This window comes from Devosia sp. CN2-171, from assembly GCF_049354815.1.
Taxonomy (GTDB): domain Bacteria; phylum Pseudomonadota; class Alphaproteobacteria; order Rhizobiales; family Devosiaceae; genus Devosia_A.
Genome location: NZ_CP186479.1, coordinates 3,030,723 through 3,255,365, shown reverse-complemented (window position 1 = coordinate 3,255,365; position 224,643 = coordinate 3,030,723). Strand labels below are relative to the sequence as shown.

224 protein-coding genes, 2 tRNA genes and 2 riboswitches (1 of these 228 cut by a window edge) are annotated in these 224,643 nt (G+C 65.3%); of the genes, 119 read left to right on the top strand and 107 right to left on the bottom strand.

The features are described 5' to 3' along the window. On the top strand, positions 1–2,015 hold the 3' portion of the coding sequence (locus tag ACOYW5_RS16155) for a SulP family inorganic anion transporter (RefSeq protein WP_423065916.1). The gene continues 94 nt to the left of window position 1, outside the view; the window shows 2,015 of its 2,109 coding nt (coding positions 95–2,109); the start codon falls outside the window, past its left edge; the stop codon is at positions 2,013–2,015. A gap of 52 nt (positions 2,016–2,067) precedes the next feature. Here the strand turns inward: ACOYW5_RS16155 and rpsU are convergent, their stop codons facing one another. The 8 genes from rpsU to hemC all read right to left on the bottom strand — a co-directional run bounded on the left by rpsU (position 2,068) and on the right by hemC (position 9,506). Continuing rightward, entirely contained in the window at positions 2,068–2,337 is a 270-nt protein-coding gene (gene rpsU, locus ACOYW5_RS16150) for a 30S ribosomal protein S21 (protein WP_423065915.1), read from the bottom strand. Positions 2,338–2,459: 122 nt separating this feature from the next. Then, on the bottom strand, positions 2,460–3,740 hold the full coding sequence (locus tag ACOYW5_RS16145) for a hypothetical protein (RefSeq protein WP_423065914.1): 1,281 nt from the start codon (positions 3,738–3,740) through the stop codon (positions 2,460–2,462). 66 nt (positions 3,741–3,806) lie between these two features. Beyond that, positions 3,807–4,652 carry an outer membrane protein gene (locus ACOYW5_RS16140; protein ID WP_423065913.1) on the bottom strand — a complete coding sequence of 282 codons (846 nt, stop codon included), beginning with the start codon at positions 4,650–4,652 and terminating at the stop codon, positions 3,807–3,809. Positions 4,653–4,938: 286 nt separating this feature from the next. Continuing rightward, positions 4,939–5,014 (bottom strand) — tRNA-Thr (locus tag ACOYW5_RS16135). A gap of 100 nt (positions 5,015–5,114) precedes the next feature. Beyond that, positions 5,115–6,512 carry a heme biosynthesis protein HemY gene (locus tag ACOYW5_RS16130; protein WP_423065912.1) on the bottom strand — a complete coding sequence of 466 codons (1,398 nt, stop codon included), beginning with the start codon at positions 6,510–6,512 and terminating at the stop codon, positions 5,115–5,117. Continuing rightward, positions 6,509–7,807, bottom strand: a complete 1,299-nt coding sequence (locus ACOYW5_RS16125; RefSeq protein WP_423065911.1) for a COG4223 family protein — start codon at positions 7,805–7,807, stop codon at positions 6,509–6,511. Before ACOYW5_RS16125 ends, ACOYW5_RS16130 begins: the two co-directional genes overlap by 4 nt. Before the next feature lie 25 nt (positions 7,808–7,832). After that, positions 7,833–8,555 (bottom strand): uroporphyrinogen-III synthase, encoded by a 723-nt coding sequence (locus ACOYW5_RS16120; RefSeq protein ID WP_423065910.1) that lies wholly within the window; start codon positions 8,553–8,555, stop codon positions 7,833–7,835. A gap of 15 nt (positions 8,556–8,570) precedes the next feature. Continuing rightward, positions 8,571–9,506: a hydroxymethylbilane synthase gene (gene hemC / locus ACOYW5_RS16115; protein ID WP_423065909.1), complete on the bottom strand. Its 936-nt coding sequence runs from the start codon at positions 9,504–9,506 to the stop codon at positions 8,571–8,573. Positions 9,507–9,602: 96 nt separating this feature from the next. Between hemC and tsaD the strand changes: the two genes are divergently transcribed. The 4 genes from tsaD to ACOYW5_RS16095 are packed head-to-tail and all read left to right on the top strand — an operon-like array spanning position 9,603 to position 12,341. Further along, positions 9,603–10,661, top strand: a complete 1,059-nt coding sequence (tsaD, locus tag ACOYW5_RS16110) for a tRNA (adenosine(37)-N6)-threonylcarbamoyltransferase complex transferase subunit TsaD (RefSeq protein WP_423065908.1) — start codon at positions 9,603–9,605, stop codon at positions 10,659–10,661. Next, the gene (locus ACOYW5_RS16105) at positions 10,651–11,619 is read left to right on the top strand and encodes an NAD(P)H-dependent glycerol-3-phosphate dehydrogenase (RefSeq protein WP_423065907.1); all 969 of its coding nucleotides are present in this window, start codon (positions 10,651–10,653) and stop codon (positions 11,617–11,619) included. Before tsaD ends, ACOYW5_RS16105 begins: the two co-directional genes overlap by 11 nt. After that, positions 11,620–11,913, top strand: a complete 294-nt coding sequence (locus tag ACOYW5_RS16100; protein ID WP_423065906.1) for a YciI family protein — start codon at positions 11,620–11,622, stop codon at positions 11,911–11,913. Between the two features lie 2 nt (positions 11,914–11,915). Further along, entirely contained in the window at positions 11,916–12,341 is a 426-nt protein-coding gene (locus ACOYW5_RS16095; RefSeq protein WP_423065905.1) for an EVE domain-containing protein, read from the top strand. 17 nt (positions 12,342–12,358) lie between these two features. Here ACOYW5_RS16095 and ACOYW5_RS16090 read toward each other — a convergent pair whose 3' ends face one another. Both ACOYW5_RS16090 and leuC read right to left on the bottom strand, forming a co-directional pair. Beyond that, positions 12,359–12,778: a metallopeptidase family protein gene (locus ACOYW5_RS16090; protein ID WP_423069481.1), complete on the bottom strand. Its 420-nt coding sequence runs from the start codon at positions 12,776–12,778 to the stop codon at positions 12,359–12,361. Further along, positions 12,775–14,178, bottom strand: coding sequence for a 3-isopropylmalate dehydratase large subunit (gene leuC / locus ACOYW5_RS16085; RefSeq protein ID WP_423065904.1), 1,404 nt, complete (start codon positions 14,176–14,178; stop codon positions 12,775–12,777). Before leuC ends, ACOYW5_RS16090 begins: the two co-directional genes overlap by 4 nt. Positions 14,179–14,356: 178 nt before the next feature. On the opposite strand from leuC, the gene ACOYW5_RS16080 reads away from it, so the two are divergent. Continuing rightward, positions 14,357–19,117 carry an NAD-glutamate dehydrogenase gene (locus tag ACOYW5_RS16080; protein ID WP_423065903.1) on the top strand — a complete coding sequence of 1,587 codons (4,761 nt, stop codon included), beginning with the start codon at positions 14,357–14,359 and terminating at the stop codon, positions 19,115–19,117. A 7-nt stretch (positions 19,118–19,124) separates the two neighbouring features. Here the strand turns inward: ACOYW5_RS16080 and purH are convergent, their stop codons facing one another. The 4 genes from purH to htpX form a co-directional block, all read right to left on the bottom strand. Continuing rightward, positions 19,125–20,711, bottom strand: a complete 1,587-nt coding sequence (gene purH / locus ACOYW5_RS16075) for a bifunctional phosphoribosylaminoimidazolecarboxamide formyltransferase/IMP cyclohydrolase (protein ID WP_423065902.1) — start codon at positions 20,709–20,711, stop codon at positions 19,125–19,127. 19 nt (positions 20,712–20,730) lie between these two features. After that, positions 20,731–20,812, bottom strand: a riboswitch (ZMP/ZTP riboswitch). A gap of 40 nt (positions 20,813–20,852) precedes the next feature. Further along, positions 20,853–22,427 carry a heparinase II/III family protein gene (locus ACOYW5_RS16070; RefSeq protein WP_423065901.1) on the bottom strand — a complete coding sequence of 525 codons (1,575 nt, stop codon included), beginning with the start codon at positions 22,425–22,427 and terminating at the stop codon, positions 20,853–20,855. 129 nt (positions 22,428–22,556) lie between these two features. Beyond that, on the bottom strand, positions 22,557–23,855 hold the full coding sequence (locus ACOYW5_RS16065; RefSeq protein WP_423065900.1) for an RsmB/NOP family class I SAM-dependent RNA methyltransferase: 1,299 nt from the start codon (positions 23,853–23,855) through the stop codon (positions 22,557–22,559). Positions 23,856–23,861: 6 nt separating this feature from the next. Next, positions 23,862–24,848 carry a zinc metalloprotease HtpX gene (gene htpX / locus ACOYW5_RS16060; RefSeq protein ID WP_423065899.1) on the bottom strand — a complete coding sequence of 329 codons (987 nt, stop codon included), beginning with the start codon at positions 24,846–24,848 and terminating at the stop codon, positions 23,862–23,864. A gap of 99 nt (positions 24,849–24,947) precedes the next feature. On the opposite strand from htpX, the gene ACOYW5_RS16055 reads away from it, so the two are divergent. Beyond that, positions 24,948–25,139 carry a DUF1674 domain-containing protein gene (locus ACOYW5_RS16055; protein WP_423065898.1) on the top strand — a complete coding sequence of 64 codons (192 nt, stop codon included), beginning with the start codon at positions 24,948–24,950 and terminating at the stop codon, positions 25,137–25,139. On the opposite strand, the gene ACOYW5_RS16050 is transcribed toward ACOYW5_RS16055, so the two are convergent. Then, positions 25,136–25,561 (bottom strand): DUF1761 domain-containing protein, encoded by a 426-nt coding sequence (locus ACOYW5_RS16050; RefSeq protein WP_423065897.1) that lies wholly within the window; start codon positions 25,559–25,561, stop codon positions 25,136–25,138. The two genes, ACOYW5_RS16055 and ACOYW5_RS16050, sit on opposite strands and share 4 nt — an antisense overlap. Before the next feature lie 72 nt (positions 25,562–25,633). After that, entirely contained in the window at positions 25,634–25,936 is a 303-nt protein-coding gene (locus ACOYW5_RS16045; protein ID WP_423065896.1) for a hypothetical protein, read from the bottom strand. A 177-nt stretch (positions 25,937–26,113) separates the two neighbouring features. Between ACOYW5_RS16045 and ACOYW5_RS16040 the strand changes: the two genes are divergently transcribed. Then, complete coding sequence (locus ACOYW5_RS16040; protein ID WP_423065895.1) at positions 26,114–27,322, top strand: GGDEF domain-containing protein; 1,209 nt, start codon at positions 26,114–26,116, stop codon at positions 27,320–27,322. 18 nt (positions 27,323–27,340) lie between these two features. Here ACOYW5_RS16040 and ACOYW5_RS16035 read toward each other — a convergent pair whose 3' ends face one another. The 3 genes from ACOYW5_RS16035 to deoD all read right to left on the bottom strand — a co-directional run bounded on the left by ACOYW5_RS16035 (position 27,341) and on the right by deoD (position 29,189). Then, a complete protein-coding gene (locus ACOYW5_RS16035; protein WP_423065894.1) occupies positions 27,341–27,631 on the bottom strand; it encodes a hypothetical protein in 291 nt (96 codons plus the stop codon). A gap of 227 nt (positions 27,632–27,858) precedes the next feature. Next, positions 27,859–28,479: a hypothetical protein gene (locus ACOYW5_RS16030; protein WP_423065893.1), complete on the bottom strand. Its 621-nt coding sequence runs from the start codon at positions 28,477–28,479 to the stop codon at positions 27,859–27,861. Further along, positions 28,476–29,189: a purine-nucleoside phosphorylase gene (gene deoD / locus ACOYW5_RS16025; RefSeq protein WP_423065892.1), complete on the bottom strand. Its 714-nt coding sequence runs from the start codon at positions 29,187–29,189 to the stop codon at positions 28,476–28,478. The genes ACOYW5_RS16030 and deoD overlap by 4 nt, the downstream gene beginning before the upstream one ends. Before the next feature lie 104 nt (positions 29,190–29,293). Between deoD and argC the strand changes: the two genes are divergently transcribed. Further along, the gene (argC, locus tag ACOYW5_RS16020; protein ID WP_423065891.1) at positions 29,294–30,244 is read left to right on the top strand and encodes an N-acetyl-gamma-glutamyl-phosphate reductase; all 951 of its coding nucleotides are present in this window, start codon (positions 29,294–29,296) and stop codon (positions 30,242–30,244) included. On the opposite strand, the gene ACOYW5_RS16015 is transcribed toward argC, so the two are convergent. From ACOYW5_RS16015 to ACOYW5_RS16000, 4 genes are all read right to left on the bottom strand, one after another. Further along, positions 30,245–31,000: an ATP-binding cassette domain-containing protein gene (locus ACOYW5_RS16015; protein ID WP_423065890.1), complete on the bottom strand. Its 756-nt coding sequence runs from the start codon at positions 30,998–31,000 to the stop codon at positions 30,245–30,247. Then, positions 30,997–31,728 carry an ABC transporter ATP-binding protein gene (locus ACOYW5_RS16010; protein ID WP_423065889.1) on the bottom strand — a complete coding sequence of 244 codons (732 nt, stop codon included), beginning with the start codon at positions 31,726–31,728 and terminating at the stop codon, positions 30,997–30,999. The genes ACOYW5_RS16015 and ACOYW5_RS16010 overlap by 4 nt, the downstream gene beginning before the upstream one ends. Further along, complete coding sequence (locus tag ACOYW5_RS16005) at positions 31,725–32,408, bottom strand: ABC transporter permease (protein WP_423065888.1); 684 nt, start codon at positions 32,406–32,408, stop codon at positions 31,725–31,727. Before ACOYW5_RS16005 ends, ACOYW5_RS16010 begins: the two co-directional genes overlap by 4 nt. A 128-nt stretch (positions 32,409–32,536) precedes the next feature. Further along, a complete protein-coding gene (locus ACOYW5_RS16000) occupies positions 32,537–33,535 on the bottom strand; it encodes an ABC transporter substrate-binding protein (protein ID WP_423065887.1) in 999 nt (332 codons plus the stop codon). Positions 33,536–33,735: 200 nt separating this feature from the next. Here ACOYW5_RS16000 and ACOYW5_RS15995 point away from each other — a divergent pair, with 200 nt between their 5' ends. The 10 genes from ACOYW5_RS15995 to ACOYW5_RS15950 all read left to right on the top strand — a co-directional run bounded on the left by ACOYW5_RS15995 (position 33,736) and on the right by ACOYW5_RS15950 (position 44,164). Beyond that, positions 33,736–34,164 (top strand): hypothetical protein, encoded by a 429-nt coding sequence (locus tag ACOYW5_RS15995; RefSeq protein ID WP_423065886.1) that lies wholly within the window; start codon positions 33,736–33,738, stop codon positions 34,162–34,164. Then, positions 34,161–35,150 (top strand): PQQ-dependent catabolism-associated beta-propeller protein, encoded by a 990-nt coding sequence (locus ACOYW5_RS15990; protein ID WP_423065885.1) that lies wholly within the window; start codon positions 34,161–34,163, stop codon positions 35,148–35,150. Before ACOYW5_RS15995 ends, ACOYW5_RS15990 begins: the two co-directional genes overlap by 4 nt. Beyond that, a complete protein-coding gene (locus ACOYW5_RS15985; RefSeq protein WP_423065884.1) occupies positions 35,143–36,324 on the top strand; it encodes an ABC transporter substrate-binding protein in 1,182 nt (393 codons plus the stop codon). The genes ACOYW5_RS15990 and ACOYW5_RS15985 overlap by 8 nt, the downstream gene beginning before the upstream one ends. Continuing rightward, a complete protein-coding gene (locus ACOYW5_RS15980) occupies positions 36,309–37,118 on the top strand; it encodes an ABC transporter permease (protein ID WP_423065883.1) in 810 nt (269 codons plus the stop codon). The genes ACOYW5_RS15985 and ACOYW5_RS15980 overlap by 16 nt, the downstream gene beginning before the upstream one ends. Before the next feature lie 167 nt (positions 37,119–37,285). Further along, positions 37,286–38,275 (top strand): BMP family protein, encoded by a 990-nt coding sequence (locus ACOYW5_RS15975; RefSeq protein ID WP_423065882.1) that lies wholly within the window; start codon positions 37,286–37,288, stop codon positions 38,273–38,275. 6 nt (positions 38,276–38,281) lie between these two features. Next, positions 38,282–39,808: an ABC transporter ATP-binding protein gene (locus tag ACOYW5_RS15970; RefSeq protein WP_423065881.1), complete on the top strand. Its 1,527-nt coding sequence runs from the start codon at positions 38,282–38,284 to the stop codon at positions 39,806–39,808. Beyond that, positions 39,805–40,881, top strand: coding sequence for an ABC transporter permease (locus ACOYW5_RS15965; RefSeq protein ID WP_423065880.1), 1,077 nt, complete (start codon positions 39,805–39,807; stop codon positions 40,879–40,881). Before ACOYW5_RS15970 ends, ACOYW5_RS15965 begins: the two co-directional genes overlap by 4 nt. Before the next feature lie 4 nt (positions 40,882–40,885). Then, positions 40,886–41,824 (top strand): ABC transporter permease, encoded by a 939-nt coding sequence (locus ACOYW5_RS15960; RefSeq protein ID WP_423065879.1) that lies wholly within the window; start codon positions 40,886–40,888, stop codon positions 41,822–41,824. A gap of 62 nt (positions 41,825–41,886) precedes the next feature. Beyond that, positions 41,887–42,873, top strand: coding sequence for an SDR family oxidoreductase (locus ACOYW5_RS15955; RefSeq protein WP_423065878.1), 987 nt, complete (start codon positions 41,887–41,889; stop codon positions 42,871–42,873). 133 nt (positions 42,874–43,006) lie between these two features. Next, positions 43,007–44,164, top strand: coding sequence for a mandelate racemase/muconate lactonizing enzyme family protein (locus tag ACOYW5_RS15950; protein ID WP_423065877.1), 1,158 nt, complete (start codon positions 43,007–43,009; stop codon positions 44,162–44,164). Between the two features lie 176 nt (positions 44,165–44,340). Here ACOYW5_RS15950 and ACOYW5_RS15945 read toward each other — a convergent pair whose 3' ends face one another. The 3 genes from ACOYW5_RS15945 to ACOYW5_RS15935 form a co-directional block, all read right to left on the bottom strand. Further along, positions 44,341–45,672 carry an enolase C-terminal domain-like protein gene (locus ACOYW5_RS15945; protein WP_423065876.1) on the bottom strand — a complete coding sequence of 444 codons (1,332 nt, stop codon included), beginning with the start codon at positions 45,670–45,672 and terminating at the stop codon, positions 44,341–44,343. Positions 45,673–45,728: 56 nt separating this feature from the next. Continuing rightward, positions 45,729–47,687 (bottom strand): ABC transporter permease subunit, encoded by a 1,959-nt coding sequence (locus ACOYW5_RS15940; RefSeq protein WP_423065875.1) that lies wholly within the window; start codon positions 47,685–47,687, stop codon positions 45,729–45,731. 144 nt (positions 47,688–47,831) lie between these two features. Next, entirely contained in the window at positions 47,832–49,235 is a 1,404-nt protein-coding gene (locus tag ACOYW5_RS15935) for an ABC transporter substrate-binding protein (RefSeq protein WP_423065874.1), read from the bottom strand. 426 nt (positions 49,236–49,661) lie between these two features. On the opposite strand from ACOYW5_RS15935, the gene kdgD reads away from it, so the two are divergent. Both kdgD and ACOYW5_RS15925 read left to right on the top strand, forming a co-directional pair. Then, positions 49,662–50,567: a 5-dehydro-4-deoxyglucarate dehydratase gene (gene kdgD, locus ACOYW5_RS15930; RefSeq protein ID WP_423065873.1), complete on the top strand. Its 906-nt coding sequence runs from the start codon at positions 49,662–49,664 to the stop codon at positions 50,565–50,567. A 41-nt stretch (positions 50,568–50,608) separates the two neighbouring features. Then, the gene (locus ACOYW5_RS15925) at positions 50,609–50,953 is read left to right on the top strand and encodes a hypothetical protein (protein ID WP_423065872.1); all 345 of its coding nucleotides are present in this window, start codon (positions 50,609–50,611) and stop codon (positions 50,951–50,953) included. Positions 50,954–51,151: 198 nt separating this feature from the next. On the opposite strand, the gene ACOYW5_RS15920 is transcribed toward ACOYW5_RS15925, so the two are convergent. After that, the gene (locus tag ACOYW5_RS15920; protein ID WP_423065871.1) at positions 51,152–52,162 is read right to left on the bottom strand and encodes a mannonate dehydratase; all 1,011 of its coding nucleotides are present in this window, start codon (positions 52,160–52,162) and stop codon (positions 51,152–51,154) included. Positions 52,163–52,301: 139 nt separating this feature from the next. On the opposite strand from ACOYW5_RS15920, the gene ACOYW5_RS15915 reads away from it, so the two are divergent. The 5 genes from ACOYW5_RS15915 to ACOYW5_RS15895 all read left to right on the top strand — a co-directional run bounded on the left by ACOYW5_RS15915 (position 52,302) and on the right by ACOYW5_RS15895 (position 55,167). Further along, positions 52,302–53,027 (top strand): FadR/GntR family transcriptional regulator, encoded by a 726-nt coding sequence (locus ACOYW5_RS15915; RefSeq protein ID WP_423065870.1) that lies wholly within the window; start codon positions 52,302–52,304, stop codon positions 53,025–53,027. A gap of 109 nt (positions 53,028–53,136) precedes the next feature. After that, positions 53,137–53,865, top strand: a complete 729-nt coding sequence (locus ACOYW5_RS15910) for a type II CAAX prenyl endopeptidase Rce1 family protein (protein WP_423065869.1) — start codon at positions 53,137–53,139, stop codon at positions 53,863–53,865. A 289-nt stretch (positions 53,866–54,154) separates the two neighbouring features. Beyond that, entirely contained in the window at positions 54,155–54,361 is a 207-nt protein-coding gene (locus ACOYW5_RS15905) for a cold-shock protein (protein WP_423065868.1), read from the top strand. A gap of 384 nt (positions 54,362–54,745) precedes the next feature. Next, positions 54,746–54,997, top strand: a complete 252-nt coding sequence (locus ACOYW5_RS15900) for a hypothetical protein (RefSeq protein ID WP_423065867.1) — start codon at positions 54,746–54,748, stop codon at positions 54,995–54,997. Beyond that, positions 54,997–55,167: a hypothetical protein gene (locus tag ACOYW5_RS15895; protein ID WP_423065866.1), complete on the top strand. Its 171-nt coding sequence runs from the start codon at positions 54,997–54,999 to the stop codon at positions 55,165–55,167. Before ACOYW5_RS15900 ends, ACOYW5_RS15895 begins: the two co-directional genes overlap by 1 nt. A gap of 95 nt (positions 55,168–55,262) precedes the next feature. Here ACOYW5_RS15895 and ACOYW5_RS15890 read toward each other — a convergent pair. Beyond that, positions 55,263–55,337, bottom strand: a tRNA-Gly gene (locus tag ACOYW5_RS15890). A gap of 207 nt (positions 55,338–55,544) precedes the next feature. Between ACOYW5_RS15890 and ACOYW5_RS15885 the strand changes: the two genes are divergently transcribed. Genes ACOYW5_RS15885 through ACOYW5_RS15875 form a run of 3 tightly spaced genes read left to right on the top strand, consistent with a single transcriptional unit; the run spans position 55,545 to position 57,399 of the window. Beyond that, positions 55,545–56,492 (top strand): tetratricopeptide repeat protein, encoded by a 948-nt coding sequence (locus tag ACOYW5_RS15885; protein ID WP_423065865.1) that lies wholly within the window; start codon positions 55,545–55,547, stop codon positions 56,490–56,492. An 8-nt stretch (positions 56,493–56,500) separates the two neighbouring features. Continuing rightward, positions 56,501–57,166, top strand: coding sequence for an LON peptidase substrate-binding domain-containing protein (locus ACOYW5_RS15880; protein WP_423065864.1), 666 nt, complete (start codon positions 56,501–56,503; stop codon positions 57,164–57,166). After that, entirely contained in the window at positions 57,163–57,399 is a 237-nt protein-coding gene (locus tag ACOYW5_RS15875) for a Trm112 family protein (protein WP_423065863.1), read from the top strand. The genes ACOYW5_RS15880 and ACOYW5_RS15875 overlap by 4 nt, the downstream gene beginning before the upstream one ends. Before the next feature lie 73 nt (positions 57,400–57,472). Here the strand turns inward: ACOYW5_RS15875 and ACOYW5_RS15870 are convergent, their stop codons facing one another. The 3 genes from ACOYW5_RS15870 to ACOYW5_RS15860 all read right to left on the bottom strand — a co-directional run bounded on the left by ACOYW5_RS15870 (position 57,473) and on the right by ACOYW5_RS15860 (position 61,515). Continuing rightward, a complete protein-coding gene (locus ACOYW5_RS15870) occupies positions 57,473–57,991 on the bottom strand; it encodes a L,D-transpeptidase (protein ID WP_423065862.1) in 519 nt (172 codons plus the stop codon). A 76-nt stretch (positions 57,992–58,067) separates the two neighbouring features. After that, complete coding sequence (locus ACOYW5_RS15865) at positions 58,068–60,020, bottom strand: ice-binding family protein (RefSeq protein WP_423065861.1); 1,953 nt, start codon at positions 60,018–60,020, stop codon at positions 58,068–58,070. A 277-nt stretch (positions 60,021–60,297) separates the two neighbouring features. Beyond that, positions 60,298–61,515: an FAD-dependent monooxygenase gene (locus ACOYW5_RS15860; RefSeq protein ID WP_423065860.1), complete on the bottom strand. Its 1,218-nt coding sequence runs from the start codon at positions 61,513–61,515 to the stop codon at positions 60,298–60,300. A 298-nt stretch (positions 61,516–61,813) separates the two neighbouring features. Between ACOYW5_RS15860 and ACOYW5_RS15855 the strand changes: the two genes are divergently transcribed. The 5 genes from ACOYW5_RS15855 to ACOYW5_RS15835 all read left to right on the top strand — a co-directional run bounded on the left by ACOYW5_RS15855 (position 61,814) and on the right by ACOYW5_RS15835 (position 68,703). Then, the gene (locus ACOYW5_RS15855) at positions 61,814–62,152 is read left to right on the top strand and encodes a P-II family nitrogen regulator (protein WP_423065859.1); all 339 of its coding nucleotides are present in this window, start codon (positions 61,814–61,816) and stop codon (positions 62,150–62,152) included. A 26-nt stretch (positions 62,153–62,178) separates the two neighbouring features. After that, the gene (locus ACOYW5_RS15850) at positions 62,179–63,546 is read left to right on the top strand and encodes an ammonium transporter (RefSeq protein ID WP_423065858.1); all 1,368 of its coding nucleotides are present in this window, start codon (positions 62,179–62,181) and stop codon (positions 63,544–63,546) included. A gap of 487 nt (positions 63,547–64,033) precedes the next feature. Beyond that, positions 64,034–65,239 (top strand): ammonium transporter, encoded by a 1,206-nt coding sequence (locus ACOYW5_RS15845; protein WP_423065857.1) that lies wholly within the window; start codon positions 64,034–64,036, stop codon positions 65,237–65,239. 451 nt (positions 65,240–65,690) lie between these two features. After that, positions 65,691–67,502 (top strand): ABC transporter ATP-binding protein, encoded by a 1,812-nt coding sequence (locus ACOYW5_RS15840; protein ID WP_423065856.1) that lies wholly within the window; start codon positions 65,691–65,693, stop codon positions 67,500–67,502. A gap of 196 nt (positions 67,503–67,698) precedes the next feature. Beyond that, entirely contained in the window at positions 67,699–68,703 is a 1,005-nt protein-coding gene (locus ACOYW5_RS15835) for an LLM class flavin-dependent oxidoreductase (RefSeq protein ID WP_423065855.1), read from the top strand. Positions 68,704–68,840: 137 nt separating this feature from the next. Here the strand turns inward: ACOYW5_RS15835 and ACOYW5_RS15830 are convergent, their stop codons facing one another. Continuing rightward, complete coding sequence (locus ACOYW5_RS15830; protein ID WP_423065854.1) at positions 68,841–69,488, bottom strand: TetR/AcrR family transcriptional regulator; 648 nt, start codon at positions 69,486–69,488, stop codon at positions 68,841–68,843. 249 nt (positions 69,489–69,737) lie between these two features. Between ACOYW5_RS15830 and ACOYW5_RS15825 the strand changes: the two genes are divergently transcribed. Together ACOYW5_RS15825 and ACOYW5_RS15820 are read left to right on the top strand one after the other, a co-directional pair. Beyond that, positions 69,738–70,697, top strand: coding sequence for a homocysteine S-methyltransferase family protein (locus ACOYW5_RS15825; RefSeq protein WP_423065853.1), 960 nt, complete (start codon positions 69,738–69,740; stop codon positions 70,695–70,697). A gap of 36 nt (positions 70,698–70,733) precedes the next feature. Next, complete coding sequence (locus ACOYW5_RS15820; RefSeq protein WP_423065852.1) at positions 70,734–70,979, top strand: DUF1127 domain-containing protein; 246 nt, start codon at positions 70,734–70,736, stop codon at positions 70,977–70,979. Positions 70,980–71,054: 75 nt separating this feature from the next. Here the strand turns inward: ACOYW5_RS15820 and leuB are convergent, their stop codons facing one another. Beyond that, positions 71,055–72,155 (bottom strand): 3-isopropylmalate dehydrogenase, encoded by a 1,101-nt coding sequence (gene leuB, locus ACOYW5_RS15815; protein WP_423065851.1) that lies wholly within the window; start codon positions 72,153–72,155, stop codon positions 71,055–71,057. A gap of 181 nt (positions 72,156–72,336) precedes the next feature. Here leuB and ACOYW5_RS15810 point away from each other — a divergent pair, with 181 nt between their 5' ends. Further along, complete coding sequence (locus ACOYW5_RS15810) at positions 72,337–73,524, top strand: aminotransferase class I/II-fold pyridoxal phosphate-dependent enzyme (RefSeq protein WP_423065850.1); 1,188 nt, start codon at positions 72,337–72,339, stop codon at positions 73,522–73,524. 17 nt (positions 73,525–73,541) lie between these two features. On the opposite strand, the gene ACOYW5_RS15805 is transcribed toward ACOYW5_RS15810, so the two are convergent. From ACOYW5_RS15805 to ACOYW5_RS15755, 11 genes are all read right to left on the bottom strand, one after another. Then, a complete protein-coding gene (locus ACOYW5_RS15805; protein WP_423065849.1) occupies positions 73,542–73,976 on the bottom strand; it encodes a GNAT family N-acetyltransferase in 435 nt (144 codons plus the stop codon). Further along, positions 73,976–74,365 (bottom strand): RidA family protein, encoded by a 390-nt coding sequence (locus ACOYW5_RS15800; RefSeq protein ID WP_423065848.1) that lies wholly within the window; start codon positions 74,363–74,365, stop codon positions 73,976–73,978. Before ACOYW5_RS15800 ends, ACOYW5_RS15805 begins: the two co-directional genes overlap by 1 nt. Positions 74,366–74,419: 54 nt before the next feature. Continuing rightward, positions 74,420–75,025: a 3-isopropylmalate dehydratase small subunit gene (gene leuD / locus ACOYW5_RS15795; RefSeq protein ID WP_423065847.1), complete on the bottom strand. Its 606-nt coding sequence runs from the start codon at positions 75,023–75,025 to the stop codon at positions 74,420–74,422. A gap of 241 nt (positions 75,026–75,266) precedes the next feature. Then, complete coding sequence (locus tag ACOYW5_RS15790; RefSeq protein WP_423065846.1) at positions 75,267–75,767, bottom strand: thermonuclease family protein; 501 nt, start codon at positions 75,765–75,767, stop codon at positions 75,267–75,269. Continuing rightward, positions 75,764–76,522, bottom strand: a complete 759-nt coding sequence (locus ACOYW5_RS15785) for a pentapeptide repeat-containing protein (protein ID WP_423065845.1) — start codon at positions 76,520–76,522, stop codon at positions 75,764–75,766. Before ACOYW5_RS15785 ends, ACOYW5_RS15790 begins: the two co-directional genes overlap by 4 nt. A 1-nt stretch (position 76,523) precedes the next feature. Further along, positions 76,524–77,282 (bottom strand): hypothetical protein, encoded by a 759-nt coding sequence (locus ACOYW5_RS15780; RefSeq protein WP_423065844.1) that lies wholly within the window; start codon positions 77,280–77,282, stop codon positions 76,524–76,526. A gap of 5 nt (positions 77,283–77,287) precedes the next feature. After that, positions 77,288–77,884, bottom strand: a complete 597-nt coding sequence (locus tag ACOYW5_RS15775; RefSeq protein WP_423065843.1) for a c-type cytochrome — start codon at positions 77,882–77,884, stop codon at positions 77,288–77,290. A gap of 109 nt (positions 77,885–77,993) precedes the next feature. Beyond that, positions 77,994–79,733, bottom strand: coding sequence for a pyrroloquinoline quinone-dependent dehydrogenase (locus tag ACOYW5_RS15770; RefSeq protein WP_423065842.1), 1,740 nt, complete (start codon positions 79,731–79,733; stop codon positions 77,994–77,996). Between the two features lie 82 nt (positions 79,734–79,815). Next, entirely contained in the window at positions 79,816–80,868 is a 1,053-nt protein-coding gene (locus ACOYW5_RS15765; RefSeq protein ID WP_423065841.1) for a LysR family transcriptional regulator, read from the bottom strand. A gap of 171 nt (positions 80,869–81,039) precedes the next feature. Further along, positions 81,040–81,465 carry a c-type cytochrome gene (locus ACOYW5_RS15760; RefSeq protein ID WP_423065840.1) on the bottom strand — a complete coding sequence of 142 codons (426 nt, stop codon included), beginning with the start codon at positions 81,463–81,465 and terminating at the stop codon, positions 81,040–81,042. A 135-nt stretch (positions 81,466–81,600) separates the two neighbouring features. After that, positions 81,601–82,842: a DUF3422 family protein gene (locus ACOYW5_RS15755; protein WP_423065839.1), complete on the bottom strand. Its 1,242-nt coding sequence runs from the start codon at positions 82,840–82,842 to the stop codon at positions 81,601–81,603. A gap of 218 nt (positions 82,843–83,060) precedes the next feature. Between ACOYW5_RS15755 and ACOYW5_RS15750 the strand changes: the two genes are divergently transcribed. From ACOYW5_RS15750 to ACOYW5_RS15740, 3 genes are read left to right on the top strand one after another with little or no spacing between them, the layout of a single operon-like run. Then, entirely contained in the window at positions 83,061–83,846 is a 786-nt protein-coding gene (locus ACOYW5_RS15750) for a hypothetical protein (protein WP_423065838.1), read from the top strand. Continuing rightward, positions 83,833–84,459, top strand: coding sequence for a hypothetical protein (locus tag ACOYW5_RS15745; protein WP_423065837.1), 627 nt, complete (start codon positions 83,833–83,835; stop codon positions 84,457–84,459). The genes ACOYW5_RS15750 and ACOYW5_RS15745 overlap by 14 nt, the downstream gene beginning before the upstream one ends. A 3-nt stretch (positions 84,460–84,462) precedes the next feature. Next, positions 84,463–85,080 (top strand): hypothetical protein, encoded by a 618-nt coding sequence (locus tag ACOYW5_RS15740; protein WP_423065836.1) that lies wholly within the window; start codon positions 84,463–84,465, stop codon positions 85,078–85,080. A 7-nt stretch (positions 85,081–85,087) separates the two neighbouring features. Here ACOYW5_RS15740 and ACOYW5_RS15735 read toward each other — a convergent pair whose 3' ends face one another. Together ACOYW5_RS15735 and ACOYW5_RS15730 are read right to left on the bottom strand one after the other, a co-directional pair. Beyond that, positions 85,088–85,390 carry a hypothetical protein gene (locus ACOYW5_RS15735; protein WP_423065835.1) on the bottom strand — a complete coding sequence of 101 codons (303 nt, stop codon included), beginning with the start codon at positions 85,388–85,390 and terminating at the stop codon, positions 85,088–85,090. A 134-nt stretch (positions 85,391–85,524) separates the two neighbouring features. After that, on the bottom strand, positions 85,525–86,880 hold the full coding sequence (locus ACOYW5_RS15730; protein ID WP_423065834.1) for an FAD-containing oxidoreductase: 1,356 nt from the start codon (positions 86,878–86,880) through the stop codon (positions 85,525–85,527). A 206-nt stretch (positions 86,881–87,086) separates the two neighbouring features. Here ACOYW5_RS15730 and ACOYW5_RS15725 point away from each other — a divergent pair, with 206 nt between their 5' ends. Further along, on the top strand, positions 87,087–87,461 hold the full coding sequence (locus tag ACOYW5_RS15725; protein WP_423065833.1) for a DUF2934 domain-containing protein: 375 nt from the start codon (positions 87,087–87,089) through the stop codon (positions 87,459–87,461). A gap of 70 nt (positions 87,462–87,531) precedes the next feature. On the opposite strand, the gene ACOYW5_RS15720 is transcribed toward ACOYW5_RS15725, so the two are convergent. The 5 genes from ACOYW5_RS15720 to ACOYW5_RS15700 form a co-directional block, all read right to left on the bottom strand. After that, a complete protein-coding gene (locus ACOYW5_RS15720; protein ID WP_423065832.1) occupies positions 87,532–88,020 on the bottom strand; it encodes a chemotaxis protein CheW in 489 nt (162 codons plus the stop codon). A 54-nt stretch (positions 88,021–88,074) separates the two neighbouring features. Next, the gene (locus ACOYW5_RS15715; protein ID WP_423065831.1) at positions 88,075–90,336 is read right to left on the bottom strand and encodes a chemotaxis protein CheA; all 2,262 of its coding nucleotides are present in this window, start codon (positions 90,334–90,336) and stop codon (positions 88,075–88,077) included. A gap of 54 nt (positions 90,337–90,390) precedes the next feature. Then, a complete protein-coding gene (locus tag ACOYW5_RS15710; protein WP_055874686.1) occupies positions 90,391–90,750 on the bottom strand; it encodes a response regulator in 360 nt (119 codons plus the stop codon). A 2-nt stretch (positions 90,751–90,752) separates the two neighbouring features. Then, positions 90,753–91,013, bottom strand: coding sequence for an STAS domain-containing protein (locus ACOYW5_RS15705; protein ID WP_423065830.1), 261 nt, complete (start codon positions 91,011–91,013; stop codon positions 90,753–90,755). A gap of 119 nt (positions 91,014–91,132) precedes the next feature. Further along, positions 91,133–92,149 carry an enoyl-CoA hydratase/isomerase family protein gene (locus ACOYW5_RS15700; RefSeq protein WP_423065829.1) on the bottom strand — a complete coding sequence of 339 codons (1,017 nt, stop codon included), beginning with the start codon at positions 92,147–92,149 and terminating at the stop codon, positions 91,133–91,135. A 44-nt stretch (positions 92,150–92,193) separates the two neighbouring features. Here ACOYW5_RS15700 and ACOYW5_RS15695 point away from each other — a divergent pair, with 44 nt between their 5' ends. Next, positions 92,194–93,537, top strand: coding sequence for an NAD(P)H-dependent oxidoreductase (locus tag ACOYW5_RS15695; protein ID WP_423065828.1), 1,344 nt, complete (start codon positions 92,194–92,196; stop codon positions 93,535–93,537). A 7-nt stretch (positions 93,538–93,544) separates the two neighbouring features. Here the strand turns inward: ACOYW5_RS15695 and ACOYW5_RS15690 are convergent, their stop codons facing one another. From ACOYW5_RS15690 to ACOYW5_RS15665, 6 genes are all read right to left on the bottom strand, one after another. Next, positions 93,545–94,522, bottom strand: a complete 978-nt coding sequence (locus ACOYW5_RS15690) for a zinc-binding dehydrogenase (protein ID WP_423065827.1) — start codon at positions 94,520–94,522, stop codon at positions 93,545–93,547. Positions 94,523–94,594: 72 nt separating this feature from the next. Continuing rightward, the gene (locus ACOYW5_RS15685; protein ID WP_423065826.1) at positions 94,595–95,728 is read right to left on the bottom strand and encodes an ABC transporter permease; all 1,134 of its coding nucleotides are present in this window, start codon (positions 95,726–95,728) and stop codon (positions 94,595–94,597) included. After that, positions 95,725–96,693 carry an ABC transporter ATP-binding protein gene (locus tag ACOYW5_RS15680; RefSeq protein ID WP_423065825.1) on the bottom strand — a complete coding sequence of 323 codons (969 nt, stop codon included), beginning with the start codon at positions 96,691–96,693 and terminating at the stop codon, positions 95,725–95,727. The genes ACOYW5_RS15685 and ACOYW5_RS15680 overlap by 4 nt, the downstream gene beginning before the upstream one ends. Then, a complete protein-coding gene (locus ACOYW5_RS15675; protein ID WP_423065824.1) occupies positions 96,690–97,637 on the bottom strand; it encodes an HlyD family secretion protein in 948 nt (315 codons plus the stop codon). The genes ACOYW5_RS15680 and ACOYW5_RS15675 overlap by 4 nt, the downstream gene beginning before the upstream one ends. Before the next feature lie 10 nt (positions 97,638–97,647). Further along, on the bottom strand, positions 97,648–98,313 hold the full coding sequence (locus tag ACOYW5_RS15670; protein WP_423065823.1) for a TetR/AcrR family transcriptional regulator: 666 nt from the start codon (positions 98,311–98,313) through the stop codon (positions 97,648–97,650). A gap of 316 nt (positions 98,314–98,629) precedes the next feature. Beyond that, positions 98,630–98,980, bottom strand: a complete 351-nt coding sequence (locus tag ACOYW5_RS15665; protein WP_423065822.1) for a RidA family protein — start codon at positions 98,978–98,980, stop codon at positions 98,630–98,632. Positions 98,981–99,171: 191 nt separating this feature from the next. Here ACOYW5_RS15665 and ACOYW5_RS15660 point away from each other — a divergent pair, with 191 nt between their 5' ends. Continuing rightward, on the top strand, positions 99,172–100,545 hold the full coding sequence (locus ACOYW5_RS15660) for an FAD-binding oxidoreductase (RefSeq protein WP_423065821.1): 1,374 nt from the start codon (positions 99,172–99,174) through the stop codon (positions 100,543–100,545). A 173-nt stretch (positions 100,546–100,718) separates the two neighbouring features. After that, complete coding sequence (locus ACOYW5_RS15655; RefSeq protein ID WP_423065820.1) at positions 100,719–101,555, top strand: 5'-3' exonuclease; 837 nt, start codon at positions 100,719–100,721, stop codon at positions 101,553–101,555. A 10-nt stretch (positions 101,556–101,565) separates the two neighbouring features. Here the strand turns inward: ACOYW5_RS15655 and ACOYW5_RS15650 are convergent, their stop codons facing one another. After that, positions 101,566–102,456 carry a LysR family transcriptional regulator gene (locus tag ACOYW5_RS15650; RefSeq protein ID WP_423065819.1) on the bottom strand — a complete coding sequence of 297 codons (891 nt, stop codon included), beginning with the start codon at positions 102,454–102,456 and terminating at the stop codon, positions 101,566–101,568. Between the two features lie 113 nt (positions 102,457–102,569). Between ACOYW5_RS15650 and ACOYW5_RS15645 the strand changes: the two genes are divergently transcribed. After that, a complete protein-coding gene (locus ACOYW5_RS15645) occupies positions 102,570–103,253 on the top strand; it encodes a type 1 glutamine amidotransferase domain-containing protein (protein ID WP_423065817.1) in 684 nt (227 codons plus the stop codon). A gap of 112 nt (positions 103,254–103,365) precedes the next feature. Then, entirely contained in the window at positions 103,366–104,280 is a 915-nt protein-coding gene (locus ACOYW5_RS15640; protein WP_423065816.1) for an alpha/beta hydrolase, read from the top strand. A gap of 7 nt (positions 104,281–104,287) precedes the next feature. Here ACOYW5_RS15640 and ACOYW5_RS15635 read toward each other — a convergent pair whose 3' ends face one another. Continuing rightward, positions 104,288–105,205 (bottom strand): GlxA family transcriptional regulator, encoded by a 918-nt coding sequence (locus tag ACOYW5_RS15635; protein WP_423069480.1) that lies wholly within the window; start codon positions 105,203–105,205, stop codon positions 104,288–104,290. Between the two features lie 174 nt (positions 105,206–105,379). Here ACOYW5_RS15635 and ACOYW5_RS15630 point away from each other — a divergent pair, with 174 nt between their 5' ends. Continuing rightward, positions 105,380–106,177 (top strand): alpha/beta hydrolase, encoded by a 798-nt coding sequence (locus ACOYW5_RS15630; RefSeq protein WP_423065815.1) that lies wholly within the window; start codon positions 105,380–105,382, stop codon positions 106,175–106,177. A gap of 93 nt (positions 106,178–106,270) precedes the next feature. Here ACOYW5_RS15630 and ACOYW5_RS15625 read toward each other — a convergent pair whose 3' ends face one another. Continuing rightward, positions 106,271–106,549: a DUF4242 domain-containing protein gene (locus ACOYW5_RS15625; RefSeq protein ID WP_423065814.1), complete on the bottom strand. Its 279-nt coding sequence runs from the start codon at positions 106,547–106,549 to the stop codon at positions 106,271–106,273. 10 nt (positions 106,550–106,559) lie between these two features. Continuing rightward, positions 106,560–107,081, bottom strand: coding sequence for a hypothetical protein (locus ACOYW5_RS15620; RefSeq protein WP_423069479.1), 522 nt, complete (start codon positions 107,079–107,081; stop codon positions 106,560–106,562). Between the two features lie 323 nt (positions 107,082–107,404). Between ACOYW5_RS15620 and ACOYW5_RS15615 the strand changes: the two genes are divergently transcribed. Then, a complete protein-coding gene (locus ACOYW5_RS15615) occupies positions 107,405–108,475 on the top strand; it encodes a LacI family DNA-binding transcriptional regulator (RefSeq protein ID WP_423065813.1) in 1,071 nt (356 codons plus the stop codon). On the opposite strand, the gene ACOYW5_RS15610 is transcribed toward ACOYW5_RS15615, so the two are convergent. After that, positions 108,468–109,199, bottom strand: coding sequence for a GGDEF domain-containing protein (locus ACOYW5_RS15610; protein ID WP_423065812.1), 732 nt, complete (start codon positions 109,197–109,199; stop codon positions 108,468–108,470). The genes ACOYW5_RS15615 and ACOYW5_RS15610 overlap by 8 nt on opposite strands. A 234-nt stretch (positions 109,200–109,433) precedes the next feature. Continuing rightward, positions 109,434–110,186: an SDR family oxidoreductase gene (locus ACOYW5_RS15605; protein ID WP_423065811.1), complete on the bottom strand. Its 753-nt coding sequence runs from the start codon at positions 110,184–110,186 to the stop codon at positions 109,434–109,436. Positions 110,187–110,290: 104 nt separating this feature from the next. On the opposite strand from ACOYW5_RS15605, the gene ACOYW5_RS15600 reads away from it, so the two are divergent. The 5 genes from ACOYW5_RS15600 (at position 110,291) to ACOYW5_RS15580 (ending at position 116,262) form a co-directional block, all read left to right on the top strand. Then, complete coding sequence (locus ACOYW5_RS15600) at positions 110,291–111,304, top strand: phosphotransferase family protein (protein ID WP_423065810.1); 1,014 nt, start codon at positions 110,291–110,293, stop codon at positions 111,302–111,304. Position 111,305: 1 nt separating this feature from the next. After that, positions 111,306–112,586: a phosphopyruvate hydratase gene (eno, locus tag ACOYW5_RS15595; RefSeq protein ID WP_423065809.1), complete on the top strand. Its 1,281-nt coding sequence runs from the start codon at positions 111,306–111,308 to the stop codon at positions 112,584–112,586. 34 nt (positions 112,587–112,620) lie between these two features. Continuing rightward, a complete protein-coding gene (locus ACOYW5_RS15590; RefSeq protein ID WP_423065808.1) occupies positions 112,621–113,646 on the top strand; it encodes a LacI family DNA-binding transcriptional regulator in 1,026 nt (341 codons plus the stop codon). A gap of 208 nt (positions 113,647–113,854) precedes the next feature. Further along, positions 113,855–115,666 (top strand): IlvD/Edd family dehydratase, encoded by a 1,812-nt coding sequence (locus ACOYW5_RS15585; RefSeq protein ID WP_423065807.1) that lies wholly within the window; start codon positions 113,855–113,857, stop codon positions 115,664–115,666. Between the two features lie 140 nt (positions 115,667–115,806). Next, complete coding sequence (locus ACOYW5_RS15580; protein ID WP_423065806.1) at positions 115,807–116,262, top strand: Crp/Fnr family transcriptional regulator; 456 nt, start codon at positions 115,807–115,809, stop codon at positions 116,260–116,262. Between the two features lie 68 nt (positions 116,263–116,330). Here ACOYW5_RS15580 and ACOYW5_RS15575 read toward each other — a convergent pair whose 3' ends face one another. Beyond that, the gene (locus tag ACOYW5_RS15575; RefSeq protein ID WP_423065805.1) at positions 116,331–116,717 is read right to left on the bottom strand and encodes a DUF3307 domain-containing protein; all 387 of its coding nucleotides are present in this window, start codon (positions 116,715–116,717) and stop codon (positions 116,331–116,333) included. A 243-nt stretch (positions 116,718–116,960) separates the two neighbouring features. Here ACOYW5_RS15575 and ACOYW5_RS15570 point away from each other — a divergent pair, with 243 nt between their 5' ends. Beyond that, a complete protein-coding gene (locus ACOYW5_RS15570) occupies positions 116,961–119,135 on the top strand; it encodes a CHASE2 domain-containing protein (protein ID WP_423065804.1) in 2,175 nt (724 codons plus the stop codon). Here ACOYW5_RS15570 and ACOYW5_RS15565 read toward each other — a convergent pair whose 3' ends face one another. The 10 genes from ACOYW5_RS15565 to ACOYW5_RS15520 all read right to left on the bottom strand — a co-directional run bounded on the left by ACOYW5_RS15565 (position 119,136) and on the right by ACOYW5_RS15520 (position 131,430). Next, on the bottom strand, positions 119,136–120,539 hold the full coding sequence (locus ACOYW5_RS15565; RefSeq protein WP_423065803.1) for a protein adenylyltransferase SelO: 1,404 nt from the start codon (positions 120,537–120,539) through the stop codon (positions 119,136–119,138). Beyond that, positions 120,536–121,729: a class I SAM-dependent RNA methyltransferase gene (locus ACOYW5_RS15560; RefSeq protein WP_423065802.1), complete on the bottom strand. Its 1,194-nt coding sequence runs from the start codon at positions 121,727–121,729 to the stop codon at positions 120,536–120,538. Before ACOYW5_RS15560 ends, ACOYW5_RS15565 begins: the two co-directional genes overlap by 4 nt. Positions 121,730–121,791: 62 nt before the next feature. After that, positions 121,792–122,235 carry a hypothetical protein gene (locus ACOYW5_RS15555; RefSeq protein ID WP_423065801.1) on the bottom strand — a complete coding sequence of 148 codons (444 nt, stop codon included), beginning with the start codon at positions 122,233–122,235 and terminating at the stop codon, positions 121,792–121,794. After that, the gene (locus tag ACOYW5_RS15550) at positions 122,232–125,084 is read right to left on the bottom strand and encodes an FAD-binding and (Fe-S)-binding domain-containing protein (RefSeq protein WP_423069478.1); all 2,853 of its coding nucleotides are present in this window, start codon (positions 125,082–125,084) and stop codon (positions 122,232–122,234) included. Before ACOYW5_RS15550 ends, ACOYW5_RS15555 begins: the two co-directional genes overlap by 4 nt. A 165-nt stretch (positions 125,085–125,249) precedes the next feature. Continuing rightward, positions 125,250–127,226: an NAD(P)-binding protein gene (locus ACOYW5_RS15545; protein ID WP_423065800.1), complete on the bottom strand. Its 1,977-nt coding sequence runs from the start codon at positions 127,224–127,226 to the stop codon at positions 125,250–125,252. Between the two features lie 87 nt (positions 127,227–127,313). Continuing rightward, positions 127,314–128,150: a PadR family transcriptional regulator gene (locus ACOYW5_RS15540; protein WP_423065799.1), complete on the bottom strand. Its 837-nt coding sequence runs from the start codon at positions 128,148–128,150 to the stop codon at positions 127,314–127,316. A 164-nt stretch (positions 128,151–128,314) separates the two neighbouring features. Further along, complete coding sequence (locus ACOYW5_RS15535) at positions 128,315–129,118, bottom strand: MBL fold metallo-hydrolase (protein ID WP_423065798.1); 804 nt, start codon at positions 129,116–129,118, stop codon at positions 128,315–128,317. Between the two features lie 112 nt (positions 129,119–129,230). Then, on the bottom strand, positions 129,231–129,842 hold the full coding sequence (locus tag ACOYW5_RS15530) for a hypothetical protein (RefSeq protein ID WP_423065797.1): 612 nt from the start codon (positions 129,840–129,842) through the stop codon (positions 129,231–129,233). A gap of 123 nt (positions 129,843–129,965) precedes the next feature. After that, a complete protein-coding gene (gene rplS, locus ACOYW5_RS15525; RefSeq protein ID WP_423065796.1) occupies positions 129,966–130,511 on the bottom strand; it encodes a 50S ribosomal protein L19 in 546 nt (181 codons plus the stop codon). 334 nt (positions 130,512–130,845) lie between these two features. Continuing rightward, on the bottom strand, positions 130,846–131,430 hold the full coding sequence (locus ACOYW5_RS15520; protein WP_423065795.1) for a HupE/UreJ family protein: 585 nt from the start codon (positions 131,428–131,430) through the stop codon (positions 130,846–130,848). A gap of 61 nt (positions 131,431–131,491) precedes the next feature. Beyond that, a riboswitch (cobalamin riboswitch) is annotated at positions 131,492–131,691 on the bottom strand. Between the two features lie 95 nt (positions 131,692–131,786). Here ACOYW5_RS15520 and ACOYW5_RS15515 point away from each other — a divergent pair. Continuing rightward, the gene (locus ACOYW5_RS15515) at positions 131,787–132,137 is read left to right on the top strand and encodes a hypothetical protein (protein WP_423065794.1); all 351 of its coding nucleotides are present in this window, start codon (positions 131,787–131,789) and stop codon (positions 132,135–132,137) included. A 39-nt stretch (positions 132,138–132,176) separates the two neighbouring features. Then, positions 132,177–132,719, top strand: coding sequence for a copper chaperone PCu(A)C (locus ACOYW5_RS15510; RefSeq protein WP_423065793.1), 543 nt, complete (start codon positions 132,177–132,179; stop codon positions 132,717–132,719). Between the two features lie 13 nt (positions 132,720–132,732). Here ACOYW5_RS15510 and trmD read toward each other — a convergent pair whose 3' ends face one another. The 4 genes from trmD to ffh are packed head-to-tail and all read right to left on the bottom strand — an operon-like array spanning position 132,733 to position 136,013. After that, positions 132,733–133,419 (bottom strand): tRNA (guanosine(37)-N1)-methyltransferase TrmD, encoded by a 687-nt coding sequence (gene trmD / locus ACOYW5_RS15505; protein WP_423065792.1) that lies wholly within the window; start codon positions 133,417–133,419, stop codon positions 132,733–132,735. Next, positions 133,416–133,961, bottom strand: coding sequence for a ribosome maturation factor RimM (rimM, locus tag ACOYW5_RS15500; protein ID WP_423065791.1), 546 nt, complete (start codon positions 133,959–133,961; stop codon positions 133,416–133,418). The genes trmD and rimM overlap by 4 nt, the downstream gene beginning before the upstream one ends. Before the next feature lie 3 nt (positions 133,962–133,964). After that, positions 133,965–134,372, bottom strand: coding sequence for a 30S ribosomal protein S16 (rpsP, locus tag ACOYW5_RS15495; RefSeq protein ID WP_423065790.1), 408 nt, complete (start codon positions 134,370–134,372; stop codon positions 133,965–133,967). Positions 134,373–134,408: 36 nt separating this feature from the next. Further along, a complete protein-coding gene (ffh, locus tag ACOYW5_RS15490) occupies positions 134,409–136,013 on the bottom strand; it encodes a signal recognition particle protein (protein ID WP_423065789.1) in 1,605 nt (534 codons plus the stop codon). Positions 136,014–136,347: 334 nt separating this feature from the next. Here ffh and ACOYW5_RS15485 point away from each other — a divergent pair, with 334 nt between their 5' ends. Continuing rightward, the gene (locus tag ACOYW5_RS15485) at positions 136,348–136,842 is read left to right on the top strand and encodes a hypothetical protein (RefSeq protein WP_423065788.1); all 495 of its coding nucleotides are present in this window, start codon (positions 136,348–136,350) and stop codon (positions 136,840–136,842) included. A 19-nt stretch (positions 136,843–136,861) separates the two neighbouring features. On the opposite strand, the gene ACOYW5_RS15480 is transcribed toward ACOYW5_RS15485, so the two are convergent. Continuing rightward, positions 136,862–137,362, bottom strand: coding sequence for a class I SAM-dependent methyltransferase (locus ACOYW5_RS15480; RefSeq protein WP_423065787.1), 501 nt, complete (start codon positions 137,360–137,362; stop codon positions 136,862–136,864). A 256-nt stretch (positions 137,363–137,618) separates the two neighbouring features. Between ACOYW5_RS15480 and ACOYW5_RS15475 the strand changes: the two genes are divergently transcribed. The 5 genes from ACOYW5_RS15475 (at position 137,619) to ACOYW5_RS15455 (ending at position 142,717) form a co-directional block, all read left to right on the top strand. Beyond that, positions 137,619–138,164: a DUF2087 domain-containing protein gene (locus ACOYW5_RS15475; RefSeq protein WP_423065786.1), complete on the top strand. Its 546-nt coding sequence runs from the start codon at positions 137,619–137,621 to the stop codon at positions 138,162–138,164. 288 nt (positions 138,165–138,452) lie between these two features. Further along, the gene (gene dapF, locus ACOYW5_RS15470; RefSeq protein ID WP_423065785.1) at positions 138,453–139,328 is read left to right on the top strand and encodes a diaminopimelate epimerase; all 876 of its coding nucleotides are present in this window, start codon (positions 138,453–138,455) and stop codon (positions 139,326–139,328) included. A 1-nt stretch (position 139,329) separates the two neighbouring features. Beyond that, positions 139,330–140,595 (top strand): tRNA (N(6)-L-threonylcarbamoyladenosine(37)-C(2))-methylthiotransferase MtaB, encoded by a 1,266-nt coding sequence (gene mtaB, locus ACOYW5_RS15465; protein WP_423065784.1) that lies wholly within the window; start codon positions 139,330–139,332, stop codon positions 140,593–140,595. After that, a complete protein-coding gene (gene ftsY, locus ACOYW5_RS15460; RefSeq protein ID WP_423065783.1) occupies positions 140,595–142,094 on the top strand; it encodes a signal recognition particle-docking protein FtsY in 1,500 nt (499 codons plus the stop codon). The genes mtaB and ftsY overlap by 1 nt, the downstream gene beginning before the upstream one ends. After that, a complete protein-coding gene (locus ACOYW5_RS15455; protein WP_423065782.1) occupies positions 142,091–142,717 on the top strand; it encodes a septation protein A in 627 nt (208 codons plus the stop codon). The genes ftsY and ACOYW5_RS15455 overlap by 4 nt, the downstream gene beginning before the upstream one ends. Before the next feature lie 70 nt (positions 142,718–142,787). Here ACOYW5_RS15455 and ACOYW5_RS15450 read toward each other — a convergent pair whose 3' ends face one another. From ACOYW5_RS15450 to ccmA, 6 genes are all read right to left on the bottom strand, one after another. After that, complete coding sequence (locus ACOYW5_RS15450) at positions 142,788–143,162, bottom strand: hypothetical protein (protein ID WP_423065781.1); 375 nt, start codon at positions 143,160–143,162, stop codon at positions 142,788–142,790. 70 nt (positions 143,163–143,232) lie between these two features. After that, positions 143,233–143,772, bottom strand: a complete 540-nt coding sequence (locus ACOYW5_RS15445) for a DsbE family thiol:disulfide interchange protein (RefSeq protein ID WP_423065780.1) — start codon at positions 143,770–143,772, stop codon at positions 143,233–143,235. Continuing rightward, a complete protein-coding gene (locus ACOYW5_RS15440) occupies positions 143,769–143,936 on the bottom strand; it encodes a hypothetical protein (protein ID WP_423065779.1) in 168 nt (55 codons plus the stop codon). Before ACOYW5_RS15440 ends, ACOYW5_RS15445 begins: the two co-directional genes overlap by 4 nt. Further along, a complete protein-coding gene (locus ACOYW5_RS15435) occupies positions 143,933–144,697 on the bottom strand; it encodes a heme ABC transporter permease (RefSeq protein WP_423065778.1) in 765 nt (254 codons plus the stop codon). Before ACOYW5_RS15435 ends, ACOYW5_RS15440 begins: the two co-directional genes overlap by 4 nt. 10 nt (positions 144,698–144,707) lie before the next feature. Continuing rightward, the gene (ccmB, locus tag ACOYW5_RS15430) at positions 144,708–145,361 is read right to left on the bottom strand and encodes a heme exporter protein CcmB (RefSeq protein WP_423065777.1); all 654 of its coding nucleotides are present in this window, start codon (positions 145,359–145,361) and stop codon (positions 144,708–144,710) included. Beyond that, complete coding sequence (ccmA, locus tag ACOYW5_RS15425) at positions 145,358–145,990, bottom strand: heme ABC exporter ATP-binding protein CcmA (RefSeq protein WP_423065776.1); 633 nt, start codon at positions 145,988–145,990, stop codon at positions 145,358–145,360. Before ccmA ends, ccmB begins: the two co-directional genes overlap by 4 nt. 182 nt (positions 145,991–146,172) lie before the next feature. Here ccmA and acnA point away from each other — a divergent pair, with 182 nt between their 5' ends. The 4 genes from acnA to ACOYW5_RS15405 all read left to right on the top strand — a co-directional run bounded on the left by acnA (position 146,173) and on the right by ACOYW5_RS15405 (position 151,098). Continuing rightward, positions 146,173–148,938, top strand: coding sequence for an aconitate hydratase AcnA (acnA, locus tag ACOYW5_RS15420; protein WP_423065775.1), 2,766 nt, complete (start codon positions 146,173–146,175; stop codon positions 148,936–148,938). Between the two features lie 159 nt (positions 148,939–149,097). Further along, entirely contained in the window at positions 149,098–149,829 is a 732-nt protein-coding gene (locus ACOYW5_RS15415) for a DUF1223 domain-containing protein (RefSeq protein ID WP_423065774.1), read from the top strand. A 424-nt stretch (positions 149,830–150,253) separates the two neighbouring features. Then, positions 150,254–150,637, top strand: a complete 384-nt coding sequence (locus tag ACOYW5_RS15410; RefSeq protein ID WP_423065773.1) for a DUF2794 domain-containing protein — start codon at positions 150,254–150,256, stop codon at positions 150,635–150,637. 38 nt (positions 150,638–150,675) lie between these two features. Continuing rightward, complete coding sequence (locus ACOYW5_RS15405; RefSeq protein WP_423065772.1) at positions 150,676–151,098, top strand: GNAT family N-acetyltransferase; 423 nt, start codon at positions 150,676–150,678, stop codon at positions 151,096–151,098. A 16-nt stretch (positions 151,099–151,114) separates the two neighbouring features. Here the strand turns inward: ACOYW5_RS15405 and ACOYW5_RS15400 are convergent, their stop codons facing one another. After that, positions 151,115–151,612 carry a GNAT family N-acetyltransferase gene (locus ACOYW5_RS15400; protein ID WP_423065771.1) on the bottom strand — a complete coding sequence of 166 codons (498 nt, stop codon included), beginning with the start codon at positions 151,610–151,612 and terminating at the stop codon, positions 151,115–151,117. A gap of 82 nt (positions 151,613–151,694) precedes the next feature. Next, positions 151,695–152,435, bottom strand: coding sequence for a Bax inhibitor-1/YccA family protein (locus tag ACOYW5_RS15395; protein WP_423065770.1), 741 nt, complete (start codon positions 152,433–152,435; stop codon positions 151,695–151,697). Positions 152,436–152,722: 287 nt separating this feature from the next. On the opposite strand from ACOYW5_RS15395, the gene thpR reads away from it, so the two are divergent. From thpR to ACOYW5_RS15370, 5 genes are all read left to right on the top strand, one after another. Beyond that, positions 152,723–153,262 carry an RNA 2',3'-cyclic phosphodiesterase gene (gene thpR / locus ACOYW5_RS15390; protein WP_423065769.1) on the top strand — a complete coding sequence of 180 codons (540 nt, stop codon included), beginning with the start codon at positions 152,723–152,725 and terminating at the stop codon, positions 153,260–153,262. Positions 153,263–153,480: 218 nt separating this feature from the next. After that, positions 153,481–153,996: an invasion associated locus B family protein gene (locus tag ACOYW5_RS15385; RefSeq protein WP_423065768.1), complete on the top strand. Its 516-nt coding sequence runs from the start codon at positions 153,481–153,483 to the stop codon at positions 153,994–153,996. A 70-nt stretch (positions 153,997–154,066) separates the two neighbouring features. Next, positions 154,067–154,576 carry a hypothetical protein gene (locus tag ACOYW5_RS15380; RefSeq protein ID WP_423065767.1) on the top strand — a complete coding sequence of 170 codons (510 nt, stop codon included), beginning with the start codon at positions 154,067–154,069 and terminating at the stop codon, positions 154,574–154,576. 170 nt (positions 154,577–154,746) lie between these two features. Then, complete coding sequence (rlmN, locus tag ACOYW5_RS15375) at positions 154,747–155,973, top strand: 23S rRNA (adenine(2503)-C(2))-methyltransferase RlmN (protein ID WP_423065766.1); 1,227 nt, start codon at positions 154,747–154,749, stop codon at positions 155,971–155,973. Then, positions 155,970–157,724 carry a tetratricopeptide repeat-containing sulfotransferase family protein gene (locus ACOYW5_RS15370; protein WP_423065765.1) on the top strand — a complete coding sequence of 585 codons (1,755 nt, stop codon included), beginning with the start codon at positions 155,970–155,972 and terminating at the stop codon, positions 157,722–157,724. The genes rlmN and ACOYW5_RS15370 overlap by 4 nt, the downstream gene beginning before the upstream one ends. Here ACOYW5_RS15370 and ACOYW5_RS15365 read toward each other — a convergent pair. Further along, complete coding sequence (locus ACOYW5_RS15365; protein ID WP_423065764.1) at positions 157,721–158,908, bottom strand: MFS transporter; 1,188 nt, start codon at positions 158,906–158,908, stop codon at positions 157,721–157,723. The two genes, ACOYW5_RS15370 and ACOYW5_RS15365, sit on opposite strands and share 4 nt — an antisense overlap. A gap of 110 nt (positions 158,909–159,018) precedes the next feature. On the opposite strand from ACOYW5_RS15365, the gene ACOYW5_RS15360 reads away from it, so the two are divergent. Next, a complete protein-coding gene (locus ACOYW5_RS15360) occupies positions 159,019–159,438 on the top strand; it encodes a GNAT family N-acetyltransferase (RefSeq protein ID WP_423065763.1) in 420 nt (139 codons plus the stop codon). A gap of 14 nt (positions 159,439–159,452) precedes the next feature. After that, positions 159,453–159,743: a hypothetical protein gene (locus ACOYW5_RS15355; RefSeq protein ID WP_423065762.1), complete on the top strand. Its 291-nt coding sequence runs from the start codon at positions 159,453–159,455 to the stop codon at positions 159,741–159,743. A 3-nt stretch (positions 159,744–159,746) separates the two neighbouring features. Here ACOYW5_RS15355 and ACOYW5_RS15350 read toward each other — a convergent pair whose 3' ends face one another. After that, the gene (locus tag ACOYW5_RS15350; RefSeq protein ID WP_423065761.1) at positions 159,747–160,598 is read right to left on the bottom strand and encodes a 23S rRNA (adenine(2030)-N(6))-methyltransferase RlmJ; all 852 of its coding nucleotides are present in this window, start codon (positions 160,596–160,598) and stop codon (positions 159,747–159,749) included. Between the two features lie 58 nt (positions 160,599–160,656). After that, positions 160,657–161,304, bottom strand: coding sequence for a LysE family translocator (locus ACOYW5_RS15345; RefSeq protein ID WP_423065760.1), 648 nt, complete (start codon positions 161,302–161,304; stop codon positions 160,657–160,659). A gap of 131 nt (positions 161,305–161,435) precedes the next feature. Here ACOYW5_RS15345 and ACOYW5_RS15340 point away from each other — a divergent pair, with 131 nt between their 5' ends. From ACOYW5_RS15340 to ACOYW5_RS15245, 20 genes are all read left to right on the top strand, one after another. Continuing rightward, positions 161,436–162,662, top strand: coding sequence for an argininosuccinate synthase (locus ACOYW5_RS15340; protein WP_423065759.1), 1,227 nt, complete (start codon positions 161,436–161,438; stop codon positions 162,660–162,662). 243 nt (positions 162,663–162,905) lie between these two features. Next, positions 162,906–163,340, top strand: coding sequence for a hypothetical protein (locus ACOYW5_RS15335; RefSeq protein ID WP_423065758.1), 435 nt, complete (start codon positions 162,906–162,908; stop codon positions 163,338–163,340). Then, positions 163,328–163,798, top strand: coding sequence for a hypothetical protein (locus ACOYW5_RS15330; RefSeq protein WP_423065757.1), 471 nt, complete (start codon positions 163,328–163,330; stop codon positions 163,796–163,798). Before ACOYW5_RS15335 ends, ACOYW5_RS15330 begins: the two co-directional genes overlap by 13 nt. Further along, the gene (locus tag ACOYW5_RS15325) at positions 163,795–164,190 is read left to right on the top strand and encodes a hypothetical protein (RefSeq protein WP_423065756.1); all 396 of its coding nucleotides are present in this window, start codon (positions 163,795–163,797) and stop codon (positions 164,188–164,190) included. The genes ACOYW5_RS15330 and ACOYW5_RS15325 overlap by 4 nt, the downstream gene beginning before the upstream one ends. Further along, positions 164,144–164,518 carry a hypothetical protein gene (locus ACOYW5_RS15320; RefSeq protein WP_423065755.1) on the top strand — a complete coding sequence of 125 codons (375 nt, stop codon included), beginning with the start codon at positions 164,144–164,146 and terminating at the stop codon, positions 164,516–164,518. The genes ACOYW5_RS15325 and ACOYW5_RS15320 overlap by 47 nt, the downstream gene beginning before the upstream one ends. Positions 164,519–164,617: 99 nt before the next feature. Beyond that, entirely contained in the window at positions 164,618–166,738 is a 2,121-nt protein-coding gene (locus ACOYW5_RS15315) for an EAL domain-containing protein (RefSeq protein ID WP_423065754.1), read from the top strand. Continuing rightward, a complete protein-coding gene (locus tag ACOYW5_RS15310; protein ID WP_423065753.1) occupies positions 166,738–167,223 on the top strand; it encodes a DUF2314 domain-containing protein in 486 nt (161 codons plus the stop codon). The genes ACOYW5_RS15315 and ACOYW5_RS15310 overlap by 1 nt, the downstream gene beginning before the upstream one ends. A gap of 43 nt (positions 167,224–167,266) precedes the next feature. Next, entirely contained in the window at positions 167,267–167,854 is a 588-nt protein-coding gene (locus ACOYW5_RS15305; RefSeq protein WP_423065752.1) for an RNA polymerase sigma factor, read from the top strand. 42 nt (positions 167,855–167,896) lie between these two features. Then, positions 167,897–168,286 carry a VOC family protein gene (locus ACOYW5_RS15300; protein WP_423065751.1) on the top strand — a complete coding sequence of 130 codons (390 nt, stop codon included), beginning with the start codon at positions 167,897–167,899 and terminating at the stop codon, positions 168,284–168,286. Between the two features lie 252 nt (positions 168,287–168,538). After that, positions 168,539–170,353 carry a translational GTPase TypA gene (gene typA / locus ACOYW5_RS15295; RefSeq protein ID WP_423065750.1) on the top strand — a complete coding sequence of 605 codons (1,815 nt, stop codon included), beginning with the start codon at positions 168,539–168,541 and terminating at the stop codon, positions 170,351–170,353. A gap of 140 nt (positions 170,354–170,493) precedes the next feature. Further along, a complete protein-coding gene (locus tag ACOYW5_RS15290; protein ID WP_423065749.1) occupies positions 170,494–171,108 on the top strand; it encodes a DedA family protein in 615 nt (204 codons plus the stop codon). Positions 171,109–171,179: 71 nt separating this feature from the next. Beyond that, positions 171,180–171,638: a carboxymuconolactone decarboxylase family protein gene (locus ACOYW5_RS15285; RefSeq protein ID WP_423065748.1), complete on the top strand. Its 459-nt coding sequence runs from the start codon at positions 171,180–171,182 to the stop codon at positions 171,636–171,638. A 1-nt stretch (position 171,639) separates the two neighbouring features. Then, a complete protein-coding gene (locus tag ACOYW5_RS15280; protein WP_423065747.1) occupies positions 171,640–172,515 on the top strand; it encodes a sigma-70 family RNA polymerase sigma factor in 876 nt (291 codons plus the stop codon). A gap of 95 nt (positions 172,516–172,610) precedes the next feature. Continuing rightward, on the top strand, positions 172,611–172,904 hold the full coding sequence (locus ACOYW5_RS15275) for a YggT family protein (protein WP_423065746.1): 294 nt from the start codon (positions 172,611–172,613) through the stop codon (positions 172,902–172,904). After that, on the top strand, positions 172,888–173,211 hold the full coding sequence (locus ACOYW5_RS15270; protein ID WP_423065745.1) for a DUF167 family protein: 324 nt from the start codon (positions 172,888–172,890) through the stop codon (positions 173,209–173,211). Before ACOYW5_RS15275 ends, ACOYW5_RS15270 begins: the two co-directional genes overlap by 17 nt. A gap of 38 nt (positions 173,212–173,249) precedes the next feature. After that, complete coding sequence (locus tag ACOYW5_RS15265) at positions 173,250–173,810, top strand: TetR/AcrR family transcriptional regulator (RefSeq protein ID WP_423065744.1); 561 nt, start codon at positions 173,250–173,252, stop codon at positions 173,808–173,810. Between the two features lie 63 nt (positions 173,811–173,873). Continuing rightward, entirely contained in the window at positions 173,874–174,656 is a 783-nt protein-coding gene (locus ACOYW5_RS15260; protein ID WP_423065743.1) for an SDR family NAD(P)-dependent oxidoreductase, read from the top strand. A gap of 567 nt (positions 174,657–175,223) precedes the next feature. Continuing rightward, positions 175,224–177,380 (top strand): sodium-translocating pyrophosphatase, encoded by a 2,157-nt coding sequence (locus ACOYW5_RS15255; RefSeq protein WP_423065742.1) that lies wholly within the window; start codon positions 175,224–175,226, stop codon positions 177,378–177,380. An 81-nt stretch (positions 177,381–177,461) separates the two neighbouring features. Then, positions 177,462–178,313: a toll/interleukin-1 receptor domain-containing protein gene (locus ACOYW5_RS15250; RefSeq protein WP_423065741.1), complete on the top strand. Its 852-nt coding sequence runs from the start codon at positions 177,462–177,464 to the stop codon at positions 178,311–178,313. Positions 178,314–178,335: 22 nt separating this feature from the next. After that, positions 178,336–179,565 carry an AGE family epimerase/isomerase gene (locus ACOYW5_RS15245; RefSeq protein ID WP_423065740.1) on the top strand — a complete coding sequence of 410 codons (1,230 nt, stop codon included), beginning with the start codon at positions 178,336–178,338 and terminating at the stop codon, positions 179,563–179,565. A gap of 22 nt (positions 179,566–179,587) precedes the next feature. On the opposite strand, the gene ACOYW5_RS15240 is transcribed toward ACOYW5_RS15245, so the two are convergent. Continuing rightward, on the bottom strand, positions 179,588–180,463 hold the full coding sequence (locus ACOYW5_RS15240) for a heme-dependent oxidative N-demethylase family protein (protein WP_423065739.1): 876 nt from the start codon (positions 180,461–180,463) through the stop codon (positions 179,588–179,590). A gap of 93 nt (positions 180,464–180,556) precedes the next feature. Between ACOYW5_RS15240 and ACOYW5_RS15235 the strand changes: the two genes are divergently transcribed. The 6 genes from ACOYW5_RS15235 (at position 180,557) to ACOYW5_RS15210 (ending at position 187,180) form a co-directional block, all read left to right on the top strand. Continuing rightward, positions 180,557–181,207 carry an NAD(P)-dependent oxidoreductase gene (locus ACOYW5_RS15235; RefSeq protein WP_423065738.1) on the top strand — a complete coding sequence of 217 codons (651 nt, stop codon included), beginning with the start codon at positions 180,557–180,559 and terminating at the stop codon, positions 181,205–181,207. After that, positions 181,207–181,944: a phosphotransferase family protein gene (locus tag ACOYW5_RS15230; protein WP_423065737.1), complete on the top strand. Its 738-nt coding sequence runs from the start codon at positions 181,207–181,209 to the stop codon at positions 181,942–181,944. Before ACOYW5_RS15235 ends, ACOYW5_RS15230 begins: the two co-directional genes overlap by 1 nt. A 66-nt stretch (positions 181,945–182,010) precedes the next feature. Next, complete coding sequence (gene dinB, locus ACOYW5_RS15225; protein WP_423065736.1) at positions 182,011–183,255, top strand: DNA polymerase IV; 1,245 nt, start codon at positions 182,011–182,013, stop codon at positions 183,253–183,255. A 51-nt stretch (positions 183,256–183,306) separates the two neighbouring features. Next, complete coding sequence (locus ACOYW5_RS15220) at positions 183,307–184,461, top strand: serine hydrolase domain-containing protein (protein WP_423065735.1); 1,155 nt, start codon at positions 183,307–183,309, stop codon at positions 184,459–184,461. Between the two features lie 255 nt (positions 184,462–184,716). Continuing rightward, positions 184,717–186,210 (top strand): MDR family MFS transporter, encoded by a 1,494-nt coding sequence (locus tag ACOYW5_RS15215; RefSeq protein WP_423065734.1) that lies wholly within the window; start codon positions 184,717–184,719, stop codon positions 186,208–186,210. 124 nt (positions 186,211–186,334) lie between these two features. Next, on the top strand, positions 186,335–187,180 hold the full coding sequence (locus ACOYW5_RS15210) for an SMP-30/gluconolactonase/LRE family protein (RefSeq protein WP_423065733.1): 846 nt from the start codon (positions 186,335–186,337) through the stop codon (positions 187,178–187,180). Between the two features lie 169 nt (positions 187,181–187,349). On the opposite strand, the gene ppa is transcribed toward ACOYW5_RS15210, so the two are convergent. Continuing rightward, entirely contained in the window at positions 187,350–187,883 is a 534-nt protein-coding gene (ppa, locus tag ACOYW5_RS15205; protein WP_423065732.1) for an inorganic diphosphatase, read from the bottom strand. Positions 187,884–187,987: 104 nt separating this feature from the next. Between ppa and ACOYW5_RS15200 the strand changes: the two genes are divergently transcribed. After that, entirely contained in the window at positions 187,988–188,554 is a 567-nt protein-coding gene (locus ACOYW5_RS15200; RefSeq protein WP_423065731.1) for a hypothetical protein, read from the top strand. Here ACOYW5_RS15200 and ACOYW5_RS15195 read toward each other — a convergent pair. Both ACOYW5_RS15195 and ACOYW5_RS15190 read right to left on the bottom strand, forming a co-directional pair. Beyond that, positions 188,551–188,865 (bottom strand): heavy metal-binding domain-containing protein, encoded by a 315-nt coding sequence (locus ACOYW5_RS15195; RefSeq protein ID WP_423069477.1) that lies wholly within the window; start codon positions 188,863–188,865, stop codon positions 188,551–188,553. The genes ACOYW5_RS15200 and ACOYW5_RS15195 overlap by 4 nt on opposite strands. A 5-nt stretch (positions 188,866–188,870) precedes the next feature. Further along, the gene (locus ACOYW5_RS15190) at positions 188,871–189,302 is read right to left on the bottom strand and encodes a TerB family tellurite resistance protein (RefSeq protein ID WP_423065730.1); all 432 of its coding nucleotides are present in this window, start codon (positions 189,300–189,302) and stop codon (positions 188,871–188,873) included. Between the two features lie 152 nt (positions 189,303–189,454). Here ACOYW5_RS15190 and ACOYW5_RS15185 point away from each other — a divergent pair, with 152 nt between their 5' ends. The 7 genes from ACOYW5_RS15185 to ACOYW5_RS15155 all read left to right on the top strand — a co-directional run bounded on the left by ACOYW5_RS15185 (position 189,455) and on the right by ACOYW5_RS15155 (position 200,018). Continuing rightward, entirely contained in the window at positions 189,455–190,288 is an 834-nt protein-coding gene (locus ACOYW5_RS15185) for an ImuA family protein (RefSeq protein ID WP_423065729.1), read from the top strand. After that, positions 190,173–191,888 (top strand): Y-family DNA polymerase, encoded by a 1,716-nt coding sequence (locus ACOYW5_RS15180; RefSeq protein WP_423065728.1) that lies wholly within the window; start codon positions 190,173–190,175, stop codon positions 191,886–191,888. Before ACOYW5_RS15185 ends, ACOYW5_RS15180 begins: the two co-directional genes overlap by 116 nt. Beyond that, the gene (locus tag ACOYW5_RS15175) at positions 191,885–195,223 is read left to right on the top strand and encodes an error-prone DNA polymerase (protein ID WP_423065727.1); all 3,339 of its coding nucleotides are present in this window, start codon (positions 191,885–191,887) and stop codon (positions 195,221–195,223) included. Before ACOYW5_RS15180 ends, ACOYW5_RS15175 begins: the two co-directional genes overlap by 4 nt. A gap of 107 nt (positions 195,224–195,330) precedes the next feature. Then, a complete protein-coding gene (locus ACOYW5_RS15170) occupies positions 195,331–197,982 on the top strand; it encodes a DNA translocase FtsK (protein WP_423065726.1) in 2,652 nt (883 codons plus the stop codon). A gap of 113 nt (positions 197,983–198,095) precedes the next feature. Continuing rightward, positions 198,096–198,740 (top strand): LolA family protein, encoded by a 645-nt coding sequence (locus ACOYW5_RS15165; protein ID WP_423065725.1) that lies wholly within the window; start codon positions 198,096–198,098, stop codon positions 198,738–198,740. 73 nt (positions 198,741–198,813) lie between these two features. Continuing rightward, positions 198,814–199,620, top strand: a complete 807-nt coding sequence (locus ACOYW5_RS15160; RefSeq protein WP_423065724.1) for an exodeoxyribonuclease III — start codon at positions 198,814–198,816, stop codon at positions 199,618–199,620. Positions 199,621–199,628: 8 nt separating this feature from the next. After that, positions 199,629–200,018: a RidA family protein gene (locus ACOYW5_RS15155; RefSeq protein ID WP_423065723.1), complete on the top strand. Its 390-nt coding sequence runs from the start codon at positions 199,629–199,631 to the stop codon at positions 200,016–200,018. 24 nt (positions 200,019–200,042) lie between these two features. Here the strand turns inward: ACOYW5_RS15155 and ACOYW5_RS15150 are convergent, their stop codons facing one another. From ACOYW5_RS15150 to ACOYW5_RS15140, 3 genes are all read right to left on the bottom strand, one after another. After that, positions 200,043–200,498: a cyclic nucleotide-binding domain-containing protein gene (locus ACOYW5_RS15150; protein WP_423065722.1), complete on the bottom strand. Its 456-nt coding sequence runs from the start codon at positions 200,496–200,498 to the stop codon at positions 200,043–200,045. A 211-nt stretch (positions 200,499–200,709) separates the two neighbouring features. After that, the gene (locus ACOYW5_RS15145) at positions 200,710–201,393 is read right to left on the bottom strand and encodes a response regulator transcription factor (protein WP_423065721.1); all 684 of its coding nucleotides are present in this window, start codon (positions 201,391–201,393) and stop codon (positions 200,710–200,712) included. Between the two features lie 512 nt (positions 201,394–201,905). Continuing rightward, positions 201,906–202,571: a YggS family pyridoxal phosphate-dependent enzyme gene (locus ACOYW5_RS15140; RefSeq protein WP_423065720.1), complete on the bottom strand. Its 666-nt coding sequence runs from the start codon at positions 202,569–202,571 to the stop codon at positions 201,906–201,908. 101 nt (positions 202,572–202,672) lie between these two features. Between ACOYW5_RS15140 and leuS the strand changes: the two genes are divergently transcribed. From leuS to holA, 3 genes are read left to right on the top strand one after another with little or no spacing between them, the layout of a single operon-like run. After that, positions 202,673–205,291 carry a leucine--tRNA ligase gene (gene leuS, locus ACOYW5_RS15135; protein ID WP_423065719.1) on the top strand — a complete coding sequence of 873 codons (2,619 nt, stop codon included), beginning with the start codon at positions 202,673–202,675 and terminating at the stop codon, positions 205,289–205,291. Beyond that, on the top strand, positions 205,278–205,790 hold the full coding sequence (lptE, locus tag ACOYW5_RS15130; protein ID WP_423065718.1) for an LPS assembly lipoprotein LptE: 513 nt from the start codon (positions 205,278–205,280) through the stop codon (positions 205,788–205,790). Before leuS ends, lptE begins: the two co-directional genes overlap by 14 nt. Beyond that, positions 205,790–206,809: a DNA polymerase III subunit delta gene (gene holA / locus ACOYW5_RS15125; RefSeq protein WP_423065717.1), complete on the top strand. Its 1,020-nt coding sequence runs from the start codon at positions 205,790–205,792 to the stop codon at positions 206,807–206,809. The genes lptE and holA overlap by 1 nt, the downstream gene beginning before the upstream one ends. Before the next feature lie 179 nt (positions 206,810–206,988). On the opposite strand, the gene ACOYW5_RS15120 is transcribed toward holA, so the two are convergent. The 8 genes from ACOYW5_RS15120 to hemE all read right to left on the bottom strand — a co-directional run bounded on the left by ACOYW5_RS15120 (position 206,989) and on the right by hemE (position 215,685). Further along, complete coding sequence (locus ACOYW5_RS15120; protein WP_423065716.1) at positions 206,989–207,861, bottom strand: ParB/RepB/Spo0J family partition protein; 873 nt, start codon at positions 207,859–207,861, stop codon at positions 206,989–206,991. Positions 207,862–207,872: 11 nt separating this feature from the next. Then, complete coding sequence (locus tag ACOYW5_RS15115; RefSeq protein WP_423065715.1) at positions 207,873–208,673, bottom strand: ParA family protein; 801 nt, start codon at positions 208,671–208,673, stop codon at positions 207,873–207,875. A gap of 24 nt (positions 208,674–208,697) precedes the next feature. After that, positions 208,698–209,342, bottom strand: coding sequence for a 16S rRNA (guanine(527)-N(7))-methyltransferase RsmG (rsmG, locus tag ACOYW5_RS15110; RefSeq protein WP_423065714.1), 645 nt, complete (start codon positions 209,340–209,342; stop codon positions 208,698–208,700). Further along, positions 209,342–211,204 carry a tRNA uridine-5-carboxymethylaminomethyl(34) synthesis enzyme MnmG gene (mnmG, locus tag ACOYW5_RS15105; protein WP_423065713.1) on the bottom strand — a complete coding sequence of 621 codons (1,863 nt, stop codon included), beginning with the start codon at positions 211,202–211,204 and terminating at the stop codon, positions 209,342–209,344. The genes rsmG and mnmG overlap by 1 nt, the downstream gene beginning before the upstream one ends. A gap of 126 nt (positions 211,205–211,330) precedes the next feature. Then, a complete protein-coding gene (gene mnmE, locus ACOYW5_RS15100) occupies positions 211,331–212,656 on the bottom strand; it encodes a tRNA uridine-5-carboxymethylaminomethyl(34) synthesis GTPase MnmE (protein ID WP_423065712.1) in 1,326 nt (441 codons plus the stop codon). A 129-nt stretch (positions 212,657–212,785) separates the two neighbouring features. Continuing rightward, positions 212,786–214,051, bottom strand: coding sequence for a transcription termination factor Rho (gene rho, locus ACOYW5_RS15095; protein WP_423065711.1), 1,266 nt, complete (start codon positions 214,049–214,051; stop codon positions 212,786–212,788). A gap of 175 nt (positions 214,052–214,226) precedes the next feature. After that, positions 214,227–214,652, bottom strand: a complete 426-nt coding sequence (gene hemJ / locus ACOYW5_RS15090; protein WP_423065710.1) for a protoporphyrinogen oxidase HemJ — start codon at positions 214,650–214,652, stop codon at positions 214,227–214,229. 1 nt (position 214,653) lies between these two features. Beyond that, positions 214,654–215,685: a uroporphyrinogen decarboxylase gene (gene hemE / locus ACOYW5_RS15085; RefSeq protein WP_423065709.1), complete on the bottom strand. Its 1,032-nt coding sequence runs from the start codon at positions 215,683–215,685 to the stop codon at positions 214,654–214,656. A 428-nt stretch (positions 215,686–216,113) separates the two neighbouring features. Between hemE and ACOYW5_RS15080 the strand changes: the two genes are divergently transcribed. The 4 genes from ACOYW5_RS15080 to dnaQ are packed head-to-tail and all read left to right on the top strand — an operon-like array spanning position 216,114 to position 218,867. Further along, positions 216,114–216,734: a Maf family protein gene (locus ACOYW5_RS15080; protein WP_423065708.1), complete on the top strand. Its 621-nt coding sequence runs from the start codon at positions 216,114–216,116 to the stop codon at positions 216,732–216,734. Continuing rightward, positions 216,731–217,564, top strand: a complete 834-nt coding sequence (locus ACOYW5_RS15075; protein ID WP_423065707.1) for a shikimate dehydrogenase — start codon at positions 216,731–216,733, stop codon at positions 217,562–217,564. Before ACOYW5_RS15080 ends, ACOYW5_RS15075 begins: the two co-directional genes overlap by 4 nt. Continuing rightward, a complete protein-coding gene (gene coaE / locus ACOYW5_RS15070) occupies positions 217,561–218,157 on the top strand; it encodes a dephospho-CoA kinase (protein WP_423065706.1) in 597 nt (198 codons plus the stop codon). The genes ACOYW5_RS15075 and coaE overlap by 4 nt, the downstream gene beginning before the upstream one ends. Then, complete coding sequence (gene dnaQ, locus ACOYW5_RS15065) at positions 218,154–218,867, top strand: DNA polymerase III subunit epsilon (protein WP_423065705.1); 714 nt, start codon at positions 218,154–218,156, stop codon at positions 218,865–218,867. The genes coaE and dnaQ overlap by 4 nt, the downstream gene beginning before the upstream one ends. Positions 218,868–218,922: 55 nt before the next feature. On the opposite strand, the gene secB is transcribed toward dnaQ, so the two are convergent. Beyond that, the gene (gene secB, locus ACOYW5_RS15060) at positions 218,923–219,423 is read right to left on the bottom strand and encodes a protein-export chaperone SecB (protein ID WP_423065704.1); all 501 of its coding nucleotides are present in this window, start codon (positions 219,421–219,423) and stop codon (positions 218,923–218,925) included. A 75-nt stretch (positions 219,424–219,498) separates the two neighbouring features. Further along, the gene (locus ACOYW5_RS15055) at positions 219,499–219,936 is read right to left on the bottom strand and encodes an FxsA family protein (protein ID WP_423065703.1); all 438 of its coding nucleotides are present in this window, start codon (positions 219,934–219,936) and stop codon (positions 219,499–219,501) included. Between the two features lie 159 nt (positions 219,937–220,095). Between ACOYW5_RS15055 and ACOYW5_RS15050 the strand changes: the two genes are divergently transcribed. The 5 genes from ACOYW5_RS15050 (at position 220,096) to ACOYW5_RS15030 (ending at position 224,610) form a co-directional block, all read left to right on the top strand. Next, entirely contained in the window at positions 220,096–220,809 is a 714-nt protein-coding gene (locus tag ACOYW5_RS15050) for a Tim44/TimA family putative adaptor protein (RefSeq protein WP_423065702.1), read from the top strand. Between the two features lie 25 nt (positions 220,810–220,834). Continuing rightward, positions 220,835–221,422: a Smr/MutS family protein gene (locus ACOYW5_RS15045; protein WP_423065701.1), complete on the top strand. Its 588-nt coding sequence runs from the start codon at positions 220,835–220,837 to the stop codon at positions 221,420–221,422. Then, positions 221,419–221,778, top strand: coding sequence for a helix-turn-helix domain-containing protein (locus ACOYW5_RS15040; protein ID WP_423065700.1), 360 nt, complete (start codon positions 221,419–221,421; stop codon positions 221,776–221,778). Before ACOYW5_RS15045 ends, ACOYW5_RS15040 begins: the two co-directional genes overlap by 4 nt. Before the next feature lie 125 nt (positions 221,779–221,903). Continuing rightward, positions 221,904–222,809, top strand: a complete 906-nt coding sequence (locus ACOYW5_RS15035; RefSeq protein WP_423065699.1) for a SphA family protein — start codon at positions 221,904–221,906, stop codon at positions 222,807–222,809. 73 nt (positions 222,810–222,882) lie between these two features. Then, on the top strand, positions 222,883–224,610 hold the full coding sequence (locus ACOYW5_RS15030; RefSeq protein WP_423065698.1) for an ABC transporter ATP-binding protein: 1,728 nt from the start codon (positions 222,883–222,885) through the stop codon (positions 224,608–224,610). Positions 224,611–224,643 lie beyond the last annotated feature (33 nt).

The following is a 224,643-nucleotide window of genomic DNA, read 5'->3' as shown; positions in this document are numbered from 1 at the left end:
CGACGGCCGTGCTGCCGATCGCCACGGCCTGGTTCAGCACCATCCCCGGACAGGTGACCACGACGCAGGAAATCGCCGTCGTGGCGCTGGCGGCGGTGACCGGTGCAGCGACCGCAGCATTCAGCGGGGGCGAAGGCCTGCTGGTCACCATTCTCGTCACCATCGGTGTCACCACCACGCTCTGCGGCGTGGCCATGCTAGCGCTCGGCTGGTTCAGGCTCGGGCGCATCACCCGCTTCGTCCCGTTTCCGGTGTTTGCCGGATTCCTCGCCATCACCGGCTGGTACCTGATCACCGGCGGGCTCGAGACCATCATCGGCGGCCACCTGAGCCTCGGCCGGCTCGGTGAGTTCCTCGACCCGGGCACGGCGCTGAAAGTCGGCGCCGGTATTGCCTTCGTCGCCGCCGTCGAAGTGGCGCACCGGCGCTTGACTTCCGGCGCCGCCCTGCCTCTGGGTGTGCTCGTTGCTATCGTCGCCTTCAATCTCGTCATCTTCGCCCTCGGCATCCAGCGGCCGGCGCTCGAGGAAGCGGGATGGCTGATCGCGGTGCCAGCAACCGGGATGAGCTGGCCGCCGGTCGGCTTTGCCGATTTCGCCGGTGTCGACTGGAACGCCGTGTGGAGGGGCCTGCTGTTCGCGCCCTTCGTCATCGTCATCACTGCGGCCGGCGCGATGATGAATGTCAGCGGCATCGAACTGGACGCGCGGCGCGATGTCGACCTCAATGCCGAACTGCGCTCGATCGGCCTCGGCAACCTGGCATCCGGCATCGTCGGCGGCATACCCGGCTTCCCCGCTGTCTCGACCACCATGCTGGCGCTGCGCCTCAAGACGCCCTACCGCGCCGTCGGTGCCTTGACCGGCCTCTTCGCCATCTGTGCGCTGCTGTTCGCCCCGCAGGTACTGGGCATCGTGCCACTGCCGCTGCTCGGGGCGCTGCTGATCTGGGTCGGCGTATCGCTGACCATCGACTGGCTCCTGCGCCCGATGCGCACCCTGCGCCGCTCGGAATATGCGATCATCCTGATCATCCTCGCCGTCAGCATCGGCGTCGGCCTGCCGGCTGGCATCGCCACCGGGCTCATCGCCGCGCTGATCCTGTTTGCCGTCGAATACGCCCGTGTCGACGGCATCCGCTTCGTCGCCTCGGGGCGCGATTTCCACTCCCGCGCCGTCTCCGATGAGCGACGCTCGCAATTGGCCGAGCGCGGCGACGCCATCGCCATCATCAAGCTCGGCAGCTTCATGTTCTTCGGCACATCCGATCGCATCGTGCAGCGCATCGCCAGGAAGGCCGAGACAGGGACCGGGCCGTGGTACGCCATCCTCGATTTCAGCCGGGTCACCGGCTTTGATTCTTCCACCGTGCTGAGCTTCGAGCGGCTGCGCCGCATGGCCGAGCGCGACAAGTTCCAGGTGGTATTCGCCGGACTCGGAGAGCTATCAAGGCGGCTGGTCGATGGCGGGCTCGACATCTCGACGGCTCCGTTCCATAGCGAGCCGGACCTCGAGGCAGGATTGACCTGGGCCGAAAGCCAGGTCCTCGGCGCTGCGCCTGCCGTCCCCCAGGACGTAGTGTCCGCCGAAGCCTCGCTGGCGCGACTGCTCGGCGATGCCGATCTCGCCGACGCCATATTCCCCTATTTGCAGCGGATCCCGTACGAGGCCGGCGAGCGGCTAATCCAGCAGGGGGCCGTCGCCGACGACATCTACATCGTCGAAACCGGCCGCGGCTCGGTGATTCTCGAGAATGAACGCGGCGAGTCGGTGAACCTGCTCGACTTCGGACCAGGGACCATCCTCGGCGAAGTGGCCTTCTACGGCATCGAAAGGCGCTCGGCCTCCGCCCTGGCCACCGCACCGGGCGCGGCATGGAAGCTGAGCCGCGCCGCGCTGTCGCAGGTGGAGACAGACAAGCCGCTGGCCGCCGCCGCCTTTCACCGAGCGCTCGCACGCGTGCTGGCCGAACGGCTGCAAAGCGCCAACCGGCTCATCCGCGTGCTGGCGGACTGACTATTGGCCCTGATCAAGGATCAGCACCTGGGCCTAAGGCCAGCGCTTCCGATCAGCCGCCGCGAACCATTGACGGTGCGCGTGGGCTCGGCGACCTGACCTTGCTCGGCGGTGCCGCAATCAGACCTTCACGGATGGCAGTTTTACGCGCGGCCTTCCGGGTGCGACGCACAGCCTCAGCTGCCTCGCGCACGCGCTTCTCCGAGGGCTTCTCGTAGTAGCTCCGGAGCTTCATTTCCCGGAACACGCCCTCGCGCTGCAGGCGCTTCTTGAGCACTTTCAGGGCTTGGTCGACATTGTTGTCGCGAACAAGAACTTGCAAAAACTGTCCTAACTTGTGGGACCGAAAACCGGTCGGCGAAACACCACCGGCGCTTCGGACCTGGGAGGTATCACATGTGGAGCAGGTAAGAAAGGATGATGCCCAGTACGAACCAGCGCCCCCTACGGGACAAGCGACTCGAAAACTTGCCGCTTTCCGGATGGCGCACTGGGAAGTTCGGCTACGTGCTCCACGGCTACCGTGTAGTCAGCGCTTATGAAGCGATGGATGAGTTCGACAAGCACGTCTGACCGCACCGCAGCCGCACTGACATACCGCAGGCGCACTTCCGACAGGGTGAGCTGGGTAATCTGATAGCCGGTGATACCGAGTTCGTGCATGGCGAGGGGCGATATATGCGGCCAGATCAGCCCACCGCCCGGCAGCCTGAACATGCCACGACGACGCCCCATGATGCGACCGATGGTCAGGCCACGATCCCTGCAGTGTCCGGAACCCACCACCCGCGTTGCGAAGTCGCTCAGCTCATATCTGATGAGGGGCATCGCATACCCATAAAGGCTGGTCACCACTATACGCCCTGCCTCGCCGTTGCCGACCGGCTCTCCCAGCTCATCCAGGAGCTCGACAAAGAGCCCTTCGTGAGAAATGTGGTAGTTGCCGCATCTCGGACAGCCGCAGGCGACGAGGCCGAATTCGGTGGTGGCGTAGGCATCGGCTACCCGGCACGAGAATGTCTGCTCGACAAACGACTGGGTATCGGCATCAAGGGTTTCACCGACCGTCATGATCCGGTCGAAACTCAGGTCGAGCTTTCGATGGCGGGCCTCGATCGCGCACTGCAGTGCGACCCCCGGATAGGTCCGCAGGTAGTTCGGGCGGACGGTTGCCGCAGCTTCGAGGACCTTGTCGATTGCGAGCGAGAATATCGTGCACTCCTCGCCACCGCCGGGCTGCGGCTTTCGCACCAGTTGCCCGGCCGATGCCAATTCGTGCGGCTTGGGATTTCGAGCCGTCAGGACCCGCTCGGAAACCCTGATGTCCCAGTCGGTGAAGTAGGCACGGTACTTGATCTGGCTGAAAATGTCGGCGAGCCGGTTGATGCGAAATTCCAGCGGCTCGCCCGAGGTGCCGCTGGTTGCCGAACTGCGAACCGGCCCGGCATCGGGCGGCATCGCCTGGGGAGAAACCATGAGCTCCTGCCTGTGCGCCCGAACCAGCTCACGCGTCAGGATCGGCACTCTGCTCCAGCTGGCCCGGTCAAACGTCTTTCTGGACAGGAACGCGTCGACCCCGGCCTTGTAGTAACGGGTCGTTGCCCTTGCGTATCGCGCAATATCGACCAGGCGCTGGTGTTGGTAGGCCTCAATCTCGGCGCCTCGAAGGCCTCGCTCAAGCGACTTCAGCAGCTGCAGCGCGCCAGCGCGGGGTGGGTTGGCCATGGTTCCACAAATTAAGAGGGGGAAACATCGTTCCCCCTCATTGTCTCAGCGTCTGGCGTCAGCGGGTCAATCCAGCTGATAGTTGATGCCGACCTTGATCGTATGCAGGGCGAGATCGTACTCGTGGAAGTTGGCGATCAGCCCAAACAGGCTGTTGCCTTCGTAGCTGACGTCGTCGAACCACGAGTAGTTGTACGCCCCGAAGACCGAGACGTTCTTGTCGATCTTGTAGTCGGCCTGGGCACCGACGGTGTAGCCCTGCGCCACCTTGGCATCGGAGTAACCGGCCGAGCTGGAAAACTCTGTCCCCGCCCAGGCAAGACCGCCCATGGCCGACACCAGGAAGTCGTCAGTCAAAGCAAAGCCGAGCTTGGCCTGAGCCAAGACAAGCCAGTTGATGTCCATCGTACCTTCGTAGATGCCGCCGAACTCGCCCAGTTCCGTCTCGAAAATCTCGATCTCGGTCACGCCGGTGTCCGAAATGGCTGAGACCGAACCCGAAACTTCGGCACCGAAGACGAAACTGTCCATCTGGTGGCGATAGCCGACCTGCAGGCCGGCGAGCCAGCCTTCCATTTCGCTCAAGTCATCGTAGGTGTACCACGGCGCGCCTTCGTCGTTTTCGAGAGCGGTGATTGCGACGGGTACGGAAAATTCGTCAAAACCCTCGCAGCCTACGCCTTCGCCCAGAAACCAGGAGACAGATCCGAGCGTCACGGGGGCATCACAGTCGAGCGAGTCAGTGGTCGCACCCATGCCGTAACCTACGTGACCGCCAACATACACACCGGTCCAGTTGCCGCTGTCGTATTCGACCACCGGGGCCATTGGAGCAATCGGATCTGCCGCGACTGCCGCGCCGCTTGCAAGCATCAATGCCGCGATCGAAATGCCAAAGCTATACTTACCCATGGTCGCCCCTCGTGATTCTCCAACCTCACCATCTGACATTTTGTCTAGGCATGCTGTAGCGCCGCCGCCACACGATCGAAGACTTTGCGCGGAAACTACTTATCGTCACCAGTTGTTCGGGCTCGAACCGCGAAGCGACAAAGTCGATATGCTTGAGCAGGCGGCACCTCGTCCCTTGGCTCTACACGCCATCCCGGGTGAAAACTGGCCGCGCCGGCCTCGACAACCGCCGGCACACGCAACAGCCGAGGGGCCGGCAACACGGATACTGTCCTGAGAAAAGGGGTGGTGCCGCATGCCGGATTCGAACCAGCGACCCCCTCATTACGAATGAGATGCTCTACCGACTGAGCTAATGCGGCGTTCCAGCTCGCGCCTCGGCGCGGCGAACCGGGGTCTCATACAGGCGCCGTCCACGACGTGCAAGAGTTTCGCGCCGGCGTGGAGGGCTTTCGCGCCGCGTCAGGCGTCGGGCAGTGCGAGCGGACCTGACTGAGGTTTCTCGGGCTCGGTTGGCTCGGTAAACGCCGTCGGCTGTGGCAGCGACGGCACGAGGGCGGAGTTGGTGCGTGTCGCCACCGTGCTGGTCGGCACGCGCCACTCGAAGGCATCGAGCTTGCCGCTAACCGGGGAGAGCGGCTCCCACTCGTCGGCAGTGATGCCGTCGGCCGTCCAAACCGGGTCGCGCGGTGCATGCACGGCGCGGTTCAGCCAGTCGCGCGACTTGCCCTTGTCGCCCGATTGCCCATCCTCGATTTCGGCCATCAACAAGCAGACGGCCTGCGAAGGGTTGGCGTTGGCATACCCCGCCAACGCCTGCCGTGCCGCGATCCAGTCGAAAGCATCGATCGAGGCGCGGGCCAGCACCAGGGCGCTCGCCTTGTTGGGCGGTGGCGAGTCGATCAGCTCCTTGACGCGCTTCAACCGGTCAACGGCCGAGACGCCGGGCACGGCATTGGCGAACAGCGTCGCGACATCGGGGTGCGAGGTGGCGCGCCAGACACGGCGGAGCAGGCTCATCGCCTTCCGTGCCTCGTTGCGGTTGGAGTAGATGCGCGCCGCGATCAGCGCCGCCGGCACGAAATCGCCCTGCAACTTCAGCGCCGCGAGCGCATGTTCCAGGGCGGCGTTGGGCTCACGCCCTTCGGCGATCTGCGCCCGGGCCGTCTCGACCACCGCCATGCGGCGGCGTTTGCGGGTTTTTTCCTCGCGCGTCACCGCCGGCTCGTCGGCGACCATGGCATAGGCCTTTTCCCAGCGCCCGTTGCGCGTGAGATCGTCGAACACCGCCTCACGCGCCCAGGGCGCGGCCGGCGAGATGTCGATGGCCTTCTGCGCGAAGGTGAGCGCCGCATCGACCCTGCCCTGCTGGCGCGCCTGGTCGTAGAGGCCGGAGAGCGCAGCTAGCGCCGTCTTGCGGTTTGTGATCAGCGCCCGGTAGTGCTCGCGGGCCGAATGCATGTCGCCCACAGCGAGGTCGGCGCGCGCTTCGAGCAGTTGCGCCGCGGCGTTGCGCGGCAGGTTGGACTGCGCCTCGCGCGCCAGCTGCCGGGCCCGGTGCGCATCACCCGCCTGCAGCGCGATGAAGCCGTCGGAGAGGGCGAGATAGCCCTGGTCCTTGCGCTTTTCGCGCGAGCGGCGCGCGATGTAGTAGGGCGCGGCGATCACGCGTTTGACAATGCCCCAAACGAGGATGATCACCACCACCGCGGCAGCCGCAAGGATGGCGGCGATGCCGAGCCGCGGCTGCATGCGATAATCGAGGAACTCGATGGTCAGCGTCCCCGGCAGGCTGATGAGCCAGGCGATGCCGGCGGTGACGAGGAGGCTCGCGATCAGCCAGTAGGCAAGCCGGATCACGGAGTGACCTCCGCGCTGGGGGCGAGCGCCCGGGCCCGGAGATCGGTGAGGAACTTGTCGGCGGTGGCGAGCTTGACGATATCAGCCCCGGCGGTCCCCGCTCCGGCCTGCATGGCCGGCGGCAGCGCGCCGAGCAGTTGCGCGGCCGTGGCGAAATCACGCCGGCCGACCGCGGCCTCGAGCTGCGAGACAATGGCCTCGGGCGTGTCACCAGCGATCTCGCCGGAAGGCCGTAGCGCCAGCAGCCCCTTCATCCACTCGAGCGCATCGGCACCGATATCCCCGGTACCCGTGGCGGAGCGGCCAGCGAGGATATCGGGCACGGCAGCGCTGAATCGGGCGGCGACAGTATCGGCACGCGGTAGGCCTGCTTCGGCCGAAGCCGCGATCTCGGGAGGAATGGCGAGGTCGGGCAGCAGCACCCTGAGGCTATCGAGCTCGGCGGCATAGGGGCGGCCGTTGATCGCGGCACTTTCGAGCCCCGAAACGACGAGCGGCAGGCGCACGGCCGGGCCGATATCGGCCGTTCCCGAGCCTTGGTTGGCCGTCGAGAGGGCGCTCTTCAGCGCCGCCACATCGGACTGCAGCGCGGCGATACTGCCCTCGATGGCAGTGACCTTGCCCTCGTTGTCGGTAACCTCTGTCCGCAGTTCGGCGATCCCTGCCTCAATCGTGGTGATGGTCTGGGCCAGCGCCGTTGCGTCGGCGCTCGATGCGCCGGCGCCAATGGCAGTGACACGGTCCGAGAGACTCTCGAGCTGCGCCTCGATGGGCGCGAGATCGGTGGCCGGCGCGGCCTCGGGCAGCACGGCGATCTGCCGGCGGACTTCGTTCAATCCGGCATCGAGCTGGGCGATGGTGGCGTCGAGGCTGACCTGCGTGCGCCTGGTCTGCTCCTCGAGCGCGACGAGGCGGCCATCGATCGTGCCGAGGCTCGCATCCTGCGCATCGAGCCGGATTGCCGGATCGGCGATGACCGGGACCTTGTTGGGCAACGGAAGCCAGTTGCCGAGCGCATAGACCAGCCCCGCGCCGAGCAATGCACCACCGACGGCAGCGATCGAAATGGCGCTCCACGGCATGGCAAGACGGGCCTGCGGGCGCGGCAGCGGTGGCGGCGTACGAGCTGGCTCCTCGGCCGGAGCGGCCTCGCTCACTTCGGCTGCAGCCTCCTGAGCCGCCTCGGTGACGGCCTCTTCGGCGCGTGCTTCAGTGGTGCTCGCGGCCGGTTCGGCCTCGCGCGCCTTCAAATCGATGACCGGTGGCTTCACGGGCCCCGATTTGCGTTGAGCCATGCGGCTAATCCCTACCTTGCTCGGCCTATGGGTTTTGGTCGCGGGCGAACGACAAGGCAAGCCCCATCATCGCTTCCTCGTCGGGCCGCTCGGCGAGCCCGACCCGCACGAAATGGGCATCGACCAGCGGCTCGGCAACCATTTCGGACATGCAGAGCACGCCCAGAGCCGAGCGCTGCGCCCGCCCGATGACGCCATCGGTCAGTCTGACGAAGGTTTCCGCCGTGCGCCGCGAGTAGAACAGGGCCGCCCCGACCGTGCCCGCCTTGAGCGCGTCGGCGACCGTCGGATGGAGTTGCGACAGCGGGTTCATCGCGTAAACCGCCACTGCGATCACCTCGCGCCCGAATTGGGCGAGCGAGCGCGCGAGGTCGGCGGAAATCTCGCGCCCATGCGGGTAAAAGATCGGGCCGGTGATCGGGGCATGGGCGAGGAGATCGACGAGATCGGAAATGCCGCCGCTGGCGCTCGTCACCATGACGAAGCCGAGTTCCTCGGCGAGGTCGGCCGTCTTGTCGCCGACGGTATAGGCGGGGAGGTGCCGGTAATACTCAACTTCGCCGGACGCGTCGAGGGCGCGTAGGGCATTGGCGCTGCTGAAGGCTATGGCCGCGACGTCCGCTGGCGCGGGCAACTCGGCGAGCAGTAGCTCGTAGACGAGGAGCGGCGCGACGACGGGCTCGATACCGAGCGCTTCGAGCCGCGCGGCGGTCTCGCTCGCGTCGGGGTCCGGCCGGGTCACGAGCATTTTCACCGTTTCGACCTACCCTTTGAACTGCCGCTGGAACTCCGGCCCGGCGGCATCCAGCAAAAGCCGCCCCAGCTTCGTTCCGAGCGTGGCTGCTTCATCCGCCGCGCCTTCGACACTGTCGCGATATAACTCACGCCCGTCGGGGCTGAGGATTTCGGCGGTCAACCTGCACGAAACCCCATTCAATTCGGTAAACGCACCGATCGGGGTTCGACACGAACCGTCGAGAGTGGCGAGCAGCGCGCGTTCGGCGGCGATGGTGGTGGCGGTAGGCGCGTGGTTGAGCACGCTGACGAGATCGGCCGTGCGGTTGTCGTTATCGCGGATCTCGATGCCGATGGCGCCCTGCGCCGGGGCGGGTGGAAACGCCAGGGGATCAAGATAGGCGGTGATGCGATCGGCTTTGCCGAGGCGATTGAGCCCGGCGGCGGCGAGAAGTGTCGCGTCAGCGACTCCCGCCTCGAGCTTCTGCAGCCGCGTATCGACATTGCCGCGGAACGGCACGACTTCGAGATCGGGCCGTGCCCGCAGCATCTGCGCCGCGCGCCGGATCGAGGACGAGCCGAGCTTTGCGCCCCGCGGAAGCGCTTCGAGCGTGCGGTACTTCACGGACACGAAGGCGTCGCGCACGTCCTCGCGCTCAAGGAAGGCAGCCAGCACCAGCCCATCGGGCAGGTGCGAAGCCAGGTCCTTACTCGAATGGACGCCGAGATCGACCTCGCCGGCTTCGAGCGCCGCTTCGATTTCCTTGGAGAACAGCCCCTTGCCGCCGGCCTCACTAAGCGGCCGGTCGGTCAGCCGGTCGCCGCTGGTGGTGATGACCTTGATCTCGATCGCCTCGCGCCCCACGCCATGCGCTTCCGCCAGCAGTCGCTGCACCAGTTGCGCCTGCGCCAGCGCCAGCATGGAGCCGCGCGTGCCGATGCGAAGGAGAGGCGCCGATTGCATTTCAGTTCACACCTATTGTAGGCCAAGTCGGGCCGGGCGAGAGCCCCATAGAGCCCAGGCTGGGCTTACCCCTTACATGGAACCCGGACAAGGTTGATGAAAGTCCTCGGCATCGAAACCAGCTGCGACGAAACCGCCGCCTCGATCGTCGAGCGCGACGCGGCTGGTCACGGCACGATTCTATCGAACATCGTGCGCAGCCAACTCGATGAGCACGCGCCCTATGGCGGTGTGGTGCCCGAACTCGCAGCCCGCGCCCATGTCAGCCATCTCGACCACATCATCGCCAAAGCCGCCGAGACGGCCGGGGTGAAGCTGAGCGAGGTCGACGCTATTGCCGCAACCGCCGGCCCCGGACTGATCGGCGGCGTGCTGGTGGGGCTGACCACCGCCAAGGCGATCGCTGCCGCGCTGGGGAAGCCGCTGATCGCGGTGAACCATCTCGAGGGTCATGCGCTGACGGCGCGGCTAACCGATGGCGTCGCCTTCCCCTATTTGATGCTGCTGGTCTCGGGCGGGCACAGCCAGTTCGTACTGGTGCGCGGCGTCGGCGATTACGAGCGCTGGGGCACGACCATCGACGATGCGCTGGGCGAGGCCTTCGACAAGGTGGCCAAGCTCCTCAACCTCGGCAATCCGGGCGGCCCGCATGTCGAGCGGCTGGCGGCGCTCGGTGACCCCAACCGCTTCGCCTTCCCCAAGCCGCTGCTGAAGGAAGACCGGCTCGACTTCTCTTTTTCGGGGCTAAAGACCGCCGTCCGTCTCGCCGCCGAAAAGCACCAGCCGCTGACCGACCAGGACGTGGCCGATATCTGCGCCAGTTTCCAACGCACGGTGGCCGAGATCGTCGCGACCCGGGCCCGCTCGGCGCTGGCGAGATATGCCGAAGAACTGCCGGGCCACCCGCCTCGCCTCGTCGTCGCCGGTGGCGTTGCCGCCAACAAGGCGATCGGCGCAGCCCTGCGCGACGCCGCCGATGCGGCCGGCGCCGAACTGATCATCCCGCCGATCCCGCTCTGCACCGACAATGGCGCCATGGTCGCCTGGGCTGGGGCGGAGCGGCTGGCGCTGGGTTCGAGCGATGCGATGGACATCTCCGCCAGGGCGCGCTGGCCGCTCGACAGTGCCGACATGGGGCTGAGCCATGGCAAATGACACCGTCGCCGTCATCGGTGCCGGTGCCTGGGGCACTGCGCTCGCACAGGCCGCTGCCATCGCCGGCCGGACGGTGACGCTGGTCGGCCGCGATCCCGTAGTGATCTCCGAGATCAACGACTGGCACGGCAACTCGGTGCACCTGCCCGGCGTGACGCTGCTGCCAACGGTCACCGCCTCCGCCACCCTGCCCAACGCGGACATCGTGATCCTCGCAGTGCCGGCGCAGGCGAGCCGCGATGCCTTGCTCGACCACCATGCGAGGCTGCGCGGCAAACCGGTGGTGCTGACTGCCAAGGGCCTCGAGCACGATAGCCTCAAGCGCCAGAGCGAAGTGCTGGCCGAGATCGTCCCCGACGCCACGCCCTATGTCCTTTCCGGCCCGAGCTTTGCCACCGATGTGGCTGCCGGTCGCCCGACCGCCGTGACCCTCGCGGGCGACGACGCCGAGCAGACTTCGGAGATCGCTGCTGCCCTCGCCGGCCCTACCTTCCGCCCTTACGCCTCCGACGACCGCCTGGGCGTCGAGCTCGCGGGGGCGCTGAAGAATGTCTATGCCGTGGGCTGCGGCGCCGTCGATGGTGCCGGGCTCGGTGCTTCGGCCCGCTCGGCGCTCCTCGCCCGCGCTTTCGCCGAACTGACCCGCCTCGTCGTCCGCATGGGCGGCAGCGCGTCGACTCTGACCGGCCTCGCCGGGCTCGGCGATTTGACGCTGAGCTGCACCTCGACCCAGTCGCGCAACTACCGCTACGGCGTCAGCCTCGGCCGCGGGCAGCGTCCGGGCGGCGAGCTGGCCGAGGGTGTGCTCACTGCGCCCGTGGCGAAGGCGCTGGCTGACCAAGTGCGCATCGACGCGCCGCTGATCGATGCGGTAAACCTGCTGCTCGAGGGGAACACCTCGATCACCGAAATCGTCGCGGGCCTCATGTCGCGGCCGCTCAAGAGGGAAGAAGACTAGATGCCGTTCTATTCGATCATCGCCACCGACAAGCCGAACGGCCTCGAACACCGCATGGCGGTTCGCCCCGAGCACCTGAAGCACCTCGACAATCTCGGCGACAAGCTGGTGATCGCCGGCCCGTTCCAGACCGAGGAAGGCAAGGCCACCGGCAGCTTCATGGTCATCGAGGCGCCGGACCTGGCGACGGCGACGGCGCTCTATGAGCAGGACCCGTTCATCAAGAGCGGCGTGTTCGAGAGCTACAAGATCAGCCGCTGGGCCCTGACGATCAACAAGTCCGCAGGGAGATAGCGATGGCTTACTGGCTGATGAAGTCGGAGCCCGACGTCAATTCCTACGACGACGTGGTCAACCGCGGCGTGCCGGAGGAATGGCACAGCGTGCGCAATTACACCGCACGCAATAACATGAAGGCCATGAAGCTCGGCGACGAGGCCTTCTTCTACCACTCCAATATAGGCAAGGAGATCGTCGGCATCATCAAGGTCGTGGCCCTGGCGCACCCGGATTCGACCGCCGAGCCGAACGACAAGGGCAATATCGTCTGGGAGTGCGTCGACGTGCTGCCGGTGAAGAAGCTGCCCAAGCCCGTGACGCTTGAGACGATCAAGAAGACGCCAGAACTGGCGAACATGGCGCTGGTGAAGCTGTCGCGGCTCTCGGTGTCGCCGGTGACCGAGGCGGAATGGAAACTGATCTGCAAGATGGGCGGGCTGTAGGCGCCTGAGCGCCGGCCCTATTCCCGCTCCGCCGCGGCTTCGATGGCCTCCATGTCGTCGTCCGAGAAGCCGAAATGGTGGCCGATCTCGTGCACGAGCACGTGTGTGATGATCTCGCCCAGCGTTTCGCCGGTTTCGCTTTCGGCCCAGTAGTCGAGGATGGGCCGGCGGTAGAGCCAGACCTGGTTGGGCATCTGGCCGGTGAAGGGCGTTGCCCCGCCCTGTGGCAGTCCGATGCCGCGGAACAGGCCGAGGATGTCGAACTCGCTCTCGAGCTCCATTTCGCGGATGGTGTCTTCGTCCGGGAATTCCGAGACCGCGCAGGGGACGTTTCCCGCAAGTTCACGGAACTCGGCCGGCAGGGCCGCAAAGGCGGCCGCTGCAATCTGTTCGAAATCGTCGAGCGAAGGGGCGGCGCGATCCGCCCAGTCGTTCACTGCCACTCGCGAATGTCGACGAAGTGGCCGGTCACCGCCGCTGCCGCGGCCATGGCGGGCGACACGAGGTGGGTGCGGCCCTTGAAACCCTGGCGGCCTTCGAAATTACGGTTCGAGGTCGAAGCGCAACGCTCGTGCGGCTTGAGCTTGTCGGGATTCATCGCGAGGCACATCGAGCACCCCGGCTCGCGCCACTCGAAACCGGCATCGAGAAAGATCGTGTGGAGGCCCTCGGCTTCCGCCTGCTCCTTCACCAGACCCGACCCGGGTACGACCATGGCGTTGACGCCCGGCGCGACCTTGCGACCGGCGACGACCTTGGCCGCAGCCCGCAGATCCTCGATGCGGCCATTGGTGCACGAGCCGAGGAAGACGCGCTCGACGGCGATGTCGGTGATCTTGGTGCCCGGCTCGAGGCCCATATACTCGAGCGCCCGCCACTTCGACGCACGCTTGTTCGGATCCTGGATATCATCCGGGTTCGGCACCACGCCGGTTACCGAAATCACGTCCTCGGGCGATGAGCCCCACGACACGATCGGCGGGAGCTTCGCGGCGTCGAGGATCACGACCTTGTCGTAGACCGCGTCTTCGTCCGAATAGAGCGTCTTCCAGTACTCGACAGCATGGTCGTAGGCGGCGCCCTTGGGCGCACGCGGACGGCCCTTGACGTATTCGAAGGTCTTCTCGTCCGGCGCGATCAGGCCAGCGCGGGCGCCACCTTCGATAGTCATGTTGCAGACCGTCATGCGGCCTTCCATGGACAGCGCGCGGATGGCCTCGCCTGCGAACTCGATGACGTGCCCGGTGCCGCCGGCCGTGCCGATCTCGCCGATGATGGCGAGGATAATGTCCTTGGCGGTGACGCCCTCGGGCAGCTGGCCATCGACACGCACCAGCATGTTCTTGGCCTTCTGCTGGATCAGCGTCTGTGTCGCCAGCACATGCTCGACCTCGGACGTGCCGATGCCATGCGCCAGCGCGCCGAACGCGCCATGCGTCGACGTATGGCTGTCACCGCAGACGATGGTCATGCCCGGGAGGGTAAAACCCTGCTCCGGTCCGACGATGTGGACGATGCCCTGGCGCTTATCGAAGGGATCGTAATATTCGATGCCGAAATCGCGGGTGTTTTCGCCCAGCGCCGCGATCTGGATCGCGCTCTCGGGATCGGGATTGGGCAGCGAGCGATCGGTGGTCGGCACGTTGTGATCGACCACGGCAAGCGTGCGCTCGGGCGCGCGGACCTTGCGGCCGTTCAGCCTGAGGCCTTCGAACGCCTGCGGGCTGGTGACCTCGTGGACGAGGTGGCGATCAATGTAAATAAGGCTGGTCCCGTCCTCGTTGTTCGAAACAAGGTGATCGTCCCAGATCTTATCGTACAGAGTTCTGCCGGCCATTTTCCGTGAGTTTCCAGCTCGTGTTGAGGGGTAACGGGGCGTTCTAAGCCCCGTGTACCATACCGGTCAAGCCAGCCGAGCGGTTAGGCGTCCAATCGGGGCCCGGGCACCCTCGAAAACGACACATGCTTTGCGCGATATCCGGTATAGTTGCCCTACGGGAGAGCGGGGAACTGGAATGAACGAAGTGTCGTTGCTCGACAGGCGCGCGGCGCTGATCGCGCGAGCGGACGGGTACCTGTCGACCGAGCCCAGTTTCGCCCGGTTTCTCAAATCCGTCGCCGAGGCCACCGACCCCGAGGATTTCGGCACCCGCTCGCTCGACGAAATCGAGGCCACCTTCCGCCGCGCCTATGGCCGCCTCGGCAAGCGAGAGCTCGCAAGCCACAACGTCTATATCGATCCACCGGAGCGCCCCGGCGACTTCGAGACCGTCGAGGTCTTTTCCGCCGACATGCCCTTCATCGTCGACAGCGTGCTTGCCGCCATCCGCGCCCGCGGCGGGGTGATCCGCGCGCTGTCGCACCCGATCCTCAAGTTCGACCCCGCAACCTACCGCGTGCTCGAAGTGCCCGGCCCCGGCAGCCGGCTCGAGAGCTTCCTCCATGTCGAGATCGATCCCCTGCCCGGCCTCGTCGAGCGCGAAGCCATGCAAGGAGAGATCGACGACACCCTGACCGATGTCGGCCGCGCCGTCGCCGGCTGGCGGCCGATGCTCAACCGCGTCAAGCGGGCGATGACCGATTGGCACACCCACGCCCCCAAGGCGCCACCGGCCCAGGTTGCCGAGGCCATCCACTTCCTCGGCTGGCTCGCGGAGCACAATTTCACTTTCCTCGGCATGCGCGAATACCGGCTCGAGGGCGAGGGCGCCGATGCCAAGCTCCTGCCAGTGCATGACAGCGAACTCGGCATCCTCGAGGACAAGAGCGTGCTCTTCCTCCGCTCCGGCCCGAGCTACGTCGAGATGACGCCGCAGCACTACGCATTCCTCAAGGAAGCGGCGCCGATCATGGTCACTAAGGCCAATATCCGCGCCCGCGTCCATCGGCGCAGCTACATGGACTATATCGGGGTCAAGCTCTACGACGCCGAAGGCAACACCTCGGGCGAACTTCGCATCATCGGGCTCTTCACCTCGATGTCGCTGGGCACTCCCAACACCGACGTGCCGCTGATCAGGAAGAAGATCAGCGAGGTGATGAAGCGCTCCGGCCACGACCCCAAGGGCCATGCCGGCAAGGCGCTGATGAACGCGCTCGACACTTTTCCGCGCGACGAGCTGTTCCAGATCTCCGAGGACCAGCTCTACGACTTCGCCACCACTATCGCGAGCCTCGTCGACCGGCCGCGGGTGCGCGTGCTGGCGCGGGTCGACCGCTTCGATAATTTCGTCTCGCTGCTCGTCTTCGTGCCGCGCGACCGCTACGATTCCGATGTGCGCATGAAACTCGGCGCCTGGCTTGCCGAGGTCTATCAGGGCCGGCTCTCAGCCTACTATCCGAGCTTCCCCGAAGGCGAGATGGTGCGGGTGCACTTCATCATCGGCCGCAATGGCGGGGAGACGCCCCGCCCGGCCGAGCAAGAGCTCGAGCAGGGCGTCGCCGAGCGTATCCGCACCTTTGGCGACCGGCTGGTCGCTGCGGCGCGAGACCCCGCAGCCATCGCCGACTATGCCGAGGCCTTCCCTGGCGACTACCAGGCCGTGCACTCGGCCAGCGAGGCGCTGGGCGATATCGGCGTCATAGAGCTGCTACCCGACGAGCGCGCCATTGCGCTACGGCTTGGCGCCCGCGAGGGCCGGCCCGGCAGCATGGGGCTCAAGGTCTATCACCAGGGGACCCCCATCGCGCTCTCTGACCGGGTGCCGATGCTCGAGAATTTCGGATTCCGCGTCATCGACGAGGACACTTTCACTATCAAGCCGCGGCATGGTGCGCAGACTTACCTCCACGACATGCTGCTCGAGACCGACTATCCGCTCGATCTCGACGACCGCACGCGCGGCACCGAGATCGAGCGTGCCATCCTCGCCGTGTGGCGGCGCGAGGCGGAGAGCGATGCGCTGAACCAGCTGACGCTGAGCGCGGCGCTCAACTGGGAGGATGTCGAAATCCTCCGCGCCCTAGCCCGCTACCTCAAGCAGGTCGGCATCCCCTACTCCCGCGACTATCTCAACGGCGTCCTCGCCCGCCATGCCATTGTCGCGGCGGCGCTGGTCGCGTTGTTTCATGCCGAGAACGACCCGCATTACGCCGCCGATCGCCGGGCCGCGACAGCCGCGGCTCGCGCCACCATCGACGCGGCGATCGAGAATACCTCCTCGCTCGACGAGGACCGCATCCTCCGCCGCTTCCTCAACCTCACCGAGGCGGTGGTGCGGACCAATGGCTACCAGCGCGACCAGGCTGGCATGCGCCGCCCGGCGCTGGCCCTGAAGTTCGACTGTTCGAAAGTCGACGGGCTGCCCGAGCCGAAACCCTACCGCGAAATTTTCGTCTACTCGCCGCGCGTCGAGGGCCTGCACCTGCGCTTCGGGCCGATCGCGCGCGGCGGCCTCCGCTGGTCGGACCGGCCGGAAGATTTCCGCACCGAAGTGCTGGGGCTGGTAAAGGCCCAGCAGGTGAAGAACGCCATCATCGTGCCCGTCGGCGCCAAGGGCGCCTTCGTGCCGCGGCAGATGCCTGCTGGAGCCGACCGCGAGACGGTGCTGCGCGAAGGCACCAACTGCTACAAGATCTTCGTCTCGACCCTCCTCGACGTCACCGACAATCTCGAAGTCGACACGGTCGTGCCGCCGCCGGACGTGCTGCGCCGCGATGGCGACGATCCCTATCTCGTCGTCGCCGCCGACAAGGGTACGGCGAGCTTTTCCGACACCGCCAATGCGATCGCCACCGGCCGTGACTTCTGGCTCGGCGACGCCTTCGCCTCGGGCGGTTCGGCCGGCTATGACCACAAGAAGATGGGCATCACCGCGCGCGGCGGCTGGGAAGCGGTCAAGCGTCATTTCCGCGAGATCGACCGCGATATCCAGACCTCGAGCTTCACCGTCGTCGGCGTCGGCGACATGAGCGGCGACGTGTTCGGCAACGGCATGCTGCTCTCACCCGAATTGCGCCTCGTTGCCGCCTTCGACCACCGCGACATCTTCATCGACCCCGATCCGGACCCGGCCATCAGCCTTGCCGAGCGGCGGCGCCTGTTCGAACTACTGCGCTCGAGCTGGCAGGACTACAATCCGGACCTGATCAGCAAGGGTGGTGGCGTCTACTCGCGCAGTCTGAAGGCCGTGCCGCTTTTCGCCGAGGCGCGAAAACTGCTCGGCCTCAACGCCGATGCTGTGGCGCCCACCGATGTCATCCGCGCCATCCTCAAGGCCGAGGCCGACCTCCTCTGGTTCGGCGGCATCGGCACCTATGTGAAGAGTTCGGCGGAGACCGATGCGCAGGCCGGCGACAAGGCCAATGACGCGGTGCGGATCAACGGCGCCGATATCCGTGCGCTCGTCGTCGGCGAGGGCGCCAATCTCGGTGTCACCCAGCTCGGCCGCGTCGAGTACGCGCTGAAGGGCGGACGCATCAACACCGACGCCATCGACAACTCGGCCGGCGTCAACTCGTCCGACCTCGAGGTCAATATCAAGATCGCCCTCGGCGCCCTGACCCGCACCGGCCAGCTCACCACTCAGGTGCGCAACGAATTCCTCGCCTCTATGACCGACCAGGTCGCCGAGCTGTGCCTCCGGAACAACTACCTCCAGACCCTCGCCCTTTCGGTCGAACAGGCGCGTGGCGCGGCTGCCTTCCCAGAGCACGTGGCGCTGATCGAGTCACTCGAAGACTCCGGTGAGCTGAGCCGCGCAGTCGAGTTCCTGCCCGACAATGCCGCGCTGCGGCACCGAAGCCAGGCCGGCAAAGGCCTGACGCGACCGGAGCTCGCCGTGCTCCTCGCTTATGCCAAGAACGTCGCCAACGCCGATCTTCTCAAGACCGGCGTGCCCGACGACCCCTATCTCGGGCGCGAGCTTTATCGCTACTTCCCCGAGCGCCTGACCGAGACCTTCGAGGATACCGTCACCAACCACCGCCTGCGCCGCGAGGTGATCGCGACGGTGCTGTCCAACGCCATGATCAACCGCGGTGGACCCGGCTTCGTCAGTGAGATGATGGCGGCAAGCAGTGCCAACGCCGGCCAGGTCGCCGCCGCTTATGCCGCCGCCCGCGATGTCTACGACACCCCGGGGCTCAACCGCGACGTCGATGCGCTCGACGGCCAGATCCCAGGCAGGACGCAGCTGCAGCTCTATGCCGAGACGCAGGCGCTGCTGAAACGCGAAACGCTTTGGTTCCTGCGCAACACCCGTCTCGACCAGGGCCTCCGCCCGCTCATCGATCGCTACCAGCAGGGGATCGCTGACCTGCGCGGCCTGATCAGCGGATTGCTCGGCCCGTGGCTCGAAGCCGGCGTTGCCGACCGGGCGGCGAAACTGGAAACCGCCGGCACGCCGCGCGACCTCGCCCGCCGCTTCGCCGAGCTGCCGGTGCTGTCGCTCGGGACCGATATCGCGCTCGTCGCCGAAAAGGCCGTGCTGCCCATGCGCGAGGCGGCGCAGGCCTTCTTCGGCGTGCTCGATGCCTTCGGGCTGGCTCGCGTCGTCGAGCAGGGTAACGCCATCGTCCTCGGCGACAAGTTCGACCGCATGGCGCTCGACCGGGCCCTGGCCAACCTGATGCGCGCCCAGCGCGACCTCACCTCCGACGTACTCGCCGAAGGCAAGGGCGACGTGACGAAGCGGCTGGCAACCTGGCGCGAGCGCCACGCCGAGCCGATCGCCCGCGTAGCCGATGCCGTGCAGGGGCTCACCGAGGGCGAAATGACCGTCTCACGGCTGAGCGTCGCGGCGGGTCTGCTGGGGGATTTGGCGCGGGGGAGCTAAAGCCCCGCTAGTGCCGGAAGTGGCGCATCCCCGTCACGATCATGGCGATGCCGACTTCGTCGGCCGCCGCAATCACCTTGTCGTCGTTGACCGAGCCGCCCGGCTGGATCACCGCCGTGGCACCAGCCTCGACCGCGGCCAGCATCCCGTCCGGGAACGGGAAGAACGCATCCGACGCCACCACCGAGCCGGCCGTCAATGCACCTTCGATCCCGGCTGCCTCGGCCGCGTCGATCGACTTGCGGTGCGCGACGCGCGAGGAATCGAGCCGGCTCATCTGGCCCGCGCCGATGCCGACGGTCGCACCGTCCTTGACGTAGATGATGGCGTTGGACTTGACGTGCTTGGCGACCTTCATCGCGATCTTCAGGTCGCGCAGCTCAGCTTCCGTCGGCTGCTTCTTGGTCACCACCTTGAACTCGGTATCGTCGACATTGCGGTTGTCGCGACCCTGGACCAACAAGCCGCCGGCCAGCGATTTGACCGTCAGCCCGTCCGCTCTGGGGTCGGCCAGTGCCCCGGTCAGCAGCAGCCGCAGGTTCTTCTTCGCCGCGATGATGGCGATGGCCTCGTCGGTCGCATCAGGCGCGACAATCACCTCGGTGAACACCTTTACGATCTCGGTCGCCGTCGGTCCGTCGATCGTCTGGTTAAGCGCCACGATGCCGCCGAAGGCACTAACCGGGTCGGTGCGGTGGGCCAGCTGGTAGGCCTCGATCAGCGTCTTGCCTATGGCAAAGCCACAGGGGTTGGCGTGCTTGATGATGGCGACAGCCGGCACGGCCGGATCGAATTCGGAAATGAGCTCGAACGCCGCGTCGGTATCGTTGAGGTTGTTGTAGCTCAGCGACTTGCCCTGCACCTGCCGCGCCGTGGCGACGCCGGGCCGCTGCTCGCCGGTGGTGTAGAAGGCAGCCCACTGATGCGGGTTCTCGCCGTAGCGCATCACTTCCTTGAGCCGGCCGGCGAAGGAGCGATAGGGCATCTCAGCGTAGTCGAGGGTTTTCGCGAACCATCCAGAGATCACCGAGTCATAGGCAGCCGTGCGGGCGTAGGCCTTCGCGGCAAGCTTCTGGCGCATTTCGTAGGGCACGCCGCCGATGGTCCGGATACTCTCGAGCACCGCATCATAGTCGCTGGGGTCGACCACCACCGTGACATAGGCGTGGTTCTTGGCCGCCGAACGGATCATCGCCGGTCCGCCGATGTCGATATTCTCGATCGTCTCCTCGTAGGAGGCGCCCTTGGCGATGGTTTCCTCGAACGGGTAGAGATTGACGACGACGAGGTCGATCGCCCCGATCTCATGCTCGTCCATCGAAGCCTTGTGGACCGGATTGTCGCGCACCGCGAGGAGGCCGCCATGGACCTTGGGGTGCAGCGTCTTCACCCGTCCGTCCATCATCTCGGGAAAGCCGGTGAGATCGGAAATGTCGCGCACCGCCGCCCCGGTCGAGGCGATCAGCTTCGACGTGCCGCCGGTCGAGACGAGGTCAACGCCCAGCCCGGCCAGCGCTTTGGCGAACTCGGCCATCCCGGTCTTGTCGAAGACACTGAGAAGGGCGCGCTTGATGGGAATGATGGCGTTGGACATGAGGGCTCCGTGACGGTTGAAAGGGGGCCCAGGCGAGCGGCGTCTTTCGTTCGCGTTCCCCGATGGTGGCCCATCTCTTCTCGCCAGTCGCGCGAACGCGGGCCTTATTGCAGAAACGGCTGACCTTGGAAAGATGGTCGGTCAGTTCTCTTCAAGCGTAAAGATCCAGCTGACTTCGCTGGCATCGGCCGCCAGCACTTCGAGCACCAGCTGCTTGGTGCGGTGGAAGCCGAAATAGGCCGATTGCCGGACGCTGTCCTCCACCCGCATCTCCGCCCCTTCCCACAGGAACGTCCATACCGCGCCCGAACCGAGCCGCAGCCGGACGAGGTCGTCGGTCATCTGCACCTCGGTCTGGTGCGCGAGGTGGAAGCGGATCGCCGCGGCGCCCGAGACGCGGCTGCGGTGGCGGACGAACCGGTCCTGCCCGACCAGCGTCTTGCCTTCGGCGAGCAGCGTCAGGTGGCGTTCGAGCGTCACGCCGAAGCGCTCGGCATAACCGTGCGCGGAGATGATCAGCGTATCGTCCGAGCTGCGCGCCTCGATCTCGCTCGGCCGGCCAACCTGCACGAGCCGCCCGATTAGCGGACCGTTGCCCGGAATGGTCGCCGCCGACTGCGCGTTGATGGTCGGTGCCGAATGGGCGATGCCCTGCCGGAACAACAGCGCATCCTCATAGTCCGTCGGCGCCGGGCCGCAATTGCAGACGACGAGATCGCGCCCATGGCTGAATTCGAACGCCAGCGCGCTGGCATGCGCGTGCCGGGCATAGGCCGGATCGGGCACGAGCCCGGAATCGGCGACGACGATCGAACGGCCGGCGATCAGCCGGCCATAGCCGCCGGCGGTGCCGGTTTCACGGGCCCGGGCGGCGCTCTGGGCCTGCACCGCGACGATCAGGTCGTGCGGCATCTGCCCGGTACCGTGGAAATAGGCCGGCTCGCCCGTGCCGAGCGAAATGGCGTCGAGCGCGCGGTGCATGCTCTCGGTCAGCGTGTCGATATCGGCGGAAAGCTGCTCGTGGTCGCGCCGCAGCGCCTGCTTGATGGTGGTGAGCTCGACGAGGAGTTGCACCTGGATCTTGGCCGAACGCGTCCGGTGCAGCCCGTCTTCGTCCAGCTGCTGGTCGAGCAGGTCGAGCACCCGGCGCACGCGAGCATCGACTTCGGAATCAGGTCGATCGGCGCAGAGCGAGACACCTACCAGCGCAATGGCGACCAGCAGGGCGTCGACGGGGTCCGTCGCCAGCCCGCCGCGCAGCCGCAGCGAAGAAATCTGGGTCGAAAGCGAGCGCGAAATCTGCTGCGCCTGCTCCGGCGGCGCGCCTTCGAGCAGGATATTGTAGTGCCGCAGCCAATTGAGCACCCGCCGCGCCGTCAGCGACGGAGCCCAGGTATCACGGCTGAACTGCCCCTCGCGGCCGATCCAGTCGAGCGCCAGCGTGCGCGCAAAGCGCCGCTCCTCGTCGGTGCGGGCATCGCGGAAATGCCGCAGCCAGGAGAAAGTCTGCAGGTCGTCATGCCAGTCGTCGTGATCGACATCGAGCGAGAACGGCGAAACGCCATGCGTGTCGACCAGCTTGCTGGCGAGCAGATACCGGCCCTGCATCATTTCAAGCACCGTCTCGCGGTCGGTCGGCCGGAACTCGCTGAGCGCGGAAACCATGTCCTCGTTGGCCGGCCCCGTCCAGGTCCAGCGCACGAGCGGATTGGTCACAAGGTGATCTGCGGCCGACAGCATTGTCCGGCGAGCGAGGAAACGCAGCGAATTTGCCAAGTCTCTACGTCCTCACATCAAATCGACCGGCGGCCCGCGGCCGTCACGCTTCCGGTCGCGCGAAAATACCTACTGGCGGCGTATGCGCGCAACGAAGAACCCATCGAGAGTGCCGCCCTTATCCCCAGGAACCGGCATGCCGGGATGGGTGCGCACGAAACCCTCTTGAGTAATGGCACCGGCGAGGCCGGCAAGTTCCTCCGGCCCGACCGGCAGGTTCTCGACGCCGTCGCGACCCAGGAGCCAGCGCGCCTGTTCCTCACCCTCCGCCGGCTCGAGCGAGCAGACGCAGTAGACCAGCACACCGCCCGGATTGAGCCAGCCTAGGGCGCGTTCGATGAACCGCCGCTGAAGGCTGACGCGCCCGGCGATATCGGCTGCATCGCGATGCCAGATCACCTCGGGGTGCCGCCGGAACGTGCCGGTGGCCGAGCAGGGAGCATCGAGCAGGATGCCGTCGAACCTCTGCTCCGGCTCATAGGCCAATGCATCGGCGGTGACTACCTCCGGCGTGTAGCCGAGGCGGACGAAATTCTCGCTCATGCGCTTGACGCGCTCAGGATCGTTGTCGATCGCTGTCACGGCGTAGCCGGCCTTGAGCAATTGCGCCGTCTTCCCACCCGGGGCAGCACAGAGATCGAGGACGCGAGCACCGGGCGCGAGCGCGAGCAGCCGGGCCGGAATGGCGGCGGCCGCGTCCTGCACCCACCAACGGCCCTCGGCGTAGCCGGGGAGCGCTTCGACCGGTCGATCACGCTCGTCGATACGGACAGTGTCAGCCAGCATTGGAGCGGCGTTCAGCGCCTCGATCAGGGCCGGATCGTCGTCGCGAAGGGTCAGGTCGAGCGGCGCGCCTCCGACCAGCGCGTCGGCGAAATCCTCGATCGCATCTTCGCCATAGGTGTCGCGCCACAGCGGCCCGAGCGCTTCGGGGAACAGCGCCTCGTGCGGCAGGTGGCGCAGCGAATGTGCCTCGGCCTGGGCCCGGCGCAGCACGGCGTTCATCAGCTTGCCCAGGTGCTGGCTGCGCGTGTCGCGCTTGGCCGCCTCGACGGCGAGGAAGATCGCGCTGTGGTCACCGAGTTCGGGCAGGAACACCAGATGAGCGAGGCTAATCCTGAGAATCGCCTCGAACGGCCCGGATTTCTTCGGCACGCCACGATCGAGATAGCGCGCCATCATGAGATTGATCTGCCCGTGCCGCCGCAGCGCCACCGTAACCAGCCGGTTGGCGAGCGCACGGTCGCGGCCGTCGGCGATCTCGGCAACGGAAAAGGGGGCGAAGTTCGCCCCCTTGAGCACGGTGTCCAGCTTTTCAGCGGACTTTAGCCGAAGCGCGAGGCCCGGCGGATTTTTCTGTTTCTTCAACGGCACTCAGCCCCAGGGTCCCCGGCTGCTATTGCCATCCTCGCTGCCCCCTGTCGAGGGGACACGCCAGCCGCCGCCATTCTCCTTGGGCGCGACACGCGGGTTGCCAGGGCGCGGCTCTGCCCGGCGACCGGTACGATCGACCTGCATTTCCGAGGCGATGCGCTGCAACTGGGCGATGCGGTTCTCGACGTTCGGGTGGGTCGAGAACAGGTTGTCCATGCGCTGCCCGCTGAGCGGGTTGATGATGTACATATGCGCCTGCGCCGGGTTGCGCTCGGCCGCGACGTTGATCGTACGATGCGCGATCTGGCTGATCTTGTTGAGCGCAGAAGCCAGCGCGAGGGGATCGCCGGAGATCTCGGCGCCGTCCTTGTCGGCCTCGTATTCGCGCGTCCGGCTAACCGCCATCTGCACCAGCGCCGCCGCGATCGGAGCAACGATCACCGCAACCAGCACGCCGATCGGCCCGAGCGGATTGTCACGGCTGTTGCCGCCGCCGAAGAACAGGCCGAACTGCGCCAGCGACGAGATCGCGCCGGCAACCGTAGCTGTCAGAGTCATGGTCAGCGTATCGCGGTTGCGGATATGAGCCAGCTCATGCGCGATCACGCCCGCGACTTCACGCGGCTCGAGATCGCGCAACAGGCCCGCCGACACGGCCACGGCCGCATTCTGCGGGTCCCGGCCGGTGGCGAAGGCGTTGGGCTGCTCGGTATTGATGACGTAGAGCCGCGGCATCGGAATGCCGGCACGTTGCGCCAACCCCCCGACGGTGTTGTAGAGGTCGGGCTGGGCACGCGGATCGACCTCGAAGGCGTTCTGCATGCGCAGCACCATCTTGTCCGAGTTCCAGTAGGCGAACAGGTTGGTCAGCGCGGCGATGACGAAAGCGATGATCATTCCGCCCGTGCCGCCGACGAAGTAGCCGACGGCCATGAAGATGGCGGTGAGGGCAGCGATCAGGACGGTGGTGCGGAGGAAGTTGAGCATTGGCGCTAAGTCTTGTACCTCGGATAGCGGATCGTAACGTGACCAATAGATGGGATGGCCCAAGGTTCCCGGCAAGAACCTTCGCCATTTGTGCCCCCGATGGATGAAGATAACCCCTCACCCAAGCCACTGACGCCAGCCGCCGCCCGCGCCCTCGCCGAAGCTGCGGCCCGTCGTGCCGAGATCGATCGGAAGGCCGAGGCCGGCAAGGCCGAACAGAACGGCCGCGGCGGCCTCGACCCCGCCCGCTACGGCGACTGGGAGATCAAGGGACGGACCGTCGACTTCTAGGCCGCTGCCGGCACCGCGCCACCCCCGAACAGTCCGATCACGATCCCCTGCACGACCAGCACACCGAGCAGGTACCCGCCGTCGATCAGCGTCAGCTTCCACGGCAGGCCCTGGTAGCGGTGGTTGAGGATGAGCGCAGTGATGATGAAGCCCAGCCACATGTGAGCGCCCGCAAGAATACCGCTGCCGACATCGGTCGCGCCAAACAGGGCTGGCGTTACCAGCGCGATGAAATAGGCCATCACCAGCTGCACCGCGAAGCCCCAGGCAAACGGTGTCCAGTTGGCGGCGTTAAGCTGCTCCCTGGTCTTGCCGATGGCGCTCAGCCATTGCTTGGACAGCAAGGTGTACCACGCGGCGCCGAGCGCCATGCTCGCCACGGCCGCGACAATGACGGCCAGCCAGTTGACTGCGAAATGCATTGTTCTTCCCCTCCCGGCCCCCATGCCGGTCGGGAGAGCTTAGGTCAAAATACGGGGAGCGAGTAGTGGGCGCTAGCGCTGGTCGCGCGCCACGAACTCGTAGTAGGGGTCGAGCACGCCCGGTCGCTCATCCTCGACCAGGAGCCCGTATTTCAGCCGGTCGAATTCCTCGAACCACTCGTCCCAGCCGACCAGATCGAGACCGCCCGGGCGATCGTTATACTGGCCTTCCCCCGAGTTCAGCCCCTGCTGGTCGAACAGAATCCTGAGCACCAGCGGCCCCCCGCCACTGACCCGATCCTCCATGGCCGGATTGCCCGAGCGCGCCCCGGCCCACTGCCGGATTTCATCATGCTTGGTGAGGACCTGCGTCATTTCACTGGCCTTTCTGGTCTTCTTGCCTTTGTCGAGCTTAGCCCGAAATTACCACAAGCTTAAGTGGTCGTAAGGCCGAGCGGTTCCAAGGGTGGAGCGCCTTCGCTCGATGTCATTAACCTCTTCTTGTTGGGCCGGGCCTAGTTTCGTCCCCAACTTGGGGACGCACGGGTAGCCATGACTGGCGCGAGCTTCATTCTCGCCATCAATCTGTTCATTGCAGCGCTGTTTGCGCTCGCCTTTTTCCTGGTCGGCGTTTCCAACCGCACCGACCGGGCCGCGCCTTGCTTCGCCCTCGCCTACGTCTGCGGCATGGCGTACATCGCATCCGAATTCGTGCTGCCGCTGCAGGATATTCCGCAGTTCGCCTACACCGCCGGCTTCGCCTCGTTCCTCGGCGCGGTGACCGCTGTGAGTTGCGGCGTGTCGCGCCGCTACGGCCAGCCGCTCAACTGGCCGGCCATTGGGTTGTTCTTCGCCGCCGCAACGGCCGCCAACTGGTTTGGCTACCTGCTGCCGCACGACACGGTGCCGCGCAACCTGATCTACCAGGCGCCCTACGCGGTCATGCAGGCCTGGGCGGCCTGGAGCATCGTCGCCTCGCGCCGCCGCCAGTCGATCGATATCGGGCTGATCGCCCTCTTCGCCCTCAGCGCCGTGCAGTTCCTCACCAAGCCGTTTGCCGCCATCCTCCTCGGCGGTTCCGGCGACAGTTCCAGCACCTATCTTGCCACCACTTACGCGCTCTATTCACAATCGCTCGGCGCCATGTTGCAGGTCGCGACGGGCCTGTTGATGCTGACCCTCCTCGTCCGCGACATGCTGGTCGCGGTGACGGAACGTTCGGAAACCGATCCGCTCTCGGCCATCTTCAACCGCCGTGGCTTCGAGGAGCGCGCCGCCCCGTCGATGCAACACTCGAGCCTGCCGGCCGCGCTGATCCTCGCCGACCTCGATGCGTTTAAATCGATCAATGACGGCTACGGCCACGACACCGGCGACCAGGTGATCATCGCCTTCGCCCGCCTGCTGCGCGAGACCGCCCCGAACAAGGCCATCGTCGCGCGGCTCGGCGGCGAGGAATTCGCGGTGTTCCTGCCGGAGTCCAACCTTGGCTCGGCGCGCCTCCTGGCCGAAGCGATCAGGACGACTTTCTCCAGCCTGCAAATCCCCGGGCTGCCGGTCTTCGTACGGGTCACAGCCAGTTTCGGCGTCGCCGAGCGAATGGGCACGGAGAACCTGTCGGACCTTCGACGCCGCGCCGATGCGGCGCTTTATGGCGCCAAGCGCGCCGGTCGCGACCGTGTGGTCGGGGCAATGATGCCAGACGCCGATACCATGCCGGCGCATCCGCTATCCGGGACGTCGCTGGCTCGCTCGGCCTAATCTCGCTCTACCTGCCGATCAATTGAGCTGGCGCCGGTCGACGAACTCGTAGCCGTCGTCATCCCTGATCCGCAGTGCAAGGTTCTGGCGATCGAGTTCGGCCAGCCAGGCCGTCCACGAGCACGGCGCCATGCCATCGTCCTGGCTCGGCGTCGCGGTCGGTCGGGCGCGATGGTGGGCGAAGTTGATTGCCAGCTTGGCATGCATGCGCCCCGTCGTGTCGGCGAAGCGGGCCAGCGCCGGCTGGCCGTGCTGGTTGGTCACCCATTTCTGGATGTCATGGTGTTCGATCAGCGTATGGACATTCATTCCGGCCTCCCCTCAGATGCCCTGATGTACCCCTCAGAAAACGTTGGCCCTAGCGGTTGAGTTCCGCCGGCTCGATCGTTGCTTGCGTGAGGAGTGTGGCAGGTTCTGAAGGGGCCGAAAGGCAAACTTCCAGCGCGCTTACATGCGAACGCGTATTGACATTTCCGATGCGGTTTTCGCGCCGGACTGAGGCTCGTACCTCAAATTTCTGTATGGTTTACAAGGCGTTACGACCGTAATCGCCGCAGCGATTTCTCGACCCGCACACGCTTGGCGGATGCCTCGATCCGCGCGAGCCGCGCTTCGAGGATCCGGGCCAACCGCTCCCGATGCGCCGCATCAACCACGAGACTAGCAGCTTCGGCGTACATCGGGAACTGGTTCGGAGCGGCATTTTCCACCCGCTCGAGCAGCACCGGCAGCGCCGCCTCTGCGTACCCCGCCGCCGCAAGCTTGGCGAGGATCTGTACCGCCTTGTCCTTCGCGATCACTGAGCCCTTGTCGGCTGCCGAAACGATCGCGGGCAGCGACACCACGACGGTCTCCGGCACCAACTGCGTTACCGCCTCGATGGCCTGCAGGGCACCCCAGACATTGCGGTTGTTCTTCGAGCCGAGCAGCGCGAGAAAGGCACCGACATGCGGGGCGACGAGCTCCGGTCGTAGCGCTCCGAGCTCATACAGCACCTTGATGGCGTCGTTGGAGACAGCCGTCGGGCCGGAGAGCGCCCCGACCAGTTCGACCACGGCCGCCGCATCTGGCTTCGCCGCCAGCTCTTCCGCCAGCTCGACATTCGGCCGCTCGTCGTTGCGTCCGAGCGCCGACGCGAGTCTGTCGAGGATGCTCACGCGCCGACCGCGGTATCGAGCGACAGCGTGATCATCTCCTTGAGCGAGCTTTGCCGGTCCTCGGCGCTAAGCTCGCCATGGGTGATCAGGCAGTCCGTCATGGTGCAGATGGCCAGCGCCTTCACGTCGAATCGGGCGGCCAGCGTGTAGAGCGCCGCCGCCTCCATCTCGACCCCGAGGATTCCGTGCGCCGGCAACCGGCCATAGCCAGTGAGGCCGGGCTCGATGTGATAGAAGATGTCCGACGAGAGCATGTTGCCGACATGGTAGCGCATCCCCGCCTTCTCGGCCCGCTCGACGCTGTCGCGCAGCAGCCCGAAATCGGCGATCGGGGCGAAGTTGAATGGCGAAAAGGCGTCGCGGACGATGGCGGAGTCGGTCGTTGCGCCCTGCGCGATAACCAGGTCGCGCACCTTCACCTTGGCATTGAGCCCGCCGCAGGTGCCGACGCGGATCAGCGTCTTCAGCCCATAGACGTTGATGAGCTCGTGCACATAGATCGAGAGCGACGGCTGCCCCATGCCGGTCGCCTGAACCGAGACGCGCTTGCCCTTCCACGTGCCGGTATAGCCGAGGCAGTTGCGCACCGAGTTCACCTGCACGGCGTTCTCGAAGAAATTCTCCGCGATCCACTTGGCGCGCAGCGGGTCGCCCGGCAACAGCACGGCTTCCGCATAGTCACCGGGCTTGGCATGGTTATGCGGGGTCATTTTCGGCCTCTCGTAGCTGTGATTTTCCGCTCACCAAAGCCTTTGCACGTGACAGAGGCAACCCCTATATGTCGCGCGCATTCTGTTCCCGAAGGGAGCCTCACATGGTCGCGAAAATCTTCATCGACGGCGAAGCCGGTACCACGGGTCTGCAGATCCGCGAGCGCCTCGCCGGCCGCCGCGACCTCGAGGTCATCTCCATCGCCCAGGACAAGCGCAAGGATATCGAGGAGCGGAAGCGCCTCCTGAACCTCGCCGATGTCGCCATCCTCTGCCTGCCCGACGATGCGGCCAAGGAAAGCGTCGCGCTGATCGAAAACGACCGCACCAAGGTGATCGACGCCTCGACGGCGCACCGCATCGCCGAGGGCTGGGCCTATGGTTTCGCCGAGATGGACAGGAGCCAGGGCGCTGCGATCGCCAATTCGAAGCGCGTCGGCAACCCCGGCTGCTGGCCGCAGGGCGCCATCGCAACACTGCGCCCGCTGGTCGAAGGCGGGCTGCTGCCGGCCGACTTTCCCGTCACCGTCAACGGCATCTCCGGCTACTCCGGTGGCGGCCGGTCGATGATCGAGGACTATGAGGCCCAGGGCGAGAACGCCAACGAGTTCGCGCTCTACGGCCTCACCTTCAAGCACAAGCACCTGCCCGAGCTGCAGAAATACGCCCGGCTGCTGCACACGCCGCTGTTCCAGCCTGCCGTCGGCAATTTCCGCCAGGGCATGATCACGGCCGTGCCGCTGCAGCTCTGGACCCTGCCCAAGGTGCCGACGGGCGCCGACCTTCATGCGGCGATCGCCGATCACTTCGCCGCCATCGACGGCGGCTTCGTCGAGGTGGCGCCGCTCGCCGACCTCGAGCGCACGCCCGAGCTCAATCCCGAGATCTACAACGACACCAACAAGATGCGGCTCCACGTCTTCGCCAATGACGACAAGGCGCAGGCGCTGCTGGTGGCGGTCTACGACAATCTCGGCAAGGGAGCCTCGGGGGCCGCGGTGCAGAACCTCAACCTGATGCTCGGCGTCGACGCGGCAACCAGCCTCGCCGCCTGATCAGGCCTCGACTGCAACCGGCGTCGGCGTGACGCCGGTCAGCGCGATATAGGCATCGGTGAGCTTGTCCGTCCCGGCTGCGGCCAGCAATTCGGCCGGCGTGCCGATGCGGATGATCTGGCCGGCGACGATCAGCGCGATGCGGTCTGAGTGTTCGACTTCCTCGACGAGATGCGTTGCCCAGAGGATCGAGGTCTGGTGCTGCTCGCGCACGGCGTGGATATGCTTCACGAGTAGCTTCCGCGTGGTCGGATCGAGCCCGACCGAGGGCTCGTCCATCAGCAGCAGGTCCGGCGCGTTGATCAGCGCCCTGACGATCTCGATCCGCCGCTGGTTGCCGCCCGAGATGGTGCGTACCGGCTTGTCGACGAGGTCGGTGACTTCGAACAGCGCCGTCGCCGTGGCGATCCGCTCGTCCAGCGTCTTGCCGGAAAGCCCGAACAGATTGCCGTGGAATTTGAGGTTTGCCTTGACCGTCATGTCGAGGTCGAGCGAGCGCGACTGGAACACCACGCCGAGCCGGGCGAGGATCTCCGACGCGTTCTGCCGGTAATTCATGCCGAACAGTTGCACCTCGCCGCCATCTGGCGCGAACAGGCCGGAAGCGATCTGGAACAGCGTCGACTTCCCCGCCCCGTTTGGCCCGAGCAGCCCGACGATCTCGCCGCGGCCGATATCGAGCGATACGCCCTTCAGCGCCACGTTTTTCTTGTAGGACTTCCGGACATTGCGGAGCGACAGCACGGGTTCGGTCATGGCATTACCTGTGCCGTGGCCCCGGCAATCTGATTGGCGATCTGCTCGCGCTCGACCCGCGTGCGCTGCCCGGCCGGGCTGGCAAAGCGGTAGTCGGCGACGATCCTGGCCGGCCGCCCCGACAGGACGACGGCGCGATCGGCCAAGGCCGCCGCGTCTTCGGGCAGGTGGGTAACGAGCAGCACTGTCGGCCGGTTCGTTTCGATCAGCGTCAGCAGCACCTGCTCCATCTCGGTGACGAGCATCCGGTCGAGCGAGACGAACGGTTCGTCGAGCAACAACAGCCGCGGATTGGCCGAGAAGGCCCGGGCCAGCGCCACCCGGCGCTGCATTCCGCCGCTCAGCTCATGCGGATAATAGTGCTCGAACCCGGTCAGCCCGACGCGCATCAGCATCGCCTGCGCCTCGGCTTCGGTGGTTTCGGGTCGAACGGCGCGGATATTGTCGATCGCCGTCAGCCACGGCATCAGCCGCGGATCCTGGAACACAAAACCGGCCGGTGGTGCATCGACGGCGATCACGCCATCGACCAGCACCCGCCCCAAATACAGCGTGTCGACGCCACCGATCATCCGCAGCAGCGTGGATTTTCCCACCCCGCTCGGCCCCACCAGCGCCACCACCGACGAGGGCTCGATATCGAGCCTGAAATTCTCCAGCAGGGGCTCAGGCAGGAAGTCGAACTTCTTGCCGTCCACATCGATCTCGAGGTGCGGTCCGTTGCTCATGTCCGGACCTGCCGCCACTTGAGCACGCTCCGTTCCAGGGGCCGCAGCACCAGGTATTCGAAGGCAAACACCACGAAGATGAAGGCAGAGGTGTAGGCGAGGATGCCGCGGATATCGAAGAACTGGAAGAACACCGAGATGCGGAAACCGACGCCGCCGTCCGAGCCCAGCACTTCGAACACCAGGACGATCTTCCAGATCAGGCTGAGGCCGGTGCGGGCAGCCGCCAGCACGAACGGCATCAACTGCGGCAGAAAGATCAGCCGCAGCCGCCGGCTGAGCGGCATGCGGAAAGCGCGGCCGAGATCGTCATAGGCCGGATCGAAGCTCCGCACCCCCTCGCGGATGGTCGCGATCACCAGCGGCACCTTGTTGAGCACCACCGCGAGGATGAGCGCGAACTCGGTGAGCCCCAGCCAGATATAGAGCACGATGGCGATGACGATGGCGGGTACGTTCAGCCCCACCACCACCCAGGCCGAAAACAGCCGGTCGAAGGTGCGCGAACGCCCCATGCCGACGCCGATAATGGTCCCGAGCACCATGGCGACGACGAAGGCAATCGCCGCGCGGCTCAGCGTCTTGCCGAGATCGGGCACTAACTTGCCGTTGATCGCCAGGTCGACGACGTGGACGCCGACATCGATCGGGGAGGGGAACAGGCGCGACGGGAAGACCATCGACAGCACCTGCCAGGCAGCAAGCAGAAGCAGCAGGCTGATCAGTTCGAGCGGAAGCGCCCGTCCGATCCTCGCCCGCTGCTCGTCGTCGGTGCCGGTCGTCGACCGGCCGTCGCGCAGGTCTGCAGCTATTTGCGATAGCCCTTGTAGAACGTGCCGTTCTCGAGCTCGGTCGTATCACCGACCACGTCCTTGCCGCCATACTTGGCCATCAGCGCGAACGCCTCCTCCGCCGGCTTCATCGCCGAGGACGAGTATGCGCTGACGATGCCGGCGCGATAGTCGTCGCGCAGTTGGGCGAACAATGCTTCGTCGTCGCCGACATTCATCACGTCGCGGATCTGGTCCCAGACCGCATCGTCGCTGCGCAATGCTGCCTTGGTTTCGAAGCTCGCATCGAGGAAGGCCTTCAGCTCCTTCTTCTTGGCGCGAGCCGTCTCGTCGAAGAAGGTCCAGCCGAGCAGTGGCGGCGTCTCGGAAACTCCGAGGTCGGCCAGCATCGCCGCGACCGAGATCAGCTCGGTCTTGCCGGCGAGCTTGGCCCGCGAGTTCCAGTTCCAGAGATTGAGCGCCGCTTGCGCCTGGCCGCCGGTGATCAGTTCGTTGACCAGCGGCGGGGCGCCGAACTTGGCCGAGGCGTCCTCGGTGAGGTTGCCGCCGGTAAGCTTGTTGTAGTCGGCCGCGAGGATCACGTAGCTCTTGTCCACCGGGCTGCCCGAGACGGCGAGCGTCTTGCCCTTGAGGTCGGCAATCGAGTTGATGTCGGCGGCCGGATCGACGACGAGCCCGCCGACCGTCAGCGAGTGCGGCACCATGGTGACCATGTTGCCCTCGTGTCGCTGCAGCGACACCCAGACGAAGTCGCTGAGGATGATCTCGACTTCCTTGGCCTGCAGCGCGATCTGGCCGGCCTTGCTGTCGGCAACGTCGCGAATGTCGAGCTCGAGATGGTGCTTCTTGTCGATGCCGAGCGCGGCCATCGCCGCGAGTTCCCACTTGACCGTGCCGGTCGCCTGCACACCGAGGCTCAGCTTGTTGGGGTCCTGCCCGTGCTGCGCCAACGCGCCGGTGGCAGAAGCGATCGCCAGGGCGAGGCCCACGATGGCGATACGGATGAAATTACGCATGGTCTCTTTCCCAGGAACGCTCATTTTCCGGAGCGCCTTCAGGAAGAGTTCCGGTTCGAAGGCGCGACAAATCCAATAGCCCTGAGCGCTAACACCCGGTCTCATTGGCCTTGGCTATATCATGTATTGCAGCCCGCCGATTGCCCGCTTTCCTGTGCGTATCCGATTGTCATTTCATATGACGTCCATCGAAACTACCTATGGGGGATACGACTATGAATGGGCTCGCGCTTGCCGCCGTGGCCGCACTTGCGCTCACCGGCGCTGCTCATGCCGAAGGGAATCTGGCCGCGAACGGTACCGACCTGACGCTGAGCATCAACACGGTGGACCTCAAGTTTTCCCAGGATGTCTGGGAGCTCGAGACCGGCAAGTACTACCAGCTCGACATCACGTCGGATGGGAACGAGGAGATCGCCGTCGTGGCCCCGGAACTGTTCCGCAACTCGTGGATCAACCAGATCGTGGTCAACGACCTCGAGGTGAAGAGCTACGGCCTCTACTCCGTCGAGTTCGACGATGCCGGCACGTTCAACATCTCGTTCGTGCCGATCCGTCCTGGCGAATACGAGATCTACGTGCCCGGTTATGAGAACCGCGGCCTCAAGGGCAAGTTCATCGTCAAATGATCGACCGGCGCACATTCATCGGGGCGGGCGCGGCGCTGGTCGCGACCGCCGTCGCCATGCCCGCCGCCCGTGCCAAGGGCACCGGCATGATTTTCGTCTCGACCGAGAAGGGCAACGAGGTCGTAGTCTTCGACAAGGCCCTGACGCTGGTGAAGCGCATCGCCACCTCGCGCCGCCCGCGCGACATGCACTTTAACGCAGCGAAGGAACTGCTCTACGTCGCTTGCGGCGATGATGATGCGATCGACGTGATCGACGTGCGGAAGCTCGAGATCGTGGACTCGATCCCGACCGGCCCGAGCCCGGAAGTCTTCGCTTTCTCACCCGACGAGAAGATCATCTACGTCTCGAACGAAGAGGACTCGCGTCTCGAGGCCATCGATATGGAGACCCGCGTCTCCATCCAGGACATCCCGACCGGCGCCGAGCCCGAGGGCGTGCTGGTGATGCCCGACGGCAGGACCGCCTACGTCACCTCGGAAGTCGCCGACATGGTGCATGTGATCGATACGACCACCGGCGCCGTAACCAAGAACATCCTCGTCGGCACCCGTCCGCGGCGCTTCATCCTGACCCCGGACCAGACCGAGCTCTGGGTCAGCTGCGAGCTCTCCTCCGAGATCTTCATCATCGATACCGCCACCAACGAGATCAAGGGCGAGAGCCTGATCTACGTGCCGGACGGTTTCCGCGAGGAAGACGTGACGCCCGTCGGCATGGCGGTGACCAGGGACGGATCGAAGATCCTGATCAGCCTCGGCCGCGCCAACCACGTCGTCATCATCGACGCCAAGTCGCACGACGTCCTCAGCTACGTGCTGGTCGGCAAGCGCGCCTGGTCGGTGGATTTGTCGAGCGACGAAACCAGGGCCTATGTCGCCAACGGCCTCTCGGACGACATCACTGTCATCGACATGGCCTCGATGAAGGGGATCGTGTCGGTCCCCGTCGGCCGCGTTCCCCACTCGGTGGTGATCGATGATTAGGAGATTCCTCGGGCTTCTCCCGCTGGCGGCGTCGCTGCTCCTCTGCGGCGGCGCCAGCGCTGCCGACGTCAAGGTGGGATATCTGGGGCTCAAGGACGACCTCCGCTATCACCCCGAGGTCGCCTATACCCGCATCGAAATCTCGCCGGCCCTGAACCCGGTCGAAGGCGCCCGCCTCGGCCTCGAGGACCTCAAGATCGTCACCGATGCGGTCGATATCGCCGTGACACTCGACGAACAACAGGCAACCGATGCCGCCGACGCCAGCGCCAAAGTGGCCGCCATGGCCGCCGCCGGCGAACGCTTCGTCATCCTCGACCTGCCCGGCGATATCGTATCGCAGGTGGCGACCGCTGCCGCCGCCCTGCCGATCACCCTGGTCAATGCCACGGCCTCGCAGGACGCGCTGCGCGATCTCTGCCAGCCCAACCTCATCCATACCGGCGCATCCGACCGCATGATCGCCGACACCTACACCCAGTTCCTGCGCCATCGGAACTGGACCAAGGTGCTGATCCTGGTCGGCAAGGAACCCCGCGACAAGGAAATCGCCGACGCCTTCGAAGCCTCGGCCAAGCGCCTCCGCCTCGATATCCGCGACCGCCGCGAGTTCACCACCTCGACCGACCCCGCCAATCGCGAAGCCAACAACACCATGCTGGTGACCGGCGGCACCGACTACGACGTCGTCTTCATCGCCGACAGCCTCAGCGAATATGCCCGCTACCTCAACTACGCGACCCAGCTCCCCCGTCCGGTGATCGGCACCACCGGCCTTACCGCATCCGAATGGCACTGGTCGTGGGACCGCGATGGGGCCACCCAGGTGACGCTCCGCTTCCAGCGCCTGGCCCACGGCGGTCGCGTCATGTCGGGTTCCGACTGGTCGACCTGGATCGCAGCGAAGTCGATCGCCACCGCCTATGCCAAGGCGCGCTCGGACGATCCGCAGAAGATCTACGACTACATGCGCGGCAACCGGTTCAATATCGATGGCTCCAAGGGCTACCGGATGAACTTCCGCCCCTGGGACGGCCAGTTGCGCATGCCCACGGTTCTCGCCACCTCGAACGCCGTGACCGAAGCTGCCCCGTTCCCCGAGTTCCTGCACCAGACCAACGAACTCGACACGCTCGGCGTCGATGAACCGGAGAGCAAGTGCAAAGCGCCGTAACCTACTGGCTCGGCTTCTCGGCCATCACCCGCCGCGAAATCGCGAAATTCCTGCGCCAGACGGAGCGACTGATCTCGGCCATCGTCCGCCCGGCGCTGTGGCTCATCGTCTTCGCGGCGGGTCTGCACGACATCCTCGGCGTCTCGATCGTCCCGCCCTACTCGACCTACGTGCCCTATCAGGAGTACGTGCTGCCCGGCCTGGTCGGCGTGGTGGTGCTGTTCCAGTGCATGCAGTCGGCGCTGTCGATGGTCTACGATCGCGAGGCCGGCGTGATGCGTTCCATGCTGGTGACGCCGCTGCCGCGCTATTTCCTGCTTTTCTCGAAGATCGCCGCCGCCACCGCGCTCTCGATCATCCAGGTTTACGCCTTCCTGATCGTCGCCCGCCTCGTCGGCTACGGCTTCCCCGACTGGGGCTTCGTCTACATCCTCCCCGGTGTCATCCTCACCGGCCTGATGCTCGGCTCCATCGGCCTCCTCGTCTCGGTCTACACCCCGCAGATCGAGAACTTCGCCGGCATGATGAACTTCGTCGTCTTCCCGATGTTCTTCATCTCCTCGGCGCTCTATCCGCTGTGGAAGCTGCGCGAGGCCGGTGCCGACATCATCTGGTGGCTGAGCCAGTTGAACCCTTTCACCTACGCCATCGAGCTCATCCGCTTTGCCGCCTACGGCAAGATGGACTGGCTGTCGCTCGCGGTGGTCATCGGCGTCACCATCGTCGCCTTCCTCCTCGCCGCCCGCGGCTACGACCCGCAGGCCGGCGCTATCCGCAGCGTCAAGCGGCCCTGAGAGACCCGCCGGCCCTGCGTGGGTTGCATCGCGGTACACGGCTTTGTGAGCATTGACGACAACGATGTCACAGTTAGAGTTCAGCCAGCGCTCGCGTCCCGAATGTAAGGGCGGCGGCAGGTGGGAGTTGCGGCCCTTCCGCGAGCGCGTCACTCAGGAGAGAAACCATGGCATCCTTCAGCTCACTATCCCGCCGGCGCTTCGCGCAGGTGGCGGCGATTCTCGTTGCCTCGACTGCGCTTGCAACGCCAGCCTTTGCCGCCGACCTCAAGATCGCAATGATCCTGCCCGGCCCGATCACCGACAATGACTGGAACTCGGTCGGCTACAATGGTCTCCAGGCCGCCGGCAAGGCGCTCGGCGTCGAGACCGCCTATGTCGAGAACGTCACCGACGCCGACGCCGAACGCCTGCTGCGCGATTTCGCCGGGCGCGGCTTCAACCTGATCTTCGCCCACAGCTTCTCGTTCGGCGACGCGGCGCTCAACGCCGCCGAGGACTTCCCGGACACCACCTTCATGGCCGGCACCGCCGCCTCGCTGGCGCCGAACCTCGGCACCTATTCCAACCCTGACTACCAGGGCGCCTACCTCGCCGGCATGCTTGCCGCCGGTGCGAGCAAGACCGGTTCAGTCGGCTGGGTCGGCGGCATGCCGGCGCCGAACATGCTGGCGAACCTCCACGCCTATGAAGCCGGCGCCAAGGAGATCAAGCCGGACGCGAAGGTGCTCCACACCTTCATCGGCTCGTGGTTCGATCCGCCCAAGGCCAAGGAGGCCGCCATCGCCCAGGTCGAGCAGGGCGCGGACGTGCTGAGCGCCCAGGGCGTCGGCGTCATCGACGCCGCCATTTCGAAGAACGTTCTCGCGCTCGGCGCCATGACCGACCAGAACCACCTTGGCCCGCAGAATGTCCTCACCAGCGTCACCTGGGATCTCGGCCCGCTGGTGACCGCCGTCGGCAAGGCCGTGCAGGACGGTACCTGGAAGAGCGAGAACTGGTCGCTTGGCATCGCTGCCGGCTCGGTCGGTCTCGCCGATTTCCACGGCCTCGACAGGAACGTCGACCCCGCGGTGCTGAAGGCCGTCGAGGACAAGATCGCTGCCATAAAGGCCGGCACGTTCGAAGTCCCGCTCGATACGACCGAAGTGCAGTAAGCCGAATTGACGGCCGGACCGACCCCCGCACCGGCGGTGGCGATGCGGAACATCCGCGTCGCCTTCGGCCCGGTCGTCGCCAATGACGATGTGAGCTTTGCCGTGCAGCCGGGAGAAATCCACGCGCTGCTCGGCGAGAACGGCGCCGGCAAGACGACGCTGATGCGTGTCCTCGCCGGCCTGCTCCAGCCGGCCGCCGGATCGATCGAGATCGATGGCCGGCCCGTCCGGATCGAAGACCCGCTCGAAGCGCGCCACCTCGGCATCGGCATGGTGCACCAGCACTTCATGCTGGTCCCCACCCTCACCGTCGCCGAAAACATCGCGCTGGGGCTGAAGGAAGTCCGCACCTGGTTCCCGCGCCTCGACAGGCTTGCCGACGAGATCGATGCGCTCGGCGCCCGCTACGGCCTTGCGGTCAATGCGCGGGCCGTAGCGGGCGAACTCTCGGTTGCGAGCCAGCAGCGCGTCGAGATCGTCAAGGCGCTCTATCGCGGCGCCCGCATCCTGGTGCTCGATGAACCGACCGCCGTGCTGACCCCGCAGGAAGCGGCAGCCCTCTTTCCCGTGCTGCGTTCGCTCGCCGAGGCGGGCACCGCCATCGTCTTCATCTCGCACAAGCTCAACGAGGTGATGGCCGTCACCGACCGCATCACGGTGCTGCGCCGCGGCAAGGTCGCCGGCACGCTCGAAACGAAATCCACCGAGCCGCGCGCCATCGCCCGCATGATGGTCGGCGGCGATGTCACCCTGCCCCATCTCGAGGGCAAGCCGCAGGCCGGCCGCCCGGTGCTCGAGGTCGAAAACCTCGGCTATGCCGACAGCCGCGGCCTCCGCCGGCTCGATAATGTCGGATTCAGCGTCGGCGCCGGCGAGATCGTCGCCATTGCCGGTGTCGACGGCAACGGCCAGCAGGAACTCGCGGAGGCAATTGTCGGCCTCATCCGTCCCGATACCGGAACCGTCCGCATCGATGGCAGCGACGTCACCACCGCCCCGGTCGCCACCCGCATCGCTGCCGGTCTCGCGCACATCCCCGAGGACCGGCACCGCACCGCCATCTTCGAGAAGATGTCGGTCACCGACAACGCCGTCGCCGAGGACGCCGGCCAGCCGCGCTTCGCCCGTCTCGGCATGCGCAACCTGAGCGAAACCCGGCGCTTCGCCGCCGAACTGGTGCGCGATTTCGACGTTCGCCTCGGCAGCATCGAGCAGACTATCGGGTCGCTCTCGGGCGGCAACCAGCAGAAGGTCGTGCTGGGCCGGGCCCTCAGCCGCGATCCACGCCTGATCGTCGCCGTGCAGCCGACCCGCGGCCTCGATATCGGAGCCACCGCCTTCCTTCATTCGCGGCTGCTCGAGCGCCGCGCCGCCGGCGCCGCCGTGCTGCTCATTTCCACCGAGCTCGACGAGGTGCTGGCGCTGGCCGACCGCATCGTCGTGCTGTTCAAGGGACAGGTCACCGGCGTGGTCACGCGCGAAACCTTTGACGTCGAGCAGCTCGGTCTGATGATGGCGGGACGCGCCGCATGACCGAGACCCCGTCCGAAGCCGCTTCCGGCCTTGTCCGCAGCTACCTCCTCCCCCGCTCCGTGCTTTCCGGCCTCGCCTGCGTGCTCGCCGCCTTCGCCATCGGCGCGGTCCTCATCGCGTTGATCGGCCGCGATCCCGTCTACGCCTACTGGAGCCTGTTCGAGGCCTCGCTCGGCAGCACCAACGGCCTCGCCGAAACCATGATCCGCACCGTGCCGCTCGCCCTCTGCGGCATCGGCATCGCCCTCGCCTTTCGAGCCGGCGTGTTCAACGTCGGCGCCGAGGGCCAGCTCTTCATCGGCGGCATCGCCGCCGCTTGGGTCGGCCTGCAACTCACCGGCCAGCCGCAATGGCTGGTGCTGCCCGCAATGGGCCTCGCCGCCGCCATCGCCGGCGCGCTCTGGTCCGGCATCGCCGGCGTGCTGAAGCTGAAACTCCGGGCCGATGAGCTGATCACCACCATCATGCTCAACTACGTCGCCATCTACTTCGTCGGCTACCTCCTGCACGGCCCGCTGCAGGAGCCCGGCTCGCCCCTCGCCCGCACCGCCCGCCTCGCCGCCGAAGCGCGGCTGCCGACCATCCTCGAAGGCACCCGCCTCCATGCCGGGCTGCTGATCGTCATCGTGATCGCGATCCTCGCGCAGATCTTCCTCTGGCGCGCGGTCGCCGGTTTCCGCCTCCGCGCCGTCGGCCACAACCCGCGCGCCGCCGAAAATACCGGCATGAACGTCAAGGCCGCGCTCTGGACCGGCTTCCTCATTTGCGGCGCTCTTTCCGGCCTCGCCGGCTTCTCCGAAGTCGCGGGCGTGCAACGCCGCATGATCGAGAACCTCTCGCCCGGCTTCGGCTACACCGCCATCATCGTTGCGCTCCTCGGCCAGACCAACCCGCTCGGCGTCCTCGCCGCCGCCGTGTTGTTCGCGGCGCTGCAGATCGGCTCGACGACGATGGAATCCGCCGCCGGCGTGCCGAGCGCACTGACCACCGTGATCCAGGCCCTGGTCGTCCTGCTGCTCCTCGCCCAGAACGCCCTGCCGCGCCTCCTGGCGAAGCGTCGGAAGGGGGCCTGACGCGATGGATTTCCTTGCCGATCCGGTCTTGGCCGGCTTCCTCGCCGCCAGCGTCCGCCTGTCGATCCCGATCCTGCTCGCCGCCCTCGGCGGTATGTTCGCCGAGAAGTCGGGCGTCCTCAATATCGGCCTCGAAGGCATGATGCTGATCGGCTGCTTCACCGGTTTCATCACGGTGCACTACACCGGCAACCTCTGGCTCGGCGCGGCGGTTGCGCTGATGATCGGCGCCGTCGCCGGCCTCGGCCTCGCCTTCTATGCAGTGACGCTGCGCGCCAACCAGGTCGTCGTCGGTATCGCCTTCAACCTGCTGATGCTCGGCGTCTCCGCCTATTTCTTCCGCCTCGCCTTCGGCTCCGGCACCGCCTCACCGCGCATCACGCCGTTCGCCCCGATCGATTTCGGCCCCCTGGCCAACATCCCCGTCATTGGCCCGCTGCTGTTCCAGCACGACCCGCTGACCTACCTGTCGTTGCTGCTCGTCCTCATCGGCTGGCTGGTCATGCACCACTCGACCATCGGCCTCTCGATCAAGGCCGTCGGCGAGCATCCCGAGGCGGCCGAGACGCTCGGCCTCGACCCCATCGCCATCCGCTACGCCGCAGTTGCTGTGAGCGGTGCACTTGCCGGGCTCGGCGGGGCCTTCCTCTCGATCAGCGCCACCGGCGTCTTTCTCGACAACATGACCGCCGGTCGCGGCTACATCGCCTTGGCCATCCTGATCCTAGGCCGCCGTCACCCCTTCGGCGTACTCGTCGCAGCATTGCTGTTCGGTGGCGCCGAGGCCTTGCAGCTCCGCGCCCAGCTGCTGCCGATCGGCGTGCCGCTGCAGTTCCTGATCATGCTGCCTTACGTGCTGACCATCGTCGTGCTGGCCGTTTCCGCCAGCCGCAGCGGTGCGCCGGCCGCGCTCGGCACCCCGTACGAAAAGGGTAAGGACTGACGCTTGCCGCGGACCCCGCCGGCGCAATAGGCTCGCGCCGCAAGTCATACTGGGAGGAATTGATGGCGCTGAATGTATTGTTCGTCGGCGGTACCGGGCAGATTTCGCTGCCCTGCGTCGAGTATGCCGTGGCCCAGGGCCACAAGGTCAGCGTCTTCAACCGCGGCCAGCGCGACGTGGCGCTCCCGGCCGGCGTCACCTCGATCGTCGGCGACATGAAAGACCCGGCGAGTTACCGCAAGCTCGGCGACATGGGCTTCGACGTCGTCGCCCAGTTCATGGTGTTCACGCCCGAGCAGATGGCCGAGGACATCGCCACCTTCGCCGGCAAGACCAAGCAGTACATCTTCATCTCGTCGGCCTCGGTCTACGAGAAGCCGGCCAAGCACTACATCATCACCGAGAAGACCCCGGCGGTGAACCCCTACTGGGGCTACAGCCATGCCAAGATCGCCTGCGAGAAGCTGGTCGAGGGCGCCGCGGACCTGCCCTGGACCATCGTCCGCCCCAGCCACACCGTGCGCACAGGCCTTCCCACCATGATGGGCGAAGGGGATATTGTCATCCGCCGCATGCAGCAGGGCAAACCCGTCATCGTCGCCGGCGACGGCACCTCGCCCTGGACGCTGACGCGCTCCAAGGATTTCGCCGTCCCGTTCGTCAACCTGTTCGGCAAGTCAGCCGCGCTGGGCGAGATCTTCCACATCACCTCGGACCGCGCCTATAGCTGGGACGATATCTACCACGCCATCGGCCGCGGCGTCGGACTGACGCCCAAGATCGTCCATGTGCCGTCCGACACGCTCGTCGCCTACAACAAGGCCTGGGAAGGCCCGTTGATCGGCGACAAGACCTGGTCGGCCCTGTTCGACAATTCCAAGGTCAAGCGCGTCGCCGGTGCCTTCAAATGCTCCGAGGACCTCGACGAGGTGCTGGCGGAGTCAATCAGCTTCCTGAAAGAGCGGCTGGCCTCGAACGCCCCCGTGAACATGGAGCTCGACCCGCTGTTCGACCGGATCACGTCAGAGCAGGCAGCGCTGGGGCACTGAGCTCGCCAGCGCGATTGCGGTGCGCGACGACGATGCCCGCAATGGTCCTTTTGGATGTCTCGACGTACGTTCCTCAGCCCTCTAGAGTTTGTCGGCGCGACCGGGAGATCGCGCTGACCGAGGGGATATCGTAGTGAAGATCACGTCTGTGAAGACGGCCGCATCGACCGGCCATACCATGCAGCTATGGGTGAAGATCGAAACCGATGCCGGGGTTACCGGGCTCGGCGAGTGTGTGCATGGCGGACACCAGGCCATCGCCGTCATCAAGCACCTCGAACACCGGCTGGTCGGCCGTGACCCCTTCGCCATCGACGCGCTGTTCGAGGAAATCCGCCGCAGCCTCGTATTCGAGGGCGGCTTTGCAGGCGCGCTGATCACGGCGCTGACCGGCGTCGAGATCGCGCTATGGGATCTGAAGGGCAAGGCCCTCAAGGTGCCGATCTATGAGCTGATGGGCGGCAAGTTCCGCGACGACATCCGTGTCTATTGTGACTGCGAAGTCTCGCCCGGCATGAACATGGACGAAGTGCAGTCCGTGGTCGACGAGGTGCTGGAGGCCGGTTTCACCGCGCTGAAGGTGGATCTCGATATCCGCGCCTACGGCCACACCGGCTCGGAAACCGAATGGTACGTGAAGGACACGTTCAACATGACTCCCAACAAGTGGGAGCATGACCGCATGGTGCAGCTGGCCGAGATGGTGGTGAAAGCGGCCGGCAAGGACGTCGATGTCGCCTGCGACCTGCACACCCGTCTCGACAAGCATTCTGCCATCCGCCTCTGCAAGGATCTCGAGCATCTGCAACTGATGTGGCTGGAAGAGCCGATTCCGCCCGAGAACGTTGCCGTCATGGCCGAGATCACCCACGCGACCAGCGTACCGATCTGCGGCGGCGAAAACCTCTATCTGCGGCATGGCTTCCGCGAGGTGTTCGAAAAGCAGGCGCTCGACATCATCATGCCCGACATCCCGAAATGCGGCGGCCTCAGCGAGTGCCGCAAGATCGCGGAGATGGCGGACATCTATTCGATCCCGTTCGCGCCCCACAACGTGTCGTCCCCGATCGGGACCATGGCATCGGCCCATGTCTGCGCGACGGTGCCGAACTTCCTCATCCTCGAGTACCACTGGTTCGGCCGGCTCGATTACTGGCGGACGGCGACCGATGGTGGCGAGATCATCCAGAACGGCCGCATCAAGATGACCGACCGCCCCGGCATCGGCCTCGAGCTGAACGAGGAAGTGGCCAAAGCCCACCAGTATCCGGGCACGACCTGGTTCGAGTGAGGGTCGACGCCGATCGATAGATCGCGACCCCCTCCGCCGACTACGTCGGCACCTCCCCCGCCCGCGGGGGGGATGGTAGCCGGCACGATCGAGCCCCACTCGTATCCTCCCCCGCGGGGCGGGGGAGGTGTCAGGCGAACGCCTGACGGAGGGGGCCACGATCTATCAGCCCCGCCCTACCGCACCAGCGCCGGCCGCTTCGCGTCGAACGTCCAGCCCGGAATGAGATACTGCATCGCCACAGCGTCATTGCGGCCGCCCGCCGGCAGCTTGCGGTACAGCTCGTTGGCCGCCGCGAGCGCCGCCTCGTCGAGCTCCACACCCAGCCCAGGGCGCTCCGGCACCGCCACTTCGCCGCCGACGATCTTCGGCGGCTCCTTGGTCAAATGCTGGCCGTCCTGCCAGATCCAGTGCGTATCGAGCGCGGTGATCTCGCCGGGCGCAGCGGCGCCGACTTGGGTGAACATGGCGAGCGAGATATCGAAGTGGTTGTTGGAGTGGCTGCCCCAGGTCAGGCCCCAGCGGGCGCAGAGTTTTGCGACGTCAATCGAGCCGCGCGGGGTCCAGAAATGCGGGTCGGCGAGCGGGATGTCGACGCTGCCCAGCACCACGGCATGGCCCATCTGGCGCCAGTCGGTAGCGATCATGTTGGTGGCGGTGCGGATGCCGGTGGCGCGACGGAATTCGGCCAGTACCTCGCGCCCGGAGAAGCCCTGTTCGCCGCCGCACGGATCCTCGGCATAGGCGAGGTACGGCTTCAGATGCCGGGCGATCTCGATCGCCTCCTTGAGCGACCAGGCGCCATTCGGATCGAGGGTGATGCGCGCGTCGGGGAAGCGCCTGGCCAGCGCCTCGATCGCCTCACCCTCCTCCATGCCGTGCAGCACGCCGCCCTTGAGCTTGAAATCCTTGAAGCCGTAGCGCGCCTCCGCGGCCTCGGCCTGGCGGACGATCGCGGCGGCATCGAGCGCGGTCCGGTCGCGTACGCCGAGCCAGTCGTCGCCACCCGCTACGCGATAGTCGAGATCGGTCTTCGTCCGGTCGCCGACATAGAAGAGGTAGCCGAGCATCTGGACGCGCTCGCGCACCTGGCCATCGGCGAGCAGTTCGGCCATGGGCACGTTGAGGAACTGCCCCATCAGGTCGAGCAGCGCGCATTCGAGCGCGGCGACGGCGTGCACGGTGATGCGCAAATCGAACGTCTGGGCCCCGCGGCCGCCGGAGTCGCGGCTGGCAAAGGTCTCGCCGACACGACGCAGGATGGTGCGGTAGGCGCCGATCTCGTGGCCAACGACGAGCTCGCGCGCATCCTCGAGCGTGCGGGTGATGTCCTCGCCACCCGGCACTTCACCCAGCCCGGTATGTCCAGCGCTGTCGGTTAGGATGACGATGTTGCGGGTGAAGAGCGGGCCGTGGGCGCCGCTCAAGTTCATCAGCATGCTGTCGCGGCCGGCAACCGGCACCACGCGCATGCCCACCACCTTCGGTGTCGCGTTGGTCACGTGCATCCTCTCGATGGAAAGGGCGGGACCCGGAGGTCCCGCCCAAGAAGGATCGGCTGGGATCAGCCCTTCACCGCGCCGACCGTCAGGCCACCGACGAGGAAGCGCTGGGCGTACATGTAGAGCACCGCCACCGGGATCGCCGTCAGCAGCGACGCCGCCATCAGCTCGCCCCACGGCAGGATATCGCCCACCACCATCGATTGGAGCCCGATCGGCAGGGTCCTCAGCGATTCCGACGTGATGAACACGAAGGCGAAGAGGAACTCGTTCCACGCATTGGTGAAAGCGAACAGCGCAACCGACAAGAGGGCCGGCGCCGCCAGCGGCAGGGTGATGCGTACGAAGGCGTAGAGCCGGCTCGCCCCGTCGATCATCGCCGCTTCCTCAAGCTCCACCGGGATCGAACGGAAATAGCCGATCAGCACCCAGGTCGCGAAGGGAACGAGGAAGGTCGGGTAGGTAGTTAGCAATGCGCCATAGCTGTTGATCAACCCCAGGTCGCTCAGCGTCTGGTAGAGCGGGATGAAGATCAGCGTCCCCGGCAAGAGGTAGGTAATCAGGATCGCCGTGGTCAGCAGGCCGGCCCCAAGGAACTTGAGACGCGTCAGGGCGTACGCCGCCAGCGCCGCAATCGCCACCGAGACGATCGTGCTCAGCGCCGCAACCAGCAGCGAGTTGCCCAGCCACATCAGGAACGGTGAATTGAAGATCAGTTGCTCATACTGGCTGACCGTCGGCGGGTTCGGCCAGAAGATCGACTGCCGCTGGCTGATCTGGGTCGTGGTCTTGAACGAGGTGATCAGCACCCAGTAGAATGGGAACAGCACGAACGCCATGATCGGCAACAGGATCAGGATGCGGATACCGATCCCCATGCGTTCGCGTCCTTCCGGCTTGAACACAGGCTTGTGGGACGACCCCGTCATTCGCTGGCGCAGGGCAAGCCCAAGCTTTTCGATGCCGCGGTTCAGCATGTCGAATGGCCAGAAGAAGACATCGAGGACGAGGCTGAACAGCCCGCCGAAGAACTTGCCGATGCCGAGGCCGCCCTTCTTCCCAACGCCGGCGGCGCGCTCGTCGTGCCGCATGTACTTGGACAAGAGGTAGATGAGGAAGGCCATCAGCGGCGCGACGCTCAGCGCAATGGCGCTGCCGGGCCCGTACTGAAGCGAGCCGATTGCCTTCTCGTAGGCGAGGATGGAGTAGAGGCGCGTCGCGCCGCTCGGTCCACCACCGGTCATCAGGAAGATCAGGCCGAACTGGTTGAAGGTCGAAATGAAGCTGAGCAGCAGCACCACGAGGATGACGTAGCGCATGCCCGGCAGCGTGATGTAGCGGAAGCGCTGCACCGCATTGGCGCCATCTACTTCGGCCGATTCATAGAGCTCGGTATCGATGGCCTTGAGGCCCGCCAGCAGCAGCAGGGTGAAGAAGGGAATGCCCTTCCACACGTTCACCGCGATGACGCTGCCCAGCGCCAGGTTGGAATCCGACAGCCAGCCGAGCGGCTTGTTGATGATGCCGGCGCCCTGGAGAATGGGGTTCAGACCGCCAAACAGCGGGTCGTAAATCGACTTCCAGGCCAGCGCCGTGACGATTTCGGGCACGATCCAGGGCAGCAGCATGATCGCCGACATCAGGTTGCGCCACGGCAACTTGGAATGAAGGATCATGGCGATGGTCATGCCGGTGACGAACTTGATCGACAGCGACCAGAACGTGAAGTTGATCGTGTTCGACAGCGACAGCAGGTAGTCGGAATTGGTGTAGAGGCGCTGGTAGTTTTTCAGCCCGACCTGCACCGTATCGCCGGTGTTGAAGTTGAAGGTGGTCATCGACATCAGGATGGCACTGATGAACGGCCAGAAGATCAGGCCCGCCATGAGCAGGACCATCGGCAGCACGAACAGGTAGGCGATCCGCCAGTCCCTGCCGAGGATGTTCTTGAGCTTGAACCGCGGACGCGCGGCAGTTTTGGTGCCACCAATGGGCATGTCGAGAGTGATGCGCTTGTCCATGGTCAAGCCTCCTTCCAGCTGAAGCACCCGGTACCAATGGGTGCAGGAGTTGGGCGCCGCTTCCGTCACACTGTGACAGGGTGGTGCGGCACGGGATGGTGGAAGGGCAGCAATGCCGCCCTTCCACGATCTGCCGATCCAGCCTTACGGCTGCATGATCCCGCCTTCTTCGAACAGATCCACCATCTTCTGGTGGGCGTCCTTGACGGCATCGGCGGGCGACATGCGACCGGAGATGACGTTGCCGACGGACTGCTCGAGCACGCCCTGCGCGCGGATGGCGTCGACACCCGCGTTGGGGTTCGCCGGCCACGACTGGCCGAGGAACGGATCCTTGACGTCGACCGCCTGTTTGATGGTCGCCAGGTTCGGTTCGGCTGCGAGCAACTCGGGAGTCCAGAGGTTCTGGTAGGCGGGCGTGAACAGCACGCTGCCCAAAGCTGCGATCTTGCCGAAGTTGGCCGGGTCGAGCAGGTTGAGCGCCAGTTCCTTGGCGAGGGCCGCGTTAGGTGCGCCCTTGAACACGGTCATCCAGCCGCCGACGTTGCCGCCGTCGCGGCTGTCGCCGTTGATCGCCGCCGGCGCTTGCAGCAGCAGGGTGTTCGCATAAACCGGATTACCGTCGCGTTTCGCCTGCGCGTAGATCGAGAACGCGTTCTGGGTAAAGCCGATCTGGCCTGCGAGATACGCTTCATTGTTGCCCGTATCGTTCCAGCTCTCGACACCCGGCGGCAGCATGGCGGCATACTTGCCGTTGCGGTCGTAGGTCTCGCGCAGGAATTCGAAGGCCGCCACCGTCTCGGGCGAGTTGAAGGTCACCACCTGGCCGGTTTCGTCCGTGAAGTGGCCGCCGAACGCCTGGACGGTCGCAATCAGGAAGCCGAAACCGTCGCCGGACTGGTTGGGGGTAAAGCCCCAGCCGTAGAAGTCGGGCCCGGAAATGGCGAGAGCCGCCTCGCGACGATCCACGATGGTCTTGAGCGAGGCCGGATCGATGCCCTTTTCCTTGAGCTTGTCGCCACGCGCATAGTAACCGGTCGTCGTGCCGATAAGCGGAACGGCCCACCACTTGCCGTCTATCTGGGCCGTCTTGGCGGCGTTGAGGCCCGGCATGATCTCGCCGTAGAGCGAGACGGCCTTCTCGACCACGTCGGTCATATCCTCGACCAGGTCGAGCAGGTGCAGTTGCGCGATCGAAACGTTGGACGTGTAGGCGAAATCCGGCGGGTTGCCGGCCTTCACCGCCGCCGTCATCTTGCCCATGAAATCGCCGAACGACTCGGGGTTCGTGGTCGAGATATCGAGTTCGACGCCCTTGGCATCTGCAAACGCCTGGACGGTGTCGCGGAATGCCGTCTGTGCCGCCTCGAAATACTCGGTGCGGTGGATGACGGTCAGCTTGCCGCTGGCGCCCACGGGCAGCGCCTCGTCGGGCTTGGGGGCGTCCTGGGCGAATACGGGCAACCCGTTCACACCGAGCACAACGCCGGCGCCCACTGCGGCCGAACCCCGCAACAGCGCGCGGCGGCTGAGTTTGTTCTTGTCCATGGGTAGTTTCCTCCTCATTGCTTGCTCGTACCGGGCTTGGTCCCTCAACCGCTGCCCGGTCTCCACACGAGACCGTTAGGTTATCGACGCGATGCGTCCTCCAAATGCGGCAGGACGCAGGTGATTTCAATTGCGGGGAGCCAATGACGCGACCCTCGTTGGCCGCGACCGGACGAACCGGGTTGGACACACGGTGTGTGCTGCACGTCGCCCTCCCTCCCCGGGACGTTGCCCGGCTATCGGCTTCAAATTCCTATGCCGAACGTACGTCAATCTGTCGGTCAATGCTGCGGCTGTCAACGACCAATCATACTGCCTGTGAGGAACACGGCGCCGGGAAAGGCATCACAACACGTTGACACCCGCGCGATCGTGGTGGTAGTCGAAATTAGTCATACTACTTAGCGCGGGATGGGGAGGCGCCTGATGAGCTTCGACGAGATCAAGGCAAAGATTGGTTCCGGCCTCCTGTCCTTCCCGGTCACCGATTTCGGCGCCGACGGCGAGTTCGATCGCGACGGTTATGCCGCGCGCCTGCAGTGGCTCTCCTCCTTCGACGCGGCCGGGCTGTTCGCCGCCGGCGGCACCGGCGAGTTCTTCTCGATCGGCTATGACGAATACGACGCGGTGATCCGCACCGCGGTCGAGAACAGCCAAAAGGGCGTGCCTGTCCTCGCCGGCGTCGGCTACGGCACCCGCATGGCGGTCGACCTCGCCCGCCGTGCCGAAGCGGCTGGTGCCGCCGGCATCCTCGTGCTGCCGCACTACCTGATGTTCGCCGAGGAAGCGGGCGTCGTGGCCCATATGCAGGCGATCTGCAACGCCGTCGGCATCGGCGTCATCTACTATGCCCGCGACAACTCCCGCCTATCGCCCGCCGGGCTCGAGAAGGTGGCCGAGACCTGCCCCAACCTCATCGGCTACAAGGACGGCATCGGCGACCTGCAGCTGATGCAGCGCATCGCCCACCGCATGGGCGACCGCGTCGTCCATGTCGGCGGCCTGCCGACGGCCGAGGTCTTCGCCCAGCCCTATCTCGAAATGGGCGTCACCACCTACTCGTCGGCCGTATTCAACTTTGTCCCAGAACTGGCGCTGCGCTTCTATCGAGCCGTGCGCCAGCGCGACAACGCCACGATCGACGCGCTGATGAAGAGCTTCTACCTGCCGCTGATCGACCTGCGCGACAAGAAGCGCGGCTACGCGGTGTCGATGATCAAGGCCGGCGCGGACCTGATCGGCCGCTCGGCGGGCAAGGTGCGGACGCCGCTGACCGAGCTCGATGCCGGGGAACGCGACATCCTGCGCGGGCTGATCGCGGCGCACGCCTGATCGCCGTATTTGTGCCTTGAGTCGCAACTTTACTTCGGCTCATGACAGTAGAACGGCTTGCGTACTCACCCTTGGTGATTGATGGCCTGTCGTATTCCGACTGGGAAGACGACGCCGATGGGTTGCGTCAACTGGCGACCGGCGCGGGCCGGGTGACCAAGCGGCATCTTGCCCATGCCAACAGGCTGCTCGCCAGCCTCGACGAGGAACTCGATGCCATCGCCAGCGTGAGCCCCGGCCTCACCGGCTTCGATTCCATCAGGGTCGGATGCATCGGCGAATTGCTGGCGGCCTTCCGCATCAGCCTGGCCGAGACGCGGCGCTTGCTCGAGGCGCGCGCCGCGAAGCAGCACGCCAGCCCGCGAAAAAAGATGGCCGCTGCCTAGAGCGACCACTTCTCGCTCAGCACTGATTCCGAGACATCACGCCCCCTCCACCAGCTACGTTGGTCCCCCTCCCCCGCCCCGCGGGGCGGATTTCGCGTAGGGCGAGATCGCGCCGCAAGCCATCCTCCCCCGCGGAGGGGGGGAGGTGCCGGCGCAGCCGGCGGAGGGGGTCACGATGTCAGATTGGGCCGCAAACCTTCACGGCCCGTACGGGTCCCACCCGTTCGCCTGGAACACCCCGATAATATAGCCGAAGCAGAAGGCGAACGCGGTTTCGTCCGAGTTGGCGGCGTCGATATGCGGCACGTGGTCGGGCATGATCATGCCGTCATAGCCGACCTCGTGATAGATCTTCAACGCCGCCGGCATGTCCATGTCGCCCGCATCGGGGAACTCCTCGGTGAACGAGTAGCGCCCACCCTTGATGTTGCGGAAATGGACGTTGAAGATCTTCTTGCGCTGGCCGAACCAGCGAATGATCTCGCCGATTTCTTGGCGCGGATTCTCGAGGCTCTCGGCCACCGTGCCCTGGCAGAAATTGAGCCCGTGATAGGGGCTTTCGGCGATCTGCACGAACTTCATCAGCCCCTCGGCGTCGCCGAGCACGCGCTTCTCGAAGCCGCGATAGCCGGGCGGCGTCATCGGATCGTGCGGGTGGCAGGCGAGGCGCACCTTGTTCGTGGTCGCGACCGGCACGACGTGCTCGAGGAAGTAGGTGATGCGCTCCCAGAACTCGTCGGCGCTGACCCGCCCGGCAATGGTGAGCGTGTCGCCATCGGTGGCCTTATCGGCCCGCCAGGTCGAGAGCACCGCCCCGCCGCGCCCGGTCTCGGACGTGGTGCGCGGAATGCCGAGCACGTTGAAATTGTATTTGGCCGCGCCGATCCCGGCCTCGGCCAGCGCCTCGATGATGCGGCAGAGCCCGTCGATCTCGCGGTCACGCTCACCGGGCCGGCCGAGCACGATGCCGGGCGACTGGTGCTGGCGCTCGATGCCCGACGAGGGCAGCGGCAGCTGCACCATGTCGAGCTTCAGCCCGAAGCCCTCGATCCGGTCGCGGTGGCGCAGCAGAATATCACGATCCCACTGCCAGGGGTCGCCCTCGGGATCGATGCAGACATGCTTGACCCCCAGTTGGGCAAGCTGCTTGAGATAGCGATCACCAGCCTTCGCCAGCTGACCGCCGCCCATCTGGGTGCCTACATGCATATTTCCCCCCATTGTTCTATGACTTCTTCAAAGCAGTATGATAGATTTTCCGGTGCGGCAAGCAATGCGGCCAAGGTCGTACCCTGCCGTGGTGGAAGACGCCGTCCTCGACCGACGAAAGCCCGCTGAAAGTTCGCCAATGTCTGCCACTGTCCACCTGACCGATCGGGTCAAACTCGATCTTCTGCGGCTTATCGAGGCCGACGGGCTTATCCCCGGCGACAAGCTGCCGGCCGCTGACGAACTCTGCCGCCAGTTTTCGGTCAGCCGCACAGTGGTGCGCGAGGCCATCGCCAGCCTCAAGGCCGAGGGGCGCCTCCGCTCGCTGCGCGGCAGCGGCGTTTACGTCGAGACCCCGCCGCCTGCCGCCAAGGGCATGGCCCTGTTCATGGCCGCGCCCGAGGAAATCGGCGACATCCTCGATTTCATGGAATTCCGCATCAGCGTCGAGGTCGAGGCCGCCGGGCTCGCCGCCGAGCGGCGCACCGAGGTGAACCTCCTCCGCATGGCGCAGGCACTGGCCCAGTTCCGCCGCTCGTTCAAGGACAAGACGCTGGCCACCGACGCCGACCGCGCCTTCCACCGCGCCATCGCCGACGCCACCAACAACAACCGCTTCCGCCTCTTCGTTGACGAGGTCGGCGAGCGCCTGATCCCGCGCCGCGCCCTGGGCGCCAGCTTTGCCGATGAGCGCAGCAAGACCGAGTTCCTCGAGGTCATCGCCGGCGAGCACCAACGCATCTACGACGCCATCTCCGAGCGCAAGCCCGACGAAGCACGCATCGCCATGCGCCGCCACCTCGAGGACGGCCGCCGCCGCTACCGCGACTGGCGCATCGCACATGATATCGCGGTGGCGGGCTGAGGCCCGAGCTTCGTCCGCGGCGGTGACGGCGGCCTCGCCGGACATCGCGTTGCGCTGGACGGCAACGGGCGCGTCCGGTACCCCTCTCAACGGGATTCGGGGCAAACGGATGAGCGAGCGTATCGACTTCCCGTTCTATGACGGCAAGCCGGTCGAGCTCACCGGCCGCGACTGGGCTATCGTCATCGGCGCCGTGGGCATCGCCTTCGTGCTGCTCATCACTCTGCCGCTGCCGGACTTCCCGCTCAGTCTGGTCCCGCCACTCCTCTTCGCTGTTCTGCCGCTTGCGGCGCTTGCCTGGGTTGCCAGGCGCAACTGGACAGCACTATTCCACCACTACGGCATCAAGCAGTTCGGCCAATCGGTCGGCTTTGCCGCCCTGACGATTATTGCCTCGTTCGCCGTTGGCTTCGTGATGTCGCGGTTCATGCCGATGGCCCCCAACCCGACCTTTTCGACCACCGTATCGGGCTCCGACCTCGCCATCCTGCTGCTGCGCTCGTTCATCCAGTTGATCGGCGAAGAGGCGGTCACCATCCTTCCGCTGCTCGCGGTCCTGTGGCTAAGCGTGTCGAAGTTCGGCCTGCCGCGGCGCGCTGGCTTGTGGCTCGGCGTGCTGATCTCGACCGTCTGGTTCGCTGCCATGCACCTGCCGACCTACGACTGGAACGTCTTGCAGTGCCTCGGCACCATCGGCACCGCTCGCCTGGTGCTGACCGCTTCCTATCTCGTCACCCGCAACATGGCGGTGTCGGTGGGCGCCCATATTCTCAACGACTGGACGCTGTTCTTCATCGCGTTCGTCGGCGGGCACAGCCCCATCGAAACTGCCGTCTGAGACAAATCCCAGCCTAGTCCAAGGCAGATTATCATCGGCCTCTGGAAGTTTTTCGGTGCCCAATCGTCAACTTCGATTCATATATCTTGGCCACAAGCCTTGTTTTAACGGCAATTGAGGCCCATATAGGCCGCTGTACGTTACAGCCAATGTTGGCTGCTGATTTCCCGGCTCGCCGGTTGTTTGGCTCCCGCTTTTGCAGACGTCTAGACCCGGATCGCATGTTGCGATCAGGGAACGTGTGCGTTCGCCTGAGGGCGTGCCTCACAATCGAAAAGAAGTATCCGTCATGATCAATGGCACCGTGAAATTCTATAACTCCACCAAGGGCTTCGGCTTTATCGCTCCGAACGATGGTTCGAAGGACGCTTTCGTCCACGCCACCGCGCTGGAAGCAGCCGGCATCCACGGCCTGGCCGAAGGCCAGAAGGTCACCTACGACCTCGAGAGCGGCCGCGACGGCAAGGTTTCGGCAACGAACCTGCAGCTCGCCTGATCTTACTACGTCCGGCCTGTTCCTCAGGCCGGACCCACGCCCCGCGACTTAACGACGGGGCGGCACAGCGACCTGCGCAACGGCGCAGGTCCATAGGATACATATGACAGACCTGAACTACCAGGACGGCGCCGAGCTCTATCTCGGCCGCGACTGGGACACTGCGACCATTCTTGGCCCACGGGCCTTCCGGGTCGCCGCACACGCACTGCGATTTGCCTTCGAGGAAGCCGCCCCCGTCAGCCTGACGGGCGCCCGGCTCAAGGTCGGGGACCGCGTCTACGCCGGCCCGGCTCTCGCGCAGCTCTATCGCAGCGACGACTACCCGCTCGAGCGCAAGCATCAACGCCGCGCCGCAACCGCAACATCGCGAAGGAAGAGACAATGGCAGACTTCGATTATGGCGCCAGCGCCGAACTTTACCCCAGCCGCCGCTATGCCAAGTCGGCACGCGAGCAGTATCGCCGCTTCAAGACGGCAGCCGAGGCCATCCAGTACATCATGGAGGACGTCCCCGGCTCCTGGCTGATCGGCTCGTTCCTCGAGGTCAATGAGCGCCGCTACGACGGCGACGCCATTCGCGGCCTCTACCAGTCGGCGGGCTATCCGCTCGCACGCCAGCGCGTGGCCGCGTGATGACCGACACCGTCGACGAGCTCATCGCCCGGCCGCAATACACGCCGGGCTTTCTCGGCAACTCCTTCGGGCTGACGCTCAAAGAGGCGCGCGATATCCTCGACCGGGCCAATGGCGACCGCGACACGGCCGCCGAACTGGCCCGCCAGCAGCGCTACAGGCAGCCCTGAGCCAGCCTCCGGCACCAACTCCAGGTGGCCCGAAAATGCGAAAGGCCGGACAATTGTCCGGCCTTTGTCGCATCCCAGCAATGTTGGGAGAGTAATGGAGCGGGCGAAGGGATTCGAACCCTCGACCCTAACCTTGGCAAGGTTATGCTCTACCCCTGAGCTACACCCGCACTCCATGTCAGCCCCGTCGCGCCGCGCTAAGCGCTTGGCATCGGGTCGACGGGCGCCTATATGCCCAATCGAAGGCGGGTTTGCAACCCATAATTCTGGTCTCGCGAAAGCCGTGGTAAAGCTGGCCCACGAGACCCTTCGGGGCATAGGAATTTCAAGGAGATGCGGGGCTTCCCAACGCCTCCATCCACTGGGACAATAGCAGCATGTCGCTCAACGATTTCACTTCCGCCACTCCCGCCGCGGCGACGCCGTCGGCCCTGCTGATCAAGGAATCGACTGATCAGGCCTTCAAGGCGGACGTCATCGACGCCTCGCTCGAAGCACCCGTCCTGGTCGATTTCTGGGCCCCCTGGTGCGGCCCGTGTCGCCAACTGACCCCGAACCTCGAAAAGGTGATCAACGAGAAAGCCGGCAAGATCCGGCTGGTGAAGATCAATATCGACGAGAACCCCGGTGTTGCCGGCCAGCTCGGCATCCAGTCGATCCCGGCCGTCTTCGCCTTTGCCGGCGGCCGTCCGGTCGATGCCTTCCTCGGCGCCATCCCCGAGAGCGAAGTGCGCCGCTTCGCCGACAAGGTGATATCAGGTGCGCCGGCCGGCCAGCCCGCCGCCGGCTCGATCGAGGAAGAGATCAAGAACGCCGTTGAGGCCGCCGCTGAGGCGCTCAAGGTGGGCGACCTGAACCAGGCCGCGCAGATCTACGGCATGGTGCTGCAGCATAAGCCCGACCATCCGGGCGCCATCCTCGGCATGGCCAAGGTGTTCTTGGCCGCCGAAGATCACGAGCAGGCCCACGCCGTGCTCGACACGATGCCAGAGGCCGAGCGCAAGGGCACTGAATACACCTCGCTCATCCAGTCGCTGAAGCTGATCGGCGAAGCCGCCGAGCTCAGCGAGACCGACGAACTCGCAGCCGAACTGGCCGCCGACCCCGACAATCACCAGGCCCGCTTCGACCTCGCGGTGAAGTACAATGCCGAGGGCAAGCGCCTCGAGGCGGCCGAAGCGCTGGTGGCGCTGATGAAGCGCGACCGCACCTGGAACGACGACGGCGCCCGCAAGAAGCTGCTCGAACTGTTCGAAGCCTGGGGCGCCAAGGACCCGGCAACGTTGAAGGGCCGCCGGCTGCTGTCGGCGCTGCTCTTCAGCTAGGAGGCATCGTGCTGAAGCGCCCGCAATTGCCAGTCGACCTGCCCGCATCCATTCCGGTGTTCCCGCTGACCGGGGCGCTGCTGCTGCCCTATGCCCGCCGGCCGCTCAACATCTTCGAGCCGCGCTATCTCGAAATGATCGATCATGCGCTCAAAGGCGACCGCCTGATCGGCCTGATCCAGCCGCGGGATACTTCGGTCGAGAGCCCGGAAGGCCGCGCACCGCTCGAGCGGATCGGCACCGTCGGCCGCATCGTGCAGTTCGAGGAAGTCGAGAACGAGCGCTACTTCGTCATCCTCGAGGGGCTTTGCCGCTTCCAGCTGGTGAAGGAAATGCCGACCATGAACCCGTTCCGCCGGGCCATGGTCGACACCACCCCGTTCGCTTCCGATTTCGAGCGCGAGTTCGGCGAAGAAGCAGTCGACCGCCCGCGCTTTTTGAAGATGATGCGCGAGTATGCCGAGTTCGGCAATTTCGACCTCGACTGGGACGAAATCGAAAAGACCGGCACCGCCGACCTCGTCAATTTCTGCGCCATGGTCGCCCCCTATGGCGCCGCCGAAAAGCAGGCGCTGCTCGAGGCGACGACGCTCGAAACCCGCGCCGAAACGCTGATCGCCATGGCCGAATTCGAGATGGCCAAGGGCACCAACCGGGCCTCGCCGCTCAATTGACGGACACGGCGCGTCCTCCCGCGGTCAATCCGCGCCACGTCGTCGACATCAAGACGCTGGAGATGCTGGTCTGCCCGCTGACCAAGACACGCCTTACGCTGTCTGCTGACGCCACCGAGCTGATTTCGGTCGCCGCGCACCTCGCCTTCCCCATCCGCGAGGGCGTGCCGATGCTGAGTCTCGACGAGGCGCGGGAGATCGACCCGGAGGACATGGGGCAGCATCGGGTGTGAACGACTGAGCGGAGCCGACGCGCGGTAACCTGCCGATCTCGTCGGCCGTCGCCATTGCGGGGCACAGGTTCATTTAGAGCAGCACCTCAACCGGCGTCCCGATCCGCACCCGCCCCATCAGGTCGAGCACGTCTTCGTTCGACATGCGGATGCAGCCATACGAGACGAAGCCTCCGATCGAAGCGGGGCTGTTGGTGCCATGGATGGCATAGTTGCCGCCGGCGAGGGTCATTGCGGCAGCGCCCAGCGGGTTGGCTGGAGAGCCGCCCGCAATGACGGCCGGGAGCTCGGGACGGTCGTGGCGGATTGCGGCGGGTGGCGACCAGTTAGGGAGGCTGAAGCGTCCGTCGATATGCGACCTGCCGGCCCATTGCCGCCCCAGGCGGCCGACGCCGACCGGATAGCGGAGCGCCTTGCCCTCTCCAAGGATCAAATAGAGCCGCCTGGCGCCGGTTTCGATGACGATGGTGCCGGGCGTGGCGCTGGCGGCATAGCTCACCAGCGTGCCGGCGCTGGCGGGGGCGATCCACCCGATGGCACCGAAGCCGAGAACGAGCAGGACGGCGAGGACTCTTGTTCGGGTCAGCCTCATCCGCCAGGCCCCGCCCCCAGGGGGGCGGCCCGGAAGTCCGTATGACTGGCGCTGTCTCGATGCTCCCGGCGAACACTCACCAGCTGTAGGACAGTCCGGCCGTTGCGCCATAAGCCAAGGCGTTTGCCGCATACTTGCCGTCGAGCGATGCGTTGAGCGCCAACCCGGTGCCCAGCTCGAACTCGGCCCCGGCACTGGCGAGGACGCTATCGGCGGCCGGCATGGCGCCGGTGACAGTGAACGACGAGCCGGGAAGCAACTGGAACGAGGCGGTGCCCTCGTCGCCCCAGTACATCTCATGCGCCCACGCGGCGCTGGCATAGAGCGTCAGCGTGCTGTTCTCGCCCAGGTCGGCGACCCAATCCGCACGAGCGCCGATTTCGCTGCGCAGCGATGTCGTGGTGTTCGCGGCATAATCGAGCGCGAAGGTGGAGGCGCCGGAGACGGTCTCCTCCGAATAGGCGGGCGTCGAGAACACCTGGCCCCGCAATGCCACATAGGGCGTGAACCAGCCGATATGGTAGCCGGCCTCGATCTCGCCCGCGACATTGGTGGCATCGTACTCGGCAGCAAAGTGATCAGTGCCGGCGAAGGTGAGGTAGCGGTCGAGCGAAACGCGGTGGACGCCGGCGGCGAGGGCTGCCGCAACATAGGCCTGGTCGAACTCGCTGCGCGCATAGACCGCGGCCTGCAGCATGGCGGTATTGCCGCTGCCGAGGCTCTCGGCGAGTTCGAAATCGGTGCCGCCGCCGGAGATCGCGAGGCCGAACATCGTCTCGGCGCTGACCTGGCGCTCCACGCCGAAGGCGACGCCGTAGTCGTTGATGGTGCGCTCGTGGCTGCCGCTGCCGGCATCGCCATCGACGCGGCTCTGCCCGCCGAAGCCGCTGGCCCAGATTGTCCATTCGCCGGCGAGCGGGAGTGGGTAGGAAGGCGTGTCGAAGCCGGCAAAGGCCTCGCCGCCGGCCTGCGGCGTGGTGGGCGCATATCCCATGACGCTGACCGTACCGCCCGATACCGGCTGATCCTGCCCGGTCACCATGGCGAGGCTGCCGCCTCTGCCGCCGCGCAGCAGCGACAGGAACGAATCCATCCCCTGCATACCGGCCGGCGCCACGCCGGTGCCCAGTTCGCCGGTCATTTGTTCGAGCGCCTCGGCAAGCTCGGTGGGCGACAGCAAGGCCAGCAACTGGAAGCTCAACGGCAGGGTGCCGCCATTGGCGACATAGTCCTCGATCGCATCGACGATCGAGCCGCCGTTGCCGGTGATGTCATCGCCGAGGATGTCCCCTATATCCTCTGGTGCGGCGGTAAAGACGCACCGGTTGATGGTGTTGGTATCCAGGGTCACCGCACCCGTCTGCGCCAGGGCGGCGCCGCAGAGGATGGTCGCCGACGTGTTGAGCGAGATGCTGGTGCCGGCCATGATCTGGCCGACGAATGCCGTGGTCGTGCCCAGGGTCGCCGATTCACCGACGACGAAGAATACATTGCTGGCCACCGCGCCTCCGGTCAGCACCACGGCGGAGTTGGTCGCGGTGGTGAGGCTGCTGCCGACCTGGATGATGAAGATGTCGTCCGGTCCGCCATTGAGGGTGAGCGTGCCGGTCAGTTGCGCCGACGAAGCATAGGAATATACGCCGGCCGTGAGAATCTGGCCGCCCAGGTCGCCGACCAATGCGGTCGAGGGGCGCCCCATCAGCACGTTGAAGGCGCTGGTGAGGTCGCTCTTGGCCTGCACCGCGACCGCGTCGGCGATGTGAATTGTGCCCCCGGTAAGGACGATCGAGTTCGCGCCGGGCCCCTGGCCAGTGAATGACGTCCCAGGGCTGAGCCCGATATTGCCGTAGATCGTCGTCGTGCCGGTGTTGGTGATGGTCGACCCGGCAAGGATGGCGTAGCTCGACAGGTCCTGGGCGAGAACGCCGGTCGACAGAACCGCTCCCGTAATGCAGGCGCCAAGAAGTACTACACGGCGTCGCCCGCCGCTCTGCAGCCTGAACGAAAGCTTCTGATTAATTCTCATCATGATCCGCCCCTCCAGCCTTACAATATTTACTGTATCATCAGGAGCGCACAATGCAACCGTGCTAATAAATGATGCTTTCTGCTACTGGTAAGGACTTATGTCGTTAACCAGAATTTATGTGGCCGAAATCGACCACATGGACATAAACGACGAAACTATATTTGAATTAATACAGACACATAGTGCTGTGAAGGCAATCGCCGGCGGGTATTGGCGAGGTGGGGGAAGGCGACGACATTGCTCGCCGCGGGTGCATCGCCGAGCTGGCAGGAGTTCCCTAGATCGGCAGCCCGCGCAACAGCTTCGGCCCGTTCCGATCCAGCCCCGATGCACGGCCAATGAGGAAGTCCTTCACCGGCGGCAGTCGCTCGACCAGGCCCATGCCGAAATCGCGGATGGCCCGCACCGGCGCGACGTCGTTGGAAAAGAGCCGCACCATGCCGTCGGTCACCGCCACCATCAGCGCCGTGTCGAACCGGCGCCAGTGCTGGTAGCGCTCGAGCACGTCGTCGGCGCCCGGATCCTGCCCGAGCCGCAGCGCCTCGACCGCCACTTGCGCCAGTGCCGCGACATCCTTCAGCCCGAGATTGAGCCCCTGCCCGGCGACCGGATGGATGACATGCGCGGCGTCCCCGATCAGGGCGAGGCGCTTGCCGACGAAGGACTTGGCGATCTGCAGCTTGAGCGGGAAGGATTGCAGCGGATCTTCCAGCGACACTTTCCCGAGCGTCGAGCCCATAACCGCCTCGATTTCGGCCTCCACGTCAGCCTGCGCCCACGTCTTCAGCAAAGCGGCGCGTTCGGGCGTTTCGACCCAGACCAGCGACGAGCGCTTGCCCGGCAGCGGCAGGCTGGCGAAGGGGCCCGCCGGACGGAAATGCTCGTAGGCCGTGCCCTCGTGCTCGAGTTCGTGCGCGATGGTCGCGACCAGCCCGGTCTGGCGATAATCGTGGTTGATGGTGCCGATCCCGGCGCGGTTGCGCAGCCATGACTGCGCGCCGTCGGCCGCAATCACCAGCGCTGCGCTTAGCACCTGCCCGTCGCTGAGCGTCAGCCGCGCTGCGCCGGCATCGGCGGTGAACTCGGTGATCTCCACCGGCGCAATGATCTCGACCTCGGGTCCAAGCGCGCCGAGCAACTGCTCGGTCACCAGCCCATGCGGCACGAGATGCGCGAATGGCTCGCCGGGCGCCACATCACCTTCGAAGTGGAGGAACAGCGGCCGGGCGATATCGCCAGTACCGGAATCGGTGATCTTCATCTGCCGAACCGGCTCGGCCCCGATCGCCATCCCGGTCCACACGCCCAGTTCGGCAAAGATCCGCTTGACCCCGGCAGCCAGCGCCCATGAGCGCTGGTCCTTGCTCGCTGTGAACGGCCGGCGGTCGATCAGCGCGACCCGCAGCCCCTTCATCGAGCGGCTCAAGGCCAGGGCCATCGTCAGCCCCACAGGGCCGCCGCCGACGATCATGATGTCATACTGGGTGCCGGCCATGGGAAATTCCTCCGCGCCTGCCGCTATGTGGCGCGTCACAACCGCCCTGTCCAGCGGCCCCACCGTCGCAGCTCGCTTGCATACGATTTAGGCGACTGCACATTTCTTGCGCACTTTTGCGACGTTAACAGGGCGGTAAGGTTCTGCCACGCCCTCTCCGAGCCCCTATGCGCCCTGCATTACACGTTAGGAATCAACATGTTGCGAAATGCGGCAGCAGTTTGGCACGGGGCTTGAGTCTCTATGTGCCGATTGGAGACTTCCAACAAGCATCGACCCAAGATCGAAAGGGGCATCCATGAAGCTGGTGATTGCAATCATCAAACCGTCGCGCCTGGAGGAGGTCCGCCAGGCCCTCAACTCGCTCGACGTGCACGGCATGACCGTGACCGAAGTCAAAGGCTATGGCCGGCAGAAGGGCCACTCGGAAATCTACCGCGGCACCGAGTATGCGGTGCACTTCCTGCCCAAGCTGAAGATCGAGATTGCCGTCGATGACGCGCAGTCCGACGCCATCGTCTCGGCCATCCGCGAGAGCGCCCAGACCGGCCGTATCGGCGACGGCAAGATCTTTGTGCTCGACCTGTTGGCCGTCACCCGCATTCGCACCGGTGAGACCGGCGCGTCGGCTCTTTAATGCCGCATCCTATTGGAGAACCCACAATGACAGACATTAAGATGTCGAAAGTCCTGGGAGCCGCGGCGCTGGCAAGCCTCGCTCTCGCCTTGCCCGCCTTCGCGCAGGATGCAGCAGCTCCCGCAGCCGAAGCCGTAGCGGAAGTTGTTCCGGTCATCGACAAGGGCGACACCGCCTGGATGCTGGTCTCGACCATGGCCGTGATCGTCATGACCGTACCGGGCCTCGCGCTGTTCTACGGCGGCCTCGTCCGCTCGAAGAACATCCTCTCGATCCTCAGCCAGGTCCTCGGCGGCTTTGCCATCATCGCGCTGCTCTGGGTTGCCTACGGCTACTCGCTGGCCTTCGCCGGCTCCGAAGGCGGCCTGTCGCCCATCATCGGCGACTTCTCCAAGGTCTTCCTGTCGGGCGTCGACATCAACAGCACCGCTGCCACCTTCTCGGCCGGTTTCCAGCTGCCCGAGATCGTGTTCGTGGTCTTCCAGCTGACCTTTGCCTGTATCACCGCCACCCTCATCGTCGGCGGTATCGCCGAACGCATGAAGTTCGGCGCCGTGATGCTGTTCCTCGCCATCTGGTTCACCTTCTCGTACCTGCCGATCGCCCACATGGTCTGGGCCGGCACGGGTTACCTCTTCGGCCTGGGCGCCTATGACTTCGCCGGCGGTACCGTGGTGCACATCAACTCCGGTGTCGCCGCGCTCGTCGCCGCCATCGTCCTCGGGCCGCGCGTCGGCTTCCTCAAGGAACCGATCCCGCCGCACAACCTGACCCTCGTCTATATCGGCGCTGGTCTGCTCTGGTTCGGCTGGTTCGGCTTCAATGCCGGCTCCAACCTCGAGGCCAACGGCCTCACCGCCCAGGCCTTCCTCAACACCATCACTGCACCGGCCGCCGCGGCCCTTGCCTGGGGTGTTGCGGAGAAGTTCACCCGCGGTCACGCCTCGCTCCTCGGCTTTGCCTCGGGCCTGGTTGCCGGCCTCGTGGCCATCACCCCGGCGGCCGGCTTCGCCGGCACCGTCGGTGCGATCGTCCTCGGCGCCATCGCTGGTGTGGTCTGCCTGTGGGCCGTCGCTACTCTGAAGCAGATCTTCAAGTATGACGACGCACTCGACGTGTTCGGCATCCACGGTGTCGGTGGCATCATCGGCGCTCTCGGCACGGCAATCGTCGCCAGCCCGAGCCTCGGTGGTTACCCGCTGGCCGACTACGAGATGTGGGGCCAGTTCATCAAGCAGCTGACCGGCGTTGGTATCGCCATCGTCTGGTCGGGTGTGGTGGCTCTCATCGCCATCCTGATCGTCAAGGCCGTGTTCGGTGGCGCCCGTGTCTCGGAGTCGGCCGAGAGCGATGGCCTCGACCTGTCGAGCCACGGCGAGCGCGCCTACAACTAAGCCGGAGCGCCGTCGGCCTCCTACGGCGCCACCTTACGCTTTTGCGCGGGCAGGGACCTCCTCCCCTCCGCCCGCGCAACACCGGAGAGCCGGACCTCGGCCCGGCTCTCCGTTCCCGGGGTTCTATCGAATCCCGCTGACCGCGGCGTGCAGCTCGCGTACCTCTTGGCCCGCCACAGAGGCTTCCCACTCGCAAACTGCGTGGGCTGCACACCCCGGTCAACGGACCGATGCCCGGCCTCGCCGGGCCCGGACATCGCCCCGCCAGGCGATCATGGCTCTGCCTACCCAACAGGCAGCGATCGGCCGCTGGCCGCCCAAATTCTGTGCAACACGCCGCGTGCGTGATGGAGGTGTTGTGCCTCCCTTGCACCAACCCACTGAATTTGCTGGGATCTCCTACCGCTCGCCGAAGTGGCACGGGCCTTGATTGCATTGCCCTCAGAATAAGCCCGGATGCGAGCCGGGCGTTTTGGGGAGGTCTCTGATGACGCAGTCCACTGCCGGGCTGGACGTATTCTTCGTCTTGGTCGGCGCAATCCTGGTTTTTGCCATGCATGGCGGCTTTGCCTTCCTCGAACTGGGGACGGTTCGGGGCAAAAACCAGGTCAACGCGCTGGTGAAGATTCTTGTCGATTTCGCCTTCTCGACGCTGGCCTATTTCGCCATCGGCTACACCATCGCCTACGGCGTCACCTTCTTTCACAGCGCCGCGACGCTTTCGGGCAGCGAGGCCGCCGGCTTCGCCCCGCAGGGCTTCAGCCTCGTGAAGTTCTTCTTCCTCGCCACCTTCGCCGCGGCGGTCCCCGCCATCATCTCGGGCGGCATTGCCGAGCGCGCCAAGTTCTGGCCGCAGGTGTTCTCCGCAGCGGTCATCGTCGGGCTGATCTACCCCTTCTCCGAGGGTATCGTCTGGAACGGCAACTACGGGATCCAGGCATGGCTCGAAGCGAGCTTCGGCGCCCGCTTTCACGATTTCGCTGGCTCGATCCAGGTGCATGCGCTCGGCGGCTGGCTGGCGCTCGCCGCGGTGATCCGCATCGGCGCCCGTACCGGCCGCTATGGCCCGAACGGGCGTCCCTTCGCGCCCTCGTCGATCCCCTGGCTGGCGCTTGGCACCTGGCTGCTGGCCGTCGGCTGGTTCGGCTTCAACGTCATGTCGGCCCAGTCGGTCGCCGGCGTCTCCGGTCTCGTCGCCATGAACTCGCTGCTCGCCATGGTCGGCGGCATCATCGCCGCTACAGTGATCGGCAAGGGTGACCCGGGCTTTGCCCATAACGGCGCACTCGCCGGCCTCGTCGCGGTTTGCGCCGGCTCCGACCTCTACCACCCGATCGGAGCGCTGATCGTTGGCCTCGTCGCCGGCGCCATCTTCGTCAAGGGTTTCACCTGGACCCAGGAGAAGCTGCAACTCGACGACGTGCTCGGCGTCTGGCCGCTGCACGGGCTTTGCGGCCTCTGGGGCGGCATCGCCGCCGGCATTTTCGGCCTCGAAGCGCTGGGTGGCATGGGCGGCGTCAGCCCCATCGTGCAGATCGTGGGCTCGCTCGCCGTCTCGGCCTATGCCCTCGCCGCCGGCTATCTCGTCTACACCCTCACCAGCCGCTTCTTCGGCATCCGCCTCAGTGACGAGCAGCAGCGCCGCGGCGCTGACCTGTCGATCCACTCGATCGGCGCCGAACCCGAGTTCTGAGGGCGGGAACACCTCCTTCCGCCCGGCGTTATCCCGGGTGGAAGGAGTGTTCCATGTCTTTCAAGACCAACGCGAAATACATCGATTTGCCCGCGATCGTATTGATTGCCGCGATCATCCTTGTGCCGGCCGCAGTGGGGCTGGCGCTTTAGGCTGCGGAGCCGCCGGTTGCCCACTAGTCTGGCATCGGGCGAGAGCTGCAAAAACACCCCAGCTTGCCGCGGCGAAAAATCCCCTCTATGAGTGACGGTCTTCGGCCAGCCACAGGGAGGCGCGACATGACAGCATTCCGACCTCGCCTCGCAGGGTTCACTTCCGGTCTTCACCGTTAGGTCGCCCGCGGTCCCCCTCGGGATCGTTTCCTGCTGGCCGCTGGACGTTCCGGCTTTTTCCAAGTTTTGCTCTTTTCCGGGACCGGATGGCTGCCTCGCGCAGCGTCCGGACGATCGACATGGCTTCCAAGCAAACCAATCAGCGCGGCCAGGCCTATGGCAAGGTGCTCGGCTTCGCCGCCGGCCACTGGCGGAAACAGCCGCGGCGCGTCGCTTTCATCATGGGCCTCTTCTTTCTCGAGACGGTCACCGACATCCTGACGCCGTTCTTCGCCGGCCGCCTGGTCGAGGCGGTGGCGAGCGGCGCGGCAACCAACGAGATCGCCTGGAACGGCGCGATGGCGGCCTTTTTCGCCATCGTTGCGCTGGGCGCTGCCTCGGTGCTCGTCCGCCAGCTCGCCTTCCAACAGATCATCGCGCTCACCCTGCGCATGATGAGCGATATCGCCCAGAACGCCTTCCACCGGGTGCAGCGCTTCTCGTCGGACTGGCACGCCAACTCCTTCGCCGGCTCGACGGTGCGCAAGATCACGCGCGGCATGTGGGCGCTCGACAGCCTCAACGACGTGATCCTGATGGCGATCCTCCCCTCGCTGGTGATGCTGGTCGGCACCACGGTGATGCTGAGCCTCTTCTGGCCGGTGATGGGTCTCGTCGTCGGCATCGGCTCGCTGATCTACATCACTGTCAGCGTCACCCTCTCGACCCTCTGGGTCGCCCCCGCCGCCAGCCTCGCCAATGCCTGGGACACCAAGATGGGCGGCGCACTCGCCGATGCGGTGAGCTGCAACATCGTCGTCAAAGGCTTCGGCGCCGAGGATCGCGAGGAAGTCCGGCTCGGCCATGTCGTCGGCAAGTGGCGCAAGCGCACCTCGCGCACCTGGAACCGCGGCACGCTCAACGGCACCATCCAGCAGGCGATGCTGTGGATGCTGCGCTGCGCCATCATCGGCTCGGGCCTGCTGCTCTGGCAGAGCGGCGCCGCAACGGCCGGCGACGTCACTTTCGTGATCACCACCTTCCTCGTGTTGCAGGGCTACCTCCGCGATATCGGCCAGCACGTCCGCAACCTGCAGCGCGCCGTCAACGACATGGAGGAACTGGTGGCGCTCGACGACCAGAGGCTTGGCATCGAGGACAGGCCCGGAGCCAAGCCGATGACCGTCACCGACGGCGCCATCGCCTTCGAGCACGTCGATTTCCACTATGGCGCCCACCTGCAGCCGCTTTACCGCGACCTCGACGTGCATATCGCGCCGGGCGAGAAGGTGGGCCTCGTCGGCCATTCCGGGTCGGGCAAAACGACGTTCGTCAAGCTGATTCAGCGCCTGCACGATGTCACGGGCGGCCGCATCGTCATCGACGGCATCGACATCCGCGACGTGCAGCAGGCCTCGCTGCGGCGCCAGATCGCCATCGTGCAGCAGGAGCCGGTGCTGTTCCACCGCTCGCTGGCCGAGAACATCGCCTATGGCAGGCCGGGGGCGACGCGCGCCGAGATCGAGGAGTCGGCAAAGCTCGCCAACGCGCATGACTTCATCGCCAAGCTGCCAAAGGGCTACGAAACGCTGGTCGGCGAGCGCGGGGTCAAACTCTCGGGCGGCGAGCGTCAGCGCGTCGCCATCGCCCGCGCCTTCCTCTCGGACGCGCGTGTCCTGATCCTCGATGAGGCGACGTCCAGCCTCGACAGCGAGAGCGAGCTCTTGATCCAGCAGGCGATGGAACGCTTGATGGTCGGCCGCACCACCATCGTCATCGCCCACCGCCTGTCGACGGTGCGCGCGCTCGACCGGCTGCTGGTCTTCGATGGCGGCAAGGTCGTGGAAGAAGGCACGCACGAGCAGCTGGTGAAGAAAGCCGGCGGCATCTATCGCCGGCTGTTCGAGCGCCAGGCGCTCGAGCTTATCAAGGGGCTGGAGGCGGCGGAGTAGGTGACAGGCGGATGGAGACGCCCCCCTCCCATCCTCCCCCATAAAGGGGGGAGGTGAAGAGTTGAGGCTCTGTCTTCGATCGAGCCTCAAGCACTGCAAGGCACTTTCCCCTTTATGGGGGAGGATGGGAGGGGGCCGTCTGCTTCAGTGACGCACCGCCCTTCCCTTCCATCGGCAAACACCGATATAAGGGCGCATGGCTTCCCTCCCCCTTTCCATCCTCGACCTCGCCCCCGTCTCCGAGGGCACCAGTTCCTCCGATGCGCTGCGTGAAATCATCCGCTTGGCCCAACTCGGCGACGAGCTCGGTTTCACCCGCGTCTGGTATGCCGAGCACCACGGCATGCCTTCGATCGCATCGTCCTCGCCTGAAGTGCTGATCGCCACTTCCGCCGCGAACACCAAGCGCATCCGCGTCGGCTCGGGCGGCGTCATGCTGCCCAATCACGTGCCGCTGCGCGTGGTCGAGACCTACCGCACGCTCAACGGGCTGAACCCCGGCCGCATCGACCTCGGCATCGGCCGCGCCGGCGGTTCGGATGGTCGTACGCTGTCGGCGCTGCGCTCGGTCGGCGGTGAGTATTTTGCCCAGGAACTGGCGGAAGCCCTCGCCTTCGAGGAAGGCAATTTCGCGCCGGACCACCCGTTTCACCCGATCCGCGTCGTGCCTGAGAACGTGTCGCTGCCGCCGATCTGGCTGCTCGGCTCATCCGGCGCCAGCGCCCAGGCGGCCGGCCAGCTCGGTGTCGGCTATTCCTTCGCCGCCCATTTCAGCCAGACCCCGGCGGCCCCAGCCTTCGAGGCTTACCGCGCCGCCTTCACCCCGACCGAAGCTTTTCCAAAACCCCACGCCATCCTCGCGCTCTCGGCCCTCGTCGCCCCGACCGACGAGGAAGCCCGCTTTCTTTCCGGCTCGCAGGAACTGAGCTGGGCCCTGTTCCACTCCGGCCAGGTGCGCAAACTCGTACCGCCCGAGGAGGCCGCCGCGCACGCCTACACCCCGCACGAAAGCCGCATCATCGAGCAGAATCGCCCGCTCTGGATCGTCGGTTCGCCGGAAACAGTGAAGGCGGAAATCGAGAAGAAGGTCGCGGAGTCCGGGGCGGACGAAGTGATGATCACGACAACGGCGTGGGATTATGACGTGCGGCTGCGCTCGTTCGGGCTGCTGGCTGAGGCGTTTGGATTGGGTGCCGACTGAGGCAGACGACCCCCTCCCATCCTCCCCCATAAAGGGGGAGGTACCGGTGGGTCAGGCCCGATCGAGAACACCTCGACTCTTCACCTCCCCCTTTATGGGGGAGGCCGGGAGGGGGTCGTCTGCCTCAGTCGGGCTACCTAAGCCGCCACCGCCTCGGCCCGCATGGCATGCACCGCCACCGGCTGGAAGATCATCTTCACGTGGTTGCGGGCCATCAGCATCTGTTCGGGCAGCACGGTCGGATCGGCCAGCGTCTTCCCCATGATGATACCACCATCGATCGAGCAGGCGATCATGCGGCCGAGGCGCGCCGTATCGACCGGTTCGCGCGGCGGGTAGATTGCGACGATGTCGTCGAGCTTCTTCCGAAAGAAGTCGTTCCACTCGCGCACCATGGTGGTGATCCGGGCGCGGAACTCACGGTCGAACAGCCGGTCCTGATAGCTCATCGCGGCAACGAGGCACCCGGGATGCCCGCCCGGCATCGCCGCCATGTGCTCGGCAAAGAGCGTCAGCCCGACCAGGAGGTATTGCAGCGGATCGTCGCTCAACTCGCCCGCGCGGCCGAACACATCGACCAGCAATTGGTCGAGCGCCTCGCCATGGCGATCAAGCAGGCCCTTGGCCAACTCGTTCTTGTCCTTGAAGTGGTAGAAGAAGCCGGATTTCGTGATGCCGGCCTCGGCGATCAGCTCTTCGATCGACGTGGCGCCGAACCCCTTGGCGAGCACCGCCGCCTCGGCGATCTCCAGGATCCTCTCACGCGTCGCATTGCCTTTGCGCATCGGGCAGTCCCTCTCGGTTTACAGTACCTCCAGTACGGTTTTCGAGCTTTGAAGCCCGTCGCGAAACGCCGCCCCAAGCGGCAATCTCGCCTTAAACCATTCTGGCTGCTGACCAATTCACCGAGACACCAGACTTGACCACGCTCCCGCTATCGCCGGAAAGGTAAAGTCGTCATATGTCTCGCCACCCGCGGCCGAGGCAAATAGCCCCGATTGCTGCGACAATCAAGAGCCAAATGGAGAGACGGCATGCAGACCAGAGCGCATGAGCTTCCCCAATCGAAGGGCCAGATGTTCGTCACCGACGGCGGCATCGAGACCCACATGATCTTCAACCTCGGGCAGGACGTGCCCGATATGTCCGTCTACCTGCTCAACCGCAGCGAGGCCGGGCGCGAGCTGATGCGCGACTACTACCGCGCCTATATCCCGATCTGCCAGAGAGCCGGCCAGGCCTTCCTGTTCGACACCAATACCTGGCGCGCCAGCCCTGACTGGGGTTTCAGGGCCGGGCTGGACATGGACGAACTGCGCGAGGCCAACATCGCGGCCGTGAAATTCTGCCAGGAGATGCAGAAGGAGTTCGCCGCCGCGGGCGTCGATTCGATCATTTCGGGCGTCCTCGGCCCGCGCCGCGACGCCTGGCAATACGATCGCGCCATGACGGTCGAGGAGGCACTGTCATACCACGGCCACCAGGTCGAGGCCTTTGCCGAGACCGGCGCCGACTACATCAGCGCCTATACGCTGACCAACGTGCCCGAGGCCGTCGGCATCGCCAAACTGGCGCAGCGCATCGGCATGCCGGTGGTCCTGAGCTTTACGCTCGAGACCGACGGGAACCTGCCCGGCGGCAAGCCGCTCGAGGTGGCGATCAACGAGGTCGATGCCGCCACGGGCGACTATCCGGCCTACTACATGATCAACTGCGTCCACCCCATCCATTTCGCCGAAACGGTGCGCCATGGCGGCCGCTGGGTGAACCGGATCGGCGGGCTTAGGGTCAATGCCTCGAAGATGAGCCACGCCGAGCTCGACAATTCGCCCACGCTCGACATCGGCGACATCACCGACCTGGCCCAGCGCTACGCTCGGGTGCTGCCGTTACTGCCCAACATCCGCGTCATCGGCGGCTGCTGCGGCACCGACCACCGCCATATCGGCGCCATCTGCAATACCTGCCTGCCCGGCAGCCATCACCACCATTGAGACAACCTGAGCGGGGGGCCGCAAAGGACCGCTCAAATGACCACCATCGAGATCAACGACCGCTTCACCGAGACCACCACCCGGCCAGCCCGGAGCAACATCTTCGCCCGCTGGTTCGCCACCTGGCGCCGCCGCCGCCAGGCCCGCATCACGCTCGGCCAGCTGCACCGTATGGACGCCTACCTGCTGCGCGACATGGGCATCGAGCCCCAGGACATCATCGACGCACTGGAGGGGCGGCAGAGCTCGCTGCTGTTCAATCCGGTGCGGAAGGGGGAATAGCCCAACGCATAATAGCCGTCATCCTCGCGAAAGCGGGAATGACGGCGGGGGTGCTGAAGCGCCGGCGGGTGGCTGTTAAGCCTGCAGCCGCCTGAGGATCGCCGCGCCCATCTCTTCCGTGCCGACCGTCTTGCGGTTCTGTTCGCCGATGTCGCCCGTGCGCAGGCCCTCGTCGAGCACTGAGGCAATGGCGGCTTCCAGCCGGTCGGCCAGCACCACCATGTTGAACGAGTAGCGCAGCGCCATGGCGAAGCTCGCGAGCATCGCGATCGGGTTGGCGATGCCCTTGCCAGCGATGTCAGGGGCCGAGCCGTGCACGGGCTCATAGAGTGCCTTGCGCTTGCCAGTCACCGGATCGGGTGCACCGAGCGAGGCCGACGGCAGCATGCCGAGCGAGCCGGTCAGCATCGCCGCCGCATCCGAGAGGATGTCGCCAAAGAGGTTGTCGGTGACCATCACGTCGAACTGCTTGGGGTTGCGCACCAGCTGCATCGCCGCGTTGTCGGCGAGGATGTGGTGGAACTCGATATCGGCATAGTCCTTGGCCACCGCCTGCGCGACTTCGTCCCAAAGCACGCCCGACTTCATGACGTTCTTCTTGTCGGCCGAGTGCACCTTCTTCTTGCGGGTGCGGGCGAGGTCCATGGCGACACGGACGATACGGTCGATCTCGTAGGTCTCGTAGACCTGGGTATCGATGGCGCGCTTCTGGCCGTCGCCGAGATCGGTGATGGTCTTGGGCTCGCCGAAATAGACGCCGCCGGTCAGCTCGCGCACGATCAGGATGTCGAGGCCCTCGATCAGCTCGCGCTTCAGCGACGAGGCATCGGCCAGTGCCGGGTAGCAAATGGCGGGGCGGAGATTGGCGAAAAGCTGCAGGTCCTTGCGGAGGCGGAGCAGGCCGGCTTCCGGCCGGTGCTCGTAGGGCACCTTGTCCCACTTCGGCCCGCCCACCGCGCCGAAGATCACGGCATCGGCGGCAAGCGCCTTCTGCATGTCCTCTTCAGAGATGGCGACGCCGTACTTGTCATAGGCGCAACCGCCGACAAGGCCGCTGTCGAGTTCAAAATCGGTCTCGCCCTGGCTGTTGAGCCAGGCCACCACCTTCTCGACCTCCTTCATGATCTCGGTGCCGATGCCGTCGCCGGGGAGGAGGAAGAGTTTCTGCGCGGCCATGATGTCCTCGATTGCTTGGAGCGTTGGGCGGAGATACCGCCACCGGACCCTCAGGCGCAAGGCCGCCGACGCACGGGAGCGTCCAGTCCGGTGCGGCGGCGGAAAGTACAGCACCACGGGTACAGTTTCCGGCAGGGCTCCGCGGGGGTAGAGTGGCCGGCGCGGGGACGAGGAGAGTGACATGCACAAGGCTCTGACATGGGCTGTCTCGAAGCGCGCCCGCGCTGCAGGCGACAGCTTCGCCAAGGTTGCCGATTTCTATTTCAACTCGCGCTACGGCGAGAAGCGCGGCGATGCCGGCATCTCCGACTTTACCTTCGGCAATCCCCATGAGATGCCACTCAAGGGGCTGGTCGACGGCCTGCGGCAGGCGGCGCTACCCGAGGACAAGAACTGGTTCGCCTACAAGTCGAGCGAGCCCGAGCCGCTGCAGTTCCTCGCCGATCATGTCGGCCCCGAACTCGGCCTCGACTTCGCACCCGAGGACTTTGCCCTCACCTCCGGCGCCTTCGCCGCCATCATGGTCGCGTTCCGCCTGCTGCTCGATGTCGGCGACGAGGTGATCTACTGCGAGCCCGCCTGGTTCTGCTACGAGCCCATGCTGCGCGTCGCCGATGCCGTGCCGGTGCCGGTGCCGCTAAAGGGCCCTGCATTCGACCTCGACATCGACGCCATCGAAGCGGCGATCACCCCCAATACGCGCCTCGTCATCGTCAACACCCCGCACAATCCGACCGGGCGCATCTACGACCGCGCGACCCTGCAACAGCTCGCGGACATGCTGGATCGGGCCTCGGCGCGGCTCGGGCGGCGCATCTTCATCCTCTCGGACGAGCCCTATCGGCGCCTGCGCTTCGACGGGCGTGACTTCGTCAGTCCCGCCGCCGTCTATCCCTGGACGCTGATCGACTACAGCTATGGCAAGGTGCTGCTGGCGCCGGGCCAGCGGCTGGGCTACCTCGCCTTGTCCCCACTGATGCCCGAAACCGACCGGCAGGCCCTACGCGACGCTCTGTTCCCGGTGCAGATGGCGCTCGGCTGGTGCTTTCCCAACGCCATCATGCAGCACGCCATCGCCGACCTCGAGAATCTCAGCATCGACCGGGCGGCACTGGCGCGTCGGCGCGACGCGCTGCTTGGCGAGCTGCGCGGCGCCGGCTACGAGGTGCTCGATCCCGAGGGGACGTTCTACCTCTGGGGCCGGTGGCCCGGGGATCCCGAGGCCATCTGGAACCGGCTCGCCGACCGTGATGTCTATGTGATGCCGGGCACCATCCTCGGCGCGCCGGGCCACTTCCGCATCAGCCTCACGGCATCGGACCAGATGGTGGAGCGGGCGCTGGGTACCTTCAGGCCGGCGCGGGGTTGACCCCGGCCGCGGCCCGGTCAGCGGGAAGCGCCGTCGAGGCGCTTCTGCATGAAATAGCGGCGGCCGTCGCGAGGGTGATCCCCGAGCGTGCCGAACACGGTAAAGCCGAGCTTTTCGTAGACCGGCCGGGCCTGGAAGTCGAACGTATCGAGCCAAATACCGACGAGACCGCGCTCCCGCGCAAACGCCTCGGCCTTCTGCATCAGCTGGCGGCCGTAACCCTGGCCGCGCAACGCTTCGGGAATGTGGAACAGCTCGATGAACAGCCAGTCGTAGAGCGCCCTGCCCGTGAGGCCGCCGATGCGCGTGCCGCTCTCGTCGGCCAGCATGATCGAGATCGGCTGGTAGCCCGTAGGCCCACCCATGGCCTTGTTGTAGACGCGCAGGCCCTCACGGACCACGGTCTCGTCGGCGGGCTCCGGATCGAGCGTGAGTACGATGTCGAACGCCATCAATGTTCGTGCGCGCCGATGCGCGCGGTGACTTCGATCTCGACCTTCATCTCGGGGCGGGTCAGCCCGCAGACCAGCATGGTCGCGGCCGGGCGGATATCGCCGAACACCTTGCCCGCCACTTCCACCAGCCCGTCGTAATGGGCCATGTCGGTGATGTAATAGCGCACCCGCACCGTGTCCTTGATGGTCGAGCCAGCTTCCTCGAGCGCATGCGAGATGGTGGCGAAGGCGTTGCGGGCCTGCTCGCGCACGTCGTCGGGCATCACCATGGTCTTGTAGTCATAGCCGGTGGTGCCCGAGACATAGACCATGGTGCCGTCGATCACGGCGCGCGAATAGCCGATCTTCGCCTCGAACGGCGAATGCGACGAGATATGGATGACCATGCCGATATCCTCCGGCGCAAGCGCGACGAAATCAAAGACTGCTCTACAGCAGCGTCAGAGCCAGGGGCGGTCGCTGGCCATTTTGGTCTCGAAGCTCGAGATCGCCGGATCGGCCTTCAGCGTCGTCGCGATATCGTCGAGGCCTTCGAGCAGGGTCTGCTTGCGCGACGCATCGATGTCGAAATGGATCGAGCCGCCATCCGGACCCCGGATGGTCTGGGCTTCGAGATCCACGGTGAGCGTTGCATTGGCGCCGCGCTCGGCATCGTCCATCAGGAGCGCCAGTTGCTCCGGCGTCACCTTGATCGGCAGGATGCCGTTCTTGAAGCAGTTATTGTAGAAAATGTCGGCAAAGCTGGTGGAGATCACGCAGCGCACGCCGAAATCGAGCAGCGCCCACGGCGCATGCTCGCGCGACGAGCCGCAGCCGAAATTGTCGCCGGCGACGATGATCTTGGCGCCGCGATAGCCGGATTTGTTCAGGACGAAATCCGGGTTCTCCGTGCCGTCCTCATTGTAGCGCATCTCAGAAAACAGCGCCGTGCCGAGCCCGGTCCGCTTGATCGTCTTGAGGTACTGCTTGGGAATGATCATGTCCGTGTCGATGTTGATGATCGGCAGCGGCGCAGCGACGCCAGTGAGGGTCGTGAACTTGTCCATGTGCGGTACCCCTTTCGGATGGCGGTGTAATGACGCAACGGGCCGGGGGAATCAAGTCGCACATAGGATGAGGGCGTTCGGTGCGAGGCAGCCGACTGGCACATCGACCCAACCCCACCGGCTGTCATCCCAGCGACGGCTGGGATCCAAGCGTCAGCCAGCGCCGGTGGAGAGATGGATCCCTGCCTTCGCAGGGATGACACCTTGTTCGTGGGGCACGTAAGTGCCCCACTTCGAAACTTCACCGATAATTCCGCGGATCCCGCTTCCGCCATTCCCATGGATCGTCAATCTTCGCCCCCGGCTGGAACACACCGATCTGTGCCGCCCTGGCTTCTTCTTCCTGCGCCAGGTAGTCGTCGCCCTGCTCGACATAGGCCCGCGCCATCCCGAGCCGCACCAGCTCCGCCCCCGCATCCACGCCCGCCGAGGTGCACACGCCGAAGCGGCGGTTGAACTGGTCGGGCTTGCCGTCCCTGAGCGTGCAGCTCGCCTCGCCCGAGGCGATGATGTCGGTAAGGGCCTGGCGCGAGGCGGCGTAACAGTCCCAGAGCAGCTCGCCGACATAGCATTTCTGCGTCCGCTCGGGCGCATCGACCGCCCAGAGGATGACGCGCTGCTTGTCGACCATGATGATATCGGCGTCGACCACCTTGGCCGCGCCGGTGACCACCTCCTGGGCCATCGCCCCGCCGGGGAGCATCAAGGCTGCGAAAGCCACGAGCGTGAGGATCCTGTTCACTGCCCTGTCCCCTGTACCCGCCCGTCGGGCATGATGTTGCGGATGAGATCGCCCGGCGCGAAGGCGGCAAAGTCCACCTTGGCCCGGGTGAAGCGGTTGTCGTGCGCCACGGCACCGCTGAAATCGGCATTGTCGAGCCGGGCGCCGTAGAAATCGGTCAGCGCAATGGTCGCGCCGACAAAACTCGCGCCGCTCCCCGACACCTGCACGAACCCGGCGGTGTCGATCGTCGTCTCGTCGAACTTGGTGCGCCCGATATTGGCCTTCTCGAGATTGGTGTGCGCGAGGCTGGCGCCGGTGAGGTTGGCATTGTTGAGCCGCACCTCCTTCATGATCGACCAGTCGAGATTGGCGCCGGCGAGATCGGTGCCCGTTAGCCGCGCGTGCTGGACCCGCGTATAGCTGAAGTCGGCCTTCGCCGCCTTCGCCGCCGAGAGCTGGGCCTCATAGAACATCGCACCCTTGAACTTGCCGCCATCGAGATTGGCGCCGCTCAAATCGGCGAGGTTGAAGTTCGCATCCTCGGCCACGGCGCCCGAGAGATTTGCGCCCTTCAGCACCGCCCGGTGGAACGTCGCGCCGGTAAGGTTGGCGCCCGAGAGATCGACGCCTGAGAGGTTGGCCTTCTTGAAATTGGCATTGGTCAGGTCGCAGCCGCGGCATTCGGTGCGCACGCCCGTGATCAGGTCCTCGACCGCCCCGGCCAAGGCGGGGCTGGCGAGCAGCACGAACGTGAAAGCAAGGCTCAGGCGCATGTCATCGCACCGGCGTAGTATCGGGCTGGAACGGGGACTGCACCACTTCGAGCCGGGTGGCGCTCTGGAAATAGTTCTTCTGCACCTTCTGCGTCTCTAGGCTGATCGAGGTCTGCCCCTTCTTGCGGAAATAGGTGGCCTCGAGCCGCATCGTCGCGTCGCCGTCGAGGCTTTCGGCGGTGCAGATCTGGTGGATGAAGATGGTCCCCACCGGCAGCTGCCCGTCAGATGCGGGAATGTCCTCGCATACAGGCGACCACGGGCTGTAGCGAGCCTTGAGATTATCCGCCAGCCGCGCTGCGACGCGCCGGTCACGCTCGCTGGCCCGCTCGTCGGTGACGATCCGGATGCCGCGCGCCATCCCCTTGTCGTCGACCAGCACGGTGAACACCACCGGATGGGCGTAGATCGAGGTGCCGCCCTGGGCGAAGCGATACTCGTCCTCGAGCGCCCGGGCGATGTAGTCCTGCTCGTCGTCGTAGGTGAAGAACACTTCGTGGAGGCCCGAGGCCTCGGCCTTGCACTTTCCGAACTCGGTGAAGTCCTTGAGTTCCAGCGATGGTGGGCCGCCATTGGTGCCGCAGGCGATCAGCGCCGCGGCACTGAGCGGGATCTGGGTGATCGGCTCACCGAACTTCACGTCCCAGATGGTGAAGGCAGGCACATAGGAGAGATCGGCTTGTGCCTGGGCCAGCCCTGCGGATGGCGCCAATGGCGCCAGTGCAAGGCCAAGCCACAATGCTGTCGTCGAGAGGCGCATGAGGCTTACTTCTTGAAGCCCGCGCAGCTCTTTTCCGCCGAGGCTTCGAACCAGGCAGCGCAGTCCTCGTAGGTCGCGGCCGGCTTACCCTGGATCGAGGTCATGATGTAGGCCGTGAGATTGACGATGTCGTTCGCCTTGATCGACTTGCCCTTGTCCGGCTCCTGGCCGGCCTCGAAATCGGCGGCGACCATGCCGTAGCAACGGTCGTCCTTGTAGGCCTGGCTGTCGTGATAGGGCATCGGCGTGCCCGGAATGCCGCAGCTGATGATCTCGATGAAGCCCGCCGCATCGAGGCCCGACTCGCGCAGCAATGCAGCAGCCCCTTCCGAGCGCGGGTTCTTGCCGGTGCCGTCGCCGTCCCAGCCGTGGCACGAGATGCAGTTGCCGCCCTGCTGGCTGAACATGCGCTTGCCACGCACGATGTCGGCACCATCGAGCTCGGTGACGCCCTCGATCTTAATGAGGTCGGCATTGGCCGGCAGGGTCGCGGTCGCGGCGGTTCCACCCGATGCGGCGGGAGCATTGGCGGCGATGGCAACCGAAGTCACGGCGAGGGCGCCGGCGACAAGCAGCAGCGCGATGGGTTTGCGAAGGGACATTATGGCTTCCTGTATCTGGCAAAATGGCCGGGCAGCCTAGGCTGCCCGGCGCAATGCTGGTTATTGGTCTCGCTTCTGCGGTCCGGCCTTTTGGCCGCCCCTCAGCGGCTTACTCGACCGCGAAGACATAGAGCACGTTGGCCGCAGGGCGACCGGCGAGCTCGGGGTAGCCGAAGGTGATCAGCGCGCTGCCGCCCGAGGCGATGGCAACGAATTCCTTGCCATTGGCTTCGAAGGCGATCGGCGGAGCGGTGAACGAACCGCCCAGGTTGATCGACCACTTCTGCTCCAGCGTCTTCGAATCATAGGCGCCGAAGGTGCCGTCGAGTTCGCCCGTCCAGACCAGGTCGGGAGTGGAGAGGACACCGGCATAGTTCGGGTACGGACGGTCGAGCTTGGCGATCTGCTTGCCGGTCGAGACGTCGAAGGCGAAGATCGAGCCCGTCTGCGCGCCGGCACCAGCCTGCGAACCACCCGAGAACGACGTGCCCTCGGTCGGGGTGTCTTCCTTGTTGGTCAGCGTCGAGCAGCCCTCGATGCCGGCGCCGTAGGCAACGGCGGAGGTCGGATCGAAAGCCGGCGGCCAGAAGTTCATGCCGCCCTGGATGTTCGGGCAGGTGTCAACGGTGGCGCCACCGCGGCGGAGCGCACCGGCCGCGTATTCCTGCAGCGACTTCGACGCATCATACTCAACCGGCTTGCCGGTCTTGGGATCGATGCCCTTGGTCCAGTTCAGCTGGTTCACATAGGGGTTGGCCGCGATGAACGAGCCGTTGGTCCGGTCGAGCGTGTAGAACAGCCCGTTGCGGCCGAAATGCGCCAGGACCTTGCGGTCTTCGCCGTCGACCTTGGTGTCGACGAGCAGCTGGGAGCCGACTTCGTCATAGTCCATGTAGTCGCCCGGGGTGTACTGGAAGTACCACTTGAGCTCGCCGGTATCGGCGTCGAGGGCAACCGAGGAGTTGGTGTAGAGGTTGTCGCCCGGACGGTATTCGGGGTCGAACATCGGCACCGGGTTACCCGTGCCCCAGTAGGTCACGTTGGTCGCCGGGTCGTACGAACCCGTCACCCAGGTCGCGCCGCCACCGGTCTTCCAGCAGTCGGGATTGCCGGCTTCTTCGCACTTCCAGGTTTCCGAGCCGGGCTGACCGGGCTCGGGAATGGTGTTGAAGCGCCACTTCTCCTCGCCGGTCTTGGCGTCGAGCGCCGCGACCCAGCCGCGGGTGGCCCAGTCGCCGTAGGATTGCCCGACCAGCACCATGTCCTTGACCACGAGCGGAGCGTTGGTGAAGCCCTCGCCCGGCTCGGTGCCGATCTGCTGATCCCACACCACATCGCCGGTCTCGTCGTCGAACGCCATGACGCGGCCGTCGTTGAGCGCGGTGATCACGAGGTTGTCGACGAGCGCCAGGCCGCGCGAGGCGAGCAGGATCCCGCGGCTCGGGTCCTTGTCGATACCGGTGTCGCCGATCCAGGCGATCTTGCCGGTCTTGCCGTCGGTCGCGTCGATCTTGTAGGGCGTGCCCCACGGATCGGAGATGTAGAGGAAGCCGTCTTTGGCGAGCGGCGTACCCTCCATCGAGCCCACGCCGAAGCCGGCCGGCTCGGTGCCGCCGAGCGGAATAGCGAAGGCGAGCTTGAGGCCCGAAACATTCGCCGCGGTGATCTGGTCGAGCGGCGAATGGCGGCTCGCGGAATAGTCGCGATGCACCATCAGCCAGTTGCCGGCTTCACTCTCGCTGCCTGCGGCAGCAAGTCGCTCTGCCGTCACGTCAGCCGCGAGCGCGAGCCCCGGCAGCGCCAGCATGCTGCCCGCCAACATGGCGGACATCAGGTGTTTGAGGCGCATGGCATTCCCCCCTTCGTTCGGTCTTATGGGTTGCTACTGGCGCCACATAAGACCGATGCGAGGGGAAGTTTGCCTATTTCAACTATTGGAATTTCTGCTGTCCGCCGGCCCCGACCAGAACCGGAGCGGCTGGCTCACGCTCGCTGCGCGGCTTTTCCGACAGCGGCAGTTCGAGCACGCTCTCACGCGGCACGTTCTGGCTGTATTCGTTGCGGCAGAAGTCGGTGAGCTTCCTGAAGATGTTCGCATAGCCCGGCAGCGTCATCAGGTGCTTGGGCATGGCGAGGACGATCGAGCGGTCCATCCCACCCAGCGTATAGACACGGATGCGGTTGCGGACCGAACCGGGCAGGCTTGGCAGCAGCGAGAACGGCACATGTGCAGTCGCGAGGCCTTCGGCGACGATATCGGCTGCCGCTACATAGGTCATGGCCGTGAAGGTCGGAGTCGCGAACGGCAGGCTGGAGCGATACCAGGCATCCGATAGCGGCCGCATCGGCACATTGGCGCTTATCTCGACATAGCGGTTGAAGGCCGGCGGCAGCGTTGCCGACTTCACGCCCTTGCTCAGGGCCTTCTCGAGCATGCCATCAGGCACCTCGGCCGGCACGATGAGCGCCATCGGATCGCGGAACAGCATCGCGGTCGAGAAACTGGAGCGATCCTCGCTCAGCGCGTCGTCGTTGACGATCACGCAGTTCAGCTGATGCAGCCGCAACTGCTCGACCAGCTCGCTGCTGGTCAAGGCATAGGTCACCTCGAACTTGGCAAAGCCCTGCTCCTCGCTGGCGATGCGGGCCGCCGCCGACAGGAACCGGCCGCGCAGCGTTGGGCTGAGCCCGATCCTGAGGAACACCCGGTTGTCGACATAGCGCTTCTCGTGCTCGTCGATCGCCTGGTCGAACTTGCGCAGCACCTCGTCGGAGAACTTGAACCAGTACTCGCCCGAGGGCGTCAGGCTGACCGAGCCGGTGCGGTTGCGGTTGATCAGCTGCGTGCCGAGCCGCTCCTCGAGCTTGGCCAGCTGCTGGCTGATCGAGGGTTGGCTCAAACCCACGCGCCGCGACGCTTTCGTGATCGACCCTGCAATCACGACGGCGCGGAAAATCTGCATCTGCTTGAGGGTGATATCCATTATTGGCCCGGTTTTGTGCCCTTATGGCACCACAATAGGTCACATTCGATAAGCCAATAGAATGTCGCAGCGATCACGTTCGTTCGCCTATCGGCACATAGTCGTAGACGGGCAAACAAAAACGGCCCCATCGCGAGAGGGGGCCGTTCGACGTCAATTGGATGGGTCAGCTTACTGCGCCGGAGCCGCGGCAGGATCGGCCGGCGCGGTCGAGAAAGTCTCGAGATAGGCGACGAGATTGTCGATGTCGGTGACTTCCTTGAGGCCGGGGAAGCTCATCTTGGTGCCCTTGATGAAATCCTTGGGCTTCGTAAGGAAGTGGTGCAGCGTTTCCGAGCTCCACACCACGCCGCCGGCGCCGGCATCGATCATCGCCTGCGAGTACTTGAAGTCGGCATGCGTGCCGGCAACGCGGCCGATGAGGTTGTTCAGCTCGGGGCCGACCTTGTTCTTGGCGCCCTCGCCCACCGCGTGGCAGGACTGGCACTTTTTGAACACCTTTTCGCCCGCCGCGGCATCGCCCTGGGCGAAAGCGGGGGCCGCCATGAGCGCGGTCAGCGCGAGACCGAGGGCCAGACCAGGGACGACGACTTTCATGCTTCTCAACTCCGGTTCGCCGCCATTCCGGCGGCGGGGCGCTTACACGCGCAGCTTCGATCGGTGCGCCACTGGGCACACTCTCCCATTGGGCCTAATGGCACGGCCCGGCGCCGGTTATCCCAATATTGCGCATCAGTGCGCCTGCCGCCGGATGCGCCGGATCCCGAGAAATACTAGCAGCACGACGAGCGGCGCCGACACCGCCAGCATCTCGCCCTTCGAAAACGGCAGCATCTCGTGCAAACCCTCGAACAGATAACCGAGGATGCCGAGCGCATAGTACGAGATCGCGATGATCGACAGCCCTTCGACCGTGAGCTGCAGCCGGTACTGGCTGCGGCCGGTCTGCGAGATCGCGTCGAGCACCGAGCGGTTCTGCGTCTGGATGGAGAGGGTGATCCGCGCATCGAGCAGCACGATGCCGCGCTGCACCTTCTCGGTCAGCGCCACCAGCCGCTTCTCGGTCGCCTTGAGCGTCGCCAGTGCCGGCTGCGCCCGGTTGTTGATGAAGCGCTCGATGGTGGTGAATTCCCCGATGGCCTTTTCCCGCAGCCGCGACAGCCGCTCGGCCAGCACGTCGCCATAGGCCTGCGAGGCGGCGAAGCGGAAGCTCGTCTCCTCGACCGTGCGGCTGATCTCGATCGACAGCCGATGCAGCGCCTCGAGCGCCGAATGATGCGCGTCGACCGTATCGTTCTCGCCGGCCTGCAGCATGATGGTAGCCAGCTGGCGCTCGTAGTTCGACACCCGGCCGCCCATTTCGCGGGCCAGTGGCAGCCCGATCAGCGCCATCATGCGATAGGTCTCGATCTCGAGCAGCCGGCGCGCGATGACGCCGATCCTGAGCTCGCCACTCCGCCCCGCCGCGACCTCGAACCGGGTGTAGCCGTCCTTGTCGCGATGGAAATCGGTCGCCGCCTCGGCCCCGCCCTCGAAGATCTGGGAGTAGCAGAGGCTGAGCGGATTGAACCCGTCGAGCGCCTTTTCGGCGATCGTCTCGGTCGGCATCACGTCGACGCGTGTCGCGAAGGCGAGCAGCAGCTTGTCGTGCAGTTCGAGCCCGATGCCTTCGGGCCGATCGTTCCATTCGTCCACCGGCCCGCTCCAGGACATGGTCGCGAACTCGTTGTGCAGCTCCCACGTGACCTGCCGGCCGTCATGCTCGAAATCGAGCTGGCGTGCCCATGACGGCCCTTCCGGAACTGCTCCCGCGACGAGCGCCATCTTCTCGTGCAGGTCGCGCAGGTCGGCGCCACCGTCGGCGCTCATGAAGCCCAACCGCCTGATGCGGATCGGCGGCGTCATCGGCAGCACCGGCCGCGCATGCGTCTCCGCATCGATCAGCCGCCGATAGGGATGTTCCTGCCACGCCACTTGTCTGCTCCGGGGGAGAGGATCGGCCAGAAGATCGTCTCGCACCCATAGCCTGAACGGTGCCGCACGCCGCCGCAATCGTCACTTTGTCGCGCCAGTACGGCCCCCGTTTGGCATTTCCAATGCGATGCATAGGAAAGGGCGATTGCCCCGACATGCTAGCGGTTGCCCTCGGGGTGTCCTCGCCATGGCGGAGCACCGGAGGACGGAGTGTTGCCTTGGACGACGTGAAGGCCGCGGTCATCGGACCGCCGACGGAGATCCGCGACTATGCGCCGGTGCTGCGCTGGCTGATCGTCATGGTGCTGGTAGCCCTCGCGATGTTCACGCTGTGGCAGATGGGCCTCCTCGTCACAGTGCTGCAGTCCGATCACACCCGCATCTCGCTGATCATCTTCGCACTCTTCATCCTGACCTCGCTGCATGCGCTGTTTCAGTCCGTCGACATCAGCCGAGAGCTGATCGCCGCGCGCAAAGCCCGCGCAGTGATCGAAGCCGAAAGCGCCACCGGCTTCCGCCTCCTCGGCGACAAGGTGCTGACTGGCGCCGGCGCCCTGCTCGAGCCGGGCATCCTCACCAGCCATGCCGCCAACCTGATCAGGAAATCCGACCTCGGCCCCCAGGGCCGGCTCGACCAGACGCTTCTGCTCCGCAATGTGGCCGACAAGCTGCGGCACCGCGAAAAACTCGGTCTCTTCGTCTCCGAGGGCCTCCTGCGCCTCGCGCTGCTCGGCACCGCCATCGGCTTCATCCTGATGCTGATCCCGATTGCCGGCCTCTCCTCCTTCGACGCCGATACCCTGCGCGGGGCGCTGGCCGGCATGACCGGAGGCATGGCCGTGGCGCTCAATGTCACCGTCTCCGGCATTGCCGCGGCACTGGTGCTGAAGTTCGAATATTTCCAGCTCGACGAGGCGATCGGCGAGCTCTTCTCATCCATCGCCGAGGTCAGCGAGATCCACCTCGTGCCGGCCATCGAAGCGGACCGCCATGGACGGGCCTAGTCTCTTCGCCGGCTCCGACAGCGACGACGGCACCTTCGTTCCGTTCACCGATATCCTCTTCAACGCGCTGCTCGGCTTCGCGATGATGGTGTTCATCGCCTTCGCGCTGATCCGCCCCGACGCCAGGTCCGGCATCATCGACACCAATGCCGAGTTCATCGTCACCACGAGCTGGCCGGACAACAACGACGACGACATCGATACCTATGTGCAGGACCCCAGCGGCAACGTCGTCTGGTACCACTCGATGCAGAAGGGCTTCGTCACCCTCGATCGCGACGACCGCGGCAACTATCTCGACGAGATCACCGTCAACGGCGTCACCCACCATGTCGCGCTGAACCAAGAGACGGTGAGCGTGCGCGGCATCGTGCCGGGCGAGTACATCGTCAACATCTACCACTACACCAACCCCTCGGCCGCCGCCGTGCCGGTGACGGTGAAGGTCGAAAAGATCAACCCCAAGGTCTCCGTGGTCTACTACGACACCCTCGTCCTCGATCATAAGGGCGACGAGAAGACCGTGATCCGCTTCACCGTCAGCGAGGATGGCAGCGTCAGCGACATCAACACCGTGCCGGTGTCGCTGATCCAGGCCGTGCGCAAGGGCTGAGCGATGCAGACCCTCGTCATCACCGGCTCGATCGCCCTCTTCCTCCTCGTCGCGCTGCTGCTCTTGAACCTTAACCTCTTCTCGCTGTGGAAGTGGTGGATCAAGGCGCTCGCCATCGTCGTCACCCTCGGCGCGGTGGTCGTCCTCTACTTCACCATGACCGGCGTCATCGGCTGGGCCTCGACCGACAAGATGCCGGCCCGGTTCAGCCTCCTCGCCACCCGCATCGTCGAGCCCGACAAGCTCAAGGGCCTTCCCGGCCACATCTACCTCTGGGTCGAGGAAGTCGACGACCAGCAGATCACCATCTCCCCGCCCCGCGCCTTCGAGGTCGCCTACGCGATCGAGACGGCGAGCGATGTCGCCACCGCCCAGCAGCAGCTCGAAGGCGGCGGCAAGGTGCTCGGCCAGTACGAGGCGACGAGCGCCGAACAGGCGACCAGGGACATGAATCCGCAGGAAAGGGGCGCCAACGCCGTCATCATGCAGGGCAGCACCACCGACAAATCGGGCCAGGGCGGCGAAGGCTTCGAGAGCATCGGCGACCCCGGCAGCCTCACCTTCTCCGAAATGCCCCCGGTCCCGCTGCCCGACAAGGGCGTCGTCCAAGTGGGGCAGTAGCCCGCCCCTAAGCCTTCCCCAACGCTTCAACGGCGTAGGTCAGCGCATTCTCGACGGCCCGGATTTCCACCACCACCGGCGCCACCAGCGGATCGGATTCCCACGCAGAGAACCCGCGCGCCTTGGCAAAGGCCGTCATCTCCTCGGCCCGCTTGCCGACGATCTCCGCCGCCGAGCGCGCTTCACTCAAGGCATCGGCCCGCACCGAACTGGGAGTCTGCGGATTATTGGCTAGCGACTGCAACCGCTTGGCGTTGACTCGCCACTGCCGCGCGAATTCCTCCGCCCGCTTCACGCGGAACGAGATCACCGTATCGCTCAGTTGTGCCTCTCCCATCCCGCCACCATTGATTCGCGCCGCACCGGAGTCAATTTGGCCCGTTCATTTTGATGGCTATGCGGCAGTGAGATGGCGAGTGCGCGATATCTCGCGCCGCCGCTTCACTACTCCAGCGGCTTCAGATCCCCGAGCAAGGTCGGCACCAGCTCGCTCACCGTGGGATGCACATGCATCGTGCCGATGATCGTATCGACCGTCGTTCCCGCCTTCATGGCCTGCAGCAGCGACTGCATCACCTCGTCGCCCTCGATGCCGAGCAGGGCCACGCCGAGAATCTCCCGCGTTTCGGCATCGGCGAACACCTTCATGAAGCCGAGATTCTCCGCCCGCTCGTTGGCCCGGCTCACCCGTGTCATCGGTCGGGTCGCGACCAGCGCCTTCCGCCCCGAAGCCCGCACGTCCGCCTCGCACATTCCCGCCCGCCCGAGCGGCGGGTCGATATACATGGCGTAGGCCGGCACGCGCTCGCTGACCTTGCGGTCGGCCCCGTCGAGCAGGTTCTGCGACACGATCTCGAAGTCGTTGTAGGAGGTGTGCGTGAAGGCCCCGCGCCCGTTCACGTCACCAAGCGCATAGATGTGCGGTACGTTGGTCCTCAGCTTGTCGTCGACCGCGATATAGCCGTCGCCGTCGAGGGCAATCCCCGCCTTTTCGAGGCTGAGATCCTCGACATTGGGTACCCGCCCGACGGCAAGCAGCAGGTGGCTGCCGACAACCTCCCCGCCCTCATGGCGCACCGCGATATCGTCACCCCGCTGCTCTGCCGACATTTCGCCCGCCCCGGTGACGACGGTGATGCCTTCACCCGTGAGGATCTGCTGGATCGTCTCGCGCACGTCGTCATCCTCGCGCGACGCCAGCTTTCCGCGCGCCAGCACCGTCACTTCGGCGCCGAAGCGGCGGAACATCTGTGCGAACTCGAGCGCGATGTAGGAGCCGCCGACAATGATCAGGTGCCGCGGCAACGTGTCGAGTTCGAGCACCGTGGTATTGGTGAGATAGGGTACGCCCTGCGCCCAGTCCGGCACCACCGCCCGCGCCCCGGTATTGAGGAATATCTGCGCGCCCTCGAGTTCCACCCCGTTGACCTCGACCGTATGCGGCCCGTTGAAAACAGCCGAACCGCGGATCACCGTCAGGTTCTCGGTGCTCTCCATCCAGTTGTCGAGCCCTTCGCGCGAAGCGAGCACGACCTTGTCCTTGCGCGCCTTCACCGCCGCCATGTCGACCCCGACCGGCCCGGTCGAAACGCCGAAATCCGCCGCGCGGCGCGCGAGGTAGGCGACCCGCGCGCTCGCCACCAGGGTCTTGGTCGGCTGGCACCCGTCATTGACGCAGGTGCCGCCCATGAAGCGCCGCTCGATCAGCGCCGTGCGCTGCCCCGCGCCGGCCAGCCGCGCCGCAAGAAACGGCCCCGCCTGCCCGCCTCCGATGACGATGGCGTCGTATGTTCGGCTCATGGGCTGGCTCCGCATTTTCGCGCGCGCAGCTTAAGCGGTGGACCGCCCGCGCTCCAGCCCCCGTCGGACGTGCTGTGCCCCGGGTTGGTTCATGGCTCATCTGCGGCCGCCCCCCTTCGCGGCAGCAGGCGGCTTTGCTAGTCTCTCCATGTCTGCAAGAGGGTGGTGCGCCATCCCGGCGCCCACGGCCATCGAGGGAAACGACGATGCCCGCAAAGTCTGTGCCCAACAAGTCCAAGCCCGCCGACTCCGGGTCAACTGCTGCACTGGTCAGCGAAGACGCCATCCGCCAGCGCGCTTATTTCCTGTGGGAGGCCGACGGCCGCCCCGACGGCGCCCATGATCACTACTGGGCCCGCGCTCACGCCGAAGCGACAGAGGCGTTCGTCGCGGCGACCAGCAACGGCGTCGCCAAGGCCACCAAGGGCAAGACGGCCAATAGCGCCCCAGCAACGGTGAAAGCCACCAAAGCGACGAAGGAAAAGGTGAAGGCCAAGGCAGTGAAGGCTGCCGAGCCCAAGCCGGTCAAGAAGGCGACAAAGCCCCGCGCCGCGGTGCCGGTGGCGAAGAAGGCCAAATAGAGCCCGCCAGGGCTCGGTGTTAGCCTACCCACCAGCTGTCATCGGACCGTGGGCCGACCTTGGGATGCCCTTACGCGTCGAGCTTGGAACTCGCGCCCGACACCACGGCGTGCAAGTCGATCAACCCGACCATGCGGTTGTCATGGGTGACGATGCCGTTGAGCAGCTCGGTATCGATCGAGTTGCCTTCCGGCACGTTGTGGATGTCTTCCTTGGACACCGTGAGAATGTCGCTCACTGCATCGACGAGGATGCCAACCCACTTCTCGCCCACACTCATCACGACGACGACATGGTTCTTGGTCGGGGAGGTCTGGCCTTCGCCGAAGCGGGCGCGCAGGTCGAAGATCGGCACGATCGTGCCGCGGAGGTTGATCACGCCACGCACGAACTCGCGCGTGTTCGGCAGCGGCGTCGCCCCGTTCCAGGCGCGGATTTCGCGCACCGTGGTGATCTCGACGCCATAGGTCTGCTCGCCGATCGAGAAGGCGATAAGCTGCAGGCTGTTGGCCGCCTGCACTGCCCCGCCGATGTCGTCTCTGAATGCCAGCGATTCCATGCCGTTCTGCCTTTTCTGCCGGCCTCCTGGCCGGCTGTTGATATCCAGCGCGCCTTAGGCCGCGCTCTTATGAGTCAAAACCTGAGCTTTCAGCCCCTGCACGTCGACGATCAGCGCCACATTGCCGTCGCCGAGGATTGTGCCGCCGGCGATGCCTTCGATCGACTGGAAGTTCTCTTCCAGCGATTTGATCACCACCTGCTGCTGGCCGATGATGTCGTCGACGATCAGCGCCACCTTCACCCCGCCCTCAGCCTCGCAGAGGACGACGAAGCGGTTATCGCGCTCGACATCGGTGGTGGCCGAGAAGCGCGTCGCAAGGTCGACGACCTGCACATATTCGCCGCGCACCTGCAGCACCTGCCCGCCGGTCGGCATGCGCGAGAAATTGGCCCGCGCGCACTGGATGGTTTCGACGATCGAGGACAGCGGGATGACGTAGGGGCTGCCCGCCACCTTCACCAGCATCACGTCGAGCACGGCGAGCGTCAGCGGCAGGCGCAGCGTCATGCGCGTGCCCTTGCCGGTCCAGCTCTTCACATGCACCGAGCCGCCGATCTTCTTGATGTTACTGAGGACCACGTCCATCCCGACGCCGCGGCCCGATATGTCCGAAACCTCGGCGGCCGTTGAAAAGCCCGGCGCGAAGATCAGCTGGTCGATCTGCTCGTCGCTGAGTGTCTGGTCCGGCCCGACCACGCCGCGGTCGCGCGCCACCTGCAGCACGCGCTCGCGGTTGATGCCGCCGCCGTCGTCCTCGACCGCGATCAGGATATTGCCGCCCGCCTGCTCGGCCGACAGCCGGATCGCGCCGCTTTCCGATTTGCCCGCCGCCAGGCGCTTCTCCGGGCTTTCGATGCCGTGGTCGGCCGAGTTGCGGATCATGTGGGTCAGCGGGTCGGAAAGCTGCTCGATGATCGTCTTGTCGATCTCGGTATTCTCGCCGATCGTCTCGAGCCGAATCTTCTTGCCGGTCTTGGACGCCAGCTCGCGCACGAGGCGCGGCATGCGGCTGAACACGGTCTTCACCGGCTGGGCCCGGATCGACATCACCGAATCCTGGAGGCCGCGCGTCGTCTGCGCCAGCACCTCGAGGCCGCGCACCAGTTCCTGGTAGCGGGCGCGCAGCGTCTCATCCATCTGCTGGGTGAGCATCGACTGGGTGATGACCAGTTCACCAACCATGTTGACCACGCGGTCGATCTTGTCCAGATCGACGCGGATCGACTGCACGCCGTTGCGCCGGTCTTCCTGGCCCGAGCGGCGATCATTGTCGCCCTCGAAATCCTGCGTCTCAGCATTAGCCTGCTTGAGCGGGGTCGGCATCACCGGCGGCGCTGCCTTGAGCGCCGGCTTCATGCTCTCGGCGAGGTCCGCAAAGCTCAGCACCGGCGCTTCATCGGCAACCACCGCCAGCTCCGGTTTGATCTCGCCGAGGAGATCGGCAAGGCTCGGCGCCTCGGTTTCCATCGCCACATCGAGCAGCTCCTCGGCTTCCGCGGCCATGCCGCGCTCGATGGTGAGGTCGCAATTGCCCTCGACGAACTCGAACACTTCGGCGATGGCGCTCTCGGTCGCCGTCGCCGATATCAGCGTGATCTCCCACGAGCCATAGACGCCGAACGGCTCGAAATCGGCGAGCGCCGGGATTTCGTCGATGATCGCCTTGACCCGGGTCTCGCCCAGCGTACCGAGCTCGCGCAGGAGCAGCAGCGGATCGTTGGCCCGCGCGTAAAGCTCGGAATGCGGTGTAAAGCGGATCGTCCACTGGCCGGCTTCCGGCATCAGCGGCGGCGCCTCGAAGCTGTCGTCGATCACCGCCAGGTCGAGCGGCTCGACGAGCGGGTCGTCCTCGGCCCCGGCAATGGTCACCATGACCGGCACGAAGTCGATGTCGAACTCTTCCAGCGGCTCGCCGGCCATGTCCGGATCGCCCGAGGTCAGCGTGTCGAACTGGTGCTTTTCCTCGGCGCCGTAACCCGCCTCGAGTTCCTGGCCGTCTTTCGCCGCTGCGACGAAGTCGGCGACGATATCGTTGGCCCGGATGCAGAGGGCCGCGACCGGTTCGGAGAGCTCGACGCGTCCGTCGCGCACGTGGTCGAGCAGCGTCTCGTAGGCATGGGCGAACGCCACCAGCGCGCTGAACCCGAAGGCCCCGCCGCCGCCCTTGATCGAGTGGATGGCGCGGAAAACCGCATTGAGCCTGTCGCTGGAGCGATCGCCTTCCTCGATGGCGGCAAACTGCTCCTCGAGCTCAAGCAGCAGCTCGGAGCATTCGTCGAAATAAGTCGCCTTGAAGTCGTCGAGGTCACTCAAAGTCTAGAACCCTTCTGGGTCTGGTCGATGGCGGTTCTGCCGGAACCGGAAAACTCAGTGGACGACGCGGTGAATGACCGAGATCAGTTTTTCCGGGTCGAACGGTTTGACGATCCAGCCGGTACCGCCCGCCGCGCGGCCCTGGTCGCGCTTGTCCTGGCTGGTCTCGGTGGTGAGGATGAGGATGGGCAGCGAGTTGTGCATGCCCGAGGCGCGGACGTTCTTGATGAACTCGATCCCGTCCATCACCGGCATGTTGATATCGGTGATCACCACGTCGACGCTCTCGTTCTTGAGCACGTCGAGCCCCTTCTGCCCGTCCTCGGCCTGCAGCACCTCGAACCCGGCATTGCTGAGGGTGTGGTGCAGCATCGCGAGGATGGTGCGGGAATCGTCAACCGTCAGTACGCGCATGATTATCCTTCCAAAATACCGGCAAACTGGCTTCCGAGCCCCAGCCGCGACACCGCGGCGAGGAACGCCTCGCTCGGCTCGGAAACCGTGAAAGCATGAGTGTTGCGCCGCGCCGTTTCCGCCGCGCTCAGCACCATGAACAGCGCATTGGTCGCAACGCGCTCGACGCCGGCGGCCTTGACCGTCACGCCGCCCGAATCGATGGCATCGACCAGCACGTCGCGGATCGGATCGAGCGCGTCGAGATCGATGATCGCCGGCAAGGCGATGGCTTTGCTGCGTAGCTGGGCCATATGACTGGCTGCCCCCAACGGACTGGTCCCGGCCTGAGCATCGGATGGAACGGTTTAGGAAGTGCTAAAATGCACCAGTTTCGGACCAGTCAGGCGGCTGCGATCACCGCGGCGAGGCCGGCATGGTCGACCCCCGCAAGACTGTTGGGCCGCCATTCCGGCTTGTGATCCTTGTCGATCAGCACCGCCCGCACGCCCTCGGCGAAATCGGGTTGCCGCGACAAGTGGCGCGCCAACCCGAGATCGATTGCCAGCACCGCGCCGATATCGGTCTTCCGGCGCGCCGCATGCTGGCTCGCCGCGATCGCCGCAAGGCTGGTCGGCGAGCGCAGCGCCAGCTGCGCGAACTGCGGATCGGCCCCGGCACCGCGCACGATCTCTACTGGATCGCTCCAATCGAGCCCTAGATGCCGATCGGCCGCCGCGCACAGCACCGGCTCGCCCGCCGGCGCCATTTCCGCCTGCATCAATGCGCCCAGCGCCGCTTCGACGCGCGGCGTCCCGGCGGCAGCGGCGATGCCGGCCCGTACCGCCTCGATTCGCTGCGGATCGATCGGGCAATCGGTGAGCCCCAGCGCCAGTGCATCGCCCACCCCGACCGGCAGGCCCGACATGGCGAAAGCCAGTGCGCGATGCACGGGCGCCTTGCCGAGGATGTAGTTTACGCCGACGTCGCAGACGAAGCCGATTGCCGCCTCGGGCATGGCAAAGCGCGCCTCGCTCGTCGCAAACCGGAACGTGCAGTGCCCGGCAATGCCGATGCCGCCGCCCATCACCACACCATGCGCAAGGGCGATCGTTGGCTTGGGATAGCGGGCAATCAGGCCGTTCATCGCGTATTCGGCGGCAAAGAAAGCGTCGCCGATCTCGGGCTGCCCAGCGACCACGGCCTGCCGCACCGCCCGCACGTCGCCGCCCGAGCAGAAGCCGCGCGGACCGCGTCCCTCGAACAGCACGGCGCCGATGTCGTCGTCGTCGCGCCACTGCTCCAGCGCCCGCGTCACCCCGTCGATCATCTCGAGGCTCAGCGCGTTGATCGCCTCGGGCCGGTTGAGCGCGATGATCCCAAGATTGCCCTCGCGAATCACATCGAGCTGGCCGGTCATCTCTCAGGTTCCCATGTTGCTATCCCGGTGGTAGAGCACCGCGCATGAAGGCCATCAACCCCCCGACCCCGCTCACCAATGTGCACCTGACCGGCATCGCCCGCGACCTCAAGGCGCGCGCCGACAGCGGCAGGCCGATCCGCATCGGCGTCATCGGTTCGGGCGAGATGGGCACCGATCTCGTCACCCAAGGCGGGTTGATGCACGGCATCGAAGTCGCCGCCATCGCCACGCGCCGCCCGCACACCGCCCGCGCCGCCATGGCCATCGCCTATGGCGACGACAGCCACGCGGTCGAAGCCGATACGCAGAGCAAGGTCACCGCCGCAATCGAGGCCGGCAAGATGGCCGTCACCTCGGCCGAAACGCTGGTGAAAAACCCGCTCATCGACGTGGTGATCGACGCCACCGGCAAGCCCGGCGTCGCGGCGGATTACTGTCTGACGGCTATGGAACACGGCAAGCATCTCGTCATGATGAATGTCGAGGCCGACGTCACCATCGGCCCCTATCTGAAGCAGCAAGCCGACCGCCTCGGCGTCATCTACTCGGTCGGCGCCGGCGACGAGCCGTCGAGCTGCATGGAACTGATCGAGTTCGCGTCCGCGCTTGGCTATCGCATTGTCTCCGCCGGCAAGGGCAAGAACAACCCGCTCAATCACGACGCGGTTCCCGACGACTATCGCGAGGAAGCGCACCGCCGGAACATGAACCCGCGCATGCTCGTCGAGTTCGTCGATGGGTCAAAGACCATGGTCGAGATGGCCTGCATCGCCAATGCGACCGGCCTCGTGCCCGATGTCCCCGGCATGCACGGCCCCGCTGCCGACCGCGACCAGATGGCGAAGGTGCTGATCCCCAGGGCCGATGGCGGCATCCTCAACAAGAAGGGCGTCGTCGACTACACCATCGGCAAGGGCGTCGCGCCCGGCGTCTTCGTCATCGTCGAGGCCGAGCACCCGCGCATCATCGAGCGCATGGACGACCTCCACGTCGGCAAGGGCCCCTACTACGCCTTCTTCCGCCCCTACCACCTGACCTCGCTCGAGGTGCCGCTGACCGCTGCCCGCATCATGCTCTACGGCAAGGCCGACATGGTGCCGCTGCCCAACCCGGTCGCCGAAGTCTGCGCCGTGGCGAAGCGCGACCTCGCGGTCGGCGAAACCTTCGATGCCATCGGCGAAACCTGCTACCGCAGCTTCATCCTCACGGTCGAGGATGCCCGCCGCCAGGCCGCCGTCCCGGTCGGCCTCCTCGAAGGCGGCAAGGTCACCGCCCCGGTGAAAAAGGGCGAACTCCTCACCCGCACCAACGCCACCCCCGACCAGACGACGCGGCTCTACGCCCTGCGCCAGTTGCAGGACCAGATGCTCGCGGTTACGGCTTAGGCAAGCCTCAACTCCCCCGCAGCGCGATCTTCCCCGCCCGGCCCGCGACATTGCTCGCTTCCGCCGCCTCGGCCGCCTGGTCAAGCGGAAACACCTCGGCAATCGGCAGCTTCAGCTCGCCCCTCGCCGCCTTCCCCACGAACTCGATCAGCGCCCCGCGAATCTGTTCGGGCGTATGGAAGGTCGACGGCTTCGCCGCCCAGAACCCCTTCACCACCGCCCGCTTGAACAGCAGGTTGTCGGCATTGATCTGCACCGGCCGACCGCTCAACGCGCCGAACGAAATCAGCCAGCCTTCCTCGGCCACGAGGTCCATCAATTCGTCCGACGCACGACCAGCGACCGAATCCAGCGCCCGCTTGATCGGCGCCCCGCCGGTGATCGCCCGCGCCCGGTCCTGCCAGTCCGCATGCTCGCTCGACACGGCATCGCCGATGCCCTCGGCCGCCAGCTCCGCCACCGCCGCCTCGCGCCGCACGATGTTCAGCACCCTTACACCGCGCTCGGCCGCGAGCTTGGCAATGACCTTGCCCACCGCGCCATTAGCCGCGTTCTGGGCGATCCAGTCCCCCGCCTCGACCTGCAGTTCACCGAGCAGCCGCCAGGCGCTCAGCGGCATCGACACCAGCTGGCACGCCGTTGCGTCGTCGACGCTGTCCGGTACCGGCACCAGCGCCGCGGCATTGCCGAGATAGTATTCCGCCCATGTCGCGCTGCCGCCACCGGTTACGCGGTGGCCGACCTTGAGATTAGTGACGCCTTCACCCAGCCTGTCGACGACGCCCAGTGCCTCGGTGCCCGGCACATGCGGCAGCGGCGGCTTAAAGCCGTAGTGCCCGGTGACAATCATCAGGTCGTGGTTATGGATCGGCGACAGCACCAGCTTGATCCGCACCTGCCCCGCACCGGGCTCGGGCAGCGGCCGCTCCTCCACCCGCAACACCTTGCGCGGGCTGCCGAATGCATCAAACACCACGGACTTCATCACTGACGCTCCATCAAATTCCGGCCGGACTTGTATCCGCCATTACGGCGAAACGCTGACCAATCGAGGCCGCTAGTCCAGCGTCTGCCGGTAGCGCAGCATAGCGACCCCCGAGATCACCAAGAGGATCGCGCCCAGTGCCCAGAGCTCCCCGGTCACATCGGCGACCTCGCCGCCCTTCAGCATCACCTTGCGTACGACACGCAAGAAGTGCGTCGCCGGCACGCCCTGCCCGATGAACTGGGCCCAGCCCGGCATGCCGGCGAACGGGAACATGAAGCCCGAGAGGAGGATCGAGGGCAGGATAGTAAAAAAGCTCAGCTGCATCGCCTGCATCTGGCTCTTGGCCGCGGTCGAGATCAGGAAGCCGAGCGCCAGGTTGACGAGGATGTAGAGGTTAAAGCCGAAGAAGAACGCCCAGATGCTGCCCTCGAACGGCACCCCGAACACCAGCGCCGCGGCGATCAGGAACACCACCGTCTGCACATAGCCGACGAACACATAGGGCAGGATCTTCCCCAGCATCACCTCGAGCGGCTTCACCGGCGTCGCGATCAGCATCTCCATCGTGCCGCGCTCGGTCTCCTTGACGATGGCAATGGCGGTGATCATCACCATGGTCATGGAGAGGATGATGGCGAGCAGCCCTGGCACGATATTGGTCGAGGTCTTGCCCTCGGGGTTGTACTCTCGGTGCACCACCATCGAGAACGGCGCCGGGCTCTGGGCCTGCGCCAACGGCCCGGTCAGCGTCTCGGCGATCGCGACATTGACGATACCCGATAGCGCCGCCACCGCCCCGCCGGTCGCAGACGGATCGGACGCATCGGCGGCAACGAGGATTTCCGGCCGGTTGCCGCGCACCACGTCGCGTTCAAAATCCTCGGGGATGACGACCACGAAATTCGCCTCGCCCCGCCGCAGCGCCTCCTCGCCCTCGCCGATGCCGGAGACGGCGCCCTTGAAGGCGAAATAGGTCGAGTTCTGCATGCCCGAGATCACCGCCCGGGTCAGCGGCCCGTTGTCGTTGACCTCGACCAGGGTCGGCAGATTGCGCGGATCGGAATTGATGGCAAACCCGAACAGGAACAGCTGGATGATCGGCAGCCCGATCATCATGCCGAAGGTGATGCGGTCGCGCCGCATCTGGATGAACTCCTTGACCAGCACCGCCGCGAACCGGCTGAGCGAGAACACCCCGCTCATGCCGCCGCCTTCCCGGGCGTGCCGACATCGCCGCTGTCACCGGCAAAGTTGTCGCGCGCGCCGGCCATCAGGTAGATGAAGGCTTCCTCGAGCCCGGCCGTCTGCAACCGCCAGGAATGTGTGCCTTCGGCCTCGAGCCGCTTCACCGTCGCTTCGAGTGCCGCCTTGTCCGTCCCCGACAGATGCAGCACCGTGCCGAACCTCGCCACCTGCTCGACCCCCGGCTCATCCTTGAGCAGCGCTTCCAGCGCCGGCAGGCCGGGCCCTTCGACCCGCCAGGTCTCGAGTCCCACCATCTCCGGAATTTTGGCCGATGGCCCGTCGATCAGCTTCTTGCCGTAGGCAATGTAGGTGATGAAATCGCACTGCACGGCCTCGTCCATGTAGTGGGTCGAGACCAGCACGGTGACACCCTCTGCCGAGAGCCGCCGGATCTCGTCCCAGAAGTCGCGCCGCGCCTTGGGATCGACACCCGCCGTCGGCTCGTCGAGCAGCAGGAGCTTGGGCTCATGCAGGAGGCACGCAGCGAGCGCCAGCCGCTGCTTCCAGCCGCCCGAGAGCGAGCCGGCGAGCTGCGTCTGCCGGTCGGCGAGCCCGAGCTGCACCAGCGCCTCGTCGACCCGTTGCTTCCGCCGGTCGAGCCGGTACATCCGGGCGACGAAATCGAGATTTTCGCGGATCGAGAGGTCCTCGTAATACGAGAACTTCTGCGTCATGTAGCCGACCTGCTCCTTGATGTGCTCGGCGTCCTTGCGCACATCGAACCCCAGGCACGTCCCCTCGCCTTCATCGGCGGTGAGCAGCCCGCAGAGCATCCGGATGGTCGTCGTCTTGCCCGAGCCGTTGGGCCCGAGAAAGCCGTAGATCGCCCCCTTCGGCACCTGGATGTCAAAATGGTCGACGACGCGCTTGGGGCCAAAACTCTTGGTCAGCCCGCGCACGTCGATGACGAGCTCGGCGCTCACTTGAGCCGCTCCACGGTCACCGGCTGGCCCGGCGGCAGGCTGGCGCCTTCGAGGGTCGCCTCGACGAGAAAGCTCAGCCGCTGCCGCTCATCGCGCGAATAGATCACCGGCGGCGTGAACTGCGGGTCGGAGGCCATGTAGCTCAGCCGCGCAATCAGCCCATCCGGACACCCGTCGCAGCTGACCGCCACAGTCTCGCCCAGCGTGAATTCCGCCCGCGCCGTCTCCGGCAGGTAGAACTTCACCTTCAATGCCCCCTCGGGCAGGATCGAAATAACCGGCGACCCCGCCGCGACGACCTCGCCCGGATCGTAATAGACCCGCTCGACGCGGCCCGCCGCCGGCGCCGTGACGGTGCGATCCGCAAGTGCCCAGTTCGCCGCCTCGGCATCGGCCTGCGCCGCGGCAAGGTTCGCCTCAGCCTGCTGCTGCTGCGCATCGCGCGCCGGCAGTTCGCTCACCTTGAGCTGGGCCGAAAGCTGCTTCACCTGCGCCTCGGCGCTGGCGAGGGTGGCGCGGTCCTGATCGTACTTGCTCTGCGCGATCAACCCCTCGGCAAAGAGCTTGCCGCTCCGCGCCGAGGTCTCCCGCGCGAGGCTGAGGTCGGCTTCCGCCTTCTGCAGGCTCGCCCGTACCACATCGAGCTCGTCCTCGCGCCCGCCGGTGGTAAGATTGGCCAGCGCCGCCTCCGCCGCCGCCACCCGCGCCTCGGCCGCCTGCAATGCCGAAATCTGCTGGTCCTGCTTCAGCCGGAACAACAGGTCGCCATCGAGCACCACGTCGCCTTCCGCCACCGAGATCGTCTCGATTGGTCCGCCCGTAGCCGGCGCGGCATAGACGTAGCGCGCCTCGACATAGCCGTTGAAGCGCGGCGGCTCGGTCGCGCCGAACCCGGGGATGACGATGGCGATGAGGCCGGTAAGCCAGGCAAAGAACGCGTCCACTTGGTCTCTCCTAGCTCGCCGACCAGGTCTTGGCGCTCGGTGGCGCGCTGAGCCCGTCGAAGAGGATGGTCAGGTGATTGTCGACCAGCTTGTCCATATGCAGCCCGCCCTCGGGCGTGATGCCGAAGATTTCGGCCATGGCGAAATGCAGCATCACCGGACCCATGATCGAGCGGACAGTGAGGCTGGGATCTACCTGCCGCAGATAGCCCTGTTCGACACCCTTCCGGATCAACCCCTCGATGGCCGGAAGCACCCGGTCCAGCACTTCCGCCCGGTACATCTTTGCGAGGTCCGGAAAGCTCATCGCCTCGCGGAAGATCAGCTTGGGCGTCGCGATGATCTTGGGGTCGGCAATCCGTCCCGCCAGCATCCTCAGCACCATGCTCAGGACGATGCGCGGATCGCCCTCGTAGTCGCGAATGGCGGCGAGGGCCGAATCGGCGATCGGCAGGATCGCCCGACGCACCAGACCCTCGAGTAAAGCTTCCTTCGACGGGAAGTAGAGATAAACCGTGCCCTTCGAAAGCCCCGCACGCTTGGCGATGTCATCGACCCGCGTCGCGGCGAAGCCCTTCTCGATGAACAGCTCCAGCGCCGCATCCAGCACCTCGTCCGGCCGGGCCTCCGCCCGCCGCCGGAATTTCGGCCCGCGCTCTTTCGCGATCTCGCTCATCTCTCGCCAACCTAACTGACTGAATGGTCAGTAACCTAATAACTGACTGGTCAGTCATTTGCAAGAGCGTAATGAGACCTTCGGCCTAGTAGGGGTCCTCACGTATGCGTCACGACAACCGAACGGGGCTGTTGCTAGGGGAGGCTGTCCCGTTGTTGTGGCGGACCCCCCAAAGCGCGGCCGGCAGTCGGAACCTCCTCGACTACCGGCCGCAGCTGTCTTCGGGGTCGGTGGGCATGCCACCGCCCGCACCACGCCAAAACAAAACCCGCGGGGGCAGCACCCCGCGGGTCAAATCTCCAGCGCTACGGCCGACTCAGTCGAGCGCGGCGATCGCGATGATCTCGACCTTCAGCGACGGGTGCGCGAGGCGGGCTTCGATGCAGGCACGGGCCGGCGGGTTGGCCGGGTCGATCCAGGTATCGTAGACCGAGTTCATCGCGGCGAAATCGGCGATATTGTTGAGGATCACCTGACAGCTGAGCACCTTGGACTTGCTGGTGCCGGCCTCGGCGAGCAGCCGGTCGATGGCTTCCAGCACTTCGGAGGTCTGCTTCTCGATCGAACCATTGTAGTCGGTCGCGACCTGGCCGGCGACATAGAGGGTGTTGCCGTGGGCGACGGCCTGGCTCATGCGCTTGCCGGGCTGGTAACGGGTGATGCTCATTGGAAAACTCCTCGGGGATTGCGGCAGCCTCTCTAGCCGCTGCGCCCCGCGCGCGAAAGCCGGAATCTGCCCCGCCGCGCCGTCATTCACCTAGCTGATCCGATCCTGAGCGCTGCGTTCAGCCGGCGTTCACGGCCCCGTGACTATGCCCCCGCCCCACACAACCTGCCCAAACAAGCGAGTTTATGGGAATGGACAAGCGCTTTCCGCTGGAAGACCAGATTGCAATGCTGGCGAGTGCCCTCAAGGGCCGCGTCGTGACCCCGGGTCACGCCGAATACGACAGCCTCCGCATCGCGGCTCTGGCGAACCACGACAAGACCCCCGCCGCCGTGATCCGCGTCGCCAACGCCGCCGACATCGCTGCCGTCATCAATTTCGCCAAGGCGACAGACCTCGAGCTTGCCGTCCGCTCGGGCGGCCACAGCGTCGGCGGCTTCTCCGGCTCCAATGGCGGCCTCGTCATCGACCTGCGTGATCTCAAGAGCATCGAACTCTACCAGGCCAGCCTCACCGGCTGGTTCGGCACCGGCCTCAATGCGGGCGAAGTCACTGCCGCGCTTGAGCCCAACGGCCTTATCCTGCCGCTCGGCGATTCCGGTTCGGTCGGCCTCGGCGGCATCACGCTCGGCGGCGGCATCGGCTACCTCGTCCGCAAGTACGGCCTCACCATCGATTCCCTCCTCGCCGCCGAGATCGTCACTGCCGAAGGCGATATCCTGGTCGCCGATGCAGACCATCACTCGGATCTGTTCTGGGCCCTGCGCGGCGGTGGCGGCAATTTTGGCGTCGTCACCCGCTTCAAGTTCCGCCTGACCTCGCTGCCCAGCTTCATCGGCGGCCCGCTGATCATGCCCGCCACTCCAGAAGTGCTGGCCGGCCTTGTCGCTGCCGCCCAGGCCGCTCCCGACGAACTCACCACCATCATCAACGTCATGCCCATGCCGCCGCTGCCGTTCGTACCGGCCGAAGCGCATGGCAAGACCGTGATCATGGCCATGATGGCCTATGTCGGCGATGCCGCCGGCGCCACCTTCGCGCTCGCCCCCTTCCGCGCCATTGCCACGCCCATCGCCGATCTCGTCGGGCCGGCGCCCGTATCGAGCCTCTATATCCCCGAGGACCCGAACATGCGGCCGGCCGTCACCTGTCGCGCCCTCTACATGGATACGGTCAACGTCGCCGACGCCCGCACCGTGCTCGAGCACCTGGGCCGGTCCGACGCCCCCATGTTCATCGGCCAGGTCCGCGTCCTCGGTGGTGCCGCGGCGCGCATTCCTGCCAGCGCCACCGCCTATGCCCACCGCGCCAGCAAGATCCTCGTCGGCTACCTGGCCATGTATGGCGGCCCGACCGAGCCGCATGAGCGCTGGGCTGCCGACGGTATAGCCGCCCTCCGCCAGCACGATACCGGCGCCTATGTGAACTTCGTTTCCAACGAAGGTCCCGAGCGCCTGCGTGCCGCCTACCCGGGCGCCACCTGGGACCGCCTGCGCCAGGTCAAGGCCAAGTACGACCCGGAAAACCTGTTCCGTCTCAACCAGAACATCCCGCCGGCTGCGTAAGCCGTCGCGAAACCAGTCAGCGGCGCCCTCGAGGGTCGGGGCGCCGCAGTAGCGGATGGGGAGCTGAGCCGCTCCCGGGGCTCGGTCGCGGCCCACGCTCCCCATCTGCACCGATCCCCTTGACGATCTCGCTCCGCTGGCCCGCTATGCCGGTCCATCAAACGGAGCGTCCGATGTCCGATCGCCCCCTCCTCATCGTCGACGGCGATTCCTTCGCCCACCGCGCCTATCACGGCCTGCCGAAAACCATCCGGCGCGCCGGCAACAAGGGCGGCGGCGCCATCGTCGGCTTCGCCAATTACCTCATCCGCCTCTACGAAGCCGAACGGCCGCGCGCCGTCTTCGTCGGCTGGGACACGCTGGCCGAGCCCAACTGGCGCGCCCTCGAATTCCCCGATTACCAGGGCGGCCGCGAGTTCGACGACGAGATCGTCGACCAGCTCGACGTCCTGCCCCAGCTGATCACGGCCATGGGCTTTGCCTGGGGCAAGGCCGGACGCTTCGAGGCCGACGACTTCCTCGCCACCGCCGTCGCGCTCGAGGAGAAAGCCGGCGGCACCGCCCTCGTCGCCAGCGGCGACCGCGACGCCTTCCAACTGGTCAGCGATCACACCACCGTCCTCCACCCGGTCAAAGCCGGCGAGATCGCCCGCATCGGCATCGCCGAAGTGCGCGAGCGCTACGGCGTCGAACCGAGACAGGTGCCCGACTTCATCGCCCTGCGCGGCGACCCCTCCGACAAGATCCCCGGCGCCAAAGGCGTCGGCGCCACCACCGCGGCGAGCCTCCTGAAGCGCTACCCCGACCTCGAAGCCATGATCGCCGACAACAAGTTCCCGGCCCATGCCGAGGACCTCAGGCTCTACAAGCGGTTGGCGACAATGGTCACCACGGCGCCGGTGAAAGCGATCCCCGACCAGACCCCGACCTGGGACAAGGCCGCCGCCCTCGCGCGGCAGTGGGAGCTGAACAATCTCGCCGACCGGCTGGAGCAGCTCGCCAAGGGTTAGCCCGCGCCGTCTAGCCGAGCGCCGTATCGATGAAGGCCCGCGTCGCCGCCGAAAGGCTGCGGTGCGGGACGTAGAGCAGCGAGAACGGGCGCGACCGGCCGGCGGCCTCCGGCAGCACTTCGACCAGGCTGCCGCGGGCGATCCGGTCCGCCACGACGAAATCGTAGCTCTGGCAGATGCCGAGCCCCGCTTCCGCCATCGACACCACGCCCAAGACATCGTCGAGAACCTGCACCGGTCCCACCGGTGTCCACTCGATGTCCTCGGCATGGCTGCGGAACAGCCACGGCCCCGGCCGGCCACTGCTCGGCATGATGAAGGGCAGACACCGGTGCCGGTTGAGGTCCTCCAGCCGCGCCGGCGCGCCACGCGCCGCGACATATGCAGGCGAGGCGACAAGCCGTAGCGGTGCGTCCTCGAGCTTGCGCCCCACCAGCGCGCTGTCCGGTAACTCGCCCAGCCGGATGGCAACATCGTAGCCTTCGGCCACCAGATCGACATTTCGGTTCGTGATGCCGACCTCTACCTCGACTTCGGGATAAAGAGCGGCAAAGCGCGCCAGTATCCCCGGCAGCCGGAAGTGCCCATAGGTCGTCGAAACGCTCACCCGCACTCGCCCGACCAGTTGTCCGTCGCTGCCGCGCACGCTGCGTTCGGCGTCCTCGATAAGCGCGAACGCCGCCCGCGCCTGCTCGTTATAGGCCCGCCCCGCATCGGTGAGGCTGATCCGACGCGTCGTCCGCCTGAGGAGCTGCGCCCCCAATCGCGCTTCCAGCCGGGTGATCGCCCGGCTGAGCACCGACGCGCTGGTCCCGAGAATGACCGACGCCGCCGTGATCGAGCCCTGCTCGACAACGGTGGTGAACACCTCCACATCGCCCAGATTATCATACCGGCGCATTCTTGCCTCCAAGGTACAAATCAGTTGGCCAGATGCACATTTATCGCCGAACTTGCCGCTAATACATACCCGTCATCGAAACCAACCGGTCTCTGAGACCGCAGGAGAATGAGATGGCGCACACTGCAGACCGGGTGCTCTTCGTACTGACCAGCCACGGCACCAAGGGCGACACCGGACAGCCCACCGGCTTCTATCTCGGCGAGGTGACGCACCCGCTCGCCGTCCTCGAAGCCGCCGGTATCAGCGTGGACTTCGCCTCCATCGCGGGCGGCGAACCGCCGGTTGACGGCCTCGAACTCGATGATCCCACCAATGCCCGCTACTGGAATGACGAGCGCTTCCGCGCGGCGATCCGCACCACGCCAAGGCTCGCCGATATCGACCCCGCCCGTTACGCGGCGATCTTTTTCGCCGGCGGCCACGGCGCAGTGTGGGACTTTCCCGAGAGCCCGGCCGTCGCCGCCAAGACGCGCGCCATCTTTGAGGCTGGCGGCATCGTCGCCGCGGTCTGCCACGGCCCGGCGGCACTGGTGAACGTCACCCTCTCGGACGGCAGCTATCTCGTTGCCGGACGCAATGTCAGCGCCTTCACCGATTCCGAGGAACGCGCGGTCGGTCTCGACAAGACTGTCCCCTTCCTCCTCGCCACGACGCTCTCGAGCCGCGGCGCCATCCACCACCCGGCGCCCGACTGGACCGAGAAAGTGGTGGTCGACGGCCGCCTCGTCACCGGCCAGAACCCCCAGTCGGCCAGCGCCGTCGGCGCAGCCATCCGCGACCTCCTCGCGGCCTGACGTGAAGGCAGCACCGGCCAGGCGCCGGTGCTGCCTTCGCCCAAAGGCCCATACGGCCCGCATTGCTCGCGGCAGCTATCTCCGCCTAACCTCCGCCCCACGGAGGAACTGCATGAACACCACCATCACCGCCCCGCTCGATCGCCAGCCCTCGACCGAGGCGCCGGACGCCGAGGGCATCTATCGCATCTGGCCCGGCGCCGCGCCGGGCTCCGAGCACTGGACCCACTCGGAGCGCACCATGCAGGTGCCGTGGCCGGCGAGCTCGCCGCGCCGGCTGACGCGCAACGTCGCGACCCCCACCGTCACCGTCTTCCGCCCCGCCCCCGGCACGGCCACCGGCGCTGCGATCGTCATCGCCCCAGGCGGCGCCTTCCATTTCCTCCTCGTCGACCACGAGGGCTACGACATGGCCCGCTGGCTGGCACAGCAGGGCGTAACCTGTTTCGTCCTCAAATACCGCCTCGGCCGCTCGACGGACGACGACGCAAAACTCCTCGAATTCCGCAACGACTTGCAGTCCCGCCTCGCCGCCAGCAAGACCGACCCCAGCCATCCGATACGCGCCGTGATGCACGAGGCGCGCCTGTGGGGCGAGGAAGACGGCCGCCAGGCCATCCGCTTCGTCCGCGCCAATGCCGCCAGCTGGCGCCTCGACCCCAACCGCATCGGCATCACTGGCTTCTCCGCCGGCGGCGGCGTCACCATGGGCCCGGTGCTCGAGCATGACGAGCAGTCGAAACCCAATTTCGCCGCTCCAATCTACGCCGCTTGGCGCGAGGGCTTCCCGGTTCCGGCCGACGCCTGCCCCCTCTTCATCGTCATCTCCGACGACGACGGCTCCGTCCCCGCCCTCTCCTCGCTCCGCCTCTATCAAGCCTGGCACGAAGCCGGCAAATCCGCCGAACTCCACATCTTCGCCAATGGCGGCCACGGCTACGGCATGGCCAAAGAGGGCTGGCTCTCCGATCCCTGGCCGGAGCTATTGGCCAACTGGCTGAAGCTGCAGGGCGTCATCGCAAAGTAAGCCCACCCTAGGCGCCGAGAGCCGCCCCGAACCGGTCGCGATAGGCGCTCGCGGACAGCCCCGTCACCTTCTGGAACACACGCCGGAAGGCCGAGGGGTCCTTGTAGCCGACATTCCAGGCGATCCGCTCCACCGTGTCGCGGCTGAACTCCAGCCGCTCGCGCGCCAGCGCGATCCGCAGCGCCTGCACGTACTCCGTCGGCCGCAGCCCCGTGGCCTTCTGGAAGCGGCGGAGGAACGTGCGCGTCTCGAGACCGGCCCGCGTCGCCAGGTCCGGGACATTGATCTCCTCGCTGCGATGCACCTGCAGCCAGTGCTGCACCTTCAGCACCGCGTCATCCCCATGCGCGAGGCGCGGCGCGAAGGTCGAGTAGTGCCGCTGCTCCCGCCCGGCCGGGTCGACCAGCAGGAATTTTGCCGTGTCGGCCATCACCGTCGGGCCGAGCACGCGGTGGACAAGCCGCAGCCCCAGGTCGGTCCAGGCCAGCATGCCCCCGGCGGTGATGATGTCGCCGTCCTCGACGATGATGTCGCCTTCGGTCACAGCGACATCCGGAAAGGCCGCCCTGAAGGCATCGGCATAGAGCCAGTGCGTCGTCGCCCGCCGTCCCGACAGCAGCCCCGTATGTCCGAGCATGAATGCGCCCCCGCAGACCGAGGCGATGGTCGCGCCCCGGCCGTGGCGCTCGCGCAGCCAGCCGACGAAATCGGCAGCCTCCGCCGCGGTCAGCGGATCGGCCAGCCGGCCGGGGATGATGACATACTCGGGGTGTCCGGCGCCGCCCGGATTGCTGTCGAAGCTGCGCTCGAACCCGGTCTCGCCCAGCCGCCAGTGGCTGGTGCGGATGCGGTCCGCCCCGCCGTGCTGGCCTGCATACTGGTTTGCCACCTCGAACGCATCGCTGAGCCCGTGCACCGACGCCATGGCGCAGCCGGGATAGATGAGCAGGCCGATTTCGGTGTGTCTGAGTGCGTCCGTCGTCTTTGTCACTTCTGGCCCCGACAATGTCAGTTGCAGCAATCGTCGCCCGTCCGGGCTGAGCTTAGGGTCATCACATCGCGGCGGACAAGGGTTCGCCCAAACAAGGAGAGACCTAAAATGACCAAGACAATCGTTCTGATCCACGGCGCCTGGCTCAACAGCCTCAGCTGGGAAAACGTGAAGGCCCGCTACGAAGCTCAGGGTTACACCGTCCTCACCCCCGACTGGCCGTTCGACGACCGTGCCCCCTCGGCCCTCCGCGCCAACCCGGCTCCGGAACTTGCCGGCATCGGCCAGCGCGGCATTGTCGACCACTTCGACAAGATCATCCGCGCCCTGCCGGAAAAGCCGATCCTGATCGGTCACTCCTTCGGTGGCGTCATCGTTCAGCAGCTCCTGGCCCGCGGCCTCGGCGTCGCCGGTGTCGCCGTAAATCCCGCCCCGACCCCAGGCGTGCCGCTTGGGCCCCAGGCCATCGTCTCGGCTCTGCCGGTGTTCAGCGACCTGTTCTCGTGGAAGAAGGCCAAGCAGATGTCGCTGAAGTTCTTCTCGACCCGCTTCGCCCAGACCGAACCCGATCCGGCAGCCAAGTATGATCGCTACGTCGTGCCGACCGCCGGCAAGGTCTACTGGGATGGCGTGATCAACCCGATGCTGATCGACTGGGCCGGCCAGGACCGCGCTCCGCTGCTCCTCATCGGTGGCGGCAAGGACCTGATCGCCGACGCCTCGATGACCGATGCGATCTACCGCCAGCAGAAGAAGGCGAAGACGGTCACCGAACTGAAGATCTTCGACGACCGCTCGCACTGGACCCTGATGGACAAGGGCTGGGAAGCCGTCGCCGACCTCGCCCTCAACTGGGCGGTCGAACACGCCAACGACAAGCGCCCCGCCCTCAAGCTGGCCGCCTGATGATGCCCAACAGATGAGTGCCCGGCTGTAACGGAACAGCTGGGCACCGGAAAGCCAAACGGGCCGGCGCAACAAGCACCGGCCCGTTCGCGTTTACGCCGCTTCCGCCGTAGCCGGGTCGACGACCACCTTGATCAGCGTGATCTTGCTAGCCGGGAAGCCGCTGAGCTCGGCATGGCGGCGGATGTCCTCCGGATCTTCGGCGAGATAGACGCAGTAAGTCATGTCGTCGGCGAAGTAGGAGTGCACCCACTGTACGCGTGGGGCGAGCTTTGCGAGGGCCTCGTTCGAGACCTGGGCTGCCTCGCGGTATTCCTCCGGCGACTTGCTGCCGATACCGGGAATAATGCGTTCGATCACATAGCGCTTCATGCTGCGCTCCTTACTGCTGGGCGGCGACGGCGGCGTCGCACGAGACATTGGGGTTCATGTCGGCGAAGGTGCCGGTCGGGTTGGCGCGCCACGCCCAGACATGCAGCTCGTAGAACGGCGGCAGGCCGTAGCGGTTGGGCGAGTTGGTGAAGCTGAACAGGTGTCCGTCGAGCTCCGCCGGCCCCTTGGTGGTGATGTATTCGACCGCCACCAGTTCGAGGCTGCCATCGGCCTTCGGCTCGTACATCACCGCCTCGGGCTTGCCGAGATCGACGACACCGTCCTCGATCCGCGCGCCGTTGACGTAATGAATGCCCATGGCTCCGCCCTCGACGCCCGACACGCACGGGATCGGGGCATAGCCCTCGGCTGTCGCCACTGCGACATCGGCAAAGCGGGCGTTCGCCTCGCGCACCTTGGCCGCCAGCGGGTTGGTGCCGGCGACCTCGGCATGCGCCGCATGGGCGACGAATACCGCAGTGCCGGTCGCCTTGCCGTGCCGGGTCAGCGTCACGCCCAGCGGGTCTCCCATGCCGTTGGCATAAGGCATATAGCCCGGCGGCACGACGGTCGCCGGTTCTGTGCCGCCGTGAGCCGAAGCCGGACCGGCGGAGAAAGTAGCCACGGCCAGCGTGACCAGGATCATGGCGGCAGTCTTCAGTGTGCGGACCGGCGGCCGCCGGTCGGAGTAGTCTTCGAATATGCGCAGCATCGCGCGTTCTCCTCTGGCACAAATCGCGTCTGCAAGCGATTTGCACCGGTGCAATTACCCCTTGGCGGCGGAAATGCTCCCATCGCGATCCAGAGTCAAGCACTATTTTGCACCGGTGCAATTTATGTGCTAGACCAGCGTCCATGAAATCACCCGTCACGTTGCTCGATGTCGCCACCGCCGCCAATGTGTCGAAATCCACGGTGGCCAATGTCTTCAACCGGCCCGAGCGGGTGCGGCCCGACCTGCGCCAGCGCATCCTCGATGTGGCGCGTGAGCTCGGCTTTGCCGGACCCGACGCACGCGGCCGGCTGCTGAGTTCAGGCAAGGCCAATGTGATCGGCGTCGTCCCCTCGGGCGAAGGCATCACCTGGATTTTCGACAACCCCTATATGCGGCGCTTCCTCGCCACTGTCGCCGAGGAATGCCAGGCTCAGCGCACCGCCATCCAGCTCATCGACGGCTATGGCGAGGCCGGTGCGGAAACCATCCGCCGCACCATCGTTGACGGCCTCATCCTCCACACCGCCGACCAGGTGCGCGCCGTCGATCCGGCCCTGCGTCGCAAGATGCCGATCGTCGTGATGGACCGCACCGACGATCCCGACGTCAGCTCGGTCTCCATCGACGATCGCGGCGGCGCCCGCGCCCTCGCCCGGCACCTCCTCGCACTCGGCCACCGCCGCTTCGTCGTCACGACGCTCGGGCGCAGCTATGTCGCGCCGATCCTGCACCCACCCACCAGCGGCCCGCGCCAGTTCATCTCGACCTATGACATCGACGAGGAGCGTCTGGCCGGCATCGGCGAGGCGCTTGCGGAGCATGGCCTGTCGCTCGACGACATGCCGATCGTCGAAGCCTGCGGCAGCAGCGAGGAAACACGCCTCTATGGCAGCGCCGCCGATCTGGTGCTCGACAACCTCGATGGCGCCACAGCCATCATCGCGCTCGGCGGTGAGCTCGCCATCGGGGTCTTGCGCGAGGCGCGGAAGCGCGGCCTCTTGGTACCGGACGACCTGTCGGTGGTGGGCTTCGACGATCCGCCCGAGGCCGCAACAACCGAGCCACCCTTAACCGTCATCGCCGCCCCGGTCGCGGAGATGGCACGCCTTGCCACGCGGCTGCTGTTCTCGGACGGTGCGCCACAGCACATCGAACTACCGGTCGAACTGGTGGTGCGCCGATCGAGCGGACCGGCTCCAAATCCTAGTTGAGCGCCAGCTCCCCGTCGCCGAGCTCGGACGAGAACCTCACGCGGTTGCGGCCGGCGCGCTTGGCTGCGTAGAGGCTGCGGTCGGCGAGGACGTAGAGATCGCTGAACGATGCAGCGGGCGAGATCATCGTAGCCCCGATGCTGGCTGAAAGCTGCGCCGGCCGGCTTGCCGAGCCGACCTGGGTCTGGCTGATCCGCGCCCGGATGCGCTCCGATACCGCTTCCGTATTCTCGCGCGTCGCCCGCGGCAGGAACACCGCGAACTCCTCGCCCCCAACCCGCGCCACCGTGTCGACATCGCGCACCGTTTCGCGCACCGCTTTGGCGACCTCTACCAGCGCCAGGTCGCCGCGATCATGCCCAAACGTGTCGTTGATCCGTTTGAAGTGATCGATGTCGATCAGCAGCAGTGCTCCGCTCGCCGGTTGGTCCACCTCGGACAGGCGCGCCAGATGCTCGCTGACGATCGCCATGAAGGCACGCCGGTTGAGGCACTGTGTCAGGCTGTCGGTCGCCGCCAGGGTCATCAATTCGTGGTGGGCGATCGCCAGATCGCGCTGCTGCCGCGTCAGGTAGAACAGCAGCGGCGGCGCTATGATCAGCGGGATCAGCAGGTTCTTGATCGGATCGGTGCCCCAGGCCCACACCCCGGATTCGAACGAATAGCTGTCCAGCACGAAGGCCGCGGCGATGCAGAACAGCGTGCCGAGGCTAGTCCAAAGCACCACGCGGCCCCAGCCGCGCCTTGAAAAGTCGATACCCACGTGGCGCCCACTCCACAGCAGCGAAGCGCCGATTTTGCTCCACAGGGGTTAATGCTTTTCTTCTTAACCGGAACCAATCCTCCGAAATGATCGGCACACCTGCGAGGCAGGTGCTCTGCCTGGCCCTATGCCACACCACGTCGGTCGCCGACCCTTCGCGCCGGCGGTCCCTGCGCTCGCGTCCAGATATCGCGCCTACATCGTAATCCCGCCATCCGCGATGAAGTTCGCGCCGGTCGCATAGGCGCTCTCGTCGCTGGCGAGATAGACGCAGAGATGCGCCATCTCCTCGGGCTGGGCCATGCGGCCCATCGGCTGGCGGGCAACGAACGTCTTCCACACCTCGTCGTGCTCGCCCAGCGCATGCGCCCGCTCGTGCAGCGAAGGCGAGTCGACGCTGCCCGGGCAGAGCGCATTGGCCCGGATGCCGCTCTTCATGTAGTCGAACGCCACCGACTTGGTGAACCCGATCACCGCCGCTTTCGATGACATGTAACTCACCCGGTTCGGCACACCCTTCAGCGAACTCGCCACCGAAGCGACATTGATGATCGAGGCCCCGCCCTGCGCGATGAACGATGGCAGGAACGCCTGGGTCAGGACGAACATCGGCGTCACGTTGATGTCGAAGCTCAGCTGCCAGTCCTCGAGCGTCGTCGTCCCCAGCATGCCCTGATGCACCCAGCCGGCGCCGTTATAGAGCACGTTGACGCCGTGATGGCGCGCCGCCGCCTCGCGCAGCGCCAGATGGTCGGTGACATCGAGCGCATAGGCCGCATGGCCGGGCGAGATCTTCAGCAGTTCCTCGCCCTTCCGCGCAATTCCCGCCGGGTCGCGATCGGTGGCGATCACCCGCGCCCCCTCGCGTGCAAAGGCTGTCGCGGTTGCGCCGCCGATCCCGGCCGCCGCCGCCGTCATGAACACGACTTTCCCGTCGAGCCGACCCATTTCCCCATTCCTCCCAACACCTTGGCCGCAGGCCGTATGGACCCGTCATTGTTCCAATGGGTCCCATCGGCTAGAATGGCAGTCAAGGGAGAGATCAGTCTGATATGGCCGAGGATGCGAGCTGGGAGGCCTTGCTGCCCCCGATCTTTGCTGCTGCCAGCATCGAGGCCACAGGGCTCAGCGTCGCGCCGCTGACCGGCGGCGTCTCCTCCGACATCGTCCGCATCACCCTGGCCGATGGCCGCCAGTTCTGTGCCAAGCGGGCCCTGCCCAAGCTGAAGGTCGCGACCGACTGGCAGGCACCGCTCGAGCGCAACCACTACGAAGTCGCCTGGCTCCGCCGCGCCAATGCCATCGTGCCCGGCGCCGCACCAGAGGTGATCGGCGAGGATCGTCACCACGGCATCGCGCTTCTCGAATACCTGCCGCCGGAAGATTACACGCTATGGAAGGCGGACCTGCTCGCTGGTCGGGCTGATCCTGATGTGCCGATCGCGGTCGCAGATGCCCTCGGCCGCATCCACGCCGCAACGCTCAACGATCCCAGCACCGCCGCCGAATTCCCCACCGACGACCTGATCGATGCCCTCCGCCTCGATCCCTACCTCCGCTACACCGCCAGCCGCTACCCCGACCTTTCCCAACGCATACTCAGCGTCCTCAGGACGACCGCATCCACCAAGGTCGCGCTTGTCCACGGCGACGTCAGTCCCAAGAACATCCTCGTCAGCCGCCGCGACGGTCACCCGGTGCTGCTCGACGCCGAGTGCGCCTGGTACGGCGACCCGGCCTTCGACGCCGCCTTCTGCCTCAACCACCTCGTCCTCAAATCCGTCCACCTGCCCGCCCTGCGTGATAGGCTGCTGGACCAGGCCAAAGCCCTCGCGGCGGCATGGCTGGCCCACTTCCCCGCCGCGGACCGGCCGGAACTTGCCGCGCGGACTGCGGCCCTCCTCCCCTGCCTCATGCTGGCACGGGTCGATGGAAAGTCGCCGGTCGAGTATCTCACTGAGCCATCACGGGAAATCGTCAGGCACCGCGCCATCCCGCTCATCCGGGAGCCGGTGTCTGACCTCGTTCATCTCGTCGCTATTCTTCGTTCATCCGGGCCCAACTGATATGTCAGCCATCCAGTCCATTCTCGGTCGCCAGGTCTGGGACTCGCGTGGCCGCCCCACGGTCGAGGTCGAGGTCACCCTTGCGTCCGGCGCCACCGGCCGCGCCATCGCCCCCTCCGGCGCCTCCACCGGCAGCCGCGAAGCGCTCGACAAGCGCGACGGTGGCCAGCGCCTCGGCGGCTACGGCGTCAACGACGCCCTCGCTGCCGTGAACGGCGAAATCGCCAGTCATCTCAATGGCATCGAGGCCTTCGCCCAATCCCGCGTCGATGCCGCCCTGATCGAACTCGACGGCACGCCGCAGAAGACCCGGCTTGGCGGCAACGCCATCGTCGCCACCTCCTCCGCCATCGCCTGGGCCGCCGCCGCCGAACAGAAGATCCCGCTCTGGCAGCACCTGAGGCTCCTCGCCGGGCTCGACACCGCCATCCAGCACGTCCCCGCCCCGATGATCCAGATTTTTGGCGGCGGCCGCCATGCCGGCAACCGCATCGATATTCAGGACTATCTCATCCTCGCGGTCGGCGCGAAAGGCTTCGCCGAGGCCACCGAGCAGATCGCCGAGGTTTATATGGTCGCCGCCAAGTCCATGGCGCAGAAGGGAAAACTCAATGGCGTCGCCGACGAGGGTGGCGTCTGGCCCGACTTTACCGCCAATGAGGACGGGCTCGAACTCCTGACCCGCGCCATCGAGGACGCCGGCTTCACGCCCGGCCGCGACATCGGCATCGCCCTCGACGTCGCCGCCACCTCGTTCTACGCCAATGGTGCCTACCGCCTTGCCCTCGAGGGCCGGGAACTCACCACGCTCGAGATGATCGAATTGCTGGAGGCCTGGGTCCGTGCCTACCCGATCATCTCGCTCGAAGACCCGCTCGCCGAGGACGACGACGCCGGCTTCACCGAGATCACCCGGCGCCTCGGAAAAACCGTCCAGATCATCGGCGACGACTATCTCACCACCAGCGCCGAGCGCATCACCCGGGCCGCCACATTGCAGAGCTGCAACGCGGTTCTGCTCAAATCCAACCAGTGCGGCACGCTGACGGAATTGATCGAGGCAAGCTCACGGGCAAAGTCATTTGGCTGGAACACAATCCAGTCCGGCCGTTCCGGCGAGAGCGAGGATGTCACACTTAGCCACCTCGCTGTCGGGTTGCTGTCCGATCAGATCAAGGTCGGCTCGATGACACGCTCGGAACGCACTGCGAAGTGGAATGAAGTGATCCGCATCGAAACGAACTTGCCAAACCCGCGCTATTGGAGTTTCAACAGAGGATAAAATTGTACGACTTTCTGCCGGTTGGGGGGACTGCTTGGCATCGGATGAGAACGACAGGCGCAGGAAGCGCGCTGTTCGCGTTGAGGACGTTGCGCGAGTAGCTGGCGTTTCACCCATTACGGTGTCGCGAGCCTTGTCGCATCCGGACAAGGTCAAGGACGAGACCCGCCAGCGCATCCTCGCCGCGGTCAGCGAGACCGGCTATGTCCTCAACCGCTTCGCCTCCTCGCTCCGGTCGGGCAGCTCGCGCATCGTCCAGGTCTTCGCCTCCAACCTCGTGAACCCGCATTTCGCCACCTCGATCCAGGGCACCATCGATGCATTCGAGGGCAGCCCGTTTCACCTGATGTTCGCCCAGATCGGCTATTCCGAGATGCTGGAAGTAGATGTCGTCAACACCGCGCTGCCCTTCCGGCCGGCCGGCGTCATCTTCACCGGCGTCGTCCGGGCCGAGGCGACGCGCGAGGCCCTGAGCAAGCTCGATATCCCCATCGTCGAGATGTGGGGCCACAGCGACGATCCCCTCGACATGCTGGTCGGTTTCTCCAATACCGATGGCGGCCGGCTGATGGGCGAGCATTTCGGCCAGCGGGGGTTCCGGCGCATCGCCTATTCCGGCCACGCTACCGAACGCGGAGCCGAGCGCATCGCCGGCTTTCGCGACGGCCTCGGCAAATACAGCGCCGAGCTCGCCTTGATCCACCCGATGGAAGGCACCCGCGGCGTCACTGACGGTATGGGCGCCTTCGACGATATCCTCGCCAGTTTGCCCGGCTGCGACGCCATGTTCTTCGGTACCGATGTCCTTGCCATCGGCGCCCTGCTTCGCGCCCAGGAGCGCAACATCGCGGTTCCCGGCCAGGTGGCCATCGCCGGCTTCGGCGGGCTCGACTTCACCGCGCACGTGAAGCCGGGGCTGACCACGCTCAATATCGAGGGCTATGAGATGGGCCTCACCGCCGGCCGCATGATGCTGGCCCGGCTCAACGACGAGACGGTCGAGCGGCCGATCTTCGACTATCCCATCACCCTGATCGAGCGGCAGAGCACCGGGCGCTGAGCCGGGCGTAGCGTGCACGCAATAGCGCGATCGTCACGCACCGCCGTCGCGACGGCCAAGCGTTGCCCTGCAATCGCCGGGCATTGCAACCACAATAACCGATGTCTATCATTCCCGCCGGTACGGTCCTCCCCCACCAAAGGAATGCCTGCCCAGGCCGAAAGGTTTGGGCTAAAGGATCGTCCAACACCGTCTTGAGGAGATTACTATGAGTTCGGGTAACGGCGAGACCAGCAAGGGCAAGAAGCTCCGGTCGCGCGCCTGGTTCGATAATCCGGAAAACCCGGACATGACGGCGCTCTATCTCGAGCGCTATCTCAATTACGGCATCTCCCGCGAGGAGCTGCAGTCGGGCAAGCCGATCATCGGCATCGCCCAGACCGGTTCCGACATTTCGCCGTGCAACCGCCACCATCTCGAGCTCGCCAAGCGCGTGCGCGACGGCATCCGAGACGCCGGCGGCATCGCTCTGGAATTCCCGGTCCATCCGATCCAGGAAACCGGCAAGCGCCCGACCGCCGGTCTCGACCGCAACCTCGCCTATCTGAGCCTCGTCGAAGTGCTCTACGGCTACCCGCTCGACGGCGTCGTCCTGACTATCGGTTGCGACAAGACTACGCCCGCCATGCTGATGGGCGCTGCGACGGTCAACATCCCCGCCATCGCTCTCTCCGTCGGCCCGATGCTCAACGGCTGGTTCCGCGGCGAACGCACCGGTTCGGGCACGATCGTCTGGAAGGCGCGCCAGATGATGGCCGCCGGCGAGATCGGCTACGAGCAGTTCATCGAGCTGGTGGCCTCCTCCGCCCCCTCGACCGGCTACTGCAACACCATGGGCACGGCCTCGACCATGAACTCGCTGGCCGAGTCGCTCGGCATGCAGCTGCCCGGTTCGGCCGCCATTCCGGCGCCCTACCGTGACCGCCAGGAAATGGCCTGGCGCACCGGCATGCGCATCGTGGAGATGGTGCACGAGGATCTGAAGCCCTCCGACATCCTGACCAAGGACAACTTCATCAACACCATCGTCGTCAACTCGGCGATCGGCGGCTCGACCAACGCCCCCATCCACATCCAGGCCATCGCCAAGCACATCGGCGTCGACCTGGAGCTGAAGGATTTCGAGACCTACGGCCACAAGGTGCCGCTCCTGGTCAACATGCAGCCTGCCGGCGAGTATCTGGGCGAAGACTACTACCATGCCGGCGGCGTGCCGGCGGTGGTCAACGAACTGATGACGCAGGGGCTGATCCGCGAGAACGCTCCCACCGTCAACGGCAAGACCATCGGCGAGAACTGCCGTTCGACCACCATCCAGGACGACAAGGTCATCCGCCGCTTCGACAACGCCTTGAAGAAGGAAGCCGGTTTCCTTGTTCTGAAGGGAAACCTCTTCGACTCGGCCATCATGAAGACCTCGGTGATCTCCGAGGAATTCAAGGAGCGCTACCTCAACAACCCGGACCACCCGAACATGTTCGAGGGCAAGGCCGTGGTGTTCGATGGCCCCGAGGATTATCACCACCGCATCGACGACCCCTCGCTTGAGATCGACGAGCACACGCTGCTGTTCATGCGCGGCGCCGGTCCGATCGGCTATCCGGGTGCGGCAGAAGTCGTCAACATGCGGCCGCCCGACTACCTGATCAAGAAGGGCATCACCTCGCTCGCCTGCATCGGTGACGGCCGTCAGTCCGGCACTTCGGGCTCGCCCTCGATCCTCAACGCCTCGCCGGAAGCGGCGGCCGGCGGCAACCTCGCCATCCTGAAGACCGGCGATCGTGTCCGCATCGACCTCAACAAGGGCGAAGCCGATATCCTGATCTCGGCCGAGGAGATCGAGCAGCGCCGCGCCGAACTGCATGCGGCTGGCGGCTACAAGTATCCGGCCCACCAGACGCCGTGGCAGGAGATCCAGCGCGGCATCGTCGACCAGCTCGGCTCGGGCGCCGTGCTCAAGAACGCCGTCAACTACCAGCGGCTCGCACAGACTGCCGGTCTGCCACGCGACAATCACTGACAAACGAGCAAAGGGCCAGTTTCGACTGGCCCTTTTGACTTGCGCCTGCGGCCCGAATGAGCCAACAAGCCGCCGCAATGTTTGACGAATTGATGGGTTCGAGCGCACTATCCAAAGCGCTCAAGGCGGGTGAGGGCTCGATGTCTGATATTCTGGACTACTGCAAGGGTCGCGACATCCATACCTTTCGCGCCGGCCATGTGCTGATCAAGGAAGGCGGCCAGGAGGGCAAGCTCTTCGTGCTCGTCGATGGTCAGGTCGAAGTCCTGCGCAAGGACACTCAGGTCAGCTATATTGATGAGCCCGGCTCGATCTTCGGCGAAATGGCGGTCCTGCTCGACATGCCCTCGAGCGCCACGGTCAAGGCACTGTCGACGGTGAAAGCGTACGTCATCGACGACGCGCTGAGCTTCCTCGGCAGCCAGCCCGAGATCGCGCTCTATGTCGGCACGCTTCTCGCCCGGCGCCTCTATTACACCACGTCCTACCTGGTCGACCTTCAGCAGCAGTCCCAGGGCAAGCGCGAAGACCTCGACCTCGTCGACAAGATCCTAGCCCAGCTCGTCGAACCTGACGACAAGCGCAAGAAGAACTGACCCCTACCTCCCCACGCAATCACCACCGGCTTGAGCGACGCGCGCGACAGTGGTCCGTGAGCAAAGCGCTAAACCAGCCCCTTGCTCAGCAGCGCGGCATAGATGATCGCGCCATAGGTCAGCTGGTGGAAAATCTGGTCGAGCCCGTGCAGCCCCCAGAAGCGCTGCGGCTGCGCATCGACATGCACGCCCTTCGAATATTCGATCTTGGCGTAGTCGAGCAGGTAGTGGATCGCGAATTCCGCGAGGACGATGCCGACCAGCCACCCGGGCGGCACGCCGGCGAGCAGCAGCACCAGCGCGGTCAACAGCGCATGCGCCGCGGCATGCGCGTAACCACCGATCCGGCGGAAATCGCCCTTGCCTGCAAGCATCCATCCCGGCTGGAGGAAGTAGTCGGCGACGTAGTGCTTCAACTCCAGCCCGACGAAGAGCAGAAAGAAGAGTGCGACCATTCGGTCTTGTCCTTGCGAGGCGGGTACCCCCATCGGCCCGCGCCGGTCTCGCGGCAATGCTCGCAAGTGCCGCCGATTGAGGCAAGCACAGAGTTGTGCCTTATGCTAGCAAGTGCAGACACGCATTCACGTCGCGTTCAGGGGCGCCGTGGCAGCGGCCAGCCGAATGGAGGTATTTGATGCGCCGGCCTATGGTTAGCATGTTACCCCGCATCGTGTCCTCATCCGGGACCGGCCCCTGACATGCTCCGTCGCATCCTCCCCTTCTTCGCCGGTTTCGTCGTCGTCATCCTGCTCACCCTGCTGCGCGTCGCCGATCCGTTTCCGGTGCAGGTGGCGCGCGAACTCTCCTTCGATTTCTACCAGCGCCTTCACCCCCGCCCCGCCGCCGACTTTCCCGTGCGGGTCATCGATATCGACGAACGCTCGCTGACCGAACTCGGCCAATGGCCCTGGCCGCGCGACAAGCTCGCCACCATTGCCGACCGGCTGACCGAGCTCGGCGCCGCCTCGATCGGCTACGACTTCCTCTTCCCCGAGCCCGACCGCATGTCGCCCAGCCGCATCGCGGCGACCATCCCTGGCGTCGACGTCACGGCGCTCCCCGACTACGACGCGATCTTCGCCACCGCCCTGTCTCGCTCGCCCTCGATCCTCGGCCTCTCGCAGACGACGGCCGGCGCCCCGCTGACCGGCGAGCCGAAAGGCGGCTTCGCCATCTCCGGCCCCGATCCCTCCGAGCGCATCCCCTATCTCGATGGCGTCGCCGCGCCCCTGCCGATCCTCCGCGATGCGGCGCCCGGGCTCGCCGTCCTCAGTCTCAACGCCGGATTGGCCGCCGGAACGGTCCGCCGCCTCCCCCTGATCTGGACCAATGGCAGCGACATGTACCCGACCCTGTCGGTCGAAGCGCTGCGGCTGGCCCTTGGCATCGGTGCAATCGTGGTCTTCGGCGATACCGCCGCCGCCGGCTATGTCGAAGCCATCAAGATCGGCCAGTTCAACGTGCCGCTCACGTCCGAGGGCGACCTCTGGCTCTATTACAGCCGCCCCAACCCCGACATGTCGATCTCGGCCGCCGACCTCCTCGGTCCGAACTACCGCCAGCTCGCCGAACGTCTTGCCGGCAATATCGTCCTGATCGGCACCTCGGCCTCGGGCCTGCTGGACCTACGCAACACCGTGCTCGGCGACAACGTGCCGGGGGTCACCATCCACGCCCAGGCCATCGAGCAGATCCTCTCCAACAGCTTTCTCACCCGCCCCGACTGGGTTGCCGGCCTCGAGATCGTCGGCTTCCTCCTGCTCGGCCTCATCCTCGTCGCCGTCGTCCTGTCGCTCGGCCCGATCGTCGGCCTCGTCGCCGGCGGCCTCTGCCTCGGCACCGCCATCGGCTTCTCGTGGTGGATGTTCATCTCGCAGGGGGCGATGCTCGATCCGAGCTACCCCTTCTTCGGACTGACCATCCTTTATCTCGCCCTCGTCTTCTTCCGCTTCCTCACCACCGAGCGCGCCAAGCGCCAGATCCGCCGCGCCTTCGGTCACTATGTCGCGCCCTCGCTCCTCGCCCAGATCGAAAAGAACGGCGACACCCTGAAGCTCGGGGGCGACATCCGCCACATCACCGTCCTGTTCTCCGACATGCGCGGCTTCACCTCGCTCAGCGAGCGGGTCGAGCCGCAGCGCATCCTCGCCATCCTCAACACCATGTTCGGCGCGCTCGGCCACGAGATCGTCGGCCGCATGGGCACCATCGACAAGTTCATCGGCGACGCCATCATGGCGTTCTGGAACGCTCCGGTCGATGTGCCCGACCATGAGCGCAAGGCGCTGAGCGCAGCGCTCGGCATGCGCCATAAGCTCGCCGAACTCAATGCCGCCGACGCCTTCCACCTCAGGGCCACCAAGGCGCCCATCGATGCCCTCGGCATCGGCATCGGCCTCTGCTCGGGCGAAGCGCTGGTCGGCAATATGGGCCTCGAAACCCGCTTCGACTATTCGGCTCTTGGCGATACCGTGAACGTTGCGAGCCGCGTCGAGAGCGCCTGCAAGGAGGTCGGCTACGACATTCTCTGCGCCGAACCGACCCGCCAGGCCGTCGACAACTACGCCCTGCTCGAGGCCGGCGCGCTGGCGCTCAAGGGCAAGGCCGAACGCGTCCGCATCTATCTCGTTGTCGGCGATGACAAGGTCGCGGCCACCGGCGCCTTCAGCCTGCTCCGCGCCACCCACACCGACGCGCTCCTGGGCCTCCGCACCGGCAAGGACATCCACGGTGCCATCGCCGAATGCCTTGCCCTCTGCCCGCAGGTCGAACCGGGGCTGAAGAAATTCTACGAGCAGCTGCCGGGAAGACGCGCCGATTTCGAAGCGAGGGACACAATGCAGCCGCTCACCCCGGAGGTTGCAGCGCAGTAGCTACTCCCCCGCATACGCCTCGCGCATCTCCTCGATTTCCCCCAGCGCCTCGTACAGCGCCCGCCAGTCGTCCCGCTCGGCGATCGGCGCCCACAGCGCCTCCATCTCGTCGATCAGCATCGTCCGCGGCACCTCGCGGGCGAAATAGGGATGATCGAGATTGGCATCCGCCGCCGCCGGATGGGCGGTGATCAGCCCGGCCAGTGTCTCGAAGGACGCCACTCGATAGTAGTCGGCCGCCGGGCTCCGCATCGCCCGCGATCCGTCGCCGCCGCGCCAGTCGAAGAAGAACTGCTCGAACGGCATCTGCGTCTCGTGGAGGAAATTGAACACCTCCTGCACGAGCGTCGAATCCTGCTCGACCCCGAGCGACTCCAGCCCCAACCGCCGCAGCACCGCCGCCCAGACCGAACGCTGGAACGCCGGCCAGAACCGGTTGAGGCCGGCCTCCAGCTCATCATGTTCGCCGAGCGGCAGCAGCACCTCGGCGAACCGCGTCAGGTTCCAGGCCAGCACGTCCGGCTGCTTGCCGAACGCATACATGCCCCACTCGTCGAAATAGGCCGCGGTGAAGTTCGGATCGTAGGCGGGCAGGAACCGCCACGGCCCGTAATCAAAGCTCTCGCCGGTGATGTTGATATTGTCGGTGTTGAGCACGCCATGGACGAACCCCGCCGCGATCCAGTTCGCTCCGGTCTCCGCCACCGCCTCGCTCACCGCGCCGAGAAATTTAGCCGCCCGCCCGTTGTCGCCCTCGACCCAGAGTTCAGGGTAGTAGGCCTGCACAGAATGATCGACTAGTCGCCTCAGCCGCTCCTCTTCCTTGAGGTAGCTCAGCCGCTGGAACGAGCCGATCCGCGTATGCCCGTGGCTCAGCCGCACGAGCACGGATGAGCGCGTCGGCGACGGCTCGTCGCCGCGCTGCAACTCCTCGCCGGTCTCGATCAGCGACAGCGATTTCGACGTGTTGACCCCGAGCGCCTCGAGCATCGCTGTCGCCAGCACCTCGCGCACCCCGCCCTTCAGAGTCAGCCGCCCATCCCCCGCCCGAGACCACGGCGTCCGCCCGGACCCCTTGGTGCCCAGATCCATCAGCCGCCCGTCGTTGAGATCGTCGAGCTGAGCAAACAGGAACCCGCGCCCATCCCCGAGGTCCGGATTGTAGGTCTGGAACTGATGCCCGTGATAGCGGAGCGCCAGTGGCTCCGGAAACGACCCCGGCAGCGGCTCGAACCGCCCGAAATGGGCGATCCACTCCTCGTCCGTCAGCCCATCGAGCCCCACCGACGCGGCAGCCCGCTGGTTGCGATAACGCAGGATCGTCTGGGGGAAGGCCGCTGCCTTCACCTTGTCGAAATAGCCCTCGCCGAGCCCGGCATGGGTTGTCCGCGGCCTGAAGCTCACCGCCGAAACACCCCCACCACCTCGACATGGGTCGACCACGCGAACTGATCGACCGGCACCACCGACTCCAGTCGATAACCACCCGCGATCAAGATCGCCGCATCGCGCGCAAACGTCTTCGGCTCGCACGATACCGACACCACGGTCTTCACCTTCGAGCGCGCCAGCTCCTTCGCCTGCGCCTCGGCTCCGGCGCGCGGCGGATCGAAAACCACCGCGTCGAACGGGTTGAGTTCGATCGGCGCCAGCGGGTCGCGGAACAGGTCGCGCACCTTGGTTTCGATCGGCTTCACGCCCTGCACGTGATTGAACGCCTTGGTCAGCGCCGCAACCGCTGGCCGGTCGCTATCGGCCGCGAACACCCGGGACTGCTCGGCGAGCCGCAGCGCGAACGGGCCAACGCCGCAGAACAGATCGGCCACGGTCTTTGCCTTGCCGATCCCCTCGATCACCAGCCGCGCCAGCGTCGATTCCGCCGCTTCCGTGGCCTGCAAGAAGCTCGCCGGCGGAATCTCCACCAGCGCCTTGCCCATCTTGATCGCCGGAGGCCGCGCCATGAAGACCGGATCGCCGTTGAAGATCAGCCGCGCCAGTTTATGCGTCCGCGCGAACTCGGCGAGCTGCACCGGCTTCAGCTTGCGCTCCGATTTCACCGAAAGGTCGAGCCCGGTATCGGTGGCGGTGAAGCTGACGTCGCTGTCGCCCGCCAGCGGCTGCAGCGCCCGCGCGATCCGCGGTGCGTGCTTACTCAGCACCGGCACGAGGATCGGACACGCGTCGATATCGAGTACCTCATGCGACTTGGCCCGCATATAGCCGGCCCCGGTCTTGCGCACATGCAGGGTCGCCCGCCGCCGCCCGATGCCGGTCGCATCGACCAGCTCCGCGACATCCGCCATCACATTGGCATGTGCCAGCGCGTTGACCACCAGCTCGCGCTTGAACGCGGCATAAGTCTCGCGGTTGAGATGCTGCAGCGAGCACCCGCCACACGCCCCGAAATACGGACTGATCGGCGTGGCCCGCTCGGCGCTCGGCGCGAGAATGCTGAGCAGCGTCCCGCGCTCGCCATCGCGCGAAATCTCGACGCGTTCGCCCGGCAGCGTGAACGGCACGAACACCTTGTCGCCCGCAATCTCGGCGATACCATCGCCATGCTGGCCCAGGGACTGGATAAGGACTTCGGTCATTGGCTGGAGGTAGCAGGGAAATTCGCTCGGCGTAAGCCCACGATGGCCCGGCGCCTATCGGCTCATTCCGGCTGCAGGTCGTATCGGAGCGGCGGCCAGTCGTTGCCGGACAGCCACTCCAGCAGCAACTCGCGGAACGCGCCCTTCGAAACCACCATGCCCGTGCGCCACCACCAGACGACATCGGCTGACTTCCCGCCTGCAAGCGACGGGTAGACGTAGAGGCAGCCCAGGTACTCGCCGCCGCTGCTCTCGATGATCCACGCAAAGCTACGGCGGGACTCGAATTCCCGCTGATGCCAGGCGAGGTCGAGCAGGTTGTCGTGTCTGGTCAACCCTTCCGGCCACGTCGATCCCGGATTCGCCGCCCGGATATCGGCGGCACTTTCCATCACGGCAATGAAGTCCCGCTCGACGTCCTCGACAGTCAGTATCCTGAGCGTGAACTCCCCCAGCACCTGCTCGCGCGGGATGGATCGGTCCTTGAACAGCGGATGCGGCCTCATCCCGGGCGGCTCACCTTCTCCAAGAGGCTCGCGATCGAGAAGAACGGGATTCCCATCCGCTCACTCAATCCGGTGGCGCAGGTCGAAACCGTCGACAGCCCCACCTCGCATCCCTCGGGGATCTGCGCCTTGCCGAACCGCGTCGCATGCGCATTCAGCTCGGGGATGAACAGCCCCTTGTCGCCGGCGTAGCCGCAGCAGCTGATCGCATCGAGCACCACCACCTGTTGGGCGATCGCCGCAGCCAGCGTGTTGATCGCCGCCTGTTCCTTCAAGCGCTGAGCCGAACAGTTGTGATGCACCGCCACTGCAGGGAGCTTGTTGGTCAGCTTGAGCCGCGGCAGCACCTCGGCGAGCAGGAACTCCGCCGAATCCGCCACGTCAGATTCTCCCGGATGCTCGCGCATATGCTTGGCGCAGGTAGAGGCGTCCGTGACCACCGGAAACCGCCCCGCGTCCGACAGCCGATCGATCTCGACCCGCGTCTTGCCGCCCACCCGCTCGGCTTCCTCGGGAAACCCCTTCGACAGGAACGGCTGCCCGCAGCACTCACCCTCGCCATGCTCAGGCACCACCGGATCAAAACCGGCGCGCTGCAGCAGCGTCACCATCGCGTCTGTCGTCGGCATCAGCCCGTTCTCGCTGGTCGCCGCACCGAATAGCCGCGTGGCACAGCTTGGGAAGTAGACGACCTTCTCGCCCGTCCCCGTCGCCACCGCCTTCGGCGCCCCCGGCCCCGGCCGAAGCGCCGGCGACACGCGCGGCACCGCCCCGCCCGTCACCTTGCGTGCAAACCCCGCCAGCGCATCCGTCACCCCGTCGCCGATGATCGTACGCGACAGGGCCTGCGCCCCGACGCCGAGCCTCATGCCGCGCTCCAGTGCCACCGTATGACCGCCCACCGCATGCGCTACGCGCCGCTGCGAGTCCGTCCGCCGCCGCGCCCGCTCGCCGATCACCATCGACCCCGTCTCGATCCCCACAGGGCAGCGCAGGGCACACACATTGCCCGCCGCGCAGGTCGCGAGCCCGGCATACTCAAACCCCTCGTCCATCGCCGCGAGCCGTGCCGGGTCCTCGCCCGAAGCGCGAAGCCGCGCCCGCTCGCGCGTCACCACGATCCGCTGGCGCGGGCTCATCGTCATATGGTGACTGGGACAGGCCGGCTCGCAGAAGCCGCACTCGATGCACATGTCGACGATTTCGTCGGCCAGCGGCATCCGCTTCAGGTCATGCACATGCACCTGCGGGTCCGCATTGAGCAGCACCCCGGGGTTGAGCAGCCCCTCGGGATCGAACAGCGCCTTGATCCGGTGCATCACCCGATAGGCGGTCGTGCCCCATTCGAGTTCGACGAACGAGGCAATGGCCCGCCCGGTCCCATGCTCGGCCTTAAGAGATCCGCCATATTGGACAGACACCAGCTCGCCCAGCGCGACAGAGAACTTGTCGAACTGCTCGACCTCGGCCGGGTTGGAAAAATCCGCCGCCATCTGGAAGTGCAAATTACCTGCCAGCGCGTGCCCGAACAGCACCCCGTCGAAATAGCCGTAGTCGTCGAGCAGCTTGCGCATGTCTATGACGAAATCGGCCAGCCGCTCCACCGGGCCGGCCACGTCCTCGGTGAGCATCGTCGTGCCCTTGGGCCGCGTCGCCCCGAACATCGGGATAAAACCCTTGCGCATGTCCCACAGCAGATGCGCCCGTTCGGCGTCGCCATCGGCGAAGTCGATATCGGTCGCCCCCTCGGCGCGCAGCACCGCCGTCGCCGCCGCGATCTCCAGCTCCAGCGCCTCCGGACTCTCCGCCGAGATGTCGATCAGCATGGCCGGCGAGGTTTCGGTGAAGAACCGCAGATACGGCTGCATCACCGGCAGGTGCTCCACCGCCGCCAGCGCCCGGCGCTCGAGATACTCCGCCGAGGTCACCCCATGCGTCTGCTGCACCCCGCCATTGGCGAGCCGCGTGATCGCCCGCCCGCATGAATGGGGATCCGGAAACGGGATCAGTCCGGTGACCTTGTAGGGATGCTCGGGGATGGTGTTGTAGGTCACCTCGGACACGAACCCGAGCGTCCCCTCCGACCCCACGATCAGGTGGATCAGGATGTCGATCGGGTCGTGGAAATCGACCAGCGCATTGATCGAATAGCCGACCGTGTTCTTGATCCGGTATTTCTCCCGGATCAGCGCCACCAGCTCCGCGTCACCAGTCACCTCACGGTGCAGCGCCGCGATTCCTTCGAGCAGCTCCGCATGCGAGCGCCGGAACGCCGCCACCGAGTCCGGATCGCCCGAATCGAGCACCGTGCCGTCGACCAGCATCACCCGCAGCCGCGCCATCGTGTGATAGGTGTTGTACGCCACTCCGCAGCACATGCCCGACGAGTTGTTGTTCACCACCCCGCCGATCTTGCAGGTGGCCTGGCTCGCCGGATCGGGCCCGATCTTGCGATTGAACGGCTTCAGCGCCCTGTTGACGTTGGCGACGATGTTCGCCGGCCCCAGCGTCACCTGTTCGGCGCCGGGATGCACCGAGAGCTTCCGCCACCCGTCCCCCAGCACCGCCAGCACGCCATCCGTAATCGCCTGGCCACTGAGCGACGTCCCCGCCGCCCGGAACGTCAGCGGCAGCTTCTCGGCCCGCGCTGCCCCGATCACGGCCCGCACCTCGTCCTCGGTATTGACGATCACCACCACCGCCGGCTCCAGCCGGTAGTGGCTGGCGTCGCCTGAATAGGCGTAGGTCATCACCGGGTCGGTCATGATGCGGTCGGCCCGGATCACCCCCTTGAGCCGCGCCGCCACCCCCTGCCCTGCCGCAGCCCTGTCCACCCCGATCGGGGCCATATCGTTCACGTCAGACCGTCCTATGCGATTGGTGGCGGTCACTCTAGTGGCCCACCCACCAGCTGTCATCCCAACGAAGGCCGGGACCCAACTCTCAGCAGGTGTGGGCGCCATGGGTCCCTGCTTTCGCAGGGATGACAATCGAGTTTGGGATGGGGATGTGCCTCACCCAACCAGCCCCAGCTTCTCCTCCGGCGGTCCCGGGAAGGTCGAAAACCCCGTAATCACTCCACCGCCGAGCAGTTCGTCCACTGCCCGTGCGGCCTGGTCGATGGCCGAGTGCGCATAGGCATAGGCACCCGAGTCCGAGTTCGCGATGGCGATCCGCCCCCAGCCCTTCCGCGCCGCATCGATCGGCAGCGGTCCATCGGGCCAGTAGCCATCCCAGGGCCGCATGTATTCGAGCGCATAGCCATGGCTCCAGCGATTGCAGGTGATCGCCTCGATATCGCGCGCTGCATCGAAACTGGTCCCCGCCAGTGCCCGGCTCAGCATGTCGCGGATGTGCCGCTCCATGTCCTCGAACGTGATCGTGGTGAGGAGCTGCCTCCCCTGCTGCGCCTGCTCACGCGCCGAAACGCCCACCTCGCCCGTCACCACCACCTTGCTCAAATGCAGGATGATCGGATCATCAGGCGTGTCGGCGAACTTGTAGTCCCCGATCGATACCGGAAAATCCATCGACGCCCCGTCGAAGAACAGGCCCGGCGCATCAAAGCCGGATATCCCGGCCTCCTTGAACGCCCGCCAGTTGTTGAGCAGCACGTTGGTGTAGATCAGCGGCACCTTGATCTGGTCGTTCAGCGCCGCGACCTGCTCCGCCGAAATCTCGTCGGTCATGTAGGGAATGATCCGGTGCCAGCAGGCCAGCACCACCTGCTTGGCGCTCACGGTCCTGAGCTTCCCCTCCTCGACATAGGTGACCGTCACCGATTGCGCCGCCGCGGGATCGCCATCGTGGGCAACCTTCACCACGCTCGCATTGAGCCGCAGCCGCGTATCGTTGGCCGCATCGTCGAGTACGGTGTACTCGAGCTTGCCCGACACCAGCTCTTCCATGCTGGTGCCTGCCAACGCCCTCGGAATGAGCTTCCGCACGAGCGCCCGCGCGACGCCCGCATTGCCGTCGGGGAAATGGTAGATGTACGGGTCCGGGTCGGTCAGCGCGAGCCGGCCCGAGGGGCTCATGGTCTTGTACGGATGCTCGCCGAGGTCCATGCCGCCGAACCCCGGGTTCCAGTTGCCCCAGGCGTCGAGCGCGGTCGTCCCCTCGATGCCGATACCGAAATAACCCCCCGTCGATTCCTGGTAGTACGTGACGAGCTGCGGATCGTAGCCGCAGATCTTGGTGAGGAAATCGGCATAGGTCGTCTCGCTGAGGATCTTGAGCTTTTCCTCGCGCGTCTTGCCTTCGAGATAGTCGCGCGGCGCGTCGATCAGCTCGATCAGGTCGGCCTTGGCCTTGTCGTTGAGCGGCGTCTCCGGCACCCAGTCGGCCGCCGCTTCACCTTCGGCCACGAGCTTGTCCTCGCCGAACACTTCCTTGGCGAAGAACACCGCGCTCCCCAGCTCGCGCTCGTCCTCCCAGTCGCTGTTGTAGTAACCCTCGAACTTCTCGAGCTCGATCCCGACATCCTTGAGCACCGAGTGCACGGCATCGGAGAAATAGGTCGGCGTTTGCAGCGACTGGCTGCCGCCATAGCCGATTACCGTCCGCCCGCTCGCGGTCACGTATATGTTGCGACGCGCATGGCCACCGAAATCGTCGTTGTTCTCGAGGATCAGCACCTTGCCGGGCTTGTGCTTCTGGAACAGCTGCGCCGCCGCGAGGCCGGAAATGCCGCCACCGACCACCACGAGATCGTAGCTCTCGCCGGTTGCTTCCGGCGCACCGGCGCTCGACCAGAACGTGCCGTCGCGCAGCGAGTGGCCGACATTCATCGCGCCCTCGGAATGCCCGCGCAGGTTCTTGAGTTCGGGCGGATATTGCTCACTCAGCGCCGCTTGTGCCGGACCTATGCCGAACCCGGCCTGTGACGCTGCGGCGCCAACCACCGTCAGGGCCACGCCGTTGAGGAAATCGCGCCGGCTGATCGGCCGGTCCATTCCCAGTTCCCGATCGCGTTCAGACCAATCTGCCATAATGAAAACTCCCGCCACCCGAATGCCGGAGCATCGGAGCGGGCGGGAGCCGTTGTCAATCGTGCCCGGCGAAAGGCGTGATTGTGCCTACAGGTCGATATCAGTGCCCTCGTCGTCGAGCCCGTCACGGATCTCGCGCGCTGCCCGCTGCAGGATCTCGCTGACCCGCCGCTCCTGTTCCGGACCGCGCTTGATCGCCGCCTTGATCGCCTTTTTAAGCGCCTTGCGGGCCTCGTTCACTTCCGGCGCCACGTCGTCGATATCACGGTCGGGGCGCTCGTGCCGGCCGAAGTCTTCGCCTCGTCCGTGCCAGTGTTCGCCGCCGGGCGGGGGCGGAGGCGGCGGAGCTTCCGCGTCATTGAACCAGCCGTGGCGGCCAAACTGGCGCCCCATGCCGCGAAATCGCTCGCGGAATTGCTCCGCCTCCTCCGGCGTAAAGGGGAAGTCGCGGCTGCCCATGCGCTCGCGCAAATGCTCCATGCCCGAGCCGGCCTTGGCGAGGAAGTCGAGCGTCGACTGGATCGCCTCGCGGTTCTCGTCGAGATGCGTCCGGCCTTCCTCGGTGATGGTGTAGAGCTTCTTGTTGCCCTCGGCCGACGAGGTTACGTAGCCCGCTTCCTCGAGATAAGTCAGCGCCGGATAGACGATGCCGGGGCTCGGGGAATAGAACCCCTTCGACTGCTCCTCGACCGCCTTGATCAGGTCATAGCCGTGCCGCGGCTGCTGCTCGATCAGGTACAGCGCCACGAGGCGCAGGTCGCCCGAAGCCAGCATCCGCCCGATGCGGAAATTGCCCCCGAAGCCGCCCCACTCGCCCGGGTTGATGTTCATGTTGAAATCCCCGAACTTGCGGAACCCCCGCCGCGCCATCGCTTCCATGCGACGCCACTGACGCTCCCAGCGCGGATCGTGATCGTGGTGCATCTCTCACTCCAAGATATATCTTACGGTGAGGGGAAGATAAAACCGGCAACGAGCGAGTTCAAGATACACTCAAGATATATCTTATGACAGCGAGGCTGACGTTGTGGAGGGCGCTTCTCTCTCCGTTCTTCCTTCTCCCCTTGCGGAAAGCGATGACGGAGACGTCAGCGTATCGCCGCGATATATCTTTCCGCCGACGCCCGCATCCGCGCCTTCGCGTCGCTCGTCATCACCCGGTCCCACCAGGCCGAATACACCCGGTCATAGGCGAACGGCTCGACACACCCGACGATCCGCCGCACCTCCCGCTCCGGCAGCGGGATCAGGTTGGGATACGAGTACATGAAGCTGACCCAGCGCGTATCCGGCACCACCATGATCGTGTCGCCCGTCATCAGCACGCCCTTGCCGTCCTCGCCCGGCCAGTGCAGCGCGGTCGAGCCCTCAAAATGCCCGCCGCAGCGGATGAGCGTTACGCCCTGCGTGAGGTCCAGCGTCTCGCCATCCCAGTAGCTGACCCGCTCGGATGGCCGCATTACATACTGCCGGTTGCTGGCATGGATATGGATCGGCACCCCGCCCAGCGCCTCGGACCAATCGACCATCGAGGAATAGAAGTGCGGATGCGAGATCGCCATCGCCCGCACGCCACCCAACTCCTTGATCCGCGCCACGGCCTCGTCCGTCACCAGCGGCGTACAGTCCCACAGCACCCCACCCCCCGGCTGCCGGATCAGCAGCATCCGCTGGCCGATGGCAATCTGCGGCACCGCCCCGATCCCCACCAGCCCCGGCTCCTGCTCCCGAAACTCGATCGTGTGCTTGGCCTGCAGCTCCGCCAGCGTCGTCCAGCGCTGCCCCGCCGCGGTCACATACTGCCGCTCGTCATCACAGATGGCACAGCGCTCAGGCGGCAGCTCCGACGGCGCATGGCCCACGCCACAGGTGACGCAAATATAGGATTGCATCGAAAACTCTCCGGTCATGTGGTGCTGCCGGACACAGTCTTAACCGGAGCCCGCCTGAACGCAGAATGAAATAGTGCAATGGTCCCGGCATCACCGGGCTAATCATATCCGTCTAGGCCACCAGCCCCTTCCATTCCTCCAGCTCGTCCAGCGTCTCGCCCGCGCCCGCCAGCACGAACTGATAAATGTCCCAGCTGCCCACCATCACGCCGTAATAGCCCGGCCGCTCTCGCGCCTCGTGCTTGAGCCTCAGGATCAGGTCGCGGTCGCAGGCAGAGAGATCGGCGCGGAGGTTCGCGTCGCGGGCCTGGCGCACCGCGAAATCGAACGGCTCCCAGCCCCAGATGTCGCATTTCCACTCGTTGCCGGCGAAATCGCGGAACTCGATGCCCCAGTAGAGCCCGGCGCCGAGCGGATGCGGCTCGACATAGTCGTTGAGAAAGCTCGCCTTGTGCAGCTGGAGGCCAGCCCGGTCGAACTGGATGGCGAGATCGGCGGCGAGCCCCGCCCATTCGGCCCAGCGATCGGCCTCGCACGGCATGTGGATGTCGATATCGCGCCACACCATCAGGTCGTACCCGGCGCTGCCGGTCACCACCGCCTCGCCGAAGCGGGCGTTGAGCAGTTCGAGCAGGCCCGTATCGACCAGCACATTGCGGGCCTCGGCCCGCAATTCAGCAGCAATGTGCCGTCTCTCCTCCGCGTCCTGAAGAGCAGCGTCCATTCCGATTTCTCCCGTAGCGTCCGGGCGTCCCAACTGCCCGAACCACTCCCGACACCGGGAATCAAAAGCCCGGCTCTGAAGCCGGGCTGAATCTAATCGCACTCGTGCCGAAACTGTGGCGGATTATTCCGCCTTGGGCTCGGTCGCCGCAGCAGCCTCGGCGGCTGCAGCAGCGGCGGCCTCGGCGGCGTCCTTCTCGGCGAGCTCCTTGGCCAATGCCTCTGCGGCGGCGATCTTCTCGGCCTCGCGGGCGTTCTTGGCCTCGAGAGCGGCGGTGCGCTCGCCGGCTTCGATCTTCTTGGTGCGGGCGCCGACGTTCTCGAAGATACGGGCGGCCTTACCGCGACGGTCGCGCAGGTAGTAGAGCTTGGCGCGACGGACCTTACCGCGCTTGATCACTTCGACGCGGTCGATGTTTGGCGACAGCACCGGGAACACGCGCTCCACGCCTTCGCCGTACGAAATCTTGCGCACGGTGAAGCTTTCCATGATGCCGGCACCGGAGCGGGCGATCACGACGCCTTCATAGGCCTGCAGGCGCTCTTTGTCGCCTTCACGGATCTTGACCCACACCTTGACGGTGTCGCCATGGGTGAATTCGGGGTGGCTGGATTTGGCGAGCAGCTTGTCGTGCTGCTCCTGGTTCAGCTCAGCGATAATCTTGGACATTTCTGGTTCCGTTCTTCGATTTTTTCAAAGGAGCGTTTCGCCGGCTCTGCCGACCGCCCGGTCTTGTTTGCACGGATTATATGCGCTTATTGGCCCACAGCCTGAGGCATGGGCGTGCGCGCTATAAATGAAGAACGCCCGCGAGTCTAGGCTCTCTTCATCCTCCCCTGCGCAGCGGGGGAGGGGGACCAGCGAAGCTGGTGGAGGGGGCGACCCCACTCACGGGCGTCATTCGCGCGAAAGCGGGAACCTCCGTTTGCGATGCCTGCCCCAAAACGGAGATCCCCGCTTCCGCGGGGATGACCCTGTTCGTTTGGCGATGCCGAGGTTCGCCTCAGAGCCAACCGGCCAGCACGCCCACGCCACCCAGCGCAAACACGCCACCGGCGACCTGCGCAACCGCCTTGCCGTACTTGCCGACGAGCTTCGACATCCCCATCGCCGCGCCGATGCCCGAAAGGTGCAGCAACGCCGTCGCCAGCATGAAGCCGAGCGCATATTCAAAGCCCGCCGCGTTCGCCGGCATCTCGGCGCCATGCGCGTGGCCGTGGAAGATGGCAAACACGCCGACCAGCGTCGAGGCGGCCACCACCGGCATCGGCCGGCCCAGCGCCGCCACGCCGCCGATCACCACGCTCGAGAGCGCAATCCCGAGCTCGACGAACGGCACGTCGACCTGCGCTACACCAAGCCCGAAGCCCACCGCCATCATCGCAACGAAGCTCAGCGGCACCAGCCACAGCGCCCGCCCGCCCAGCACATAGGCGAACACGCCCACCGCCACCATGGCGAGCACGTGGTCAAGCCCGCCAACGGGGTGCATGAAGCCGTGCAGCAGGCCCGCGGTATCGCCATGCCCGCTATGAGCAAAGGCGGCCGTCGGCAAGAGGATCAACAGGAAGGCAAAGAGCGCGCGCATATCAAATCTCCAGATCCGGGACCCACCGTCCCGCGCGTTTTTCATGTTCGATGGTCCCGGTTTGGGTCACCACCGGACGGCCGGTCTCCTGGCTCCGGACCTCCCCCCTCGCCTTCCCGGTGCAAACCAGTGGCACGCTGAAGGGGGCATCGTCCGTTACAGTCGCGGGGGCGGCGTTGGCTCACCTTACGGCACCCAACTTCCCGTTTCACGCAATATTTTCATTTTCAAGTATTGCGCACCGTCGGCCTATCTCTGGCACCTCACGCGCCCGCTGGCAATCGCCCGCAACGCATTTGCCGCATGACGCGAAGGTCCCTCTTGCGCTAGAGAGCGCCTGAACGAGGACGAAGCCGGTGCACGACGCACGGAACATGGGGATCGAACTGCTGCGCGCCTGCCTCGTGCTGGCGCTGGTGTTCCTCAGTTTCGCCCATGCGCCGGTTTCCGCCACTGCCGGCCCGCACGACGTGCTCACCGCCACTGTGGATATGAGCTGGTGCGGCGACAGCCCCGGTTCGAACGACAAGGCCCACTCCCCCTGCCACGCCTGCCGCCTCGGCGCCGCGGCCGACCTGCCCGCGCCCTGCGATGCCCCGCTGCCGCTCCGCATCGTCGCCGGCGTGCATTATGGCGCCCTGCCGGTCCTCAGCCTCCCCGCCACTCCGGCCGGCCAGTACTTCGCCCGAGGTCCACCCATCGCCTGATCGCCATCGAACCCAAGTTCCATTCGAAGGATCAGACAGATGAAATCCGCACTCCATGCAGCCGCTCTCGGCCTCGCTTTCCTCGCCACCCCGGCCTTCGCCCACATGGGCATGAAGCACGATGGCTGCCCCACCGGCCAGGTCTTCACCGCCGGCGACATCACCATCTCGGGCGCCTTCAGCCGCGCCACCCTTCCGAGCGCCAAGATCGGCGGCGGCTATCTAGTCATCGAGAACAAGGGCAGCAGCCCTGATCGCCTCCTCGGAGGCTCGACCGAAAACGCCAAGGCTGTCCAGGTCCATCAGATGAAGATGGAGGGCGACATGATGAAGATGGGCGAAATCGCAGGTGGCCTCGAAATTCCGGCCGGCAGCACCGTCACCCTCGCGCCCGGCGGCGATGCTTATCACCTGATGTTCATGGACATCATTCAGCCGCTCAAGTCCGGCGAGTGCATGGACGTGACGCTTGAGTTCGAGAAGGCCGGTGCTATCCCCGTCCAACTGAACATCGGCGAGATCGCCGCCGACGCCCCGCCCGAGCACATGCACCACGACATGATGATGGCTCCGGCACAGTAAGGGGGACGGGGCCTTACGGCCCCTTCAGCAGATCCGGCCGGCGCGCCCTGGTAAGAGCCTCGCTCTCGGCGCGCCGCCACTTCTCCACCTTGCCGTGATCGCCCGAAGTCAGTACGGCCGGGATCTCCCGCCCCTCGAACACCTGCGGCCGGGTGTATTGCGGATATTCGAGCAGCCCGTTCTCAAAACTCTCGTCGGCATGGCTCTCGGCCGCCCCCAGCACGCCCGGGATCAGCCGCACCACCGCCTCGAGCAGCACCATGGCCGCGACTTCGCCGCCGGCGAGCACATAGTCGCCGATCGAGATTTCCTCGAGCTGGCGCGCCTCGATCACCCGCTGGTCGATCCCCTCGAACCGTCCGCAGACGATCACCGCCCCCGGCCCCGCCGCGAGTTCGCGCACCCGTGCCTGCGTCAGCGGTTTCCCGCGTGGCGACATCAGGATCCGCGGCCGCGGATCGCCCTCCTGCGCCACCGCGTCGATGGCCTTCGCCAATATGTCGGGCTTCAGTACCATCCCGGCGCCACCGCCCGATGGCGTATCGTCCACCGTCCGGTGCCGGTCGGCGGCGAAATCGCGCAGCTGGGTAGCTGAAAGGCTCCACAGCCCATCCGCCATCCCCCGCCCGATCACTGAGGCACCGAGCGGGCCGGGGAACAGTTCGGGGAACAGCGTGATGACCGAAGCCGAGAAGCTCAATCCGGTTCTTCTTCTTCGCCCGGTTCGGTCTCGACCGGCGGCTCGATGACGAGATAGCCGTCCGCCACCTTCACCTCCGGCACCACGGCCTTGGTGAACGGGTAGAGATAGGTGTCGCCCGAACGCTCGTCGCGCACCTCGAGCAGGTCGCCGGCCCCGAAATTGGGGACCGCGCTGACTGTGCCGAGCGCCGTGCCGTCGGCGAGCTGGGCCCTGAGGCCCAACAGGTCGGCATGGTAGAAATCGTCTTCGTCGTCCGGATCGGGCAGCAGCGCGCGGTCGATGAAGAGCTCGACCCCGTTCAGCTTTTCCGCCGCCGTCCGGTCGTTCACGCCCTCGATGCGCGCCACCAGCACATTGGTGGTGGTGCGCGCCGCGAGGATGCGGATCGTAAGGCCCGGCTTGCTCGTCGCCAGCGGGCCATAGGAAACGAGCGCCAGCGGGTCCTCGGTGAAGGATTGCACCCGCACCTCGCCCTTGATCCCGTGGGCCGCACCGATGCGGCCCACCAGCAGCAGGTTTGCGCTATCGCTCGTTGCCACGGCTTACTCGGAAGCAGCGGCTTCGGCAGCAGCTTCTTCGGCGGCCGGAGCCGGAGCAGCGGCGGCAGCAGCCGCATCGGCCTCGGCCTTCGCCTTGGCTTCGGCGCGCTCGGTCGCCTTCTTGCCCGGCACGGCCTTTTCCGGGTTGTTGCGTGCTTCGCGCTTCAACAGGCCCGCGGCGTCGAAGAAACGCGCCACGCGGTCGGTCGGCTGGGCGCCAACGCTCAGCCAGTGCTGGACGCGCTCGGTCACGAGGGTGACGCGCTTGTCCTTGTCGGCGAGCTTGGGATCGTAGTTGCCGATCTTTTCGATGAAGCGGCCGTCGCGGGGCGAACGGGCATCGGCGACGACGACGTGGTAGTAGGGGCGCTTCTTGGTGCCGGCGCGGGCAAGGCGGAGTTTCAGCGACATAGGTTCAGTCCTTCGATTTCAGTTCTAGGTTCAGGGTTATTTCTTCTTCGGCACGAAGCCGCCACCGAGGCCCGGAAGGCCAGGGAAGCGCGGCGCGCCGCCAAGCCCGGGAAGTCCCGAGCCGGATTTGAGGAGCTGGCCGACATCGGTCGGCAGCTTGTTGGGTGCGAGCTGCTTGGGCGCTTCCGCCTGCTGCGGGATCGACGCCGGGTCGATGCCCATGCGGCGGGCGAGCTGCTCGAGTTCCTTGGGGTCCATCGAGCTGGGGTCCGGCATGTTGCCGAGGCCGGGCATCATGCCGCCGACCTTGCCGCCGAACATGCCCGAGAGCGCGCCCATGCCGCCCTTCGAGACCTTCTTCATCATGTCCGCCATCTGGCGGTGCTGCTTCATCAGCTTGTTGACGTCCTCGACCTTGGTACCCGAGCCATTGGCGATGCGGATGCGCCGCTTGGCATTGAGCAGGTCGGGATTACCGCGCTCCTTGGGGGTCATCGAGTTGATGATGGCGATCTGGCGGTCGAAGACCTTCTCGTCGATGTTGGCGCCGTTGAGCGCCTTCTTCATCTGACCCATGCCCGGCATCATGTTCATGAGCGAACCCATGCCGCCCATCTTCTTCATCTGCAGCAGCTGGTTCTTCAGGTCGTCGAGGTCGAAGGTGCCCTTCTTGAGCTTCTTCGCCATCTTGGCCGCATCTTCGGCCGTGACGTTCTGCGCCGCCTTCTCGACTAGCGAGACGATATCGCCCATGCCGAGGATGCGATCGGCGATGCGCGAGGGATGGAAGTCCTCGAGCGCATCCATCTTTTCGCCGGTACCGATCAACTTGATCGGCTTGCCGGTCGCGGCCCGCATCGAGAGCGCCGCACCGCCACGGCCATCGCCGTCGACGCGCGTCAGGACGATACCGGTGATATCGACGCGTTCGTCGAACGAGCGGGCGAGGTTCACCGCGTCCTGGCCGGTCAGCGCATCGGCGACGAGCAGGATTTCGTGCGGATCGGTCGCGGCCTTCACCGCCGCCGTCTCTTCCATCAGCTCTTCGTCGATATGCGTGCGGCCGGCGGTATCGAGAATGACGACGTCATAGCCGCCGAGCCGGGCCTCGCGCTGGGCGCGCCTGGCGATATCGACCGGCTTCTCATTGGCGATGATCGACAGCGTATCGACGCCGATCTGCTCGCCGAGCACCCGCAGCTGCTCCTTGGCGGCCGGGCGGCGGTCGTCGAGCGAGGCGAGAAGAACTTTCTTCCCCTGCCGCTCCTTCATGCGCTTGGCAATCTTGCCGGCATGCGTGGTCTTGCCCGCACCCTGCAGGCCGACCATCAGCATGGTCATCGGCGGCGTGGTGTTGAAGTCGATCGGCACCTGGGTCTCGCCCAGCACCTTGACCAGCTCGTCATGGACGATCTTGACGACCTGCTGGCCCGGCGTGATCGAACGGGTAACCTCGGCGCCGACGGCGCGCTCGCGCACCTGCTCGACGAAGGCCTTCACGACTTCAAGCGAAACGTCGGCCTCGAGCAGCGCCCGGCGCACTTCGCGCAGCGCTTCGTCGACGTCCTTGTCCCCGAGCGCACCGCGCCCGCGGAGTCCATCGAAGATTTTACCAAGCCGGTCGCTTAGGCTCTCAAACATCCGTCGTCCTCATGTCCCGTTTGCACGGGATGTAGGGTCCATCAGGCCAAACGCCAAACACACCCGAGGGCGCATCGCGCTGTCGGGTGTGAGCCTCCGGGATCTCTTTATACCTTTGCGGGTCCCGGTCGGCCTTCAGGCGTTCAACCTGAGGAATTGGCGGCGTCGATAGAGGAGGAATGGGGCGGAGTCAAGGAAACCGGACCAATCGCTTCGTCCGGCCCGCGCCCCCAAAGCCGCGTTTACCGTCCGAGTTATCCATTCGACCAGCACCAGCTTTACTTGCGGTGGAGCCTAACTCTATTTGCTGACGTTCGTTTCAGGAAACATTATCATGAATAAGATACGCGCATTGCTGCTCGGCACGCTGGCCTTGGCCCTATCAGCCTCGGCCCCACTTGCCGCCGGAAACAAGCCCTACATTATCGACTACGCGGAAACGAAGTCGCTCTTCGTCAACAAGACCATGGTGACCTACGATCGGGCGCACGGCACCCAGGTCGAGTACATCGCCGCCAATGGCAAGACCTACCTGCTCTATCCGGGCAACAAGGTCGTGGTGCGCGGCAACTGGAAGCTCTCAAAGACCAAGACACCGAAGGTCTTCGAACTCTGCTTCAAATACGGGGCGAACACCTACAACCCGGCGACCGGAAACTCCGGTGGTGGCTGGGAATGTCAGGCCGCAGGTTTCTATCTCGTCGATGTGGTCGACACCGGCGAAGGTGATGTCCTGGGCCTCGCCGCCGGCAAGGAGCCGCCCTTCGAGTTGTCGCGGCGCAAGGCCTCGCTCCAGCAGCTCCTCCGTCTCGCAGCCCGCAGCCGATAGGCTGGCCTGCTTGCCCAGGTCATCCCCGGGACTGCCCCGGGGATGCATCGCGCCGTACGCCCTGCACCGCCACCATCCCCTCGCCTAGCAGCGTATCCACCTCGAACCCCACACCCGCGAGGCCCGCCGCTGCCGTGAGCGCGAACCGCTCGGCCGTCCGTATTCCCGGCGCCTCCAGCACCAGCACAATCCGGCCGCCCAGCTTCACTGTCTTGCGAAACGCCGACGCCCAACCCCGATCCTCGTGCCGCGTGAAGTCGACATTCACCGCGAAGGCCGCATCGAACGTGCCGAGATCCAGCGTCTCGAATTCGCTCTCGAACGCCGTCAGCCGCCCAAGCCCGGCGTTCCGCTTGATGCAGGCCTCGACCATCTTGCCCGAGCGGTCGACGGCGACGACATCGGCGCCCGCCGCCAGCACCAGGCCGGTGGCGATCCCATGCCCGCAGCCGATCTCAAGCACGCTTTCGCCCCGCTGCGGCGCCAACAGCTCCACCGCCCAGCGATGCCTCTTGGCCACGTCCCCCACCGACGACTCCCCCCTTACGCAATACCGGAGCCGAGCTACGTGACCGAACGTGGCCACACCATGGCCCGTTGCCCGCTTTCCCCAGCAGCGCTATACCGGCGCCGGGTCTGCAGTTCACCCAGGCGTCGCCGCCCCGGAAGGGGAGCTAAACCTGCCGATATCGTCGAGATCGCACTCGTTCCTCGTGCCACTCGCAAGCCGGCGACCGCGAAGTCCTATCTGGATCGGCACCATCCGAGGATGAGTTATGCCCAGAACTGCCATTCCGCTTGAGGTCGCCGACCTTTCGCCTTTCGCCAAAACCCTGCGCCAGAGCCTCAGCCAGCACGATGGGCTCCCGACCCATGTCGAGCTGCTGAACCTTCTCGCCAGGGCCGCCGGCTTCCAGAACTACCAGCACCTACGCGCCGATGCCGAGACCGCCGACCGGCTGAAAATCGCGGCCGAGCCCGGCCCCCACGCCAGGCTCGAACAGGTCGAGAAAGCCCTGCGCTATTTCGATGCCGAGGGCGCGCTGACCAGCTGGCCGTCGCGCCTCAACCTCCAGACCCTCTGCCAATGGGTGTTCTGGTCGCGCATCCCGCGCGGCGCTGTATTCACCGAGCGCCAGATCAGCGAACATATCAGGGACTGGCACGTCTTCGGCGACCACGCCCTGATCCGCCGCGCCATGGTTGATGCCAAAATGCTCGAACGCACGGTCGATGGACGCGAGTACCGCCGCATCGAGCGAGCGCCGCCGGCAGAGCTTGGACCATTGCTGGAACAACTGGCGGCCAAGGCGAAGGCGTAGCGAGTGTCTCACGTGAATCATTACACTGGAGCACTTGGCCACCCCCACCCTTGATCCCTCCCCCCGAGGGGGAGGGAGAAGGGCACCGCTACGTCGGCTCAATCTTCTCCCTCCCCTCGATGGGGAGGGCAGCGGAGCTTGGTCCTCGCCCTGCGAGGTCCTAGCGAAGCTGGGTGGGGTGGGGCAACACGCTCTGCCGGCAACCTCAATCTCCCCCGCCACTGGCAATTTCGCGTCACTTCCGCCATATACAGCCTCGCAACCCAAAGGCGCTGCCAAAGGTCCAGCATGTCCAACGCCCCATTCCTCAAGATGAACGGGCTCGGCAACGAGATCATCGTCGCCGACATGCGTGGCCGTAAGGACAAGGTAACGCCCGCCGCGGCCATGGCGATCAACGCCAACCCGGCCACAAAGTACGATCAGATCATGGCCATCCATGATCCTCGCACCCCCGGCACCGCCAACTATATCGAGATCATCAATTCCGACGGCTCGCTGGCCCAGGCCTGCGGCAATGGCATGCGCTGCGTCGTCCAGGCGCTGAGCGCCGAAAGCGGCACCAGGCACTTCGTCTTCGAAACGCTGGCCGGCATCCTGACCGGCGATGAGCTCGACAACGGCCTCATCACCGTCGACATGGGCAAGCCCCGCTTCGGCTGGCAGGAAATCCCGCTGGCAGAAGAGTTCTACGATACCACCGGCATCGAGCTGCAGATCGGGCCGATCGACGCACCCGTGCTGCATACTCCGTCGGTCGCCTCGATGGGCAATCCGCACGCCACCTTCTGGGTCGAGGACGACGTCTGGAACTACGCGCTCGATCGCTTCGGCCCGCTGCTCGAGAATCACCCGATCTTTCCCGAGCGCGCCAACATCTCGATCGCCCGGGTCGTCGCGCCCGATCATATGATCCTCCGCACCTGGGAGCGCGGCGCCGGCCTCACCCAGGCCTGCGGTACCGCTGCCTGCGCCGCTCTCGTCAATGCCGCCCGCACCAAGCGCACCGGCCGCAAGGCCACGGTGACCCTGCCCGGCGGCGATCTCGTCATCGAGTGGCGCGCCGACGATCATGTGCTGCTCACCGGTCCGGCCGAACTCGAGTTCGCCGGCAGCTTCGACCCGTTCACCGGCTCGTGGACGCGCGAGCAGCAGGTCGCCTGATATGGCTATCGAGACCCTGACTTTCGGCTGTCGCCTCAACGCCTATGAGGGCGAAGTGATGAAGGCCGAGGCCGAAAAGGCCGGGCTCGACAATACCATCATCATCAACACCTGCGCCGTCACCTCCGAAGCCGTCCGGCAGGCAAAGCAAGCCATCCGCAAGGCCAAGCGCGACAATCCCGAGCGCCGCATCATCGTTACCGGCTGCGCTGCCCAGACTGAGGCGCGTTCCTTCGGCGACATGGCCGAAGTCGACCTCGTCATCGGCAATGCCGACAAGCTGAAGGCGGAAAGCTATGCTCCCATAGCATTCGGCCTGCCGCTCAACGACAAGGTCCAGGTCAACGACATCATGTCGGTCAAGGAGACCGCCGGTCACCTGATCGAAGCCATGGATGGCCGCACCCGCGCCTTCGTCCAGGTCCAGAACGGCTGCGACCACCGCTGCACCTTCTGCATCATCCCGTTCGGCCGCGGCCCCTCGCGCTCCGTGCCGATGGGTCTCGTCGTCGAGCAGATCAGGAAGCTCGTCGGCAACGGCTACCGCGAGATCGTCCTCACCGGTGTCGACATCACCTCCTATGGCCCCGATCTGCCCGGCAGCCCGACCCTCGGCAAGCTGGTCCAGCAGATCCTCCGCCATGTCCCCGACCTGCCGCGCCTGCGCATCTCGTCGATCGACTCGATCGAAGCGGACGAGGCCTTTTATAATGCCATAGCATCCGACCGCCGCCTGATGCCGCATCTGCACCTCAGTTTGCAGTCCGGCGACGACATGATCCTGAAGCGCATGAAGCGCCGGCACCTGCGCGACGATGCCTTCGCCGTGGTGGCAAAGCTCCGCTCCCTTCGTCCCGACATCGTGTTCGGCGCCGACATCATCGCCGGCTTCCCCACCGAGACCGACGCGATGTTCGAGAACTCGCTCGAGTTCATCGAAACTGCCAACCTCACCTACATCCACGCCTTCCCGTATTCGCCTCGCCCCGGCACCCCCGCCGCGCGCATGCCGCAGGTGGAAAAGCGCGTGGCAAAGGAGCGGGCCGCCCGTCTCCGCGCCCTCGGCGATCGACAGTTCGAAAAGCTCGCCGCCTCCCGCATCGGCCAGATCGAGTCGATCCTCGTCGAAAAAGACGGGATCGGGCGGCAGGAGCAGTTCATAACCTGTTCATTGCCCGGTCATCAGGCCGGTGAGATTGTGACAGCTCGTATTACCCATTTCGTGGACGGCAACCTCGTCGGCGAACCACTAAGGACCGCTGCCTGATGGCCGAAAAGAAAAAGGGCTTCTTCCAGCGCCTGTTCGGCGGCGGCGACAAACCCGCCGAGCCGGCGCCCCCGCCCGAGCACTCGGTCGCCGAAGACCTCGAGGCCGATATCGTCCTCGACGATGTCGTCGAAGCCGCACCCCTGGTCCTCCCACCCGATCAGGAAGTCGCGCTCGAAGAGGCCATGCACGACGCCGGCATGACCATCGGGGCCACGCCCGAGCCGGAACCGACACCCGAGCCCGAACACGCGCCGACGGTCGAAGAGGAACTGGTCGCCGACATCCTCCTCGATGAGGTGGTCGAGGCCGCCCCGCTGGTCCTGCCGCCCGATCAGGAAATCGCCCTCGAAGAGGCGATGCACGACGCGGGCCTGACCATTGCAGCGCCGCAGGAAATCACCACTCCCGAGCCGCCGCCCGGCCCGCCCGAGGCCACCCCCGCCTATATCGAGAAGGTCGAGGACGACCTCGCCGAGGAGCCCGCACCGGTCCCCGAAACCCCCGCCGAGATCACCGCACCCGAGCCGGTCCCATACGCTCCGATTCCGCCGCCGGCGCCGGAGCCCGCGCCCAAGAAGCAGAGCTGGCTGCAGCGGTTGGCGAGTGGCCTCAAGCGCTCGTCCGACCAGCTCACCGGCTCGATCGCCGCCGTCTTCACCAAGCGCAAGCTCGATCAGGCGATGCTCGATGACCTCGAGGACATCCTGATCCAGGCCGATTTCGGCGTCGACATGGCCACCACCGTCACCGACGCCCTGCGCCGCGACCGCTTCGATCGCGACATCACCTCGGAAGAAGTCCGCGACGTCCTCGCCACCGAGATCGTCAACGTCCTCGAGCCCGTCGCCCGGCCGCTCACCATCGATGCGGGCCAGAAACCCTATGTGATCCTGATGGTCGGGGTGAACGGCACCGGCAAGACCACCACCATCGGCAAGCTCGCGAGCCTCTTCCGGGCCCAGGGCAAGTCGGTGATCCTCGCCGCCGGCGATACCTTTCGCGCCGCCGCGATCGAGCAGCTGCAGGTCTGGGGCGACCGCACCGGCGCTCCGGTGATAAAGAAGCCCGCCGGCTCCGACGCTTCGGGCCTCGCCTTCGAGGCGGTGGAACGCGCCCGGGCCGAGGGTACCGATGTCCTCCTCATCGACACCGCCGGTCGCCTCCAGAACCGCGACGAGCTGATGAGCGAGCTCGAAAAGATCATTCGCGTCATCAAAAAGGTCGAGCCATCGGCCCCGCACGCGACTTTGCTCACGCTCGATGCCACCACCGGGCAGAATGCCCTAAATCAGGTCGAAATCTTTCGTAAGCGTGCCGGCGTCACCGGGCTGGTCATGACCAAGCTCGACGGCACGGCGCGCGGCGGCATCCTCGTCGCCATCGCCAATAGGTTCGCCTTGCCCGTCCATTTCATCGGAGTGGGTGAAGGCGTCGACAATCTCGAACCGTTCGCCGCGCGCGATTTCGCCGCCGCGATCGCAAGGACCGCTGAATGACCGATCAAGCCAAAGAGCCCGAGATCAACTGGACCGAGCTGAGGCCGCAGATCACCAAGATCGCGCTCGAACTAGGCCCGCTGCTGGTCTTTTTCTTCGGCAATGCCAATTACGACATCTTCACCGCCACCGCCTGGTTCATGGGCGCGATGGTGGTGTCGCTGGTGCTCAGCTGGCTGCTGCTGAAGAAGGTCGCGATCATGCCGCTGGTAACCGGCGTCGTGGTGCTGATTTTCGGTACGCTAACGCTGGTGCTGAAGGACGACACCTTCATCAAGATGAAGCCGACGATCGTCAATTCGCTGTTCGGCCTCACCCTGCTGGGCGGCCTGTTCTTTGGCCAGTCGCTGCTGAAATACGTCTTCGGCGAGGTCTATAAGCTGAAGCCCCAGGGCTGGCGCGCGCTGACCATCAACTGGGGCCTGTTCTTCCTCTTCCTCGCAGTGTCGAACGAAATCGTCTGGCGCCTGTTCGACACCGATACCTGGGTGGCGTTCAAGGTCTGGGCCATCATGCCCATCACCGTCGTCTTCTCGATGCTGCAGCTTCCACTGCTGACGAAATACGCCCCCGATCCCGAACAGCCGATCGATCCGATCCCACCGATGGATCCGCTGCCTTAATCCTCCCCCGCGGGGCGAGGGAGGGGGACCGACCACCCGTAGGGTGGTGGAGGGGGCGGCCAAGCTAGAACTAGTGCCGCTTGACCAGCTCGTCCTGGCTGACATTCAACATCAGGCCGTCACCCGACACGGAGTCGATCTGGTCGGGCATGATGTAGCGATCGGCCGCGAACAGGCCGCTGGAATCGATCCGCACGAAGCCCTGGTGCAGCAGGCGTTCTCGGATTTCCTCGGGCAGCTCATCCGCGGTGAAAGCCTTGGCGATATTGGCCATCAGCGAGTCGTTGCGCTGCCCGAGATCGCTGTTCCTGCTGGCCTCGACCTCCGGCGTCTCCGGATCGTCATCCCCGAACTGGACGTAGTCGACCTTACCGATCTCGTGCCGTTCGCGATCGAACACCTTCATGCCTGCTTCGACAGAACGCAGCGCGTTGGCCGTTTGCATCTGATCTCTCCTCTTCCTGCCGCAAAATGCGGTCTCGGAGAGGAATGACCGACAGGCGAGGCAGGTTCCCTCAGCCGGCGCGGGCGCGCTCGATCGCCGGGATTACGTCCCGTTCCAACGTCTGGGGCGAGATCGGCCCCACATGCTTGAAGGTCACGACACCCTCGGCATTGACGACGAAGGTCTCGGGCACGCCGTACACCCCCCAGTCGATTGAGACACGGTTGTCGGTATCGCCGCCGATCCGCTCATAGGGATTGCCGAGTTCGGTGAGGAACGCCGTGGCGTTCTCCGGCGCATCGCGCTGGTTGATGCCGAAGATGCGGACACCCGTCTCGGCTTTCAGCCGCTCGAGCAGCGGATGCTCGTCCCGGCACGGAATGCACCAGCTGGCAAAGACGTTCACCACCGTCACCTCGCCCTTCAGCGTCGCCGTGTCGAACCCCTCGACCCCCGTACCGGCGACCGCGGCAAGCGTGAACGCCGGCGCCGGCTTGTCGATCAGCACCGAGCGCACGAGGCTTGGATCGCGATCCATGTTCATCGCGAACACGGCAACGAGCCCGACGAGGAGTACCAGCGGCAGGACGGCGAGGAGGATGCGCTTCAACTGTCGGTCCCGGCAGAGCGGCGGCGAATGCCGGCCTTGTCCAGCGCCGCGAGCCGCGCCTTCACCCGGCGCGAGTCCCAGGCGACGTAGGCGATCAGCGCCAAGGTCACCACGGCGACGCCCACATAGGACCAGGTGATGTACTGGAAGTGCTCGGCGTTCATTTGGCGCTCCCGGCGAGAGCCGCCTGACGGCTCATTGTGTCGGCACGACGGCGCAGGATCTCCGTCCGCATCCGGACAAGGCCGAGCAGGATGCCGAGCAGCGTGAAGGCCAGCATCATCACCAGCAGCGGCGTCAGGATCGATGCCGGCATGCGCGGCCCCTCGGCCGTGAACACGCTCGCCGGCTGATGCAGCGTGTTCCACCAGTCGACCGAGAACTTGATGATCGGAATGTTGATGCCGCCGACCAGCGTCACGATCGCAATTATCCGCCCGGCCTTGAGCTGGTCGTCGAAGGCCCGCCACAGCGCGATGATGCCGAGATAGATCAAGAGCAGCACGAGCGTGGAGGTCATGCGCCCGTCCCACTCCCAGAATGTGCCCCAGGTCGGCCGGCCCCACAGCGCTCCGGTATAGAGCGCCAGCGCCGTGAACACCGCGCCGAGCGGGGCTGCCGCCTTGTTGACGACATCGGCCAGCGGGTGCCGCCACACCAGCGTACCGAGAGCCGCGAGGAACATCACGCCATAGACGAACTGGCTGAGCCAGGCATTGGGCACATGCACGTACATGACGCGCACCATGTCGCCCATCTGGTAGTCCTCGGGCGAGTTGAAAAAGGCGAACCACAGCCCGATTGCAAAGCTCACCGCGGTGGCGATCGCCAGCGGCCAGACCACGTAGCGGGTCCAGTTCAGGAACTGGCCCGGATGGGCGAGACGGCTGAACCAGTTGGGTTGTTTGGCGGCGGTGACGGACATGGGTTTCGCTCTATTCCCCGGCCGCGCGCAAGGCAAGCGCAGCCGCGAAGGGCGAGAAAGCGGTCACCACGAGGCTGAGTGCAATGAGAAACAATGTCGCGCCGCCCCCGGCGAGCGGATCGGTCATGCCGACGCCGAAGATCATCACCGGGATCGACAGCGGTAGGATCAGCACTGGCGCGATCAGCCCTCCACGCCGCAATCCCACCGTGACAGCGGCGCCGAGCGCCCCGAAACTCACGAGCGCCGGCGTTCCGATGACGAGGCCAAGGACCGTCATGCCCCACTGCGCCCAGCTCATCGACAGGAGCAGCGCCAGCACCGGCGTCGCGATCAGCAGCGGCAGCGCCGTCACCAGCCAGTGCGCAATCACTTTTGCGGCAACCACCGCTTCGAGCGGCAGCACCGAATGGCGCAGCAGCGCCAGCGATCCATCCTCATCGTCGGCACGGAACATGCGGTCGAGCCCGAGCAGCATGGAAAGGAACGCAGCGATCCACACGATCCCCGGCGCCAGCCGCATCAGTTGCGGCCGGTCCGGCCCGATGGCGAAGGGCACGATCACCCCGATCATGACGAAGAACAGCACCAGCGTCAGCGCCTCGCCTCCCGCGCGGAAGGCGAGCCGCAGGTCGCGCCCGATCACCGCCATGAACGGCTTCATGCCGCGCCCCCGAGCGTGATGGTCGCGATATTGGACGTATCTGTCAGCGGCAGATCGTAGTGCGTTGCGACGATCGCGATCCCGCCCAGCGCCCGGTGTTCGTCGATCAGCGCGCCGAGCAGCCGCTCGCCATCCGCATCGAGCGCCGCGCTCGGTTCATCCAGCAGCCAGATCGGCCGGGCAGAGACCAGTAGCCGTCCCAGCGCCAGCCGGCGGAGCTGGCCCGACGAGAGATACCCCGCTTCGAGCGCGCCCAGGCTGCCGATCCCCAAGCGCTCGAGCGCATCGTCGACGGTGGTGCCGGTCGGCCCATTTAGCTCCCGCCAGAATTTCAGGTTCTCGCCGACCGTCAGCCGCGCCTTCAGCCCGCTCTGGTAGTTGATGACGTGTACGTCCTCGCGCCCGATCCCTTCGACCGTCCCCCCATCGGGCCGCACGATTCCCGCCAGCGTCATCAGCAGCGTGGATTTGCCGACCCCGTTCGCCCCGCGCAGCAGCAGCGCGCCACCGGCGCCGACTTCGAACGACAGCCCCGAAAACAGCACCCGCTCGCCCCGCGCGACCGTGAGTTCGCGCGCCATCACCTTCGGCGGCGCGAATGACCCGGGCAAGGGCTGTGGCTGGTTCATGGCCGCAATGCCTAATGAACCCACGTCACCACTGGCAAGCGTCATTTAGTTTCTCTATAAGCCAGCCATAGATTGGAACGTTTCCAGTCAACCGACCTCTTGCCCCTTGTCCCACGGGCCTTTTCCGGTCTCGTGCCTCGACCAGGCGGCGCCTTGCAACACCAGCGCGTGAAGGCGATACCGTGACCTCGAAATCCCTCGACAGCTTCAAGTCCAGAACCACGATCACCGTCGGGGATAAGACCTACACCTATTTCTCGATTCCGCTGGCCGAACAGAACGGTCTCAAGGGTGTCTCCCAGCTGCCGCACTCCATGAAAGTGGTGCTGGAGAACCTCCTCCGCTTCGAGGATGGCGTCACCGTTACCCGCGCCGATATCGAGGCCGTCGCCGACTGGCTCCGCACCCGCGTCTCCGAGCACGAGATCAGCTACCGCCCGGCCCGCGTGCTGATGCAGGATTTTACCGGCGTCCCCGCCGTCGTCGATCTCGCCGCCATGCGCGATGCCACCGCCAAGCTCGGCGCCGATCCGCAGAAGATCAATCCGCTGGTCCCGGTCGACCTCGTCATCGACCACTCTGTCATGGTCGACAGCTATGGCACCCCGCTTTCCTTCCTCCAGAACGTCGAGCTCGAATACGAGCGCAACGGCGAGCGATACGAGTTCCTGCGCTGGGGCCAGAAAGCCTTCGACAACTTCCGCGTCGTCCCGCCCGGCACCGGCATCTGCCACCAGGTCAACCTCGAATACCTGGCCCAGACCGTCTGGACCCGCCAGGACGAGACTTCGGGCGAAATCTACGCCTACCCCGACACGCTTGTCGGCACCGACTCGCACACCACCATGGTCAACGGCCTCGCCGTCCTTGGCTGGGGCGTGGGCGGCATCGAGGCCGAAGCCGCCATGCTCGGCCAGCCCATCACCATGCTGATCCCCGAAGTCATCGGCTTCAAGCTGACCGGCAAGATCAACGAAGGCATCACTGCCACCGACCTCGTCCTCACCGTCACCGAGATGCTGCGCAAGAAGGGCGTCGTCGGCAAGTTCGTCGAATTCTACGGCCCCGGCCTCGACTGGCTGAGCCTCGAGGACCAGGCGACCATCGCCAACATGGCGCCCGAGTACGGCGCCACCTGTGGCTTCTTCCCGGTCGACTCGGACACCCTCACCTATCTCGAGACATCCGGCCGCGATGCCGATCGCGTCGCGCTGGTGAAGGCCTATTCCGAGGCCCAGGGCATGTACCGCACCACGGCGAGCCCCGATCCGCTGTTCACCGACACGCTGGAGCTCGACCTCACCACGGTCGTCCCCAACCTCGCCGGCCCCAAGCGCCCGCAGGACCGCGTCGCGCTCACCGACGCCGCGCCGAAATTCGCCGAGGCCCTCAAGGAGATCGCCGGCGGCCGCAAGGAGCGCACTGCGCTTCCCGACTCGAAGGGCGAGAGCCGCTTTATCGATGAGGGCGCCAGCGGGGTCGACGACATCCCGGAAGAAGCGACCCTGCCGGTGCGTGGCGAAAAGTTCGGCCTCGATGACGGCCATGTCGTTATCGCCGCCATCACCTCGTGCACCAACACCTCGAATCCGAACGTGCTGATTGCCGCCGGCCTGCTCGCCCGCAAGGCCCGCGCCAAGGGCCTCAAGTCTAAGCCGTGGGTGAAAACCTCCCTCGCCCCCGGCTCGCAGGTGGTGACCGACTACCTCAACGCTTCGGGCCTGTCGGCTGACCTCGATGCCATGGGCTTCAACCTCGTCGGTTATGGCTGCACCACCTGCATCGGCAATTCCGGCCCGCTGCCGGAGGCGATCAGCGAGTGCATCAACCAGAACGACCTCGTCGCCGCCTCGGTGCTATCAGGGAACCGCAACTTCGAAGGCCGCGTGAACCCCGACGTGCGGGCGAACTATCTCGCTTCCCCGCCGCTGGTGGTCGCCTATGCCATCGCCGGCACGATGAACAAGAACCTCACCACCGAGCCGCTCGGCACCGGTGATGACGGCCAGCCGGTCTACCTCAAGGACATCTGGCCCTCCAACAAGGAGATCGCCGACGTGGTCCGCACCGTGATCACGCCCAAGATGTTCCTCGGCCGCTATTCCGACGTCTTCAAGGGCGACGAGAACTGGCAGGGCATCGCCGTCGATGGCGGCGAGACCTACAAGTGGAACTCCGGCTCCACCTATGTGCAGAACCCGCCCTACTTCGAGGGCCTGACCATGGAGCCCGCGCCCGTTACCGACATCGTCGAAGCGCGCGTCCTCAGCCTCTTCCTCGATTCGATCACCACAGACCACATCTCGCCCGCCGGCTCGTTCAAGCCGTCGACGCCGGCCGGCAAGTATCTGGTCGAGCGCCAGGTCGCACCCAAGGACTTCAATTCCTACGGCGCTCGCCGCGGCAACCACGAAGTCATGATGCGCGGCACCTTTGCCAACATCCGCATCAAGAACCAGATGCTCCCGGGCGTCGAAGGCGGCTTCACCAAGGGCCCGAACGGCGACCAGATGCCGATCTACGATGCGGCTATGGCCTACCAGAAGTCGAACACCCCGCTGGTGATCTTCGCCGGCAAGGAATACGGCACCGGCTCCTCGCGTGACTGGGCCGCCAAGGGCACCCGCCTCCTCGGCGTCCGCGCCGTCATCGCCCAGAGCTTTGAGCGCATCCACCGCTCCAACCTCATCGGCATGGGCGTGCTGCCGCTGCAGTTCGCCGAAGGCGAGAGCTGGCAGAGCCTCAAGCTCGACGGCACCGAGACGGTCTCGATCGAGAACCTGCTCGAACTCGCACCCCGCGCCACGGTGAAGGTCAAGATCGTCCGCCACGACGGCCGCATCGAGATGATCGACACCCGTTGCCGTATCGATACGGTCAACGAGCTCGACTATTACAAGCACGGTGGCATCCTGCACTACGTGCTCCGCAACCTCGTCGCCGCGTAAGCGGGCGCCGATCCCTCTGTGGTCCTCCCCCGTTTCGAAGGGGAGGACACCCCCACACTGGGCGCGCCCAGCGCCCGCGATTCACCAGCTTTTGCCGATCACGAAAACTCGCGTCGATTTGACTCGCGCGGCGCAGGGCACGTGCCTAAAAACGTCGCCATGCTTTCTCGACGGATACTCTGGGGCCTTTCCCTTTCGCTTACGCTCGCTTCACCGGTTTTCGCCGGTGAGTTCAAGCTCGCCCCCAAGGCCGTCCTCGAACTTTTCACCTCGCAGGGCTGCTCCTCGTGCCCAAAGGCCGATGCCTTGTTCAAGGAGATGGGCAAGCGCTCCGACGTGGTGACGCTCGCCTATCACGTCGACTACTGGGACTATATCGGCTGGCCGGACACCTTCGGCACCGCCGAGAATTCGGATCGCCAGCGCGATTACGCCGAAGCCTGGGGCTCGTCCCGCATCTTCACCCCGCAAATGGTGGTGAACGGCAGGGGCGGCGTGGTCGGCAGCAAGACCGCTGCGGTGAACGGCGCGCTCGCCAGCGCAACGCTGCCGCTGACCGTATCGCTCACCGAGCAGCAGGGCGGCCTCGTCGATATCTCCGTGCCAGCCAACGCTGACCTTTCCGGCGGCACCATCTGGCTCATCACCTTCCTCGACCACGCCGATGTCACCATCGAACGCGGCGAGAACGAGGGCAAGCAGATCTCCTATAGTCAGATAGTCACCGGCCGGCAGGTCCTGGGCATGTGGGATCCCAAGACCGGCGCCAAGCTGACCCTGCCCCTGCACGAGGTGCTGACCGGCAAGGCCAACGGCGCGGTAATCCTCGTGCAGCAGGAAAAGGCCGGACTGCCCGGACCCATCCTCGGTGCCGCGAGCTTTACGCTCTAGATCGTCTTCACGGCTCGATTGGTCGCTGACGAGCCCACGCACAATGTCACCCCGGCGAAGGCCGGAGTCCATCGTGGGATCTCTCGGCTATCCGTGAAGGTCAGAGAGCCTGAAGTGCTCCAGCGAATCGACCTGCCCAAAAGCAAAACTCCCGCCGACTTGCGTGGGCGGGAGAAGAATGACTGGTGCATGTAAGAGGCGGCCGGCATTCGGGCATCGTGGTTTGGGGGCTCGGTCAGCCCGGATGCCGGCCACTGGAGGCAATGGTTGTATGCTGCCGGGTCAATCGGGCGCGATCAGGGAGGGAATGTGACCGAAATGCGGATTTTGACTTAGTCTTTTGTCCGATACCGCGCACTTCTCCGTTCGGCTTGCCAAGCGGCGCGAATGACGCGATCATGACATCCGCGTGACGGGGAGAGGAATGGCGGACCAACCCGACGAAATAGGATCAGGGCTCCTGATCGACTTCCCGCCGGTCGCGAGCCCAGCCCAGCCTAGCAGTAGTCGCTTCGTTCCAGCGATCAGTTTTGATCGCAAGGAACTGCAGACCATCCTAAACCTCTACGGCCGCAAGGTCGCCGACGGCGAGTGGCGCGATTACGCACTCGATTTTCTCCGTGACCGCGCCCTGTTCTCGATTTACAAGCGCGCCTCCGAGCGTCCGCTCTATGTGGTCGAAAAGAACCCGAAACTGCGCAACAAGCAGGGCCAGTACATGGTCCTGAGCCAGGACGGCCGGGTCCTGAAGCGCGGCCACGAGCTGATCAACGTGCTGCGCGTGCTCGAGCTCGCTGTGGTGAAGTGATTCTCGTCCGCCTGGCCGAGCCGGCGGATGCCGCTCAAATGAGCGCCGTACTCACCGCCTCGATCCGCGACCTCTGCACCGCCGACCACCGCAACGATCCCACGATCCTTGCCGGCTGGCTGCGCAACAAGACACCGGAAATGGTGCTGCAGATGTTCGACAACCCGAACGCGCAGCTCTTCGTCGCCGAGCACGACGGCATGATCGCCGCCGTTGGCTGCCTCAATGGCGGCGACGAGATCGGCCTTAACTATGTCGATCCGGCACATCGCTTCTCTGGCGTCAGCAAGGCCCTCCTCGCCGCCCTCGAGGATCGCATCCGCCAGTCCGGCGCCACCCGCGCCCGACTCACCAGCACCGGCACCGCCCGCCGCTTTTACCTCGCCTCCGGCTGGCACGACGCCGGCCCCGGCGAAGACGACCGCGGCATGCTCTGCTATCCGATGGAAAAATCGCTCTAGCGGCCTGTCGCCGTCGTCAGAGCGCCTTCTGCATATACGTGACGCCGATCCAACGGTCGAACTTGAAGCCGGTGGCCTCCTGCGTGCCGACATGGATGAAGCCGGCCTTTTCGTGCAGCCGGATCGAGTTGGCCCGCTCCGCGGTGATCACCGCGATCATCTGCTTGAACCCGAAGGCCCGGCTCTCCTCGATCAGCCTGTCGAGCAACCGTCCACCGAGGCCCTGCCCGGTCGCGTCCTGCCTGAGGTAGATCGAGTTCTCGCAGGTGAAGCGGTAGGCGACACGCGTGCGATAGTAGGAGGCATAAGCATAGCCAACGACCTCGCCGTCGCGCTCCGCCACGATGATCGGATGACCCAGGTCCAGCATACCCCCGAACCGCCGCGCCATCTCGGGTTCACCCGGCGGATCATACTCGAAGGTGATCACTGTGTCGGTGACATAGGGCCGGTAGATGGCCGTGATCGCGGGGATGTCGCGCCATTCGAACGGGCGGAGAAGGATGTCGCTCATCAGAGGTCCAAAAACGAAGGGGCCGCGATCTCATTAGATCGCGGCCCCGAAAGTTTCCAATCAGACTTGCTGATTCCTGCGATTACTCGCGGTTGCCGAACAGGCGGAGCAGCATCAGGAACAGGTTGATGAAGTCGAGGTAGAGCGACAGGGCGCCCATCACGGCGGACTTGTGCAGCACCTCGGCGCCATAACCCTCGTTGTAGCTCTCCTTGATCCTCTGCGTATCGTAGGCGGTGAGGCCCACGAAGATCAGCACGCCGATCGCCGAGATGGCGAAGTCGAGCATCGAGGAGGCAAGGAAGATGTTCACGATCGAGGCGATGATCAGGCCGATCAGGCCCATGATCAGGAAGTTGCCGATGCCCGTGAGGTCACGCTTGGTGGTGTAGCCGTAAAGGCTCATCGCGCCGAACGTAGCCGCCGAGATGAAGAACACCTTGGCGATCGAGGCGTCGGTGTAGACCATGAAGATCGAAGAGAGGCTCAGGCCCATCACGGCCGCGAACAGCCAGAATAGCAACTGGGCGGTAGCGCCCGAGAGCTTGTTGATGCCGAAACTCAGTACCAGCACGAAGGCCAGCGGAGCGAAGGCGATCACCCACATCAGCGGGCTCTGGAAGATCAGCGAGCCCCAGGCGGTCAGCTGACCGTCGGCGCCCACCGCAGCCTGTGCGCTGAAGTAGGAGACGAGGCCGGTCACCACGAGACCGATGCCCATGTAGTTGTAGACCTTCAGCATATAGCTGCGCAGGCCCTCATCGATGGCCGCGGCGGTTCCGGCCCGCTGAGCGGCGATAGTCGGACGGTCGAATTCAGCCATGACGAATAAATCCCTTTCCTGGCGACGTGGACGGGGCGCTCCTCCGAGCCCTTGCCGTCGATGGAGTAATATGAGGGCAGCCCGCCGCGAATACAAGACAGCCGCCCTCAACTTGCCGTCACCTAATGTCGCACGGCTTTCAAAGGTTTATGGCAGCCTTCTCGCCTCACGATCCAAGGGCCCGTCGGCGATGGGACAGCCTGCTTGCCGGACCTACGCTGCCCCGTTACGGTTCAGATGATGGCAGGCCCGAATCAGCGGGGCCGCCACGGCAAAGGGAGGGTCGGATGCCCAGGCTCTTTACCGGAATCGAGGTGCCGCCCGATGTGGCCATGGCACTCTCCTTGAAGCGCGGCGGCCTGTCGGGCGCGCGCTGGATCGATACCGAGAACTATCACATTACCTTGCGCTTCATCGGCGACGTCGATCACCATGTCGCGAACGAAGTGACCGGCATGCTGGACCGACTGGTGGACAGCGAGGCGTTCAATATCCGCCTCGATCACCTCGGCTCGTTCGGTGGCAACACGCCGCGCGCCCTGTTCGCCGGCTGTGCTTCGAACGTCGCCCTGCTCCGCCTGCAGGCCGCCCAGGAGCGCATACTGCAGCGCTGCGGCCTCGCGCCGGAAAGCCGCCGCTTCGTGCCGCATGTCGCATTGGCACGGCTGCGCGGCGTTTCGGCCGAGGAAGTGGCGCGTTTCATCGCCATGTCGGGCCGCTTCACCCCGCTCGAGTTCCGCGTCGGCCGCTTCGTGCTGTTCTCGTCGCGCGATTCCGTCGGTGGTGGTCCGTACCTCGTGGAACAGTCTTATCCGTTGGCTGCGTAGCCCGCGTTAACCGTTCCTTCACCATCCGGGGCCAAACAGGAAAACCGGCGGATTTGCGCGTCAAATTGCCGACAAGATTGCCGCTATGGTCGCGACTTAACTCAATCTACGCGACTGGTTTGAGACCTTGGTAACCATACCGTGGCAGGATGCCAGAGTGCTGGTTGCGTGACTTTTCGGACAAGGATGTTCGGGCGATGACATCACCGCGTTTGGCTATGGCTGGACTGGTTGCCGCTACTTTGTGCGCTGCTCTGGCGGCGCCGGTCGCGGCTCAAGAAATCAAGCAGTTGGGCACGTTCAAATCCTGGACGGCATGGACCGGCGCCGATGCGAGCGGCGCCATGTGCTACATCTCGGCGACCCCTGCCGATTGGAGCCCCAAGGAAGTCGGCGGCGCCCCCGTGCGGCGCAGCCCGATCCATTTCCTGATCATCAACAGGAAGGGCCTCGGCACCAAGAACGAGGTCCAGACCCAGGTCGGTTACCCGTTCAACGCCGCCGCCGCCAATGTTTCGGCCACCATCGACGGCAAGACCTTCCCGATGGTCACCGAGGGCGAAGCCGCCTGGCTGGCCGTCGAAGCGGACGAGTCGACCTTCGTCGAGGCGATGAAGGCGGGATCCAAGCTTGTCGTCACCGGCACCTCGGCCAAGGGCAACAAGATGACCGACAATTACGACCTTTCGGGCGTCACCGCGGCTCTCGGCGAAATCGCCAAAGCCTGTGCCTGATTTCGCCTGCACGGTGATTGGACGGCAGCCGGCCGGCCTGCTACCAACCGCCGAACCGGAACACCTGCTTATGACTCTCCGCGCCATCGCCGCTGCCGTTGCACTTGCCCTGCCCCTCCTTGCGGGGCAGGCGTTCGCGCAATCGGTGAAGCTGCTCGGTGAATTTCGCGACTGGACCGCGTACTCGGCGACCGAATCGACCGGACCGGTCTGCTTCGCACTTTCGAAACCTACCGAAGTTAGCCCCAGCCCCGACGATTTCACCGAGGCCTGGCTCTACCTGACCAATCGCCCCTCCGAGAGCGTGCGCAACGAGCTCAACCTCGTCGCCGGCTTCACCTTCGCGCCCGACACCGCCGCGACGGCGACCATCAGCGGCGAAGTCTTCCAGCTCTTCACCGACAGGGACGCCGCCTGGCTGCTCGATCCGGGCCAGAACGAGAATCTCGCCGGGGCGCTGCGTGCCGGCTCGACCGTGATCGTCGAAGGCACCTCTGATAAGGGCATCCGCATCACCGAGACCTTCTCGCTCTCCGGCGCCACCGCCGCGAGCCGCGCCATCGAGAACTGCACCGGCTGACCTTCCTCATCCTCCCCTGCGGGGGAGGGGACCGGCGAAGCCGGTGGAGGGGGCGACTGCAAACTCGGCGGCCAGCGCATGCCACGTTCGCATGAGCCTTCTTTGCGCAAACTCTGGTACTATGTTATGGGCCGCGCCTTATTGCGCACGCTGAGAGAGCCGCCCGCACCATGAGTATCGCCCTTGACCTCGATTATCACGCCCATGCCGAACGTCCGAAATCCGGGCGGGCATCGCTTGTCGGCCTGATGAAGCCCGAGCTGCGCGACACCCTGATGGGAGTCGGCCTCGACGAGCGCGAAGCCAAGATGCGCGCCTCCCAGCTGTGGAACTGGATCTACCATAACGGCGTCACCGACTTCGACCGGATGACCAACATCCAGAAGGGGTTCCGGCAGAAGCTGGCCGACACCTTCCTCCTCGATCGCCCCGAAATCGTCACCGAGCAGATCTCGATCGATGGCACCCGCAAATGGCTGTTCCGCTTCCGCGATCCCAAGAACCCGCTGCTGCCGCCGGTCGAAGTCGAGACAGTCTACATCCCCGAGGAAGATCGCGGCACGCTCTGTGTCTCTTCCCAGGTCGGATGCACGCTCACCTGCACCTTCTGCCACACTGGCACCCAGAAGCTGGTCCGCAACCTCACTGCCGGCGAGATCCTCGGCCAGATCCTGATGGCGCGCGAACGTCTCGGCGATTTCCCCGGCGGCGTCCGCCCCAATGACGGCGGCCTCGTCCCCGCGCCGCGCGGTTCGGGTGGCTCCGAAGGCGACAGCCGCGCCATCACCAACGTGGTGATGATGGGCATGGGCGAACCGCTCTATAATTACGACAACGTCAAGCAGGCCCTGCTGATCGCCTCCGACGAAGCCGGCATCTCGCTCTCGAAGCGACGCATCACCCTCTCGACCTCAGGCGTCGTGCCCTTCATCGAGCCCACCGGCCGCGAGATCGGCGTCATGCTCGCGATTTCGCTGCACGCCGTGCGCGACGAACTGCGCGACATGCTGGTGCCGATCAACAAGAAATATCCGCTGAAAGAGCTGATCCAGGCCTGCCGCGATTATCCCGGCCTGTCGAACGCCCGTCGCATCACCTTCGAATACGTGATGCTCAAGGACATCAACGATTCCGACGCCGATGCCCGCGAACTCGTGCGCCTGCTCGCCGGCATCCCGGCCAAGATCAACCTGATCCCGTTCAATCCCTGGCCCGGCACCAACTACGACTGCTCGTCGTCCTCGCGCATCGAGCGCTTCGCCGACATCGTCAACAATGCCGGCTACGCCAGCCCGGTTCGCACCCCGCGTGGCCGCGACATCTTCGCCGCCTGCGGGCAGCTGAAGAGCGAAACCGAACGGCTGACCAAGAAGGAGCGCGACGCGCTCACCGCATGAGTCGGCAGGCCCTTCCCACTGTTGCCGATGCGCTGGCGCACCTGCGGCGTGGCGAAACCGTTCTCGGCGCGGCCATGCTCGATACCGTCCTCAAGCACAATCCCCGCGACCCCGCGGCGCTTGGACTCGCCGGCGCCGTAGCGCTGCAGCGCGGTGATGCGAACCGCGCCATTGAGCTCCTGTCCCGCACGCTGGCCCTCGCGCCGCGCGATGTCTCGAGCCACTCCAACATCGCGCTGGCCTATATGCGCACCGGCCGCAGCGCCGAGGCCCGTCGGCACCTCGAACAGGCTCTGGCCCTGAAGCCGGATGCGGTCGAAGCGCTGGTCAACCTGGCCCAGCTGCACCAGCAAGCCAATGACAGCCTCTCCGCCGAGCCGCTCTATCGCAAGGCCATCGCGGCGCGCCCGGCCATGGTCGAGGCCCATACCGGGCTGGCGGCTACGCTCGAAAAGCTCGGGCGTCCGGCCGAAGCCATCGCCGCTGCCGACGAGGCCATTCGGCTCCAGCCCAAATCTCCCGAAGCGCACCGCACCCTCGCCCGCCTCTACGACCTGCTCGGACAGCTCGAACCGGCCGTCGCCGCACACAAGCGCGCCATCGAGCTCGCACCCAACGATGCGCGCGGCCATGCCGATCTCGGCAACACCTATGCCGCCTTCGGCAAGCGCGAGGCAGCGGTTGCCGAGTATCGCCGGGCTCTGCAGCTCGCGCCCGGCAACTCCAGCTACGAACGGCTGATCGGTCGCCTCGAAGCCGATGCCGGCACGCTCGCCGACAAACAGGCGCGCTTCGACGCACCCGCTACGACCAGCGAGCAGAAGCTCCATCTCGGCTTCGCCATAGGCAAGGCGCTTGAGCACGCCGGCGACTACCCCGGTGCCTTCCACTATCTTGACGCCGCCAACCGGCTCCGGCGCGCCGGCTACAGCTACGCCAAGGCCGATTCCGAAGCTGCCTTCGCCGAGCTCGAAGCCACCTTCACGCCCGAACTGATCGCGGCCCGCTTCGGCCACGGCGTCTCCGATGCCACCCCGATCTTCGTCCTCGGCATGCCGCGCTCGAGCACCACGCTGGTCGAGCAGATCCTCGCCAGCCACCCCGATGTCACCGGGGCCGGCGAGCTCGTCCTCCTGCGCGACCTTGTCATCGGGGCGACGACGAAGCGCCCGATCCACTATCCCGAGCTGCTCGCCGACCTCAGCGATGCCGACCTCAACCGTTTCGGCGCCGACTATATCCGCCGGCTCCGCGCCTATGCGCCCGAGGCCAGGCGCATCACCGACAAGATGCCGGGCAACTTCATGCTGATCGGCTTCATCGCGCTGGCCCTGCCCAACGCGAAGATCATCCATTGCGTCCGCAACCCCGCCGATACCAGCGTCTCGATCTGGCGCAACTATTTCTCGACGCACCTCGGCTACGCCTACGATCTCGGCGAGATCGGCCACTACCACCGGCTCTACCAGAGCCTGATGGCCCACTGGCACCGCGTCCTGCCGGGCCGCATCCACGACATTGAGTACGAGGCGCTCGTCGCCGACCAGGAGGGCGAAACCCGCCGCCTGCTCGACCATTGCGGGCTCGCCTTCGATCCGGCCTGTCTCGATTTCCACCGCACCGAGCGCCCGGTCCACACCGCGAGCGCCGCCCAGGTCCGCTCGCCGATCAGCCGGTCTTCGATCGGCATCGCCGATCGCTATGGCGACCTGCTCGCCCCCTTGCATGCCGCCCTCGCCGGCAAGGCTTAGCCGGTTGCCTCTGCGGTACGGCCGCGCCGACCCACAGCAATCGCCGCCGCCCCGAACAGGCTGAGCCCCACGGCCAGCCCGAAGATCGACCAGAAGCCGAAGGCGCCGGCCCAGAGCCCCGTGCTCAGTCCCGACAGCAAGGCGCCCGCACTCATCGTGTTGCCGAACAGCGCCGCGGCCGCACCGGCGCGTCCCGGCAGCAGTTCCTGGATATAGGCCATGCCGACGATGCTGATGACGCCGATGGCGATGGCCCTGAGGATCTGGCCCCAGTAGAGCGTCGAAAGCGTCGGTACCAGCAGCGGCAGCACGAAATAGGCGGCAAAGATCAGGAAGCCGACGATCAGCAGGCCGTGGCTCACCCGCGACATCGGGCGGATGACAAACAGGCCCATCACCAGCACTTCCAGCGCCGCACAGAGGCTGAACAGCAGCCCGACATCGGTCTCGGTGCCGAGATCCTGCACCACCACGATCGACATCGCCGTCGAGGCCATGAACATCGCCGTGTGGAAAGCGGTAAGCGCCAGCACCCCCGGCGCCGCTGCGCGCACCGTGTCGAGATCGACCCTCCGGCGCTCCCCCGCCACGGCCGGCACGATCCTCAGCCGCGTTGCGAGCACAGTCACGAGCGCCACCAACGCCAGCCCCGACGCACCGAGATAGACGCCGCGGAACGAGCCGAATGCCACCAGCACTGCCCCGATCGCCGGGCCGATCGCCCAGGCCAGCGATGAGATCATCCGCATGCTCGCCATGCCGCGCTGCACCGTCTCGCCGCCCACCACATCGAGCTGCCCCTTGGCGATGGCGAACAGCAGCCCGAACGAGGCGCCGCCGAGCCCGAACAGCGTGAAGCCGATGGCGATCAGCATCCAGGCCTCGCTCACCACGGCGCAAAGCCCGTAGCCCACTACCTTCGCCAGGAGCGACAGCAGCAACGGCCACCGAGCCGGCCGCCGGTCGTGCATCTGGCCGAACAGGGTCGCAAAGCCGATGCCCGAGATTGACGAGAGCGTCATGAACAGCGTCAGCTCGATGGGCGTCATGCCGATCTTTTCGACCGCCAACAGCGCCGTATAGGTCAGCGCCACCGCTTCGGCGAGGATCGCCAGCAGCATGGCAAGCAGCGTCGGCGCGAAGTAAGGCACCTTGAGCAGCGCGAGGCTCGAGCGATAAGACAATTCTGGCTTCCCGGAAGTGGGCCCAAGTTGCTCGGGCGAGGTAGGGGCACTAGAACTAGCCCGCGCCACTGCACGCGACAACCGCGGCGACGGCGTCCGGGGAGGCGGGTTTGACCATCACGCTCAAGCGCATGCAGCCTGGCGACGACCTCGACTTCTCCGAGATCGCGCCCGACGTCTTCGACGAACCCATCCACCCCGACCGGCTCGAGGCCTACCTCGCCGAGCCGGGCCACCTGATGATCCTCGCCTTCGACGACGAGCGCGTCGTCGGCCAGTGCGCCGCGGTGATCCACCGCCACCCCGACAAGGTCACCGAACTCTATGTCGACGAGGTCGGCACCGCCTCGACCCACCTGCGCCAGGGCATCGCCACCACCATGGTCGAGGCCATGTTCACCTGGGCCCGCGAACTCGGCTGCCGCGAGGCCTGGCTCGGCACCGAACTCGACAACCTCGAAGCCAACGGCCTCTATCGCAAGCTCGGCGGCAAGCGCGAGAACATGGCCTACTACGAGTTCGAACTCTAATCCGGGAGGACGAGATGTACCTGTTGCATATCGAGCATTCGGTTCCCGACTACGAAGCCTGGCGGCGGAACGGCTTCGACAGCGATCCGCTGGGGCGGCAAAAGATGGGCGTACTCCGGCATCGCGTCGGTCGACGCACCGACGATCTGAACCACGTCATGATCGATCTCGAGTTCGCGACATCGGAGGATGCCGAGCGCATGGCGGCCGCCCTGAAGCAGATGTGGGTCGGCGCGGAAGCGCGCGGCCTGATCCGGACGCCGGAGCTGACCAGCTTCACCCTCGTCGACAGCGTCGAATACTAGCCGCTAGACCTCGCCGCGGATCCATTCGAGCTTGTGCCGGCCCTGGCCGGGATCGCCGAGCAGCTGCGCCAGCGCCGGCAACAGGATGCGAAGCTCGCCTTCGAGTGTGAAGGGCGGATTGACGAGGATCAGGCCCGAGCCATGCAGCCGTGGCGGGTTCGATGCCGGGCGGATGCTGACCTCGGCGCGCAGCATCTTGGGGATGCCGGTCGACTGCAGCGCCGAGATGAAATCATGCACGGCACGCGTATCCTTCAGCGGATACCAGAGCGCGTAGACGCCGGTGGCGAACTTGCCGTAGCCCTTCACCAGCCCATCGACCATGCGGTCGAACTCTCCCTTCTCCTCGAACGGCGGATCGACCAGCACGAGCCCGCGCTTCTCCTTGGGCGGCACATGCGCATTGAGCGCCAGCCACCCGTCGAGATTGATCACCCGCACCTGCACGTCACCCTCGAACAGGGTCCCGAGACGCTTGGCATACTCAGGGTGCAGCTCCAGCGCCGACAGCCGATCCTGCGGCCGGAGCAGTTTTCGGACGAGGAGCGGCGAGCCCGGATAGGTGGCGACGCCACCATCAGGATTGAGCTCACGGATCACATTGAGATACGGCTCGACCAGCGGCTGCGCCTTCTGTGGCAGCGGCGTCTTCAGCAACCGCCCCACCCCCTCCACCCATTCGGGCGACCTCTTGGCGATCTCGCCGGTTAGGTCATAGCGCCCTATCCCGGCATGGGTGTCGATCACCCGGAACGCTGCGTCCTTCTTCTTCAGGTACTCGACCAGCCGCGTCAGCACGATGTGCTTCATCACATCGGCGAAATTGCCGGCATGGAAGGCGTGGGAGTAGTTCATCCGAAGCGTTGCCAGGAAAAGTGCGAAGCGGTTTTCCGGTTCGGAAGCGCGACCAACATCAATGCCGGGCCTGCGCGGTGAGGATGGTGGCCGCGAACGCCGTGAAGATACCGGCAAAGCTCCAGTTCAGTGCCTTCTCCACCCACTTGGTCTTCTTGAATGCGGCCGCAATCCAGTCGGCCGCGTAGACGGTCAGCACCGCCAGCGGGATCGAGATGATGATGAACTCGGCGCCGAGGAAGAACAGCTTCTGGCTCGCGAACGGGTCATGCGCATCGACGAATTGCGGGAGGAACGTCACGAAGAACAGCACGACCTTGGGGTTGAGCAGGTTGATGCCAACGCCGGTCATGTAGCTCTGCTTCAGCGTCGGCACCTTCTTCGTCGCCGCCGCAATCCGCAACCCGCCGCCCGCCGTGATCGCCTGCCAGGCGAGCCAGAGCAGGTACACCGCGCCCACGATCTTCAGCACCATGAACAGCGCCGGCGCCGCGACGATCAGCACTGAGATGCCGAGCGCCGCGAGCGTCGTATGCACCAGCACGCCGGTCATCGCGCCCGCTGCACAGGCGAGCCCATGCGCCCGGCCGTAATTGATGGCGCGGCTCAGCTGCAGCGCCATATCCGGTCCAGGCGTGATAGCAAGGATCACCCCGGCCAGCGAGAAGGCGAGGATGACGGCAAGGTCGGGGACGAAAGCAGGCATGGCGGCCTCGGCAAGAATCTTGGCCCGAGCAATTGCACGCCGGGGCCCGCTTGAATAGGGTGCGCGCCGATTTCAGGGCGTTTCGGCGCCCCTCCGGCGCGCCGTCTCGCGCCCCTCTCGGAAGCGTTGCAATGAGCAAAGACATCAAGAAAATCGTCCTGAGCTACTCGGGCGGCCTCGACACTTCGATCATGCTGAAGTGGCTGCAGGAGCACTACCAGGCCGAGATCATCACCTTCACAGCCGACCTCGGCCAGGGCGAGGAACTCGAGCCGGCCCGCAAGAAGGCCGAGATGTTCGGCATCAAGGACATCCGCATCGTCGATGTCCGCGAGGAATTCGTGCGCGATTTCGTCTTCCCGATGTTCCGCGCCAACGCCCTCTACGAAGGCCAGTACCTGCTCGGCACCTCGATCGCCCGCCCGGTGATCGCCCGCCATCTCGTCGAGATCGCCGAGGAGACCGGCGCCGATGCCATCGCCCACGGCGCTACCGGCAAGGGCAACGACCAGGTCCGCTTCGAGCTCACCGCCAACGCGCTCAGCCCCGGCCTCAAGGTCATCGCCCCCTGGCGCGAATGGGATCTCCGCTCGCGCACGGCGCTGCTCAACTACGCCGAAAAGAACCAGATCCCCATCGCCAAGGACAAGCGCGGCGAAGCCCCGTTCTCGGTCGACGCGAACCTCCTCCACACCTCGTCCGAGGGCATGGTGCTGGAAGATCCGGCCGTGCCCGCGCCCGACTATGTAGCCCAGCGCACAGTCAATCCCGAGGATGCGCCGAACGAGCCCGAGATCATCACCATCGGCTTCGAGAAGGGTGATCCCGTCTCGGTCAATGGCGTGAAGCTCTCGCCGGCCGAACTGCTCACCAAGCTCAACGAACTCGGCGGCAAGCACGGCGTCGGCCGCCTCGACCTCGTCGAGAACCGCTTCGTCGGCATGAAGTCGCGCGGCCTCTACGAGACCCCCGGCGGCACCATCCTCCTTGTCGCGCATCGCGGCATCGAGTCGATCACCCTCGACCGCGGCGAAGCCCATCTCAAGGATGAGCTGATGCCGAAATATGCCGAACTCATCTACAACGGCTTCTGGTACTCGCCCGAACGGGAGATGCTGCAGGCGCTGATCGACAAGAGCCAGGAATTCGTCACCGGCGACGTCACGGTCAAGCTCTACAAGGGCTCGGCCAGCGTCATCGCGCGCTCCTCGCCCTACTCGCTCTACAACATGGATCTCGTGACCTTCGAGGAAGGTGCCGTGGCCTATGATCACCACGATGCCGAGGGCTTCATCCGGCTCAACGGCCTGCGTTTGAAGACCTACGCCGCCCGCCGCATCAACCTCGGCAGGAAGTAAGCGCGAAGCCAACTCCCAGTGCTTCGGGCTGCCACGTATGAGAATGCGTGTTATTGCGTGTCCGACCGGTAGGCATTCCTTGCCGGTCGGCGCTTCGGCGTCTGGTTGATTTGCGCACTAACGCATAGTGCGGCAGATATTTAGCACTCATTAACCATGAAATACTGACACTCCGGGCGAGTTCATCGCGTATCCCGGAGTAGAGTCATGCGTGTATTTGCACTAACCACTCTCTGCCTGTTAGTGGCAGTTACGCCCGCAGCTGCACAGAGCAACGTCGATTTCACGGGCACGGTCGCCACCGTCTGCGCCCTGTCATTGCCGACCAACGGCACCCTGGGGCTGAACCCGGCCGGCAACGTGCTGAGTTCGGAGTATGGCCTTGCGGGCAGTGTCACGGTTCTCTCGATCGGCAGCAACAACCTCGCGGTGGATGCGCCCATCTGGCAGGTCGCGCCGCCCGCCGGCTACAATGCAACCGGAGAGGCCCTGCTCGTCTCCTATTCCGGGGCGGCGGGATTGAGCGCCGTCAACCAGGCCTTCACCGCCTCAGACACCAGCGTGCCGATCGGCACCCTCGCCGCCGCTGTGCTGACGGTGAACAACAGGGTCACCAACTCGAACGGCTTCGCGGAGGGCACCTACACCACCCGCACCGTCGTCACGTGCACGCCATGAGGACCTTCGGCGCTGGCGCCCTCGTTCTTGCGGTCGCGCTGGCGCCTTTGCAGGCTTTCGCCTGCACGCTGGTCCTGCAGACCCCCGGTACGCTGCGCAACTCGATGGACAACACAGTGCTCGGCTCCGAGGTCAACGGCAACACCCCGGCGACCGTCAATGCACTGCTGGCGCTGTTCGAAAGCCCCACAATCCAGGTCAGCGCTCCAAGCCGCATCACCCCGCCGCCTGCCGGCTACAACACCGCCGCCGAAACAGTCCAGGTCCGCTACACCGCCGGGGTGATTGCAGGCGGCGGCCTCGCCGACCAGCCATACACTAGCTCCACGACTAGTTTTCCGCTCGGACTGCTCGGTCTGGTCACCGTCTCGATGACGGTCCACAGCCGCATCCTCAACGCGAACGGCTTCGCTGCGGGCACCTACACAACGAGGACAGTCGTCACATGCCATCCATGAGTATCAGGACCGCAGCGCTGCTGCTTCCACTGTGCCTTGCCGCACCGGCCCTTGCCCAGTCGCTGTCACCGCTCGAAAAGTCGGGACTCACCCCCTCGGACAGGAAGGCCTTCCGCCTGCAGGTCGGCAATCCTTACGACCACAGGATGACATTCGTCCTCGTCCCCATGATGCCCGATTACCAGACGCCGATCGACGGCGTGGTCGTCAAGCCGGCCAAGCTGACCATGGCGCCCGGCTTCTCCCGGCCGGTCATAGTTACCTTCGAAATAGACCCAACCAAGAGGGAGCGGACAATTGCGCTCTGTGTCATGCCTGCCGCGCTTGATGGCCCGATCCTGCCGCGTGTTTGCGGTCTCTATACTGGCCGCATGGCCGGCCGCGGCGGCTGACGGGCTCCTGCTGCCGCCTCCGCCGGTTGGTCCCGGCGGCGAGGATTCGATCACCACCTCGGAAGGCGTGCGCTGCAGCCAGTCGATCAACTCGTCCGGCGGCTATCTCGACCTCGGCATCGCCGGCGGCGATCTGTCGAGCGCGTACTCCAATACCGATTACGGCAACGACGACGACTACGGCGCACCGCAGAGCGCCGTTGCCTATGCCCGCGTCATCATCCCGCTCGGCGAGGCCCCGACCCGCCTTAACTGCGCCCGCCTCTACGAACTCGAGATTCAGAAGCTCAAGGCCGAGATCGAGATGCTGAAGGTCGGGCTCGAGTAAGGCGCGCCTGCAATCCAAGCCCTTCTACTTAAAGCGTTCTTAACTCGCCGCCAGTAGCGTCGCACGCTGGGGTTTTAGGGGTGAGAGGCCGGAACAGAAGTGAAGGCGCCGACAGTCGATTCCGTACGCAAGGCCGCCGATGCCCTGCTGCTCGATGCAGCATTGCAGTCGGTTCCCTATGGCTTCTGCGTCTGGTCGCCGCAATTCAAGCTGGTGATGTTCAACCAGCATTACCTCGACATCTACGGCTTCTCGCGCAAGCGCGTCCGCAAGGGCATGACGCTCGAGGCGATCGTCCGGCTGTCGGGCGAACTGGGCAACCACCCCGATCAATCGCCCGAAGAATTCCTCACCGGCTACAAGCAGGAACTGCTCAACAACCGCGGCGGCGCCCGCGCCAAGGTGCGCGAACTGGTTTCGGGCGACCGCTGGATCGAGACGGCGCATGTCTTCTCCCCCGGCCTCGGCTGGGTGGTGACCCACGAGGATGTCACCGAGGAAATCGCCTCGAGCGAGATCATCCAGCGCCGGAAACACGAGCTCGAGCGCCAGAACATCCGCCTCGACGCGGCCGTGAACAATATCAGCCAGGGCCTCTGCATGTACGACCCCAAGGGTCGGCTCGTCATCTGCAACCAGCCCTACCAGCGCATCTACAACCTGCCCGAGCGCCTGCTGCGGCCCGGCACGCAACTCGACGACATCCTCGGCCACCTCTTCGACGAAGGCATGCAGGCCGGTGTCAACCGCGAGGAATACATCGCCTGGCGGCGCGCGATGATCGCCCGCGGCGAGTACGGCAAGAACATCCATGAGCTGAACGGCCGCACCATCATGATGCAGCACCATCCGATGAAGGATGGCGGTTGGGTCACCACGCATGAAGACATCACCGAGCAGCGCCAGCACGAGGAGCGCATCCGGCACCTGGCGCGCCACGACGCGCTCACCCAGCTCCCCAACCGCGTGCAATTCCTCGAGGAAATGGCGGCCGCCGAACCCGGCCTCGAGCGCGGTGATCGCATCGCGGTGCTCTGCATCGACCTCGACCACTTCAAATCCGTCAACGATACGCTCGGCCATTCGCTCGGCGACAAGCTGCTGCAGCAGGTCTCGGCCCGGCTCTGGGGTGCGACGCGCGAGGACGACGTGTTGGCCCGTCTCGGCGGCGACGAATTCGCCCTGCTGCTGCGCGACATCCAGTCACCCAGCGAGGCGGCCGCTATCGCCGATCGCATCGTCAAGGCGATGTCGAACCCCTTCACCATCGATGGCCACCAGCTGGTGATCGGCACCTCGGTCGGCATCGCCATGGCGCCACAGGACGGCGACACCGCCGAAATCCTGATGAAGAACGCCGACCTCGCGCTCTACCGGGCCAAGAACGAGGGCCGCTCGACCTACCACTTCTTCGAGCCCGGCATGGATGCCGCCATCCAGAAGCGTCGCATCATCGAGGCGGGCCTCCGCCTCGCCCTCGCCAGCGGCGAGTTCCGGCTGGTGTACCAGCCACTGGTGGCGCTGCAGGAGAACCGCATCGCCTGCTTCGAGGCGCTGCTGCGCTGGGACAGCGATCGTGGCGTCATCTCGCCCGCAGAATTCATCCCGGTCGCCGAGGAAACCGGCCTCATCGTCCAGATCGGCGAATGGGTGCTGCGCGAGGCCTGCCGCACCGCCGCGACCTGGCCCTCCGATGTCCGCGTCGCCGTCAATCTCTCGGCCGTGCAGTTCAAGAACAAGCGCCTGTTCGAAACGGTCGAGGCTGCGCTGCGCGAAACCGGACTGTCGCCGGCCCGGCTCGAACTCGAGATCACCGAGTCGCTGCTGCTCTCGGACAACGAGCCGACGCTCAAGACCCTGCATCGCCTGCGCGCCCTCGGCGTCCGCATCTCGATGGACGATTTCGGCACGGGTTACTCGTCGCTGAGCTACCTGCGCAGCTTCCCCTTCGACAAGATCAAGATCGACCGCTCGTTCATGCGCGATCTCAAATCGAAGGGCGACAGCCTGGCCATCATCAAGGCGGTGATCGGCCTGGGCCATTCGCTCGGCATGTCGACCACCGCCGAGGGCATCGAGACCGAAGAGCAGCTGGCCGCCGTGCGCGACCAGGGCTGCAACGAAGTCCAGGGCTTCCTCTTCTCCCCCCCGGTCAGCGCCCAGAAGGTCACCGAGATGCTGGCCGAGGAGGCACGCCCGCGGCTGAAGCGGGCGTCATAATGAGCTTCAGCCCGGTACTGCTGGCGATACCGGTCATCCTCGCGATCATGCTTGCCTGGCGGGTTGTGCAGCGACATCGCGCCGCCTACCGCGCTCAGTCCCTGCCACGCGACGACACTGAGATGACGGCCGCGATGGCGCGGGCCAGGGCGTCGGTAGGTAGGTTCTGGCAGCACTTTGCCGACCCCCGCCCCGGCGAGACCGATTTCATGCTGCGCATCTCCATCTCCAACGGCGACCTTGTCGAGCATCTCTGGTGCGACCGGATTGAGGGGGATCAGGTGGCCGCCAGCGCTGTTGTCGGCAACGAGCCGCTCGACGTTGCGACCGTCCGGCGCAACCAGCGCATCTCGTTCGGCAGCGAGCAGATCTCCGACTGGGCATTCCGCCGTGACGGCAGGATCGTAGGAGGCGAAACGCTACGCGCCATGCAGCAACGCTTTCCACCCGGCCATCCCGCGCGTCGCGAGATCTTCATCGACTAGGTCGGCAGTTGCCCCGGCCACTCGGACTTGCCAATCTCACGTCATGCGCCCGCACCTTTATGCCCAGCTCTGCGCCATTGCACGCCGCGAGTGCGGTGATCCGGCCGCGGCCGAGGACGTGGTGCAGGATGCCATGCTCGCGGCTGTGATGGCCGGCAGGGCCGACCTGACCGATCCTGCCAATGGCCGATGGCTCGGCGGCGTGGTGCGAAACAAGGCCCGCATGACCGCCCGTAGCGCTGCCCGCCAGCGCCGGCGCGAAACCGAGTGGCAGTCGCATCGTACTGAACCGGCAACCACGCACAGCGAGCCCGCTGCCATTCTCGCGGGTCTTCCGCCAGCACTAAAGGCCGCCGCAGCGCTCGTGCTCTCCGGCCACAGCCGGCACGAGATCGCCTACCTGCTGAGACTGCCCGACACGGCGTTGCGCCAGCGCATCGTCGCGCTTAAGCGCCATCTCAAGTCGCGCGGCGTCACCATGCCGTCGGAGTTCGTCGGTCTAAACCTCGATCTCGCATACGGCCGCATCCGCGATGCCCTGCTGCCCGAGCTGCTCCGCGAAGGCGGCCTGTTCGGCAGCCACGACCCGGACGGGCATCTTTTTATTATCCGTCGCTCACAAACGCCCTGAGCACGGCAACTGCGAGGCGAGGCAAACAAAAGGAGCCCAGCCATGATCCCCAAACCGCACCGCGCCAGCGTCGTCTTCTATGTCGCCGACATCGCCCGCACCGAAGCGTTCTACCGCGACACGCTCGGCATCGACCTCGAGCGCATGGAAGGCGCCGAACCGTTCTGGCTGCAGGGCCAGCTCGATCGCGGCCTCGAATTGGTCTTCTTCGAGATGGAGGGCGTCCGCGGCAACACCCCGGCTCTCATCTTCGATATCTCCGATAACGGCGGTATCGACGATGTGGTCGCCGCGCTGGTCGAAAAGGGCGTCACCATCGTCACGCCCGTCAGCGAGGCGCCGGGCGGCTGGAGCGCCGACTTTCTGGATCCGGATGGCTTTGGCCTCGGCCTCTACCAGTCGGGCGAAAAGCCGCGCTCGCTGAAGGGCTAGCCTTCGACGACCCTTAGCGACAAACCGATTCCGGTGATTGTCGATTTCGGCATGCGCCAAGCGTCATGACTGCGAGGGTGTTTCCCGGGCGCGATCGCGCTGGGCAAACGGGGGACGCCCTCACCCTTTGACCTCGTCGCAACCCTTTTGTGACCTCGCCGCAACCCTCCCATTCGGCGAATTGTCTTGAGAATGTGACCCTTGTCCGATATGGGGCGCGGCTAATCTCCTGAAATCTGATCGGCCGCCCCCATGTCTTTGCGAAATATCGCAATCATTGCCCACGTTGACCATGGCAAGACCACCATGATCGACGTTCTGCTCAAGCAGTCCGGCTCCTTCCGCGATAACCAGCGCGTTGAAGAGCGCGCCATGGACAGCAACGACCTCGAGCGCGAGCGCGGCATTACCATCCTTGCCAAGGTCACCTCGCTGGTCTGGAAAGACACGCGCATCAACATCGTCGATACACCCGGCCACGCCGACTTCGGTGGTGAAGTCGAGCGCATCCTGTCGATGGTCGATGGCGTGGTGATCCTGGTCGATGCCGCCGAAGGCCCGATGCCGCAAACCAAGTTCGTGCTCGGTAAGGCGCTGGCCCAGGGCCTCCGCCCGATCGTTGCGATCAACAAAATCGACCGTCCCGACGAGCGCCACCTCGAAGTGCTCGAAGAGATTTTCGACCTCTTCATCGCCCTCGACGCGACCCCCGAGCAGCTCGATTTCCCGGTCCTCTACGGCGCCGCCAAGCTCGGCTGGATGAGCGAAAAGCCGGAAGGCCCGAAGGACTCGCTCGCTCCGCTGCTCGACAAGGTGCTCGAATACGTGCCTGAGCCCAAGGTGGAAGAGGGCCCGTTCCGCATGCTCGTCACCACCATCGAGCGCAACCCCTTCCTCGGCCGCATCCTGACCGGACGCATCACTTCCGGCACGGTCAAGTCCAATGACCCGATCTACTCGCTCGGCCGTGACGGCAAGATCGTCGAGAAGGGCCGCGTCTCCAAGGTCTTGGCCTTCCGCGGCCTCGAGCGCACCCCGATCGATATCGCCGAAGCCGGCGACATCGTGGCGATCGCCGGCCTCGAGACCTCGACCGTCGCCGATACGCTGGTCAACCCGTCGGTGACCGTGCCGCTGCCGTCCAAACCGATCGACCCGCCGACCCTGTCGGTCACCTTCCGCATCAATGATGGTCCGCTCGCCGGCCGCGAAGGCGACAAGGTGCAGTCGCGCGTCATCCGCGAGCGCCTGATGCGCGAAGCCGAAGGTAACGTCGCTATCCGTGTCACCGAAGGCGAAGACAACGACTCCTTCGACGTCGCCGGCCGCGGCGAACTTCAGCTCGCCGTTCTGATCGAAAACATGCGCCGCGAAGGCTTCGAGCTCACCATCGGCCGCCCGAAGGTCGTTATCCGCGAGGAGAACGGCGTCAAGCTCGAGCCGATCGAGGAAGTCATCATCGACGTCGATGACGAGCACACCGGCGTGATCGTCCAGAAGCTCACCGAGCGTAAGGGCGACCTGGTCGACATGCGTCCGTCCGGCGTCGGCCGTCAGCGCCTGCGCTTCTATGTCCCGACCCGCTCGCTGATCGGCTACCAGCCCGAACTGCTGTCGGACACCCGCGGCACCGCCATCTTCAACCGGCTGTTCCACGAGTACCAGCCGTTCAAAGGCGCGCTGCCCGGCCGCCGTACCGGCGTGCTGATCTCGAACGGCACCGGCACAGCCGTGACTTACGCCCTGTGGAACCTCGAAGATCGTGGCTCGATCATGATCGACGGCGGCGTCGACATCTACGAAGGCATGATCATCGGTGAGCACGCCCGTGAGAACGACCTCGAAGTCAACGCGCTCAAGGGCAAGCAGCTGACCAACATCCGCACGACATCCAAGGATGAAGCGGTCCGCCTGACCCCGCCCAAGAAGCTCACACTCGAGCAGTCGCTCGGCTACATCGCCGACGACGAATATGTGGAAGTGACGCCCAAGAGCATCCGCTTGCGCAAGATCTGGCTCGACCCGAACGACCGCAAGAAAATGATGCGCGCCAGTAAGGCGAGCTGAGGCACATCGCGGCTCTGGTGATCCCCGCGAAAGCGGGGATTTCCGTTTCCGGGCCTCGCGCTTCCCTCCCGCACCGTCATCCCCGGGCTTGACCGGGGGACCCATGCGATCTCTCCTCGGGCACCTGCTTCGGAGCACCCATGGCCACCTGGATCACCCAGATCATCACCGACCTCGGCTACATCGGCATCGCCCTGCTGATGTTGCTCGAGGCAGTCTTCCCGCCGATCCCCTCGGAGCTGATCGTGCCCTTCGCCGGCTTTGCCGCCGGAGAGGGCAAGCTCAACTTCCTCGGGGTCATTCTCGCGGCGACCGCGGGCTCGTTGATCGGCATGCTGCCCTGGTACTTCGTCGGCCGCCTGTTCGGGCTCGAACGGGTCAAGTGGCTCGCCGACCGGATCGGCCGCTGGTTCGCCTTCAATGCCGATGAGATCGACTACGCCGCCCGCATCTTCGACCGCTGGGGCCGGCCCATCGTCCTCGTCGGGCGGCTGTTCCCGATCCTCCGCACCCTGATCTCGGTCCCCGCGGGGCTCGCCAAGATGAACTTCCTCACCTTCGCGCTGTTTTCGGCCATCGGCATGCTGATCTGGAATACCGTGCTGGTCAGTGCCGGGTACCTCCTCCACGAGCACTATCACCTCGTCGAAAGCTGGATCGACCCGTTGACCTGGCTGGTCCTCATCGCCGTCGTCGGCCTCTACATTGTCCGCCTGTTCACATGGCGCCCAAGCAGCGCCGGCGAAAAAAACTGAACCCCATGTCACACCGCTAGGGTGCCCGGTCGTCTTGTTGTCGTGATCATCGAAATGACATGGAGACAATGATGACCAAGCGCATCAACCCCTACGCCCGGATGGACCTCATCCAGCCCCTGATCGACTACAGCCACGGCGTGCCCGATGTCGGCCTCGAGCCGGCCCTGGCCCATCTCGTAAAAATCCGCGCCAGCCAGATCAACGGCTGCGCCGTGTGCCTCGTCATGCACAGCCAGGAGGCTCGCCAGGACGGTGAGACCGAGATGCGCATCTACCTGCTCGATGCCTGGCGGGAAGCGCCCCATTTCACGCCCCGCGAGCGGGCCGCCCTCGCCTGGACCGAAGCTCTGACCACGCTCGATCACGCCACCTCCGATGCGGCCTACGAGCTGGTGGCGGCTGAGTTCAGCGAGGCCGAGCAGGTCGTCCTCACGCTGCTGATCGGCAACATCAACACATGGAACCGCATCAATGCCGGCTTCCGGGTGAGCCCTCCGCGTTCGTCGGCCATCAAGGCGGCCGCGTAACATGGACGCGGGGCGGGCCGATGCGGCCATCAGTTTCGAACCTCATCGGCCCCGCCTCCACCGGGTCGCCTACCGCATGCTCGGCTCGGTCGCCGATGCCGAGGATGTGGTGCAGGAAGCCTTCCTGCGCTGGCACACCGCCGACCGCTCCGAAATCGACAACGCGGAAGCCTTCCTCGTCCGCGTCGTCACCCGGCTCTGCCTCGACGTGCTGAAGTCCGCCCGCCGCAAGCGCGAAACCTATATTGGCCCCTGGCTACCCGAGCCGGTGGTCGAGACCGAAGCCGATCTGGCCGAAGACGTGACCCTACCTCTACTGCTGGCCCTCGAACGCCTCTCTCCACTCGAGCGCGCTGCATTTCTTCTCCACGATGTCTTCGGCATGGAGTTCGAAGAGGTCGCCGGCGCCATCGGCCGCGAACCCGCCGCCTGCCGGCAACTCGCCGCCCGCGCCCGCCAGCACGTGCACGACGCGCGCCCGCGCTTCGCCGTCGACCAGCGCCGCGGCATGGAGATCGCCGAGGCCTTCTTTGCCGCCGCGCAGACCGGCGACATGGCAGCGCTCAAGTCGATGCTCGCCGCCGACATCACCGTCACTGCCGATGGCGGCGGCAAGCGCCCAGCCGGTCCGGTCCCGATCGTCGGCCTCGACGACGTGATGCAGCTGATGGAGCGGATGGCGCGCCTCTTCGCCCGCGCCCCGTCGCAGCTTGTCCGTCTTGCCATGATCAACGGACTGCCCGGCTACGTCACGCTCGAGGCCGACGGCCAGCTGCAGACCACCGCCCTCGAGATCGTCGATGGCAAGATCGCCGGCCTCTACATCGTGCGCAATCCGGATAAGCTCGGGCATATCAAGGGCGCAGCGCTCCACTGAGCGCCAACCCTCCGCCATCAAAGGCAAAATCGTCGCGCCCGCTTGCCGCTCGCTCCAGTGCCCCCTAAATAGGGCGACGAACCTGAGGACGCCCGATGACTTTTGCTATTCTGCAGACGCTGAGTTTCATTCTGAACATCGTCTGGTGGATCTTCCTGATCATGATCATCATGAGCTGGCTGATTAGCTTCAACGTGATCAACACCCGCAACCAATTCGTGAACTCGGTCTGGCGCGTGCTCAACCAGATCACCGAGCCGATCCTGAAGCCGATCCGCCGCATCATCCCGCCGGTCGGCGGGCTCGATCTGTCGCCGCTCATCGTCTTCGTCGTCATCTTCTTCCTGCAGAACCTGATCGCCTCGCTTGCGGTTGGCCGCGTTCTCTAGCCCACAGCCCTTCAGGCGCGACGCGGATGGCATCCTCGTGAGCCTCCGCGTCACGCCCAATGCCGGGGCCGACCGCGTCGAGGGCACCGAGCGGCGCGATGACGGCACCGCCGTGTTGCGGGTGCGCGTCACCGCCGTTCCCGACAAGGGCAAAGCCAATGCCGCGGTGATCGCGCTGATCGCCAAAACCCTCGGCATCCCCAAATCCGCCGTCACGCTGGTCGCAGGCGAAACCGCCCGCCTCAAGACCCTCCGTCTTTCCGGCGATCCGGATCGCCTTACCGCCGCCCTCGAAAACCTCGGCTGAATTGCTTATATTACGGCCAGCATCAATAGGAGCTGGCAGTGAAAGTCTCCCGCGAACAGGCCGAGAAGAACCGCGCCCATGTGGTCGAGGTCGCCGGCACTGAGTTTCGTGCCCACGGTTTCGACGGCATCGGCGTCGCCGACCTGATGAAGTCCGCCGGTCTGACGCATGGCGGCTTCTACAACAATTTTCAGAGCAAGGACGCGCTCGCCGTCGAAGCGGTGACGCGTGTCTTTGCCGAAACCACTGCCCGGATGCGCGAGCGGGCCCTGGCCTCCGACAATCCGTTGCGGGCCGCGGTCGAGCTCTATCTCTCTCCCGCCCACCGGGATTCCCCGGCGCTGGGCTGTGCCATCGCCGCCCTGTCGCAGGATGCCGCGCGGGGCAGCCCGGCGCTGCGCCAGGCCTTCGAGGCCGGCGTCGAAGCCTATCTCGAGCTGATCGCCGAACTCGCCCGCGTATCGCGCCGCGGGGCGATGGCGATCTACTCCACCATGGTCGGCGCCCTGACGCTCTCCCGCACCGTCGCCGACCGGGCGCTGTCCGACGAAATCCTCACCGCCGCCGTGAACTCGCTGCTCGAAAAAGAGTCGGCCTGACCCCTTGCTCTCTTATATTATGATCATCATCTATCCTGCGAACGCCATTGCAGGAGATCGATCATGGCCGCACATCTTGGAACTGCCCTCATCACCGGAGCCACGTCAGGCATTGGCGAAGTCTATGCCGACCGCCTCGCGAAGCGCGGCTATGACCTCGTGCTCGTCGGCCGCAACGCCGACAAGCTTCAGGCGCTGACCGCAAGCCTCGCGAGCACGCATGGCGTTGCCGTCGAGCGCATCGTCGCCGATCTCGGCGAAACCGCCGGCCTTGCCCGCGTCGAGCGACGCCTCGAGACCGACGCCTCGATCACCCTGCTCGTCAATTCCGCCGGCCTCGTCAGCGGCGGTCCGCTCAGCGCCGGCAATCTCGATGACCTGACCAGCATGCTGACGGTCAACGTCATCGCCCTCACCCGCCTCGCCTCAGTTGCCGCCAAAGCCTTTGCCGCCCGGCAACAGGGTAAGATCGTCAACCTCGCCTCCGCCATGGCCTTCATCGACACGCCCGCGGCGGCCGCCTACGCCGCCTCCAAGGCCTATGTACTGAACCTCTCCCTGTCGCTCGATCTCGACGTCAAGCCGCAGGGCGTAGAGGTGCAGGCTGTACTCCCCGGCTACACGCGCACCCCGATGATATCAGGCGGCGCCGGCCTCCCCGACGAAGCCGTGATGGATGTCGACGCTCTCGTCGACGCGGCCCTCGCCGGGCTCGATGCCGGCGAACTCGTCACCATTCCCTCGCTCGAATCCCCGGCGCTCTACGAGAACTGGTACAACGAGCGCCTCGCCCTCCAGCCGCACCTGTCGCTGTCAAAGCCGGCAGCCCGCTACGCCGCAGCCTGAAGCTCGCCTCATCCTCCCCCGCGGGGCGGGGGAGGATGACCAGCGAAGCTGGTGGAGGGGGCAGCCGTCTCTCTCTTCATCACACTTATCCCCCCACCATCCGCCCCATCGTAAACTGCGCTGGTCCAGTCACGGGCGGCGGTCGCGACGAACGAACGGTGAGTGGACATCGGGAGCCATGGCAGTCGTGCCATGGCGGGTTTGTGGGACCGACAACCGACCACCCATCCGGGCTCCGATGCAGTAATGCAGACGAGAGGCGCGATGGGGGCACGCTCCTTGGATTCCACCGATCCTACTCATCCCGATCTGGATCGGCGCGGCGACGGCCGTTTCATTTGCGGACTAACCGCGTGGCCCAAAACCGCGCCGGTCCCCGCCCACCCAAGACTCCGGCGCCGAAGGGCGGCCGGACAACTCGGCGCGCCAATATGACAACGCCATTGCACCACCTGCGGCGATTTGGCACAAGAATCGCACGCGAACTCCGGGGGGCGAGGAGGAGCGGCGTCAAGCTGCTGCAACTATGGAGCGCCCCTCGGTGTCGTCACACCGAGGGATTATTCTATGGACCTGTTGCTATGGGCGATCGTGATCTGCGGTCTGCTCTCAATCGTTTACGGCGTCGTCACGACGCAGGGCCTGCTCAAGGCCGATGCGGGCTCGGCTCGCATGCAGGAGATTTCCGCCGCAGTGCGTGAAGGCGCCTCCGCCTATCTCCGCCGCCAGTACACCACTATCGCCATCGTCGGCGTGGTCATCCTGATCCTCGCCTTCTTCCTCTTGGGCATCTACGCCGCCATTGGCTTTGCCATCGGTGCCATCCTATCCGGCGCCGCCGGCTTCATCGGCATGAACGTCTCGGTGCGCGCCAACGTGCGTGTCGCGCAGGCAGCAACCAAATCGCTCGCCGGCGGCCTCGACCTCGCCTTCAAGTCCGGCGCCGTCACGGGCCTCCTCGTCGCTGGTCTCGGCCTATTGGGCGTCACCCTCTACTTCATCATCCTCACGAATATGCTCGGCTTCGCGCCGACCAGCCGTACCGTGATCGATTCGCTCGTTGCCCTCGGCTTCGGTGCCTCGCTGATCTCGATCTTCGCCCGTCTCGGCGGCGGCATCTTTACCAAGGGTGCGGACGTCGGCGGCGACATGGTGGGCAAGGTGGAAGCCGGCATCCCCGAGGATGATCCGCGCAACCCCGCGACCATCGCCGACAACGTCGGCGACAATGTCGGCGATTGCGCCGGCATGGCCGCCGACCTGTTCGAGACCTATGTGGTGACCGCCGTCGCCACCATGGTGCTGGCGGCGATCGTCCTCCCCGATGCCTTCAAGCTGGCGGGCATGATCCTGCCTCTCGCCATCGGCGGCGCCTGCGTCCTGACCTCGATCATCGGCACCTATTTCGTCAAGCTCGGTGGCGACAACAACATCATGAACGCCCTCTACAAGGGCCTCATCGCCACCGGCATCCTGTCTCTGATCGCGCTGCTCCCGGTCCTCGCCTGGACTTTTGGCGGGCTCGACGTGCAGCTCGGCATCGAGGGCGGCAAGCAGTTCACGCCGTGGAACCTGTTCTGGTGCGGCGTCGCCGGCCTCGTCATCACCGGCCTCATCATCGTCATCACCGAATACTACACCGGCACCAACAAGCGCCCGGTCAACTCGATCGCCGAAGCCTCGGTGACCGGCCACGGCACCAACGTCATCCAGGGCCTCGCGGTCTCGCTGGAATCGACCGCCCTGCCGGCGCTCGTCATCATCGTCGGCATCATCGTTACCTATAACCTTGCCGGCCTCTTCGGCATCGCCTTCGCCGTCACCACCATGCTCGCTCTCGCCGGCATGATCGTCGCGCTCGATGCCTTCGGTCCGGTCACCGACAATGCCGGTGGCATTGCCGAAATGGCCGGCCTCGACAAGGAAGTGCGTCACAACACCGACGCGCTCGACGCCGTCGGCAACACCACCAAGGCCGTCACCAAAGGCTACGCCATCGGTTCGGCCGGCCTCGGCGCCCTGGTGCTGTTCGCCGCCTATACGCAGGATCTGCAATACTTCTCCGCCAACGCCACGGAAGGCTCGTTCTTCTATGGCCTCGGGCCGCTGAGCTTCTCGCTCGCCGACCCCTATGTCGTCGTCGGCCTGCTCTTCGGTGGCCTCTTGCCCTTCCTCTTCGGCGGCATGTCGATGACGGCCGTCGGCCGCGCCGCCCAATCGGTGGTGGTGGAAGTCCGCCGCCAGTTCAAGGCCGATCCGGGCATCATGGCGGGGACCAGCAAGCCCGACTACGCCAGGGCCGTGGACATGCTGACCAAGGCCGCGATCAAGGAAATGATCGTCCCCTCGCTGCTGCCGGTCCTCTCGCCGATCGTCGTCTTCGTCGCGATCTACTGGATCGCCGGCACCGCCGCCGCCTTCTCGGCTCTCGGCGCCATGCTGATGGGCGTCATCGTCACCGGCCTCTTCGTCGCCATCTCCATGACCGCCGGCGGCGGCGCCTGGGATAACGCCAAGAAGAGCTTTGAAGACGGCTTCACCGACAGCCACGGCGTCAAGCACTACAAGGGTTCGGACGCCCACAAGGCCTCGGTCACCGGCGACACCGTCGGCGACCCCTACAAGGACACCGCCGGCCCGGCCGTGAACCCGATGATCAAAATCACCAACATCGTGGCGCTGCTGCTGCTGGCGGTGCTGGCCCATCTGACGGGCGGGGCATAATCCCCGCCGTCACCGGCCGTGATACGGTGCGAATAGAAAGGGGCCCGGGAGCGATCCCGGGCCAATTCGTGCGAGGCACACGTGGCAACTCTCAAAGAGTACTTTCTAAACGACGCGCGGTCGAACACGACATTGCATGAGGAGTGGCCCATCGGCGACGTCAATGGTCGGCAGTTTGGTAATGTCATCGCGCGCTTGCACTTTGACTTCGAGGCCAACGCGCTGTTCGTATCGTTCTACATCCCTGCGATGGATGAAGTAGCGTGTCCTGAAGCCATCGTCCTTCGAGAAGTCTCGAAGGTGTTGGCGCTCAGGGATAAAACCGCTGTGAGCATGGGTTTTTCTTCGGATAAGCACCCAAGCTCGGACCTAGTTTTTACGGGACAAATCTACCTGTACTCAGAGCGCCCAGTCAGTGCCGAGGATCGCGAACGCCTCCATCGTGAGTCGACTACTGCGGGCCACCGTTTGTCATTTCGGAGCGTTGAGTACGTGGAGAGTCGATCCGTGGCCGAGCGACCAAAAGCGTTCATCTCGCACGATAGTCGCGACAAGTCGGAAATGGCTCAACCGCTCGCTCGTCAGCTCAGCAGCATGCTGGTTCCTGTTTGGTACGACGAGTTCTCGCTGACGGTGGGCGATAGCCTGCGTGAGAGCATCGAACGCGGACTTAAGGAATGTCATCGGTGCATTCTCGTTATCACGCCCAATTTCCTCGGTAATGGCGGATGGTCGAAGCGGGAGTACGACTCCATTTTTACGAGGGAGCTTGTCGAACAGAAGAAGCTCGTTCTGCCCATTTGGCGCGACGTTACGCCTCGCGACGTCTACGAGTACTCGCCAATCTTGGCTGACAGGGTGGCTGCGAACTGGTCCGAGGGGATCGACGCAGTAACACGGAAAATCTATCAGGCGATTCAGTCCTCAGAATAAGTCCGACTAGGGAAATCCACATATGCCCACCACCCCATGGCTCAGCCGCCCCTATCACCGCCAGTGGCTCCGCGATCAGGCTGAATCCCTCTTCGCCTTCTACGGCAACCGCTCGTTCAACCCGGCCGGCGGCTTCTTCGAGCTCACTGCCATCGGCGGGCCGATCAGGCCGCAAAACCCGGTGCGCGGTATCCATTCCACCGCGCGCATGGTGCATTGCTTTGCCATCGCCAGCCTCCTCGGCCGGCCGGGCTCGGACCCGATCGTCGACCACGGCATGCACTACCTCTGGAACAACCATCGTGACGCCGAGCGCGGCGGCTATTTCTGGGCCGTCGATGACGATGGCGCCGCGGACAAGGGCCGGAAGCAGGGCTATGGCCACGCCTTCGTGCTGCTCGCCGCCTCGAGCGCCAAACTCGTCGGCCACCCGCTCGCCGACAAGGTCATCGCCGACGTCACCGAAGTGATCGAGACCCGTTTCTGGAACAAGCAGCATGGCGCCATCGACGAGGAGTTCAACGCCGACTGGTCGGTGATCAGCCCCTATCACGGCCAGAACTCCAACATGCATTTGACCGAGGCGCTGATGGCCGCCTTCGAGGCCACGGGCGAGCGCGAATATCTCACCAAGGCCGAGCAGATCGCCGACCTGATCATCCGCCGCAGCGCCGGCGCCAACGGTTTCCGCGTCGCCGAGCACTTCGATGCCAACTGGAACGTCGACCACAACTACAATGGCGACCCGATGTTCCGCCCGGCCGGCACCACCCCCGGCCACGCCCTCGAATGGTCCCGCCTCGTGCTCCAGCTCTGGGCGCTGGGCGGCAAGAAACACGCCTGGATGCCCGACGCCGCCGAAGCGCTGTTCCGCGAAGCGGTCACGCTCGGCTGGGACCAGCAGCGCGGCGGCCTCTACTACACGCTCGACTGGAACAACGTCCCCGACCAGCGCCACAAGCTCTGGTGGCCGATGGCCGAGGGGATCGGCGCGGCGGCGTTCCTTGGGGCGCACCGCCCGAGCGAGTTCCACGAAACCTGGTACCGCAACATCTGGGACGTGATCGCGCGTTATCATCTCGACCACGTCAACGGCGCCTGGCACGAGCAGCTGACCGAAACCATGCTGCCGGCTTACTCGCTCTTCGCCGGCAAAGGCGACATCTACCACGCCCTCCAAGCCTGCCTGATCCCGCTCTATCCGGCCGAAGGCAGCGTGACCAAGGGGATCATCGAGTCGCTGAAGGGCTGAGGCCGGCGCTTTCCGCCCAGCGCTAGCCCAGCATTCCCTCCAACCGCCGCATCACCGTCTCGCGCTCCGCCAACAACCCCTTGTACTCCGCCTGCTCCACCGGCATCGCCGCGAGTTGCGCCCGTATCGCCGCCGCGATCTCCCGCCCCTCCGGCTGCCGCGCCAGCGAATCGATCGGCTCGAGATAGATCCGGATCGTGAACAGCACGTCGCCGGTATCGAGCTTGGTGATCGTCTGCCGCTCGAGCCGCACCACCGCCTTCTCGCCCTCCGCCCCAAAGCGCGGCACCGCGTGGCTCGGCTCGGGATGAAACAGCACGCGGTCTCCGAACAGCGACCAGTTCCACCGCAACATCGCCGCGCCGGTCTGCAGGTTGTCGAACATCCGGTTGATCAACTCGGCCGGCCGCGTCCCCGCCCCGAACCCGGGCACCGGCGCATGCACCTCGTGCATCGGCCGGCCGAACTTATCGCTGAGCCGCCAGGCCGAGGGAAAGCACAGCGCCGCTGCCACAAGCCGCCAGCCATCGGCACTCCGCCGCATCAGCACAAAATCCTCCTGCACCAGCCGCGCCGCCGTCTCCAAGGCAGGCCGGTCGCCATCCAGCGCAACAACCTCGCCCGTCGGCACGATACGGACGGCGTTATCCTCCCGGACATGGCTGGCACTATGCTGCGCCAGATGTGCCACCAGCCGCTGCAGGACCTCTTGTTGAGCCACGCCCGTACCGTATTCCGCGGCGAACACCTCGGCCCGACGCTTGGCGAACAGCCGCCCCTTCTCGGCGAGATAGGCGGCGAGCTCATCATCCACATCGATCCATTGCGACGGATCGAGCGGTTTCAAGCCGATGGCGAAAGCCTGCGCCAGCGGGCCGGGAAGCGGTGGGAGCGACATGCCAGAACGCTAGCCGATCCAACAGCGCACACAAGCAGCCTTGCCCGAACCTCCCGTCTGCGGCAGGCTTCCCGCCGCAATTGAGGAGCGATCATGCGTGTCACCGTCATCGGCGGCTCGGGCCGCACCGGCAAGCTCGTGGTCGAGAGGCTGATCGCCGCCGGGCACACCGTGGTGGCCACGATCCGCAGCGTTAAGCACATGGCGGAGCTGGTGAAGCTCGGGGCCGCTGTGGAGCTGGTCGATCTCGACACGTCGGAGTTCGATGTCATCGTCAATGCGATGAAGGGCTCCGATGCCGTGGTCTTCGCCGCCGGCTCGGCTGCCGGCGAGAATAGCGAGCTCGACCGCAAAGGCACGCTCCGCACGGTGCGCGCCGCCGAAAAGGCCGGCGCAAAGCGCTACCTCTCCATCTCGTCGATCGGCGCCTCCACCGGGCTCTCCACCCGTTCGATGAATGCCGAGATGAAGGACTACTACAAGCAGAAGCGCGCCGCCGGAAAGCACATCACCGGCTCGAGCCTCGACTGGACCATCCTCGAGCCGGGCGAGCTCACCGATGGCGGCGGCACCGGCAAGGTGCTGCTGAGCCAGGCCGCGATCGACGAAGAATCCGTACCGCGCGAGGATGTGGCCGCCGTTACCGTGGCCCTGCTCGAAGAACCGAAAGCCATTGGCAAGGTCTTCCAGCTCACCCGCGGCAAGGTGGCCATCGCAGCCGCGCTGAAATCGGCGCTCGCCTGATGCCCGAGATCGGTCCGCTGCTCGGCTCCGGCAAGGTGGCCGAGGCTTTTGAGTATGGCGAGCATGTCCTGAAACTCTACCGCGACCCCGGGGCGCGCTCGACCGCCTTCGCCGAGGCGGCGATCCTCGCCATCGTCGCCGATCACGGCCTGCCGACGCCGGCGGTGCATGAGGCCGGACGCTATGGCGAGCGCTGGGGCCTCGTCATGTCCCGCGCCTCAGGCCGGCCGCTGGCGACGCTGGCATTGGAGCGGCCCGCGATCGCGCCCGCGGCGCTCGATGCCATGGTCGCGCTGCATCTCCGGGTCCATGCCGAAATGGAATCGCGGCTCCGCCCGCTGAAATTGCGGCTCGCCGATCGCCTCAAGGCTGCCCCCGGCCTCGACGACGCCCTGCGCAGCCGCCTGCTCGACCGGCTCGCCGCCCTCCCCGATGGCAACCGCCTCTGCCACGGCGATTTTCACCCGTTCAACCTGATCGGCACGCCCGAGAGTGCCGTGGTCGTCGATTGGCCCGACGCCACTTCCGGCCCGCCCGCCGCCGACGCCTGCCGCAGCTATCTGTTGATGCTGCAGGGCGCGCCGCAATTCGCCGATCCCTATCTTGATCGCTACGCCGCCGCATCGGGGGTTCACCGCAGCGACGTCCTCGCCTGGCTCCCCATTCTCGCCGCGGCGCGGCTGTGCGAGAATGTGCCGGAGGAAAAACCGCGCCTTTTGGAACTGGCCCGGGCGTAGCCGCCGCACGACTCATCTTGACTCCCGGCCCATTTGTTCCTGTTATGTTCTCATCACAGGTGCGAAATGGCCGACGCCACCATCCTCCACGCCGATCTCGATGCCTTCTATGCCTCCGTCGAGCAATTGCTGAACCCGGAACTGCGCGGCAAGCCGATCGCGGTCGGCGGCGGCGTGGTCCTGGCCGCCTCCTACGAAGCCAAAGCCTTTGGCGTACACGGCGGCATGTCGGGCTGGGCCGCAAAGGAACTCTGCCCCGACCTGATCTTCACCGGCGGCCATTTCGAGGAGTACCAGCGCCTCGGCGACGCAGCCATCGCCATCCTCGGCGACTACACCCCGCTGATCGAGCGCATCTCGATCGACGAGGCCTTTGCCGACGTGGCGGGCTGCGAGCACCTGTTCGGCTCGCCCGAAACCATCGCCCGCACTGTGCGCAAGCGAGTGCGCGACGAGATCGGGTTGCCTATCTCGGTCGGCATCGCGCGCACCAAACATCTCGCCAAGGTCGCCTCGCAGGTGGCAAAGCCCGATGGCCTGGTGGTCGTCGATCCCGCGACCGAACTCGATTTCCTCCACCCGCTCCCGGTCTCGCTGATGTGGGGCGTCGGACCGGTGACGGAGGGTAAGCTCGAGGACGAGGGTATCCTCACCATTGGTCAGCTGGCGGAAAAGCGCGTCGACTGGGTGCAGCGCATCCTCGGCAATGCCGCAGGCGAAAAGCTGAGCGCCCTCAGCTGGAACCGCGATCCGCGCCTGATCGTCACCCACCAGCGCGCCCGCTCGGCCGGCGCGCAATCGGCGCTTGGGCGAAAGCCCTTCACCGCGGCGATCTGGCGCCCGACCCTCAACCATCTCGCCGATCGCATCGCTTCGCGGCTCAGGGCCAAATCCTGGTTCGGCTACACCATCACCGTCCGCGTCCGCTTTCGCGACATGAGTGCCGTCACTCGCTCGATGAGCATCGAATCGCCGGTCGCCGCCACCGCCAGCCTCGCCGAGATCGCCGAGGACCTGGTGCGCGTCGTCCGTGCCGACCACCCCGACCAGCAGACCATCACGCTCCTCGCCATCTCCGTCGCCCACCTGATCCGCGACCCGCTCATCCAGCTCGAGTTGCCACTCGGCCTCGAGGATGAGGCGCGCCGGACCGGAAGCCGCCAGGGCCGCGCCCGGCTCGTCGCCGATGGCGCCATGGACAAGGTCCGCACCCGCTTCGGCCGCGAAGCCATCGCCTATGGCGAAGTCGCGCTCGACCGGCAGGAGCGCGTCCCCGACGCCTTCCGCGGCCTCGCCGAGAAGCCGCTCTAGCCGTATTTCCGCCGTTTACGACTGCCAGCCCTTTTCTGGGGAGTGAGGGAGGTGCATTTGCGCTGGATTGTCGGGTTTTTCGCCGTGCTGGCCGCACTGATCTGCGCTGCTTTGGCCTACGCTCCCTACCTCCCCCAGCTTATCGCCGAAGGCGTGCCGCCTCTCGTCGGGCCTGGCGTCGGCCACTTTGCGAGCCTCGCTGGCGCCGCAGCGCCGCGCGACCTTTCACCCAGCCTCGATGCGGCCGAGCGGCCCCTCGATCCGACGCTGGCCACCGCCTTCTCTGGCGCGCACGGCAAGGCACTGCTGGTGTCTCGCCGCGGTTCCCTAAAGCTTGAGCATTACGCTGACGGACTGAACTCCGACACTCGCTTCAACTCCTTCTCCATGGCCAAGAGTCTCGTCGGCGCCCTTATCTACAAGGCGCTGGCGGACGGCAAGATCACCAGCCTCGACCAGACGCTGGGCGAGCTGCTGCCGAACGACGAGGGCCTGAAATCCGTGACGCTGCGCGCCCTGCTCGAAATGAGAAGCGGCATCGCTTTCGACGGCGAGGGCGGCAAGTTCGGCAGCACGCAGGCCGGCAAGGACGACACGGCCCCGAACCCTTTCGGCCCCCTGGCACGGCTCCACTTCCTCGGCCTCGGTGCCATCGAGCGCGGACTCACGGTGACACCATCCGAGAGCCCTCCGTTCAGCTACCAGAACGTCAACACAGCCCTGCTCGGTGCAGTGCTGGAGCGGCGTTACGCCCGCCCGCTCGCCGAATTGCTCGACGAGAAGATCTGGCAGCCTGCCGGCGCCTCCACAGCGCTATGGCGCAAGCCGGCTGCCCGGACCCCTGTCTCGGCTTATTGCTGCATCTATGCGACGGCGCGCGACTGGATCCGCGTCGGCGTCTTCCTCAATGAGAACGGCGGCGCGCTACCCTTCCTGCCCACGCCGCTATGGCGTGAATTCCTCGGCCTCGACGCCAGTCTCGACGAGCGTCACAAGAGTCACTACGGCGCACATATTCGACAGGACATCCTCGATCGACCCGGCCAGGAACTGCAGGGGCCTTTCACCTACTTGATGGGCCAGGGCGGCCAAGTGCTTTACTTGATGCCCGAAGAGGGGCTGGTCGTCTATCGCGCCGGCGAGGAATGGCAGCTACTTCACTCGACGCTCTACGGCGCCTGGAACAGCCTTAGGCCGCCATACTAATGGAACCACTTAAGCGTTGACAGCGTCAACCTCGTACACTTAAGTGTACGCCTAAGCATTTTTCCTCGGGATCGATGTCGATTCCACACCTCCCGCTTCGTCATCATGTCGAACGGAGCGTCCAAACCATGCTGACACGATCTGACACGGCACCGATGCACATAGCTCATGCAAACCCGTTACTGGTCCCGGTTCCGCATCCATGCAATACAGCCACCCCCCAATTGAAAATCTCGTCCGGAAAGCAGGCCGCCCATGACTAGCGAAGCCCTGAACGACATCTCTTACGTACCCACCACTGCTCCGATCGAGCCCTCGACCGCCGCCCGCAACCGGCTGGTCATCGCCCTGTTGCTGGTCTCGACCTTCGTCGTCTTCCTCAACGAGACGATCATGAGCGTCGCCATCCAGCCGCTGATGAACGACCTGGGGGTCACCGCCTCGGCCGCGCAGTGGCTGACCACGGCCTTCCTCCTCACCATGGCAGTGGTGATTCCGATCACCGGCTTCCTGCTGCAGCGCATCAACACCCGGCCGATCTACATGCTCGCCATGGCGATCTTCTCGGCCGGCACGCTGATCTGCGCCGTCTCGCCCGGCCTTGAACTGTTGGTGTTCGGCCGCGTCATCCAGGCCACCGGCACCGCGATAATGATGCCGCTGCTGATGACCACGGTGATGACGCTGGTGCCGCCCGAGGCGCGCGGCAAGACCATGGGCAATATCTCGATCGTCATGTCGGTGGCGCCCGCCATCGGCCCGACCATCGGCGGTTTCATCCTCACCAATCTCGACTGGCGTTGGATGTTCATCCTCATCCTGCCGATCGCCCTTGGCGCCCTCGCCCTGGGTGCGGTGAAGATGAAGAATGTCTCCGAACCGCGCTCGACCCCGCTCGACTTCTTCTCAGTAATTCTCTCGGCGCTGGCCTTCGGCGGCATCGTCTATGGTCTCTCGAGCTTCGGCGAAGCGGCATCGGCCGTCGGCGAAGGCGGGGTGTCGCCGTGGATTCCGCTCGGCGTCGGCCTCGTCACCATGGTGCTGTTCGTCCTCCGCCAGCTCAGCTTGCAAAAGCATGAAAAGGCGCTGCTCGACCTCAGGACCTTCGCCCACACCAACTACACCCTGTCGGTGGTGATGATGGCCATCGCCATGATGGCGCTGTTCGGGGTCATCATCCTCCTGCCGCTGTTCCTGCAGAACGTCATCAAGCTCGATCCGCTGCAGATCGGCATGATGCTGCTGCCGGGCAGCCTGATCATGGGCCTGCTCGGCCCGATCGTCGGCCGGCTTTATGACAAGTGGGGCACGACGCGCCTCCTGGTGCCTGGTGCCGCCATCGTCAGCGCCGTATTGTGGTCGCTGACGCTGGTCGACCAGTCGACCTCGATCTGGCTGATTCTCGCCGGCCACGTGGCGCTCTGCATCGGCCTCGCGCTGATGTTCACGCCGCTCTTCACCGCCTCGCTGAGCTCGCTCCCCATGTCGCTCTATTCGCATGGCAGCGCCATCCTCGGCTCGGTGCAGCAGGTGGCGGGCGCGGCCGGCGTGGCGCTGTTCATCGCGCTGATGACCATCCAGAGCACTGCGCTAATCGCTGGCGGCGCCGACCAGATCACGGCGCTTGCCGCCGGTATCCGCACCGGCTTCCTCTGCGGTGCGGTCATTTCGCTCTTCGCAGTCGTCGCCGCCTTCTTCGTCAAGAAGCCGCCGGCGAACCCGGAAATGGCCGGCATGGGCGGCCACTAGGAGCGACCGTTCCACGTGAATCATCGGGCGCCGGAGACCACCTCCGGCGCCCTTTTTTGCATCCCGCTGTCGAAATCGGCCGTCCTCGGGCGACATTGTGTCGAGCCGATCGATGGAGGACAGGATGAACGCTCCGAGCCCACGCGCCACGCTGCTGACCGACGGCATCCTGTTGGGGGAATGTCCGCGTTGGCATGACGGAAAACTGTGGTTCGCCGATTGGGTCGGGCAAAAGCTCCTGACCCTCGACGAAGCCGGCAATCGTCACGTCGAGAGCGCGGTGGCCTCCCTGCCCTTCTCGTTCGACTGGCTGCCCGACGGGCGCATGCTGCTCGTCCATGCCGCCGACCGGGACCTGCAGCTGCGCCGCCCGGACGGCAGCTTCACCCGCTTCGCCGACCTGTCGCACCTCTCCGCCCACGGCTGCAACGAGATCACCGTCCATCCGGCCGGCCACATCTACGTCAACAATATCGACTTCGACTTCCCCGGCGGCGACTTCCGCCCCGGCTTCATCGCCCTCGTCAGCGCCGATGGCCGCGCGCAAAAGGTCGCGGACGGCCTCGCCTTCCCCAACGGCATGGCGATCCTCCCGGATGGCAAGACTCTCGTCTGCGCCGAATCGTTCAACGGCAACCTCACCGCTTTCGACATCGCCGCCTATGGCAGCCTCGGCAACCGCCGGCTTTGGGCCAATGTCGGCGAATACGGCAATGACGGCATCTGCGCCGATGCCGAGGGCTGCATCTGGACCTCGGCCGCCAATGTGGTCATGCGCGTTCGCGAGGGCGGCGAGGTGCTCGACCGGATCGAACTCGACCGCATGTGCTTTGCCGTGATGCTGGGCGGCAGCGATGGCAAGACGCTCTACATGATCGCCAACGAATGGGCCGGCAGCGTCGATGTCACCGACCCGACCGGCCGGGTCTTCTCCGCCCGGGTCGCCATACCACACGCCGGCTATCCCTGAGCCCTAAAAAGCGAAAGGCGCTCGACCCTTTCGGGGAGCGCCTTTCTTTGAGGTGGGGACCGGGCTGCCGGGAGGGAACAGCGCCCAATCAACCTACCGTTGACCGATATATGCGATCAACCCGGTCGAGTTTCAAGGGGGCGCCCTGCAGCCTTGTTGGTCGTCGATTTTACTTCGCAGTTTTGGCCCGCTCGATCGACTCGAGGATCACCTGGCGCGCGTCGGCGACGTTGCCGATCTTGTCGATCTTGGCCCACTTGCCGGGTTCGAGATCCTTGTAGTGGGTGAAGAAGTGCTTCACCCGCTCGAGCTGGATCGGCTGCATGTCGGTGATGTCGTTGATGCCGTCATACATCTTGGTGAGCTTCGATACAGGCACGGCGAGGATCTTCTCGTCGGTGCCGCCATCGTCTTCCATGAACAGCACGCCGAACGGACGGCAGCGGACGACCGCACCGGGAACCAGCGGACGCGAATTCATCACGATCACATCGAGCGGGTCGCCGTCGCCGCAGAGGGTGTGCGGGACGAAGCCGTAATTCCCAGGGTAGCGCATCGGCGTGTAGAGGAACCGGTCGACGAACAGCGCGCCAGAAGCCTTGTCGATCTCGTATTTGATCGGCTCGCCACCCAGCGGCACTTCGATGATGACGTTGAGGTCGTCAGGGGGATTCTTGCCGATCGGGATCGCGTCGATATTCATGGTAATGCCTTGAGGGAGACGGTTGGGGCCTTTTGGCCTATCCGGGGCCATGATTGCAAGGCATGGGTGCGCGTGACACCCATGCGAGCTTCAGGGGATTTGCCGTGATCATCAGGATTTTTGCCAGTGCGCTTTATGTCGCTTTCGCCCTGACGGGGGCGGCCAACGCGCAACAGATCGAGTCGAGCTACACCGATCTCGACCTGAACCTCCATTGCACCGTGATCCAGTCCGATGATTTCGGCTCCACCTGGGCCTGCCCCGGCCTGAAGGGCATCCCGGTCATGGTATCCGAAGGCGACCTCAGGATGTTCGTCTCCTACGGGCTCACCTCGACGACCGAGAAAGCCGCCGAGCAGACTCTCGGCCCGTTCAACCGGCTGGGCGATAAGATCGAATGGCGCGTCTCCAACGCCGAGGGCTACTGGAAGCCATTCGCCACGATCCTGCGCTATTTCACCCAGCGCGAAGGCACCGAGACCGAAGGCCAGGTGCTGGTCGTCACCAGGGTGCAGCCGGGCGCCACCTGCCAGATCGCCTATGTCGACGCGCTGGCCAATCCCGATGCCAACGAACTCGCCCGCAAGACCGCCGACGAGAGGGCCAAGGATTTCGACTGTTCCAAGGACGAGCCGGAATATGTCGGGAAGTTCGAGGCCTGGGAGCGTTAGAAGCGCACCGCTGTCCCTGACACCGACACCATTAGCATCGAGCCGCCCTGCCCGACCACCTCGTAGTCGATATCGACCGCGACCACTGCATCGGCGCCAAGTCCGGCTTCAGCCCTGAGGTCGTCGAAAGCCGTGTGGCGCGCGTCGCGCAGCGCACTCTCATAGGCGCCGGCCCGGCCGCCGACGATGTCGCGGATGCCGGCAAACAGATCGCGGAAAATGTTCGCCCCGACGATCACCTCGCCGGTGACGATGCCGAGATATTCACGGATCGGCCGACCCTCGAGCGTAGGCGTCGTGGAAATGACGATCATGCTCAGGCTCGTGCCATCTGGCTGCGGAGAACCGTGCGATCGCGCGAGGAGACGCCGATCAGCTCGGCGATGCGCCACACCATGTTATCCTCGAGCTCGTGGTTGCGGCTGTCGGCGAACACGACCTGCCACATCATCCGGATGATCTCGAGCTTCTCGCTGTTTTCGAGCGAGGAAAGTGCCGAGGTGAAGCGGTAGAAATCGACCGATTCCTGGTCCTGCCGGGTCGCCTCCTCCACCAGCTTGCGGACTTCGGTTTCGTTGAGGCCGTAATTGTCCATCAGCGTGCCTTCGAGCGCATCCCGCTCGGCCTCGCTTACCTGCCCGTCGATGGCGGCGAGATGGACGAGAAGCGCGGCGACGGCGAGTTTGGGCTCCATGCTCAGCATGGTCGCGTCCGGGCGGGTGAAGATGGAACGGAGGGCGTCGAACATTGGCATCCTCGAATTGGGTCGCGCGGAAGATAAGGGCTGCTGACCCATCGCGAAAGGGCTGAGGCCATCGCCTCGCGGATTCGTTTGCTTGACTCCCGGCCAGACTCTGGTGTTCTCTATTTGTTCTCAATCGGAACAGCCAGGAGGCTCCCGTGGGCCTCGCCAGACCCGACCTCGAAGCGCTTCGCGCCAAGATTGCCGCTCTCGAAAACCGGCCGCTCCTCGTTGGAGACGCGGTGACCGAACTCGGCCAGCGTGAGCCTATCGAGGGCGATGCAGCGCTGCTTTCGCCACCCGCCGGTGTGCTGCACGAGGTTTTTGCCGACGAGCAGCGCAACGGCGGCAGCACGCTGGGCTTTGCCCTGGGACTGGCACGCGGCTTGCTGCGCGGCAATCGCCAGGCCCTCATCTACCTGCAGCTCGCCTCCGAAGCGCAGGATCTGGGTCTCCCCTATGGCATCGGGCTCCAGGGTTTTGGCATAGATCCGTCCCAAGTCGTCATCGGCCGCATCGAAACCCTCAATGAGCTGTTCTGGGCCATCGAGGAGGCGATCGCCTGCCGAGCGGTCGCCGGCATCGTCACCGACATCATGGGTCACCCCAAGGCGCTCGATTTCACCGTCTCGCGCCGGCTGAGCCTCCGCGCCGCAGCGGCTGGCACCTCGGTCTTCATCCTCCGCTATGGCCGGGAGCGCGAGGCGAGCTCGGCAAAGCTGCGCTGGCGCGTTTCGCCTCACCTCAGCGCCGAAGAGCAGTTCGATCCGCAATCGCCCGGGCCGCCGCGTTTCGAGATCGAGATCGAAAAGCGGCGGCTGGGCAACAAGACCCAGCGCGCCGAAGGCAAGCGGATGATCGTGGACTGGACTGAAAATGGCTTCGTACCTTTCGAGCCCTGGAAGCGACCGGCAACTCGGCCTCATCGCACCGCGCCGCTTCCTCGCGCTTTCACTCCCGCTCTGGGCGACCGACTGTCTGAAGCGAGCTGACCCGAGCCTCGGGACCTCACGGCGACCGCTCGCCCTATGGGAGAAGCAGCAGGGCGCCATGCGCCTCGCCGCCATCGATGCGGCCGCGAGCAGGGCCGGGCTGAGCGTCGGCCAGAACCTCTCCGATGCCCGCGCCCTCGTGCCTGAACTCGAACTGCGCGAGATCGACCACAGCTTCATTACGCATGTCTTTGCCGATTTCGCCGACTGGCACTCCAATGCCAGCCCGATCGTGGCCGTGCTTCCCAACATCGCCCCCTTCGGCGATCTGGTGATGGACATTACCGGCGTCGACCATCTGTTCGGCGGCGAGGAGAAGATGCTGGCCCAGTTGCTCGGGCGCCTGCGCGTCCTCGGCTATACCGTCATCGGCGCCATTGCCGACACTATAGGCGCGGCTTGGGCGGCAGCGCATTTTTCCCCCGGGATCCTGCCGTCCGGCACGCTCGAGGATGCACTCGCCCATTTGCCGGTCGGGGCGCTGCGGCTCGATGAAGCGCAGATATCCGGCCTCAACCAGATGGGACTGAAGACCATCGGCCAGCTCTATAGCCGAGACCGCCGAGCCTTGCAGGCCCGCTTCGGATCATCGCTGCTCATCCGCCTCGACCAGGCGCTGGGCCGGATCGAGGAGCGCCTCGTCCCGCGCCTCCCCATCGCCGAATATCACACCGAGCGGCGCTTCGCCGAACCTATCGGCTACATGGACGATGTGCTGATGACGACGCACGATCTCGCGACGCGGCTGGCGCTCCGGCTCGAGACGGAACAGCTCGGCGCCCAGACCTTCCACCTCCTGCTCTACCGGGTCGACCACAAGGTGATGACCCTGTCGGTCAATGCTGCCCGCGCCACCCGCGATGCCAACCATATCGCCCAGCTCTTCGTCCATCGCTCCGAGCGGCTCGAAGGCGAATACGATGCCGGCTTCGGTATCGACATGATCCGGCTCGCCGCGAGCTCCCTCTCCGATGTCTCCAGCACCCAGATCGGCGCCTTCGAAACCGAGGATGGCGCCGAGGACCTGAACCGGCTCTTCGACCGCATGACCAGCCGGCTCGGCCCACTCTCGGTGCTGCGCAGCAAGTACCAGAATACCCACATCCCCGAGCGTGCCGTCGTGCTCGAGCCGATCGTCGCCCGCACCGCCGATGATCCGGCGGCAGCCCCCAATACCGAGCTCCGCCGCCCCATCCGCCTGTTGCCGGCCCCCGAGCCGATCGAGGTGATCGCAGAGGTGCCGCATGGCCCGCCAATGCGCATGGTCTGGCGCCGTGTCTCCTATCGCGTGCTGAAGGCTTCCGGGCCGGAACGGATCGAAGCCGAGTGGTGGCGCACCGGCCAGAACCTCGCGTTCCTCCTGCCCCCTCCCGATCCGGACAAACCGGAGGCGCCGCCCCCCGACAAGACCAAGAAGAAAGTCATCGCCCCGCGGCTCGATGAGCATGTTTCGAAGCTCGAAACCTTCAGCGCCGAAACGACCGTGCGCGATTACTACGTCATCGAGGACGATGGTGGCCGCCGCTTCTGGGTGTTCCGCATCGGCCTCTATGGCGCCAAAGCACCACCGCGCTGGTACCTGCACGGGTTCTTCGCATGAGCCCACCCAACTATGCCGAACTGATGGTGACCTCCAATTTCTCCTTCCTCCGCTCGGGCTCGCACCCGGAGGAATTGGTCTCGGCCGCCATGGCTATGGGCCTCAATGGCATCGGCATCGCCGATCGCAACAGCTTTGCCGGCGTCGTCCGCGGCTATGTTGCGCACCGTGACCTCAAGGAGCAGCATCCCGGCTTCCGCTATGTCGTCGGCGTGCGCCTCGTCTTTGCCGACGGCGCGCCGGATATCCTCGCCTATCCGTCGGACCGCGAGGCCTATGGCCGGCTCTGCCGTTTGCTGTCGCGCGCCAACCTCCGCGAGGAGAGCGAGAAGGGTAACCCGATCCTCCATTTCGCCGACCTCAAGGAGTTCGCCGAAGGCCAGCTATTCGTCTTCCAGTTCGACGAAACCCGCTGGCAGATATCCGTGGCCTATCTGCAGCAATTGGCCGCCTTTGCGCCCGGAAATGTGTGGCTCGCTGCTGCCGCCACCTTCAAGGGCAATGACCGGGCGCGGCTCAACCGCCTCGCCCATACTGCCGCCGAAGCCGGTATCCCCATGCTCGCCGTCAACGACGTGCTCTACCACGAGCCCGGCCGCCGCATCGTCCAGGACGTCGTCACCTGCATCCGCGAGCACCTGACACTCGAGACTGCCGGCCGGAAGCTCGAGCAGAACGCCGAGCGTCATCTGAAACCGCCTGCGGAAATGGCACGGCTCTTCGCCGAACATCCAGATGCCGTCGCCCAGACCCAGGTGCTGCTCGATCGCATCGGCTTCACGCTCGACCAGCTGAAATACAACTACCCCACCGAAACCATCGGCAATGGCGAAACGGCGCAGGAAACGCTGGAGCGTCTGACCTGGGCAGGTGCGCATTGGCGCTACCCCAAGGGCATCCCCGAAAAACTCAAGGTCTCGTTGTGGAAGGAGCTCTGCCTCATCGCCTATAAAGGCTATGCCTCGTATTTCCTGACGGTACAGGACATCGTCCGCTATGCCCGACACGAGCTGAAAATCCTCTGCCAAGGGCGTGGTTCGGCCGCCAACTCGGCCGTCTGCTATGTCCTGGGCGTCACCGAGGTCGATCCGGCCAAGGCCAACCTCGTCTTCGGTCGCTTCATCTCCACCGAGCGCGACGAACCGCCCGATATCGACGTCGATTTCGAGCACGAGCGGCGCGAGGAGGTGATGCAGTATGTCTATCGCAAGTATGGCGGTGAACGCACCGGCCTCACCGCCACGGTAATCTCCTACCGGTCGAAAAGCGCCGTGCGCGAGACCGCCAAGGCATTCGGTCTCTCGGACGATACCATCGCCGCCATCAACCAGTTGCACTGGGGCTGGGGTAACGCCGCCAACCAGGATGGAGTTCGGATGGTCGGGCTCGATCCCGATGACCCGACGCTCACCCAGATGTTCAACGTCGTCGCAGCATTGAAAAGCTTTCCGCGCCACCTCAGCCAGCATGTCGGCGGCTTCGTCATCACCCGCGATTCGCTCGAAAGCCTCGTCCCCATCTCGAAGACCGCGATGGAGAGCCGCACCATCGTCGAATGGGACAAGGACGACATAGACGCGCTTGGCATCCTCAAGGTCGATATCCTCGCCTTGGGCATGCTGACCTGCCTCCGCCGCTCGTTCGAACTGCTGCATCAGCACTATGGTCGCGACGTTACCCTTGCCGAGCTCATGGCAGAAGAAGAGCACGAGGTGATCAAGGCACCGGTCTATCGGATGACCCATCGGGCCGACACGATCGGCGTGTTCCAGATCGAGAGCCGGGCGCAGATGTCGATGCTGCCAAGGCTTCAGCCGAGAAAATTCTACGACCTGGTCATCGAGGTGGCGATCGTCCGGCCGGGACCGATCCAGGGTGGCATGGTTCATCCCTATCTGCGGCGCCGGCAGGGGTTAGAGAAGGTCGAGAATATGGGTCCCAGGCTGGGACCGGTTCTTGAGCGAACGCTTGGCATACCCCTGTTCCAGGAGCAGGCGATGCAGATGGCCATCGAGGGCGCCGGGTTTTCGCCAGGCAAGGCCGACCAGCTCCGACGCGCCATGGCCGCTTGGCGGCGAACCGGCAGGCTGGCTCAGTTCTCGGACGAGTTCATCGCCGGGATGAAGGCCAACGGCTTCAGCGATGAGTTTGCCAAGCGCTGCTTCGCCCAGATCCAGGGGTTTGGCGAATACGGCTTCCCCGAGAGCCATGCCGCCTCCTTCGCGCTGCTCGTCTATGCCTCGTGCTGGATGAAGTGCCACTACCCCGACGTCTTCGCCTGCGCCCTGCTCAACAGCCAGCCCATGGGCTTTTATGCCCCGGCCCAGATCATCCGCGATGCCATCGAGCACGGCGTCGAGGTGCGCTCGGTCGACGTAAACCGCTCCGACTATGGGCATGTCCTCGAAGAGGGATTCCCTGGCAACCAGCGCATCGCCAAGCAACATGCCGAGATGCGGGACGACATCTGGTCGACGCAATCCATCCGGCTCGGGCTCCGGCAGATTTCCGGCATCAAGGAAGCCCATGCTAACCTGATCGTCGCCCGTCGCGGCGCCGGCTACGCCTCGATCCGCGACCTGTGGCTGAAGACCGGCGTACCGGTCGAAACTCTCGAGAAACTCGCCGAAGCTGATGCCTTCCAGTCCATGGGACTATCCCGCCGCGAGGCACTGTGGACGGTGCGTGGCCTTCGCGGCACGGCAGGCGCCGAGCGCCTGCCGCTCTTTTCCACCGGCCAGCGTCCCAGCCAGGCCGACGATGCCCAGGGCAACCTGCCGCTGATGCCCGAAGGCGAGTCGGTGGTGTACGACTACCGCACCCTGACCCTGTCGCTGAAGGGCCACCCGCTCGGCTTCATGCGCCACGAGCTCGACCGCCGCCGCACCATCCGCTGCGCCGACCTTGTCGACCAGCGCGACGGGGTTTGGGTGGAAGCCGCCGGCCTCGTCCTCGTCCGCCAGCAGCCGGGTACGGCGAGCGGGGTGATCTTTTCCACCCTCGAGGATGAAACCGGCATCGCCAACATCATCATCTGGCCCAAGACCTTTGCCGCCAATCGCAAGGTCGTGCTCGGCTCGCGCGCCATGGCCGTCCGCGGCAAGCTGCAGCGCGAGGGGCTCGTCGTCCACATCGTCGCCCACACCTTCTACGACCTGACCCCGCGCCTCCTCGACCTGGCCCAGGGCCTCGATATCGGCGATGCCGTGCTTGCGCGTGGCGACGAAGGCCGCACCGGACCACAGCCAGGCCGCGATGCGGCCCAGCTCCGCCGCGACGAGCGCCTGCGCCAGCAAGCACGTGCCGCCCTGCCCAGCGGACGGAATTTCCACTGACCCCGCATGGGTTAGCACCGGATTAACCCTAACCGCCTAGCATCTGGCTTGATCGGCGTGCCGTCTGCGCGCCGTCCAGCGTTACTTTTGTAGAGTGTACCCAGACGATGCCGGCACAGCACCTCATCGAAGACGCCCGCCGAAATTCTGCCCCTGTCATTGCGATTCGCATCCCGCTCCGCCTGATCGGCGCGATCGTGCTGGGGCTGGTGGCGATCACTCTGGTCTCACTCGCCACCTGGTCGGTAGATGACCCGAGCTTTTCCTATGCCTCGGGCGAGCCGGCGAAGAACTGGCTCGGTTTCCCCGGCGCCGTCATCGCCGACATCTCGTTCCAGCTTTTCGGCCTCGGCGTCCTGACGCTGCTGGTACCGCCTGCCCTCTGGGGCTGGGCGCTGCTGCGCCAGCGTGCACCGTCGCGTATGGCGCTGCGCGTTCCGGCCTGGGTCGCTGCCACCATCCTCAGCTGCGGCCTTGCCGCCTTCGTCGCCGCACCCGAGAGCTGGCCGCTCCCGACCGGACTCGGCGGCCTCGTCGGCCAGAGCTTCACCAATCTCGCGACCTTTGCCACCGGCGAATCTCCGCAGCCGGTGACCGCCGTCCTCTTCGCCATCATCATCGCTGCCCCGACCCTCGCGCTGTTCTGGATCGCCATGGGCCTCGGCAAGGTCGCATTGCCCGACCTTCCCAAGGGCAAGGCAAATGCCAAGACCTCCGCCAAGTCGGCCGCAGCCACCGATGAGGATGAGCCCGACCGCGACTCGTTCTTCGACATCATCCTCGGCTACGCCGTCCACATGGGCTTTTCCGCCCGCTCGGCCATGAAGCGCGCCGGCATCAAGCTCGCCGAGCGCCGTGCCGCCGAACGTGAGGCCGAGGCCTGGCGTGGCGAAGCGGTCGAGCCGAGCCTCCATGGCCGCGCCCCGAACGTGCCATCCGTCCACGTCGAACCGCAGCTTTCGGGTGAGCGGCGCTCGATCGTCGCCGCGCATGACGAGCCGCCCTTCGACGACTATCCGGACGAGGCCGAGGACGATCTCTCCAACCCGCCGCGCTGGGAAATGCAGACCCCGCTGCGTGGCCCCATGGCCAACCGCAACCCCGGCCCCCTATCCCACGCTCCTGCCGGACACCAGGCCGCGCCGGTTCTCTCGCCACGCGTTGCCGCTCCGGCACCCCGTCCGCAGCAGGGCATGCGCGCCGCCCGTGAAGCCCAAGGCTCGCTCCTCGATGAGCCCGCCGGGTTCGAACTGCCCGCGCTGAGCCTGCTCAGCCCGCCCAAACACAAGGGCCCGAGCCCCGAGCATGCGCCCGAACGCCTCGAAGCCATGGCGCGCAAGCTCGAGTCGGTCCTCGCCGATTTCGGCGTGAAAGGCGACATCATCAACGTCCGCCCCGGCCCCGTCGTCACCCTCTACGAACTCGAGCCCGCGCCCGGCATCAAGTCGAGCCGCGTCATCTCGCTCGCCGACGACATCGCCCGCTCGATGAGCGCGATTTCGGCCCGCGTCGCCGTGGTTCCCGGCCGTAATGCCATCGGAATCGAGCTGCCCAACGAGCAGCGCGAAACGGTTTACCTGCGCGAAATGCTGGCTTCGTCCGACTTCGAGAAGATGAAGGGCAAGCTCCCGATCTGCCTCGGCAAGACCATCGGCGGCGAGCCTATCATCGCCGATCTCGCCCGCATGCCGCATTTGCTCATCGCCGGCACCACCGGCTCGGGCAAGTCGGTTGGCATCAACACCTTCATTCTCTCGCTGCTCTACCAGATGACGCCCGAGCAGTGCCGCCTGATCATGATCGATCCAAAGATGCTGGAACTGTCGATCTATGACGGCATCCCGCATCTGCTGACGCCGGTCGTCACTGATCCCTCCAAGGCCGTGGTCGCCCTAAAATGGGCCGTCCGCGAGATGGAGGACCGCTATCGCAAGATGAGCAAGATCGGCGTGCGCAACATCGACGGCTTCAACCAGCGCGTCGGCGAGGCCGCAGCCAGGGGCGAGGTCATCACCCGCACCGTGCAGACCGGCTTCGATCGCGAGACCGGCGAGGCGCAGTACGAGAGCGAGGAGTTCAACCTCGAGCCGCTACCCTTCATCGTCATCATCATCGACGAAATGGCCGACCTGATGATGGTCGCCGGCAAGGAGATCGAAGGCTCGGTCCAGCGCCTCGCGCAGATGGCCCGCGCCGCCGGCATCCACGTCATCACCGCCACCCAGCGTCCGTCGGTCGACGTTATCACCGGCACCATCAAGGCCAACTTCCCGACCCGTATCTCCTTCATGGTGACATCCAAGATCGATAGCCGCACCATTCTGGGCGAGCAGGGTGCCGAGCAGCTGCTCGGTAATGGCGACATGCTCTACATGGCCGGCGGCGGCCGCATCCGGCGTCTGCACGGCCCGTTCGTCGCCGACGGCGAAGTCGAGGCCATCGTCAACCACCTGAAGTCCCAGGGCGCCCCGGACTACCTCGAAGCCATCGTCAGCGACGAAGACGAGATGGGCGAGGACGGCATGGCCGGTGGCGGCGACGACTTCGGCGGCTCGGGCGACGAGCTCTACGACAAGGCCGTCAACGTCGTGCTGACCGACAAGAAGGTCTCGACCTCCTACATCCAGCGCCGCCTCGCCGTCGGCTACAACAAGGCCGCGACGCTGATCGAGCGCATGGAGAAGGAGGGCGTCATCTCCGCCCCCAACCACGCCGGCAAGCGCGAAATCCTCGTCGGCAACAACGCCGACGGATACTGAACCTCAGCGGAGGCGCTCCTTGCAGCGCCTCCCAGGGAACCTTCCCGCTGTTGCCGCAATTGCTATCTAGAGGCATGCTCCGATTTCCGGAGCACCAAGGATAGAAGCCCACGATGATCCGCCGCAGCTTTCTCGCCTTCGCCGCCCTTGTCGCCGCCTTCCCGGCCCTTGCCCAGGAGCAGGGCGCCGCCGAACCGCGCGTGCTGACCGATGCCGAAAAGCAGCTGATCACCGAGATCAACGAGCATAACTCCGCGATCAAGACCATGGTCGGCCGTTTCCTGCAGCTCGATACGCAAGGCAGCCGCATCGAGGGCACGTTCTTCCTAGAGCGCCCGGGCAAGATCCTGTTCCGCTACAATCCCCCCTCCTACGAGCAGATCGTCTCGGTCGGCCGCGGCTTTTATGTCGTCGATCGCAAGGAGAAGACCCAGTACGCCTATCCGCAGGACAAGGTACCGCTGCGCCAGTTCCTCGATAGCAAGATCGACTTGTTCAAGGCCAACATCGTCGCCATCGCGCAGTCGGACGACTATCTGTCGCTGACCCTGCAGGACGACACGCCGGCCGGCGTCGTGCGGGTGGCGCTGGTGTTCGATACCGAGAGCAAGGATTTGAAGCAGTGGACGCTCACCGAACCCTCGGGTTCCGAGCTGACTTTCTCGCTCTATGACGTCGACAAGGACGTCGAGATCCCAAAGTCGTATTTCTATATCGACCCCACCTTCCGTCCGGTGACCGCACCGAAGGAGAGTTAGGAGCTTTCCGGCTTTACGCTCGCCGTGCCGCTCTGCATAAGAAGCGCCACCTTAACCGGGGCGCTTCCTTTTCATGCCGACCACCTTTGCCACTTGGAACATCAACTCGGTCCGCCTGCGGCTGCCGATGGTGCTGGATTTCCTGAGTCAGTACCGGCCGGATATCCTCTGCCTGCAGGAGATCAAGTGCCTCAACGACCAGTTTCCGAAGAAGGAATTCACCGCTGCCGGCTATCCCTACCAGGCTGTGCACGGCCAGAAGGGCTACCACGGCGTCGCCATCGTCTCGAAATTCCCGCTGACCGACATCTCCTCACGCGTTTTCTGCGAAATCGAGGAGAGCCGGCATGTCTCGGCGCTGGTCGATTTCGGCAGGGGCCCGCTGACTGTCCATAATTTCTACATCCCGGCCGGCGGTGACGAGGCCGACGTAGAGATCAACCCGAAATTCAAACACAAGCTCGGCTTCCTCTCCGAGCTGAAGAGCTGGTTCGGCGAGGACCATTTCCAAGAGGGCCAGCTGATCTGCGGCGACTTCAACATCGCTCCGCTCGAGCATGACGTGTGGAGCCACAAGCAGCTGCTGAAGGTCGTCAGCCATACCCCAATAGAGACCGAAGCGCTTAACGAGCTGCTGACCGGCGGGCATGGCTGGGTCGATGTGGTCAGGAAGTACTTCCCGGCCGACCAAAAGCTCTATTCGTGGTGGAGCTATCGCGCCAAGGACTGGGACGCTGCCGACAAGGGCCGTCGCCTCGACCACATCTGGGCTACCGCGGACATCGCCGCGCACACGTCCGGCGCCGAGATCATCCGCGCCGCCCGCGGCTGGACCACGCAACCGTCCGACCACGTTCCCGTCATCGCCCGTTTTTCGTGAGGCCTGAAATGTCCCGCCAGCTCGTCAGCTCCGGCTCCTATCTTGAACCGGTGATCGGGTTCTCCCGCGCCGTCCGCGTCGGCAGCACCGTCGTGGTCGGCGGCACTGCCCCGATCAAGGCCGAAGGCGGTACGGCGGCGATTGGCGACGCCTACGGCCAGACCAGGCGCTGCCTCGAGATCGTCGCCAAGGCGCTGAACGACGCCGGCGCCCGGCTCGAGGACGTGACCCGCACCCGCATCATCCTCACCGACATTTCGCTCTGGAAGGACGCCGCCCGCGCCCATGCCGAGGTCTTCAGCACCATCCGGCCGGTGACAACGCTGATGCAGGTCAGCGCCTTCGTCGATCCGGATTGGCTGGTGGAGATCGAAGCCGAAGCCGTTGTCGACGAGTGATTCACGTGGAACGTCCGGCCGGCCTCAGCCCTTCCTGAACCGGCCCCGCGCCTCTTCGATGGCGCCGAGATAGCCGGTCAGCTCGCGGCGGATGCGGTCCGCCGCCCGGCCGGCGAGGTCAGGATACTGGTTGGCAAGCTTCATGAACGCCGTGCGCGGCACGAACAGCGTTTCGACCGCATCGATCGCCTTGATCGTCACGGGCCGCGGCTTGGCAATCACGAGGCCCATCGCGCCGAGGACGGAGCCGACATCATGGATCAGGAACGGGTTGTTCTCGGCCCCCTCCTGGGTACTCGACACCGTGCCCGAGACGAGCACATGCGCGCCCTCTGGCATGTCGCCGGCGGAGTAGATCACCGAGTTGGGCCGGAACTTCTTGCGCTCGGACGCAAACGCAAGCAGACGCCTCTGCTCGGCGTCGCAGATTTCGAAGAAATCCGCACGTCCCAATATGGTCGCAGCGTCGTCGAGTTGCATCCCGCCCTTATTCCCGCACCGCGCTTCAGTCGCGAGCGCCAGATGGCGCCCGGTCGTGCCGCAGCCCCCGATATAGAGCATTTCTTCCCGATGTCAGGAACCGATTTTGCCCCAGCTGGTGGAAAGCCGCCGGGTTATGCACCGGGTGGGGGAAAAACCGGCAGGGACGCAGGGAGGGAGGGACCCCGCGTCCCGGCCAGGCGGCTGCGCCTTACGGCACCAGCCGATAGCCGCCCTCTTCGGTAACGAGGAGCCGGGCGTTGGACGGATCGCGCTCGATTTTCTGGCGCAGGCGGTAGATGTGCGTCTCGAGCGTGTGGGTGGTGACGCGGTTGTTGTACCCCCACACTTCCTTCAGCAGAATCTCGCGGGTGATGGTTTTGGGACCCTGCCGGTAGAGATATTTCAGGATCGAGGTTTCCTTGTCGGTCAGCCGCACCTTCTGACCATCCGGCGATTCGAGCATCTTGGCCGCCGGCTGGAAGCTGTAGGGCCCGATGGTGAAAACCACGTCCTCGCTCTGGTCGTGTTGGCGCAGCGAGGCACGGATGCGGGCCAGCAGCACCGAGAAGCGAAAGGGCTTGGTCACATAGTCGTTGGCGCCGGATTCGAGCCCGAGGATCTCGTCGGCGTCGCTGTCCTGCGCGGTCAGCATGATGATCGGGCTCTTGAAGCCCTCGCGGCGGAGGATTTTCACCGCCTCGCGCCCATCCATGTCGGGCAGGCCGACATCGAGCAGCATCAGGTCGATATGGGCGCCACGCACCTTGCCCAGCGCATCTGCGGCCGTTTCTGCTTCGACGAGGTCGAACTCGCGGTAGGGGTTCAGCTGATCGACGAGAGTCTTGCGCAGGTCGCCATCGTCATCAACGATCAGAATACGCCGTCTATTCATCGTGTTACCCCAAGCCATCGGCCCTGTATTCCTGAGTTATGCTGGGCCCGCACGCCCGGCCAATCAAAACGGCGTTACATCGCTACACGACTAGAAACGTGATTTGACACGTCAAAGTTTCACCTGGGTCCGCCTAAATTCGATAGACGCCGAAAGCTGACAGGACGCTGACAGGCGAGGCCTTGCGGCAAGGACAATGGAACTAGGTCACTAGTATGTTGGTGGTCGCTGGCGACCGGCGTCCTGCCATGTATGAGAGCCGACGTTCACTGCAGGTCCGACCAACCTCGGCGTCATCCCTGCAAAGGCAGGGATCCATCTCTCTCAGCTCGCACCCGCTGAGCTTGGGTCTCAGCCTGCGCTGGGACGACTGCTGCTGGAGGTTCGTGGGTTGGGCCTCCCGCACCGGGAGGTGTTCGAGCACATGGGTCTGCCCTGCGTTGTGGGCACGATGTCGGCCAACTACTCAGCCCCGCAGCGGGCTGCTATGCCACCATAGCACCCGCGCGGAATTAGCCCCGTGCCCCGAACAACGCACTGCCGACGCGGACATGCGTTGCGCCCATGGCGATGGCGGTTTCGAAATCGTTGCTCATCCCCATGGACAGCTTCTCCACCTTCGCGTCGCGTGCCAGCGCGGCGAGATGGGCAAAATAGGGTCCGGCCGGATCGCCCTCCGGCGGGATGCACATGAGGCCGACGACATCGAGCCCGTGGACGCTCCGACAGCGCGCCACGAATTCCACCGCCTCGAGCGGCGCTATGCCTGCCTTTTGCTCCTCGCGGCCGATATTGACCTGCACGAACACCGGCAGCTGCCGGCCGGCCCGGCCCATCTCGGCGCGGAGCACGCCGGCGAGCTTGTCGCGATCGACAGTCTGGATCACATCGAACAGCGCTACCGCTTCGCGGGCCTTGTTGGTCTGCAACGGCCCGATTAGATGCAGTTCTATGCCGTCATAGGAGACCCGCAGCTCAGGCCACTTGCTCTGCGCTTCCTGCACCCGGTTCTCACCGAAGACGCGCTGCCCGGCGTCAAGAAACGGCCGGATTGCTGCGGCATCGAACGTCTTCGAGACCGCGACCAGCTGCACACGGTCCGGCGGTGGACCAAAACGGCGGCGTGCCGTCTCGATCCGGTCGATGATATTCTCCAGGCGCTCGGCAGCGGTCGGCATGGCGCTCTCTGTTGACCGGTTAACGGAATTCTGATGAAGGTCCGGTAGCCAAAAACCCCTGTGAACGCAACGCAAACTGCGACTTTGAGGACGTGTCCGAAGTGACTGGTAGAACGAGCGAGCGCTACAATCCGCGTGTCGAAGAGCCGCGGTGGCAGAAGGCCTGGGACGAGGCGCGTTCCTTCGTGCTCGAACCCGGCGACACGCGCGAGCCCTACTACGTGCTCGAGATGTTCCCCTATCCGTCCGGCCGCATCCACATGGGGCACGTGCGCAACTATACCATGGGCGACGTGCTGGCGCGCTACAAGCGTGCCAAGGGCTTTGCCGTGCTGCACCCGATGGGCTGGGACGCCTTCGGCCTGCCGGCCGAGAATGCCGCCATGCAGAACAAGGTCCACCCCAAGGCCTGGACCTACGCCAACATCGCCACCATGCGCGACCAGCTGAAATCGATCGGGCTGGGCATCGACTGGACGCGCGAGTTCGCCACCTGCGACGTCGAGTATTATTCCAAGCAGCAGAAGCTCTTCCTCGACATGCTGCGCGAGGGCCTCGTTACCCGCCGCAAATCCAAGGTGAACTGGGATCCCGTCGACATGACCGTGCTCGCCAACGAGCAGGTGGTCGATGGCCGGGGCTGGCGCTCGGGAGCGGTCGTTGAGCAGCGCGAACTCAACCAGTGGGCCTTCAAGGTCTCCGACTATGCCGAGGACCTGCTGGAGGCGCTCGATACGCTCGACCACTGGCCGGAGAAGGTGCGCACCATGCAGCGCAACTGGATCGGCAAGTCCGAAGGCCTGCGGCTGCTGTTCGAGCTCGACACCCCGAAGGACGATTGCACCTCGATCGAGGTCTTCACCACCCGCCCGGACACCATCTTCGGCGCGAGCTTCATTGCCATTTCTGCCGACCATCCGCTGGCGAAGGCCCTGTCTGAGCAGCCGGCGATCGCCGCTTTCATCGCCGAGACGCACCGCCAGGGAACGGCTACCGAAGCCATCGACAAGGCCGAAAAGCTGGGTGTTTTCACCGGCTTGCACGTGAAACATCCCGTCAAGCCCGGCGCCACGCTGCCCGTCTATGTCGCGAACTTCGTGCTGATGGACTACGGCACCGGCGCCATTTTCGGCTGCCCGGCGCATGACCAGCGCGACCTCGACTTCGCCCGTCGGTACGGCCTGCCGGTGATCCCGGTGGTGCTGCCGGAAGGCGCCGACGCCGGCGAGTTCGAGGTGGAGGCCGAGGCCTACAACGGCCCGGGCCGCATCTATCACTCGGACTTCCTCGACGGGCTCGAGATCGACGCCGCCAAGAAGAAGATCGCCGAGTATTTTGGCGCCCGCGCCCTCGACAACCGGCCGCAGGGCACGGTTGAGGTCAACTATCGCCTGCGCGACTGGGGCGTCAGCCGTCAGCGCTACTGGGGCTGCCCGATCCCGGTGATCCACTGCGAGAACTGCGGCACCGTGCCGGTTCCCGACAAGGACCTGCCGGTGGTGCTGCCCGAGGACGTGACCTTCGATCGACCCGGCAATCCGCTCGACCACCATCCGACCTGGAAGCACGTCGCCTGCCCCAAATGCGGTGGCGCCGCGACGCGCGAGACCGACACGATGGACACGTTCGTCGACAGCTCCTGGTATTTTGCCCGCTTTACCGCGCCGCATGCCGAGACCCCGACCATTCCGGGCGTTGCCAACTCGCTGCTGCCGGTCGATCAGTACATCGGCGGCGTCGAGCATGCGATCCTGCACCTGCTCTATTCGCGCTTCTTCACGCGAGCGATGAAGAAGACGGGGCACCTCAACATCGAAGAGCCGTTCAAGGGCCTCTTCACCCAGGGCATGGTGGTGCACGAGACCTATCGCGACGCGAGTGGCGAATGGGTCTCGCCGGCCGACATCACCATTTCCGGCGGCGATAACCGCACGGCCGTGCATGCGACGACCGGCGCCGCCATCGAGATTGGCTCCATCGAAAAGATGAGCAAATCGAAGAAGAACGTCGTCGACCCGGACGAGATCGTCCGCACCTACGGCGCCGATACGGCCCGCTGGTTCATGCTGTCGGACTCACCGCCGGAGCGCGACGTGCAGTGGACGGAAGCGGGCATCGAAGGCTCGTCGCGCTTTCTGCAGCGCGTCTGGAAGCTGGTCGGCGATGCGCTGGACCTTTTCGGCAATCCCGCCGGCGCGCCCGATATGTCGGACGATGAGACGGCGACCATCCGGCGGCTCGTCCACCGCACCGTCGCCAATGTCGGCACCGAGATCGAAGGGCTGCGCTTCAATCGCGCTGTAGCCCAGATCTACGAGCTGAGCAACGGGCTCGCCAAGTTCATCGCCGCTACCGCCGCCAACCCGACGCCGGGCCGCATCGGCGCCCTGCATGAGGGTATCGAGCGCCTGATCCAGCTCGTCGCGCCGATGATGCCGCACCTCGCCGAGGCCTGCTGGGCCGCGCTGGGCAAGTCCGGCATGATCTGCGACGCCGGCTGGCCCGCGGCCGATCCGGCGCTGCTGGTCGATTCCGACGTCATCATCCCGGTGCAGGTCAACGGCAAGCGCCGCGGCGAGATCACCGTGCCCAAGGGGTCGCCAAACGACCTCGTCGAGCGCGAGGCCTTGTCTATCGACGCGGTTGCCCGCATGCTGGACGGCAAGCCGCCCAAGAAGGTCGTGATCGTTCCGGACAGGATCATCAATGTGGTCGCCTAACCGCAGTCTCCGTAGTGGCCTGATCGCACTGGGACTTTCCGGCGCCCTGGCGCTTGCCGGCTGCTCCGGGCTGACCCCTGTTTACGGTGAACGGACCCTCGCGACCGAGAAGCAGGCCTTCCGCTATGCCGAGCCGACCAATCGGCTCGAGCAGGTGATTTACCAGGAACTGGTGCTCCGCTTCGGCCGCTCGGCCGATCCATCGCGGCCGGTGGTGAAGATCACCACGACCGGCGATGACGACCGTCTCACCAAATCTGATGTGCTGCGCCCCTCCGAGGCCCGGCAGGCCACGGTGACCGCTGTGATCGAGGTAACCGGCGCCGATGGCCAGCCGCTCCTCAAGACCACTCGCACCGCCGCCGCGCCCTATATGACCGACAGCCAAGCACTCGCGGCCTCCGAGGCCGAGAAGTCCGCCTATGAGCAGGCGGCGCGCGCGCTCGCCGAGACCATTCGCCTGACCCTTTTGGGCACGCTGAGCCAGTCGGGCGCCTGATGGTTGCGCTCAAGGCGCACGAAGTGCAGCGCTTCGTCGACCGCCCCGATCTCGAGGCCGGTATCATCCTCGCCTACGGCCCTGACGCCGGATTGGTGCGCGAGACCGCCCAGCGTCTCGCCCGGCGCTTCGCCGGCAACGACGCCGACAGCATGAATCTCGTCGTGCTCGATTGCGCCGAACTCGATGCCGATCCCTCGCGCCTCGCCGTGGAGGCCAAGACCACCTCGCTGTTCGGCGATCGCCGGGTGATTCGCGTCCGTGGCGCCGGCAAGTCCTTGGTCATGCCGCTGACCGAGCTGCGCGACGATCCCGGCTCGGTGATCATCCTCGAGGCGGGCAATCTGACGCCCAAGGATCCCCTGCGCGCCTTGGTCGAGACGACAAAGCTCGGCCGCGCCCTGCCCTGCTACCCCGATACCGACGAATCACTTGGCCGGCTGATTGCCGAGACCTTCTCCAAGGCCGGCATCCGCGCCGACCAGGATACAGTGGCGGCGCTGCGCGATACGCTCGGCAACGACCGCGAAATCACCCGGCGCGAGCTCGAAAAGCTGCTGCTCTATGCGGCCGACAGCAAGGTGCTGACACGGGAGGATGTCCTCCTGCTCTGCGCCGACAACGCCGCCCTCGTCCTCGACCAGATCATCGACGCCACAGCCAGCGGCCATGCCGCCGAACTCGACACGGCGCTGGAGCGGGCCCTGGCGCAAAGCGTCAACACCCAGCAAATCCTTGCCAGCGCGCTGAACCACTTCGCAACGCTCCGGCGCTGGCGCAGCGAGTCCGACGCCGGCAAGTCGGCTGGCGCCGTGCTCGACAATGCCAGACCCCGCCCGCACTTTTCGCGGCGCTCGTCGCTGGAGCGGCAATTGCGGCTTTGGACCGACGAAGCGCTCTCCGCAGCGCTCGAGCGTCTGCAGCTCGCGGTGGCCGACAGCCGGAAGCGCTACGGACTGCAGGATGTGGTCAGCCGCCGGGCGCTTCTGGCGATTTGTACAATGGCTGCAGAGCGTTAGCCGAATGTTTCACGTGGAGCACGATGTAATAGGGCAGGCCAGCTGCCCTGACTGCGACCGGATTCTGAACGCTCATGAACGGATTCTGAAGCGGGACTGAGCCAGAACTCAGGCGGACCTGGACCTGAAGTTCCACACAAGGTGCATCGATAGGCCGTGACCTTCTGCCAGTTAGGCGACTAGACCCCGTAACCAGTAAGCTTCATGCAGATGCCGTCGAGCTGTTCGAGCGTGCGGTAGCGGATTTCGAGGCGGCCGCCCTGCTCCTTGTGGTCGATGGCGACGTGGAGGCCGAGCACGTCCGACAGGCGCTTCTCGAGCGCCGCGGTGTCGGCGTCCTTCTGCGGCGCCGGTGCGGCCTTCTTCTTCGGCGACGCGAGCTCGCGCTGGGTCAGCACCTCAGCTTCGCGCACCGAAAGGCCGCCACCGACGATGCGGCGGGCGAGGGCCGTCGGATCCTCGGCGGTGATCAGCGTGCGGGCGTGACCGGCCGTTAGCTCGCCGCGCGCCATCATTCCGCGCACGTCCTCCGGCAGCTTTAGCAGCCGCAACGTGTTGGCGACATGCGAGCGCGACTTGCCAATGACCTGGGCGAGGTCGTTCTGCGTGTAATCGAACTGCTCGATCAGCTGGCCGTAACCCATTGCTTCTTCGAGCGGATTGAGGTCGACGCGCTGGACGTTCTCGATGATCGCGAGTTCGAGCGCTTCTTTGTCGTCGACTTCGCGCACGACCACCGGAACATCGGAGAGGCCGGCGCGCTGCGCGGCACGCCAGCGGCGCTCGCCGGCGATGATCTCGAACATGTTCGGATCGGTGGTCGGCCGGACGAGCAAGGGCTGCATCACGCCCTTCTCGCGCACCGAGTTCGTCAGCTCCTCGAGCTGTTCGGCATCGAACTCCCGGCGCGGATTGGCCCGGTTGGCGATGAGGAAATCGACCGGCAGGCGCTTCCCGCTGCCGCTATCGGCTAGCCGCGCGCCCTCCATGGTCGCCATATCGCCGATCAGCGCTGCGAGGCCGCGCCCGAGCCGGGAGGGTTTCTCGTTCATTGCAAGTTCCTTCATGCCGCTACGAGCTGCCGCTCGCGCCGGATCACCTCGGTGGCAAGGCGGAGATACGCTTGGCTGCCTGCGCATTTGAGGTCGTAGAGCAGTGCCGGCTTGCCGTAGGATGGCGCTTCGGAGAGCCGGACATTGCGCGGTATCACAGTATCGTAAACCAGCGATCCCATCTCCGATCGCACGTCCTGCAGCACCTGCTCGCTGAGATTGTTGCGCCGATCGAACATGGTCATCACTACGCCCTGGATGCTGAGCCGTGGGTTGAGCGTCGAGCGGATCTGCTCGATCGTCTGCAGCAGCTGGCTCATGCCCTCGAGTGCAAAAAACTCGCACTGCAGCGGCACCAACACCGCATCGGCAGCCACAAGTGCGTTGATCGTCAACAGGTTAAGCGAGGGCGGGCAATCGATCAGCACGTAGCTGACATGCTGGCCATTGATGGTCAGCTCATGCATGGCCTTGAAGGCGTCGCGCAGCCGGAAGGCGCGATCGGCCTGCTGCGCGATTGTCAACTCGACGCCGAGCAGGTCGAGCGTCGAGGGCACGATCGCGACGTTGGGCACACTCGTCATCACGGCGGCTTCAGCCACCCGGGCATCGCCCATCAGCAGGTCATAACTCGATACGTCGCGCCCGAGACGGCTGATACCGAGCCCGGTGGACGCATTGCCTTGTGGATCGAGATCAACGATCAGCACGCGCTCGCCGATGGCGGCGAGGGCGGTCGCAAGGTTGATGGCGGTGGTGGTCTTACCGACTCCGCCCTTCTGGTTGGCAAGGGTCAGGATACGAGGAGCCAAGGCTACGGCCTCCGAGCATTGCCGCTAACTAACTGGTTTTATTCGCAAATTGCTGATCTGCAGCAATACGGCGCCCATTTCCGTGGCGCTGTCGGTTAATACCACGTCAAAGTCCCAGGCCAAACGGCTTTCTTCGAGTTCGCGCGCGTAGTCTCGCCCCTTGTGCAGGATTGCGCGGGTTTCCGGGCCAAAGAAGGGGTGGATAAGTCCCAGCAGCATCGGCAGCGCCGCGAGGGCGCGGGAGGTGATCACGTCAAACTCGACCGGCGATGTTTCACGTGAATCAAAATCGTCGCTGCGGCCGGCATGCACCTGTGCCGCGAGGCCGAATTCGCGGATGGCCTGGCGCAGGAAGGCGACCTTCTTGGTGATCGGCTCGACCAGCTGGAACTTCGCCGGGCCACCCTTTAGCGCAATGGCCAGCGGAATCGCCGGCAGTCCGCCACCTGAACCGATGTCCAGAAAGCGTTCATCGGAGCGGCGAAGCAGCGGCAGAATCTGGACGGAATCGACGATGTGCCGGTCCCACAGCGCCGACTCTGTTTCACGTGAAACAAGATTCTGCACAGCGTTCCATTTGCGCAGCAGCGTGGCAAACGATTCCAGATCGGTGCGCACCAGGGTGGCGGGCCGATGAAAATGCTCCGAAAGCCGGTCGATTGCGTCCATCAAACCGCCTGGCGCAAGCTGCCCCGACGGATCACAGACAGGAGCAGTGTGATCGCCGCTGGAGTGACCCCGTCAATCGCCTGGGCCTGCGCAATTGTGGCGGGACGCCGCTCCGAAAGCTTCTGGCGCAGCTCCATCGACAGGCCCGGCAGCGCCGAATAGTCCAGCCAGCCCGGAATGTCGCGACTCTCGTCCCGCTTCATCGCGAGGATATCGGCCTGCTGACGGTCGAGATACACCGCATACTGCGCGTCGATCGACAGCTGCTCCATGATCGCCAGCGACACACCGCCCAGCTCGGGCCAGAGGGGCAGCAGTTGCTCAGCGGACATCTCCGGATAGGAGAGCAGCTCGAAAGCGCTTCGCTGCTGTCCGTCGGCGTTCACCGCCAAACCAGCCTTCCGTGCCGTCGTCGGAGAGACCGTCAACGTGTCGAGCAGCTTCCGCCCGCTCGTGAGAGCGGCACGCTTCTCTTCGAAACGCTCCCGCCGCTCATCGCCGACGAGGCCCGCGGCCACCGCCGTCGGCGTAAGTCGCTGGTCGGCATTGTCACTTCTGAGGTGCAGCCGGAACTCTGCGCGCGAAGTGAACATGCGGTAAGGCTCGGAAACGCCGCGAGTCACGAGGTCGTCGACCATGACGCCGAGATAGCTCTCGGTGCGCGACAGGCGCAGCGGAACATCGCCCCTGGTGGTGAGGCCGGCATTGGCACCAGCGTAAAGCCCCTGCGCCGCGGCCTCTTCATAGCCCGTTGTTCCGTTGATCTGGCCGGCGAGATAGAGGCCAGGCAGGCGCTTCAGCTCGAGCGTCGGGGTCAGTTCGCGCGGATCGACGTAGTCGTACTCAATGGCATAGCCGGGGCGGATGATCCGGACATTCTCGAGGCCCGGCATGGACTTGAGGAACGCCTCCTGGACCTCTGCCGGCAGCGAGGTGGACAGCCCATTGGGATAGATCGTCGGGTCATCGAGCCCCTCCGGCTCGAGAAAGATCTGGTGGCTCTCCCGATCGGCGAAGCGGACGATCTTGTCCTCGATCGACGGGCAGTAGCGCGGCCCGCGGCTCTTGATGCGGCCGGAATACATGGCCGAGCGGTGAAGATTGTCCGCTATGATGCGATGCGTCTCGGCCGTCGTGCGGGTGATGAAGCAGCTGACCTGCGGCGTGGTGATTGTGGTCGTCAATGCCGAGAACGGTTCCGGTGGATCGTCGCCCTGCTGTTCTTCGAGCCCGGAGAAGTCGATGGAGGTCGCGTCGAGCCGCGCCGGCGTCCCGGTCTTCAGCCGGCCGAGCTGCAGACCCAGCGCTTCGAGGCGGGTGGAGAGCCCAAGCACCGGCTTCTCGCCGACGCGACCGGCCGGGATGGTCTCCTCGCCGCGGTGGATGAGGCCGCGCAGAAACGTGCCGGTGGTAAGCACGACCGCCTTGGCGCCGAACCGGCGCCCGTCGAGCAGCACGGCGCCGGCGATGCGGCCATTCTCGACGATCAGGTCGTCAACCTCGCCTTCGATGACGGTGAGATTGGGCTGCCTGGTGATGGCCGCCTGCATCGCCGCCTTGTAGAGCTTGCGATCGGCCTGGGCGCGGGGACCACGCACTGCCGGGCCCTTGCGGCGGTTGAGGACACGAAACTGGATGCCGGCGGCGTCCGCAACGCTGCCCATCAGCCCGTCCATGGCGTCGATCTCGCGCACCAGATGGCCCTTGCCGAGCCCGCCGATGGCCGGATTGCAGCTCATCTCGCCGATGGTGGCGAACTTGTGGGTGATCAGCGCCGTGGGAACACCGAGGCGTGCGGATGCCGCCGCGGCTTCAGACCCCGCGTGACCACCGCCGACGACAATGACGCCGAAATCGCTCATCCAACCAACTTTCCTTGATGAGGAAGGGGGGTCTACGCCACTGTTTCACGTGAATCAACCGGGCGGGGCGGCCGGGCTGCCATGCGGGTGCAGCTCTCATGGCGCCTACCCGACGTTTCACGTGAATCACTTGCCGATGCAAAAGGCGCTGAACAGACGGTCGAGCACCGACTCCGCATCCATGCGGCCAAGCAGTCGCTCGAGCGCATAGGACGCGGCCCGCAACTCCTCAGCAGCCAGTTCTGGATTGTCCAACTGTTCCGAAACTCGCGCCAGCGCCATGACAGCCCCCAGCAGGGCCTCGCGATCCCGCTCGTGGCTCACCAGCAGCTCCGAGGCCTGAACGGAGCCAGCTCCTGATACTTCGTAGAGCTTGTCCAGCAGTGCCTCTATGCCTTCCCCGGTTGTGACGGAAACGGACAGGTGCGCACCTTCTACCAACCCGATATCGGCCTTCGTGCCGACAATCATGATCGGCGGGCGTCGCCAGGGCTCTGTGTCGAACTCGGGAAAAATCGGTGGGAGGACCGCCGCGATATCCGGGGCCTGTAGCCAAAGCACCTGATCTGCTCCGATCATCGCCTGCTTCGCCCGTTCGACACCGATCGCTTCGGCTTTCGAACTCGTATCCCTCAGGCCGGCGCTATCGATCAGGATGATGAGTTGGCCGTGGACGTCGAGCGGTGCTTCCTTGAGGTCGCGCGTGGTGCCCGGCTCATCGGAGACGATGGCCACCTCTGAACGAGACAGGGCATTAAGCAGGCTCGACTTGCCGGCGTTCGGCGGACCCGCGAGCACAACACGAAAGCCGCTCCGCAGGATTCGGCCCTGGCCGCGCGTCGCCAGCACGTCGCCAATATCGTCATTCAGCGCCTCAACCTCGGCGGCAAAAGTATCGGGAAGCGCACCGACGTCGCCTTCGTCAGAGAAATCGAGCTGTGCTTCGATCTCGGCACGGAGATCCAGCAGGCGCTCGCGCCAGCCTTCGACCTGCCGGGTCAGCCCACCCTCCATGCGCGAATAGGCCAGGGCGCGCTGATTCTCGGTTTCGGCCTCGATCAGATCCCCGAGGCCCTGGGCTTCGACGAGATCGAGCTTGCCGTTCTCGAAAGCGCGGCGGGTGAATTCCCCGGCTTCGGCCAGCCTGATGCCAGATTGTGAGCTGAGCCGGCGAAGGATTACGCGGACGACGGCCGGCGAGCCGTGCACCTGGAGTTCGGCGCAATCTTCGCCGGTGAAGCTGTTGGGGCCGGGCATCCAGGCGATGAGGCCTCGATCGAGAGTTTCGCCGTCGAGGCGGATGTCGGCAAGGGTCAGGCGTCGGGGTTCGGGGAGGGCGCCGAGCATCTCGATTAGAACCCGACCGGCTGCCGGGCCCGAGAACCGGATGATGGCGACGCCCGAGGGAACGGAGCCTGAGGACAGGGCGACGATGGTGTCATCGCTACGCATGTGCAGCTTCTTCAGGCATCAGGGCCAAGGCCCACGCTGTGCGCGCTGCACGATGGATGATCCCCACTTTCGCGGGGATGACGACGATGAGGGTGAGAAGCCAGGTGGAGGTCACGCCGGCTTCAACCGTTAGGTATTCATCGAGTCGAAGAAATCGGAGTTCGTCTTGGTCTGACGGATCTTGTCCATCAGGAACTCCATCGCGTCGACCGTGCCCATCGGGTTGAGGATACGGCGGAGGACGTACATCTTGCGCAGAATATCCGGTTCGACCAGCAGCTCTTCCTTGCGGGTGCCGGACTTGGTGACGTCCATCGCCGGGAAGATGCGCTTGTCCGAGACCTTGCGATCAAGGATGATTTCGGAGTTACCGGTACCCTTGAACTCTTCGAAGATCACTTCGTCCATGCGGCTGCCGGTATCGATCAGCGCCGTGGCGATGATGGTGAGCGAGCCGCCATCTTCGATGTTGCGGGCGGCGCCGAAGAAGCGCTTGGGACGCTGCAGAGCGTTGGCGTCGACACCGCCGGTCAGCACCTTGCCGGACGACGGCACCACGGTGTTGTAGGCGCGGCCGAGGCGGGTGATCGAGTCGAGCAGGATGACCACGTCGCGCTTGTGCTCGACGAGGCGTTTTGCCTTCTCGATCACCATTTCGGCGACCTGGACGTGGCGCGAGGCCGGCTCATCGAAGGTCGAGGAGATGACCTCGCCCTTCACCGAACGCTGCATGTCGGTGACTTCCTCGGGGCGCTCATCGATGAGCAGCACGATGAGGTAGCACTCGGGGTGATTGATGGCGATCGACTGTGCGATATTCTGCAACAGTACGGTCTTACCGGTACGCGGTGGCGCAACGATCAGGGCACGCTGGCCTTTGCCGAGCGGCGCCACCAGATCCATGATCCTGGCGCTCTTGTCCTTGTTGGTCGGGTCCGGCAGCTCGAGGCGCAGGCGCTCATCGGGATAGAGTGGCGTCAGGTTGTCGAAGTTGATCTTGTGGCGGACCTTTTCGGGGTCCTCGAAGTTGATGGTGTTGACCTTGAGCAGCGCAAAATAGCGCTCGCCTTCCTTGGGAGAGCGAATCTGGCCCTCGACCGTGTCGCCGGTCCTCAGCGAGAAGCGGCGGATCTGGCTCGGGGAGACGTAGATGTCGTCCGGGCCCGGCAGGTAGTTCGCATCAGGCGAGCGGAGGAAGCCGAAGCCGTCCGGCAGAACCTCAACCACGCCTTCGCCGGTGATATCGACTTCGCGTGCCGCCAGCTCCTTGAGGATGGCGAACATCAGTTCCTGCTTGCGCAGCGTCGAGGCACTCTCGACGTCATAGGTCTCGGCGAACTCGAGCAGTTCGGCAGGCGTCTTGGCCTTCAGCTCGCTGAGCTTGATACTTTCCATTGCGCGTAAGGACCCTTGGGGACGAAGTGGCGGGAGATATCGAAGGGGAGGTGGGTGGCCCGGAAAGCGCCGGGGAGGCGCCCAACAATCAGGCTGGCACTCAGATAGCCAAAAGCGCTGTTACATTCAAGTGCCGAACGGATTCACGTGAAACGGACTGGCAACGGCCACCGACCTAGAACGGCTTCACCACCACCGAGATGACGATGACGATGGCGATGACGAAGGGGATTTCGTTGATCGCCCGGAAGAATTTTGACGAGCGCGTGTTCCGGTCGTGGGCGAAATCGCGGAGTATCCGGCCGTAATAGCCGTGAATGCCACTGAGGATCAGCACCATCAGCGCCTTGAGCCACATCCAGCCCTGACTGAAATCGACCAGGCCGAAGCCGAAGGCAAGCCACAGGCCAAAGATCCAGGCGGCGATCATCGCCGGCGTGGTGATGCCGCGATAAAGGCGGCGCTCCATCACCTTGAACGTCTCGGACTGCACGCCACCCTTCTCGGCATCGGCGTGATAGACGAAGAGCCGCGGCAGATAGAGCATCCCCGCCATCCAGGCGATGACGCTCAGGATATGCAGCGCCTTGACCCATTCCATCTCAAAAAGCTCCACGCGCCACTTCGATCAGGCGCTCGACATGTGCGATCGGCGTTTCCGGCACGATGCCGTGGCCGAGGTTGAAGATGTGCGGCCGGTCACGGAAGCCGGCAACGATCTGCCGGATGCGATCGTCCATCTGTTCGCCGCCCGCCAATAGCCGCAGCGGATCGAGATTGCCCTGGACGCCGAGACCGGCTGGCAGGTTTTGCGCGAAGGCGAGGGGCGTGCCGTAATCGAGGCCGAGGAGGTTAACTTTGGTCCGCGCGGCATAGGCCGGCAGGTTCCCGGCTGCACCGCGCGGAAAACCGATGACCGGCGCATCGGGGATTTCCCGGCGCAGGCCCTCGACGATCCGCCGGTTCGGTTCGATCACCCATCTGTCGAAAGCGACTTCGTCAAGGTTCATCGCCCAGCTCTCGAACAGCTGCACCACATCGGCGCCGGCGCGGAACTGGGCCGCCAGGTATTCGACGCTCGTATCGACGAGGATGTCGATGAGCCGGGCAAAGGCGACCGGCTGGGTCAGCGCAAAGACACGCGCCGCAGCCTGGTCGGAGGAGCCGCGACCGCCGATCATGTAGGTGGCAACGGTCCAGGGGGAGCCGCAGAAGCCGATCAGGGTCTTGTCTGGACTGAGACCAGCACGTACCCGGCGAACAGTCTCGATGATCGGGTTCAGCTTCTCCAGAGCCGTTTCGGGATCGAGCCGATCGAGCGTCATGGCGGTGATGGGCTCGAGCTGTGGTCCTTCGCCCACTTCGAAGCGCACGGTCTGGCCGAGCGCATCGGGAATGACGAGAATATCGGAAAAGAGGATCGCCGCATCGAGATCGAAGCGCCGCAGCGGCTGGAGCGTTACTTCGGCAGCCAGTTCCGGGGTGTAGCAAAGATCGAGGAAGCTGCCGGCCCTGGCGCGCAGCTCGCGGTACTCCGGCAGGTAGCGTCCGGCTTGCCGCATGATCCAGATGGGGAGCCGGTCCTGGCGTTTGCCACGAACCGTCTCGAGAAGGGGTTTTAGCACCGGGTTCACGGCTGCCGTCCCTTCCAACCAAAAGAATCTAGATTCTTCATTTGTATTATCATGGCGGTGTTTTGCAGGAATTCACCCTTCTCCACAACGCGGATCGCGGCGACAGAAGCGCGCGGCAGGGTGGCTCGCGATGCCTGTGCAAACTGCGCCGGTGGAGCCCGTGGACAGGAGCGGGAGTCACCGGGATTAACGGGGCGTTAACCATGCCATAGTGGTTGAGAAAGTCTTAACGAGTGTGTGGACGACGGCTCGGCATACGCAATGGGTTTTCCCCGGAACTCACCTTAACGGTCTGTTAACGATCTGCACGCCGCCGCCTGTTGATGGATTTCGTCCGAGCGGGGACAAGTTGGGATGACGCCGTGCCGGGTTGGTTATCCACCGAGGGCCAACTTGAGCCAGCAAGCACAATGTGGAAAACCCCGGGCATGCTGATCCTTGCTTCAAAGAGTGCCGCGCGAAACGCCCTGTTGGCGGGGGTCGGGCTCCGATTCGAGGCGAGTCCAGCGGAAATCGACGAACGGGCAGTGGAAGCCGAAGTGCTGGGGAAAGGTGGCGATGCGGTCGCCGTCGCCCGTCGGCTGGCTGAGGCGAAGGCGTTGACGGTTTCGGCGACTCGGCCGGAGGGAGTGGTGATCGGGGCGGATCAGGTGCTGGCTGAGGCGGACGGCCCCCGCCCGGAATTGGCGGCCAGTATCCTGCACAAACCGGTCGATCTGAGAGAAGCGGCCCGACAGCTCGATCGTCTTCGTGGCCGGACACATCACCTGCATTCCGGCGTCGCACTGGCTCGAAACGGCACGGTATTGTGGTCGGTAGTCGAGACAGCAAGGTTGACCATGCGGGACTTCTCGCCGTCCGAACGGGACGAGATTCTGGCGCTGGAAGGTGAAGCGGTACTCGGATCGGTGGGCGGCTATCGGCTTGAAGGTCCGTCCATCCGCCTGTTCGAACGGGTCGAAGGCGACTATTTCACCATCCTTGGGCTGCCACTCTTGCCTTTGCTTGGTGCCTTGCGGCTCCATGCCCCCGACGTTTTCGGAAAATGATTCACGTGAAAAAAGCCTTCGTCATCGGCCATCCCATAAGGCACTCGCGCTCGCCGCTGATCCACGGCACCTGGCTGGCCGAGCACGCAATTGCCGGAAGTTATGACGCCATAGATGTGGCGCCGGACGATCTGGCCGGGTTCGTTGGGCGCGTACGGGCCGGCGAGTTTGTCGGCGGCAATGTGACCATTCCCCACAAGGAGGAGGTGTTCCGCCTCTGCGACAGCATCGACCCGCTGGCCGAAACGATCGGTGCGGTGAATACGCTGGTGCGTGAAGAAGGCGGCCGCATCCGCGGCTTCAACACCGACTACATGGGCTTTCTCGGCAATCTCGACCAGAACGCCCCAGGCTGGAGCGTACGGCTGGGTCGAGCCATCGTCCTCGGCGCCGGCGGCGCGGCCCGGGCCATCCTCGTCGCCCTGCGCGAACGGGGGTTCAAGGAAATCGTGCTGCTCAATCGCACGCCCGAAAAGGCCGAGGCACTGGCGCGGGAGATCGACGGCCCCTTCACGCCGGGCCGGCTTAGCGACTTCGCCTTCTATGCCGGTGGCGCCGACCTCCTGGTCAATACCACCTCGATCGGCATGCACGAGTCCCGCTTCGACGATCTCGACCTCGGCCTGCTGCCTGAGACGGCGCTGGTGACCGATATCGTCTACGTGCCTCTGATGACGCCGCTTCTCGCCGATGCACGAGCCGTCGGGGTTCGCACCGTCGACGGGCTTGGCATGCTGCTGCACCAGGCGGTTCCCGGCTTCGAGGCCTGGTTCGGGGTGCGGCCGGAGGTGACGGCGGAGCTGCGCCAGAAGGTGGAGGCGACGCTGTGACCACCAAGCTCGGCCTTACCGGCTCGATCGCGACCGGCAAATCGACGGTGCTGAAGGCCTTTGCCGAGCTGGGCGTGCCGACCTTTTCGTCCGACGACTATGTGCACGAGCTTTATCGCGGAGCGGCCGTCGAGCCGGTCGAGGCGGCGTTCCCAGGCGTGACGGTGGACGGCGCGATCGACCGACAGCGGCTTAGCGGACAGGTGGTCGGCCATCCCGAGCGGATCAAAGAGCTCGAGGCCATCGTTCATCCGCTGGTGCGGGCGGGGATCAAACAGTTCCTCGCCGACGCCGAGGCGGCCGGTGATGCGATCGCCGTGGTCGATATCCCGCTGCTGTTCGAGAACGGGGTCGATTGGGGCCTTGATGGCGTGATCGTCACGACCGTTGACGCGACTGAACAGCGGCGGCGGGCGCTGGCACGGCCGGGCATGACGGTGGATAAGCTGGAAGCGATCCTTGCTCGGCAGATGCCGCAGGCTGAAAAGATCAAGCGCGCCACCTACATATTCGACACTTCCGGCACCATCGAGGCGACGCGCGACGAGGTGCGCCGACTGGTGCAACGGCTCAGGACCAAAACCCGCACATGACTCGCGAAATCGTGCTCGATACCGAAACCACCGGCCTCTCGCACCAGAGCGGCGACCGGGTGGTCGAGATCGGCTGCGTCGAGCTGCTGAACCACATCCCGACCGGGCGCAATTTCCACGTCTACCTCAACCCTGAGCGCGACGTGCCCGACGAGGCGTTCCGCGTCCATGGGCTCTCGACCGAATTCCTGCGCGACAAGGCGCTCTTCGCCGCCGAAGCGGATAACTTCCTCGAGTTCATCGGGGACGCGACGCTGGTCATCCACAATGCCGATTTCGATATCGGTTTTCTGAATTTCGAGCTCGAGCGGCTGCGGAAGCCCCGGCTTTCCAACCAGGTGATCGATACCGTGATGGTGGCGCGCCAGCGCCACCCCGGCGCGCGCGTCAGCCTCGATGCACTCTGCAAGCACTATGGCATCGATAATTCCAAGCGCACGCTGCACGGCGCGCTGCTCGACAGCGAGATCCTCGCCGACGTTTACCTCGAACTGATCGGTGGGCGACAGGTGGCGCTGTCGCTGGGCTCCGATACGCGCACAGAAGCCGGCGGTGGACCGATCGTCTTTGCACCGGCCCGGCGGCGGCCGCTACCGCTGGCACCGCGGCTCAGCGATGCCGAGCTCAAGGCGCATGCCGTGCTGGTCGGCACACTGGGCGCCGAGGCGATCTGGGTGAAGTACTCGGAAGTTTCGGTGGCGGCGGAGTAGGCCGCCTTATCCTCCCCTGCGGAGCGGGGGAGGATAAGCAAGGGCGGACCCTACCTCAGTTCGTCGCTGCCGGAGCCTGCTGGGCTTGCATGGCTTTGAGGTTCTGGAGGTACAGCGCGGTGAAATCGACCGGCTCCATCATCAGCGGCGGGAAGCCGCCGAGCTGGACGACGGTCGCCAGCACGTGCCGGGCGAACGGGAAGATCATGCGCGGGCATTCGACCATCAACAGGCCCGGCAGCTGCTGCTCGGTGACGTTCTTGAGCCGGAACACGCCGCCATAGACGAGCTCGACATTGAACAGCAGATTGGCGTCGCGCTCGGCCTTGGCCTTGATGTTGAGCTCGACCGCATAAAGGTCGTCGGCCTGCTTCTTGACGCCGACATTGATGCCGAGGTCGAATTTCGGATTGGCGCCGCCGAGCAGCACCGAGCCCGGCGCGCCGGGGCTCTCGAAGCTCAGGTCGCGGGTATACTGGCCCACGAGGCTGTAGCTGGGGGGCGTGGCGGCATTGGTCGGGGCATTGGCCGCGCCGGCCGGGGTCTGGTCAGCCATATCTTGATGGTCCTCGAGCGTTCAGTCGGCGGGCTGGCTAGCACTTTTGGCCCTGGGTCACAAGCGCGCGGCGGCTCAGCGCGGTCGCCACTCGTCCGAATCGAGCTCGATCGTGTCGTCCTCGACCCGGCGTGGCCCGAAGCCATAGGCCGAACTGGTCGTCGTCGCGACGACCCGGACCCGCGAGCGCAACCAGGCGTAGAGCGCCGTGCGGACGGGCGGAATGAGGAGGAGCAGCCCGAGCAGGTCGGTGAAATAGCCGGGCGTCACGAGCAGAATACCGGCGAGCCCGATCATCATTGCATCGGCGAGCGAACGCGCCGGCAACTCGCCGCGGCCCATCGTCGCCCGGATATCGTTGATGATCGAGATGCCCTGGAAGCGCAGCAGCAGCGAGCCGGCGACCGCCGTGACCAGCACGCCGAGGAGCGTCGGCCATAGTCCGATGGCGTTACCGATCAGGATGAAGCAGGCGATCTCGATCAGCGGGACGAGGAGAAATGCCAGAAACAACAAGCGGCCCAACGGCTAACCCTTTCGAAAGCGCTGCGTCACAAAGCCGTGCCGGTGGAAGTGAACTGGTTTCCGGCTGAGCCTTTCCCTATATATAGGTCAGATTGTCCGGCCGCCCATGGCCGCCACCCCGTTTCTTCGCCGCGAGACCTGTGCCCGATGGATGAATTCTTCGACATTCCCACGCTCATCGTGATCGGCCTCGCGATCGTGGTGCTCTATCGCCTGCGCCAGGTGCTCGGCACCCGCACCGGCAACGAGAGGACTCCGGCGCAGCGCCGCGAAGCCGCCGCTCCCAAGCCCGGCGAGGAGAACGTGGTGCAGATGCGGCCGCGTCCCGTTCCCGAGACCAATGAGGATGCCGAGCGTCACCAGCGCAAGCTCGAGGCTGAGATCACTCAGGTCGCGCATGGCGACGAACAAGTGGCGGGCGGGCTCAGGGCCATCGCCGAGGTCGATCCGACCTTCTCGCCCAAGAGTTTCCTCGAAGGCGCCAAGTCGGCCTACGAGATGATCGTCACCGCCTTTGCCTCGGGCGACCGGCAGACGCTGAAGAACCTCCTCGAAAAGGACGTCTATGACGGCTTCGAGCGCGTTATCAAGGAGCGCGAGGCGGCCGGCCGCACGGTCGACTTCACCTTTGTCGGCCTGCCCAAGATCGAGATCTCGGAAGCCGAGGGCGACAAGCGGCTCGCCAGCGTCACCATCCGCTTCCATGCCGAGGTGGTCTCGGCCACGCGCGACAAGGACGGCACGCTGATCGAGGGCAATGCCGACCAGGTCACCAACATCGCCGACGAATGGACCTTTGCGCGTTCCCCCAAGTCGCGCGACCCCAACTGGAAGCTCGTCGCCACCAGCCAGCTCGAATAGGCCGGACGGGCGGGGGCGACATGCCATGGCCAAGCGCCGGTCGGACGGGAAGGGCCAGCTCCCCGACTGGCACCTTTGGCTCGAGGTGCGCCAGACCGTTTCGCCACTTCGCCCCCAGCGCCCGATCGTGAACCTCGACTCCGAACCCCTGCCGCTGCCTGTGGCCCCGCCGGCTCCGCGTCCGAAACCCCATCGGCTCGTGCCTGTTATGCCGCCATATCAATCCGATGGCCGGCCGGGAAAGAAGCCGCGGGCCGGAATCGAACCCAACCTCAAGCAGCGCCTGCAGCGCGGCCGCGAAGAGATCGACGGCACCATCGACCTGCACGGCATGCGCCAGGTCGAGGCCCACGCGGCTCTGACCCGTTTCATTCATGCCCGCTCGGCGCGTGGCGACCGGACCTTGCTGGTGATCACCGGCAAGGGGCTGAAAAAGCTCGGCGACGATGCGGCGGTGATCGTCGAGCGCGGCGTGTTGCGCGCCATGCTGCCGATCTGGCTGTCGGAGCCCAATCTCGCCCCGCTCGTCGCCGGCTGGGATACGGCGGCGCAGGGGCATGGCGGCGACGGTGCCTTCTATGTCCGCCTGCGCCGGGAGCGCGATTATCGATGACCCCGTTGGGAGAAAAACTGCGGGCTATGCGCGACGAGCGCGGCGTGACGCTCAAGGAGATGGCGGCGGCGCTTGACGTATCGAGTGCCTATCTCAGCGCGCTCGAGCACGGCCGGCGCGGCAAGCCGACCTTTACGCTGCTGCAAAAGATCATCGCCTATTTCAACGTCATCTGGGACGATGCAGAGGAGCTGCAGCGCCTTGCCGAGATGAGCGATCCCAAGATCACCATCGATACCGCCGGCATGCCTGCCCAGGCGACCGAGCTCGCCAACCGCCTCGCCCGCGACATCGGCCGCCTCGCGCCTGAGGATCTCACCTGGCTGAGCAACGAGCTGATTCGTCGGCGCCGTTAACGAATCATTGCTGATAGTTGGCTAGCGTCTCTCGTGTGATCGGGGGACAGGCCGAACGCCAACGTTGTCGAACGGACCTGAAGCGCCCAAAATTCGTCTGCTGAGTCGGCATTTGGGGAGCGGCTATGCGCAGGATCATTTCGGCATCCATACTCGGCCTGCTCGCGGCGCCGGCGCCGCTGCTCGCCGCCGAGGCGGGCCTCGGTGTCTACAAGCTGGGCAGCACGGCGTTCAATGCCGGCGTCACGCCGCCGGCCAAGACCTATGTGACGCCCTTCATCGGCTACTATAGCGGCGTCACCCAGAGCGGGGCCATGTTTGGCGGCCTGCCGGTCGATCCCGGCGCCGAACTCGACTTCTTCGAGACCGGCGTCAACCTGCTCTATGTGCCGGATATGCCGATCCTGGGCGGTACGCTCGGTCTCGGCGCCACGATCGGGGTGGCGCACACCGATTTCGCCGGGTCGGTCTACAACGGCATGATTAGTGCCCAGACCGACGGCTGGGGCGCCATGGACACCTGGATCAAGGCGCAACTGGGCTGGCAGGAAGGCACCTTCTTCCACACCGCCTATGTCTCGGCCGTGCTCCCGACCGGCACCTACGACGTCGGTTTCTTCCCCAGCACCGGCCTCAACCGTCCGGCAATCGATGCCGGCTGGGGCTTCACCTGGATCGAGCCGCAGACCCTGATCCAGGTGAACGGCCAACTCGGCTTCACCTATAGTTTCGAGAATACCGCGACCGACTACCAGACCGGCACCGAGATGCATTTCGAGTGGGCGGTGGGCAAGGACTTCGGCAATGGCTTCACGGCCGGCATCGTCGGTTACGACTATCGCCAGCTGACCGGGGACTCCGGCGCGGGCGCCCTCTATGGCGATCTCAAGGGCAGCGTCGACGCCGTCGGCGTGGGTGCCAGCTACCTGACCCCGATGGGCCAGTTCAGCTTCCGGCACTACCGCGAGTTCAACGCGGTCAATCGTTTCGAGGGCAGCACGACGCTGGCAACGTGGAGTCTAGCCTTCTGAGCCTCCAGTGGACAGGTCCGGGCAACGGGCCTAAGCGGAGACCCGCTTAAGCTGATTGCCTCGGACGAATTTGATGCTGCGCCGCTTCTTTTCCTACTACGCCCCCTACAAGCATCTGTTCTTCCTCGATTTCGGCTGCGCCGTGATCGCGGGCCTCCTCGAACTCGCCTTCCCGCTTGCAGTGCAGATGTTCGTCGACCGGCTGCTGCCCGGGCAGAACTGGGTGCTGATCGCCATGGCGGCCGCGGCGCTGCTCGGCATCTATGTGCTCAACACCGGGCTGCAGGCCATCGTCAATTACTGGGGCCATGCGCTCGGCATCTCGATCGAGACCGAGATGCGCCGGCAGGCTTTCGACCACATCCAGAAGCTGAGCTTCCGCTATTTCGACAACAACAAGTCGGGCCAGCTGATCACCCACGTCACCAAGGACCTCGAGGAAGTGGGCGAGGTCGCCCATCACGGTCCTGAGGACCTGTTCATCGCCATCATGACCTTCATCGGCGCGTTCCTGCTGATGTTCATGGTGCATCGGCAGCTGGCGCTGCTGACCACGGTGATCGTGCCGTTCATGACCTGGCTGGTGTCGCGCTACGGCGCCAAGATGACGCTCAACTGGCAGAGCCTCTTCCGTCGGGTCGGCGACTTCAACGTGCGCGTGCAGGAGAGCGTGGGCGGCATCCGCGTGGTCAAGGCTTTCGCCAACGAGGATTACGAGCGCGGCCTCTTCGCCGAGAACAACGCGAACTACAAGGCGACCAAGCTCAACGCCTATGCCTACATGACCGCCTCGATCGCGCTGAGCTACCTGTCGACGCGCCTCGTGCAGCTGATCGTCATGGTCGCCGGCACCTGGTTCGTCATCCGGGGCGAACTCAGCTATGGCGGCTTCGTCGGCTTCCTGCTGCTGGTCAACGTCTTCTTTCGCCCGATCGACAAGATCACCTCGGTGCTGGAGAGCTATCCCAAGGGCATCGCCGGCTTCCGCCGCTTCACAACGCTGATCGACACCGAGCCCGACATCGCCGACCGTCCCGGCGCCAAGGTCGTGTCGGGGCTGAAGGGCGACATCGAGTACAAGGACGTGAGCTTTGCCTATTCCGAGCACGGCAAGGTGCTCGACGGGTTGAACCTCACCATCAAGGCCGGCGAGACCATTGCCTTCGTCGGCCCCTCCGGCGCCGGCAAGACGACGATCTGCTCGCTGCTGCCGCGCTTCTACGATGTCACCGGTGGCGCGATCACCATCGACGGCACCGATATCCGCGACATGACCCAGGCCTCGCTGCGGAGCCAGATCGGCATCGTGCAGCAGGATGTGTTCCTGTTTGGCTCGACCATTCGCGAGAACGTCGCCTATGGCCGGCTCGGCGCCAGTGACGACGAGATCTGGGACGCGTTGCGCCGCGCCGCGCTCGACGAGTTCGTCGCCGCGCTGCCAGATGGGCTCGATACGCTAGCCGGCGAACGTGGGGTAAGGCTCTCGGGCGGCCAGAAGCAGCGCCTCGCCATCGGGCGGATATTCCTCAAGAACCCGCCGATCCTGATCCTCGACGAAGCCACCTCGGCGCTGGACACGGCCACCGAACATGCCATCCAGCAGGCACTGAGCGCTCTCAGCGAGGGGCGGACGACGCTGGTCGTGGCGCATCGGCTGGCGACGATCCGCAACGCCGACCGCATCGTCGTAGTGGGAACCGAGGGCATCGTCGAAGAGGGTACCCACGACCAGTTGCTGAAGCAGGGCGGCGCCTATGCGCGGCTGCACGGCGCACAGTTCGGGCACGTCAACGCCAGCTGAGCGTACCGGCAAGTACTTGTCCATCACTGTTGC

Excerpts from the sequence above, each read along its gene's own strand:
- ACOYW5_RS15720 (WP_423065832.1), bottom strand. The coding sequence starts at position 88,020 with ATGGAATCGCTGGCATTCAGAGACGACATCGGCGGGGCAGTGCAGGCG.
- ACOYW5_RS15080 (WP_423065708.1), top strand. The coding sequence starts at position 216,114 with ATGCTGATCCTTGCTTCAAAGAGTGCCGCGCGAAACGCCCTGTTGGCG.
- ACOYW5_RS15820 (WP_423065852.1), top strand. The coding sequence starts at position 70,734 with ATGACCACCATCGAGATCAACGACCGCTTCACCGAGACCACCACCCGG.
- ACOYW5_RS15740 (WP_423065836.1), top strand. The coding sequence starts at position 84,463 with ATGCAGACCCTCGTCATCACCGGCTCGATCGCCCTCTTCCTCCTCGTC.
- ACOYW5_RS15040 (WP_423065700.1), top strand. The coding sequence starts at position 221,419 with ATGACCCCGTTGGGAGAAAAACTGCGGGCTATGCGCGACGAGCGCGGC.
- ACOYW5_RS15400 (WP_423065771.1), bottom strand. The coding sequence starts at position 151,612 with ATGAGCGACATCCTTCTCCGCCCGTTCGAATGGCGCGACATCCCCGCG.
- ACOYW5_RS15990 (WP_423065885.1), top strand. The coding sequence starts at position 34,161 with ATGATCGACCGGCGCACATTCATCGGGGCGGGCGCGGCGCTGGTCGCG.
- ACOYW5_RS15915 (WP_423065870.1), top strand. The coding sequence starts at position 52,302 with ATGTCTGCCACTGTCCACCTGACCGATCGGGTCAAACTCGATCTTCTG.
- leuD (WP_423065847.1), bottom strand. The coding sequence starts at position 75,025 with ATGGACAAGTTCACGACCCTCACTGGCGTCGCTGCGCCGCTGCCGATC.
- ACOYW5_RS16125 (WP_423065911.1), bottom strand. The coding sequence starts at position 7,807 with ATGGCTCAACGCAAATCGGGGCCCGTGAAGCCACCGGTCATCGATTTG.
- ACOYW5_RS15650 (WP_423065819.1), bottom strand. The coding sequence starts at position 102,456 with ATGCGCCGGTATGATAATCTGGGCGATGTGGAGGTGTTCACCACCGTT.
- ACOYW5_RS16095 (WP_423065905.1), top strand. The coding sequence starts at position 11,916 with ATGGCTTACTGGCTGATGAAGTCGGAGCCCGACGTCAATTCCTACGAC.
- ACOYW5_RS15210 (WP_423065733.1), top strand. The coding sequence starts at position 186,335 with ATGAACGCTCCGAGCCCACGCGCCACGCTGCTGACCGACGGCATCCTG.
- hemJ (WP_423065710.1), bottom strand. The coding sequence starts at position 214,652 with ATGGAATGGGTCAAGGCGCTGCATATCCTGAGCGTCATCGCCTGGATG.
- secB (WP_423065704.1), bottom strand. The coding sequence starts at position 219,423 with ATGGCTGACCAGACCCCGGCCGGCGCGGCCAATGCCCCGACCAATGCC.
- ACOYW5_RS15305 (WP_423065752.1), top strand. The coding sequence starts at position 167,267 with ATGCGCCCGCACCTTTATGCCCAGCTCTGCGCCATTGCACGCCGCGAG.
- ACOYW5_RS15395 (WP_423065770.1), bottom strand. The coding sequence starts at position 152,435 with ATGGCTGAATTCGACCGTCCGACTATCGCCGCTCAGCGGGCCGGAACC.
- ACOYW5_RS15965 (WP_423065880.1), top strand. The coding sequence starts at position 39,805 with ATGACCGAGACCCCGTCCGAAGCCGCTTCCGGCCTTGTCCGCAGCTAC.
- ACOYW5_RS15140 (WP_423065720.1), bottom strand. The coding sequence starts at position 202,571 with ATGCCGACCGCTGCCGAGCGCCTGGAGAATATCATCGACCGGATCGAG.
- ACOYW5_RS15340 (WP_423065759.1), top strand. The coding sequence starts at position 161,436 with ATGAGCAAAGACATCAAGAAAATCGTCCTGAGCTACTCGGGCGGCCTC.
- ACOYW5_RS15615 (WP_423065813.1), top strand. The coding sequence starts at position 107,405 with ATGAAATCACCCGTCACGTTGCTCGATGTCGCCACCGCCGCCAATGTG.
- ACOYW5_RS15585 (WP_423065807.1), top strand. The coding sequence starts at position 113,855 with ATGAGTTCGGGTAACGGCGAGACCAGCAAGGGCAAGAAGCTCCGGTCG.
- ACOYW5_RS16120 (WP_423065910.1), bottom strand. The coding sequence starts at position 8,555 with ATGCTCGTGACCCGGCCGGACCCCGACGCGAGCGAGACCGCCGCGCGG.
- dnaQ (WP_423065705.1), top strand. The coding sequence starts at position 218,154 with ATGACTCGCGAAATCGTGCTCGATACCGAAACCACCGGCCTCTCGCAC.
- ACOYW5_RS15370 (WP_423065765.1), top strand. The coding sequence starts at position 155,970 with ATGAGTCGGCAGGCCCTTCCCACTGTTGCCGATGCGCTGGCGCACCTG.
- deoD (WP_423065892.1), bottom strand. The coding sequence starts at position 29,189 with ATGACCCCGCATAACCATGCCAAGCCCGGTGACTATGCGGAAGCCGTG.
- ACOYW5_RS15780 (WP_423065844.1), bottom strand. The coding sequence starts at position 77,282 with ATGCGCCTCTCGACGACAGCATTGTGGCTTGGCCTTGCACTGGCGCCA.
- ACOYW5_RS15570 (WP_423065804.1), top strand. The coding sequence starts at position 116,961 with ATGCTCCGTCGCATCCTCCCCTTCTTCGCCGGTTTCGTCGTCGTCATC.
- ACOYW5_RS15660 (WP_423065821.1), top strand. The coding sequence starts at position 99,172 with ATGGACAAGCGCTTTCCGCTGGAAGACCAGATTGCAATGCTGGCGAGT.
- holA (WP_423065717.1), top strand. The coding sequence starts at position 205,790 with ATGGTTGCGCTCAAGGCGCACGAAGTGCAGCGCTTCGTCGACCGCCCC.
- dinB (WP_423065736.1), top strand. The coding sequence starts at position 182,011 with ATGGCCGACGCCACCATCCTCCACGCCGATCTCGATGCCTTCTATGCC.
- ACOYW5_RS16080 (WP_423065903.1), top strand. The coding sequence starts at position 14,357 with ATGAACGAAGTGTCGTTGCTCGACAGGCGCGCGGCGCTGATCGCGCGA.
- ACOYW5_RS15665 (WP_423065822.1), bottom strand. The coding sequence starts at position 98,980 with ATGAGCATCACCCGTTACCAGCCCGGCAAGCGCATGAGCCAGGCCGTC.
- ACOYW5_RS15700 (WP_423065829.1), bottom strand. The coding sequence starts at position 92,149 with ATGACCGGCCAGCTCGATGTGATTCGCGAGGGCAATCTTGGGATCATC.
- ACOYW5_RS15560 (WP_423065802.1), bottom strand. The coding sequence starts at position 121,729 with ATGACCGAAGTCCTTATCCAGTCCCTGGGCCAGCATGGCGATGGTATC.
- ACOYW5_RS16015 (WP_423065890.1), bottom strand. The coding sequence starts at position 31,000 with ATGACCGAACCCGTGCTGTCGCTCCGCAATGTCCGGAAGTCCTACAAG.
- ACOYW5_RS15345 (WP_423065760.1), bottom strand. The coding sequence starts at position 161,304 with ATGCCTGCTTTCGTCCCCGACCTTGCCGTCATCCTCGCCTTCTCGCTG.
- ACOYW5_RS15605 (WP_423065811.1), bottom strand. The coding sequence starts at position 110,186 with ATGGGTCGGCTCGACGGGAAAGTCGTGTTCATGACGGCGGCGGCGGCC.
- ACOYW5_RS15235 (WP_423065738.1), top strand. The coding sequence starts at position 180,557 with ATGCGTGTCACCGTCATCGGCGGCTCGGGCCGCACCGGCAAGCTCGTG.
- ACOYW5_RS16050 (WP_423065897.1), bottom strand. The coding sequence starts at position 25,561 with ATGCATTTCGCAGTCAACTGGCTGGCCGTCATTGTCGCGGCCGTGGCG.
- ACOYW5_RS15960 (WP_423065879.1), top strand. The coding sequence starts at position 40,886 with ATGGATTTCCTTGCCGATCCGGTCTTGGCCGGCTTCCTCGCCGCCAGC.
- ACOYW5_RS15255 (WP_423065742.1), top strand. The coding sequence starts at position 175,224 with ATGGACCTGTTGCTATGGGCGATCGTGATCTGCGGTCTGCTCTCAATC.
- ACOYW5_RS15805 (WP_423065849.1), bottom strand. The coding sequence starts at position 73,976 with ATGGCGTTCGACATCGTACTCACGCTCGATCCGGAGCCCGCCGACGAG.
- ACOYW5_RS15575 (WP_423065805.1), bottom strand. The coding sequence starts at position 116,717 with ATGGTCGCACTCTTCTTTCTGCTCTTCGTCGGGCTGGAGTTGAAGCAC.
- ACOYW5_RS15685 (WP_423065826.1), bottom strand. The coding sequence starts at position 95,728 with ATGAGCGGGGTGTTCTCGCTCAGCCGGTTCGCGGCGGTGCTGGTCAAG.
- ACOYW5_RS16055 (WP_423065898.1), top strand. The coding sequence starts at position 24,948 with ATGGATGAAGATAACCCCTCACCCAAGCCACTGACGCCAGCCGCCGCC.
- ACOYW5_RS15860 (WP_423065860.1), bottom strand. The coding sequence starts at position 61,515 with ATGGCCGGCACCCAGTATGACATCATGATCGTCGGCGGCGGCCCTGTG.
- ACOYW5_RS15895 (WP_423065866.1), top strand. The coding sequence starts at position 54,997 with ATGACCGACACCGTCGACGAGCTCATCGCCCGGCCGCAATACACGCCG.
- ACOYW5_RS15620 (WP_423069479.1), bottom strand. The coding sequence starts at position 107,081 with ATGGGAGACCCGCTGGGCGTGACGCTGACCCGGCACGGCAAGGCGACC.
- ACOYW5_RS15580 (WP_423065806.1), top strand. The coding sequence starts at position 115,807 with ATGTCTGATATTCTGGACTACTGCAAGGGTCGCGACATCCATACCTTT.
- ACOYW5_RS15350 (WP_423065761.1), bottom strand. The coding sequence starts at position 160,598 with ATGAACTACTCCCACGCCTTCCATGCCGGCAATTTCGCCGATGTGATG.
- ACOYW5_RS15550 (WP_423069478.1), bottom strand. The coding sequence starts at position 125,084 with ATGGCCCCGATCGGGGTGGACAGGGCTGCGGCAGGGCAGGGGGTGGCG.
- ACOYW5_RS15075 (WP_423065707.1), top strand. The coding sequence starts at position 216,731 with ATGATTCACGTGAAAAAAGCCTTCGTCATCGGCCATCCCATAAGGCAC.
- ACOYW5_RS15625 (WP_423065814.1), bottom strand. The coding sequence starts at position 106,549 with ATGAAGCGCTATGTGATCGAACGCATTATTCCCGGTATCGGCAGCAAG.
- ACOYW5_RS15945 (WP_423065876.1), bottom strand. The coding sequence starts at position 45,672 with ATGCACGTGACCAACGCGACACCGAAGGTGGTGGGCATGCGCGTGGTG.
- ACOYW5_RS15695 (WP_423065828.1), top strand. The coding sequence starts at position 92,194 with ATGAAGGCCATCAACCCCCCGACCCCGCTCACCAATGTGCACCTGACC.
- argC (WP_423065891.1), top strand. The coding sequence starts at position 29,294 with ATGGTCGCGAAAATCTTCATCGACGGCGAAGCCGGTACCACGGGTCTG.
- ACOYW5_RS16100 (WP_423065906.1), top strand. The coding sequence starts at position 11,620 with ATGCCGTTCTATTCGATCATCGCCACCGACAAGCCGAACGGCCTCGAA.
- rho (WP_423065711.1), bottom strand. The coding sequence starts at position 214,051 with ATGGAAAGTATCAAGCTCAGCGAGCTGAAGGCCAAGACGCCTGCCGAA.
- ACOYW5_RS16000 (WP_423065887.1), bottom strand. The coding sequence starts at position 33,535 with ATGCGTAATTTCATCCGTATCGCCATCGTGGGCCTCGCCCTGGCGATC.
- ACOYW5_RS15800 (WP_423065848.1), bottom strand. The coding sequence starts at position 74,365 with ATGGTCATCCATATCTCGTCGCATTCGCCGTTCGAGGCGAAGATCGGC.
- ACOYW5_RS15545 (WP_423065800.1), bottom strand. The coding sequence starts at position 127,226 with ATGGCAGATTGGTCTGAACGCGATCGGGAACTGGGAATGGACCGGCCG.
- hemC (WP_423065909.1), bottom strand. The coding sequence starts at position 9,506 with ATGCAATCGGCGCCTCTCCTTCGCATCGGCACGCGCGGCTCCATGCTG.
- ACOYW5_RS15865 (WP_423065861.1), bottom strand. The coding sequence starts at position 60,020 with ATGATGAGAATTAATCAGAAGCTTTCGTTCAGGCTGCAGAGCGGCGGG.
- ccmA (WP_423065776.1), bottom strand. The coding sequence starts at position 145,990 with ATGAACCAGCCACAGCCCTTGCCCGGGTCATTCGCGCCGCCGAAGGTG.
- ACOYW5_RS15245 (WP_423065740.1), top strand. The coding sequence starts at position 178,336 with ATGCCCACCACCCCATGGCTCAGCCGCCCCTATCACCGCCAGTGGCTC.
- mtaB (WP_423065784.1), top strand. The coding sequence starts at position 139,330 with ATGGCTATCGAGACCCTGACTTTCGGCTGTCGCCTCAACGCCTATGAG.
- ACOYW5_RS15030 (WP_423065698.1), top strand. The coding sequence starts at position 222,883 with ATGCTGCGCCGCTTCTTTTCCTACTACGCCCCCTACAAGCATCTGTTC.
- dapF (WP_423065785.1), top strand. The coding sequence starts at position 138,453 with ATGTCCAACGCCCCATTCCTCAAGATGAACGGGCTCGGCAACGAGATC.
- ACOYW5_RS15845 (WP_423065857.1), top strand. The coding sequence starts at position 64,034 with ATGACGCAGTCCACTGCCGGGCTGGACGTATTCTTCGTCTTGGTCGGC.
- ACOYW5_RS15475 (WP_423065786.1), top strand. The coding sequence starts at position 137,619 with ATGCCCAGAACTGCCATTCCGCTTGAGGTCGCCGACCTTTCGCCTTTC.
- typA (WP_423065750.1), top strand. The coding sequence starts at position 168,539 with ATGTCTTTGCGAAATATCGCAATCATTGCCCACGTTGACCATGGCAAG.
- ACOYW5_RS15120 (WP_423065716.1), bottom strand. The coding sequence starts at position 207,861 with ATGAACGAGAAACCCTCCCGGCTCGGGCGCGGCCTCGCAGCGCTGATC.
- rsmG (WP_423065714.1), bottom strand. The coding sequence starts at position 209,342 with ATGGACGCAATCGACCGGCTTTCGGAGCATTTTCATCGGCCCGCCACC.
- ACOYW5_RS16045 (WP_423065896.1), bottom strand. The coding sequence starts at position 25,936 with ATGACGCAGGTCCTCACCAAGCATGATGAAATCCGGCAGTGGGCCGGG.
- ACOYW5_RS15455 (WP_423065782.1), top strand. The coding sequence starts at position 142,091 with ATGACCGATCAAGCCAAAGAGCCCGAGATCAACTGGACCGAGCTGAGG.
- ACOYW5_RS15300 (WP_423065751.1), top strand. The coding sequence starts at position 167,897 with ATGATCCCCAAACCGCACCGCGCCAGCGTCGTCTTCTATGTCGCCGAC.
- ACOYW5_RS15725 (WP_423065833.1), top strand. The coding sequence starts at position 87,087 with ATGCCCGCAAAGTCTGTGCCCAACAAGTCCAAGCCCGCCGACTCCGGG.
- ACOYW5_RS15145 (WP_423065721.1), bottom strand. The coding sequence starts at position 201,393 with ATGAATAGACGGCGTATTCTGATCGTTGATGACGATGGCGACCTGCGC.
- ACOYW5_RS15275 (WP_423065746.1), top strand. The coding sequence starts at position 172,611 with ATGACTTTTGCTATTCTGCAGACGCTGAGTTTCATTCTGAACATCGTC.
- ACOYW5_RS15170 (WP_423065726.1), top strand. The coding sequence starts at position 195,331 with ATGCCGGCACAGCACCTCATCGAAGACGCCCGCCGAAATTCTGCCCCT.
- ACOYW5_RS15540 (WP_423065799.1), bottom strand. The coding sequence starts at position 128,150 with ATGCACCACGATCACGATCCGCGCTGGGAGCGTCAGTGGCGTCGCATG.
- ACOYW5_RS15045 (WP_423065701.1), top strand. The coding sequence starts at position 220,835 with ATGGCCAAGCGCCGGTCGGACGGGAAGGGCCAGCTCCCCGACTGGCAC.
- ACOYW5_RS15900 (WP_423065867.1), top strand. The coding sequence starts at position 54,746 with ATGGCAGACTTCGATTATGGCGCCAGCGCCGAACTTTACCCCAGCCGC.
- ACOYW5_RS15190 (WP_423065730.1), bottom strand. The coding sequence starts at position 189,302 with ATGTTCGACGCCCTCCGTTCCATCTTCACCCGCCCGGACGCGACCATG.
- ACOYW5_RS15280 (WP_423065747.1), top strand. The coding sequence starts at position 171,640 with ATGGACGCGGGGCGGGCCGATGCGGCCATCAGTTTCGAACCTCATCGG.
- ACOYW5_RS15630 (WP_423065815.1), top strand. The coding sequence starts at position 105,380 with ATGACCAAGACAATCGTTCTGATCCACGGCGCCTGGCTCAACAGCCTC.
- ccmB (WP_423065777.1), bottom strand. The coding sequence starts at position 145,361 with ATGAAGCCGTTCATGGCGGTGATCGGGCGCGACCTGCGGCTCGCCTTC.
- ACOYW5_RS16005 (WP_423065888.1), bottom strand. The coding sequence starts at position 32,408 with ATGGTCTTCCCGTCGCGCCTGTTCCCCTCCCCGATCGATGTCGGCGTC.
- ACOYW5_RS15985 (WP_423065884.1), top strand. The coding sequence starts at position 35,143 with ATGATTAGGAGATTCCTCGGGCTTCTCCCGCTGGCGGCGTCGCTGCTC.
- ACOYW5_RS15215 (WP_423065734.1), top strand. The coding sequence starts at position 184,717 with ATGACTAGCGAAGCCCTGAACGACATCTCTTACGTACCCACCACTGCT.
- mnmE (WP_423065712.1), bottom strand. The coding sequence starts at position 212,656 with ATGCGTAGCGATGACACCATCGTCGCCCTGTCCTCAGGCTCCGTTCCC.
- thpR (WP_423065769.1), top strand. The coding sequence starts at position 152,723 with ATGCCCAGGCTCTTTACCGGAATCGAGGTGCCGCCCGATGTGGCCATG.
- ACOYW5_RS15290 (WP_423065749.1), top strand. The coding sequence starts at position 170,494 with ATGGCCACCTGGATCACCCAGATCATCACCGACCTCGGCTACATCGGC.
- ACOYW5_RS15240 (WP_423065739.1), bottom strand. The coding sequence starts at position 180,463 with ATGTCGCTCCCACCGCTTCCCGGCCCGCTGGCGCAGGCTTTCGCCATC.
- htpX (WP_423065899.1), bottom strand. The coding sequence starts at position 24,848 with ATGCTCAACTTCCTCCGCACCACCGTCCTGATCGCTGCCCTCACCGCC.
- ACOYW5_RS15885 (WP_423065865.1), top strand. The coding sequence starts at position 55,545 with ATGTCGCTCAACGATTTCACTTCCGCCACTCCCGCCGCGGCGACGCCG.
- ACOYW5_RS15830 (WP_423065854.1), bottom strand. The coding sequence starts at position 69,488 with ATGCGCAAAGGCAATGCGACGCGTGAGAGGATCCTGGAGATCGCCGAG.
- lptE (WP_423065718.1), top strand. The coding sequence starts at position 205,278 with ATGTGGTCGCCTAACCGCAGTCTCCGTAGTGGCCTGATCGCACTGGGA.
- ACOYW5_RS16105 (WP_423065907.1), top strand. The coding sequence starts at position 10,651 with ATGGCAAATGACACCGTCGCCGTCATCGGTGCCGGTGCCTGGGGCACT.
- ACOYW5_RS15835 (WP_423065855.1), top strand. The coding sequence starts at position 67,699 with ATGGCTTCCCTCCCCCTTTCCATCCTCGACCTCGCCCCCGTCTCCGAG.
- ACOYW5_RS16010 (WP_423065889.1), bottom strand. The coding sequence starts at position 31,728 with ATGAGCAACGGACCGCACCTCGAGATCGATGTGGACGGCAAGAAGTTC.
- ACOYW5_RS15765 (WP_423065841.1), bottom strand. The coding sequence starts at position 80,868 with ATGGATATCACCCTCAAGCAGATGCAGATTTTCCGCGCCGTCGTGATT.
- ACOYW5_RS15440 (WP_423065779.1), bottom strand. The coding sequence starts at position 143,936 with ATGAACGCCGAGCACTTCCAGTACATCACCTGGTCCTATGTGGGCGTC.
- ACOYW5_RS15150 (WP_423065722.1), bottom strand. The coding sequence starts at position 200,498 with ATGCAACTCGACGACGCTGCGACCATATTGGGACGTGCGGATTTCTTC.
- ACOYW5_RS15775 (WP_423065843.1), bottom strand. The coding sequence starts at position 77,884 with ATGTCCCTTCGCAAACCCATCGCGCTGCTGCTTGTCGCCGGCGCCCTC.
- ACOYW5_RS15050 (WP_423065702.1), top strand. The coding sequence starts at position 220,096 with ATGGATGAATTCTTCGACATTCCCACGCTCATCGTGATCGGCCTCGCG.
- ACOYW5_RS15670 (WP_423065823.1), bottom strand. The coding sequence starts at position 98,313 with ATGAGCGAGATCGCGAAAGAGCGCGGGCCGAAATTCCGGCGGCGGGCG.
- ACOYW5_RS15355 (WP_423065762.1), top strand. The coding sequence starts at position 159,453 with ATGTACCTGTTGCATATCGAGCATTCGGTTCCCGACTACGAAGCCTGG.
- ACOYW5_RS15905 (WP_423065868.1), top strand. The coding sequence starts at position 54,155 with ATGATCAATGGCACCGTGAAATTCTATAACTCCACCAAGGGCTTCGGC.
- ACOYW5_RS15555 (WP_423065801.1), bottom strand. The coding sequence starts at position 122,235 with ATGAGGCCGCATCCGCTGTTCAAGGACCGATCCATCCCGCGCGAGCAG.
- ACOYW5_RS15760 (WP_423065840.1), bottom strand. The coding sequence starts at position 81,465 with ATGAAAGTCGTCGTCCCTGGTCTGGCCCTCGGTCTCGCGCTGACCGCG.
- ACOYW5_RS15925 (WP_423065872.1), top strand. The coding sequence starts at position 50,609 with ATGACAGTAGAACGGCTTGCGTACTCACCCTTGGTGATTGATGGCCTG.
- ACOYW5_RS16040 (WP_423065895.1), top strand. The coding sequence starts at position 26,114 with ATGACTGGCGCGAGCTTCATTCTCGCCATCAATCTGTTCATTGCAGCG.
- ACOYW5_RS15410 (WP_423065773.1), top strand. The coding sequence starts at position 150,254 with ATGGCGGACCAACCCGACGAAATAGGATCAGGGCTCCTGATCGACTTC.
- ACOYW5_RS15285 (WP_423065748.1), top strand. The coding sequence starts at position 171,180 with ATGACCAAGCGCATCAACCCCTACGCCCGGATGGACCTCATCCAGCCC.
- ACOYW5_RS15870 (WP_423065862.1), bottom strand. The coding sequence starts at position 57,991 with ATGAGGCTGACCCGAACAAGAGTCCTCGCCGTCCTGCTCGTTCTCGGC.
- ACOYW5_RS15635 (WP_423069480.1), bottom strand. The coding sequence starts at position 105,205 with ATGGCGTCGGTGCACGGGCTCAGCGATGCGTTCGAGGTGGCAAACCAG.
- ACOYW5_RS15745 (WP_423065837.1), top strand. The coding sequence starts at position 83,833 with ATGGACGGGCCTAGTCTCTTCGCCGGCTCCGACAGCGACGACGGCACC.
- ACOYW5_RS16035 (WP_423065894.1), bottom strand. The coding sequence starts at position 27,631 with ATGAATGTCCATACGCTGATCGAACACCATGACATCCAGAAATGGGTG.
- ACOYW5_RS15160 (WP_423065724.1), top strand. The coding sequence starts at position 198,814 with ATGCCGACCACCTTTGCCACTTGGAACATCAACTCGGTCCGCCTGCGG.
- ACOYW5_RS15260 (WP_423065743.1), top strand. The coding sequence starts at position 173,874 with ATGGCCGCACATCTTGGAACTGCCCTCATCACCGGAGCCACGTCAGGC.
- rlmN (WP_423065766.1), top strand. The coding sequence starts at position 154,747 with ATGAGTATCGCCCTTGACCTCGATTATCACGCCCATGCCGAACGTCCG.
- kdgD (WP_423065873.1), top strand. The coding sequence starts at position 49,662 with ATGAGCTTCGACGAGATCAAGGCAAAGATTGGTTCCGGCCTCCTGTCC.
- ACOYW5_RS15385 (WP_423065768.1), top strand. The coding sequence starts at position 153,481 with ATGGCTGGACTGGTTGCCGCTACTTTGTGCGCTGCTCTGGCGGCGCCG.
- ACOYW5_RS15810 (WP_423065850.1), top strand. The coding sequence starts at position 72,337 with ATGCACAAGGCTCTGACATGGGCTGTCTCGAAGCGCGCCCGCGCTGCA.
- ACOYW5_RS15485 (WP_423065788.1), top strand. The coding sequence starts at position 136,348 with ATGAATAAGATACGCGCATTGCTGCTCGGCACGCTGGCCTTGGCCCTA.
- ACOYW5_RS15380 (WP_423065767.1), top strand. The coding sequence starts at position 154,067 with ATGACTCTCCGCGCCATCGCCGCTGCCGTTGCACTTGCCCTGCCCCTC.
- rplS (WP_423065796.1), bottom strand. The coding sequence starts at position 130,511 with ATGTCCAAGATTATCGCTGAGCTGAACCAGGAGCAGCACGACAAGCTG.
- ffh (WP_423065789.1), bottom strand. The coding sequence starts at position 136,013 with ATGTTTGAGAGCCTAAGCGACCGGCTTGGTAAAATCTTCGATGGACTC.
- eno (WP_423065809.1), top strand. The coding sequence starts at position 111,306 with ATGTCAGCCATCCAGTCCATTCTCGGTCGCCAGGTCTGGGACTCGCGT.
- ACOYW5_RS15155 (WP_423065723.1), top strand. The coding sequence starts at position 199,629 with ATGTCCCGCCAGCTCGTCAGCTCCGGCTCCTATCTTGAACCGGTGATC.
- leuB (WP_423065851.1), bottom strand. The coding sequence starts at position 72,155 with ATGGCCGCGCAGAAACTCTTCCTCCTCCCCGGCGACGGCATCGGCACC.
- ACOYW5_RS15435 (WP_423065778.1), bottom strand. The coding sequence starts at position 144,697 with ATGTCCGTCACCGCCGCCAAACAACCCAACTGGTTCAGCCGTCTCGCC.
- ACOYW5_RS15975 (WP_423065882.1), top strand. The coding sequence starts at position 37,286 with ATGGCATCCTTCAGCTCACTATCCCGCCGGCGCTTCGCGCAGGTGGCG.
- ACOYW5_RS15645 (WP_423065817.1), top strand. The coding sequence starts at position 102,570 with ATGGCGCACACTGCAGACCGGGTGCTCTTCGTACTGACCAGCCACGGC.
- mnmG (WP_423065713.1), bottom strand. The coding sequence starts at position 211,204 with ATGAGCGATTTCGGCGTCATTGTCGTCGGCGGTGGTCACGCGGGGTCT.
- ACOYW5_RS15770 (WP_423065842.1), bottom strand. The coding sequence starts at position 79,733 with ATGCGCCTCAAACACCTGATGTCCGCCATGTTGGCGGGCAGCATGCTG.
- ftsY (WP_423065783.1), top strand. The coding sequence starts at position 140,595 with ATGGCCGAAAAGAAAAAGGGCTTCTTCCAGCGCCTGTTCGGCGGCGGC.
- ACOYW5_RS16140 (WP_423065913.1), bottom strand. The coding sequence starts at position 4,652 with ATGGGTAAGTATAGCTTTGGCATTTCGATCGCGGCATTGATGCTTGCA.
- ACOYW5_RS15690 (WP_423065827.1), bottom strand. The coding sequence starts at position 94,522 with ATGAAGTCCGTGGTGTTTGATGCATTCGGCAGCCCGCGCAAGGTGTTG.
- ACOYW5_RS15405 (WP_423065772.1), top strand. The coding sequence starts at position 150,676 with ATGAGCGCCGTACTCACCGCCTCGATCCGCGACCTCTGCACCGCCGAC.
- ACOYW5_RS15310 (WP_423065753.1), top strand. The coding sequence starts at position 166,738 with ATGAGCTTCAGCCCGGTACTGCTGGCGATACCGGTCATCCTCGCGATC.
- ACOYW5_RS15850 (WP_423065858.1), top strand. The coding sequence starts at position 62,179 with ATGACAGACATTAAGATGTCGAAAGTCCTGGGAGCCGCGGCGCTGGCA.
- purH (WP_423065902.1), bottom strand. The coding sequence starts at position 20,711 with ATGTCCAACGCCATCATTCCCATCAAGCGCGCCCTTCTCAGTGTCTTC.
- ACOYW5_RS15995 (WP_423065886.1), top strand. The coding sequence starts at position 33,736 with ATGGGGGATACGACTATGAATGGGCTCGCGCTTGCCGCCGTGGCCGCA.
- ACOYW5_RS15600 (WP_423065810.1), top strand. The coding sequence starts at position 110,291 with ATGGCCGAGGATGCGAGCTGGGAGGCCTTGCTGCCCCCGATCTTTGCT.
- ACOYW5_RS15640 (WP_423065816.1), top strand. The coding sequence starts at position 103,366 with ATGAACACCACCATCACCGCCCCGCTCGATCGCCAGCCCTCGACCGAG.
- ACOYW5_RS15940 (WP_423065875.1), bottom strand. The coding sequence starts at position 47,687 with ATGGACAAGCGCATCACTCTCGACATGCCCATTGGTGGCACCAAAACT.
- ACOYW5_RS15655 (WP_423065820.1), top strand. The coding sequence starts at position 100,719 with ATGTCCGATCGCCCCCTCCTCATCGTCGACGGCGATTCCTTCGCCCAC.
- ACOYW5_RS15955 (WP_423065878.1), top strand. The coding sequence starts at position 41,887 with ATGGCGCTGAATGTATTGTTCGTCGGCGGTACCGGGCAGATTTCGCTG.
- ACOYW5_RS15935 (WP_423065874.1), bottom strand. The coding sequence starts at position 49,235 with ATGGACAAGAACAAACTCAGCCGCCGCGCGCTGTTGCGGGGTTCGGCC.
- ACOYW5_RS15855 (WP_423065859.1), top strand. The coding sequence starts at position 61,814 with ATGAAGCTGGTGATTGCAATCATCAAACCGTCGCGCCTGGAGGAGGTC.
- ACOYW5_RS15920 (WP_423065871.1), bottom strand. The coding sequence starts at position 52,162 with ATGCATGTAGGCACCCAGATGGGCGGCGGTCAGCTGGCGAAGGCTGGT.
- ACOYW5_RS15230 (WP_423065737.1), top strand. The coding sequence starts at position 181,207 with ATGCCCGAGATCGGTCCGCTGCTCGGCTCCGGCAAGGTGGCCGAGGCT.
- ACOYW5_RS15840 (WP_423065856.1), top strand. The coding sequence starts at position 65,691 with ATGGCTTCCAAGCAAACCAATCAGCGCGGCCAGGCCTATGGCAAGGTG.
- ACOYW5_RS15910 (WP_423065869.1), top strand. The coding sequence starts at position 53,137 with ATGAGCGAGCGTATCGACTTCCCGTTCTATGACGGCAAGCCGGTCGAG.
- ACOYW5_RS15520 (WP_423065795.1), bottom strand. The coding sequence starts at position 131,430 with ATGCGCGCGCTCTTTGCCTTCCTGTTGATCCTCTTGCCGACGGCCGCC.
- ACOYW5_RS15175 (WP_423065727.1), top strand. The coding sequence starts at position 191,885 with ATGAGCCCACCCAACTATGCCGAACTGATGGTGACCTCCAATTTCTCC.
- ACOYW5_RS15825 (WP_423065853.1), top strand. The coding sequence starts at position 69,738 with ATGCAGACCAGAGCGCATGAGCTTCCCCAATCGAAGGGCCAGATGTTC.
- ACOYW5_RS15450 (WP_423065781.1), bottom strand. The coding sequence starts at position 143,162 with ATGCAAACGGCCAACGCGCTGCGTTCTGTCGAAGCAGGCATGAAGGTG.
- ACOYW5_RS15035 (WP_423065699.1), top strand. The coding sequence starts at position 221,904 with ATGCGCAGGATCATTTCGGCATCCATACTCGGCCTGCTCGCGGCGCCG.
- rpsP (WP_423065790.1), bottom strand. The coding sequence starts at position 134,372 with ATGTCGCTGAAACTCCGCCTTGCCCGCGCCGGCACCAAGAAGCGCCCC.
- ACOYW5_RS16145 (WP_423065914.1), bottom strand. The coding sequence starts at position 3,740 with ATGGCCAACCCACCCCGCGCTGGCGCGCTGCAGCTGCTGAAGTCGCTT.
- ACOYW5_RS15165 (WP_423065725.1), top strand. The coding sequence starts at position 198,096 with ATGATCCGCCGCAGCTTTCTCGCCTTCGCCGCCCTTGTCGCCGCCTTC.
- ACOYW5_RS15415 (WP_423065774.1), top strand. The coding sequence starts at position 149,098 with ATGCTTTCTCGACGGATACTCTGGGGCCTTTCCCTTTCGCTTACGCTC.
- ACOYW5_RS15535 (WP_423065798.1), bottom strand. The coding sequence starts at position 129,118 with ATGCAATCCTATATTTGCGTCACCTGTGGCGTGGGCCATGCGCCGTCG.
- ACOYW5_RS15785 (WP_423065845.1), bottom strand. The coding sequence starts at position 76,522 with ATGCGCCTGAGCCTTGCTTTCACGTTCGTGCTGCTCGCCAGCCCCGCC.
- ACOYW5_RS15325 (WP_423065756.1), top strand. The coding sequence starts at position 163,795 with ATGAGTATCAGGACCGCAGCGCTGCTGCTTCCACTGTGCCTTGCCGCA.
- ACOYW5_RS15730 (WP_423065834.1), bottom strand. The coding sequence starts at position 86,880 with ATGAGCCGAACATACGACGCCATCGTCATCGGAGGCGGGCAGGCGGGG.
- leuC (WP_423065904.1), bottom strand. The coding sequence starts at position 14,178 with ATGGCCGGCAGAACTCTGTACGATAAGATCTGGGACGATCACCTTGTT.
- tsaD (WP_423065908.1), top strand. The coding sequence starts at position 9,603 with ATGAAAGTCCTCGGCATCGAAACCAGCTGCGACGAAACCGCCGCCTCG.
- ppa (WP_423065732.1), bottom strand. The coding sequence starts at position 187,883 with ATGAATATCGACGCGATCCCGATCGGCAAGAATCCCCCTGACGACCTC.
- ACOYW5_RS15510 (WP_423065793.1), top strand. The coding sequence starts at position 132,177 with ATGAAATCCGCACTCCATGCAGCCGCTCTCGGCCTCGCTTTCCTCGCC.
- ACOYW5_RS15530 (WP_423065797.1), bottom strand. The coding sequence starts at position 129,842 with ATGGACGCTGCTCTTCAGGACGCGGAGGAGAGACGGCACATTGCTGCT.
- ACOYW5_RS15180 (WP_423065728.1), top strand. The coding sequence starts at position 190,173 with ATGGCTTCGTACCTTTCGAGCCCTGGAAGCGACCGGCAACTCGGCCTC.
- ACOYW5_RS15710 (WP_055874686.1), bottom strand. The coding sequence starts at position 90,750 with ATGCGCGTACTGACGGTTGACGATTCCCGCACCATCCTCGCGATGCTG.